The organism is Aliarcobacter vitoriensis, from assembly GCF_048320235.1.
In the GTDB taxonomy this organism is placed as follows: Bacteria; Campylobacterota; Campylobacteria; order Campylobacterales; family Arcobacteraceae; genus Aliarcobacter; species Aliarcobacter vitoriensis.
In genome coordinates, this window is sequence record NZ_CP182882.1 from 692,060 (window position 1) to 922,745 (window position 230,686).

The window sequence follows — 230,686 nt, forward strand, 5'->3', positions numbered from 1 at the left end:
TAATATTTTGTTATAATCGCCGTTTATAATATTAATTAAGGATAACAATGTCAAAAATAGGAATAATAGTAGCTAGTTCAAATAATAACCAAAAGTTGGCAGTTCAAATACAAGATATTGCAACAAAGTTACATTATGAAACAGAAATAATAAATTTAGTAACTTATAACTTACCACTTTACAGTACAGTTGAAGAAGAGACAAACGGAATACCTGAATCTGTTTTAGATTTAGCTACAAAGATAATGGATTTAAAAGCATTTATTATAATTGCTCCAGAGTACAATGGAGTTATGCCTCCAGTTTTAAATAATGCTATGGCTTGGACTTCAAGAGCAACAAAAAATTGGCGTGACGCTTTCAATGATAAAGTTTTAGCTCTTGCAACTCACAGTGGAGGAGGAGGTCAAAAAGGACTTCAAGCTATGAGAATTATGTTTCAACACTTAGGAGCAAATATATTAGCTAGAGAAATATTAACAAACTATGAAAAAGGTCTTAATGAGGACTCAGCAAAATCTATATTAGAGAACTTAGTAAAACTTTCAAACGCTTAAGAGAATCATCTCTTAAGCTCATAAATATTGTAATTGAATTGTTATCAAATTATGATAGAATTCACTTATGAAAGAAAAAGTATATGTTTTAGATACAAATATCATTTTACAAAACCTTCAAAACCTCTATAAAATATCTGACAATAAATCCAATCATATTGTTATCCCTGAAACAGTCCTACTTGAATTAGAAGATAAAAAGAAGCTAGATAATGAATTAGGATATTATTCAAGAGAGTTTGCAAGATTATTGGCAAATATGAAAATAAAAGAAGTTGATTATAAAGTTGGTTTTAAAGTCGTAAAACTTTTTAATGATGAATTAAATTTGAATATCATTGCAAAAGATAGTTATGATACACAAATAGAGCAATTTCACATTTCAGAATCAAATGATAAAAGAATTATTGAAGTTGCAACTATCTCACAAGAGTATTTTAAAGGATATCAAACTATCTTTTTATCTTTAGATGTATATGCTAGAACTTTTGCACTATTTAAAGGTATTAAAACTGAAACTTTACATGATGACAAATCAACTGTTCCAAATTTTAATTTCTTAAAAAATATAGAGTTAGATTCATCACTATTTAATAGTTTAGATAATAAAAATATTCTTTTAATTGATGAAGAGTACCAAATAGAAAATTTTTCATATTCATTTGAAAGTAATGATGGAAATAGTGAATATGCAATAATTACAAATCAAAAAGTTGATATTTTAAAAGATAGTGATTTTAAAGCATTAACTATAAAACCAGTAAATATTAAACAAAAACTATTTTCAAAAGCTATTTTATCAAATATGTATGAGTTACTTGTAATTGATGCAAAGGCTGGAAGTGGAAAAACTTTGATGTCTATTGTTTGCTCTATGAGATTAATTGATTTGGGTTTATATGACAAAATAGTTTATGTAAGAAACTCAATAGAATCTCTTGATAAAGGTGCCGAAGTTGGATTTTTATCAGGAAATGAAGAGAAATTTAGAATTTATAATATGGCATTATATGATACTTTAGAATTTATTGCTAAAAAACATCTAAAAAAGAGTGAAAATAGAGAAAACCAAGAATCAATTAATTCAAAAATTGATGAACTAAAATCAAAATATATTATAGAAACTCTTTGGCCAGGAGAAGCACGAGGAAGAACTTTAAGTGGTGCTATTGTTATTATGGATGAGTGGCAAAATAGTAGTGAAAAAACAACTCAACTAATTTTATCAAGACTTGATGAAAGTTGTATGGCAATAGTTATTGGTTCAAATAGACAAATAGATAATCTATATCTAAACAAATATAATAATGGTCTAACAACGCTTTTAAAACAAACTTCTTATGCACATAGTGAAATAAAAATGTTTGCAATAGAACTAGATAAAGCAGTAAGAGGTAAGTTTGCACAGTTTACTGAAAGAATTTTTGAAAAAAGAAAGGATTAACAATACAAAATAGATTAATAAATGACACTATTTACAATCATATTGAATATACAAAGCTTGAAGATAAATTACTTCAAACAAAGATTGTAAATAGACTTCAATTCATAACGCAAAATGCTTTAGCATATTTTTCATATCCATCAATTACAACAAAAAGATTTATTCATAGTTTAGGAACTATGCATTTAATCTCATTTATGTTTAAAAATGCCTTATTAAATGCAGATAAAAAAACAAAAAATAATTTTCTAGCTACATCAAAAAAAGCTATTCAAAAAATTATAAAAGATGAAAAAATACAAATCAATATAGAAAAATTGGAATACTTTGACAATAAAGCTTTATATCAATTTACAATTCCTACAAAATCAAATTTTCAAAGAACAACTTATACAATTTTATTACAAACTATAAGAATAGTTGCACTACTTCATGATGTTGGACATTTACCTTTTTCACATCAAGTTGAGTATGCTTTAAAAAAAATTTATGAAAAAATAAAAGCAAAAGAAGAAAATAAAGAAATACTTTTAAAAAAAGAGTTAATATTCAAAGATAATTATGAAAAAATAACAAAAAACTGTAAGGATGTTTTACACGAAGCAATAGGTGAGAAGTTTTTGAAACTTCTATTTGATTATGAATTAAATGAATTAATATTTAAAACTCAAGATAGAGAATATCTAAAACTTATAAAAACATTGGCTTTAAAAATATTAGAAGAAAAAAATGAAGAAAACTTTGATTTTGGCATCTTGCATAAATTTATAGATAGTACAGTGGATGCCGATAGACTAGATTATATAAATCGTGATATGTTAGCAAGTGGTTATATAACTGGACCAAATGATCATTTAAGAATTACAAAACAAGCTGTTTTGGTAGAACAAAATAACAAATTTCATTTAAGTTTTTTTGATATGAGTTTAATAGATATTGAACATATGCTTGAAATGAGATTTAATCTTTATAAAAAAGTAATTTTTAATCATGGTATTGCAAAAACGGACTCTTTGCTTGAAAATGTAGTTCAATATTTATCTTCAAAATATTTTGAAGATAAATATGAAGATGATAAACTATCAAATTCAATATCTATGCTTTGGAATTTTGAAAACACAAATAAACAAAAAGAACTCGATACCATATCTATGTTGGATGAAAATTGGTTGATATCTTTATTTAAAAATAAATATTTTGATATAAAAAATAAAGATTATTTAAGCCAAGAAGATAAAAAATATCTATTTTGTTTTGAAGAAGTTTTGTTTGGTAAAAAAAGATTTAAAAGTCCTTGGAAAAATTTAAATGAGTTTTATAAAGTTTTGGATTTTTCAACGGTGGAGAGATATAAATTTAGAGAAAGTTTTGGATATATAACTAAAAATAGATTAAATAAACTTCAAAATGAATTAGATAATATTATCAAAAAATATGAAAAAGAAAATCTGTTTTTTGCTTATCAAATAGTATCTTTTAATCTTGGTATTGAAAAAGATTTTTATTTATATGATGGAGATGAACTTATAGATATTGATGAAGTTTCAACTTTAAGAAAAAGATTAAAATACTCTATGAGAAATACAGTTCCATTTTACATATATTCAAATAATATCATTTTATCAGATGAATTAAAAATTGATTTAAAAACTATTTTATTTAAAATATTTGAAGAAAAAGTTTTAAATGAATAATATTGTTAGATGCTTGCTTCTGGCTCTTTTATATAATAGCCTTGTACATAATCAACACCCAACTCTTTAACTTTATCAAATATCTCTTTACTTGATACAAATTCAGCAATAGTCTTAATTCCTTGATCCTTTGCAAATTTTATAATCATTTTAACGATATTTTCATTACCGTTATTTACTAAAATATCCTTAATCAAAGAACCATCTATTTTTATGTAATCCGCATTTAATTTTATTAAATACTCAAAATTAGAATATCCACTTCCAAAATCATCTATCGCAATTTTACAGCCAAGACTTCTAATCTCTTCAATAAAATTATTTACTATTGAGAAATTTTTTATCTCTTCACTCTCAACAATTTCAATTACGACTCTTGAACCAAAACCATAAACTTTAATCGTATTTAAAATATATGAAGAGATAATCTCATTTGATATATCTTGAAAAGTAAGATTTATAGAGAATTCATACTCATTATTTTTAAAATATTCAAAAGTTTTCTTAACCATCTGTTTTGTAAGTTGTAAATATTGCCCAGATTTTTTAGAAATATCTAAAAAGAAAAAAGGTGGTACAACTTTTCCACCATCATTTAATCTCATCAAAGCTTCATATTTTTCTATTCTCTGTGTTTGAATATTATAAATTGCTTGGAAATATGGAAAAATTCCATCTTTTTCAAGAGCTTTTTTAATTTTTTGAGTCCAGAATATATTTTTTTCATAATCTTTTTCTATATCAAAATCTTTATTATATATTATATTATTTTTATTTCTTTTTGAATATTTTCTTATAACATTTGCTGTTTCTAAAAGTGTGTCTTTTGACTCGAATGAAAAGCTCTGATTTAGTTGCAAATATATCTCTCTTCCTCTTGCACTAAAAGGTTTTTCTGTTAGCTTTTTTGTTGCTTTACTTACTTCTTTTATGAATTCATTTTGATCAACATTAACTGATAAAATTGCAAAAATATCAGCTGTCAATCTATAAACTTCATAATTTTTTTTATTTATAAATAGATCTTCAATTGTTTTAGCAATAAGTCTTAATATATTATCACCTATTTTATAACCAAAGAAATCATTTATTTCACTAAAATTATTTATATCAATCAAAGCAATTACTGGATTCTCTTTTTTTGCGATATCTTCTATAAGTTTATATCTACTTCCTATTTTTGTAAGATAATCTTCTCTTAAAATCTTATTTAATTCTGCAGTTTTTTCTACTAAATCTGTTATTTCATGTCGTATTGCTACATACTCAAAAATTTGACCATTTTCATCATAAATTGGTGAGATAATCGTATTTATATGATAAAAAGTTCCATCTTTCTTTCTATTTTTTAGATTTCCTCTCCAAACATTACCACTTTTAATAGTTTTCCATAAATCTTGAAATACTTCATCATCTTCTTCAGCTCTTAAAATATTGTGTGGTCTTCCTAATATCTCTCTTCTTGAATATTGAGAAACTTCACAAAACTTATTATTTACATAAGTAATATTCCCTTTTAAATCAGCATTTGAAATGATATTTGATGTTTTTGTAGCTTTATTGTATTGTCTTAAAATATTCGCTCTTACACTAAGTTCTTTTAATTTTTTTTGTAATTTTTTAATATTTCTTATTTTAGCTATCAATAAAATAGTCACTATAAGTAACAATAAAAATAATAAATATTCTAAGATAGTAAACAAATTTTTTCCTAAAGCTTTATAATTATAGTTATTTATAAAATTGAAGAACTATTATACTATAATTTTAAAAAAAATAATAAATTTTAAAGGACATTTTTGGATTTATCTACTTTTAGAGCAAAATACACAACAAAAAATATAGATATAAAAGATTTACATCAAAATGCTCTTAAACAATTTGAAATTTGGTTTAATGATGCAATAGAAGAAAAACTTTTAGAACCAAATGCCTTTTCTCTTGCAACAGTTGGAAATGATATGATGCCAAGTATAAGAACAGTTTTACTAAAAGTTTTTGATGAAAAAGGATTTGTTTTTTTCACAAATTATGAAAGTAAAAAAGCCAAACAAATAGAAGAAAATCCTAAAGCAGCTGCTCTTTTTACTTGGTTGCAATTAGAAAGACAAGTAAAAATTGAAGGTTCAATAGAAAAGATTTCAAAAACTGAGTCTTTAAAATATTTTTTATCTCGTCCTAAAGGTAGCCAACTTGGAGCTTGGGTATCAACGCAAAGCCAAGTTATAAGTTCAAGAGCACTATTAGAACAAAAATTTGATGAAATAAAAAGAAAATTCTTAAATAAAGAGGTACCATTTCCATCTTTTTGGGGAGGATATATTATAAAACCTATAAAAATAGAGTTTTGGCAAGGTGGAGAAGATAGGCTTCATGATAGATTTTTATATGAACTTCAAGAAAATAATAGCTGGAAAATTTCAAGATTAGCTCCTTAACCATAAAATATTACACTTTGTAATATTTTTTGCTACTTTTAAAAAAATTTAGTAAAATCCTTAAAATATAAAAAGGATTAGAATGATTTTAGGGAAATGTCCAAATTGTGATGGAGATGTTATAGCCATAAATACAATTGCACAAAATCAAAAAGTTGTTTTATACACTTGTGAAAACTCAAAAAAAGAACATGATGATAGCTTTCAATTTGTATATACAAATGATTCTACTTGCAACTTTAGAGTATATTCAAATGTTTTTTTAAAGTGGAATAAAAAAGGATTCTCAAAATATGAGATGAAAAGCTTACTAGATAATGGAAAAGTAGCAATTCGACTTTATAGTAAAAAAATAAAAGGTGAATATTTTAAATATGCTATGCTAGACAAAGATTATGGAGTATCTATTTTATGGGATGAAGAAGTGCAATAAAGTTTTAAAAAAACTCTATTGCATTTTTACCTTGTTTTTTAGCACTATACATAGCAGTATCAGCTTGTTTTATAATATCTTGAACACTAACGCTAGAATCACTAAATAATGTCACACCAATACTAGGAGTTGATATATTTTTATGTCCATTTATGTGTGTTATATTATTTAATGTATTTTTTATTTTTTCAGCTAAATAACTTATATTTCTTCTAGCATCATCACTATTATTTCCTATGTTATCCAATAAAACTATAAACTCATCTCCTCCTATTCTTGAAACTGTATCTTCATCTCTTAAACACTCTTTTATCTTCTTTGCAACCGTTATAAGAAGCACATCTCCCATATCATGTCCCAAGGTATCATTTACAGCTTTGAAATTATCCAAATCAATAAATATTAATCCACCAAAAATTTTATGCCTTACAGTTTTTGTAATAGCATGTTCTATTCTATCCAATAAAAGAAGCCTATTTGGTAATCCTGTAAGATTATCGTGAGTTGCTTGATATTCTAAAATTTTCTCTTTATCTTTTTGCTCACTAATATCCATATATTGACCAAGATAATTCGTAATTTTCTCTTCTTCATTTTTTATAACTGTTATTATACTTCTTAAAGCAATAATATCCCCATTTGCTTTTTTGTTATAAACATCTCCACTCCAACTACCATTTATTTTTAGATCATCCCACAAACTTTCAATAAATTTTCTATCTTGGTGTGCTGTTTTAAACATTCTTGGATTTTGCCCTAAAAGTTCCTCTTTTGAATAACCCATAATTTGACAAAATGCCTTATTTACTTTTACTATTGTATTTTTATTATCTGTAATAATCATTGGAGCAAAAGAATCAAATGCAAAAGATGATAGTTTTAGCTCATTTTCTTGTTGTAATCTGATATCTTCATAATCAATTTTTTCTAAACAATTTGCAATACCAAAAACCAATTTATCAAACAGTATCTCTGCTTCTTGATCAAAGAAATTAACTTCTTTAGAATAAAGTAATAATACTCCTACAACTTCATTGAATTTTTTAATAGGAAAAGTAGCCATTGAATTGATATTAAACTCTTTTGCTTTATCATAACATATAGATACATTTTCATCTTTAAAATTATTTATAACTATATTTTGTTCTCGTTTTATAGTTTTAGAAATAAGATTTTCTGATGAAGAATCTTTATTCTTTATGATTATCTCTTTTAATTCTCCATCTTGTGCAATAACTTGTTTATTTACACAATCATATATAAAGCAAAATGTCAAATCTTTATTGTCTTTTAAAAGTTCACAAATTTCTATATATAATTCATCTTTTTTAAATGTCTTTGTTAAAAATTTATTTGCTTGATTTAATAATTCATATATATTTTTGTGTTTTTCAATTTTTAAAGCTGAATCTTGTTCATTAAAAATAATATTTCTCAATATGAAAAATAATGGAATTAGTGTAAAAAAACAAAAAAACAAGAATATATAACTAATATTTTTTTCAAGATTTATATTTTGTTCATGATGAGACAACTCTTTTTGAATAGATATAACAGTAAGTTCCGCCAAAGATGATAATTTTTCTATATTATTTGCATTTGAGTTAAAATAATCATCTAATCTTAAAATATTTTGTGAATAAGAGTTTGTAGAATCCTTAAACCTTAGAAGAACCAAAGTTTTTATGATTCTTTTATTTACCAAATTAAATTTATTTGAGATATCTTCACTTGATACAACTAAATTAACTATTCTATCTCTTAATTCTTCTAATTTAGTGAAGTTATTATCTAAATCTTCAATATGTTCTTTCCATTCAAGTTTCCATGGAAAATTATTTAAAGCAATTTTTAATTTATCAAAATACTCTTTTGTTATATCTTGTTGTTCTTTTAAATTTTTATACAAGTCTTTTGAATTTAAGTAATTTAGTGATAACATTTTTTCTTTTTCCAAAGATATCATCAATCTTTCAGCACTTTTTAAATAATCAAATCTAAAACTATTATTTTCAAATTCTTGAGTAAGTTTAATTTTTTCATAAACCATTGTAGAACTAAAGAATAAGATCCCTAAAATCGGTATCGTAAAAATCAAAACGATTTTTGTAAAGAGTTTATTTTTAAACAATGCAAATTCCCCTTTGTTTAAAATATATGTATAATATCATAATCTTATAATTATTTTTCAAAAATATTATGAATTTTACCTTTTATTTTAGTTTTTTGCAACTCATTTAAGGTAAATTTAACCTTTTCTTTTTTTATTGCAACATATGAACAAAAATCTAAAATATCAATTTTACCTATATCATCTTTATCAAGCCCTATTCCAGCAGTTAAGCTTCCTAAAATATCAGCTTTTCTTAATTTATGTTTTTTCCCACTATTTATATATATTGTTCTAAAATCACTATCTATTTTAAAATCATTATTATCTTGTATATTTTGTACATCTTCAAAATTTATATCACTAAATGTACTTTTAAAAATATCAAGTTTATCATCTTCATTTTTTGTATAAAAAGTTACTGCACATCCACCTTTTCCAGCTCTTGCAGTTCTACCAATCCTATGAGTATGTATTTTTTCATTTAAAGCTAAATCATAATTTATAACTAAATCTATATCATCTATATCCAAACCTCTTGCTGCAACATCACTTGCTATTAAAATAGGATAAGATTTATTTGAAAATAATACTATAGTTTCATCTCTTTGTTTTTGATCTAAGTCAGAATGTAAAGTTAAAACATCAAACCCTAAATCATACAAATCATCAGCTAAAGTTTCGCAAGTTTGTCGCATATTACAAAATATTATTGTTGAACTTGCTTTATTTGAAGAGATTATTTTTGAGATATATTCAATTTTATCTCTATTTTCAATATTATAAAAAGTCTGTTTTATAAACTCTTTTTTTTCATTTTCTATTTTTACAAAAGTTGGATTTTTCATAATTTTTGAAGCTAAAATTTCAATATTTTTTTCATAAGTTGCACTAAAAAGTAAAGTTTGTCTATTTTGTGGTAATACTTCTACTATTTGTTCTATATCATCATAAAATCCCATATCTAGCATCTTATCGGCTTCATCTAAAATAAAATAGTTTATATTTTCTAAATTTAGATTTTTTTCTTTTATATGTTTTAGAACTCTTCCTGTTGTACCAACTATTATATGAGCATTGTGTTGAAGTGAAGCAACTTGAGGTTTAAAGGGAACTCCTCCACATAAAGTCAAAACCTTTACATTATGAATATGTCTAAATAATTTTCTAAGTTCATTTGCTATTTGATTTGCTAATTCTCTTGTAGGAGCTAAAATAAGAGATTGTATAGTAAACCTTTTAACTTCTAATTTTTCAACCATAGGAATACAAAATGCAACCGTTTTTCCAGAACCAGTTTTTGCTTGTGCTATGATGTCACTTCCAGATAAACTCTTTTCTAAACTAAGTTCCTGGATAGGTGTTAAGTTTTCATATCCTAAAGAATTAAGATTTTCTATAAACTCTTTTTTTAATTTTAGTTCTTTAAACTTCACTATTTTTTGCCTTTTTTCGTTTTTTATTAAAGTTTGAAATAAGGAAAAATATAATCACAAAAACGATGATTAATCCCATATATTGGAATTTATCTGCTAAACTCATCAAAAACTCACCAGCAACAAAACTAATATATCCAATAACACAAGCCCAAAGAATAGAAGCCATTATATTTAAAATCATAAATTTATAAGGATTATACTCTGAAACTCCCATAACAAGTGGTATTAAAGTTTTAACACCATAAATATATTTTTGAATAAATACTATAAAAATTCCATATTTTTTTAGTAATACTTTAACCAATGCTATTTTTTTAGTATGGTTTTTCATCATATCTTCTACATAAGCTTTATTGTATTTTCCCATATAAAATAAAAACTGGCTACCAATAAAATTTGAAACTCCTGCTACTGCAACGCAAATATATATGTTCAAATCTCCAGCATAAGAAAATGCTCCAGCAATAGCAAGAGCCAAAAATCCACCACCAAAAGAGTACAAAAACAGAGCTATATAACCCCAATCTTGAATAAACTGTTCCATTAAATTTCCTAAAATTATTATTTACATAAAAGTAAACATTTTATCTAAATCTATATTTATTTGTGCATAAAGTAGTTTTATATTGCTAGTTTGAAGCCAATCTAAAATAATTATTTATCGCATTGTTTTTTGCTAAACTTATATTTATATCCAATATTATATTTTCATTTTTAGGAAATTCATAATTATAAGATTTCTCAAAATTTTTTAAAAGATTTTCATACAAATCACCTTTTGTATCAACTATAAAAATCTCTTTATGCATCTCATAAATATATATAATATGTAAATTGTAACTTTTGTTTACTCTATAAATATTAAACTCATAGTGAGTATGTACTTTTTTCTCCAAATTTTCAAAACTATTTATTTTTAAATTATCTTTTAATAAATCTAAAAAACAAGAAAAAGCTTGAACATTCCAAACAGCATCATTGTAAGTATGGATATACTCCAAAAAAATATCATTTGCTTTTAAAGTATATGCTTCATATACATAAGAATCGTGTCTAGTTTTAATTTCTATATTGTAGAGTGTAAAATTATAAAAATTATCAGTTGAGATTTTGAATTTTAAATCATTTTCTTCAAGACTAAAATATGGGATTGAAAGTTTGGTAACGGTTTTAAAAATATATTTTAAAAATCTAAATAGAGCTTCAAACATAAAAATCTCCCCAAATTTTTATATAACTCTATCTAAAAAACCCTATTTTCGCAAGTAGTTAATAAAACTGCTAATTTCTATAAATTAGCAGTTAAATTTGTTTTAAAATTATAGTGCTTTAGCAGTTATTTTTGTAAGTCTTTTTGCAAATGCAACTCTATCACTTATCTCAAAACCTTCACTAATTTTTGCTAAATCTAGTAAAATCCAAGATATATCTTCAATTAAACCTTCATCTTTTGTATCTTTTAGTTTTTGTACAATTTCATGATTTGGATTTATCTCTAATATTGGTTTGATTTCTGGAACTTCTTGTCCCATTGATCTAAACATATGTGCCATCGCAGCCATTTGAGCATCTTGACTATCTTTTGTAATACAAGAAGCAGATTCAGACAATCTATTTGTGATTTTTACATCTTTTACATCATCATTTAGTTTCTCTTTTATTTTTGAAACTATATCTTTAAACTTCTCTTCAACTTCTTTTTTCTCTTCTTCATTTATTTCAACTTTTGGAGCGTCGCAAGTTGTGATATCTTTAAATTCCCACTCTTTAAATGCCCCAATAGCAGGAGTTATAATCTCATCTATCTCTTTATCATCAAGTATTAAAACTTCAATATCATTTTTATTGTAGCTTTCAAGTAGTGGAGAATTTCTTAAAACTTTTTCATTTTCTCCAACAATGTAGTAAATAGCTTTTTGTTCAGAATTTGCCCTATTTTTATAATCTTCAAGTGAAGTTAATTTTTTATCTTCTGTTTTTGTTGATTTGTATCTTAAAAGCTCTAAAATAGCCTCTTTATTTGTATAGTCTTGATAAACTCCTTCTTTTAAAGCACGATTGTATTGCTCTATAAATTTAGAGTATTTCTCTTCATCTTTTGAAAGTTTTTTGATTTCAGATAAAATCTTTTTAACACTACTTTGTTTGATATTTGCTAAAATTCTATTCTCTTGTAAAATCTCTCTACTTACATTTAAAGGTAAATCTTCACTATCAATAATACCTCTTACAAATCTTAAATATGTAGGTAATAACTCTTTATCGTCATCAGTGATAAATACTCTTTTTACATATAGTTTAATTCCACTTTGATAATCTGCTCTGTACATATCCATAGGTGCAACTTGTGGGATATAAAATAGTGTTGTGTACTCATTTACCCCTTCTGTTTTTGTGTGAATTGTAAGCATTGGATCACTACTATCTTGAGAAATTGATTTATAAAAGTTGTTATAATCTTCTTCTTTTAATTTTGCTTTTGGCTGAGTCCAAAGTGCTGTTGCTTCATTTATTTGTTCGTGTTTTCTTTCAGTTTTTTTCTCTGGAGTTTTTCCAGATTTTTCATCTTCTTCGCTTAAAGTTTCACTTACTTCTTCATCATAGTTTAAGAAAATTGGATAAGCAATATGATTTGAATATTTTCCTACGATATTTTTTATTCTATATTTACTTGCAAACTCTCCTGCTTCTTCATCTTTTAATTTTATATAGATTACTGTTCCAGCACTCTCTTTTGTGCAAGGAGCTAAATCAAACTCTCCAGAACCATTCGAACTCCATTTGTAAGCTACTTCTTCTCCTGCTTTTTTAGAAATAACATCCACTTTATCTGCAACCATAAATACTGAATAAAACCCTACTCCAAACTGTCCGATTAGATTTGAATCTTTTTTTGCATCACCTGTTAATGCTTCTACAAAAGATTTTGTTCCAGATTTTGCAATCGTACCAATAGAGTTTATCATATCCTCTTCGTTCATACCAATACCATTATCAATAATAGTAAGTGATTTATCTTTCTCATCAAAAGAGATATTTATCTCTCCTTTCCAAGAAGCAAAGCTATCTTTTAATTTTTCATCTGTTAGTCTTAAATAGTTTAATTTATCTATTGCATCACTTGCATTTGATACAAGTTCTCTTACAAAAATCTCTTTATTTGAGTATAAAGAGTGAGTCATTAAATGTAGTAATTGCCCTACTTCTGTTTGAAATTGATGTTTTGCCATATTATATTTCTCCTATATAATTTGAATTTTAAAAAGGAATTTTAGTGATAACTTTATTAAACTTGGCTAAAGTTTTAAAAAAATTTAGCACTTTTATATATTGAGTGCTAATTCATCACAAAATCAATACTTCCACAGTTCATATTTTTCATAATATTTTGAAGCTTCAGGGCTTCCACTATTTTTTGATTTTTCTATATAATATTTTGCTTTTTTCATATCTTTTTGTACACCTTCACCATTATAATACATAATTCCAAGTGCATTCATAGATTTATAATCACCCAAAGATGAAGCTTTTTCAAAATACTCGATAGCTTTTTTATAATCTTTTTTTTCATCACTTATATAAATCATTCCCAAATTATGCATAGCTTCGTGAATACCTAGAGAGGCTGATTTTTCATACCACTTTATGGCTTCATCTATATTTTTTTCTATATCAGTTCCAATATAATATTTATTTGCTAAGTTATACATAGCATTTGTATTTCCTAAAGAGGCTGATTTTGTGTAAAGTTCAATGGCTTTTTTAGTGTCTTTTTCTACTCCTAAACCATCATCATACATAACTGCAAGATTATAAGTAGCATTCAAATCACCTTTATTTGAAGCTTGTTCATACCAATAAAAAGCTTTTTTATCATCTTTATCTACACCAATCCCACCAGAATAAATAAGTCCTAAGTTATACATAGCTTTTTTATTTCCAAGTTTTGCTGACTTTTCATAATTTTTTATAGCTTGAGTATAATTTGCATTTTTATAATCTCTTGCTCCCTCATCAAAATAGTAAGTTGCACTATCCCAAGCAAATAAATTTAATGATATAAATATCATCAAAATAAGTGATTTTTTTAACATGTTTTTTCCTTTTTAATTCTACATATTATGTAGTTTATGTTTAATAATTCAACATTATACAAATTCAATGTTTAAATTAACAACTTAATAACTATATTATGTTGAATATATCAACTGTTGTTTTATAAAGAAGCTATTTGTAATCTAAATCCAAAAAGTAGGTGAATTATGACTCAAAGGGATATTGCAGGATATTTAGATATAGATAGAACAACTTTATATAACTGGAAGAAAAAAAAACCAAATCTTTATAAAACTATTATGCTTGGGCTTATGATAGAAGAGATTATCGAAAAATCAGAAAAAAGCTTGGAAGAGATAAAAGAACTAAAAAAAGAGTTTGAAACTAAAAAATCATAATTTTTATATATTTTAATAATTTTTGGTTATTATCTTAAATTATAAAAAATAGTGGATTGTATAATGGAATGCTCAGAAGAGAATTGTAATTTAAAAATACTTGAAAATGACAGTAAATGCATTTTACATAGTAATAATAAAGATAAATCTTTTAGAAAATTTTGGATTGAAATTAGAAAAGATTTAAAAAAAAATCATTCTATTTGTAAATATAGTGGTTATTTTAATTCCAATATAATATATAAAAATGTTAAATTTCCAATATTTGAAGAACATAGAGAACCAGAAAATAAATATGATTTAGATGCTGTAAATAATTTCTATTTTGGAAATAAAGATGAAACTCATGAAGAACAACCTTATCTTGATAGCATAATTAATGAATGTAATATAAAATTTGAAAATTGCGATTTTTGGGAAGAAGTGCATTTTAAGAATTATCATTTTAGTAAGAATTTAAGCTTTATAAACTGTACATTTGAAAAAGAGATATTTTTAAATAATAATATAAATGCAAGTATTGAATTTATAAATTGTACTTTCTATGAAAAAACTGAATTAACAAAAACTATTTTTAATAAAAATCTTACTTTTAATAATTGTATTTTAAAAAAAGAATTAAGTTTAGAAAATACTATTTTTCAAGAAAAATCTAAAGTAAGAATCCAAAATTGCAAACAAATAGCCAATGCAAATTTTAGGAATACAACTTTTAAAGATTTAGCTGATTTTAATAGCTCAACTTTTAAAGAAACAATTAATTTTGAAAAAACAACTTTTGAAGATATTTCAGTTTTTGAAAATGTAACATTTAAATGTTCTGTTGATTTTAAATACACAACTTTCAAAGAACTTGCACAATTTAATAATTCAATATTTTATGAAGATTTCAATTTAGAAAATGCTATCATAAAAAATGAAATTAATTTTTTAAAAGTAAAAAATGGAAAGAATGAAGATTTAAAAGCTAAAAATATTGCAAATAGAGAAACAGCAAGGATAATAAAACACTCTTTTGAAAAATTAAACAATATCATTGAAGCAAATAAATATTATGCATTAGAGATGAAAAAAAGAGAAGAAGAACTTTCTTGTAGTTGTTCAGCTGATGAAATAATATTTTTTTTACATAAAATAACTTCAAATCATTCACAAAGCTGGTTATTAGCTTTAATATGGATTGTGATTTTTTCTATTTTTGGAACAGGAAATAACCTAGCAGATTCAATATCCAAACTTTATTATTGTGTAGAACCATTTGATTTAATAGCAAAATCTTTTTATTCAATATTCAAATTTAATAGTGAAAATATCACTTTATACAAATTAATAATAAAGCTTTTTATGGGATATTTGATTTATCAATTTATTATTTCAATAAGACAAAATACAAGAAGAAAATAATATAAGCTAGATTTATTTAATAAAACATCAATCCCAAAGATTTTGATTGAAAATACCAAGGATAACAATCTTATGAAAATATTTTCGTTTTAAATAAACATAAAATTGCATATAAAAATACAATTATTTACTCCTCTTTATCCAATATAATAATTAATTTAGTTTTTTATTGTATAATTTAAAAAATTATTTTAGGAGTTTATATATTATGAGTTTATCAAAAAAACTATTAGCAGAATTTATAGGTACATTTTGGCTTGTGCTTGGTGGTTGTGGGAGTGCTGTATTAGCAGCAGGTTATCCAGAACTTGGTATTGGATTTGTAGGAGTTTCACTTGCATTTGGTCTTACAGTTTTAACTATGGCTTATGCAATAGGACATATTTCTGGTTGCCACTTAAATCCAGCAGTTTCTATTGGACTTTTTATTGGTGGAAGATTTAGTTCAAAAGAGCTTATTCCATATATTATTTCACAAGTTTTAGGTGGTATTGCTGGAGCATTTATTTTATATCTTATTGCTAGTGGAAAAGCTGGTTTTGATGTAACTGCTGGATTTGCTTCAAATGGATATGCAGAGCATTCACCAAATGGCTTTAGCTTAGTTTCAGTATTAATAGCTGAAATAGTTATGACTTTTATGTTTTTGATGATTATCTTAGGTTCAACAGACAAAAGAGCTCCATCTGGATTTGTTCCTATTGCTATTGGTCTTGCTTTAACTTTAATCCACTTAATAACTATTCCTGTTTCAAACACTTCAGTAAATCCTGCTAGAAGTACTGCTGTTGCAATATTTCAAGGTTCTTGGGCTATTGATCAATTGTGGTTATTTTGGCTTGCTCCAATAGTTGGTGCAATTATTGCTGGAATTGTATATAAATTTTTTGAAACAAAAGAAAACTAAACATTCAATCCCTTTGTGGGATTGAAATATTGCATTAAATAAATAATAATTAATTTATAACTTATATACAAAACGGTATTTTAATTGCAAGATAAGATAAGATAAGATATTAACTTATTTTGCAAGGAAACTATTTGGATTATAAAAAGCCTACAATACTTATTGTCGATGATATGACAACTAACTTATTATTACTATCTGATTTATTACAAGATGAATACGAAATCAAAGTGGCTAAAGGTGGCACTAAAGCACTAGAGATATTAGATGCTCCAAATAAAATAGATTTAGTTCTTTTAGATATTGAAATGCCAGATATAAATGGATATGAAGTTTGTAAAAAACTAAAAAACAACAGTAAAACAAAAAATCTTCCTATTGTATTTGTTACAGCAAAAAATAGTGAAGAAGATGAAGAATTTGCCTTGAACCTTGGAGCTATTGATTATATTACAAAACCTTTCAACAAAGCTATTGTAAAACTAAGGTTAAAAAATCATATCAATCTTAAACTAAAAACTGATTTGCTAGAACAATTATCAATGTATGATGGTTTGACAAATATAAGAAATAGAAGATTTTTTGATGAAGCTTTTGAAAAAATCTTTCTTGAAACAAAAAGAGAAAAATCTACTTTAGCTGTTTTGATGATAGATATAGATTTTTTTAAACCATACAATGACAACTATGGACACGGAAAAGGTGATGAAGCTTTAAAAAAAGTAGCATTTACTTTACAATCCACTATCAAAAGACCTTCTGATTTAGTAGCACGTTATGGAGGAGAAGAGTTTATAATAGTTTTAAAAGATATAAATAAAGAAGGTTTAAAAACAGTTGCAAACAATCTTTTACAAGCAGTAAGGGATTTAAAAATCACACATCATTTTTCAAAAGTAGAAAAATTTATAACAGTTAGTATTGGAATTTCTTATTATTCTTCAAATTTTGATATTATGCGACTTGAACTTTTAGTAAAAGCTGATGAGGCTTTATATAAAGTAAAAAATAGTGGTAGAAACAATTTCTTAATAACGGAGGTTTAGTATTTTGAATGAAAAATATTTTAAATATAAATTTTTATTTCTTATAATATTTTTATTTATTTGTTCATTTAGTGCATTATTTTACATATTTTATGATTTTCAAAAACAAAAATTAAATAGCGAAAAAAAAGAACAAATAAAAAAAATAAATAACTCTTTTTATAAAAATATAGAAAAACATTTAAAAGATTACTCTTATGAACTTAGTAACAAAATATTAGAAGACCCAAAAGTTATAAAAGCAGTAAAAGAGCAAAATAAAGATAAATTAGAACAACTAACTATTGATAAATACAATATCCTTTTAAAAAAAGACCCTTATATTAGACAAATGAACTTTATTTTTAAAGATGGTACAAATTTACTTCGTTTACAAAATCTTGATTTATCAGGAGATAATATCTTAGAAAAAAGATATATGTTACAAGAAGTATTTACTAAAAAAACAACTCTAACTGGTTTTGAAATCGGAACAACAGGTTTGTCATACAGAGTTATAGTTCCTTTATTTGATGAAAATAACGATTTTATAGGTGCTTTTGAGATAGGGATTTCTTTAAGAAAAATACTAGATACAATAACTTTTTTCAATAATATTCAAGGTGTTTTTTATGCAGATCAAATAAATCAAGTCATAACTTCTTCATCATTGATTGATTTTAATTTTTTAGAATATATAAAGGATTTTAAAAATGAAAAAACAACTAAAGATATTGTATATGATAAAAAGCATTTAACTTTACAATTTTTTAATATAAACTCTTTTAATAATGAATTTTTAGGAAGTTTTATATTTTTACATGATTTAACATCATATTATACAGATTTTGAAAATACTCTAAAAAAACTGTTTTTAATATCTTTGATTACAATCCTATGTATATTTTTGTTAATTATTTATGTATTTAATACTTTTTATAAACAAATTTCTATACAAAAAAATAGAGCAGAAAAGATACTAAACTCTTCAAATAGTATGGTAATAGTAACAAATAATGGAAAAGAGTTAATTCAAGTAAATAACACTTTTTTAAATTTCTTTAAATTTAAATCTATAAATGAATTTAAAAAACAGTACAAATGTATTTGTGATCACTTTATAGATGAACATGGGTTTTTACAAGAAAAAATGGGAGAGGTTACTTGGGTTGAATATATTTTAAATAATCCCAATAAAACTCATCTAGCAAAAATAAAAAAAGAGGATAAATATTATATTTTTAAAGTATTTGTAAATTTAGTAGAAGATAAGGTTTTCAATGAAAATGAGTTTGTATCTACTTTTGAAGATATTACCCAAGAACTTGAAAATGAAAAGGCTTTATTAAAAGCAAATGAATCAAAAAATCAATTTTTGGCAAATATGAGCCATGAGATGAGAACTCCTATGAATGCAGTAATAGGACTAAGTGAGTTGATGTTAGATACTCAACTAGATGAAAAACAGTATGATCTAATCTCAAAGATAAATACATCTTCAAAAATGCTTTTAGGAATTATTAGTGATATTTTAGATTTTTCAAAAATAGAAACTGGAAATTTTGATTTACAAATTCAAGCTTTTTCTTTAGACAATATATTATCTCAATTAAAAATTATTTTTGCACAAAATTCTACACATAAGAATTTGGAACTCTATTTTTTCAATAAAACAGGTACTCCAAAAGTTATTTTAGGAGATAAACTAAGAATAATTCAAGTTTTAACAAACTTCTTAAGTAATGCTTTAAAATTTACAAAAAATGGAAATATTACTTTAAAAATAGAACTTATTGAAAAAATATCAAATACTCGTGCTAAACTAAAATTTAGTGTAAAAGACACTGGCGTAGGAATGAACAACAAAGAGATTTATAATCTATTCAAACCTTTTGAACAAGCTGATAATTCAATTACAAGAAAGTATGGTGGAACAGGATTGGGGCTTACAATATCTCAAAGAATCATAGAATCAATGAATAGTAAAATAGAACTTCAAAGTAAAAAAGGAGAAGGAGCAGAATTTAGTTTTACACTAGAAGTTGAAGTTTTAACATGGGAAAAAGAGAATCAATTAAACGATAAAAAATTTAAAATCTTAATAGTTGATGATCAAGAGATTTCACGAATTATTTTAAAAGATATGCTAGAAAATTTCGGTTATGTTACTTTTGAAGCAAAAGATGGTATAGAAGCTGTTGAAATGGTAAAGAAAGCTGATTTAGAAAATGAACCTTTTGACTTTATTCTTATGGATTGGAATATGCCAAGACTTAATGGAAAAGAAGCAATAAAAAAAATATATGAACTACATACAAATAAAATAATTCAAAAAAATATTCCATCTATTTTGATGGTTTCTGCATATTCAAAAGAAGAGATTAATTTAGATGATATTTCTATTGATAGTTTTTTATCAAAACCTATTACAAATTCAACACTTTTTGATGCTTTAGCTATGGCAAAAAAAGGAATAGTAAAAAAATCTCCTATTGATATTAGCAAAGAGTGTCCAAATCTTTTTGGTTTAAAAATATTACTTGTTGAAGATAATGAGATAAATCAAGAAGTAGCTTCAATGTTTTTACAAAAAGCAGGTATTGAAGTAACCATTGCAAATAATGGTTTAGAAGCAGTTGAAGAATACAAAAAAAACCAAGGAAAATATGATTTAATTTTAATGGATTTACAAATGCCAATTTTAAGTGGCTATGATGCAACAATACAAATCAGAAAATTAGATAAAAAGATTCCAATAGTTGCCCTAACAGCAGCTGCGATGATTGAAGATAAAGAAAAAGTGCTAGAAGTTGGTATGAATGACCATTTAGGAAAGCCTATAAATAGTGATGAATTGTATAATACTATTATAAAACATGCAAAAAAAATTACACAAAAAACTCTTATACAAACAAAAACAAAAGAGTCATCAAATATTACTTTAGATATGGAATTTTTAGAAAAGACTCTAAGTAGCAAAGAGTTGATAAATAAGCTATTATTAAAGTTTTTAGAACAATTAAATGAAGAGTTTATTGATATTGTTGAAAAAATTAAACAAAATGATAAAAAAGCTCCTAATATGATACATGGATTAAAAGGAGTAAGTGGAAATTTAGGAGCAACTGCACTTTTTAAAATTTGTCAAAAAATAGATAGTAAATATAAAAACAATAGTGCAATAACTTCTTTAGAAATTGAAACACTAGAAGAAGAACTAGCAAAAATAAAGATAAATCTTAAAAACTTAAATGAAAAAGAAAATAAGTCAAAAGATGAAAATACAAATCTATTAAATGAAAAAGAATTTAAAGAATTACTAAATTCAATTAAAAAAGATTTGCAAGATGGAAGTATTATAAGTAAAAATAGTTTGGATACTCTATATACAAATTTAAAAAATATTTTAAATAATGAAGATATAGAAAAGCTAAAAGAGAATATTGATGATTTTGAATATGGTGAAGCTTTGAATATTTTAAATAAATTAGATTAAAAGTAAAAGTTCTATTTTGATAAAATACAATCTTAGAAAAAAGAAGGATTAAATTTTATGCTAAAAGAACAATTTTTAAATGATTTACAAAAAATATATGATTTTTTAAATGAACAAAAAACAAAAACAAATGAACTAATAAAGTATTTAGAAAATGAAGAGTTTGATAAACTAGGACTTATTGATGATTTTGCAAAAGCTTTAAATCTTGAAATGAAAGATGATTTAAGATTTGCACTTGTAACTAGACTTGTAAACCTAAGAGATGATAGTTTGGTTCAAGTATTAAAAAAACTTGAAAAAAATGAGAAGGAAATCATTTCTTATCAAGAAAAAGCTTATCAATTTGTAAAAGAGTATTGGCATAAAATTCATACAAAATTTATAGATTTTATTGTACAAAACTCTCTTTTAACACCTTTTTATAGAGAAGTTTTTATAGGAGTTTATAATGTTGGACTGCAAATGAGTTCTTGGCAAACTTCTTGGACAGCACATATTATAAATGGTATAAATAAAGAGTTAGTTGCCAAATTTGATGGCGATGAAGCAAAGATTATGAAATATCTTGAAGATGAAAAACTTTTTGATTTAGGACATGGAGGAATAACTGCTGATAGATGCTATTCAGCTTTGGTAAAAGATGGTGAAAAGTATAAATCACAAGCATATATAAAAGCTTTCAAAAAAGAGACAACTGAAGTAGTTGATGCACTTGAAGAGTTTGCAGATAAACTAATAGAACTTGAAGATGAAATATACAACCAAAAGTGGGATTATATTTTATATATTCAAGCACTTATTAAAGCTTTTAGTGAAGATAGAACAAATGAATTAGTTTCAAAATGGGCAGATGTAGATAGAGCTTGGATGAAAATAAAAACTCCAATCCAAATAGGACATCCTTTAGAATACTACGAAGACCACTTTAGAAAAGCAGTTGCACTAGAGTGGGATATAAGACTTACAAATCCAAAATTTGCTCAAAATGACCATAGAGTAAATAAAATAAAATCAGCATTTAGTAAAATCTATAGTAGTTTTGCTCCTTGCGAAAACTATAAAAAAATCTATGATTTCAGCTTTGCATCTTTAGATAAAGTTCAACTTTATGTAGGACGACCTGCACTATTTTTTGGAGCAGAATTAAATGGGCTTTTTTCAGCTCAAGTTGTACCAAATGATGAAGTGGTGAGTTTAGAAGAAGGTAAAAAAATCTTTGCATTTAGTGATGAAATCTTACAAAGTAGTAGAGCAAAGCCATTTTTAAAACTAAGCCGAGAAATCTTTGGTCAAGAGTTACTTACTCGTGATAGAACGTTTTTATTTAATGAAACTGCTTCTTGGCACCAAGTTTATGATATAAGCACTATTGGGCATGAATATGGACATATTTTATGGTGTGATGAAGAAACTGAAAGTGTTATGAATAAAACTGGAAATTTCAAAAATATAGAAGAATTCAAAGCAACAACAGGTGGATTAATCTCTTACTTTTTAGATGAAAATAGTGATGAAAAACACCTAAAAGAGCAAGTTTTAATTGATTTAGTTAAAAGAAGTGTAGGACTTATTGGTTGGATGGAAGTTGATGAAGTTCAACCATATTATTGTGAAGGATTGATACATCTTTGTGGGCTTTTTGAAAGTGGTGTTTTATCTTGGGATAATGAAAATAAAAAATTAAACATAGATATAAATGATGACAAATTTGAAGCTTTAAAAGCTTGGTACATAAAAACTTATACAGCTTTAGCAAAACACTATTTAGAAAAACTTGATGCAACAACTTTTTTAAATCGTTATGCAACAAAAAAAGAAAAATATTTTATGCCAAATGATGAAAATATCAACTCATTTGTAAAATACTACTTTAAAAGATACCAAGAAATAGGACAAGAGTTAGATAATGTTGATAAAAAAGAGAATTATATAAAAAAAGAGTTAGTATTAAACTAACTCTTTTGATTATAACCAATCATCTTTATAGGATTTATAATCACTATCTAATGTTTTAAAAATATCCTCATATTTTTTACAATTATCTAAAATATTACTTTCTAATTTTTCTAAAAATTTGATTTCATTATCACTATATAAACCTATCATATCATTTTTAATTATTCCAATATTCTTACGAATATTATTTACAATTAACTTAAATTCATTTTTTATTAATCGTGGTTGAATATCTGTATGGACACAAAAACCAACCATATCATAAGTACCCATTTTTTTTGAATCAAATTCATCACCAAAAGCCATAGCAAAATTATTATGGAATTGAGGATACATATCAATGTTTACTAAATCATAAAGTGGGGTTAATTCTAGCCCATTTTTATTTACAAAAAAAGATATATTTTTTGCATGAGCATCAAAATTATTTATACATAGATTAAATAGTGTCCATTTCAAAAGATTTAATTTTGTTAAAATTTTATTTGTTGTTAATTTTGAAGATTCAAATAAATTTTTAAAATTTGCATCACCTCTATAATCGGTATAAACCTTTTCATATTTCATATTAACATCTAAATCCAATAATTGGCATCCATCAATAATATGTCTTTTATAAATTTCAAAAGATTTATCATCAATTTCAAAAAATTCTCTATCAAATCTCTTTACAAATAAAACATTTTGAGTACCAAACTTTCTTATTTCAACTTCTGCAACATTTAAACCACATAATTTAGCTAATTTCATACAAAAGTATTCATTTAAAACTAAATGTATATCATCTTTTTTTTCAAATTTTAATATATGAGTTGAAGCAATTTTTCCTTCTCCTATACCATACTTATTATCTTTCAATACTACTAAGGGCAATTTATCCTGAACACCTGATAAACTAAGTCTAATTTTTCCATCCCACAAAGTAATATTTATATTCTCTTTATTCATAATTCTTTCAGTCAATTCTTCATTACTTATTTCTCTAAAATTAGTAACTAAAATATTATCTGGGCTAAATGTTAAAGCACCAGCAGTTTCATTTCCAATTGCTTCAAGCAAACCAAATTTATTAGCTTTTGAAATTTGTAATATTATACTAATGGCATCTAAACCATTACCTTCTGGTAAAAGATTATTTACAAACTTTTTAATACTATTTGAATCTATTTGTTCATCAAATTTAAGGTGTGGAGATAATTCAAATCCTATATTTTTCCAGTTTTCATCATATATTAATTTAACATCATTTGAATTTAAATCAATTTCTATGATTCCTACTCGTTCATTATTACAAAAAATATTAATATTATGTTTCATTTATCTTTTCCATCTAATTGAATATCAATACCTAGACCATTTACAACTTTTAAAAAACTATCAAGAGTAACTCCACCTTTATTATTATTTTCAAGCTTTGTAATAACATCAACAGGAACATTACACAATAATGCTGTTTGATGAGAAGTTAAATTTGATTTTGTTCTTTTTGCTTTAATGAATTTTCCTAAATATTCAATAGTTATTTCTCTATCATAAATAGGATAATCAGTTGGTATAACTTTTTTTGCCATTTTATCCCTTAAAAATACTTGATTTAAAGTATTATATATTAAAGTTAATATTTAGTCAATTAAAATACTATAAAAACAGTATTTTATATATTTTATAAATTAATTAATTTCAAAATACTTGATTTACAGTATTATATATAAAAATCAATATATGAAATAAAGATTTTAATCATCTAATTAATCTTTTACTAATATTTTTTTGCTATAAATTTCAAAACTACTAAAAAGATTTCTTATGAAAATTTTACTTATTGAAGATGATTATTTAATTGGTGATGGAATTGTTACTGGTTTCAAAAAATTTGGCTTTATCATAGATTGGTTTGAAGATGGATTTGATGGAAAAGATGCTTTAATGATGGTAAATTATGATGCTGTAATACTGGATTTAACTCTTCCAAATATTGATGGGCTTGATATTTTAAAATTTTGGAGAGAGAATAAGATAAAAACTCCTGTGATTATATTAACAGCAAGAGATGCTATAAATCAAAGAGTTGAAGGATTGAACAAAGGAGCAGATGATTATCTTTGTAAACCTTTTTCTTTAGCTGAATTACATGCAAGAGTTAGTGCTTTGATAAGACGAAATTATAAAGAAGTTTCACAATTTATAGAAGTTGGAGATATTAAACTTTATATAGCAGAACAAAAAGTGTTAAAAAATGAACTAGAAGTCGAACTTACAACAAAAGAGATAAAAATTCTTGAACTTTTTATACTAAACAAAGGAATAGTTTTAAGCAGAGAGATAATTTCTGAAAAACTTTATGATTTTGACAAAGAGATAAATTCAAATACTCTTGATGTTTTTATACACTCTATTAGAAAAAAAATCGGAAATGAGTATATCAAGACAGTTTATGGGGCTGGATATAAACTAGAAGAGCCAAAATGAAAAATTTAAGTTTAAGATTACGACTTGCCATTGTTCTACTTCTTTTATTTATAGTTACATCTTTTATTGTAAGTTCTATAACAATTTATCAAACAAAAAAAACTTTAATTGAATTCTTTAACACAGAACTTTTCCATTTTGCAAAAAAAATTTCAAACTCAAATATAGATATTTTTCAAAACTATTTAAATCATGATATTAATAATGTAGAAAAATTTATGTCTGTTGATGATGATGCTTTAACTTTTTCAATATTTTCAATAAATGGAGAAATTTTATATACAGATGGGGAAGATAGTAAAGATTTCAAATTTAATAATGAAGTTTTAAATAATTCAAATGGAATATTTTTTGAGAAAAATAAAAAGTTTAGAACTATTTGGATGTTGAGTAGTGATAAAAAATTTGTAGTTGTAGTTGCCCAAGAAAAAGAGTTTGTTGATGATTTGATATTTGATATAGTTGAAGATTTGATATATCCTTGGCTTTTTATACTACCTTTTTTAGCTATTTTTACCATACTTTTAATAACAAAAGAGCTAAAACCTTTAAACAATATATCAAAAAATTTAAGATTAAGAAACCCAAATGATAGCTCTTTATTAGATGAAAACACAACAAAAGAGTTAAAACCAGTTGTAAAAGCTCTAAATTCACTATTTTTAAAAACAAGCAATATGATAGAAAAAGAGAGACGATTTACTTCAAATGCATCTCATGAACTCAAAACTCCACTTAGTGCTATTAAAATCCAAACAGAAGTTGCAAAACTATCTTTTGATGATAAAGAACAACTTTTAAAATCACTAAATAATATAGATATTGGTGTAAATCGTGCTACAAGAATGATTGAGCAACTTTTAGCACTTTCAAAAATTGATTCTATAAAAGAACTAGAAAATATCTCTTATATAAATTGGATTGAGATTATAAGTTCAAGTATAAATGAACTTGAACATAAAGCAAAAGATAAAAATATAAAGATTAATTTCAATTACGAAAAAAATATAAAGGCTCTAAAAGGTGAACCATTTGTATTATCTTTACTTATTATAAATTTACTTGATAATGCTATAAAATATAATGACATTGGTACAAAAATAGATATAAATCTACAAAAAAATAAACTGTTTATATCAGATAATGGTAAAGGAATAAAAGAAGAAATTTTAAAAAATATTGGAGAAAGATTTGTAAGAGATATTCAAGAAAAACAACTAGGAAGTGGTCTTGGATTTTCTATTGTTACACAAATTGCAAAAATTCATAACTTACACTTAAGATTTGAAAATATATCTCCAAATGGATTTAAATCTATTATTTCTTGGTAAAAATTAATATTTTACTAATAATTATTTGTTTTAATTACAATATTAAAATAAAAAAGGATTAACAAAATGAAAAAAAGTTTTATATTATCAAGTTTATTGTTGGCTTCAACAACAGTTTTTGCTGAATTTGTAAGCACAACACAAAATCAACAAGGTGGATTTACTGGTCCTAGTATTTCAAAAACAACAGTAGAAAAAGCAAAAACATTTAAAGATGATATGCCTGTTGTACTAGAAGGAAATATTGTAGAACATTTAGGAAAAGATAAATATCTATTTCGTGACAAAACAGGCGATATTACAATAGAAATAGATCATGATGATTGGAATGGAGTTCAGGTATCTCCAAAAGATAGTGTTACAATCTATGGTGAAGTTGATAAAGATTGGAATTCACTTGAAATAGATGTTGATAGTGTTGTAAAAAAATAAATTTTATAAATTAAAAAGAGTTAATATTTTAACTCTTTCTAGTTTTTTAATTCTTTAAAAAAATCTTCTATTGGAATATCTAAAGCTTTTGCTATTTTATATAAATGTTCCAAATTAAAATGCTTTCCATTTGTATTATTTTCTGCATAATTATAAAATGCATTGCCTTTTTGTCCTATAGTTAGGGCTAATTCTAGTTGAGTCATACCTTTTTCATTGCGATATTGTTTTACATTTTTTGAAACAGTTTTATAAAATTTTATAATCTCTTCGTCATCAACATTTGAAATAAACATAGTTACTATCCTATTGGTTAATTAAAAACTAATGATAGATGAAGTAGAATACTTATTCAATTGTTTATAGAATACTAATCTATAGGATATATATTAATAATGCAAGATTTAATACAAGAAAATGAACAGTTAAAAATAATTAATTATGAATTAAATTTATTTTTAGAACAATTTAAAGAATTATCTTATTCTTCAGAAACAGATTTGAATGGGTTTGTAACTGATATTAGTCAATCTTTTTGTGATTTGATAGGATATAAAAAAGAAGAACTTATTTGAAAAAAACACTCAATTTTAAAGCATCCCTTAGAACAAGAATCAAAATACAAAGAACTTTGGGAAAATATAACAAACAATAAGCTTTGGATAGGTGAATTGAGATGTTTAGACAAGAATAAAAATGATATATGGTATAAAACTACAATTTTTATTAAAAGAGACATAAAAGGAAATATCTTAGGTTATGCTGCAAAGAGGCAAGATATAACAGACAAAAAGAAATTAGAGAATTTAAGTATAACAGACACTTTGACAAATTTGTACAATAGAAGATTTTTTGATGAAATAGTAAGAAAAGAGATAAATAGAGCTAGAAGGATGAATAAGAATTTTATTTTAATGATGATTGATATAGATAATTTTAAAAAGTATAATGATACTTTTGGGCATTTATATGGAGATAATATTTTAAAAAAAGTTGCAATTGTTTTAAAAAGATTTACGAAAAGAGCAAATGATTTTGCTTTTAGATTAGGAGGAGATGAATTTTCTATAATATCTATGGATTTTGATAAAGATAAAATATTAATATATTCTAATAAAATAAAAGAAGAGATAACAAAGTTAAAATTTAAAAATAATATATGTATTACAATTTCAATAGGAGTATATATTTTGGAACAAAATGAAAAAACTAGTTTAAAAGAGATTTTTAAATTTTCAGATGAAGCACTATATAAAGCTAAGAACTTAGGTAAAAATCAAGTCGTTGTTTATTTATAAAGAGCCTGTAAAATAAATTTTATAATTTAAAAAGAGTTAATTTCTTAACTCTTTTTTTTGAATATTCCAATAAACTTTGCAAAAACAAAATATAAATATGATTTAAAACTTTTAGATTTATCTTGTTCATTTAAATACACTACAATTTGTGTATTTCCAAACATACTAGCAAACATCAGTGGAGTTGTACCCATTCCATTATTTTCATGCATATTCGCTCCAGCATTTACAAGTAATTTCACAATATCTAAATACCCTTTGAAACAAACACCAGCAAGTGGAGTTTGTCCTTTATCATTTTTTCTATCTACATCGGCTTTGAAATCTAAAAGCATTTGTACTGTTTCAAAGTTTCCATTATAAGAAGCTAACATTAAAAGAGTATTTCCTTTATGATCAGTTAGATTCACTGCCATTCCAGACTCTAACATAAGTTCTAAATCTTGAGTTTTACCTTGTCTTGCAAAATCAAGTGCCAAAATTTGTAACTCTTCATATCGTTTTTGCTCTTCTTGTGAAACTTCCATTATTTTTCCTTATATTCCTAAAGCTTTTTTAACACCGCTTGCATAATCACTATGAATTTGTTCAAAAAGTGCAATTTGTCTATCAACAATATTTCTAGGAACTCCATCCATTGCATCTTTAATATTGCTAAATAGTTGTTCTTTTTGATTATCACTCATAAGTAAAAACAAAGCTCTTGGTTGTGAAAAATCATCATTTCCATCTCTATGATTGTATCTTTTAGCTATATCTCCAACTTCTAAATCGGGCTCTAAGAAGCTACTATCTTCAATTGCTCCATCAAAACTATTTGGCTCATAAAATGCTTTTGTTGGTTCTTTTACTTGGAAATTCATACTTCCATCAAGATTATATGTATTTACCTCAACTATTGGTCTATTTACTGGTAACATTTCATAATGTGTTCCAACTCTATATCTTTGTGCATCTGGATATGAGAAAATTCTAGCTTGTAACATTTTATCAGGAGAAAAACCAATTCCTGGAACTATATTTGATGGACTAAATGAAGCTTGTTCAACTTGTGAAAAATAGTTTTTTGGGTTTTCATTTAAAGTCATAGTTCCAACTTTTATCATAGGATAATCACTGTGTGGCCAAACTTTTGTTAAATCAAATGGATTAAAATCACAGGCTTTTGCTTGTTCTTCATTCATTATTTGAATTTCAAAACTCCATTTTGGGAAATTTCCTTTTTCTATATTTTCAAATAAATCTCTTTGATTTGACTCTCTATCTTGACCAACAATTTGTGCTGCTTCTTTATTTGTAATAGTTTCTATTCCTTGAAGAGTTTTAAAGTGGAATTTAACCCAAAATCTCTCATTATTAGAATTTATTAAACTATATGTGTGTGAACCATATCCATTTACATTTCTATATGATTTTGGTAGTCCTCTATCTGACATCAAAATCGTTACTTGATGTAAACTTTCAGGACTTAAACTCCAAAAATCCCACATTGCAGTATTACTTCTTAAGTTTGTTTGAGGATCTCTTTTTTGTGTATGGATAAAATCAGGAAATTTATAAGCATCTCTTACAAAAAATACTGGTGTATTATTTCCAACTAAATCCCAATTTCCTTCTCTTGTATAAAACTTAAGTGCAAATCCTCTTACATCTCTTTCAGCATCAGCAGCACCTTTTTCTCCTGCAACTGTTGAAAATCTTAAAAGAAGTTTTGTTTTTTCACCTTTTTGTAAAACTTTTGCTTTTGTATATTTTGATATATCTTCAGTTATTTCAAGCTCTCCAAAAGCTCCACTTCCCTTTGCATGAACAACTCTTTCAGGGATTCTCTCTCTATTTTGATGAGCTAATTTCTGAATTAGTTGATAATCTTGTAATAAAACTGGTCCTCTCTCACCTGCTGTTAGTGAGTTTTGATTATCCGAAATTGGATTTCCAGCTGTTGTTGTCATTATTTTTTTCAATATATCCTCCTTTATTTAAAGGATAAAAATTATCCTTTGATAAAAGTATTGTATATGTTTAAATATTAATTTTTGCTTAAAATTATTTTATACTTGGACTTATAGTTTTCCAATCTTCTCTTAAAGTTTTATTTAAAATAAATATATCATTTTCTTGTGCAATTTCGTTATATTCATAAGGAGTTACAACAACTAAACCACCTTTTATAATACTTGTAAAAGTATTTGATTCTACTTTTGCACCACTAAATATAGAAAACTCCATTTCAAAACCACTTATGTCATAAAATTGTGAGTTCTTTCTTATTAATTTTGTATATTTATTGTCTATTAAACAATCTATTACAACTCTTGAACCATCTGCACTTAAATCTACTTTTAAAACCTTTCCGATTTGTACATTTTTATAATAAACTGGAGAATCAACACTTACACTAGATGCTGTCAAATCTTCTACTTTAAAAACTGTTCCAAGATGAGAATGCCTTATTGATGGTTCTTTATCAAAGCCTGTAAATACTCTTTTAAATTCACCTTCACCCTTTATAACTCCAATATTTACACCCATTATGGTTGCACCAACATTTGATATTTCTTGAAATGAAATTCGTGGTTTTTTAAGATAAAACATTGTCCCATTTTTGGCAAAACTTGAAAAATCATCATAGATTATAGCTTCAACTTCAACTTGTCTGTTTTTATTTAAAGTTACTTTTTTAACTTTTCCAATATTTACACCTTTATATGTAAGTTTTGAAAAATTTTCTTGAATACCTTCAACATCATCAAATATTATTAAAACACTATTTGTAGCACTATTCATATCATCTTCACTTGCATAAATTTCATGATTTCCTAAAGGAGTTTTTGAACTATTATCAAGATAAATAGAGCCATCTATTAAGGAGCTAAAAGTATCAATAGACAAATCTACTCCACTTAAACTTGCTTTTACATCAATTGCACTTTTTTTATAAAATCTACTACTATTTATGATAAATTTTCTATAATCTTCATATATAAATAGCTCTACTTTTGATAATCTATCATCAAATTTTATATCTTTTACAAATCCTATCTCTTGATTTTTATAAATAACTGCCATATCCTTAGCCAATTTAAAACTATTATTGAACTGTGTAAAAACTGTAAAACCACTATTTTCCATCCTTTTTAATCTTACAACATCTTCATATTTACTATATAGTTTGAACTCTTTTTTCGTTAGTTTATTTTTATCATTAGTTGTTGATAAAATCCCAATAGAACCATTGAATATTCCTTCCATTCCACTATAATTTATATCTAAATTTAAGTTTTTCATCTGTACAAGTTTTGAACTCATATCATAAAATAGTGTTTTATCATGTATCAAGTTTTTATATTTTTCATCTATTAAAATAGATACTTTTACATTTTTATAATCGTTTGTTAAAGAGTAACTATCCACTCTCCCAACTTCAATACTCTTATAATATATTTTTGATCTTTCAGTAATTGAGTTAAGACTATCTACAATTAAATCGATTTTTATTGTACTAAGACTCTTGTTCAACTCTTTTTTATTTACTGCCATAAATCTATCACTAAATTCTCCCTCTTTATAATCTAAAGATATAAAATTTCCTTTTATAATATTTCCAAGATTTTTTATACCTCCAAAAGAGATTGTAGGTTCTTCTACAAAGAATCTACTATTTTTAGTCAAAAGATATTTATAATTTTCATAAACAAAAGCCTTCGTTTCTAAAATATCTTTATTTAATTTGATAGAAGTTATTTTTCCTATCTCAATTCCTTTAAATAAAATAGGAGTGTGGTTGTCTATTGTTGCTTCATAAAAGTCTATATCAAAATAGTGTTTATCTTTTAAATCGTCTTTTTGAGCATATAAAATTTGAACCTCATCTTTTGATATTTCATCACCCTGCTTTTGTGATGTTATAACTGTAATTCCACCAATTAGTGCTGAATAAAAAGAACCAACTTCAATATTTAAACCTCCAGCTCCATAATTTACTTTTAAAGCTTCATTCATAACAAATTTTGAGCTTTTATTTACTAAATATCTATATTTATCATAAATATGTGAAACCACAAAAAGTTGTTCATCTTTAAATTCTTTTGCTACTATTTCCCCAATTTGGTATTTATTATAAAAAATTGGTGTTCCTATATCTACATTATCTTTGTCATTTGAAAGAAGTGTTATATAGTAACCATTTTCATCAAATTCATCATCGGGCTGAAAATCTAAACCTTCAAAATACCATTTTGGTTTAACTTTTGATAGCTCTTCAGGAGTTGTAAATGTTGGTGCTAACTCTATTTTATAACCACTTATTAGTGTACTTAATCCAGAAATTTTTGTTAAAGATACTGTTGGTTTTTTTATCCAAAATTTTGAACCTTCATTTGCCACATATTTTTCAGCATCACTATTTACCAAGATATTAACACTTACACTTTTTAAATCATCATGCATAGTTATCTTTGTAACTTTTCCAAGTTGTAAACCTTTATATTCTAAAGGTGTAACATTCTCTTTTAAACCTTCTGCACTTTTGAAATAAACAACTATATTTGTTCCTTTTTTAGAGTAAGATTCATAAGCAATCCAAACTAAAATACCAAGAACTATTAAAGGTAAAACCCATATAAATGAAGCCCTATTCTTTTTCTCTAATTTTGGCTGATAAACTTCTACTTTTTCTAAATCATTTTCCATCCCAAATTATCCTTGTATCAAATTTATTTGCTGCTATCATTGTTAAAATAACCATCAATCCAAAAGATGTTGCAGCTAAACCACCTTTTATATTAAAAATTTCATCAAGTTGAACAATAGAAGATAAAATAGCAACTACATAAATATCTATCATTGACCATTTTCCAATTGCTTCTATAAACTTATACATTATAATTTTTGTTTTATTTTCCATTTTTATGTTTATTTTTAAAGATATAAAAATTACAAATAATCCAACAAGTTTTATCAAAGGTATTACAACACTCGCAGTAAATATTACAATAGCTATAAAATAACTCTTCATTTCTAAAAAGCTAATAACCCCTTCTAAAATTGTACTTTGAACATTAACTCCTAGTTGAGTTATTTCCATCATAGGATAAATCATAGCTGGAATATATAAAAGCATTGCACAAATAAGTAAAGCAAAAGATATTTGAAAAGAGTTTGGCACTCTTTTTGTAACTTTATGATTACATCTACTACAAGTAAACTCTTTGTAATTTTCTTTTTCATAAACTTTATGACAGTTTTTACAAGAAATTAAAACCATCTAATCTCCAAAAATATTTTTTGCATTAAATTTTTTATTTGACATATAAAAACAAAAAATATATACCAACATAACATAAAATCCTATATCAAATTTTGTTGTGGATACCATTCCTATTAGTTTTATATAAGTTACAATAATACTTATAATAAAAACTTCAATAAATCCCCAATGCTTAAAAAAATAAAAACTATCATACAGTATAGTTTTAGAAACAATATTTAGTTTTAATTTTTGTTGAACATATACAAAAATTATGATAAAAGAGTTTAAAACTGGTGCAAATAAAATAGTAAAAAAAACAACCAAACCAATAAGTAAAAACTCTTGTTCTATCAAAGTAATTACAGCTCCAATCAGAGTTGTTTCAAGTTCTTTTTGTGCAATATCCAAAGTAATTATCGGATAAATATTTAAAATAATAAATAACAATAAAGCACTAATAGCATAATACAAAGAGTCATAAGATATCTCTTTATCTACAGATAATTTAGTATTACATCTAGGGCATCTTTGACTTAAGTTTGTTTTGTTTTCTTTTTTAATAAATAAGCCACAACTATAACACTCTTCAATGCTATCCAATCTTTTATCCATAAAAATCCTAAAATAAAAATCGCCATTATTTTAACATAGTAAACATTTTTTAACTATAATGTAAGTATTATAGGAACCAAAATTTTATATATTATAAAGGTTAAAAAATGAATTACAATATAACTCAAGCACAGTTTGGTGTAAGACCACCAGTTACAAAACCAAGTCCAAGATTTTTAGAAGTTTTACAAGAAGATGGGTTAAGACAACTTGTATCAAATCACTATGATATTTTAAGAACAAGCCAAATAAAAGATATGTTTCCTCAAGATGATGAAGCTTTTGCATTAGCAAAACAACACTCTGCTGATTTTTTTATACAAATCTGTGGAGGACCTGATTATTTTAATCAAAATAGAGGAGCTCCTATGATGGTTGGACGACATCAACCATTTAAAATAACACCAAAAGCCAGACTTATTTGGTTAGATAGTTATAAACAAGTTTTAGAAAATCTTGAACTTGAAGATGAATTGAAACAATCTTTTTGGAATTATATAGATGTTTTCTCAATTTGGATGATAAATACTCCTCAGGATTAACAAGCCAAAATAAGGCAAGTTGAGATACAATCGCGAAAAATTATGGATGTTTAAAATGAGTATTCAATTTCAAGGTGTAATTTTCGCGATTATCTCAGCTATTGCTTATGGGATGAATCCCTTAGGTGCTTTATATTTATACCAAGAGGGTTTAAATGTAAGTTCTGTTGTTTTTTATAGATTTTTATTTGCTGTTATCATCTTAGGAATTTTGATGATTTTTCAAAAAAAATCATTTTATATTACAAAAAAGGAGTTATATTTTTTAGCTCTTATTGGATCACTTTTTGGTGTTTCAGCTTTATGTTTATTCGGAAGTTTTTTATATATGGATGCTGGGCTTGCTTCAACTATCTTATTTATTTACCCCATTTTCGTAGCTATTATTATGAGTGTAATGTTTAAAGAAAAAATCTCAATCATTGCTATTTTATCGATATTTATTGCATTTTTAGGAGTTGTAATGCTATGTGAATCAAGTGGAGATAATTTAGATTTTATAGGTATTAGTTTGGTAGCTATTTCATCTTTATGCTATGCAATTTATATTGTTATTGTAAATAAGGCATTAAAAATTCCTGCTATGAAACTTACATTTTACTCTATGCTATTTTGTACATTGACAATTCTTGCATATTCATTTTTTGATGAAAAATATTCAATACAAAGTTTAACAACAATCAATATGTGGTTTTTTTCTATATTCTTAGCTATCGTTCCAACTATAATATCTTTGATTTTTTTAATAAAAGCTATAAATTATATAGGTTCAACTCCTGCTTCAATTTTGGGAGCATTAGAACCACTAACTGCTGTTGTAATAGGTGTTACGATATTTAATGAACAACTAACAATATACTTAAGTATAGGAATAGTTTTAATTTTATTTGGAGTTACTTTAATAATAGCAAAAGATTTAATTGAGAGAAAGTTTAAAATAAAAAAAATATAAAATAAAAAGCTAATATATAGCTTTTTATTTTGATGGTATTTGTGTTTTTTCTTGAATTTCAACAGCTTGATCAAGAACTGGTTGTTTTAAATAATATAAAGCTGCTCCAAATAATACAAGTAATATAACAATCAATCTTACAGTATTTCTTTTTTGTTTTGATTCATTTCCATTATAATCATCTATTTTTTCTAAAGTTGGTTCACCTTTGTTTTTTGACATAATATACTCCTTTTATCGTTATGCAGTAATTTTACCTATTTTTGCTTTTAAAAGAACTTCTAAATCTTTTGGTTTAACTTCTATATCAAGTCCTCTTTTCCCACCACTTATAAAAATTGTTGAGAAATTCTTTACTGTTTCATCTAAAACTGTTCTTAAAAGTTTTTTTTGCCCCAAAGGAGAAATACCTCCTAGTAAATATCCAGTTACTTTTTGTGCTTCATCTTTTGAAGCCATAGAAGATTTTTTAGCTCCAAATATTGTAGCAACTTCTTTAAGGCTCAATTGATTACAAACAGGTAATACACAAACAACTAACTCTTTTGGGCTTAATTCAACAAGTAAAGTTTTATATACTTGTTTTGAATCTAAACCCAATTTTTCTACAGCTTCATCACCAAAATTTGTACAAGCTGGATCATGGTCATATTTATGTATTTTAAAATCACATTTATGTTTTTTTAAAAGATTAATTGCTGGTGTCAAAACATCCCTTTATCATTAAATTTATAGAATTATATAAAAAACTTAATAAATTCATAAAATTCTACAATACTGATTAATGTTATTATTATTTTTCATTTGCTAAAATTGAAAATTATTTTAAATAAGGATATTAAATGAAAAAAACAGTTGTTTCAACTTTAGGTCTTATGTTAATGACAAGTTCATTATATGCTGGTGTTTGCTCTGACAAACTTAAATATGACTTTACTTTTTATGGTGCAGAAGATAAATCTTATGTAGTTACTAAAAATACTTTTAAAACTGCTACTAGCAATTTCCCAAGTGAGAAATTACTAAATGCAACATTAAATATAGATGCTATGTCTATTGATACACATGCGGATATGAGTAATCTTAAAGCACAATGGCCAGCAGCTATGGCAACAGTTCGAGATAACAATATAAAAAATAGTTTCTTCAAACTATTTGAAAAAGATGCAGGGAAAGTTGATGTTAAAATCGTAAAAGTAGAAGCTTCTTCTATGGATGTTGAATTTACTATGAATGGTGTATCAAAAGTTATTCCTTTCTCATATAAAACTGAAGGTGATACTATCAAAGCTACTGGTAAATTAGATATTTTAGCTTTTGGTGTTGATAAAGCTTGGAAACAACTTAGTGCTATTGCAAAAAGTTTTCACCATGGTAAATCTTGGAGTGAAATTGATGTAAACTTCCAAGTTCCAGCTAGTTGTAAATAATTAATTTACTAAAAAAGATTTTTCGATAAGTTTTTCTCCATTTATGACTATACTTAAACTATGAATTCCTTTTATATGTTTTCGTGTAGTCATATCTTTAAAACTATGCTTTTTTATAAATTTTTTTGATTTATCAGAAAAATTAATTTGAGATATCATAAATATTTTTTTACTGTATTTGTTGTTTTGTTTTAAATAGTCTATTATATATTCTACTCTTACATTTTCCAATTTCTCTTTTGATATAAGTTCAAATGAAAAATTTAGATAATCTCCTATTCTCACACTTTCTTCACAATATAAATTTAAAATTTCTATATTTTTTACTTTATCAAAACCAAAAAGTTTCAATACCTCTTTATTTCCATTTTTTAGCATTGTTCTACTTCCATGTTTACAAATCCAATCTAAATCTTTTGAAATTCCAAGATTTTTTTGCAAAAATTCTATAACTAAAGATGGATTATCTTTTGATATATCATTTAAATTATTTGCTACACTTTTTTGAACATATTTTGAAGAATCATTTTTTAGAAGTTCTATTATTTCAAATACTTTTTTAGGATTTTTTTTAAATTTTGGCAAAGCAATAGCCCATGGAAGTCTAGGACGACATCCTTCACTTGACAATCGTCGTATATCTTCATCTTGTGATTTTGCCCAAAGCTTCATTTGAGTCATAGTTTCATCTTCATATTTAAGTATAAATTGCCTTATAGCAAATTCACTACTTGATTTTATAGTAAAACCTTCTAAAGCTTTTATAGAAGTTTCAAAATCATCAAGCCCAAAAATTTCAACAAAATCTTGAAAAATCATAGCTTCAAGTCCAAAGAAATCTTTTTTAACCTCTTTTAAAATATCAATTTGCTCTTTATATGAAAAGGGTAAAAATTTATCTACAGTTATAGCTATATATCTCATTCTAGCCTTTAACTCTAAATTTGCCCAAGAAGAATCAAAAATAGTATTTATAAATTTTTCTTTTTCAAATTTTGGATAAACATTTAAAAATTTATCTGTCAATTTTTCAATAAACTCTTTTGAATATAGATCTTTTAGAAGTTCTGCCATTTTATATAATATTCCTTTGTATAAGTTTTTCTTTAAAAATATATCAAATTATTTTATCATACTTTTGCTATACTCTATTATTATTTTGGATACAGGCTTAAGTTTTAAGCAACAAAGATATTTTCAAAATCTCTTCTTTGTCTTTTTATCCAATTTCTAATTTAAAAGGAATTGAAATGAAAAAATTGATTTTATCAATATTCACACTATTTTGTTTTTCAAATGCAAATGATGATTTAAAACCATTTGAGAATTTAAAAGGTACTTTAAATATAGCTGGGGGAACTGCCCACATTGCTTCAGAAAAAGAAGCTATGAAAAATATTATGGAAAAATACCCTCAAATTAATATGACAATTGCAGGTGGTGGAACTGGTGTTGGTATAAAACAAGTTACTGAAGGTTTAGTTGATATTGCAAATGCTGGAAGAGCTCCTAAAAAAGATGAAATTGAAAGAGGGAATCTACAAAGTTTTGTTTTTGCAATGGATGGAATAGCAGTTATTGTAAACAATGATTTAAATACAAAAAATCTAACAACAGAACAATTAGTTGATATTTTTACTGGTAAGGTAAAATCTTTTAATGAATTAGGGTTAAATGGTGGTAAAATAAATCTTTATGTAAGAGATGCTTCAAGTGGAACTATGGAAGTATTTACAAATGAAGGTATCAAAAAAGCACAAATTTCTCAAGATGCAAAAGTTGTATCTTCAAATGCTGCTATGAAAACTGCTGTTTTATCTGATAAAAATGGTATTGGTTTTATATCTTTTGGAACAGTTGATGATAGTGTGAAAGCTATTTGTATAGATGACAAATGTCCTTCAACAGAAACTATTTTAAATGGTGATTATCATATCTCAAGAGGTTTATATATGGTTACAAAAGGTGAACCAAAACCTTTAGCTAAAGCATTTATTGAATATATGAAAAGCAATAGTGGAGCAGAAATTACAAGTAAACTAGGATTAATTCCTTATCAAAAGTAATCTATGCATTTTTTATTTAATTTTGGACTTGTTATATCAGTTTTTATAACAAGTTCATTGATACTTTTTATACTGATATTTTTAATTTATTTCTCTTTTCCTTTGATAATTTCTGGAAATTTTCTACAATTTTTTTCTTTAAAATGGGATGAAATAAATAACTTTTATGGATTACTTCCAATGATATTAGGAACAATTTATATAAGTATTTTAGCTACATTTTTTGCAACTATTATGAGTTTTTCTTTTGCTTCACTTATGGCATTTTTTTTACCAAAAAGTTTAACAAATATATTAAATAAATTTATACTATTTTTATCAGGAGTACCTACTGTTTTATATGCTTTTATAGCTATATTTTTGTTAGTTCCTTGGTTAAATGATATTTTAGATGGAAGAGGATTTAGTATATTAACGGCTTCGTTTGTGCTTAGTTTTGTGGTACTTCCAACTATGACTATAATTTTATTTAATACATTTAATTCCATCCCAAAAAAAACTATTTTAGCTGCAAAATCTTTAGGAGCAACAAAAGAAGATATTTTTTTTGATTTAGTTTTAAAAAATGCAAAAAAAGGTATATTAAGTGCGATTATCTTTGGTTTTGCAAGAGCAGTTGGAGATACTATGATAGCTTTGATGATAGCAGGAAACACTCTAAAGATACCTCATTCAATTTTAGATAGTGCAAGAACACTAACAGCACATATTGCACTTATAAATGCAAGTGATTATGAATCAATAGCTTTTAAAGCTATATTTATTTGTGGCTTATTACTTTTTTTATTTTCATTTTTACTTGTTGGTAGCCTAAAAATCTTAAATAAAGAGAAAATATATGAATAAAAAATTTTTAATATCTATATTTTACTTTATCGCTATTCTTTCACTTATTATTTTAACAATATTTTTTGTTTTTGTTTTTTATAAAGGTTTTAGTGCCTTTTCATTAAATATTATATTTGATAATGTGAGTTTTATTGATGCAATTTTAGGAAACAAAAGAGTTTTTGATGGTATTTTCCCTGCTATTATTGGCTCTATTTTAGTATCACTATTAGCAGTTTTAATAGCTCTACCAATAGGTTTTTTAAGTGGTGTTTTTATATCTATTTTTGCTTCAAAAAAATTAAAAAATATTCTTAGCTTTTCTTATGAATTACTAGCTTTTACTCCATCTATTGTTATTGGTCTATTTGGTCTATCTATTACGATATTTTTGCACAAATATTTTGAAGATTTATACACTTGTTTATTAATTTCTGCTTTAAGTTTGGCTATTTTAGTTATTCCTTATATTGTCAAAATGAGTGAAAATGCAATATATCAAATACCAAATAATATAAAATTAAGTGCTTTAAATCTTGGTGCTACAAAATATCAGAATTTATTTTTTGTACAACTTCCATACATAAGTAAAGAACTTTTAAGTGGGATTATTTTATCTATTGGAAGAGCTATTGAAGATACAGCTGTTATTATGATGACAGGAGCTGTTGCTATGGCTGGTATTCCAAACTCAATTTTTGAAAAATATGAAGCAATACCATTTTTTATATACTACATTTCATCAGCTTATCAAGATATAGATGAACTAAATAAAGGTTATGTAGCGGCTATGATACTTCTTTTTAGCTCATTATCCCTATTTATAATAGCTTTTTTGATACAAAAAATAACTTTAAAAAGGAGAATAAAAGTTGCCTAATAATACTATTTTAAAAATTGAAAATCTAAACCTTTTTTATGATAAAAGACAAATCTTAAAAGATTTTAATTTAACTTTAGAAAAAAACTCTATCTTAGCAATTTCAGGTCCATCAGGGATTGGTAAAAGTTCATTACTTCTTACAGTAAATCAATTAATTAAAGAGTTTGAAAATAGTAATTTTTCAGGAAATATTATATTTTATGATGAAGAAAAAGAGTTAGATATCTTAAATATACAAAATAAAGATTTACCAACTTTACGAAGAAAAATAGTCTATGTAAGCCAACATCCTGATATTTTACCTTTTTCTATTTTTGAGAATATGTACTTTCCTTTAAAAATTCAAAAAATAAACAAAGAACAAGCAAAGGAACAAATAATAGAAGCTTTAAAAAGAGTATTTTTATATGATGAGATAAAAGATAGACTAAATGATAGTGCATATTTACTTTCAGGAGGGCAACAACAAAGACTTATTTTAGCACGTGCTTTGGTGTTAAAACCAAAAATTTTACTTCTTGATGAACCAACAGCCTCGCTAAATGAAGAATTAGCTTTAAAAATAGAAAATTTACTAATTGAATTAAAAAAAGAGTGTTCAATTATGATGATTTCTCATTTCAAATCTCAAGTTTTAAAAGTTGCAGATTTTGTTGTAGAGATAAAATAGTTTTAATTTGACTATTTCCTTATTTATCATATAATCACAACATAAAATATTAATTATTAGGGAAAATTATGAAATATAGAAGTTTAGAAGAAGAGATAAAGATATTGGAACTTGGGCTTCCACCACAAAAGACTGATGGATTTTTAGGTGGAAGATTAGATCCAAAAGAAGCTAGTTTGATTTTGATACCAGTTCCATGGGAAGCAACAGTTTCTTTTGGAGAGGGAACAGCGAAAGCACCTGATAATATCAAACTTGCTAGTCATCAATTAGATTTAGAAAATTATCATTATATCAAGCCTTATACCGCAGGAATTGCTATGCTTGAAACAGATAAATATGTATTAAAACTTAGTAACAAAACTAGAAAAAAAGCTTTAAAAGTTATAGATGCCTTAGAGTGTGGAGAGAACTGTAAAAAAGATTTAAAATATGTAAATGAATTATCAAGAGTTATAAACAATGAAGTATATGAAAAATCTTTAAAAAGATTAAATAAAGGTAAATTTGTAGCTGTTGTTGGAGGAGACCACTCTTGTCCACTTGGTCTTATAAAAGCTATAAATGACACAACAAATCAAGATTTTGGGATTTTACATGTAGATGCCCATCACGATTTAAGAGAAGCTTACGAAGGATTTACTTACTCTCATGCTTCAATATTTTACAATGTTTTGAATGAATGTGAAAAAGTTTCAAAATTTGTACAAATAGGTATTAGAGATTATAGTAAAGAAGAAGCTAATAGAATGCTAGATTTAGGAACTAAAGGAGCATGTCTGTATGATACAGCTATGCAAAGCCAACTAGCAAGTGGAAAATCATTGGAAGAAGTTTTTGCACCATATATTGAAAAACTTCCACAAAACGTTTATCTATCTATTGATATAGATGGTTTAGAGCCACTAAACTGTCCAAATACAGGAACACCAGTTCCAGGTGGACTAAGATATGGAGAACTAGAACACTTAATATTTATGGTTGTTAAAAGTGGAAGAAATATCATAGGTTTTGATTTATGCGAAGTTGGTGATAGTGAAAATGGATGGGATGCAAATGTTGGTTCTCGTGTACTTTATCAACTTTGTGGAGCATTATTGGCTAGTCAAGGGAAAATAGAATTTAGATAAAAAGTAAGTTTTAACTTACTTTTTAAATTATATTAATTTATCTAAAGATGGTTTCAAACTTTTATCTTCCAATTTATTTTCAAGATTTAATATTTTATTTTTTAAAATATTTACATCATTTTCTAAACCTAAAAATCTTTCATTTGTAATTTTCTCACCATTTATCACATATCCATTCTGGATATAACTCTTCAAAATTGAAGTTGCCCATTTCCTAAACTTTGTTGCTTTATTAGAATTTATTCTATATCCTAAAGAAAGAATCATATCAAGATTATAATGTTCAACACTTCTAGTAACTTCTCTTTTACCCTCTTTTTGAACTATCAAGTATTTCTTGACAGTTGAATTTCTATCAAGTTCATCTTCTTTATAAATGTTATTTATATGTAAACTAATATTTTGTTTTGTTCCACCAAATAACTCTATTAGTTGATTTTGTGTAAGCCAAATAGTTTTACTATTAACAGAATTTTTTAGTTCTAGTTCACCATCATTATAAACTACTAAATTTGATAAGTTTTCAATTTTGTAAGATTTTATTTATACCCTTAAGTATGAGTTTCAAAGCATACAAGGAAAGTATATTTTTTATCAAAATTTTAATCTCAAAATTAAATAAATACTTTGAAACCCACACCTAAAAGTACAAAGAGAGAAAAAACTCTCTTTATTCTACTTGCTTAAAACTCCATTTTCATAGAAAATGCAAGATTTGTTGGATCTCCTAGCTGTTGGTTATTTGACCAGTAAACTTTATCTCCTAAATTTTGTAGAGTTAGATTAATGGTTGTAGGAAATTTATCAATTTTAGTTTTATATCTAAGTCCTGCATCATATACTGTATAAGAAGGAAGAATCTCTGTATTTGCTCCATCTCTATATGATTTACCACTATAGTGTGCACCACCAGTTATAGTTAATCCTTGTAAAAATGGTAGATTATATTCTGCATAAAGTTTTGCCATTTTACTAGCTGTCTCTGTTGGTTTTTTACCTTTAAGCATAGGATTTGTATCTTTATCTATTTCTAAATCTAAATATGTTCCTCCACCAACAATTGTTAAGTTATCAGTTACTTTTCCAGTTACTGTAAGTTCAATCCCCTGATGAATAACCAATCCATCTTGATTTACATCTACCATATTATTTGGAAGTTTTTTTTCATATATATTTGCTTTTTCTATTCTAAATAGAGCTGAACTTAAAAGTAGATTTTCAGATACTGAATATTTTGCTCCAACCTCATATTGTTTACTTACATAAGGGTCAAGAACTTTATCTCTATCAATACAATTTGCACAATTCTTTAAATTTTGACCATTTTCTAAACTTTCCATATATGTTGCATAAGTTGTTAAATCTTCAAATGGCTTAAAAATTAAAGATAATGTAGGAGTTACTTCATCTGCATCATAACCACCTGTTCTAGTTCCACTTTTATTATAATTATCTGTTTCTGTTTTAGCATAGTTAAGCCCTACTAAAGCACTCCATTGGTCATTAAATCTTATATCATCACCTATCATAAAATTAATCTTTTCATTACGACTTGATAAATATTTAGGTTTATTAGTGTCTCTTAAATATGTTGGTTTTGAAATATTATTAATTTGATTCAAAGTATAATTCCCCAAGCTCACCCATTCATAACTACCTTCCATTTCATAAGATTTTCTTTTGTTCCCTGAAGCACCAATAGTTAATGTGTGTTCAATTCCAAAAGTATTAAAATCAAAATCTGTATATATATAAACTCCATGATCTTTCGCTTTATCAGGTGACAATCTATAATACGTAAAATCATATGTTCCATTATAATTATTATTTATAAATGGTTGACTATATTCACCCTCTTTTTCAAGATAAATATATCCAGTTCTTAGTTTTATATTATCATTTACTTGCCATAATGATTTAAAACCTAATCTATCTTGCGAAATATTTGAGAATGTCCAATCAGGTGCATAACCTTGTTTTGGATCGAATTTACTAGCTAAGTCACTAGTTAAAAAAGCCGCTCCTAATTTATCAGTTTTACTTTTCTTATGAGAAGCATCAAATGTAAAAATTAAATTATCTGTAGCTCTCCAATCTAATGCTCCACTAATTAAAGTATTATCAACTTTTTGGTCTTTTATAGAAGTTTCGCCATTTTGCTTGAAAGCATTTAATCTATATGAGAATTTTCCACTTTCATCTATCTTTCCGCCTAAATCAATATGTCCATAAAATGCTTGATTGCCTGTACTTCCAATAGTTAGGTTTGTAAGTCGCCCTTGTGTTGGTCTTTTTGTTATATAGTTTACTGCACCTCCAACATATCCAACACCATATAAAAATCCTGATAAGCCATTTAAAATCTCTATTCTTTCTAAATCCTGTGCTAAAGTTGTGTAAGTACCAGATATTGGAATACCATCTAAAATTGTATTATTTGCTGCAACAAAACCTCTTATATTCATTCCTATTGACCCCCAACTTCTTGATGATGTTGGTCCATAAGTCACTTGTACAGTTGGGTTCATTTTAAAGACTTGAGATATTTCACTTGCTGTATTTTCTATTAAATCTTTTGATATTACACTCATTTGATAAGGAGTGTCTTGAAGACTTCTTTTATCCCAAAGTCCAACTCCTGATATTTCATCTACAAGATACCCTGATTCAGCACTTCCATTTTTTCCACTATTTACAGAAACATCATCTAAAATATAAGTTCCATTTATAACTTTTACAACACCTTGTTCTTTTACTATAACTATTGATTTATCATCAATTATAGCTTTTAGTCCTGAACCTTCTAAAAGTTTATCTAAAGCTTGTTGAGTACCTTCAATATCTTCTATATTATTTGTACTTTTTCTATCTAGTACCTCATCATTTGCAATATATGATAAGTTTGATTTTTTAGATATAATCTCCAATGCCTCTTTCAAAGTTTTATTTTGGATAGTATATACTTCATCGGCAAATGAGTTCATACCCAAAAGTAACAATAAACTTGAGGCAACTAATGAATGTTTTGAAAAATTCATCTCTCTTTTCCTTTCCTTTTACATAATTTAAGTTGTGAGAATTGGTATCTCTGTATATTAAACGAATGAAAATGAAAAAACGGACATCAAATTTAAAGAAATTTTGAAATTTGCTGATTTTTTGTAAGAATTTGTATTTTTATAATTAAAATAACCTATTTTATAAATATCTTTCTATATCTAAAGCACCATGAAAAATACCTAATATATCAATTGTACTATTATCTTTTATTAAATAAGCAATTCTATAATGTCCATAAAGTAATATTCTTATCTCTTTATTTTCACTATTTTCATATTCATAACCAATTTTTGGAAAAGATTTTAAGATTTGGACTTTCTGATATATTTCAGTTACTACTTTCTTAGCAACCAGTTTTTTGTCTAAAGCTATATAATCATAAATATCTTTTAGCCAAAATTCTGCTTCATTAGTCCAATTAATTTCTACCATTTTTTAATTTTATCTTTCATATCTTGATTTGAAATAATTTTGTTTTCTTTTGAATCATTTAATCCTCTTTGAATCATTCTATCAAAAGCTAACTCTTTTAATATTTCATCATAAGATGTATCTTCAGGAAGTGAATCAATAATTCTTTTTGCTTCTTGTTTAGGTGCAGTCATAATAAACTCCAGTATTTTAAATATACACAATTTTAACAAATTGATGTATATTTTAGCTTTAAGTTCGATTTATATTTTAATATATTTTTATCCAAATAAAATTAACATTAATATTTACTTCTTACCAACTTTTACAATATTTCCGTCTTTTTTTATTTTAACAGGATATATCATCTGTATAGATTTTAAAAAATTATCATAGTGCAAAGTTGAGAATTTTCCAGATATTTTTAGATTGGCTGATTTTTCATCATCAAATAGCATTTTATTGTTTGAATACCTTCCAAACATCAAACTTGCATCTTTTAAACTTGTTTTATTAAAATATATTTCATCATTTTTCCAAGAAGCTATCTCTTTTATATTTACTTCATTTTGTGTAAATCTCTTTTCATGATTATTCAAAGTAAGAGATTGTGATTTTTTCAATTTTGCCAAAGTTTGAGTTGTAAAAAAATTTGATATATAACTTACTTGAACAACTCCTTCTAAAACATTTATCATTGTATTATCATCATAATTTATAACTTCAAATTTTGTACCTAAAACTTCGATCAAAGTATCTTTTGTTTTTATTATAAATGGTCTATTTTCATCTTTTGATACTGAAAACATAGCATTTCCATCTTCTAAAATTATAACTCTTTTTGTATCATAGTAACTTATTTTTATTTGCGAATTTTTATCTAAATCTATCATAGAACTATCTGGAAGTGATACATTTAAAATCTTTTCATCAACACTTACAAGATTTTGAGAAAAATTTGGTATAAAATTTCTATTTACTTTATATCCGCCAAAGGCGATAATACAGACAAAAACAACAGAAGCTGCAAGATATTTAAAATTAAAAGTATATTTTGTTTTTATATCTTGAGATATTTCATCTTCCAACTCTTTTATAAATTCTTCATCCAAAGACAAAATATCATCTATCAATATTTTATTATCATCATAAATTTTTTTATTGTTTTCATCTTTCATCCAAGTTTCAAACTCTTTTTGTTCTTTTACAGACAATCCTTCTTTTTGTCTTATAAGATAAAAGTTTGCTTGTTGTTCTATTTCACTTAATTTCATTAATCATCTTTCGTAATATCTTCTTTTATCTTAGCAATAGCTCTAGTTATGTTTTTTTCAACAGCATTTGTAGTTATATTTAAAGTTTTAGCTATCTCTTTTCTAGTTAAATTCTTATAATAAAACATTATAAAAACTCTCTTTTGTTGTGGTGGAAGATTTTTTATAGACTCTTTTAGTTCTCGTTTTCTTATCTCTTCAAATAATATCTCTTCTGTATATTTTTCTATTTCGATAGAATGTTCTTCTTCATTATAAGTAGTTTGCAAAACCAGATTGTCTTTTCTTACCTTATCTATAACCAAATGTTTTGCAATTTGATAAAGATAAGATTTTGCAACAGTATCTGAATCTTTATTTGTTTCTAAAAATTTTGCATAAGTTTCTTGTGTCAAATCTTGTGCTAAGTTTTTATCTCCAGTAAGTCTATATATATAAAGATTTATCTCTTTGTAGTGTTCAAGCATTTCAAATATCTAGCCCTAAAGTTTAATTTTGATAACTATACTCTATCTTTCTTTATAAATATATTACTTTTTATTAGAATTTTTGATTTTTTAAATTTATATTAAAAGTTTAGAAGAGGAACTCTTATTAAATCTTAAAAGATTTAAATAAGAGTTTATATTTTATTATAAAGATATTATGCTAATTTACTAGCTACAACATCCCAATTTACAAGTTTCCAGAAGTTTTCTAAGAATTTTGGTCTTGCATTTCTTGTATCGATATAGTAAGCATGTTCCCATACATCACATGTTAAAACTGGTGTTAAACCATCAGTTATTGGACAACCTGCATTTGAAGTTGTAACAATTTGAAGTTTACAGGCACTATCTTTTACTAACCAAGCCCAACCTGAACCAAATTGTCCAATAGCTTTAGCTGTAAACTCTTCTTTAAATTTATCAACACTTCCAAAAGTATCTGTTAAAGCTTTTTCAACAGAAGCTGGAATATCACCTTGAGTTGGAGTTAAACCATTGAAGAAAAAGTCATGATTAAATACTTGTGCAGAGTTATTAAATAATCCACCCTCAGAACTTTTTACAATCTCTTCTAAACTCATATCTTCATATTTTGTACCAGCAATAAGATTGTTTAAATTTGTAACATAAGTATTGTGGTGTTTCCCATGGTGATACTCTAAAGTTTCATCAGACATAAGTGGTGCCAAGCTTGTATATGGTAATTTCATTAATTCGTGTTTCATATATTATCCTTTTTTATAAAAATTTCAAAACTATATAGAATACAATTTTTTTAATTTGCTTTGACTTAAGAATATCGCTTCTAAAAAGTTCAAATTCCCTTTTTTATATACTTCTCATAAAGATTTATTATCTCTTCTTTTTTCAACTCTCTTTGCAATTTATCTGATTCTTTTTTTATAATATCTCCAAATTTTATAGCTTCATCTTTACTTAGATTTACTCCAAAAAACTCACTTATTATAAAACTAGCTCCTCCTTTTCCTGATTGAGAATTTACTCGGATAACATTTTCATAACCTCTATTTATATCTTTTGGGTCAATTGGCAAATATGGCACATTCCAAATCTTGCTTTCACTTTGTCTATAAAAATCTATTCCTTTTTTTATAGCATCTTGATGTCCACCACTAAAAGCTGTAAAGATCATATTTCCGACAAATGGATGTCTTGGATGCAAAAAAAGTTGCGTTTTTTCTTCATACATATTTTTTACTTCATCTATTATTGATAAATCAAGTTTTGGGTCAATTCCACTTGAATATATATTAAAAGCGAAATTTATTATGTCTAAATTCCCTGCTCTTTCACCATTTCCAAATAAAGTTCCTTCTACCTTATCAGCTCCCGCAAGAACTGCCAATTCAGCTGAAGCTACTGAAGTTCCTCTGTCGTTGTGTGGATGAATGCTTATGATTAAAGCTTCACGATGATGTAAATTCTTACACATATACTCTATTCTATCTGCATAAATATTTGGTGTACAAGCTTCTAAAGTATTTGGTAAATTTATAATCATCTTATTTTCAACCGTTGGTTTTACTATATTTATAACTTCGTTACATATTTTTATAGCAAAATCTAAATTTGTTTGAGAAAAACTTTCTGGTGAATATTGATAAATTACATTTCCTTTAAAATCTTTTGTAAGTTCTACCAAATATTGAATACTTTCAACTGCCATTTGAACTATTTCATCATCACTTTTTTGAAAAACAACTCTTCTTTGAAACTCATTTGTTGGATTGTATAGATGAAAAATCCCATTTTTAACATCTTTCATAGCTTCAACACTTTTTTTAATCCACTCTTTTTTTGCAGGAATTAAAATCTGAATTGCAACATCATCTGGAATTAAATCTTCTTCGATTAATTTTCTAGTAAATTTAAAATCCGTATCACTTGCACTTGGATAACTCACCTCAATTTGTTTAAATCCTAATCTTACTAAGCTTTTGAAATATTCCAATTTTTGTTCAATTGTCAAAGGATTTTCTAAAGCTTGATTTCCATCTCTTAAATCTACACTACAATAAATTGGTGCTTTTGTTATAGTTTTATCTGCCCATTCTCTTTTAAAATTTTGAATAGTTGGGTATTGTTGATATTTTTTAAAATTCATTATTTACTCCGATATGATTTTTGTTTTTTGATTTATTTATATGATTTGATTATTAAAAAGTTTTGAGGAAGAGGAAAGGAAAAGAGATAATTTGTTTTATATTATTTACACTCATAATAAACTCCTAATATTAATTTTGTAAATTATAACTTTTAAAAAAAATAAAATCTTGTACAAAATTAACATTTAGAAAATATATTTTTTTGGTACTCTTTAGGTGTAATTTGAAAGATTCTTTTAAAACTTCTATTTAGGTGGCTTTGGTCAAAAAAACCACTATTTTGTGATACTTGAGAAATAGAAATATTTGAAGACAATAACTCTTTTGCAAGATGCACTTTTTTATTTAAAATATATGAGTGAATTGGAAGTCCAAACTCTTTTTTAAATACTCGTATTAGATGAACAACAGTTAAATTAAAGCTAAAAGCTAAGTCATCTAAAATAAATTCTTCAAGATAATTTTTATCTAAATATTTTTTGATATTTAAAGCCAAAACAGACTCTTCTTTGTAAATATTTTCTTTTTGTTCAAAAGAAAAAAACAATAAACAAAATAGATAAAATTTTTCTTCTTTTTCTATTAAAGATATTTTTTTATCAAGTAAACAATCACATAATTTTATAAAACTTTTATAGATGTTTTTTTGTTTTATTAACTCAAAAGCTGATGAGAAATCAAAATCTATTTTTTTTAAATACTCTTTATCCAAATATAAAACATATCCATCTTTTGATTCTTGGTTTAATGTTGCACAATGAGGAATTTGACTATTTATAATAGCTATTTCATTTGATTTTAGTTCACAAGAAGTATCGTTGAAAATAAGGTTTAGTGAACCTTTTTTTATTGCAGTGATTGTAAGTTCTTCGTGTAAATGCATCTTTATACAGTTTTCAATATCTTTTACATATCGCAACTCGATAAAATTTAGTTTTGAGTTTTTAAATATTGCATTTTTCATATTTTTAGCTTTTAAGTAAAATTGGAAATATTTTTCCAATTTTACTTTAATTATATTGATAAGCCTTTATTCCAAAATCACCTAAAACAGAGTAAATATGGTCAAAAATATCCGATTGAATATTCTCATAATCTATCCAAACCGTTGTTGCTGTAAAACAATATATTTCTATTGGAATTCCATATTCATTAGGAGCTAATTGTCGAACCATAATTGTCATATTTTTATTTATATTTGGATGATTTTTTAAATATGTTTCAATATATGCTCTTAAAGTTCCAATATTTGTAAGTCTTCTTCCATTTACACTAACGCTTAAATCAAAGTGATTTTTTTCATTGTAATCTTTAATTTCATCTTCTTTTTTTTGTAAATATGGAGCTAAAAGATTTGCTTTTTTAAGTTTTTGTATATCTTCTTCATTTAAAAATTTTATACTATTTATATCTATTTTTATTGCTCTTTTTATTCTTCTTCCACCACTTTCTCTCATACCTTGCCAGTTTTTAAAAGAGTCTGATACAAGGGCATAAGTAGGAATTGTTGTGATAGTTTTATCGAAGTTTCTCACCTTTACAACATTTAATCCAATATCTATAATATCTCCATCGGCTCCATATTTTGGCATTTCTATCCAATCTCCAACTTGAACCATTTTATTTGTGCTTAATTGAAGTCCAGCAGTGAAACCTAAAATAGTATCTTTAAAAACCAACATCAAAACTGCTGACATCGCTCCAAGTCCACTTAAAATAGCAACTGGTGATTTATCCATCAAAATAGAAATAATATATATAAAGCAAATTATTCCAAAGATTAATTTTATACTTTGAATAACAGTTTGCATATCAAAAAATGGTATTTTTGTTTTATTGTAAAGAGTTTTAAATATCTTATCAATCAATGAATATGTAGCTAAAAGTCCAAAAATAACTATCCAAACAAGAGAAATAGTAAGTAAAGTTTCATATATATAACCCTTTTCTATCCAAATATTTGTTTGCCAATATACAACTAAACCTTGAAAAACAAGTGCTAGTCTTTCAAAAAGATTCTCTTCCAATAAAGCTGAAGTTATCAAGTTTTTCTTTTTTTCATCAATCTTTTTTATGCTTTTTAAAATAACTTTATGTAGTACAATATGAATAGTAACTGCTGTTAAAATGATAATTAGTAAAATAGATATACTCATAGCTAAAAATGATGGCTCTATGCCTATACTATGCAAGAATTCAATTAAATATTTTTTCATATAATCTCCTAAAGGTAATTTCAGTAAAATACAAAGCCTCTAGGCTTTGTGTTTTATGCGAATGCAGGTTCTAAAAAAGGAATAATCTGTTTTTTTCTACTCAAACATCCATCTAACCAAACTTTGTTATCTACAAGTTTACAGTTAAATGCTTTTTCAAAAATAGAAGTATCTTCACTTGTTACAAGTACTTCACTTCCCTCTTTCATAATATCTGTTAAAAGTAATGCAACTGTATGTAAATTTTGCTCCTCTTTAACTTTTTTAATATCAGCCATAAGCTCATCTTTTATAGAGTCAAATACACTTCCATCTACAACTTCAAGTTGCCCAACACCTACTTTATTTCCATGCATATCGAAGTTTTTATAATCTCTCATAACAAGCTCTCGAACTGGAGTTCCTTCAACTTGAGATTTTACTTTAAACATCTCCATCCCTAAAGCACCAAAATCTTCAATTCCACAGATTTTTGATAGTTCACGAACCACTTGAATATCAATCGGTGTACATGTAGGAGATTTGAAAATTACTGTATCAGATAATATAGCACACATCATAATACCTGCAATGTTTTTTGGTATTTCAACTTTATGATAATCATACATCTCTTTTACGATTGTATTTGTACAACCAACTGGTCTTATCCAACACTCTAGTGGAGCTGAAGTTGTAATATCTCCTAATTTGTGATGATCTACAATTCCTACAATAGTTGTTTTATCAAGTTCTTGTGGAGCTTGTGCAATATCTGAATAATCAGTTATAAAAAGTTCATGACCAGCAAATGAAGTTTTTATTTCTGGAAGTTCAAAACCAAATTTTTCTAAGATAAATTTTGTTTCTGGATTCGCTTCTCCTTGACGTGCAGGAATTGCTGGTCTTCCTATCTCATTTAGTAAATGAGATAGTGCAATAGCCGAACAAATCGAATCTGAATCTGGGATAATATGCCCACATGTATATAATGCCATTATTAAGTCCTAATTTAAAATTTTATGGATTTTAGCTAAAAGTTGGTAATTTTTCTTTTAAAGTGTTTTTGAATATGTTGTATGAGCTAAATATTTTAAATAAAATATGTTTTTTATTTATAAGTTTTTGATTTATTGATATTTAGAAAAATTTAAAATAATATTATTCTAAATTCTTCTTACATTTTTCTCTAAATATGGATATTCCATATGTTTTGCTGTTGATCGTGAAACTTCTTCACCAAAATATTTTTTCACAATATAAAGTGCCATATCAATACCAGCTGAAATTCCTGCACTAGATATAATATTTCCATCTTCTACAAAATGTTTATCTCTACAAACTTTTACTTTTTTAAACTCTTCTTCCATTCTATCTAAGCTTTTCCAATGAGTTGTAGCATTAACTCCATCGAGTAATTTTGCACTTGCCAAAATAAGTGAACCTGTACAAACAGAACTTAGAAGTTCTACCTCTTTTGCTTTTTGTTTTATAAAATTTAACACTTTTTCATCATACATAAGTTTTCTTGTACCAATTCCACCTGGAACTATCAAAATATCAAGTTTTGGACAAGTTTCAAAATCAAAATCTGGTATTATCTTCATATTTCCTTTTGTAAAAACAACTTCTTTTGTAATAGATATCAACTTAACATCAAAAGGAGAAAGAGTTTCTAATCTCCTATCTTCATCTAGTCTAGTTACACTTAAAACCTCAAATGGACCAGAAAAATCTAAAACTTCTATGTTATCAAAAATAAAAATTCCAACAATCTTTTGCATAAGTTTTCCTTTATAAAAATATCAAGTTATTTTATCATAGCTTTGATATTTTAATAATATTAAATATAAAAAAATTTAAGAGTTTAAAAACTGCCCAAGTTCTCTATTTTTAGTAAGATTTTTGTAGTTTTTTACACTTCCGTGCATAGATATATAAACTCCATTTTCTATTTTTGCATTTAAAAATCCAATAGCTTGTGCAAAGTTTAATGTTGCTTCAACTTTATTTATAGACATAGGTAGCATAGCACCAGTAAAGATTATAGTTTTATCTTTTATTTTTTCATCTACATATTTTGCACTCAAATCCATAGTATCAGTTCCATGAACAACAATAAAATGGTCATTTTTAGACTCTTTTATTGTTGTTACAATCTTTTCTCTATCATCATCTGCCATATCCAAACTATCTTTTGAGATGATATTTAGAACTTCAAAATCGATATTATATGAATATTGTATTATTTCTTGAAGTGCCAAACTCTCTTTTGACACTTCAAGTTCACCAGTTAGAGGATTGTATATTTTATTGAAAGTTCCTCCAGTGTTTATAACTACGATTTTAGATTTTGTCATAATTGTGAACCATATTTCTTGGTTGTAGTAACTCTTCTAGCTCTTCTTGTGTAAATAGTTTTTGCTCCAATAAAATATCATAAACTCTTTTTCCAGTTTTTAAAGCTTCTTTTGCAATAGCTGAACTTTTTTCATATCCTAAGATTGGATTTAAACAAGTTACAAGTGTTGCTGAATTTAGAACATTATTCATACAAACTTCAGGATTTGCAGTAATTCCTTTTATACATTTTTCACCCAAACTTTCAAAAGCTCTTCTCATCATATTTATAGAGATAAACAATCTAAAAGCAATAATTGGTTCAAAAACATTTAATTGCAATTGACCATGCTCACTTGCAAGAGAAATAGTAACATCAGCACCTATTACATCAAAAGCAACTTGATTTACAACTTCTGGCATTACTGGATTTACTTTACCTGGCATGATAGAACTTCCTGGTTGAAGTGGTGGAAGATTTATCTCATTTAACCCAGCACGAGGTCCACTACTCAAAAGTCTTAAATCATTACAAATTTTTGAAACTTTTATGGCAATAGATTTAAATCTTCCAGAAATTTGGACAAAAGAACCCGTATCTTGTGTAGCCTCTATCATATCATTTGCTTTATAATACTCTGTTCCAGTAACCATTCTTAAATGTTTTATCACCAATTCTTGATATTCAGGCTTTGTATTTATCCCTGTACCTATTGCTGTTGCTCCAAGGTTCACTGCTTTTAGAGTATTTTGAGCCGTTGTAAGTCTAAAAATATCATCATCTATCATTGTTGAATAAGTTTTAAACTCTTGTCCTAAAGTCATAGGAACTGCATCTTGAAGCTGTGTTCTTCCCATTTTTAATATATCTTTAAATTCTACTGCTTTATCATGAAAACAATCTCTTAAAAATTTAAGACTATCTTGAAGCTTAAAAATTAATTCATATAAAGTGATTTTTATAGCTGTTGGATATACATCATTTGTTGATTGGCTCATATTTATGTGGTTATTTGGATGAATGATGTCATAAGAACTTTTTGGATGTCCCAAAATTTCTAAAGCAATATTTGCTATTACTTCATTTGCATTCATATTTGTAGAAGTTCCAGCTCCACCTTGAATTGGATCAACTATAAACTGGTCATGAAATTCTCCTGCAATAATTCTATCACAAGCTTGAACAATAGCATTTTTTTGAGTATCAGTTAAATCACCTAACTCATGATTTGTTAAAGCACAAGCTTTTTTTACCTTTGCTAAAGATATGATAAAATTTGGAAATATTGATATTCCAAGAGTAGTTATATCAAAATTTTCTTTTGCTCTTAAAGTCTGAACACCGTAATATTTATCAATTTCAATCTCTTTTTCACCTAAGAAATCTTTTTCTATTCTATGTAAATTTTCCATACTTTGCCTTTAAAATATTTTAAACAAAGTATAGAATAAACCTACACAAAAAAAGCTTTATTGAGAATTATTTTCTAATAAGTTCTTCTACAATTTTGATTAGATAATCAGCAGAATTTTTTGCACTAGATTGTAAAAATTCATCAAAATCAAATCCCGCATCCATATCAGCACTATCTGAGATTGCTCTTAAAATAAAAAAAGGTACATTTAAAGCATCACAAACAACAGCAACACTAGCACCTTCCATCTCTAAAGCATCGGCTTTAAAAGTGTTTTGTATAAAATCTTTTCGTTCAGTTGAGTGAACAAACTGGTCACCAGTTGCAATAGTACCCTCAATTACTTTTAGATTATTTTGGATTGCTACTTTTTTTGCAACTTCTCTTAAATGTTTTGTAGTTTCAACAAAAACTTTTCCACCTGGAACATAACCATTAGGATGCCCAAAAGCAGTAATATCCAAATCATGTTGGCAAAGTCTATCAGCAATTATGAGATCACCAATTTTCAAATTTGGATTAACAGCTCCTGCAACTCCTGAAAAAAGTAAAGTATCACAAGAGAATTTTTCTATCATAGTTAAAGCAGTTAAACTTGCATGTACTTTCCCAATTTTTGAATAAGCTATTACAATATCAAGACCTTTATAATTTACTTCATAATATTTATTATTTGCAAACTCTACAATATTTACTTTATCAAAATAAGATAAAAGAGGTTCAATTTCCTCTTCCATAGCTCCCATAATTGCTAATTTAGTCATTTAATTCACCTATTACTGCTTCAAGCGTTGCCATATCAGAAACATTTAAAGTTGGTTTATCCGTAATTTTTCTGTTTAAACCTTTTAAAACTGCTCCATTTCCAAATTCAATAAATAAATCAACTTTATTACTATTAGCTTTTATTGATTGCTTATATTTTACTGGACTTACAAGTTGAGAAGATAAAAGTTCTATAGCTTCATCTTTCGTTGTATAAGCTTCAGCACTTACATTTGCAATAACAGAAGCAAACTCATCTTGTAAATACTCTTGTAAATATGGTTTTAAGTTTTCAACTGCACTTTGTAAAAGTTCGCAATGTGATGCAACGCTCATATCAAGAACCAATGCTCTTTTAGCTCCTGCAGCTTTAAAAGTATCAACTAAACTTTCTAAATCAGCTTTAACTCCTGCAAGAACCAATTGCCCATCCATATTATAGTTTGCTGGCCAAACTTTTTTTCCATTCTCTCTTTGCTCTTTACATATGTTTTCAACTATCTCATCATCAATTCCAACTAAAGCCATCATACCAGCACCACCACCACTACAAGCTTCATTCATAAAAGTTCCTCTTTTATTCACAAGCTCGATTGCATCTAAATAATCGATCCCTCCAGCAGCAACTAGTGCAGTAAATTCTCCTAATGAATGACCTAAAACAAATTCTGGTTCAATCTCACACTTTTCTTTAAAAATTGCAAGTGCAATGGCACTTACAAGTAAAATAGCTGGTTGAGTAAATTCAGTTTTTCCTAAATTATTATTTTCTTCAAATAAAAGTTTTTCAAAATCAATATTTAATCTTTGACTTGCTTTTTTTATCATATCTTTTGCAATTTCACTATTTTCAAAAAAATCTTTACCCATTCCAATAGTTTGACTACCTTGTCCAGGGAAAATAAAAGCAACTTTTTTCATAATAAAACCTTTTTTTTAATTTTGATTAAAAACCATCTTTAAAGACTCAAAATTAAGCCCTTAAAAATAGTTTTGCCCAAATGTAAAACTACACTTGGGCAAATTCTAAACTATTTTTCTCTAAAAATTAGTGGCAACCACATCCACCATGAGAGTGTCCATGACCAGTTCCACAACCACCACCGTGTGAATGTCCATGGTCATCTCCAGTTCCACAACTTCCTCCTCCACAACAACCACCTGCCATTGCAGCCATTCCACCTACAACACCAGTTTGAATCTCTTCATCTGTTGCATCTCTTAAACTTAATATAGCAACACTAAACATTAAAGTTCTTCCAGCCATTGGATGATTGTAATCAATAGTAACTTCGTTATCATCGAATGATTTAACTACAACTTGAACAGTTTCTCCATGTTCACCTGTTCCATATAAGCTCATTCCTTCAACTAATTCTATTCCAGCAAATTGCTCTTTTGGTAAAGTTTGCACAGCCTCTTCGTTATACTCTCCATAAGCATCTTTTGCTTCAACTAAAACATCTGCTTCTTCATTTGCTGACATATCAACTAATTTATTTTCTAATCCAGGTATAATTTGACCTTTTCCAGAAATAAATTCTAAAGGTGCTTGACCTACATTAGTATCTAATTGTTCACCAGTTTTTGCATCTTTTAATGTATATTCTATACCTATTACTTTATTTGACATATTTTAATCCTTTTATAATTTTGATAAATTTGTTTTCGCAGTTTTAGCTTCTGAACTGTTTGGATAAAGTTCTATTAAAGTACTATAAAAATTTTTAGCATTTTCTTTATCTTTTGCATTTTCAAATGATATTCCACTATTTAATAATAGCGATGGCATATAAGAAGCTTTATCATTTAACATAGCTGATTTCTTATAATATGTTATCGCTTGATCATATTTTTTTCTTTTAAACCACATTTCACCTAAATAATAGTTATTCTCAGCTGGTTTATAATTTAACTCTACAAGTTTTTCAAACTTAGGTATAGCATTTGTATATAATTTAGAATCATATTCTTTTTTAGCTTCTGCCATAAGGCTTGCTCTAGATTCAGCAGTTTTTAAGTCACCAAATCCTGAAGATGTTGTATCTGTTGTAACATTGCTATTTTTAGTTTCTTTAACATTTGTAGGTGTAGTTTGCGGTGTTTTAATCCCCATAGCTTTTTTTACAGCCTCAAACTCCTCACGAGTAACAAATTGCTGCATATTTTTCTCTAATTCATTAGATGAAACATATTCTGCATTTATTTTATTAACTAATGTTGTCAATTTTGTAATAGCAGTTTTCAAATTGTCTAAATCTGATTGATTTAAATTTGAAGCTGGCTCGTTAGAAGCTAAATCTGAAGATTGATTTAATTTTAAAGATAAATCATTTAATTTTTTTGAATCACCTTCATATGTAGACTCTAAGCCCTCTAATCTTAGATTAATAGATCTAACTAATCCATTAACTTCATCAAGTTTAGAAGATAAATCACTTATATTTGATTGATTTTTTAAGATATGTTTCTCAGTAGATGTTAGTCCATAAGAACTGTTTGACTTTGCTCCTCCATAAACCGAAACCTCTTCGGCTACGGTTAATGAAGATATTACTAATAGTAATGGTAGAATTTTTTTCATCAAATTATTTTTCTAATTCGTGCTCAACTCTTCTGTTTTCTGCCCAACACTCTTTAGTTTTTTCAGTACAAACTGGATTGCTCTCACCTAAAGAAACCATAGTAATGTTAGTTGAAACACCATTTGATACTAAAACATCTTTTACAGCATTAGCTCTTTTTAAACCTAAAGCATAGTTATATTCATCACTTCCCCACTCATCTGTGTTTCCAAATACTTTAATTGTAGTATCTGAAGAAACTTGAGATAATTTAGAAGCGTTGTTTACAGCTTTTTCTTTATTTGATGAAGTTAAATTATATTTATCAAAATCAAAATAAACATGCTCAATTAAAACTTTTTGACCATTAATCATATAATAGTTACCATTTCCTGCTCTCTCTAATAAAGTACCATCTTGAATTGGTGCCTCAGTAGCTACAGACTCAGATGGAGCAACTACATCATTTACATCAGCATTTTTTTCACTACAACCAGTAGTAAATAATAGAGCTGAAACTAAAACTGAATAAAGACCTAACTTTTTCATTATTTTTCCTTAAAATAAAATTTTCAAGAAATATTACTAAAGTAAAACTTAATTATTGTTTAGTTTTTTTATATTTTTAAATAATAATGAGGGTTTAAATAGGAAAGGAAGATTAAGTATTAATCTTCCTAATTTTTTACCAGTCTATAGATTGAATTCTTTTTCCAGAAAGGGGAAATAAAAACGATTTATTGTGTTCTAATCTAATAATTCCAATAGAACTTGATCCTTCTGTTTTTATGAATAATACACTTTCTCCATCAGCAGAAAATTTTGGAAATTGATTTATTCCACTAGAAGTTAATCTTTTTAAACTATCCGATCTTGTAGATATCAAATATAAATTAAAACTTTTACCTAATTCATTATTAGCATCTCTACTACTAAAAATAACATTATTCCCATGAGATGTAACAGAAGAGTTATTATTACTATGGAAAACCATTCTTTCAACAGCATTAGAACCAATAGATTGTGCAAAAATATTTGGGTTTCCTAATCTATCAGAAACAAAAACAATTTTTGAGTCATTTTCAACAAATTGTCCTCCAACATCAATTCCACTATATTTTGTGATTTGAGTTTTTGATTTTGTTTTTGTATTGTATAAGAAAATATCTGGTTGTCCATTTGGAGATGCAGTTACTAAAATTTTAGAACCATCAGCATTTACATCTGAACAAGCAAGCATCCCATCAGAATCCATAATAACTTCTTTACTTCTATTATAAATATTTAACTTAACTAAAGTTGGTTTTTTATAATTGTAAGAAGTATAATAAATTGTTTTTTGCTCTTTATCAGCCCATTTAGGGAATATATTCAAACCACCAGTTACAACTCTTTTTTTATAAGTTAAAGTATAATCTCCAATCATAATATCAGCTTTATTAGCTCCATCATAAACTGAAAAAACTACAAATTTATCCATCCAAGCAATACTAGGAGCTTTAAAATGGTCATTTATTGAAATTGCTGTTTTATGTGCTAAAAATACAAATCTTTCTTCTAACGATGTTGTATAATTTTTTTCTAAAATTAAAGCTCTTGAATTTATATCATAAAGCTTTGTCATTAATGTATAATTTCCATTTGTCTCTTTTTTAGCAGATAAATTAACATATAGGTTTACTCCTTGATTAGATAAGCCTAATATATCTGGTAAACTATCATATGCTGTTATACTAGAAACATTTGATACTTCAAAATGCCCACTCACATTGAAATCATCTGATAAAGCTTTTTTAATTTTACTTAAAGTATTTTTTTCTAGCGAATCAGGTGCAATTGAAACCACAACTTTTGGTAAAGTCATACCTTTTTTTACAATATCTAAATGCCCATCAACCTCTGCAAAAAGTGAACTTAGCATTAAAGATATAACTAAAAATATTTTTAACATAATTTTATCCTTCAAATTTAAAATCAACTGAATATCTTACACCTTTTCCATTAGGTGGAATAGGATACATTACTCCTGTTTGAGTATCTAAATACGTTCTTAAAGCTTCATTATAAGCTTCATCTGTTGATTTTTTTTGGAACTTATAATCAAACTTTCCATTTTCATCAACCATTACAATTACTCTTACCACAATTTTTGTATCTTGTGAAATTGGAGCTCCTGCTTGTAGTATTTCATAAAGTTTACTACCATAATCATCATTTGCATCACCTTTAGCAGAACTTTTAACTTTAGAATCTGTTGCAGTTTTCTCATCTTCCAATAATTTGTCTATTTTAATATTTGATGATTTTTTCTCTTTTTCAAACTTAGACTTAAATCTTTTTGGATCAATAGATTTTTCAACATTATTAACCTCTTCTTTTACAACTTTTGGAGCTGTTTCCTTAACATTAGCAAATAAAGATTTTAAATCTAGTTTTTTTTCATTTGAAGCTGAAGTAGATTTTTCAACTACCTCTTCTTGCTTAATAATTTTTTCTACTTTTCTTTCTACCATTTTCTTTTCTGCTATTTCTTCAATCATATCCAATTCAATAGTAGTAGAACTAGGAGTAATATTTATAGCATCTTTATTTGGAGTAAATATATAAAACATTACAAGAAAACATATTAAAAAATATATTGTAAAAGCAATAATACCAGAAAAAATAAAATAAGAATTATTTTGCATCTTTACCCATCTGTAACTAAAGCAACTTTAAAAAAACCTGCTTCTTTAACTGATTTTAATACATAAATAATATCATCATACTTCAAACCTTTATCAGCCCTAATATGAATAGGTGTATTTTGATCTTTTCCTCTTGAAAATAGTAAAAAACTATCTGCAAAATTAGATATTTCAACTTTATTTTTATTTAATGTAACTATTCTATCTTTTGTAATAATAATATCTATTTTTTGAACATCTTGAACTTGTTGTGACCTACTTCCCGTTGGAAGGTTAATAGGTTCTTCAAACTCAATAACAGGAGCTGTAACCATTAATATTGCTAATAAAACTAGCATTATATCAACTAAAGGAGTGATATTTAAATCTGGTTTTTGATTAAAATCAAACACTATTTACCCTTTAGCCACTAAGATTTCTGATTGTGCTTTTAAAAAAATATTTAATTCATAAATTTTTCTTGAAAGAATTTGATGGAATGTATAAGCAAAAATTGCAACAAAAATACCTGCAGCAGTTGCAACTAAGGCTTCACTAATAGCAGGAGCTATAACAGAAAATGAAACTTTAGATTCATTTGCAAACACAGCAAATGATTCCAATATTCCAACAACCGTTCCAAAAAGACCAATAAATGGAGATGTCGAAGATATTATAGCAAGCCAAGATAAACCAACGCTTGCATCTTTGATAATACTAATCTCACATGCATGTAAAATTTCTTTAGATGTAGAACCATTTGAACATTGGTTAAGTAATGATAATGGAGAAAATCTTCCTTGTCCTGATGTTAGCATTTCTAAAGATCTCTTCTCATTTGATAATAATCTATTTATTGCACTATTTCTATACAAAAATATCCAAAAAATAGCTACTGTATACGCTGACAATAGCGCTAAAACTATATAAGTTATAGCGCTACTATTTGCCAAATAATTTAGTAATGTAGAAATCATATTTTTTATGCAAATGAGTTGATTTTTGCTTCAACTGCAGCTAAAGATATATTAGAATCTTTTACAGAATTAACTAATTCTTTTGCTGCTTCAATATTTTTTGCTATTTCTGAATCTTTTCCAGAAGTTAATGCAATAGCTCCATCAACTAATACATCAACTGATTTTTCATCTACCTTAACATGTCCCCAATTGATGGCAACAGCTTCAATAGAATCAATCTTTTCAATAACAATCACACCAACATTTAAAGTTGATACTAATGATGAGTGTCCTGGAAGAACTCCAAACTCTCCCTCTTTTCCAGGGAGAGTTACACTTTTAACACTATCATTAAAAATCATTCCTGTCGGAGTAATGATTGATAATTTAATTGTATCCATAAGTTCTTTCCTTAATGGTTTTTATTATTTCATTTTCTCAGCTTTTGCTAGAACCTCATCGATTCCACCAACCATATAGAATGCCATTTCAGGGATGTTGTCATATTTACCATCTAAAATTCCTTGGAATCCTGCGATAGTATCTTTTAATTCAACATATTTACCTGGACTTCCTGTAAATACTTCTGCAACGAAGAATGGTTGAGATAGGAATCTTTCAATTTTTCTAGCTCTTGCAACAACAAGTTTGTCATTTTCCGATAATTCATCCATACCAAGAATTGCAATAATATCTTGCAAATCTTTATATTTCTGTAATACAGATTGAACACCTCTTGCTGTATTGTAATGTTCTTGTCCAATAATATCAGCACTTAAAATTCTTGAAGTAGAATCTAGTGGATCAACTGCTGGATATATACCTTTTTCAGCAATTTTTCTGTTTAGAACTGTAGTTGCATCTAAGTGAGCAAAAACAGAAGCTGGTGCAGGGTCAGTTAAGTCATCTGCTGGTACATAAACAGCTTGAACTGAAGTAATAGAACCTTTAGATGTAGAAGTAATTCTTTCTTGTAATTTACCCATTTCTGAGGCAAGTGTTGGTTGGTATCCAACAGCTGAAGGAATTCTTCCTAAAAGTGCTGACATTTCAGAACCAGATTGTGCAAATCTAAATATATTATCGATAAACATAAGAACATCTAGTCCTTTTTCATCTCTAAAATATTCAGCCATTGTAAGACCTGTTAATGCAATTCTATTTCTCGCACCTGGTGGTTCACTCATTTGACCATAGCACAGTGCAACTTTGTCAAGAACGTTTGAGTCTTTCATCTCATGATAAAGGTCATTTCCTTCTCTTGTTCTTTCTCCAACTCCAGCAAATACTGAATAACCAGAGTGTTTAAACGCAACGTTATGGATTAATTCCATAATAATAACTGTTTTTCCAACTCCAGCACCACCAAATAGTCCAACTTTTCCACCTTTTGAATAAGGCGCTAAAAGGTCAACAACTTTGATACCTGTTTCAAACATTTCTGTTTTTGTTGATTGCTCTTCAAATGTTGGAGCTGATCTATGAATTGACCATCTTTCTGTATCAGCAGGGATAGCAGAACCTTCATCAACTGGGTCACCAATAACATTGAAAATTCTTCCTAAAACTGCCTCACCAACTGGAACTTTAATAGGTCCTCCTGTAGCAATACACTCTTGACCTCTAACTAATCCTTCTGTCATATCCATAGCAATAGTTCTAACTCTACTATCACCAATGTGTGCAGCAACTTCTAATACTAATCTATCTTTAGTAGCATCAGCTAATGTAACATCAATAGCTTCGTTAATTTCTGGTAAGTATCCATCAAACTCTACGTCTACAACTGGACCCATTACCTGAATAATTTTACCTTTCATACGGGCAACTCCTTATTAAATTATTTTAATGCTTCAACACCACTGATAATTTCTATCAGCTCTGTTGTAATTGCAGCTTGTCTTGCTTTATTGTATTCAACTGTTAAACTATTAACTTTTTCTTTTGCATTTTTACTTGCAGATTCCATAGCTTGCATTCTAGCACTATGCTCAGCAGCTAAAGAATCAATTAATGCATAATACATATTGAAATCAATATATTTATCAGTTAATTCTTTTAATACTTCATCATCATCGTCTGGCTCAATATTTAGCATAGAAGTAGTTTCAGAAATTTCAACTTTTTCTAAACCAATTGGCAATAGTTCTTTTACTCTTATCTCTTGAGATAACATATTTAAGAAACCATTATAAACAATTATCACTTTATCAGTAACTTCATTTTTAAAGTCTTCAACAACATCATGAATAAAACTTGCAGCCTTATCATAATCTGGAGCAGAAGATAGTTCAATAGCTTTTTGCTCTATAGCTTGACCTTGGAAAGAGAAGAAATCAACTCCTTTTCTTCCAGCAGCTCTTAATCTAACTTTTACACCTTTTGATTCGTACTCTGAAATCAATTTACTAACAGTCTTAATTGTAGACATATTAAAACCACCGCAAAGTCCTTTATCAGCAGTTACAAAAACAATATCAACTGTTTTTGGATTTTCATTTTGTACAAATGCTCTACCAATATTTCCTTCATCTTGAACTTTGCTAACCCGTGTTGCAATATCAGAAAGAACTTCATTTATCTTAGCAGCATAACTTCTAGATTGTTCAGATAACTGTCTTGTTCTAGTAAGTTTAGCTGAAGATACAAGCTTCATAGCTTTTGTAGTCTTCTGAGTATTTTTAACACTATTAATTTTTAATTTTATCTCTTTTAAGTTAGCCATAGACTAATCCTTAATTTGCATTAAATACAGTTTTAAACTCTTCTAATGCAGCTTTTAATTGTGCTTCCGTATTATCATCTATTTTTTGACTTGATTTAATTGCATCTAAGATATTTGAATATTTTTGTTCAATAAATGCATGTAATTCAGTTTCAAATCTAACAACATCTTTAACTGCAATATCATTTAAGTAACCTTTTGTACCAGCATAAATAATTACAATTTGTTTTTCAATAACAAGTGGTTTATTAACACCTTGTTTTAAAACTTCAACCATTCTTTGTCCAAGTTCTAACTCTCTTCTTGTCGCCTCATCCAAATCAGATGCAAATTGTGCAAACGCTTCAAGTTCTCTATATTGAGCAAGTGATAATTTTAAAGTACCAGCAACTTGTTTTGTAGCTTTAATTTGTGCAGCTCCACCAACTCTTGATACCGATAAACCAACATTAATTGCAGGTCTAATTCCTGAGTTAAATAGATTTGTTTCTAAGAAAATTTGTCCATCTGTAATAGAAATTACGTTTGTTGGAATATAAGCAGCAACATCACCTGCTTGAGTTTCAATAATAGGTAAAGCTGTCATTGAACCAGCACCTTTTTCATCACTCATTTTTGCAGCTCTTTCAAGTAATCTTGAGTGTAAATAGAATACATCTCCTGGATAAGCTTCTCTTCCTGGAGGTCTTCTTAAAATTAATGACATTTCTCTATATGCAACTGCATGTTTAGATAAATCATCATAAATAATTAATGCGTGTTTTCCATTATCTCTAAAGTATTCACCCATTGTAACACCTGTATATGGTGCTAAAAACTGAAGTGTAGCAGAATCAGCTGCTGATGCATTTACAACAATTGTATAATCCATAGCACCAGAATCTTCTAATGTTCTAACAACAGAAGCAACAGAAGATGCTTTTTGTCCAATAGCAACATAAATACAAACTACATTTTCACCTTTTTGATTAAGAATTGTATCAATAGCAACTGTTGTTTTACCAGTTTGTCTATCACCAATAATTAACTCTCTTTGTCCTCTTCCAATTGGAACTAAAGCATCAATAGCTTTAATACCAGTTTGTAATGGCTCATGAACTGATTTTCTTGACATAATTCCAGGAGCTTTTTCTTCAACAAATCTTGTTTCAGTTGCTGCAATAGCACCTTTACCATCAAGTGGTTCACCCAAAGCATTTACAACTCTTCCAACTAAAGCCTCTCCAACTGGAACTTCTAATAATTTTCCAAGTCTTTTACAAGATGTACCTTCTCTTAATCCAGTTCCTTTTCCAAGGATAACAATACCAGCAGAAGATTCTTCTAAGTTAGAAGCAAGACCTTTTTCACCATTTTCAAACTCTACAAGCTCACCAGCCATAACATTTTTAAGACCATAAACTTGAGCAATACCATCTGCATAAGAGATAATTTTACCAGTTTCATTTACATCTACATTTAATTCAAAATTATCAATTCTCTCTTTAATAATAGAACTGATTTCATCAGCTTGAATTTTTGCACCCATTCAATTTCTCCTTTATAAGTTCTAAACTGCTTTTAAAATATGATCGATCAACTGTGATTTTAATCTATCTTTAGAAAAAGATATTTCAACACCTAGTCCATCAATATCAACTTTAATACCATCATAATCACCTACATTTTGTGATAATGAAAGTTTTACATTAAATTTTTTGCTAAATTGTTCTTCTATTGAAGATATATAATTACTTGGTAATTCTTCATTAGTATATACTATTCCGATATAACTATTATTCATTTTTGCAATTTCAATTTTTAAATCACTTGAAATTAAAGGTAATAATTCTAATCTTCTTTTTTCACCAAGTAGTTTAATAAAATTATTCAAAGAATTATCAGCACCGTTAACTAAAGATATGATTAAACTTGTTTTATCATTTTCATTAACTTCTGGTGAAGTAATAATTGATTTGAATTTATCGCTATTAAACGCTGAAGAGATTTCATTTAATTTATCACTAATATCTGTAATAGCTTTAAGGTCTCTTCCTTCTATTAAAGCTTTTACGTATCTTTTTGCTACCAAATCTTTCATTATGCTACCTTTTTAAGAACAATATTTACTAACTCATCTTGAGAAAGTTTAATATTATCTGATTTTAATAACTCATCAAGTATTTCAGCAACAACTTCTTTTTTAGCTTTAGAAATTTCAACTTTTATCATCTCATCTAAATTTTTGTTTAGATTGGCAATATCAGAATCAATAGCCGTTGTAACTTTTTGTTTAATAGAATCTACATCAGCTTTTGCACTTTCAATAATTTCAGTAGCAATTTTTTTTGCATCATCTAATTTTTTTTGAGCTTCAGTAACTCTATCTTTAGAGGCTTTTAAACTCTCCTGAACCTTATCAAGTTCAGCTTGAATTCCCAAAGTTCTATTAGCGAAATATGCTTTAATTTTATCAGCAAGTAAATACCATAAAATTGCAGCAAATATTACGAAGTTAAAGGTTCTTTGAACAATATCTGTTTCAACCTCACCATTACTTGCAAACAATGCAACAGGAACCATAGCCATAGCTAATAGTAATAATACTCTTTTCATTTCATTCTCTCCTAAATTGAACTAAGCTTAGCTTTTAAGCTTTCGTTAAATTGAGGCATTGATGATAATAAAGAGGCTTTAAGTGCACTTGTTTCTTCTTGTAAGCTTTTAGCAAATTCAGCAGATTTTGCTTCTAAATTTAATTTAGCACTTGCAAGTTTAACATCAGCACTATCTTTTGCTTCCTTATAGGCTTGCTCTCTAATAGCAGCAGCTTCTCTTTTAGCTTTAGCAATTAAATCATTTGCTTCAACCAAAAGTCCATCAACATCAGCACTATTTGATTTTGCGTCTTCTAAATCTTTTTTTATAGAAGTAGCTCTATCATCCATATGCTTTAATAATGGTTTAAACAAGCAACTGTTTAGTCTAGCAACAACTAAAAGAAAGATGATACCAGAGCTAAGCAATAGTACAGGACTTATGTCTAACATTCATTCCTCCATATTTTTACAGTTTAGTTTAACTAAAACGTATAAATTTTAGCAAAAATATCTATAAAAAAATATTAAAATGAAAAAATAAAATATTTTTTTAATTTTATTGTAGATTAAAGTAACGAGCTAATCTATCTATATCTTCTTGAGAGTTAAATTCAATCTTGATATAATTTTTATCTAATTTAGCTTTTATTTTATCGTTTTTGAGTATATTTGTAAAAGATTTTAATAATTCTGTATTATAAACATTTATTTTAGTATCTTTTTTAGGTTTTGGATCATTTTTTTCTTTTAAATCTTTGATTAATTTTTCAGTTTCTCTAACTGATAATTTTTGACCAATAATTGTATCGCAAACCACTTTTTGCTCATCATTAGTTAAGCCTAACATGATTTTAGCATGACCTGCTGTTAGTTTATCTGTTGCTAAAAATTGCTGTACATAAGAACTTAATTGTAATAGTCTTAAAGTATTAGTAATGGAAGTTCTACTTTTAAAAACTTTCTTTGATAATTCTTCATGTGTAATATTATGTTCATTTAAAAGTTGTGCATAGCAAAAAGCTAACTCTATTATATTCAAGTCATCTCTTTGAATATTTTCTATTAAAGCTAATTCTCTTAATTTTAATTCATCTTCATTTACTACAATAGCCTTAATCTCTTCAAGTTGTGCAAGTTTATGAGCTCTTAGTCTTCTTTCACCAGCTATTAAAGTATAACTCCCATCATTATCCTCAACAACAACCACTGGTTGAAGTAATCCATGCTCTTTTATAGAATCACTTAACTCTTGAAGTTTTTCTTCATCAAATATTTTTCTTGGCTGATGTGGATTTGGTTTTATTAAAGAAACATCTATTTTTATAATTCCTGTATTCAAATTTCCACTTGAATTTCCATAAGCTGTTTCAACTTCACCTAATAATTCACCTAATCCTCGTCCTAGTGCCATATATATTCCTATTTAAAAATTTAACCTATAATTGCTTTTGCTAAGTTAGTATATGCTTTTGTACCAATAGAAGCAGTATCATAAAGCATAATTGGTTTTCCAAAACTTGGACTTTCTGCAAGTTTAATATTTCGTGGAATCACAACATATGAATCATCATCAATTTTAAAAAGTTTATTTTCAAAATGTTGTGCTAGATCTGCAAAAACTTGTTTAGATAAGTTATTTTGAGAACTATACATAGTTGGTAAGAATCCTCTTATTTGTAAACTTTTATTTATTGTTTGTTTTACAAGTTTTATAGTATTTAATAACTGAGCAAGTCCTTCAAGCGCAAAAAATTCACACTGAATTGGTATCAAAACAGAAGTTGAAGCACCCAAAGTGTTAATAGTAATTGGTCCAAGTGCTGGTGGAGAATCTATAATTATATAATCATAATCAGATTTTACTGTATCAATTTTCCTTTTTAATACAAGTTCTCTCTCTTTTGTATTTTTGTAAAACTCTTTTTCTATTCCAACAAGTCCAATATTAGATGGAGCAACTTTTAAATTATCAATTTCAGAGTCTAAAATAATTTCTGCTAACTCTTTTGTTCCAAGCATTACATGATAAATATTGTACTCATAAGTATCTCTATGAAACCCTAATGACGTTGTGGCATTTGCTTGAGGATCCGCATCTATTAATAAAACTTTTTTACCATCAAGTGCTAAAGCTGCACTTAAATTAACGGCTGTTGTAGTTTTACCTACTCCACCTTTTTGATTTGCTATTGAAATAATCTCAGTCATCTTAAACTAAATACCTTTTTATCTTCAATTTGTATAGATCCATCGCTATTTAAAATAGCTTTTTCAAGCGATATCTTTTTATCATCAATAGTTGCTTGAAATTTTTTAGATTTTGTAAATTCTAACTTAAATTGACTAAAAATTTGCTTCCATAAAATTTTTTTATCCAATTTACCAAAATATATTTTTAAAAGTTCATCTATATCAACTTTTATATCTAAACTTCCATAATCACTCGAAACTTCAACTAAATTTAATCCTATTCCACAATATAATAATTCATTTGTAGTTGTAGTAATAGCACCACCAATTTTTCTATCATCAATATAAAAATCATTTGGCCATTTTATATAAACATTTGAACCAAAATCATTTAAAATAGTTTTTAAAATATATGTAAAATATATAGAAGAACTTTGCAATGGTAAATCATTCGATAAATCTGATTTTTTTATAACAAAAGAGAAAAAAAGATTTCCTTGCTTACCAGTCCAAGAATTTCCACGGCTTCCAATTCCATTTGTCTGTAAAGTTGTAACTACACACAAAGGGTTTTTGTATCCATTTACTTTTATGTACTCTTTAATATAATTTTGTGTTGAATCAACTTCTTTTAATTTGATAATTTCCATTTAAAAATTATATATAATATTATATTAAAACTTGAAATTAATATGAGTTTTGTAAAAAATAAGCATAAAAAAAGCCAAGAAGAAAACTTCTTAGCTTTTAATTATAAATCTGTAATTCTTATAGGAATGGATTCGCGTATAGTGCAATCATAGCAATAACAAGTGCATAAATAACTTGAGCTTCAATCATAGCTAAAGCAATGAACATTGTTGTCATTAATTTTCCACCAAGACCTGGATTTCTAGCTGTTCCAGCAATAGTTGCAGCAGCAGTGTTACCCATACCAATAGCTCCACCAAGAGCAGCTAAACCTAATCCAATACCTGCAGCAACTACAGAGTAAGCTTTTAAAGTCTCATTTGCAACAGCAGCATCAGCAGCAAATGCAAAACCAGCGAATGCTAGCATTAAAAGAACGATTTTTTTCATTCTATTTTCCTTTTATAAAATATTATTTGCAAAGTTAGTTCGGCTTGCGTATCCCTACTTAAAACTTTAGCGGTTGAAATTCTATTTTAAATAAACTAAAAATAAGATAAAATTAACAAAGTTGAAAGTTAAATCAATATTTCACACTCATTTTTTATTTTTATAATTCAACAATAAAAATTATATTAAAAGCCTATTAATTCAATCAAGAATGATATTTTAATAATAATTATTAATAAAGCAAAATTAAAGCTTTATTCTGCTTTAATTTTACCTCAATATCTATAAAAAAGGAAATCAAAATGAAAATTGGGAAAAAATTTTTACTGAGTTTATCTGTAACAGCTGCTTTAGCTATAAGTGTAAGTGCAAATTCACAAAAAGACACAACAAAAACTGTTATTTCAGCAAATGCTCCTATCTTAGAAGCTTATGCTAATATAGCACTTGATAATTATAACGATGCTGTAAAAGATGCAAAAGATTTAAAAGTTGCTATTGATAAATTTGTAGCAAACCCTACACAAGAGAATTTTGATAATTCTAAAAAAGCTTGGCTAGAATCAAGAGAATCTTATGGTTCAACTGAAATTTTTAGGCTTTCAAATGGTCCAATTGATGCAGAAGATGGGTGGATTGAGAAAGCTTATGGAGCTTTAGAAGGACAAATAAATGCTTGGCCACTTGATGAAAATATGATTGATTACACGATTGATGCAGATGGAAAACTAACTTCTGGAAATATAATTGATACTATTGGAAAATTTAATCCTGGAGGAGAAGATTCAACTGAAGTAGATGTAACAAAAATTACAGTGGAAGCTTTAACAGAACTTAACGAAAATGGTGGAGAAGCAAATGTTTCAACTGGATACCATGCTATTGAGTTTTTACTATGGGGGCAAGATCAAGATTATGCAAATTTTATGGAAGATAACATTACAAAAGGTGCTATGGTTGCTGGTCTTAGACCACTTTCTGATTTTACAACCGATAAAAATTCAAAAAGAAGATTAGAATATTTAAGTGTTGTGACAGAAAAATTGGTACAAGATTTAGAAACAGTTAAAAGTGCTTGGGAAAAAGATATTAAAGGTGATTCTGGACTTTACAGAGCAGCACTTTTAGGAAAAATTAAAGGTAAAAATAAAGATAGAAATATTTCTAAAAAAGAAGCTTTACAACAAATCATATCAGGAATGGGGGTATTTATAAAATCTGAATTAGCAAATGAAAGAATTGCTGTTGCAGTTTTAACTCCAAGTGAAGAAGATGAACACTCTTGTTTCTCAGATAACACTCATAGAGATTTAGTAAAAAATTATGAAGGATTCAAAAACATTTTAACTTCTACATATAATGGAAAGAGATATGGTAGTGCTTTACTTGACTCTTTAAACAAAGACGATAAAGATAGAATTTTAAAGCTTATGTCTGATATTGAAGATAAAATTGAAAGTGTTGATAGAATTGCAAAAACTGAAGCACACTTCGATTATCAAATACGTCCAGAACATCCACAATCAAAAGTTTTAGTAAAGCTAAAAAATGAGTTAAGAAAACTTGGAGATGAAATGATATCTGTTGCAAAAGCAAACAATATTAAATTAACTGAAGATGATGTTACAGATCCAGAAGAAACTAAGTTATAAAAATAATACTTTGAAAAGAATTATTTTATTAAATAGCCTTGTTGCAATATTTTGCACAGGGCTTTTTGCATTTAACGTTCAAGATAAATATATCTCGAATACAAAAAATAGTAAACTTTTGTTAAAACCTATTAATGATTTAAATGATGAAGAATATGATAAATTTATGCTAGGAAGAAGTTTTTTTACAGTTCCTTGGGTAAAAGCTCCTAGTATCACAACAGCAAGAGATGGTCTAGGACCACTATTTAATGCCAATTCCTGTATAAGTTGTCATCCAAACAATGGAAGAGGATTACTTTTTTCTTCTGAAAATATAGCTTCTAGAGCAATTGTTGCTAGATTATCAATAACATCAGATAATAGCTCGGAGCATAAAGAAGTTTTAAATAAAAAAGGCTATATCCCAGAACCTGTTTATGGAAATCAATTAGCAATAAATAGTATATTTGGAGTTGATTTTGAAGGAAAAGTAAACATTGATTTTGAAGAGAAAGAGATACTATTTCCTGATGGTGAAAAACAAATATTACTAAAACCAAAATATAGTTTAAAAGAGTTAAATTATGGAGACTTTCATGAAAATGGAATCGTATCATACAGAATAGCTCAAACTTTGAATGGAATGGGATTAATAGATTTAATTTCAGATGAAGATATTCTAGCCAATGAAGATATAGATGACAAAAACGGTGATGGAATCAGTGGAAAAGCAAATTGGGTATATTCAAATATTACAAAGAAAATAGAATTAGGTAAATATACATGGAAAGCTAGTGTTGCATTTTTAAAAGAACAAGTTGCATTTGCAGCATCAAATGATATTGGTCTAACTACAACTATTTTTCAAGATGAAAATTGTACAAAATTCCAAAAAACATGTAATGAATCTCCAAAAGCAAAAGATATAGATTTACCAGATAATAGATTGGATGCAATAACATATTATTTAAAAAATATAAAAAGTTATAGTCCAGTAAAAACTAAAGAGTATAAAGATGGTTTTACTTTATTTGAAAGTATTTCATGTTCAAAATGTCATATAAGTAGTTTTAAAACTAATTTAGGATTTGAAATATATCCATTTTCTGATTTTTTACTACATGATATGGGAGAAGAACTATCAGATGGTAGAGTTGAGTTTTTGGCAAATGAAAGAGAATGGCGAACAGCTCCACTTTGGGGTTTATCTTTACATGAAAAAATAAATAAAGAAAAACCAAGGCTACTTCATGATGGAAGAGCAAGAAGTTTTCAAGAAGCAATTTTATGGCATGGTGGAGAGGCAGAAAATGCAAAAAAAGCATATATGAATCTTCCAAAAAAACAAAGAGAAAAATTAATTAAATTTTTAGAGGAGTTATAATGAAAAAAATATTTTTAATATTTTTAGTTTTAGTTTCATATGTTTTTGCAAGTGAATCAGTTTTTAATAGTGTTATAAAAAATGTATCTATTCCAGATACACAAAAAGCAATAGATGATGCTAAGAAATTACAAAATAAATTTACTGATAGTAACTTTAAAGAGTTTATAAAATCATGGAAAAAAGTAGAAGCTATATATTTAGCAGGAGAAATAGATAGTGATTATTTAGATACACCAAGATATATTGACGTTTTTAACAATTTAAAAGAAGATTTGAACTCTCAAATGCAAAGGGTAATAGAAAGCAAATCAGATGTTAAGACCGCTTTATTTAAAAATTCATTTAAAACAGTAAATGCTTTAGAGTATGTTTTATACTCTTCACAGAAATTAAATGATAGACAAATAGATATTTCAAAAGAGATTTTAACTTCTATTATTTCAAAACTTGAAGAGATAAAAAAAGTTTATGAAAACTACCTAAATAAAAGTGATGGAGAAGAAGATCAAATTGAATATAATGCAAAATTAATAAATACTTTAATTGCTTCGACTTATAGATTAAAAGAGTGGAGAATAGGAAATTCAGGAGGATTTTCAGTAAAATATAAAAATGATCCTAAAAATAATAGAGCAGAATATTTTTTAAGTCAAAGTTCATTTGATGCAATAGATGCAATACTTGATGCACAAAAAGAGTTAGTTTCAAATCAAAAATATTCAAATTTAGTGAATTTAGCAAAAAATAAAAATGCTTCAACTGAATTAGAACTTGTTTCTTCTAAAATTGATGAAGCAAAAAAAGAGTTAAAGAACTTAAAATCAGATGATTTTTCTAATTCAAAAAAACTTTTTGATTTAGCCTCACAAATTCACGATTTATACTATATTACGATTATAGAAAAGCTAGGTCTTAAACCAAATATTTTAGATGCTGATGGAGATTAAAAATTGGAATATCTTGCATTAGATTTTGTGATAAATCCAAATAAAAGAGTCTTTTGGTTATATATTGTTAGCTCTATTATTTTAGCAATAGTATATTTTTACTATACAAAAAAAAGTAGTAAGCTAATATTATCTTCAAAATTATGGCTACATCCAAGTGCAAGACTTGATTATTACTATTTTATATTAGCAAATATTGTAAATATTTTACTTGTTGTTCCATTAGTATTTAGTGCAAAAAGTGTTGCACTAAGTACTAATAAATTTTTATATCAAAATTTTGGGTATTTTGAAAATACTATATTCTCATACTCACAGATTGTACTTCTATATACAATATCCATTTTTGTTTTTAGTGATTTTACAAGATATTGGTTGCATAGATTCTTACATACTATTCCTTTTTTATGGGAATTTCACAAAGTACATCATAGTGCAAGAGTTTTAACTCCAATAACATTTTATAGAGTACATTTTGTTGAAAATTTTTTGTTTGGACTTAGATATTCACTGAGTGTTGGTTTTATAACTGGTATTTTTATCTATTTTTTTGGTGCAAAAATAAATCTTTATATGATTTTTGGTGTAAACATATTTCTATTTATATTTTCAATATTTGGATCAAATTTAAGACATTCTCATGTTCCTTTTGCATATTTCTCTTTTGTGGAAAAATGGTTTTTATCTCCAAAACAACACCAAATTCACCATGATAAAAAGCATTTTGATAAAAATTATGGTGGTTATATAGCAATTTGGGATAGAATATTTGGTACACTTAAAATTTCAAAAGATGTCAAAGTCTTAAAATTTGGGATAAGGAAAAATCAAATGGGCGAATATTTAACTATAAAAGATTTATATTTCCGACCATTTGTAAATTTAATAAAAAAAGGGAAATTTTATGAAAATATTAAAACTAATTTTACCAATAAGCTTAATATTAACAAATCTTAGTGCTTCTAATTTATCAAAAGATGAATTAGGAAGAGCACTATTCTTTGATACAAATTTATCAAAAAATAGAACACAAAGTTGTGCTACCTGTCATAATCCAGAATATGCTTTTACAGATAACAGAGATAATGGAATTTCAAAAATGGCTTCTTTAGGAGATGATGGGAAATCTTTAGGAGATAGACAAGCACCAACAGCTATGTATGCTAAATTTTCTCCAAAATTTCACTTAAATGAGAAAAAAGGTTTTTATACAGGTGGACAATTTTGGGATGGAAGAGAAACTGACCTAGAAGGACAAGCTGGAGGACCACCTTTAAACCCAATAGAAATGGGAATGTCTAGCAAAAAAGAAGTAGTAGATAGAATCAAAGAAAATAGTTTTTATATTGATACTTTCAAAAATTTATTTGGAAATGAAATTTTCAAAGATAATGATAAAGCTTATGAAGCTATGACAATTGCAATTGCAAGTTATGAAAGAACAGAAGAATTTTCGCCTTTTGATTCAAAATATGATAGATATTTAAAAGGAGAATATGATTTAACTCCACTCGAAGATTTAGGAAAATCTATATTCTTCTCAAATAATAATAACTCTTGTGCAAATTGCCATGTTTTAAAAGGTGAGGATAAAGCAGGTGAAACTTTTACAAACTATGAATATCATAATATTGGAACTCCAATAAATTATGAGTTGAGAGCTAAAAATGGTGTTACTGCAATAGATGATGGACTTTTAGCTCATCCACAAATAGATGATATAAATCAAAAAGGTAAACATAAAACTCCAACATTAAGAAATGTAGCAATAACTGCTCCATATATGCATAATGGTGTTTTTAAAGATTTAAAAACTGTTGTTGAATTTTACGATAAATACAACAATAAAGATAGAACTATAAATAAAGAAACAGGTAATAATTGGGATGAACCAGAAGTAAAAGATACAATATCTTTAAACGAACTAAAAGCAATAAAACTCACAGATAGAAAAGTTGATGCTTTGGTTGCATTTATGAAACTTCTTACAGATAAAAAATATGAACATCTTTTAGAAGAGAATGAAAAATAAATTTAACTAGGTTCAAGCTTTAGCTAAGATTATATTAATTATAATCTTAGCTTTATTAAAAAAAGGCTTAAAGTATGTTAGATCCTGTTTTACCAATAGCAATATTTCTATTAATAGGCTATTTATTCAAAATAATTTTTCAAGACAACTCAAAACAACTTGTAGATTTTATTATATATTTTTCATTACCAGCAATAGTATTTTCAAAAATATACCCATTAAATATAGATTCTAAAATTATAGCTTTGATTTTTATGTTTATAGGAATTATCCTCTTTAACCTTTTACTTTCATATTTAATAGGAAAACTTTTAAGATTAAATAGAATACATCTTGCTACTTTTATGATTATGGCAACATTTGGGAATACTTCATTTATTGGTTTATCATATATTGATGCTTTTTATGGGCAAGATTTCATAATATATGGATTAATTTATGATATTTTTGGTTCATTTTTATTATTAGTATCTGTTGGTGTATTTATAATTACTTGGGGAAGTGGAAGAAGAAACTCTGTTATAGATATATCAAAATCAATATTTTTATTTCCACCAATGATAATGTTTTTCTTAACAATATTTTTAAAAAATTTTGAAGTTCCAAAATTTTTAATATATACAGCAGAAAATTTAGGTTCAACGTTAGTTCCTATTGCTATGATTGCTATTGGAATGAAATTAGAATTAAAATATATATTTTCAAAATTTCATATTGTAACAACAGCTGTTATTTTAAAAATGGTAATTGTACCTATAATAGTGCTTTTTACTTTTAAATACTTTTATGGAGTTGATGATACTTGGGTAAAAGTTACAATAATAGAAGTTGCCATGCCACCTATGACAATGGCTGCTGTTTTAGCTATAAAAGGCGGGTTAGATGAAAAAATTGCTATTAATTCTTTAGTATTAGGAGTAATTGTGAGCTTATTTACAATTACATTATTTGTCCAATATTTAGCGTAAATTTTTACGCTAAAATATCTCCAATTTCAAATCTTTGTCCTCTTACAAAATCAACTGAACAGATAGCCTTTTTTGATGGAGATTGTAAAGTTTTGATTTTTAAACTACCAATTATACAAGCTATAACAATAAAGTCTTTTGAGATTTCTAAAATCATTCCTGCTTGATTTTGTGAATTTTCTTCAATAAGTTCAATATCTTTTAATTTTAATTCAGATTCTAAAAAAACACCAGGCCAAAAAGAATAAGCTTTATATTTTAAAAATAGTTTTTTTGCATCGTTAAAATCAACTAATCCATCATCTTTTTTGATTTTTCTACAAAAACTCACTTCACTTTCATTTTGTTTTATTGGTTTAATATTTTCAAAATTATCTAAAGTTGTAATTGTAAGTTTTGCTGCTATTAAAGATAATTTATCAAAAGCTTCAGTTACTTCCATAGTAGGAGTAATTTTTAGATATTGTAAAGCTAAGATATCTCCACTATCAAGTCCCTCTTCCATAAGCATAGAAGTAACACCTGTAAAATAATCATCATTTAAAAGTGATTCTTGAATAGGACTTGCACCTCTATATTTTGGTAAAAGTGAAGCGTGTAGATTTATGCAAGGAGCTAAATCTAAAATCTCTTTAGGTAATATTTGACCATATGCAGCAACCACTATAAAATCAGGATTTAACTCCTTTATAGCAATATAAGCTGCAAGATTATCCTTTAATTTATTTGGTTGAAATATAGGAATGTTTATACCATTTTCAATACAAAATTGTTTTATATGTGGTGGTGTTAAGAGTTGTTTTCTACCTACTGGTTTATCAGGTTGAGTGAAAAGTCCCACAACCTCGTAAGAACTATCTAAAAGTTCTTTCAAAATTGTCGTTGCGTATTCTGGTGTTCCCATAAATAAAATCTTTTTCACTGAAAATCCTTAATTTTTATTTTTAAAAATTGTTCCACTTTTATGATTTCCATCAAGTAAAAAATCATAAGCATTTGTCAAATCAAAACCACTAGTCAAATACATAGGAATATTTTTTTGCATTAAAAAGTCAGCTGCTTTTAGTTTTGTAACTATTCCACCTGTTGCAAATTTTGAGTTTGCACTAGGAGTTTTTTCTAATTCAGCTATAGAAATTTCAGTAACCACTTTTTGAAGTTTTGCATCACTAAATTCTCTTGGATTTTTATCATAATATCCATCAATATCTGTTAAGATAGCTAACATATCAGCTTTAAAATAATAGGCTACATAAGCAGCCATTTGGTCATTATCCCCTATTAAAATTTCTGGAGATAAAATATCATTTTCATTTACTATTGGTAAAATATCATTCTCTAAAAGTGTACTTGCAACTATTTTTAAATTTTTTGAACTTTTTCTTGAATCAAAATCATTTGCAACAAAAAGCATTTGAGCAATTGTAATATCATATTCTTCAAACATTTCTTGGTAAGTTTTCATCAACTTTGGTTGCCCAATAGATGCCAGTACTTGCTTATTCAAAATAGTTTTTTCTAATTTTAAAGAAGTATATCCAGCGCCAACAGCCCCAGAAGAAACCAAAATAACTTCTAATTTTTTCTCATTTTTAAGCTTTGCTATTAACTTTACAAGATTTTTCATTCTATCATAAGCTAGTTCACCATCTTGAGTTAAAACAGCAGTCCCAACTTTAATAACTAATCTCTTCATTTCTATTTTCCTAGCATACCATAAAGTGCATATTTAAGTGAGCTTATATTTGTTTTGTTTAATGATGAAATTGGTAGTACAAAATATGGTTTACTATCATCAAATTTTGAATAAACTAAATCTTGTACAAAATATGGTAGATTATCATCAAATTTAAACTCATTTTTATCAGATTTTTCTAAATTTATAGCTTTCATAAAATCTTCAACATCTTTAGCTAAATCTTCACCATAGTACCCATCAATTTTACTTAAAACAATTGCAAAATTTCTTTTTGATAACTCATCAGAAAATTTAACAAGCTCTTCTTTTAAAACATTATATTGATCAATCATTGTTCTATAATTTGCAACATCAATTACAAAAAGTAAAGTTTTTGTTCTTTCTATATGTCTTAAAAATTCTAATCCAAGTCCTTTACCATCACTAGCACCATCAATAATTCCAGGAATATCTGCCATAACAAAAGAATTATAATCACCAACACTTACAACTCCTAATTTTGGAGTAAGTGTTGTAAATTCATAGTTTGCTATTTCAGGAGTTGCATTTGATGTTACTGAAATTAAAGTAGATTTTCCAACATTAGGATAACCAACAAGCCCAACATCAGCAATAAGCTTTAGCTCTAACCTAATATTTTTTGTAATTCCTGGAAGTCCTGGTTGAAAATATGTTGGTCGTTGATTTCTTGAGTTTTTAAAGTGTACATTTCCAAGCCCACCTTTTCCACCTTCTAAGAATAAAATCTTTTCTCCATTCTCAAGTAAATCAAATAATACCTCATCTGTATCATCATCAATTACCTGTGTTCCTGGAGGTACTATCAAAACTAAAGGTTCTCCAGATTTTCCAGTTTTTTGTCTACCAAGTCCTGGTTTCCCTTTATCAGATTTAAATACTCTTCTTCCTTTATAAAAAGATAAAGTATCTGTATTGTTATCTACCAAAAAGTAAACATCTCCACCTTTTCCACCATCTCCACCATCTGGTCCACCTTGGACAATAAACTTTTCTCTTCTAAAAGATGCACATCCTTGCCCACCTTTTCCAGAACTTACACTAAATTTTGCACTATCTATAAACATACATTTTCCTAAATAAATATTAAAAAACTAAAATATTTTAACTTTTCAATAGTTATTATATTTTACAAATAAAAAAAGGGTGATGCAAAAAGCATACACCCTTTAATAAACAGATTAAATTTCAGAATTACGAAGCAGCGTAAACTGAAACTTTTTTTCTATTTTTATCTTTAATTTCAAATTTAACTACACCATCAATTAAAGAGTATATTGTATGATCTTTCCCCATACCAACATTGCTTCCTAAGTGAACTCTTGTTCCTCTTTGTCTAATGATGATATTTCCAGCTTTTACAACTTCACCACCAAATTTTTTAACACCAAGTCTTCTTCCAGCTGAATCTCTATTATTCTGAGTACTTCCCTGACCTTTTTTGTGAGCCATTTTGTTTCTCCTTAATCTATTTTAGCTTACGCAGCTATTTTTGTAATTCTAATTTTTGTGAAGCTTTTTCTAAAACCTCTTTTTAATTTAGAATCTTTTCTTCTTCTTTTTTTGTAAATTACAACTTTTTTAGCTCTATTTACACCTGTTCCATCTAAAACTACAACTGCTTCTACTTTTGCTTTTGCAACTGCATCACCAGTTTTTAATTCACCATTATTTACAGCGATTACATCAGTGATTTCTAACGTTTCTTGTGCAGCTTTACCAGTATAATCAATATCTAAGATATCACCTTCTGATACTTTATACTGTTTTCCACCACATTTGATAATTGCGTACATCTTTTCTTCCTCTAATTTATTCTATAAGCACAAAGTTGGGATAATTTTCATACTATTTGCTATTTTTCGAACGGGAATAATATCTAAGATTTTATTAAACTTTCTTTAAAATGGTATAGGAGTTCTATAGATATATAAAAATTAAATAAACAAAATGTCAGTAGTTCCATTTTTGAAATTGTGAATATTACAAGAGAAGTAAATATCAGTAAGAAATTTGAGCTTATATAAATGAATATTTATATTTTGTAAGATTTTATTTATACCCTTAAGTATGAGTTCCAAAGTAAAAAGGAAAGTATATTTTTTGTTTTGTATCGAAATTTTAATCTCAAAATTAAATAAAAATACTTTGAAACCCATGCTTAAAAATATTTGTTGGAACGGGGAACTTTGATCCCCGTTTCAAAAGTTTAAAATTTATATTTTAAAGTAGCCATCCAGTTTCTCTCTTCTCCATAAGAATATGTTCCAAAAGTAGTTTTATACTCTTTATTTAAAGCATTATTTAAATTTACAAGTAAACTTAAGTTTTTATCAAACTCATAATTTGCCATCAAATCTACGACAAAATAATCATCTTGTTTAGCTTCTCCAACCATTTCAGAGTGACCTATATTAATATAAGTATTTTTAACGCTATTATCATAAGTTTCACTTTGCCATCTTAAACCACCACCTAAAGTTAATTTAGATATAGGTTTATAAGTAGTAAATAGATTTGCTGTTCTAATAGGTATAGCATCACTTGTTAATCTTTTCCCATTTTTATCTTTAAGAATTGACGAAGAGAAACCAGTTTGAATTTGCCAATTTGGAGTAATTTCTCCTGCAATTTCAAACTCCCAACCTCTGTTTTTTGTATCATCTTCTGATTTCATTGCACAATCCCATGGTGAACCACCTGGATATCTATAGCATTCTCCTGTCTCTTCATTTTTATCAACTATTACAAGACCATCTTTCCCTGATTGGAAAAGTGCAATACTAGAGTTTAATCTTCCATCAAACCATTCACCTTTTAGACCAACTTCATAGTTAAATCCAGTTTCTGGGTCAAGATATTTACCACTTCTATCTTTTGCAGATTGAGGATTAAAAATCTCTGTATAACTAGCATAAGTTGTAAGATTTTCTGTAATATCATAACTTAAAGCTAAATATGGTAAAAAATTATATGCTTTTCTTTCTATGGTGCTTCCAGCTTCTATTATTTTCCATTCACTGTATCTTCCACCTAAAATTGCTGATAAATCATCTGTAAAATTAAGTTTAGTTGAAATAAATACACCATACTGATTTCTTTCTGTTCTGCCATTCCATCTTTTATCTTCATTCCAATTTGGTTCAATATCTACCACCCTATTGTTAATTATCCTAAATCCTGCTCCATTGCCAGTAAAATAAATACCTGAGATACCTTCTTTAGCTTTTATTCCATTTGCTCCAATAACTAAATCATGAGATTTCCCCCATAAATCAAAAGTCCCATTTATTTTTATATCGGCAGAATGAACTTTATCTGCGTCCAAATAATTATAAAAGAAACTTTGTGTGCAAGTATCATCATTTTCCCAAGGAGTGCATGCACCAAATTTTTGCTTTCGATCCTCTTTTGTGTAGTTATATGTAGCATCTATGTTCCAAGAGTCGTTGATATGATGATTTAAAGCTAAAGTAAAATTATCTATTGTTCTTTCTCTTTTTGTCCAGTCAGAATTAAACCAAGTATATTTATCAAAATTTGATAATGCAATTTTCTTCCAACTTTTTACAAAAAATCTATCTCCTCCTTGTGTCTTTGGAGAAGTATTATCTTTCGATTCACTTCGTTCCCAAGATGCAGATACAGTAGTAGTATCTCCTAAATCAGCTTCAACAATTCCATATAAAGTACTATTTTCTCTTTCTAATATTGGGTTGAAATATCCACCTTCATTGTGTAATGCTATAAATCTACCACGAATTGAATCATCTTCATTAAATCCACCACCGACATCTACAACACCTCTATATTTATCCCATCTTCCTGTTTGGGCTGCTAAAGAAGCTTGAAAATCTTTTGTTGGTTTCTTTCGTACTAAATTTATACTTCCACTAGGATCTCCAGCTCCTGTTAAAAGTCCAGTTGCACCTCGAACCACTGAAACAGAATCGTATAATGCTGTATCAAAACCACCCTGTGTTTGATCTCCTGTTGCTAGAAAAACTGTAGTTGGAACTCCATCTACTTGTAAATTTTTTATTTGATAACCACGAGAATAAAATGAAGCATTCTGTGTATTTGTTGGAGATGATTGTGCATAAACTCCCGTTGTATTTTTTAACACATCTACTAAATTATTTAGTTGTTGATCTTCCATTCTTTTTGAAGTAATTACTGAAACTGATTGTGGTGTTTCTTTAAGTGATAAATTCATACCAGTTGCTGAATTGTCTTGAGTTCTTGTATAGCTATTTTCTTTATTATCTTTTACAGATATTTCATCTAAGATATAAGTTTTACCTACTTTTTTATATGATGATTGGGGATTTTCTATTATATAGATTATGCTATTTTCTTCGATAGCTTCGAGATTATGTTCTTCTAATACACTATTTAGATTACTTAATACCGTACCCCCCCCCGAAACCTAACTTTTCTGAATCTACTATTTTATTCTTCAAATCTTTTGATTTTGAAATATATGTTACATTATATTTCTTTACTATATTCTCTACTGCTTCTTGCAAACTTATCTCTTTTGCATTTGCAAAAGAACTTCCTAACATCAATGATGTTACAACTGACATGAAAACTTTGTTTTTCATCTTAAATCCTTTGTATTAATTTTGAGAATTTGTTTCTCTATATAGTAAGACGATTTAAATGAAAAAAGTGGACAACTTTTACAAAAGAATTTTCAGATTTGTTAGTTGAAGTTACTTATGGTAACAATATGAGGCTATATTTAATGTAAGAATTAAATATTACAATTTATATTTGATAGCAAAACTTTAAATTTCTATACTATAAAAATAATAGATATGCTTCCACAATGTGAAATATTTTTAAGTCATAAGTTAAACTTTATAAGTTTACCTTGTTTCAACTCATACAAATTATCTTTTATCTTTCTTATTAAATTTACTTTTTCTTTAAATTCTAAACTATTATCATAAGACAAAGCTAAAAGCTTATTTGAATAAAATTTATGTAAAAGAACTAGTAATTCTTGGTTTAACCTTTGTTCATCATAACTTTCTAATTTATCATTTAATATTATTTTATTCAATGAACTTGAATTAATATCTTCAAGTAACTCTTCAAAATCTTCTTTATGAAACTCAAACATTGAAGCATCTACTTTATCTAAAACCATATCCAATCTTCTTGGTTCTTCTAAAATAGATTTTATTATACAAAGTTCAGCGATATCAACTTTTGATAGATTTACTTCATTTACTCTTTTTTTAGAATTTGCAGTTTTAACCAAACTCTCTTTTATATTTAGCTTTTGAGCAATATATTTTTTATACTCTTCTTGATACAATAAACTAAGAGTATTTAAATAATCATTTGTCTCATTTAAAGCTTTTTGTTTTTCAACAGGACTGTTTATATCATAGTTTGAAACTATATAATCAATAGCAAAATTTACAAAAGATATAGGATTTGAAAATAGTTTTCCTACTTCTTGAATTTGTCTATTTTTTATCATATCAGCTGGATCTTGTCCATCACTAAAAATTACTACTCCACCATCAAATCCAGCTTGACTTAGCATAACAGAAGCCTTATAAGCTGCATTTAATCCTGCTTTATCACCATCATAAGCCAAAATAACTTTTGGTTCTCCCCTTCTTAAAAGTGGTAAATGCTCTTTTGTTAAAGCTGTTCCCAAAGTTGCAACTGCATTATTAAATCCAGCTTGATGAAGCATAATAACATCTAAATACCCTTCACAAACAACAATTTCTTTAGTTTTATAAATTTTCTCTTTTGCCAAATGATAACCATACAAAAGTTTTGATTTATTAAAAAGATTTGTTTGTGGAGAGTTTACATATTTTGCTCCGTGATTTGTCAAAGTTCTTCCACCAAAACCTACAAGTTTTGCATTTATAGAGTAAATAGGAAACATCAATCTATCTATAAATCTTGAATACAATCCATTATCACCTTGACTTATAACCCCTACATCAATTGCATCATTTAAGTTATAGTGATTTGCTTTTAAAAAATCTATTGTACTACTTGAACTACTGGCATATCCTATTTCAAATTTTTCAATATATGAATCAAAAACTCCCCTGCTTTGTAAGTATTCTTTGATATTTTGATTTGATAAAAGCTGTTTTTGGAAAAAACTGTTCACATCTTGTAAAACTTTATTATCACTTTTTTTAGAGACATTTGTATCATAATCCAAACTAAAGTTATACATAGAAGCTAGTTTTTCGATAGTTTCAGGATAAGAAAGTTTTTCATACTCCATAACAAATTTTATGCTATCTCCACCAACACCACAACCAAAGCAGTGATATATCTGTTTTGTTGGACTTACAACAAAAGAAGGTGTATCTTCTCCATGAAAAGGACAACAAGCTTTAAAATTTGCCCCAGATTTTTTAACTTCAATAAACTGTGAAACTACATCAACAATATCAAGATGATTTTTTAGATTATCAATCGATTCTTTTTTTATCATTTGGCAATTATACACTTTTATTTTTTTATATGTACTTTTATGTTAGGATAACTCCTATTTATCATTTAAAAAAGGCTTTTTGTGGATAATATAGTTTTAGAGTATCGTGATCCGATTGTTGGAGTTATTTTAGTAGTTTTTTTAGTTTTTTTAATCTCATTTTTTACATACTCTTATGGAATATATAAAGAAAGAAGAGCTAGAAAGGATTATAGAAAATTATCACTTAGATTTGAACTAGGAAAATTAAAAGAAGATGATTATATAAATTTGTATAAAACATACAATCTTCCTTTTGACTCTATCTTACTTTTAGCATCTACTTTTTTGTATAAAGGTGATTACAACAAAGCTATTTCTGTATATTTAGCACTTCTTGAACATGTAAAGGATAGAGTAAAAAAAGAAGAATTACTAGAACTTTTAGGTACAACTTATTTAAAAGGTGGATTTTTACAAAGATCAAAAGATGTATTTTTAAAAATACTAAAAAACTCTCCACGAAATAAAAATGTACTAAAAAATCTTATGATTGTTTGCGAAAAACTAAAAGATTATAAAAAAGCAAAAGAGATAACTCAAGCACTAGAAGAGTTAAGCGTTGATGTAAAAAATGATAAAATCTATTTTGATAGCCTTTTAATAATAAATGATTCAATATTATCTTATGAAAAAAGAACAGACATTTTATACGAAATATTTAAAGAGAATAAAATAATTGAAAGAGTTTTTACAACTTTTTTACTCCAATTTAATAAAAATTTTTTCTACAATCACATAGAAGAGTTCGACTGTTCAAAAATCATAGATATTTTATGGTATCAACCAAAAAACGATATTGACTTTGAAAAAGTTGAAAAAAATCAATTTCTAAAAGAAATCTTCAATGCAAAAAATCATATAAATAACTTGGAAAATAGTAGCGATTTTGTTTTGGATATTTTAATTTTGATAAATAATCATAAAAAAGGTATAAATGCTTCATTGAATTTTGAGTTTATTTGTAGTTCTTGTAAACAATCTCACCCATTTTTTGAAGTACGATGTCCACATTGTCACAATATTTTTACACTTCAAGTAAAACACCATATATGCAAATCTTTTTTTCAAGCAAATCAATCTCTACAATAAGATAAAATAAATTTGTGTTATACTTTTAAAAAATTTACAAAGGATAAAAATTGAGTGACTATTCAAAACTTGAAAAGTGCTTGGATTATCAGTTTCAAAATAAAAATCTGATAATCGAAGCACTTACTCACAAAAGCTTCAAAAAACCATATAACAATGAAAGATTAGAGTTCTTAGGTGATGCTGTTTTAAATCTAATTGTTGGAGAATATTTATATAAAAAGTTTCCAAAATCAAATGAAGGTGAACTATCTAAAATAAGAGCTAGTTTAGTAAATGAGACTGGTTTTACAAAACTTGCAAATGAGATAAATCTTGGTGATTATATCTTTATTTCAACAGCTGAAGAAAGAAACAAAGGAAGAACTAAATCTTCTATTTTATCTGATGCATTTGAAGCCATAATGGGAGCAATATATTTAGAAAGTGGTTTGGAAAACTTAAAGCCAATTGTTTTAAATCTATTAGAAAACTCTTATGATAAAATCAATCTTGATGTTTTATTTAGCGATTATAAAACCGCTTTACAAGAGATAACTCAAGCTAGATTTGCTTCGATTCCAGAGTATATTATCGAAGGTTCTTATGGTCCAGATCATAAAAAAGAGTTTGAAGTTTCTATTTGGATAGATGGAACAAATTTTGGAAAAGCAAGTGGTAAAAGTAAAAAATTAGCACAACAAGCTGCTGCAAAAATAGCTATTGACAAACTAAGAGAGGAAGAGAATTGAATACTTTTGGACATAGATTTAGATTTACAACATTTGGAGAATCTCACGGAAAAGCACTTGGTTGTATAGTTGATGGTATTCCAGCTGGAATAAAAATAGATGAAGAGTTTATTCAAAATGAGATGAATAGAAGAAAACCTGGACAAAATAAATATGCAACAGCTAGAAAAGAAGGTGATGTTGTAGAAATATTGAGTGGAGTTTTTGAAGGAGTTACTACTGGAACTTCTATTTCAATGATTATTTTTAATGAAAATCAAAAATCAAGCGATTACTCAAATGTAAAAGATTTGTTTCGTCCAGGACATGCTGATTTTACATATTTTAATAAATATGGAATTAGAGATTATAGAGGTGGGGGGAGAAGCTCTGCTCGTGAAACTGCTGCGAGAGTTGCAGCTGGTGCTATTGCAAAACTACTTTTAAAAGAACTAAATATAGATATAAAAAGTGGAATTTGTGAAATCAATGGGATAGAGGCTTCAAGCTTTAATTTTGAAAATGTACAAAATTCTGAAATATTTGCACTTGATAAAAGTGTAGAAGAAGAACAAAAAAGAGCTATTTTAGATGCAAAAAATTCACACAATAGTGTTGGTGGAGTTGCACTTATAAATGTAAAAAATTGTCCTATTGGTTTAGGTGAACCAATATATCATAAATTAGATAGCCAAATAGCAAGTGCAATGATGAGTATAAATGCTGTGAAAGCTATTGAAATAGGTGATGGAATATTAGCTTCAAAAGTTTTAGGATATGACAACAATGACCAAATAAGAAAAACTGGCTTTAAATCAAATCATAGTGGTGGGATACTTGGTGGAATTTCAAATGGTGATGATATAAATGTAAAAGTATATTTCAAAGCAACTCCATCTATTTTTATAGAACAAGATACAATTGATATTTACGGAAATGATGTAGAGTGTAAACTAAAAGGAAGACACGACCCTTGTGTAGCTGTAAGAGGTTCAGTTGTTGCTGAATCTATGATGGCTTTAGTTTTAGCTGATATGATACTTTTAAATCTATCTTCAAAAATTGAAAATATAAAAAAAGTTTATAAAAAATAAATAAGAGAGCTTATATTAAGCCCTCTTGTATCCCCTCTTTTCTTTTCATATCCATAATTTCTAGCTCTTTTTCAGCAGTAATTACAATATCTTTATCAACACTAAAATCCAATCTTTCATCTTTTCCTTCGTAATCAACAGAATTTAAAATAACTTTGATTGAGTTAAGTCTTGCTAAAAATTTACTATCACTTCTGATAATTGTCCAAGGTGATTTTTCCGTATTTGTATATTTCAACATATCATATTTTTTTTGTGTAAACTCTTCCCAACGACTTTGCATCTGCAAATCTATCTCACTTAATTTCCACTGTTTTAAAGGATTTTCTTCTCTCTCTTCAAATCTTCTAGCCTGTTCTTCTTTTGAAACTGATAGATAAATTTTTAAGAATTTAATACCATGTTCTATCAAATCTTCTTCAAATCTAGGAACACTTTTCATAAAAACTTCATACTCTTTTTGACTACAAAATCCAAAAACAGGTTCAACCATAGCTCTGTTATACCAACTTCTATCAAAGATAACTATCTCTCCACCAGATGGAAATTGCTCTACATATCTTTGATAGTACCATTGAGTTTTTTGAACATCTGATGGTTTTCCAAGTGCTACAACTCTATAATGTTTTTCATTCATATATCTTGTGATTCTTCGTATTGCTCCACCTTTTCCAGAAGCATCTCTACCTTCCATCAAAATAATCATCTTCTCATTGTGCTTTTCTAGGTGTTCTTGAAGTTTTATTAACTCAACTTGATATGGTTTTAAAAGTTCATCTTTTGTTCTATATGTAAATTTTGAGTGTAATTCACTAATAAAACTTCCATTTCCTGATTCAAGTTTTTCTCTAAATTCATCTAAATTCATAGTTGCTTGATTTATTAAATTTTTATCATAATATTTATCAAATCCCATTTATTTCCTTTGTATTATATATTGGGGTTTATTATACTCAATTTTGATTACTTTTCAAGAACAAGAACTATTTTGAAACGGTTCCAATATGTTTTTCAACAGAAGCTATCTTACTTTTTATCCTATCTTCTCCACTTGTTCTAATATCAAAATTTAAAACTGCATAAACTCTATTGCAACCTAAACTTTCAAGTTTCAAATAGCATAAATTTACCAAATCCAAAAGCTCTTTTAAAGTTTTTGCTTCAACAATAGTGTTCATAGATGTTAGTTGATATTTCAAACCACTATTTTTGATGATATTCAAGATCTCACTTACTTCTTTACTTTTACTTCCATTTGTATCTGTTGGGAACATCGCTAGACTCATTAAAACTGACATTTATATCCTTTATATATTTTATATTTGATTAGTAAAAATCATACACAAATAAAGGTTTAATTGTCTTAAAAATTCATATTCTCTTGTAGTTCAGCATATAGCTTTGAATTGTTTTGAAGTTTTTTTGAATAGTATCCTTTCATTTTTTTGTCCTCTTGTATTTATATATATATACAAGTTAGGACAAAAAATCGGACGGTTTTATCTTTTAAAATAAAGGTTTCATATCTCGAAGATACATATTGTGATAAAGGCTAGTTGTTGTAAAAGTTATATCAGTTTGTAGTGTAAATGTACCTGCCATATTTGTAAAACCTGAATATATAGGTATTACTTGAAAATCACCTGATAAGCTTTTTACCTCTTTTAAAGTATTTAGTGAAATTATTCTTGCTGGTTCATTGTTATAAGTAGTTTTAACATCTTCTCTAGCTAGATGAGAATGTAGTTTTCCCTCAAATTTCAAATCTTTATTATTAAATACCTTTAAAACCACTTCATTACCAGATTGTAAAAATTGTATTTTATCATTATCCGTAGATAATACATATGATTTTTTATTTACAATGTTTCAATACCATATATTCCAGATTTACTAACAGCTATATTATAATTACCCATAAGATTAGAAAAAGTTTTATTATAACCTTGGCTACCACTTAAATCTAGATTCTTATTTATAAGTTTGAATGTTTTTCCATCAAAATTATAAACATTATCATAAATACTACTTTGATTTCTTTCTAGTTTAGTTAGTAATAAAAATTTATTATCATCTACAAACAAGATATAAATGAGTTTTTCAAATAGTATAATCCATAACTATCATTTAAATATTATTTTGATAACATATATAAATTTCATTAAAAAGGATTAATATGCAATTAGACGTAAATGCTGAAGTTATTTTATCTCAACTTGGTTACTCAAACAATGAATCTTCTTTACAACAAGCACAAACAATGATAGAATCTACAAAAAATTTTGATAAATTTGCAAAACATATCTTAACTTTAAATGACCATCTAAAAAAGATGAATGCCTATATCGCACTATCAAATACAACTGATTATCTAAAAATTAAATGCGATGAAAATGATGCAAAAGAGATCATAGAAGAGTTCCACGATATAGTTTCAAAATGGGCAACAAAATACAATGTAGATATAGAAAGAGTTAGTAAAAAACCAACTTACTATATCTTAGGTGTTTCAAACTAGAAAATATCTCTTTTACTATGACAATAAGGCATTTTATTATGCCTGTTGTAGTAGTTTTGATGATACTCTTCTGCTTTATAAAAATCCACTTTTTCATACAAACTTGTTGCTACTTCGTAACCTTTTTCTTTTAACTTCATTATCAAATCCAAAGCTATATTTTTTTGATTTTCATCACAATAAAAAATTGCACTTAAATATTGACTCCCTATATCTGGACCTTGTCCATTTGTTTGAGTAAAATTATGAATTTCAAAAAATAACTTTACCAAATCTTCATATCTTACAATATTTTCATCAAACTCAACTTCAACTGTTTCTATATGTCCACTAAATCCACTACAAACTATCTCGTAAGTTGGATTTTTTATATGTCCACCCATATATCCTGATATTACACTTTTAACACCAGCTACTTTTTGAAAGAAATATTCGACTCCCCAAAAACAACCACCTGCAAAATATGCCTTTGAAATCCCCATAAAATCGTCCTTTATAAACTATATTTTTAGAAATGGGTGTTTCCAAAAATAGCAAAAGTATCCCCATTTTAGTGATTTTTAAGCTTAAAGTATCCCTTTTTGGTATCCCAATTTTTTAAATCTTTAATTCAAATTTTAGTTAATCTATTCTTACATACTAATTATTTTAAATTCTATTTCTCATTGTTGAGAAACTAGATATAAAGATTAAAGAAAAAGTAATCTATATTCAAAATTTAATAGTTGAATTTTTACCTTATAAAAAATTTAATAAAAGTAGCAAAGGAAAGTAAAATATAATCTAAAAAATATGAAGTTATGGCTCACTTGGTAGGATTTTATAGAGAATCGAACTCATAACCCACAAATACCAACTAATAACCATTTTATGAAAACCTATCCTATAATAAAAATTAATCACAGGTATTTAACGGCACCAACATTAATTTCTTAAATAACATTTTGAAAATTTAAAATATATAAAAGTATTAAATTTATATAATAAGAACTTATCAATACCTAATTTAAGGATATTTATATTGAGGAAAATTTTACCAACAAAAAAACAATTTAATAAGTGGAGTTTACCTAGTAAATATTCAGCTCTCAGCTTTTATTTTTATATAATATCATTGATGTATCTAATACCTACTTCATTATTTTGGTCTTATGAGAAATTAGAAGAATATAGTTTAAATTATTTAAAAATAAAAGAAATTAAACACACTTTTAATTTTAATGATGAAACTATTAAAAATGAAATAACTAATGATGAAATAAAAAGAAAATATAACAAATTCAATATTGTATACCCTCAAATTGATAGCTTTATTATTAATAATTATATACATGATATAAATCAAGAGATTAAGGATAATATACTAGATGCTTATCAAGAAAATCTTTTTGAATATACGGGTGAATATGAGATAGGTGTTGTAACTCCTCATCTACTTTCATTGAAATGGTATCAATATACATATTATTATTCTGCTATAAATGGTAATGCTTCTGTTTTTGCTTTTAATATAGTACCAAATAAAAAACAATCTCTGGAGTTTTTTGATATATTTGATGCTAGATTAGATGCACTAAAGAATGTAAAAGAAATGATTAAAAATAAGCATATGAGTGAAAATGGATGTGATTTTTTTGATAGATTTGAATCAACAAATTTCGTTCCAAGATTTTTTATTAAAAATGATGGAATAGAATTTATTTTTAGTGAGTACGAAGTATCTCCTGGAGTTTGTGGGAGTATGAGCGTATTTTTAGAACATCATAGATTAGAGAATAATTATAGACAAGATGGTCCACTTGGAATATTTATAAAAAATACAAGAACCTGGGATGCATCAAATCATTTTATAAACTCTGTTATGTCATCATATGAAAAAGAGGTTGCAAAAACAAATGAAAATAGCATGAAAGTACCATAAATCTTACTACTTAATTCAAGTTTTATTATTCATTAAAACTATTATATTGTATTTATCAAGGCTTTTATAAAGCCTTCTTTTTAAATATATGCCTATAAATACATTTTATTTAATTTATATTAATCCTAATTCTTTCAATTTATTTTCAACAAAGATTATTCTAAATCCTATTCCAATACCAACATTTGCATTAGAATCTAAAACACTTGATGTTATAGATAAAGATTCAGAAATTAATCCTACTACTCTACTTATATCTAAACCATTTATATAGACATTTCCTCCTTTATCTATAAAAGATTTACATTGTTTTTGTATATTTTTAACATTTTCCTTTGCACTAGAATAATTATTTGGGGATAAAAATCGTCTTTGGGTAACAATCCCAATAACTTTGCCAGAGAGCGAATCAATAATAGGTCCACCTGAATTCCCTCCATTAATAGAACCATCAAGGTAAAATGATTTTGAATTTTGGACATTTGAAATAATGGCCTCATGAATGAGCAAATCTGGAATACCATGAGGGAAACCACTAAATACTGCTTTAATACCTCTTTTTAATTCTAATTCTAAATTAGGTTGTAAAATATTTCTATTTTTAGGTAATGATGATTGTATTTCTAATATTGCAAAATCATATTCTTCTTTAGAAGAATATGCAATAAGTTTTGTTAAAAATCTTATATTATCTTCTGTAATCGCATAAATTTCTTGTTTTGTAATAAATGTATTTTCAATTACATGACAATTTGTTATAATAATATTTTCTAATCTATAACTAAATCCACTTCCACTGCTATGCCCACATACTATTCTATATGTCGAATTAGCTAACTTTTCAAACATATTTTCATCTCCAATTAATTTTTAAACTATCTAATAGTAGCATAAATTAAAAAATAATTTCTGATACTTTTTATTAAAAGAGATAAAGGGACAACGGAGAATGGCAAAGCCATTCCCCTTATGTCCAAGCTTTTGATTAAGAATTGGATTATTTATTAATCCAATTTTGGAAATATTTAATCATTGAGTTTTGAACATCTTGTGCTAAATATGGAGTTTGTAATAACACTTTTTCACTACTTAATCCATCTTTATAAATAACCCTACCTTTGGGGAAATCTTGAACTCTTGTTTTTGTTATTTCTTCTACTTCTTCATTAAGCCCTATTGTATTATTTATATTAAATTGGCTACTTGTTCTAAGTAAAAATGAACTTTGTAAATTAGTAAGCACATTTGTTGGAATATTTGTACTATCAATTTTTTGAGAAAATATTAATAACAGAACTTTTGAAGCTCTACCTTTTTGCCCTATTTCTATAAGGTTATTAAAGATATTCTCTTTTAGTTTTTTATCGTGATGAGTTGATATTGTGCCTATTTCATCTATTAAACAAATTCTAAACTTTCCACTATAGGTTAAATCTTTTTTCTCTTTCATTTGCTTAAATCTGTTATTCATCTCATTTTTTAGATTTTCAAATAAATTATTTGCTTCTTCTATATTATCTGTAAAAGTTGTATTATTTAATTCATATCTACTTAATTCAACTCCTTTCAAATCTATAAAATCTAAATGTTCAATATATTCTGAATTATGTAATAATGAAAATATAATCATATTCAAGAAATTTGATTTTCCACTTCCACTTTCTCCACAACAAATAGAAGAAGTTAAGTTTTCTAAAGGTAAATAATAAGCACCATCTTTATTATGTCCTAGATATATATTTTTATCTTTTAATAATCCAATGTGCCAAACAAATTTTTTAGGAAGTTTAAAAAGCTTAATAGCTACTTCTTTTTTATTGTATGCTTTTATTTCAAATTCTACTTCATCTTTATTTTCATATCCTAAAAGATGGATAATTCTATCTTTTAAATCTATATAAGTTTGTTTGTTAATGGCTAATCTATTTTTAAAAAAATATGTATTACTTTTTTTATCATATTTTTTAAATTTATCTAAGTATATTTTAGATTCTTTTTGTTCATTATTTACTCTATTAAAAAGTTTTAGAGAATAAGGCAATATATGAAATCTATAATATTTTATATAATAAATTAATCTTTCAATAAATACTACTAAAGTAAAAAATATAATTAAGTATTTATACTTTACTATTTCATCAAGGGCTGCTCCATTTTTAGTGAAAAATATCACTAAAAATAGACCCATAAATAAAACTCCAAGATAGATACTCAAATTAACTATAAATAACCTAAGCATATATAACATACTATTTTATCTCTTTATGAAATTTAATATTATCACTTTGTGAGTAGTATAAATTTCCATTAACAGCTGAAATTGAAACTGGAACAGATACAACTAAATCTTTTTCTAGTTTTTGTATATCAGCTTCATTTACAATTTTTACTTTTATAATCTCCATTCCTTTGCTTTCACTCTCCATCAAAAACTGCGCATATACTGTTTTTTTATCTTCAAATTTTTTTTCTAGAACTGTTATTATTTTTCCATTTATTATTATTTGTGTCATTTTTATATTCTCCTATAAATTAATTTTTATAAAATCTTGTTTAGTATAAATTTCCCTTTTTTTATAGCTAACCTTAAAATCCTTTATCTTGTAATACTTAGCATTTTTTTCACTTGTAAGTTTTACTTTAAATAAAGAATTTTTTGCCCCTAAACTTGTAATTTCTCTATTACTATTTTTTAAAATAGTTTTTTCAATAAAAAAATTATCTTGAATAAAAAGATAGATTGGAAGACCTACGCGTCGGCATTCTATATCTATTTTTTCTTTCAATGTAATTATCTTATCATCAATTCTAAAATTAATCCTATTTTTTTCAAGAAATGAAACAGATTTATATATTTTTTTATAAACCATAACATTTAAAGGTAGTAGTGAAGAAGTTAAAACCCTTATTTTATGGTATCTTTTCCAACCATCTAAAATTCTAGCTTTTAAAATATCACTAGAATTATTCAAATCTTTTATAATATATTTTAAAAGATACTTTGAAGCATAATTTATATTTTCTTTGAAACTCACTTCTTCAAAATCAATCCTATCTAATTTAAAATATTCAACTACTCTACTAAAGGTTGCTTTTACCATATCAAAGCATTCATAAGGAAAATAAAGCACTAAATGTAAGTGTGGAATTGTTGTTTGGTGATTTTCAATAGCTTTGATATAGTATAAATCATTTTTTACATAATTTTTTACTCTTTTATAAAATATTTGATAAATACTGTTTAATTCTTTATATCCACAACTTACAGCTTCTTTTATACTGTTAAAAGCAAATTCTTTGTTTTCTTCTACATATAATCGCCCTTTTGGAGTTGATATACTTTTGAATGGGTGAAATCTTGATGGTAAAGTAAGAGTTATAAATACACTACAAAACTCTTTTCTCCTTGCTAGTTCTTGGATTGTTAATGCTCTTTGTTCAGATATTTTTGAATACTCTTTATATTTCTTTTCAAAATCATACTCTACATTTAGGTATTCTCCTGATTTTTTATTTAAAAAGCTAGTGTTTCTTAGGTATGATTTTTGTTTGTTTTCTTTATATATAGAGTGATTAATATAAAACTTTATATTTTCTTGTAGTTCAGTATATAGCTTTGAATTATTTTGAAGTTTTTTTGAATAGTATCCTTTCATTTTTTTGTCCTCTTGTATTTTTATATATATACAAGTTAGGACAAAAAATCGGACGCTTTTATTAATTATTTACATTCCAAACTATTTCATTATATTCAGGCTCTTTTACCATTCTTATTACCAATTCAAGCTCTGTTGTTCCAAAATATGTAAAAGGCAAATTAACAACATTTTGTGAATTTTGATTATCCATTAAAGTTTTATTTGTTTCAAGAAAATTTAATTCATGTGTTGCCATAGAAATTTGTGGATTTAAAAAACTTGCTAAATCTTCTTTATTATTAATTGGAAAACCATCTAAATTTGAAATTTGCTTTGGTGATACTATTTGAAAATATTCATAGCCCCTTTTTTTAACTTCTTTACTTATTTTATCCATAGCAGGAACTATAACTCTATGAATATTATATTTATATCCACCACTTGATTTATGAGTAGCTTTTATCAAAGTTTCACTATTTTCTACATTTTCAAATACAGTTTCTCCATCATAAGGAATATTAACATCAGATGTTTTCAAATCAACAGCTTGTGTTGGTAAGTTTGGATTTACAGTACCACAACCTGTAAAAATAAATGTTGTTAAAATTGAACTAATAAATAATATTTTTTTCATTTCTTAATTTCCTTATTTGAAAAAGTTATAGTTTTAAATCCACCACTTCTAAAATGGTAACTTTGGTCATTTGTAGTGCTAAATACTAATTTCATCTCATTTATATCCAATCCATCATCAGATACCAAATATTTTAATAATCTAGTTACTGGTTTATCATCTTTATAGTAATCAGTTACTTGTATATAGGTATCATCACCAAAAACAGGGGCTAATAAAGAGATTAAAGCTGCACTTCCAACAGCTGTTATTCCTATATTTTGTAAAGATTGCATATCCTTAAAATATATAGAATTTCCAAGATATTTTTGGTCTGTAAGATTTAAAGATTTGATAGTATCTTCACCTATTTTCATTCTTTGCATTGATTTTTCACCAAAATCTACATAATAATCTTTTATCTTTCCTTCAAAGATTGGTTTTGCAACTAAATCTTTAGTGATTGGAACATTTCTTGTATTAGTAATAAACAGTTGATATTCCGATGTTTCAAAACTATTTTTTGTAAGCACTTCTGGTGCTACGACATCAGCAAGTAAAAAACTACTTACTAATAATGAACTTAAAACTACTTTTTTCATTTCTCTCCTTTTTTAATTTAGTTTTTTATAAGCATAACAACCATTTACATATCCACTATTACAAGATTTTTCAAAATACTCTTTTGCCTTTTTATAATCTTGTTTTACACCTTGTCCATCTCTATACATAACTCCAAGATTATGTTGTGCAACAACATTTCCTTGTTTTGCTGATTTTTCCCACCACTCTTTTGCTTTTTTGAAATTTTGTTTTACACCTTGTCCATTAAAATACATACTTCCAAGATTATATTGAGCTTCAACAACTCCTTGTATAGCTGCTTTTTCATACCACATAGCTGCTTTTTTATAATCTTTTGTTGTACCATATCCATTTTCATACATTCCACCAAGTATAACTTGAGAAGAACTATCTCCTTTTGAAGCTAAATCTTCAAAAATAGTTAAAGCTATTTTAAAATCACCTTTCTTTACAGCATTTAATCCATCTTCAACAGTTGTTCCAAAAGACAAAGTAGCAAAAAGCCCTAAACTTAGTATCAATTTTCTAATCATTTTATTTTCTTCCTCTTTAATTTAATAATTTTTACAAATCTCATTTTCTAAGCCACCTTCACAAGCTAATTTCATATAGTAATGTCCAGATGTATTATCTTTTTCAACACCAATTCCTGTATAATATGCTCTACCTAATAATGCACAAGATTTTATATTAAATTGACAAGCCTCTACATAAAAATTAAATGCATTCTTATGGTTCTTAAATGTTCCTATACCATTTTCTGACATTTCACCTGCCATTTGACAAGCAACACCACGTAAAATTTTTTCTTCTTTTATTGCACCTTTACAAATATCTATATATTGTGATAGTGCTTCTGTGTATTTTCCTTTTTGATGTTTACTAATCGCTTCATCAAAAGCCACTCCTGCAAACATAACATCTATACATAATACCAATAGCAATACTTTTCTCATTTTTACCCTTTTTTGTTTATTTTAACACTCTATCAGGTGTTGTATAAAAAATTATATACTATTAAGATTAAATAAAACCTTATAGGGTGTTATTTAATGAAAGATATTGATTTTACAGATGAAATGTTATTTAATTTTTATGAGTGTATTAGTAAAAATATTATTAGAATTAGAAAAGAAAAAAAAGTTTCTCAATTAAAATTAGCAAATGCGATAGGGCATCAAAATGCGACATTTTTAGGTAAAGCTGAATTATTAGCAGAGGGAAAACATTTTAATTTAGAGCATATATATAAAATTTCACAAGTTCTAGAGATAAATATAGAAGAATTTTTTAAATAATCTTCTATCTTATAAATTCTAAAGTATTTTTTCTATCTCTCTTTTAATATTTGAGAAACTAAAATAACTTTTATTCTTCAATATTTGTATGGAAAATGATTTCAAAATGATTATCATCTGGATTAGATATGAATTGTAAATTAAAATTATAAGGGTTACAATTTAACCCCAAAGTATTAAAATGATTACAACTTATATTTCCCCACATATCTTCATAGCACAATCCACATATTTTAAAATTTTTCTCATTTTCATCTTCATTTAATAAATATTTACCAAAAGCTGCCTTTGATAAAGTATTTGATAAGCCACTTAAGAGAGCAAGTATTTCATAGTTTTCTATATCAATATCTTTTTTTTCTACTTGTATCCACTGATGAATTTTAAATTTTATTTTATTAAATTCTATCCCATTTAGATTCAATCCAAATTTATTGATATTTCTTTTATTTGTATTAAATAATATTCTAGCTTCTAAAAGTAATGAAAATTGAGACCTAGTTAATTTATTTAATGCTTCATCATTATCAAACAATTTCTCATCAATAAATTTTGATGCCTCATCAAAATTTAGACCTCCACTTTTTCCTATATCTTTTATAATTTTTTCATTTGAAATATAATCTTTTAAATAATATTCCTCATAAGTTTTAAAATAATAACATTTATCAGAAACACATAAAACATTAATTAATGGGTTTGTAAAAAAATTAATATCTAAATTCTTATATCTTTCGATTTCGCTTTTTTTTGTATCACTTGAATATGCAAAAAGTACAGTTGGTGAGTTTCCACCTATTTCTCTATATCTTTTAAATTTGTTTATTGTTGTTTTCAATTCAGTAGCATTTAGTGAACTTTTAACTTCAAAAATATACTTTACAGCTTCTACGGGCACAAAAGAAATATCTTCTTTTAAATAATCTGGTAATATTTCATCATCAAATATTATAATATCTGTTTCACAAGATTGTTCACTATTTTGATTTTCAATGACTCCATTTATTACAGTATATTTTTTAGGTATAATCTTTTTTATTACTTTATTTAACTCTTTTTCATTAAAAGAACCTTTCATTCCTTGATGATTTATTTTTCTATTATTTTCAAATTCTCGTTTAAGTTTATTAATATCTTCATTTATTTTATCTTTTATAATTCCCATTTTGTATTTACCTCAATTTTATTTATTCTATAAATATTTGATTATAAAGATTTTGTATATTGATATAATTCATCATCAAAATATTTTATAATATCAAATATTTCGTTATATATATTATTAAAATTATCTTTATTTAAAACTTTTTCATAGTGAAAAACTCTATTTCTAAAATTTCTTATATGATTTAATTTTTTAAAAAGGAAATCTCTATTTATAAGTTTTTCTTCTTTTGTTGGAAGATTTGGAAATATTAATTTAATATCTTTTATTCTCAACTTTTTCTCATAAGGTTTTTTGAAAAGATTTACCCAAAATCCAAAAGACAATTCAGCTATTATTTTTTCTTTTGTTGTTTTTTCTTTTCTTTTTAAAAGCAGCCCTTTGGCTTGAGAAACTTTTTCTTTGCTATCATTTGTTAAAAAATCATCTTCATACCAATTTTCAGAAACTATTTTTGATAAGTGATTATTCAAAGCATTTCTTAGTGCTATTTCCAAAATAGACAAAGGAATATAAGAGTTTTGAGAAAATATTAAATTTTGTGAATATTCATCTAAATTTTTATAACTTTTAAATCTATTTTCACTTATATATTGTTTTATTAAGCTTTCTTTCATTTTTTTTAACCTATAATCCTTCTAATGTAATTCCCTCGTAAGCCTATATTTTAAAAATATAGCCGAGGGTTTTTTTATGCCTAAATATTTAATTCTCTTAAAATTTCAAAGTTATATTTTATATTCATTTTTTCTTTTAAAATGTTATATCCCTCTTCTATTCCAAAATCTAAATTTTCAATTAGCTCTTTGGCTTTTAAAATTTCAATTGGTTCTCTGAAATAATGATGAATAGTTATATCCTTATGTAGGTCTTTTGTTGTATGTCCTATCAACTGCTTTAACTGTAAAAGCTTGTTTATGTTGTCATTATCTCCATTTAAAAATTTTCCTACAAAATAGGCTCTTAAATCATGAAATGCTGGAAGTTTATAATCTTCATATATATGAGCATAATTATCTTTTATATATGTTTTTACATCTTGATTAAAAGAGAGTGGGAAATCTTTTCTATCTCCATCTTTATTTACTTTTAAATCAAATACAAAATCTGCTTTATTATCAATTCTTTCTTTAATGAAATTTAAAAATCCCAAATCTATCAAGAAATCAGTTATAGGAATAGTTCGGCTTGAATGTTCATTTTTTAAGCTTTGTTTTTCTTTATCTGTAATTCTAAGGGTTAAAGAGTGTATAACTTCATCATTTACAATACTTTTTTTAAAATCTTTAACCCTAATTTGTGCTAGTTCTCCACCTCTAGCACCAGTAAAAATTGCTAGAACAACACTCCAAAAAATATGAGGTGAGGCTTTAGTATGTCTTGTGAAATTTCGTTCAGCTTGTCCTCTGTCATTTTCTTCTTTTTTATATCTATCTTTTAAAAAGTTATTTAAAATTTCTGATGATAAATATGTCTTTTTATTTTTATCTGTTAAAATTTGGGCTTCAAGTGTTAAATCTTTATATTCAACATTTAATTTATCCCATAACTCTAAGTTTAATTTTTCATATTTTTCAGGCTCATACAACTTTATATCTTTTAAAAATCTTTTTATTGTTTTTATCTTTCCTTGTAATCCTGATAAAACTGGTTTTTTATATTTTTCAATATCATTTTTTGTAAAATTTATAATATAAATCATTCCTTTTTCTCGCCAATTTGTTAAATCCTGATGTTGAACAACTGGAATTTGTGTATATAATCTTTTTAAAGCTTCTATATCTTCCAATCGACAATCCATAATTTTTCTTTTTGGAATTCCAAACCTTTCATCTCCAAGCATTAAAGAGCAAAACTGCTGTAAATCTGTCCTATTTCCACGAATAATGTTTACTTGTGTTTTTTGATTTTTGTAAGATAAAAATTTTTCTATTAAAAAATCCCAGTTATCTTCATCACTTTTTGGATATATAATATTTTTAAGTTGTGGATATTGAGTGATAAAATCTTCTATACTTCCAATACTTGATGAACTCTCTTTTTTACCCATTAATTTTTGGTATTTTTCAATATCTGCTCTTATTACTTCAATCTCTTTTTTAACTAAATTTTCAGAAAATATAGGCAACATATCATCAGGTATTTTTTTGATTTCATCGGCTTTTATAATATCTTGTCTTTTTAAAATATCATCAGCTTTTTTTCTATAAAGCCCTATATTATCTTTATTAAAAGCTTCTTCTAGTTGTTCTAATTCTTTTTTTAAAGCTGTTTCAGTATGTCCACCAAACTTAACTCCTAAATCATCATAATAAGCCAAAGCTTCATATCTTTTATTTTCAATATCTGTTCTACGGCTTCCCATGTCTTTTATGTAATGGTTATCTTGATTTAAAGCTTCATTTTCATATCTTTGTAATAGACCTATTACATACTCATTTAACTCTTTCAAGGTTAAGTTCTCCCTAGATAAAAATAACAGTTCTATTTTATTATCTATGTAAGATATTATAAAAAAAAGTGAACTATTGAATAGGTGCTTATAATAACCTTTTTTTGATAATAGTTTCATAAGCGATATTCGAAATATTGGAGTTTTTTTATTTAGATTATATGGTATCTTTTTTCTAAAATACCATATTCCATTTTTTTGAAAGCAAGAGTTAGTTTTCAATTTTTAATCCTTTTTTTTAATTAAAGATTGAAAAATTAGTATCCCAAATTTAAGCCACTTTTAAAACAAAGTATCCCTTTTTGGTATCCCAAATCAGGGATGGGTGTTTACAAATGTAGTTCAAAGCTCGATTTTATCGGTTATTTCTCATTTCTTGCTGAACACTCCCCAGAAACATCCTGCACAAAAATATGCTTTTGAAATTGCCATGTTTATTCCTTTTCAAAATTTAAAGATATAGAGTTTACACAATGTCTAATATTTTTTTGTGTAAAACCTTCTCCATCAAAAATATGCCCTAAATGTCCGCCACAATTAGCACAAACTATTTCAGTTCTTCTTCCATCAATATCAGGAACTTTTTTAACTGCATCTTTTATTTCATCATCAAAGCTTGGCCATCCACAACTAGATTTAAACTTATCTTGGCTTCTATAAAGTGGAGTATTACATTTTTTACAAATATATGTTCCTTTTTCATAAAAATCATTATATATCCCACTATTTGGATATTCTGTTCCTTTTTGTTCTATTACATACTTCTCTTGTTCACTTAATTCATTAAATTTCATAGATTTTTTTCCTTTAAAATAGTATGATACTTGTTTTAGAAAATTATAACCAAAGGCATTTTAAATGAAAGAGAATCTACTTATAGTTTGGACAAATGGAGATATAGAAGTTGCAAATAACTTTCCACTTCTATATTCAAGTGTAATTTTAGATAGAAACTACTGGAAAACAGCACATTTAATGCTTTGGGGACCATCAATATTGCTTGTAAAAAATCAAACATTTATAAAAGAGAAAATACGACATATAATAAGTACAGGTGTAAAAATGAGTGCTTGTATTGTTTGCGTAGAGGATTATGGTGCTAGAGAAGAATTAGAAAAACTTGGAATTGAAGTAACTCATACAGGTGAGCTTTTAACAAAAGCTTTAAAAGATGATAGCTATTCTGTTTTGACTATTTAAGCTTTTTCAGAAACTCTTTTATTAAAAATGAAGTAATACCCCAAATTACTTCATCTTTCCATTTATAAACCCAAACTTTATGATTTTTATTTCCCCAAGGTTCATGATATATTTTAGGTAAACCTAAATCTTTTGTAGGAAAATACTCTATTATATCTCCATTATCATCTATTTCATAAGGCATTATTTGATTTTTTAAAGTATAAACTTCTGGTTTTGTATTTTTAAAAAAAGATAGAGGAATTAATAAAATCTTTTCAACTTCATTTTTATCTATTTTTAAATTTTTTAAAGCTTTACTTTTTATTTTACCTACAAATGGTTCTATTAAAACACCAATAGAAGTATAGTAAGTATCAAGCTGTCCAAAGATATTTATATCTTTTTTAAGAATTCCTAACTCTTCATAAAGTTCTCTATAAACCGTATCTTTGAAATTTTTATCTAAACTTTGATCAAATCCACCACCAGCAAAACAAATATCTCCACCTTGCTTTATATGCTTTGCTCTTTTTTGAAAAAGTAGATGATATTTTCCTTTTATTTTTATAAGAGGAATTAAAACTGCACTATTAAGAATTCTATCTCTTCCTAAAATATTTGGATGTTTTGGAAGCTTTGCTTTCAGTGATTTTATTTTAGAATTTTTCATCATGATTTTCTATATATTTTATAGCATCTATCATAGTTTTAGTTATTTTTAATAACTCTTTTTGTGAAATTGTATATGCAACTATCGAGTAAAAAAGCTTACCAAAAGGACGAAGCCAAACCCCATTTTCCACACAAAAATCTTGAAGTTTCGAAGCATATTTATCATCTTTAAGCTCTATTATTCCAATAACTCCAATATTTCTTACATCTTTTACTATTTTGCTATCTTTTATTTTTTCTAGTTCTTTTCCAAATATCTTCTCTATTTTTAAAACTCTTTCTTGCCAAGGAGAATTTAAAAGTAAATCTATACTTGCATTTGCAACACTACAAGCCAATGGATTTGCCATAAACGTTGGACCATGCATAAGTACACCAATTTGGCTATTTGAAATAGTATCACTTATATCTTTTGTTGTAAGCATAGCAGCCATTGTCATATATCCGCCAGTTAAGCCTTTTCCAATAGTTAAGATATCTGGTTTTATATTTGTATGTTCATAAGCAAACATTTTTCCAGTATGTCCAAAACCAGTTGCAATTTCATCAAAAATAAACAAAATATCATACTTTTCACAAAGTTTTTTTGCAGTTTCAAGATATTTTGGATTATATATTCTCATACCTCCAGCACCTTGAACAACTGGCTCTATTATAAATCCTGCTATTTCATTATGGTGTTTTTTTAAAATCTCTTCCAACTCTTTTAATTCTTTTGAACAATCACTATCAAATCCTAAAGATGGAGCTTGTGTAAAAATATTTTGACTTAAATATGTTCCATAAAGAGAGTGCATAGAGTTTTCTTTATCACAAACACTCATCGCTCCTAGAGTATCACCGTGATAAGCATTTTTTAATGCTAAAAATTTATATTTATCTTTTCCTTTTGCTTTTTGATACAAAATAGCAGTTTTTAAAGCTACTTCAACTGAAACTGAACCACTATCACATAAAAAAACTGAGTTCAAACCAGTTAAATCAACCAATTTTTTACTCAAAATTGAAGCTGGTTTATGAGTTAAACCGCCAAACATAATATGTGGCATAATTTTAAGTTGCTTTTTCAAAGATTTATTTAGAAATTTATTATTATATCCATGAATTGCACTCCACCAAGAACTCATACCATCTATAAGTTTTTCTCCACTCTCCAAATATATTTTGCATTTTTTAGTCTTTTTTACACCTAAAATTTTAGTTTTTGAAGGTAAAGAGTTATATGGATGCCAAGTATGATTTTTATCTATTTCTAAATAATTCAAATGTTACTCCTATTAATCCACGATATTTAAAGCAATAGTTACCATTGCCCCTTTATAAGATACATTTTCAAAAGTAAATTCACAATTTTTTATAAAGATTTCTCCATTCATATGTTTAGAGATAATCTGATTTGACATATAAAGTCCTATTCCAGTTCCACTATATTGATGTTTAGTAGTAAAATATGGTTCAAAAACTTTATCTAAGATATTCTCATCAATTCCTCCAGCATTATCTTTTATTTCAATTAAAACTCTATTTTTATTAACTCTTAGCTCAATAACTATAATTCTTTTATCAATTTTATTTTGTTCCAATGCATCTTTTGAATTATTCAAAATATTTATTAAAACTTGTATTAGCTCTGTTTCATAACCAAATATTTTAATACTTCTTGATTTATATTCTACCTTCACCATATTTTTTACAAGACTCATATTAACTAATTCTATACTTTTTTTGATACAAGAATCTAAATCAAAAATCTCTTTATTTTTTTGTGGTTTAAAGAAATATCTAAAGTCATCGATTGTTTCAGATAGATACAAAGAAGTGCTTACAATAGAGTCTGTTATTTTAAATAATTCATCATCATCTAACATATTTAGCTGTTTCTTCAATTTTATCGAACTTGCATTTGTAGATATAATTGACAATGGTTGTCGCCACTGATGAGCTATATTTTCTATCATTTGTCCCATAGAGATCATTTTTTGTTGTTGAGATAAGATTCTATCTTTTTGTAAATTTTTATCAACCTCTTTTTTTATCCTATTTGCCAATCTTTTATTTACATTTTTAAGTTGTCTAGTTTTTAAACTAACTAGATATTTAAGTCTTTTATTCATCCTATTTAAGAAAATTTGTCTATACAGAATAACTCCCAATATAACTAAAAGTGCAATAAAAATTTTTGTAGCTGTTGCAAAATCAAAATAATTTTCATATTTTGTATAAACCCACTTATTCACAATATCAACTATCTGTTTTTCATCTATTGATTGTACTAATTTTTCAAAAATATTATATATTTCTACTTTATCTTTGTTTACTGCAATTGACACGCTTAAACTTTCATCTATCTTTCCAGAAATTGATATTTTAGATAGATATTTTGTTTGAATGTTATACCAAGAAGTTGCAATAGTATCTATGTGTCCAAAAACATCATCAGAGAGTATTTTTTCCATAGCTTCATCAAAATTATTTACTGGAATAAAATCTATATCTTTATATTTATCTCTTAATTTTTCAATTAATTCATAGTTTTTATTTACAGTAATTTTCTTATTTTTTAAAGAACTTAAGTTATCTATAAATGTTACACTACTTGAAGTTAATAAAACAAGTGGAATTTTCATATATGGTTTTGTATATAAAAAATCAGTTTCACCTTGATTTGGTTTTACAGATATTGACAAAATATCACACTTATTTTTATATAGATTTGTTAATGTTTCACTCCAAGTTGAAGTTGGTACAAGTTTTATAGGTTTTGGTAGCTTTGTTTGAAGTAATGCAATATAATCAGCTACAACTCCTTTAAAAATATCATTTTCAACTTGACTATATGGTAATATATTTGGGGCGGAACACATTTTTATATCTATGATTTTATCTAAATATTTTTGCTCTTCATAAGTAAATTTTATATTATCATCGTTCAAATTTGCAAAATAACTATTTATATCTATGTGATTATCTATTAATCCCATTAGATTATATAAATCATAAATTCTTTGAAACTTCTCTTTTTTTATATCTCCTAATTCAATATCTTTTACATAAGATAACTTTTTTAGTTCATTTGCTTCAAATAACAATTCATCTTTTGTCAGGTTTTGACTATTATATTTTTCTAAAATTGTATTAACACTATCATCTATATGAGTATAAGCATATTCCCAACCCTTTAAAGATGCTTTCTTAAAATCTAAGACTATATTCTTATTATCTTTTACATAATCTTCATTTGTATATAAAAAATCACTGTATAAATCAAATCCATAATCTTTTGGAGAAAATACATTATATTTTATATTATCTTTTTCTAGCCAATATGGTGCTTTTGAAATATAAGCTGTTATCAAATCTGTTTTTTTATCTATCAAGTCATTTATATTATGAGAATGGGGAATTATATTTATACTGTTTATATCTATTTTGTTTGATACTATCATAGATTTTATAGATACTTCACTAGAATCATCTAAAGTAGTCATCATTGTTTTATTTTGGAATTTTGATATAGTATCAACACCTGAATTTTTTGTACTAATCAAAACCAAAGGTGACACCTGAAAAAGTGCATTTATGATTACAATATTTTTATTTCTAGATTTTTCAACTATTAAATTTTCTCTTCCAATAGCAAAATTAATTTCACCATCATTTACACTTTTTGGAATATCTATATCAAATGAGAATGGTAAAATCTCAACATCAAGACCTAGCTCTTCATAAAAACCTTTTTCTTTTGCCATGTAGTAACCAGCATATTGAAATTGGTCAAACCAAGCTAATTGAAGTGTAACTTTTTTTAAATCTTTTGAATACATATTTGTAGAAAAGATGATAAATATAATAAAAAATTTAAGATTTAAAAAAAATTTCAATTTTAGCCTTTAAAATCTATACCAAAAATTTTGGTATAGAATATTTTTTAGTGTAAAAAGTGTCTTATTCCAGAAAAATATAGAGCCATTCCATATTCATTTGCTGCTTCTATAATTTCCTCATCTCTGATACTTCCACCTGGCTCAATAACACATTTAACACCTGCTTTTTGTGCCTCATCAATACTATCTCTAAATGGGAAGAATGCTTCACTTGCTAAAACTGCTCCAGTTACATCAATTTCTAAATCACTAGCTTTTCTTAAAGCAGCTTTTGCAGCATCAACACGGCTTGTCATTCCCATACCAACAGCAACCATTGCAGAATTTTTTACATAAACTACACAATTTGATTTTGTTAAACTTGCTATTTTATAAGCAATTTCCATATCTTTTATCTCTTGTTGAGATGCAGCTCTTTTTGACATAAGTTTTGAGTTTTTAACTTCATCAACTCCAACTTTATCAGCATCTTGATATACAAATCCTCCATCAACTCTTTTAAAATCAATCTCATCATTTGCCAATTCTAAAAATTCAGTTCCTTGCTCAAAAAGTTTAATTCTTTTTTTACTTTCAAAAACTGCTACTGCTTCAGGTGTAAATTTTGCAGCAAAAATAACTTCTAAAAAAATCTCATTCATTTTCTCTGCTAACTCTTTATCAACGCATCCATTTACTGCTACAACTCCACCAAAAGCTGAAATTGGATCACATTTTAGTGCTTCAATATAAGAATTTAATAGAGTATCTTTTATAGCAAAACCACATGGATTTCCATGTTTTACTATACAAACAGCTTTATCTTTTCCAAAAGCAGCAGCAATTTTAGCAGCTCCACTAATATCACCCATATTATTGAAACTTGGTTCTCCTTTTACAATTTTAAATTTACTTGAAAATTGTTTATCGAACTCATATAAAGCACCTTTTTGATGTGGATTTTCTCCATATCTTGTATCAAATACTTTATTTCCAACTATAAATTGTTTTGCCCCAAAACCATTATTAAATCTTTTGTTCATATAGTTTGCAATCATAGAATCATAAGAAGCTGTATGTTCATAGGCTTTTATCATTAAATCTCTTCTAAATTCAACTGTATTTGTATTATTTTTAAGATTATTTAATACTAAATCATAATCAGCAACATCTGTAACAATAATAACTGAATCAAAGTTTTTAGCAGCACTTCTAACCATCGCTGGTCCACCAATATCAATATTTTCAATGATTTCTTCAAAATCATCTGTTTTTTCTATTGTTGCTTTAAATGGGTATAAATTTACACAAACTAAATCAATACCTTCAACACCCAACTCTTTAGCTTGTTCTAAATGTGATTGTTTATCTCTTCTATGTAATATTCCACCATGAATATATGGATTTAAAGTTTTTACTCTTCCTTCAAAACATTCTGGAAATTTTGTAACTTCATTTGCTTCAATTACAGATACACCTTCTTCTTTTAACTTACTATAAGTTCCTCCAGTTGAAATTATCTCATAACCTAATTTTACAAGTTCTTTTGCAAAATTCACAACACCACTTTTATCACTTACACTAATTAATGCTCTCATTCTTTCCCTTCTTTTAATTTTAAAAATAAAAAAAGCCAAACTAAAAAGTTTGGCTAATAAAGATTTTATTGATCTTGTTCTATTACTTCTTTAAATCTATTAAAGTAAATTTGACTTAATTTATCTAACTCTTTAAAAATATCATTTATTATGATTTTATCTCCACCAGTTTTTCCAATACTTATACAAGAAATTCCATTTTTAGATGCTATTTGTTCAAATGCTTCACAATTTGAAAGTTCAACTTCTACTATTGCTCGACTTAAACTTTCACTAAAAATATCTTTATCCTCTTCTAAAGAGATATTTGCTTCAACTCCAATATTTCCAACAACAGCCATTTTTGCTAAAGATATAGCAATTCCACCAAGATTTACATCTTTTGCAGATCTTAAAAGCTTAGCTTTATTTGCTTCAATTACTGTATTCCATAAATTAAGTTCTTTTTCAAAATCAACTTCAGGGTGAGTTCCTGCTACTTTTCCATAAAGTTTTTTTAGATATAAACTTCCACCAAACTCTGACTTAGTATCTCCTAAAAGATATAAGATATTTCCATTTCCTTGAAGTTTTGCACTTAATACATTATTTGCATCTTCATTTACTCCAACCATAGCAATAGAAGGTGTTGGGAAAACTCCTACTCCATTTGTTTCGTTATATAAAGATACATTTCCACCAATAACTGGAGTATTTAAAGTTCTACAAGCATTTTTTATACCTTCACAACTCTCTTTAAACTGCCACATAACTTCTGGATTTTGTGGATTACCAAAATTTAAACAATCCGTAATAGCTTTTGGAACAGCTCCACTCATAGCAACATTTCTTCCACTTTCCATAACAGCTGCTGCTGCTCCTAGTTGTGGATTAATATAGCAGAATCTTGTATTACAATCAGCACTCATACTTAAAGCTTTTCCAGTCTCTTTAATCCTAATTGTTGAACCATCAAGACTTCCAGGACCTTTTATAGTATTTGTTTGCACCATTGAATCAAATTGATTATAAATCCAAGATTTATCTACAACTTCCATATCCGAAAAAAGTTCATCAAAAGCGATTTGATTTGAGATTTCTTTATCTAATTTTACATTTTCAATAGTTTTTAAATATTCTGGTTCTTTAATTGGTCTATCTAAAACTGGTGCTTGTTCACTCACTGGTTGAACTGGAATATCAGCAACTTTTTCACCATGCCAAAATAATTCCATATTTCCAGTATTTGTAACTTCACCAATAACAGCAACATCAAGCTCCCATTTTTGGAAAATATCTATAATATCTTGCTCACAACCTTTTTTAGCACAAATAAGCATTCTTTCTTGAGATTCACTTAACATAAAATCATAAGGAGTCATTCCTTCTTCTCGTGCAGGAACTTTATCTAAATGCATAACCATTCCAGAACCACTTCTTCCTGCCATCTCAAATGAAGATGAAGTAAGTCCTGCAGCTCCCATATCTTGAATACCAACAATTAAATCTTTTTTAAATAGTTCTAAACAAGCCTCTAAAAGTAGTTTTTCAGTAAATGGATCTCCAACTTGAACAGTTGGTCTTTTGCTTTCACTATCTTCTGTAAAAGAGGCACTTGACATAACAGCGCCACCAAGTCCATCTCGTCCAGTTTTACTTCCTACATAGATAACAGGATTTCCTATACCTTCAGCTCGTCCATAAAAAATTTCATCAGCTTTCGCTAAACCTAAAGTAAATGCATTTACAAGATTATTTCCAGCATAACACTCTTCAAAAGTTGTCTCTCCACCAATAGTTGGAACCCCCATACAGTTTCCATATCCACCAATTCCAGCAACAACACCTTTTAAAAGATATCTATGTTTTTTAGCAGTTTCACTATCTCCTTCAATTGAAGCAAATCTTATAGAGTTCATACTAGCAACTGGTCTTGCACCCATTGTAAATACATCTCTTAAAATTCCTCCAACTCCAGTAGCAGCTCCTTGATAAGGCTCTATGAAACTTGGGTGATTGTGTGATTCCATTTTAAATACAGCAGCATATCCATCGCCAATATCTATAACTCCAGCATTTTCTCCAGGTCCTTGAATAACCCATGGTGCTTTTGTTGGGAAACCACTTAAATATTTTTTACTTGATTTATATGAGCAGTGTTCGCTCCACATAGCAGAAAAGATACCAATTTCAACATAATTTGGCTCTCTTCCTAAAATTTCTTTGATATTTTCAAACTCTTCTAAAGTTAAAGAGTGTGCAAGTGCTATTTCTTGAATATTCATCTCTTTTTTTTGCATTTTTCGCCTTAAATTTGGTTATTGAATTTAAGGCTGATTGTATCTAAAAAAGAGTTAAATTTGCTTTTAATCTTCTGTTAGAATTTGAACTTTATTATTAACTATCTCTATAAAAAGTTCTTTTTTACCAATAAATCTTACACTTGGACTAAAATATTCCTCATCCATCAATACTTTATACATTTTTTTACCTAAAGAGTTTGGATAAGGAGAAATATCAAGATTAAATAGATTTATAGTTTTATCTTCATTTTTTGCAAAAACTGCTCTTTTTTGAGAAGAAAATGTATTAATATCACTTCTATCAGCTCTTTTAAAATCTTTTGAATAGTAAGATAAATACTCATCAATTTTTGAATACTTCCAAGCATCTTTCCATTTATAAATCGTACTTAAAATTAAAGCAATATCACTTTTTGTTGCTTTTTTGAAATCTTCATTTGTTGTAATTAAAACTGCTTGTTTATAATCAATATTTTTCTCTAAAGCTTCCAATTTATCATTGTTTAAAGCTATACAACCTTGAGTAAAAAGTTCTCTATCTCCATTTAATGGCATACCGTGTATCCAAATACCATGCCCTTTTCTATTTAAACTTTTATCAAAATTATCAGGATATGCAGTAACTAAAGCAAAAGGACCATAAAATTGATCAAGACCAGTTCTTTTTTGAGTTAATTCATAAGCACCTTCAGGAGTTTTTTTATCTCCTTCTACAAGTTTATCTCCCTCTTTTTCTCCAACAATTATGCTATCAGTTGATACCTTTTTAAAATCATCTTTATCTTTCTCATATAAAGAAATTTTTTTATTATTTTTTTGTGCAACGATTATATATTTTTTTGTTTCATAAAAACCATAATCAACATTTTTATTCTCAAGATACTTTTCCCAAGCACCAATATCTTTTAAACTTTTTTCTAGTTCTTTTTCTACTGCACTAATACCTTTTGTTCTATAAAGTTCAAAGATATCACTAGCGAAAAGGTTTACCCCTAGAAAAATTAAAATTATTATTTTTAACAAGCCCTACTCCATTTAGTATTTAAGTTTTATTATTATATAATATTTGTCCTAATTTTTTAATAAAAAGGGATTATATATAATATGAAAAAAATTTTATTATCTTTTATTTTTCTTATCAATTTTTTATACTCAGCACAAGTTGAAGAGTTACTCTGGCCAAAAGGTGAAAGCTTTTTAACTTTTTTAGAAAAGAACAACATTCCATTAAAACTATATTATGAACTAGATAAAGAAGACAAAGAACTTTGTAGTGAGATTCAAACAAACAATAGGTTTCATTTATACACTGAAGATGATGGTAGTTTCTCACAAGTTTTAATTCCTGTTTCTCTTGATATGCAAATTCATATATACAAAGATTCAACAAACAATTATAAATTCCAAACTCTTCCTATAAACTATTCTGAAAGTTCTGAATTATTTGCTATTCCTATTAATGAATCAATCTCTAGTGATATTCAAAAAGCAACTGGAGACGTTACAATATCAGCAATAATAAACTCTTTATTTAGTGGAGTTGATTTTAAAAAAATGAAAAAAGGTGATTTTGTTGCAGTTGAATATAGCCAAAAAACTTATTTAGGAAAACTTCACGGAATGCCTGAAATAAAATCTGTAATGGTTCAAATAAATGGAAAACCATTTTATAGATTTAAAAATGAAAAAGATGACAAATACTATGATGAAAATGGTGTTGGATTTACAAAAACATATCTTTTCCAAATTCCTTTAACATATACTAGAATTTCAAGCCCATTTACAAATAAAAGATACCATCCTGTTTTAAAAAGATATAGAGCCCACCTAGGTACAGATTTTGCAGCACCAACTGGAAGAAATATATATGCAGCTAGTGATGGAAGAGTTGAATTTGTAGGAACAAAAGGTGGATATGGAAAGACAATTATCATTAACCACCAAAATGGTTACAAAACTTTGTATGCACATCAAAATGGTTTTGCAAAAGGTATTAGACAAGGAAAAGTTGTAAAAAAAGGTGAACTTATAGGTTATGTTGGTTCAACAGGACTTAGTTCTGGTCCACATTTACATTTAGGTTTATATAGAAATAATGTAGCGATAGACCCTATGACTGTACTTAAAAAACCAAAAATTGAGGGTCTTGATCCAAAAGACAAAGTTCCTTTCTTAGCAAATGCAAAAAGTATCATCTCGAAGTTCAATAAAGAAATGAATAACGACAACAGAACTACTCCAAATAGATTAGATAGGATTCATGATAGAAGTAATATTGATTTATTCTAAGTAAAATAAAGAGAGCATATAATCTCTCTTTATTTTTAAATATTATTAAAATTCCATTTTCATAGAAAATGCAACAGTTCTAGGATCACCTAATACACTTCCACTTGTCCAATAAACTTTATCTGTTAAATTTTGTACAGTTAGATTAAACGTTGTTGGATATTTATCAATTTTTGTTTTATATCTAATTCCTGCATCATAAAGTGTATAAGATGGTAAAATATCAGTATTTAGTTGATCAACATATTTTTTACCAGTATAGTATGCTCCAGCATTTATAGATAAACCATTTATATATGAGATATTATACTCTGCAAATAATTTTGCCATCTTTGTTGCCGTACCAGTTGGTTTTTTACCTTCAATAGTTTTATCACTATGTTTTTCTACACTTAAATCCATCAAAGTTCCACCACCCATAAGTGTCAGATTATCCGTAATCTTTCCTGTAATTCCAAGTTCTAGTCCTTGATGTATAGCTTCTCCATCTTGAGTTAAAGTTGGTTTTGGTGTTGTTGTATTATCTTCATATTGGTTTGCTTTTTCTATTCTAAATAGTGAAGTAGTTAATAAAGCTTTTTCATCAAAAAAACTATATTTTGTTCCAACTTCGTATTGTTTACTTACATAAGGGTCTAATATTTCTTTAGCATTTTTATACCAACTTCCTACAATAGTCCCTTTTTCTAAACTCTCCATATATGTAGCATAAGTTGTAAGATTTTCAAATGGTTTATATATCAAAGATAATGTAGGAGTAAGTTCAGATACATCATATTTTGAGCTTTGTACACCATTACTATAACTTGTATTTACAATAGTTGCATAATTTGCTCCTACTAAAGCACTCCATTGGTCATTAAATACAATATCATCTCCAATTAATATATTTTTATATTCGGTTCTCTGAGTAGGTTTTAGTGTTTGAGTTCCTATAATACCACTATTACTCCAAAAAGAACTATCAGGCTTAGAAAGATTCTTTAAATCATTTAAATATATGTTATTAGTAAATCTATAATAAGTATAAGCATCTGATGATTCATAAAGTTTTTCTGAATTTAAAGAGTATCCCATAGTTAAAGTGTGATTTACAATTCCAGTATCAAATTTTGAATCAAAGTAGATATTGGCTCCATAATTTTTTAATTTTTCCCAAGAATTCCTCCATACATAAGAATCTTTTGTTACATAACCATTTTCTACAAATAAATGCATATCACCTCCTCTATGTTTATTCTCTTCATAAAATAAATTGCTTCTTAAAGTAAAAATATCATTAATATCCAATCTTATACTATTTTCTATCTTTTGTAATTTCGTTTCATCCTCCATCCAATCAGGACTATAAATTTTATTCTTCTTTACACTTTGCCTATCGATTGAATGAAAAAAGCCATCTGTTCCTTTTTTTAAAATATCTTTATAAGAATATTTTATATCTGTATAAAAGTTATCAGTTGGTTTCCAATCAAATACTAAACTTATAGCTTTTTGTTCTTTTGTAGAAGTGTCAGATAATTCTCCGTCTTGATAAAATGCATTTATTCTATATCCAAAAGTATTATCTTCATTAAACTGTCCACCTAAATCAATATGAGAGTAATATGATTCATTTCCATAACTACCTATTGAGATATTTCTTAAATCTTTTGTTGTTGGTTTTTTAGTTATATAATTAACTGCTCCTCCAACTCTTCCTCCACCATATAAGAATCCTGTTGCTCCACTTATGATTTCAACTCTTTCTATATCTTGCATAATAGGTGTACTCGTCCTATTATCAGCATAGGGTATTCCATTTACAATAGGGTTACGTACTTCAAATCCACGAATTGTAGGATATAAATTATCACTAACATATGATGTTCTTGCAATTTCTTGAGTTGTTGCATTCATTTTAAAGATTTGTTGCATATCTTTAGCTTGAACATTTTCGATTAAATCTTTTGAAATTATACTCATTGAGTATGGAGTGTCTTGTAGTTTTCTTTCATTCCAAATACCGATTCCAGATGTTTCATCTACTAGGTAGCCTGATTCTGCACTTCCATTTTTATAATTAGAACTAGAAACAGAAATTTCATCTAGGACAGTAGTATTACCAAAGTTTTGATATTTTGGTTTTTCTATTATGTAAATTATGCTATCTTCTTCGATAGCTTTGAGATTATGTTCTTCTAGTACGCTATTTAGATTACTTAATACCGTACCCCCCCCCGAAACCTAACTTTTCTGAATCTACTATTTTATTCTTCAAATCTTTTGATTTTGAAATATATGTTACATTATATTTCTTTACTATATTCTCTACTGCTTCTTGCAAACTTATATCTTTTGCATTTAACATTGTTCCACTTAACATCATTGATGTTACAACTGACATGAAAACTCTTCTTTTCATCTTAAATCCTTTGTATTAATTTTGAGAATTTGTTTCTCTATATAGTAAGACGATTTAAATGAAAAAAATGGACAATTTTTACAAAAGAATTTTAAAATTTGTTAGTTGGAGTTACTTTTAGTGACAATTTGAGAGTAAATTTGAATTATAGAATTATATTTCTAAAATTCAAATTTATGATTTATCTTTGTCTTAAAATAATAATTGTAGCAATAACAGACAATAAAATTCCAGCTAAAACTCCAAAAGTTATAGTTTGTCCTTCAAATAAAAACATTATAACAGCAACTATTGCAGGATTTAGATAAATATAAGCCATAAGTTTTTTAGGTCCTAAAATCAAAGTTGCTTTTTGATATAAAAATAGCGTTATTATAGTAGTTCCAATAACCAAATAGAGTAAAGAATAAAAATGATTCAATTCTATTTTATTCCAATCATAAGGTATATTTAAAATTTGCATAGTTAAACTCATCCATACAATTCCACCTAAAAGTGTAGCAAAAACTAAAACCAATAATTCATCTTTTTTACTATATAAAATCTTTATAAATATAGGATATAAAGCCATAGAAAATGAAGCAATTAAAAATACAATATCACCTTTATTTAAACTCAAAGTTAGAAACAATCCAAAATCAGCTTTAAATACAACAATACAAGTAGAAATAATCCCTAAAATATATATAAATAGCTGTTTTAAAGGTATTTTTTCTTTAAAGAAAAATATACACAATATTGCAGTCATCAAAGGTACTAAAGTATATATTGTAGCTGTATTTAAAACTGTTGTATCTTCCAAGGCTTTTAGCATACCTATAAAATATAAAGTATAAACTAAACTCACAATCAAAGCTTTTGGAAGTATTTGGAATACTTTTATCAATCTAGCTTTGTTAAAAACAATAATTGGTGATAAAAAAAGTAGTGCCAAAACAAATCTAAATAGAGTTAAAGATGTTGGGTCAATAACATTTGCTAGTTTTTGTGAAGCCAAAAATGACCCAGCAATTAAAATAGTTGCAATAGTTGCTAGAATATGAGCTTTAAAAGTTTCACTCAAATCAATCCTTTAAATTTTTATTTTTATTTTATCTAAAAGAGTATAAAATAGATGTCTTTAAAGCAGAGACGACTCTGCCTCTTTACTCATCGAGGACGGCCTCAATTTTCAAATAAAGGATTTTTATGAGTTGGTTCATACTATTTTTGGCTGGACTTTTTGAAGTTATTTGGGCTATTGGTCTAAAATATAGTGAAGGTTTTACAAAATTAACTCCTAGCATAATTACTCTTGTTACTATGATTATAAGCTTTTATCTTCTTAGTCTTGCCCTAAAATCTCTTCCATTAGGAACTGCTTACGCTGTTTGGGTTGGAATAGGAACTATTGGTACGGTTATTGCTGGAATATTTTTGTTTGGTGAATCTATGAATATTATTAGAGTAATTAGTATTTTATTTATTTTATTGGGTATTATAGGACTAAAACTTACTACAAACTAAAAGTGTAGATAAATGTTGTTCCAAAGTTTTCTTTGGATTCAACATCTATTTTTATACTATTCTTTTTACAAATATTTTTTACAATACTAAGCCCTATTCCAAAACCACCAGTTATATTATCGCCTCTATAATATCTTTCAAAAATTGTACTAGTATCTTTTATACCAACACCTTCATCTTTGAAAATTAATTTTACAAAAGCACCCTCTTTTTCCAAAGTAACATATATATTTGAGTCATTTTTTGAGTATTTTATAGCATTTGATAAGTTATTATCAATCAACCTAAAAGCTTCTATTTCATTGAAATATATATTTATATTTGTTTGTATATTTTTATGAAAAACTATATTTTTACTTACTGCTAAGTCATTAAAAAATTCTACTCTTTTTTCCAAAAAGTTTGAAAAATCAATATTAGTTTTCAAATCTTTTACAACATTTTGTTGCATATAATACTCTAAATCTTCATATATAATAGTCATATTTTTGAGTGCGGATTTAACTCTTAAAATATTTTTATCATTTCTTAATCTTAAAGATAGCATATCTGTATTTATTCGTGCAACTCCAATAGGAGTTTTAAGCTCATGCATAGCATCTTTTAAAAATTCATCAAGATAAATATTTAATCTTTTATATGGCTCAATACTTTGTTTTATCACAAAAAATGAGAGTAAAAATATAAAAACACTCACAATTAAAAGAAGAATCAAAGCATTGTATATAACTTCACTATAATCAATATTTTTACAAACAACCAAAAAAGAAGCTCCTAAAATATTTGATTCTAAATACTCTTTGTAGCAAAATTTATCATTGAAATTTTTAAAATCTTCATCAAAAAGTTCTATTGAACTATTTGAATAAAAAATCTCTTTTCTATTTTCATCAAAGATACTTGAAAAAAATATGTTTGATCTTGGATAGTAGAAAATATTGTTATTTTGTTTTTCAAAATTTTCTATTTTTAAAACAATTTGATTTGAATAGTTTTGTAAATCTAGTTTATCTTTAATATTTTGGTTTTTTATAGTTGCATCAATATAAAAATATATTGGAATAAAAGCTATAAGCAAACTTATTGCTACTTGAATTACAATATACTTTATTTCTAGTTTGCTATCTATCAATTTTATATCCTAAAAATCTCTTAGTTTTTATAAAATCTTTGTGAGTTTTTTCTCTAACTCTTTTTATACACATTCTAATATCTGCATATGATATCTCTTTATTTTCCCAAACATTTTCATGTAAACTTTCAATAGAGGTAAAAAATCCTCGATTTTGTACCAAAAAAGCTACAAGTTCAATCTCTTTTGAACTTAAATCTACAATATCATCATCTTTATATAAAAGAGATTTCTTGACACTATATTTAAAATCCAAATCTAATTCTATAAAATCATCATTTACTTGAAAATGATTTTTTATAACTTGTTCTATTCTAAATTTCAGTTCTATCATATCAAAAGGTTTTCTTATATAGTCATTGCACCCTAAAGTATAACCACGACTTAAATCTTTTATATCAGTAAGTGAAGTTAAAATAATAATTGGCGTATCTATATTTGCCTCTCTTACATACTTTACAAGTTCAAAACCATCCATTTTGGGAACTCTGATATCTAGTAAAAGTAAATCATATTTTTTATCAAAAATAGCATGTAAGGCATCTTCACCATTTTCAAAATCATCAACTACAAAATCTAACTCTTCTAAAAACTCTTTTATAGATATTTTATATAAATAATCATCTTCAAGTAACAAAACTTTTATCATTTTATTATTATCTCTTTTCTTTGACTATTTTTAAAATCTTTTTTTTCTTGTTTTATACTAATATCTCCTAAATAATCATATTTTGGTAAATATGAGAAATTATTTATATTTTTATCAAAACATATTACTAAAACTCCAACGCTACTATTTTCAAAACTTCCTAAAGGAATTTGAGTAATTATCCTATCATTTGTCTCATAATAAAATTTATCATTTTTCAAATAATTTGTGTTTTTGCTCAAAGTTTCAAACAAAGTTTTATTGAAACTATTTTGTAAAACTACAAAATTTTCCAAAACTTTATTGTTGTTATGATATTTTGCAATATCCAAATATTTTGTTTCAAGTAAAACAATGCTTCCTATACCAAAAGCTTTTAATCTTTCAATCAAAAAACTAAAATCTACAATAACTTCAACAGAACCTATAAAAACACTATTTTTATCAAAAATAGGAGCAATAGCTTTTATATTAAATCTTTTACCTAGTTCACTTGAAACATAAGGTTCTTTTGTATTTTTTACCTTTACAAGTCCTTCTCTAAAACTCTCTAACTTTAAACCAAAATCTTTATCTTCCCAACTTCTAGTAAAAACTTCCAAATCTTTTGTATGGATTTGTATATCAATGTCATGCTTTGTATATGTTTTTATGATTTCTATAAGTTTTACAAGCTCTTTTTTTAACTCAATATGATTACTCTCTTCTAAATTTTTGATAATATCTTGATTTTTAGAGAACATTAAAGCTAAAGATAAAGCTTGATTCTTTTGATTTTCTAATTCATTTTGTGCAATTTGTACTTGATTTGATACTAAAATATCTAAAGTTCTTTGATTTAAAATATTGTTATATTTGTATAAAAAATATAACAATATAGCTATAAATAAAGAAAACAAAATAAAAGTTTTTTTATATGATTTAAAAAGAAGTATCATAAAGATACTCCTTTTTTATTTATTAAGTTTAATAAATTGTCCAAATGGTCCTGTTTTTTTCTCAATTGGATCTATTCCTTCAATATAAGTATCAGGGGCTTTTACCCTTGCATCAGGGAAATCTTTTTCTCTATTTGCTTTTTCAGGTCTTTCGTGTTCGTCTAAATTCATATAAACTGCCACATTATAAGCTTCTTCATCTGTCAAAATTGGATTTTCATGTGTAGCACCTAAAGGCATATTAGCTTTGATAAAATCCATAGCTTTTAGTGTTCTATACATTCCAGCACCCTTATTGTAGCTATCTGGTCCCCAAAGTGGTGGGAACATATATCCATTAGCAAGCCCATCATTTTTGATACCTTCACCATTTACTCCATGACATGAAGCACATTGAGTATCATACACAAGTTTTCCTTTAACTGGATCAGCCTTTGTTGTTTGTATCATTTTTCTATTAACTTCAGCTAAACTCGTTCCTTCAACCTTAGCACCAATTGGCACACCTAAACTTAACCAATACATATAAGCTTCCATAGCTTTCATCTCTTTGCTTTCTACTGGAAGTGGTTTTCCATTCATACTTCTTTGCATACAACCATTTATCCTATCAGCTAAAGTTCCAATAACATCCTCTCTTGGACGATATTGTGGAAAATTTCCATAGATTCCTACAAATGGAGCTGAATAAGCTTTTGTTCCAGCATCCAAGTGACAACTTTGACATGAAAGATTATTACCTGCATATCTCATTTTAGGATCTTCAACTTCTGGACCTATATATTTGTAAGTATGAACAACTAACTCTTTTCCATATTTGATTAAATCTCCAAATTGATTATTTGGAATAGTACTTTCATCTGGAATTTTATACTCTACCTTAGCTCCTTCATATTTGAATCCTATGTTATTTCGCTCTTGAATAAGTTTTTTCTCAAACTTAACAACTTCAGCTGCAAATAATGAACCAATAGCTAGTACAAATAAAGCTGTAACAGTTATAATCTTTTTCATAAATAATTTCCTCCTACTATTTATATAAAAAGACTATATCCTTTGTAGATAACTTGAATGTAACAAATACAATATTATAAATAATGTAAAAACTACTTGCAACCATAAAAACTATAATCACAAGTATTTTTTCAAAAGTTCTAAAACTCCATTTTCATAGAAAATGCTATATTTTTTGCTTCTCCTAAAGAATAAAAAGAAGACCAATACTCTTTCCCCGTTAAATTTTGTACATTTAAATTAAAAGTTGTTGGGTACTTATCTAACTTAGTTTTATATCTTAAACCTACATCATAAATAGTATAAGAAGGGATAATATCTGTATTTTCACTATCTCTATATGATTTACCAGTATAATATGCTCCACCAGATATTGTTAAACCTTTAAGCATAGGAATATTATATTCTGTATATAGTTTTGCCATTTTTGTAGCAGTACCAGTTGGCTCTTTGCCTTCTAATAATTTATTATTTGATTTTTCTATTTCTATATCCATAATAGTTCCACCTGCTATTAAAGTTAAATTATCAGTAACTTTTCCAGTTGCTGTTAATTCTAATCCTTGATGTATTTGTTCACCATCTTGAACATATTTTGGTTGTGGAGTTGCATTATCAGAATATTGATTTGATTTTTCTATTCTAAATAAAGCTGAACTTAAAAGTAAATTTTCAGAAACTGAGTATTTTACTCCAACTTCATATTGTTTACTTACAAGTGGCTCTAAGATTTCTCCTGCATTACTATATATACTACTTACAACTGTACCATTTTCTAAACTTTCCATATAAGTTATATAAGTTGTTAAATCTTCTATTGGTTTATAAATAAGTGAAAATGTAGGAGTTATAGCATCTGAATCATAATATGCTGTTTCTTTTCCTGTTATATTATAGCTATGAGATTCAACTTCTACATAATTTGCACCAATTAAAGCACTCCATTGTTCATTAAAAGCTATCTCATCTCCAATTAAAATATTTTTCTTTTCTGATTCACTAGAGATATATTTCTTACCATTAGAATTTCTTTTATAAATTGGTTTAGAAATATCATTTAGTTGTTCTAAAGTATAATTATTCCCTAAAGTCACCCATTCTAAAGCTCCTTCTCTTCGATGAGATTTATCTTTATATCCAGTAACACCTAAAGTTAGTTTATGTGATAAATTAAAAGTTTCAAAATCAATATCTGAATAAACATAAGTTCCATGTTTTTTTTCTTCTATTGGATAATATCTATAATAAGTAAAACGATAAGTTCCATTATAATTATCATATGAAAAAGGTAAAGACTGATCATATTCTGTTTCTAAGTATGTATATCCTGCTCTAAATTTTACAAAATCATTTATTTGCCATAAAGCTTTTGTTCCAAATCTATTTTGAGTAGTATCTGAAAATGTCCAATTAGGACTATATCCTTCTTTAACATCAAAATTATGTGCTGATTGATTACTCGAAATGTATCCTGTTACTTTATCTATCTTATTTTTTTTAAGGGAAGCATCAAATTGTAAGAGAAACTCATCAGATATATTCAAGTCTAATGCTCCACTAATCAAAGTCTTTTCAATATTCTGGTCTTGGATAGAAGTTTCTCCATTTTGATGGGAAACATTTAATCTATAAGCAAATTTACCTTCTTCATCTATTTTATCACCTAAATCAAGATGGGCGAAATATTGTTCTTTTCCATAATTTCCAATAGTTAAATTTGTAAGTCTTTCATAAGTTGGTCTTTTAAGTACATAATTAACACTTCCACCAACATGAGGGCTAAGTCCATATAAAAATCCAGATAATCCACTTAAAATTTCTATTCTTTCAAGATCATCTGTTGTTGAACTTCTAACATATCCCATAGGAATACCATCTATAATTTGATTCTCTCCAGAATTAAACCCTCTAATTTTAATTGATGAAGTACCAAATGAACCCGAATTTTCTTGTGTAGAATTAAGTTGAATTATAGGGTTTATTTTAAAAATTTGGTCAATATTACTTACAGTATTTTCAAATAAATCTTCTGTGATTACATTTATTGATAGTGGTGTATCCTGAAGTGATTTACCTCTCCAAGGACCTATATCTGATGTTTCTTCTACAAGGTAGCCTGATTCTGCACTTCCATTTTTATAATTTGCACTATTTACAGAAATTTCATCTAAAACAGTAGTATTACCAAAGTTTTGATATTTTGGTTTTTCTATTATGTAAATTATACTATCTTCTTCGATAGCTTTGAGATTATGTTCTTCTAGTACACTATTTAGATTACTTAATACCGTACCCCCCCGAAACCTAACTTTTCTGAATCAACTATTTTATTCTTCAAATCTTTTGATTTTGAAATATATGTTACATTATATTTCTTTACTATATTCTCTACTGCTTCTTGCAAACTTATCTCTTTTGCATTTAACATTGTTCCACTTAACATCATTGATGCTAAAACTGATATGAAAATCTTTCTTTTCATCTTCTAATCCTTTGTATTAATTTTGAGAATTTGTTTCTCTATATAGTAAGACGATTTAAATGAAAAAAATGGACAATTTTTACAAAAGAATTTTTAAATTTGTTAGTTAGAGTTACTTTTAGTAACAATTATTAGTAAATAATCCTGTTTTAAATTTTTTATTGCTATTAGTTATATTTAAAAAAATAGTCATAAAATGTAATAAAACTTCTTTAAAAAAAAGAGTTAAAAAATAAATTATGTAAATAAATTTAATAAAAAGTATAGAGTAACTTCTTTTGAATAAAACTCAATCTTTCAGAAGATAGATAAAAGATAAATTATGTAAATAAAATTTAAAGAAGGTGTTTAAATATGTTTAATTGTGTTGAGAAGGAAGAAATAGAATAAAAAAAAGCCTTCCCTAAAATACTAGAAGAAGTAACTTAGGAAAGGCATTTGTAAAAAGAATACTCAAAGAGTTAGCGGTGACCTACGTTTCCACAAGGGGACCCTGCAGTATTATCGGCGATGAAGTGCTTGACTACCAGGTTCGGAATGGGGACTGGGTATTTCCACTTCTCTGTAACCACTAACAAAGTTGAGTAGTAAAAGCAAATAAAAAGTGAATTATTCATTTTCCATTTTTAACTTTTCATTTAAAAGCTTTGCTCTTAATACTCAACTCAAATATAGAGTTTAGATAAAGATAATGTTAAAGTCTTTTTGTATTTCATATAAAAACTAATGTAAACACAATTATTAAGTATTGTATACTTAATAAGATAGTAAACCAAAGAAATAAAAATAAGCCAAACGTTCTATTAGTACTGGTCAGCTAAACGCCTTACAACGCTTACACATCCAGCCTATCAACCAGCTAGTCTTGCTGGGAACTTCAGGGAAAGTTCATCTTAGAGTTGGCTTCGAGCTTAGATGCTTTCAGCTCTTATCACATCCGTACGTAGCTACCCAACGATGCTCTTGGCAGAACAATTGGTACACTAGTGGTACGTTCATCCCGGTCCTCTCGTACTAGGGACAAATCTCTTCAACTTTCCTACGCCCACGGAAGATAGGGACCGAACTGTCTCACGACGTTCTGAACCCAGCTCGCGTACCGCTTTAAATGGCGAACAGCCATACCCTTGGGACCGACTACAGCCCCAGGATGCGATGAGCCGACATCGAGGTGCCAAACCTCCCCGTCGATGTGAGCTCTTGGGGGAGATCAGCCTGTTATCCCCGGCGTACCTTTTATCCTTTGAGCGATGGCCCTTCCACGCAGAACCACCGGATCACTATGACCGACTTTCGTCTCTGTTCGACTTGTAGGTCTCACAGTCAAGCTAGTTTATGCCATTATACTCAACAAGCGATTTCCATCCGCTTTGAACTAACCTTTGTAAGCCTCCGTTACTATTTAGGAGGCGACCGCCCCAGTCAAACTACCCACCAGACATTGTCCTGATACAAGATAATTGTACGCAGTTAGTAACTCAAATATTCAAGGGTGGTATCTCAAGGATGGCTCCGACTCTACTGGCGTCTAGTCATCATAGCCTCCCACCTATCCTGCACATGAATATCCAAGCTACAGTGTCAAGCTGTAGTAAAGGTGCACGGGGTCTTTCCGTCTTTCCGCGGGTAGGAGGAATTTTCACCTCCACTACAATTTCACTGGATCCCTCTTTGAGACAGCTCCCATCTCGTTACGCCATTCATGCAGGTCGGTATTTAACCGACAAGGAATTTCGCTACCTTAGGACCGTTATAGTTACGGCCGCCGTTTACTCGGGCTTCAATCAAATGCTTCGCTTGCGCTGACATCATCAGTTAACCTTCGAGCACCGGGCAGGCGTCACACCTTATACATCCACTTACGTGTTAGCAAAGTGCTGTGTTTTTGGTAAACAGTCGGGAGGGACTCTTTGTTGCAACCTCTTTGGCTTTTTGAAGCAAGTTCATATACCAAAGTAGGCACACCTTATACCGAAGATACGGTGCTATTTTGCAGAGTTCCTTAAAGAGGGTTCTTCCACGCGCCTTAGAATACTCATCCCACCCACCTGTGTCGGTTTACGGTACGGGCAACATATAATATACTTAGTGGCTTTTCTTGGCACGACAGTATCATCGATTCTCCATCTCCTCCGAAGAGTGTCAAGAGCCTGTAAGATCTCGGTCTAATGTTAAGCGGATTTGCCTACTTAACAACCTACGTCCTTCGAGCCACTATTCCATCAGTGACCTCGATTAACTCTATGCGTCCCCACATCGCGCTTATATGTTGGTATTGAAATATTAATCAATTTGCCATCGTCTACCCCTTTCGGACTCGACTTAGGTCCCGACTAACCCTACGATGACGAGCATCGCGTAGGAAACCTTGGGTTTTCGGCGTTAAGGATTCTCACCTTAATTATCGCTACTCATGCCTGCATGCTCACTTCTATCCGCTCCAACGCTCCTTACCGGTACATCTTCTACGCTGAATAGAACGCTCTCCTACCACTCAATTAAAAATTGAATCTAAAGCTTCGGTGTACATCTTAGCCCCGTTATATTTTCCGCGCAGAATCACTAGACCAGTGAGCTGTTACGCTTTCTTTAAAGGATGGCTGCTTCTAAGCCAACCTCCTGGTTGTCACAGTAACTCCACATCGTTTTCCACTTAGATGTAACTTAGGGACCTTAGCTGTTAGTCTGGGTTGTTCCCCTCTCGACGATTGATTTTATCACCCACCGCCTGACTCCTGTGATTCCACATATAGTATTCATAGTTTGATAGGGTTTGGTACCGCGGTAAGCAGCCCTAGCCCATTCAGTGCTCTACCCCTATATGCTACAACACAAGGCTATACCTAAATATATTTCGGAGAGAACCAGCTATCACGAAGTTTGATTGGCCTTTCACCCCTATCCACAAGTCATCCCAAGACTTTTCAACGTCAGCGGGTTCGGTCCTCCACTGGCTCTTACACCAGCTTCAACCTGCTCATGGATAGATCACTTCGTTTCGGGTCTGCAGCTAGTGACTATGGCGCCCTATTAAGACTCGCTTTCGCTACGGCTTCGTACTTGACTTAACCTTGCCACTAACCACAACTCGCAGGCTCATTATGCAAAAGGCAGTCCATCACCCTGATAAATCATAGGGCTCTGAATGATTGTAAGCTAATGGTTTCAGGTTCTATTTCACTCTGCTCGCTGCAGTACTTTTCACCTTTCCCTCACGGTACTTGTTCACTATCGATCTGTAAGTAGTATTTAGGATTGGAGGGTGGTCCCCCCAGCTTCAGTCAAAATATCACGTGTTCCGACCTACTCAGGATACTATTAAAATTATTGATGATTTAAATTACAGGAGTTTCACCTTCTATGCTACACTTTTCCAAGTATTTCATCTATCATCTTTAATTCATATTATAGTCCTACAACCCCCAATACAAGTATTGGGTTTGTCCTTGTCCGCGTTCGCTCGCCGCTACTTACGGAATCTCTTTTGATTTCTCTTCCTCTAGCTACTGAGATGTTTCACTTCACTAGGTTCGCTCCCCGTAGGGTAATATAACTCTCATTATACTGGGTTGCCCCATTCAGAAATCCACGGATCAACGCTCTTTGGCAACTCCCCGTGGCTTATCGCAGCCTAATACGTCTTTCATCGCCTCTTACAGTCTAGGCATCCACCATTAGCCCTTAATAGCTTATTAATAAATAACTCTTTCAAGTTATTTGCCTTTAAAGTATTAAAAATTAATTTAATACTTTTAGTTTGATAATATTCTTTGGCTACTATCTTATTAAATATATTTATATTTAATAATTTAGTTGTGTTCTATCTATAGTTTTATAATAAATTTAATTTATCACAAATTATTGATATGAAATTTTTTTATTTAAAATTATTTAACTCTACTACAATAAAAAACTCTCATCTTTTATCTTCATATTATTATTTAATCTTACGAAAAAATTTTAAAGACTTTAACATTATATTTTTAAATATCATACTACTTAAAATAACTAAAGTTATCTTAGTAATGTTTTCTAGTTTTAAAAACCAGATATAAACTTTTAATCTATAAAAGCTTATATCTAATTTTTAAATATTAGTTTATATATATGGTGGAGAATAGCGGGATCGAACCGCTGACCTCCTGCGTGCAAAGCAGGCGCTCTCCCAGCTGAGCTAATTCCCCAACAAAACTCTTAATTCTAATATCTCTATTAAAAGTAAAGATTATTTAATGGTGGGCCTATCAGGACTTGAACCTGAGACCTCACGATTATCAGTCGAGCGCTCTAGCCAGCTGAGCTATAGGCCCATTCACCTATATATATTTATTCAAATAATCTTTATAAACCGAACATATATTGTTAATTGTTTTTTTCTTATTCTATGTATTAAGAATCAAATCTTAATACACTTCTCTGAAAGGAGGTGATCCAACCGCAGGTTCTCCTACGGTTACCTTGTTACGACTTCACCCCAGTCGCTGAATCCACTGTGGAAGGTAGCTACTTTAGCATCCCCGCTTCGAATGAGTTCAACTCCCATGGTGTGACGGGCGGTGAGTACAAGACCCGGGAACGTATTCACCGTAGCATAGCTGATCTACGATTACTAGCGATTCCAACTTCATGTAGTCGAGTTGCAGACTACAATCCGAACTGGGAAGTATTTTATAAGATTTGCTCCACATCACTGTATCGCTGCTCTTTGTATACTCCATTGTAGCACGTGTGTAGCCCTGGACGTAAGGGCCATGATGACTTGACGTCATCCTCACCTTCCTCCTACTTGCGTAGGCAGTCTCGTTAGAGTTCTCAGCCGAACTGTTAGCAACTAACGACGAGGGTTGCGCTCGTTGCGGGACTTAACCCAACATCTCACGACACGAGCTGACGACAGCCGTGCAGCACCTGTATGCAAGTTTCTGCAAGCAGACACTAATCTATCTCTAAATCATTCTTACTATGTCAAGTCCAGGTAAGGTTCTTCGTGTATCGTCGAATTAAACCACATGCTCCACCGCTTGTGCGGGTCCCCGTCTATTCCTTTGAGTTTTAATCTTGCGACCGTACTCCCCAGGCGGTACACTTAATGTGTTAACTGCATTACTGCAAGATCTAGTCTCACAACAACTAGTGTACATCGTTTAGGGCGTGGACTACCAGGGTATCTAATCCTGTTTGCTCCCCACGCTTTCGCATCTCAGCGTCAATAATGTTCCAGTAGATCGCCTTCGCAATCGGTATTCCTTCTGATCTCTACGGATTTTACCCCTACACCAGAAATTCCATCTACCTCTCCCACATTCTAGATTAACAGTTTTCAAAGCAGTTCTATAGTTAAGCTATAGGATTTCACTTCAAACTTATCAATCCGCCTACATGCTCTTTACGCCCAGTGATTCCGAGTAACGCTTGCACCCCCCGTATTACCGCGGCTGCTGGCACGGAGTTAGCCGGTGCTTATTCATATAATACCGTCATCATCTTCTTATATAAAAGGAGTTTACGCACCGAAATGTGTCATCCTCCACGCGGCGTTGCTGCATCAGACTTTCGTCCATTGTGCAATATTCCCCACTGCTGCCTCCCGTAGGAGTCTGGACCGTGTCTCAGTTCCAGTGTGACTGATCATCCTCTCAAACCAGTTATGCGTCATTGTCTTGGTAGGCCATTACCCCACCAACTAACTGATACAATACAGGCCAATCTCTTACCAATAAATCTTTCCCTTACAAACTTTTGTTTATAAGGAATATAAGGTATTAGCAAACGTTTCCATTTGTTATCCCTTAGTAAGAGGCATATTACCTATACATTACTCACCCGTGCGCCACTTAGCTGACAGTTATAACAAGTTATAACCCGTTCTCGTTCGACTTGCATGTGTTAAGCACGCCGCCAGCGTTCACTCTGAGCCAGGATCAAACTCTCCATAAATTTACAATGAAAAATAAAAAACTACAAATTAAAAATTACATTTTAATTTACATTCTAAATTCTATCACTCTTTATAGTGTTTGAAACTGACATATTCCATAATTACTCTCTTTTAAACTATATATCTATCTCTAAACATATAACTCTCTATTAAGTTAGTTACAAAATTATCACTCAAGTTATAGACAAGTATTTCAAATAATATCTATTCCTATCTCTAGGTTAAATATTACTACTTGTACAAATTTTCTTTTAACATATATATTCGGTTTACAAAGATTACCCTCTCTAAACCTATCAAACTTTAAAGATCTCAGATTTTACTAAATCTTAAAATGGCTCCGGCACCTGGGATCGAACCAGGGACCAAATGATTAACAGTCATCTACTCTACCGCTGAGCTATGCCGGATTATCTTAACCATCTCTGGTCAAATTGGACGGGAATTATAATCGCTTTTTCTGTCTTTGTCAAGGGGTTTTTAGATAAATTTCAAAATTTCTTATAGAATTGAACTCCACTACTACCTAAAATACTTATAATATCATCATTTACTAAAGTTTTTAAAATATTTTTTGATTCTTCATCAAACATATTTTCTATATCTTCAAATGTTAAAGGTCGTCTTTTTAATGTAGAAATAATATCTTCTTTTGAATATCTTTCTATTTGTTTTGGTCTATTTTTATAAACTATATTAACATTTATATCACAAAATCTATTTGCAACTTTTTGTAAGAATTCAAAATCAACTGGTATAACCTTATATGCTGGTGGGCGATCAATGGTTCCAATATCTACTCTATTTGGATTTATATTTTTAATAGCCTTATATAAAAGTTCAATTTCTTCATCTTTATCATTCAAATCTTTTACAAATAAAATCTCAATTACAAAATTATTCTTTGTTCTTTTAGAAAATTCTATCATAGATGGAACAATTTTGTCTATTTCAACACTATTATCTTGTCTATCAAGTTTTTTAAAACATTTATTACTTATACAATCTAAAGATAATTTAACAGTATCAATCTTTAATAAAGCTTCAAAAATATCTTTTTTATAAATTGTACTTCCATTTGAAAGTATTAAAGTTTTAATTGCTCCCTTAATTTTATTTAATTCATCAATTAATTCATTTAATTTTGGATATAAAGTTGGTTCACCATTACAAGTAATTGTAATAACGTCAATTTTTGGATGTTTTATCAAACTATTTTTAACTTCAGAAACAATATCTTCAACTCTTGGATAAATATCCATTTTATTGATAGTTTTTGCTGGTTCAAGTTCACAATATAAACAATCAAAATTACACTGTTTTTTAGAAGGAGATAGGTCAATTCCCAAAGAGATTCCAAATCTTCTTGAAGGAATTGGTCCAAAAATAATAGAGTTTGAGTAAGACATTTATACTATTTTTTACTAACTCTTTTGCATTCTTTTACAAAGTGAATAGCATTTTCTACTGGTACATCAGGCAAAATACCATGTCCTAAATTGAAAATATGTCCTTCCCCTTGCATAATACTTTGTATTGCTTCAACACATTTTGTAGTCTCAGATTGCGAGTACAATCTACAAGGTTCCATATTTCCTTGAAGTACATATTTACTACCTAATTTTTCTTTCGCAAGAGCCATTGGAGTCCCCCAATCTACACCAAATACATCAAATTTTCCGTAAACTAATCCTCTTTCAATAAAAGAAGATACTCCCTTTGGGAACATAATAACTGGTATATGCGGATATTTTTCTTTTATGTACTCAGCTATTTCAACCATATATTTCCATGAAAATTCATCATAACGACCAGGTTCTATTGCAGCTGCCCATGAATCGAAAATTTGAACAACATCAGCACCTGCAAGAATTTGTTTTTCTAAATATAATTTAATTACATCTGTTAATTTTCTTAATATTTTATGTAATAATTCAGGATTTGAATACATAATTTTTTTACATAAATTATAAGTTTTAGTTCCTTGTCCTTCTATCATATAAGTAGCCAATGTCCAAGGAGCTCCTGTAAATCCAATCAGTGCTTTATCTTCTGGTAATTGTTGTTTTAAAAGTTTTATAGTCTCATACACATAAGTTAATTTTAAAGCTGCTTCTTCACCTTCAATTAATTTATCTAAATCAGCTTCATTTTTAATAGGATCTTTAAATATTGGTCCTTCACCTTTTATAAAATCTAAGTGCATTCCCATTTCATTTGGAATTACTAAAATATCACTAAATAAAATAGCCGCATCAACCCCTACAATATCAAGTGGCTGAATTGTAACTTCAGCAGCTAATTGTGGATTATGGCAAAGATTTAAAAAATTACCAGCTTTTGCTCTAACTTCCATATACTCTTTTAAATATCTTCCTGCTTGTCTCATCATCCAAACTGGTGTATATGGCGTTGCTTTTCTAAAACAGGCATCAACAAAAATTTTAGACATATTCTTCCTTTTATTTTTTTCCAACTTTACCTGTAAAGTAAAGCCCAATTGACAATGCTACAATTGCTAATGCAAAATATAGTAGCTCTAATGGTGTTTTATAATCCGTATGTAAAACTCTTTCAAAATAGTTTACAACTAAAACCATAATTATAACTTTTGCAATTTTATCTTTTAATTGATCAAGTGAACTTATATTTAAAACTGAACTACAATCATCTTGAGTACAAGCAGCTTCTATTTTAGATATAAATAGTTCATAAATTCCAAACGAAAATATCAAAAGAACAACAGCAATTAAATATAAATCAATAGCTGCAATTACTCCTGCAACTATATCTTCGTGAAAATGTTCAGGATGTTCTCCTGATAAAAGAGTACTAAGAACAAATTTTGCAACACTAAAAACATCAAAACTTGCAACAAAAAATAAAATTACTGAACCCATAAAACTAAATATAACAGCTAAAATTACAATAAATCTACTCTTCCATAAACCATTTTCGACAATTTTTTTAAGCATTTATATATCACTTTCTAATTCTATCCATTTTAAACCAATTCTTACTGCATTTGTTGCAGCTCCTACTCTTACTTGATCTGCAACATTAAAATAATGAACAATATTTGATGAATAAACATCTTTTCTAATTCTTCCAACATAAGTAAAATCTGTATCCGTTGAAATTATTGGCATTGGATATTTTTTATTTGCTAAATCATCTATTACTTTAACATTTTCAAAATTTTCTAAAGCATTTCGAACTTCACTAATATCAACATCAACTCCATCGTTAAATGTAACAGTTAAAGATTCACTATGAGATCTTAAAACTGGAACTCTTACACAAGTTGCAGCAACTTGAAAGTTTTTATGCATAATTTTTTGAGTCTCATTTACCATTTTCATCTCTTCTTTTGTAAAACCATTATCCATCGCAACATCAATTTGTGGAATTACATTTAGAGCAATCTGGTGAGCAAATGCTTTAATTTCTGTTTCATCTAATCTGAATGCAAAAAAATCTTGCATTTGTTTAACTAGTTCTTCCATACCAGATTTTCCAGCACCAGAAACAGCTTGATAAGTTGATACATCAACTCTTTTAATACCATATAAATCATCAAGTGGTTTTAAACTTTGAACCATTTGAATTGTAGAACAATTTGGATTTGCAATAATTCCACTTTCTCTCCATAATCTAATATCTTCTGGGTTAACTTCTGGAACAACTAAAGGAACTCTTGGATCCATTCTAAAGTGGCTTGTATTATCAATTACTACTGCCCCTGCTTCAACTGCAAATTTTGCAAATTTTTCTGAAACTGAACCACCAGCACTAAAAAATGCAATTTCAATTTCTTGTTCTTCAAAAACACTTTCCGTTAATTCTAAAACTGTGATTTCTTTGTTTTTAAATTCAACTTTACTTCCAGCACTTTTAGCACTTGCTAATGGTACTAATTTATTTATAGGAAAATTCAATTCCTCTAAAACTCTAAATAATTCTTCGCCAACTGCTCCAGTTGCTCCAACTACTGCAACATTAAATTTTCTCATTTTCTATTCATCCTCATTTTTATCATTATTTACATCTAATAAACTTGTTATATCATCACTACTATCTGATTCTATAATCTCACCGTCCTCGTTATATCTAATAACATTACCATTCTCATCCAGTTCTATTTCTTCATCTTCTTTTGGACATTTTGCAATAGACACAACTTTATCATCTTTATCAACGTTTACAATTATAACCCCACTTGTATTTCTACCAGCTTTTCTAATTGTATTCATATCAACTCTAATCATCTTACCAATTGAAGTTAAAAGCATTAAATCTTGAGTATCATCAACTAAAACTTCTCCAATAACATTTCCTGTTTTTGCAGATAATTTCATAGATATAACACCAGAACCTGCTCTATTTGTTAGTCTATATTCTTCAACTGTTGTTCTCTTTCCAATACCTTTTTCTGAAACTGTTAAAATCTCTTGCTCTTCATTGTCTATAACATCAGCATCAACAACAAAATCTGTATCAATTTTAAACTTAATACCTCTTACTCCTCTTGTACTTCTTCCTTGATCTCTTGTCTTTTCAAGTTCAAATCTTATACATTGTCCAAGACTAGTAAATATCATAATATATTGAGTTTGAGTGTCTGCAATTTTTGCTGTTACTATTTCATCTGCATCATCTAAAACAATAGCTCTTACCCCATTACTTCTTATATTACTAAATTCATTCAATGATGTTCTTTTTATAACTCCATTTCTTGTAAAGAACACTAAAGATTTACTTTCATCAAAATCTGGAGTTGGTATTATTTCCATAATTTTTTCATCAGGTCTTAAATTGATTAAGTTTACAACTGCTTTACCTTTTGCTGTTCTACTTCCTTCTGGAATTCTATAAACTTTTAACCAATATAATTGTCCCATATTTGTAACAAACATAAGTGTATCGTGAGTGTTACTTACAAAGAACCTTTCAATAAAATCATCATCGTGAGTTGTAACTGCAACTTTTCCTTTTCCACCTCTTTTTTGTTTCTCATAAGATTTTATTGGTACTCTTTTTACATAACCATTGTGTGTAATTGTTACAACCATTGGTTCATTTGGAATCAAATCTTCAATATCTATTTCATCATAAGAATCTTCTATTTCTGTTCTTCTTGGTGTTGAGAATTTTTCTTTAATTTCAGTTAATTCTTCTCTTATAATTTCGTTTAATTTATCTTCACTTCTTAAAATTGATTCTAATTCAGCTATTAAAATCATTAATTCTTGATATTCAGCTTCTAATTTATCTCTTTGAAGTCCCGTTAATCTTCCTAATCTCATATCTAAAATAGCTTGAGATTGAATATGGCTTAAATCAAATCTTATTTCTAACTTCTCTTTTGCATCTGCATCATTTGAACTTGATCTTATTATTTTTACAACTTCGTCAATATTATCAACTGCAATTTTTAGACCTTCTAAAATATGAGCTCTTGCTTTTGCTTTTTCTAAGTCAAATATTGTTCTTCTAATAATCACAGTTTTTCTGTGAGATAAGAAGATATTTAAAATCTCTGGAAGAGTAAATACTTTTGGTTCTTTATTATAAACAGCAAGTAAAATAATCCCAAAAGTTGTCTCCATTGGAGTTGATTTGTAAAGATTGTTCAATACTATCTCAGCCATTGCATCTTTTTTAAGTTCAATTACAACTCTTATACCTTCTCTATCAGATTCATCTCTAACTTCAGAAATTCCATCTATTTGCTTATCTTTTGCTAAATTTGCAATAAGTTCAATAAGTCTTGCTTTATTTACTTGATATGGTAATTCATCAATTACAATAATCTCTTTTTTTGCTCTAGTTTCAATATGGTGCTTTGCTCTAATTCTTACTCTTCCACGACCTGTATTGTAAGCATCTATTATTCCTCGTCTTCCAAAAATAGTTCCACCCGTTGGAAAATCAGGACCTTGAATAAACTCCATTAAATCATTTGCTTCTGAACTTGGATTATCAATCAAGTGTAAAATCGCATCAAGTAACTCACTCAAATTATGTGGTGGAATTTTTGTAGCCATACCAACAGCGATTCCTTCACTACCATTTAAAAGTAAAGTTGGAACTCTTGTAGGTAATACTGATGGTTCTTTCATAGTATCATCATAATTTGGTACAAAATTAACTGTATCTTTATCCAAATCCCTTAATACTTCTTCAGCAATTCTTGTCATTCTAGCTTCTGTATATCTCATAGCAGCAGCATTATCCCCATCAACAGAACCAAAGTTTCCTTGACCATCAACCAATGGTGCTCTCATAGAAAAACTTTGAGCCATTCTAACAAGTGCATCATAAACGGATGTATCTCCATGGGGATGATACTTTCCAATTACATCTCCTACAATTCTTGCTGATTTTTTATATGCAGCTTTGCTTGTAACATTTAAATCATGCATTGCATAAAGAATTCTTCTATGAACTGGCTTTAATCCATCTTTCGCATCAGGTAACGCTCGTCCTATAATAACACTCATAGAATAGTCTAAATATGAAGCTTTTACAGAATCTTCGATATTCACATTTATAATATCTTGATTTTCAAAAAGGTTTTCCATTTTTAAAGGCCTTTATAATAAAAATTGTATTGATTTTATCCAAAATATACTTAAGTATGAGTTTAATAGTATTAAATATAAAAAAAGGGTTAGAAGCAATGCTTCTAACCCTTTTTATAAACAAGAAAAATAAAAATTATTTCTCTGCTTTATATTTAACTATCATAGAATAAATTTCATCTTTTAGTTTTAATTTTTCTTTCTTTTTAGTCTCAATTGTAAATTGATCTGCATGAGAATTTTCTAAATTAGTGATTTCGTGATCTAAATCGTTATGTTTATCAAAAACTCTAACAAAATGTGCATCTTTTTGTCTTAATTCAGCTATTGCATCTCTGTGTTCGTGAAGCATTATCTATCCTTGTTAAATTTGATTTTTTGGATTATAATAAAATTGTTCTTAAAATTAACTTCTATAATCAGCATTTATCTCTACATATTTGTAACCTAAATCACAACCATAAGCTGTAAATTTACCATTGCCCAAGCCAATATCACAAATAATTTTATATCTATCTTTTTTCAATACTGCAAAAGCTTTAGCTTCAGTTTCTTCGTCAAAACAAATTTCACCTTTATTGAAGACTACTACATCATTATATGAAATCACAAGTTTTTCATCATCACAATCAATTTGTGAAGCTCCAATAGTTGAAGCAATTCTTCCAAAATTTGGATCTTCACCAAAAAGTGCAGTTTTCACCAATAAAGAGTTTGATAAAGCTTTTGCTGCGGTTTCGGCTTGTTCATCATTTTTTGCATTTATTACTTCAAAAGCAGCAACTTTTTTAGCACCTTCACCATCAGCTACCATTAGCATTGCCATATCATGCATAACAAGTCTTAAAACTTCTTTGAAAGCCTCTTTATCATAAGCATTTGATTTGCCATTGGCTAAAACCATTACAGTATCATTTGTAGAAGTATCACCATCTACTGAAATAGCATTGAAAGTTGTATGAGCATTTGTATGTAAAGCTTCTTTTATATCATTAAATGGAGCATTTGCATCTGTACAAATAAAGCAAAGCATTGTTGCTAAATTTGGATTTATCATACCAGCACCTTTTGCAACTGCTCCAATTTTAAATGATTTACCATTTTCAAGTTTTACTTCATACATACAAGTTTTAGGATATGCATCTGTTGTCATAATGGCTTTACTTAAATTCTCTGCATTTTTAGAATTTAAATCAAACTTTTTAGCTCCAGAGACTAATTTCTCAATAGGTAATCTATTTCCTATAACTCCTGTACTACTCATAACTGGATTTACCAACTTAAAAGAAGAAAAGTCTAATTGAGAAAAGAGGTTATTTATATCTTCTATACCTTTTCTTCCAGTTAATGCATTTGCATTTTTTGAGTTTATTAAAACAAAATTTGTTTTAAAATCTTCTCCATATTGTAAAAAGTGTTTTAATGGTCCAGCTTGAAATTTATTCTCAGTAAAAATCGCTGCAACAGTACAAGGTTCATCTGTATATATAAATCCTAAATCATTATTTCCATTTGGTTTTAATCCAGCATGAATTCCATCACAATAAAATCCATCAATTTGATCAAAAAATCCTTTAATCGGTAAAATTGTAAACATTTAAAATTCCTTTGGTTCATTTATTAAATTTAAAACTCTTCTAGCTCTTAAAATACCTTTTTGAGAGCCAACAATTAACAAATTTGAGCTTTTTTCTATTATTTTGTCACCTTTTGGTAATTGTATAAAAACTCCATTTTGAGTTATTCCTATAACTGAAATTTTTAAATTATCTCTTAAATTTAATTCTTTTAATTCTTTTCCAACTATCCAAGCATTATCATTTATAATAACATCTTCCATAGTTACAGGACTATCTTTTTTATATAAGAATTCATCCAAAATATTTTCCATATCAGGACTTATTGCCATAGCACTAACTCTTTTTGCCATAAGAGATGGAGTTGCCACTACTTTATCGGCTCCTAATTTTTTTAATCTTAATTTCTCATTTTGTGTTTCAGCATTTGAAATTATCAAAAATGGACTTCGTCCTAACTCTTTTTCATAAAGTCTAGCTGAAGCTATAAGAGTAATGTTATCAGAAATATTTTTTGACAAAGATATAACACCTTTTGCTGAACTTAAATGTGATTTCAAAAAAGCATCTTCTTTATACGGTTCTTCTTTTATAAAATATGGATAGTTATTTTCTCTTGCTATTTCTTCTATATTATCACTATTATCAACAACTACAAAAGGGATATGATTTTCTCTAAACTGTTTTGCAACTTGAGCTGTATACTCATTATGGTAACATAAAACAAAGTGTTTTCTTAATCTTGCTATTTTAAAAAGCATTCTTCTCTCCCTTAATAATTCTCTTAAATTACCATTCATAAAAACATCTATAACAATACCAACTGCGAACATAGTAGTTGCAAATCCTGCATACATTAAAAATGTAGTAAATAAAATAGTCTCTTCTTGAAATTCAGACTCTTTTAGAGCACCAAATCCTGTATTTGTAAGTGTATATGCAGACTGAAAAATGCCCTGCATTATGGTATAATTTTCAAAATAGACATACCACAAAGTACCAATCATCATAAGTAATTGAATAAAAATTAATGGTAATCTTAAAGGTTTTAGTTTTGAATAGATTAGCGGGTCTAAATCATATTGAGGTTTAGAACTTTTGAGTTCCCAACCCAAAGATTTTCTTATAGCATTAGAAATGCTCACGAAAGCACTCTTGGTGCTTTATTATGAGTGTTTTTTAAGAGTTCTTAACTCTTTTGCAGAGATTTTTAATTTAGTTGTAGTTCCATCTTCTAATGTAACCCTAACTGTTCTGATATTTGGTAAAAATCTTCTTTTTGTTCTGTTTTTTGCGTGACTAACGTTGTTACCAACCATTGGTCCTTTTCCTGAAATTGCACATCTTCTTGACATTTTGTTTTCCTTCTTTTTTTAGTGAAAAATATTGTCGCATTGTACCTAAATTTTCTTGAGTTAATCTTAAATCTGTGATAAAATTTGATTAAACTTATTTAAATTATTTTCCAGAATACACTCCATTGCTCTTTCTTTATTTTCTATTTTTATTTTGTTCAACTCTCTATCATCATACAAAACTGCATCTATCTTAAAAGCTGTACTAGGATCATTTACTCTTTCCATCGAAGCATAAACATCTATTATCTCTTTTGCATCATTATTTATTGGTAAAAAAACAACACATTCACAAAACATAGCTTTTAAAATATTTGTAGCAAATGTTTTATTTTGTGTAGGTAATATAAATATATCAGATATCAAAAAAAGTTCATCAATATTTTTATAATCTTCAAGCAAAATTAGTTTATCTTTAAGTTTTGAATATTTTGTAAGTGAAAAATTCAAGTTTGCAATTTGTTGTTTACTTCCAGCAATAATCACTCTAAAATCTGGGTATGTAATACTTGCACAAATTTCTAAAAACTCTTTAATTCCACTTGTTTTAAAATTTTTTGCTGTAAAAAATATCAATTTTGTAGTTGGAAAAAAATCGAATTTTTCAATATATTTTTCTTTTAATTCATCTATATTTTTATAGTCAATATTTATTGATGGGTATATTACTTCTATTTTTTCTGAAGATAATTTACTTTTTTGAATAATTAAATTTTTAACACTAAAAGAGTTAGAAATAGTAATTTTAGAATTTTCTATATATTTCATAGCTTTTTCATCTAAAACTCCACTATGAAAATATATATCAGGGAAAGTCTGTTTTTTAAATAATTTTATTAAAGAATTTGGTTCTTTTAAAATTTCAATATTATTTTGTTTTTTTATCTCTTCAATTAATAAATTTGTTGATTTAAAATATACTGTTTTTTTACTCATTTAAAACTTTCATCATATAAAATTTAGACAATAATTATAGTTAAAAGTGCTTTATGTTATTATTTAATAATTTCAAAATAAGGATTTTTATAAATTCAATGCAAAAAAAAATAGTTTATCTTGATAGAGATGGAGTTATAAACAAAGATTTTGGATATGTTTATAAAATAGAAAAATTTGAGTTTATAGATGGAGTTTTTGAAGCTTGTAAACATTTTATAAATTTAAGTTATGAAATAATAATTGTTACAAATCAATCTGGAATTGGACGCGATTATTATTCGAAAGAGGATTTTATAAAACTTACACAATATATGAAAAATGAGTTCAAAAAGAACAATATTGATATTTTAGAAGTATATTTTTGTCCTCACTCTCCAGAACAAAATTGTGAGTGTAGAAAACCAAATATTGGTATGATTTTACAATCTTTAAACGATTTTGATATAGACTTAAATAATTCTTGGCTTATTGGAGATAAAATAAGCGATATAGAATGTGGAAAAAATGCTAAAATAAAAAATAGAATTTTAATAAGTTCAAAAGAAGAAAAAAATAGTGAAGATTTTTTAGTAGCAAAATCACTATTTGAAACAATAAATTTAATACAAAAGTGAGAGAAAATGAAATATAACAATATAAATTTTAATAAAAAAACGATTTTAATCACTGGTGGAGCTGGATTTATAGGCTCTAATTTAGCTTTTTATTTTCAAAAAAATTATCCTGATGCAAAAGTTGTAATTTTAGATTGTTTTAGAAGTGGAGAAACCTTTTCAAATGGAAATTTAAAAAGTTTTGGTCACTTTAAAAATCTTTTAGGTTTTCATGGAATCGTAATAAGTGGAGATATAAATGATAAAAATCTTTTAAAAACTTTAGAAAAAGATTATAAATTTGACTATATTTTCCATCAAGCTGCTATTTCTGATACAACTGCAATCGAGCAAGATATTATGATAAAAACAAATGTAAATGCCTATGAAGATTTAGTAAAAATTGCTATAAAGCATAAAGCAAATATGATTTATGCTTCGAGTGCTGCAACTTATGGAGATAGCGATAGATTTGAAGTTGGTTTTGAAAAACCAAACAATGTTTATGGATTTTCAAAAGTTATGATGGATAATATCACTTATGAATATTTAAAAAAAGATTTGCCAATTTCTATTGTTGGATTAAAATATTTTAATGTTTATGGTCCAAAAGAGTTTTTTAAAAATAAAACAGCATCTATGGTAGTTCAATTTGGACATCAAATACTAAAAGGTCTTACACCAAAATTATTTGAAGGAAGCGATAAAATATTGAGAGATTTTGTATATATTGAAGATATTATTCAAGCAAATATAAAAGCTTGTAAACCTAAAAAATCTGGAGTTTACAATGTAGGAACTGGAAATGCTAGAAGTTTTGAAGATATTGTAAATATTTTACAAGAGAATTTAGAAATAGACAATGGAAAAGAGTATATTCCAAATCCATTTTTAGGCTCATATCAATTTTTTACTGAAGCAAATATCGAAACTACAAAAAAATTTTTAGATTATAAACCACAATATTCAATGGAAGATGGAATAAAAGCCTATATACCTGAAATTCAAAGATTATTTAAAGAAGAATTAAAATGAATAAATTGGATAAAAACCCAAATATTGTAGTAATTGGTGATTTAATGATAGATCATTATCTGTGGGGCTCTTGCGATAGGATTTCACCTGAAGCACCAGTTCAAGTTGTAAATGTCAAAAAAGAGAGTTCAGTTTTAGGTGGTGCTGGAAATGTAATAAATAACCTTGTAACCTTAGGATCAAATGTTGATGTTATAAGTGTTGTTGGTGATGATGTTGTTGCAGATGAACTAAAAAATTTACTTAAAATCATAGAAGTGGAAACTTCAAATTTGATAGTTGAAAAAGATAGAAAGACATCTAAAAAAAGCCGTCTTATAGCTTCTCAACAACAAGTTTTAAGATATGATATGGAAAGTATTGATGATATAAATGAAGAAAGTCATAAAAAAATCATCTCAAATCTTGAAACAAATATAAAAAAATATAGTTCAATCATACTTTCTGATTATGGAAAAGGTGTTTTAACTACCGATTTAACTCAAAGTATAATAAAAATAGCAAATGAAAATAGTGTAAAAGTTTTGGTTGATCCAAAAGGAAAAGATTATAATAAATATAAAGGTTCATACACTCTTACACCAAATAAAAAAGAGGCAATGGAAGCCACAAATATAGAAATAAAAGATGAAAAATCATTGATTGAAGCATCAAAAATATTAAAAGAAAAATGTGATTTAGAAGTTTCACTTATAACTTTAAGTGAACAAGGAATTGCTATTTTTGATGAACAACTTACCATAAAACCAACAGTTGCAAGAGAAGTTTATGATGTAACTGGTGCAGGTGATACTGTAATTGCCTCTATTGCTTTTGCTTTAGGGAATGATTTGAATATAAGTGAAGCTGTAAGTTTTGCCAACCTAGCAGCAGGAGTTGTTGTAGGAAAAATTGGAAGCGCAACTGCAACACTTGATGAAATTTATGAATATGAATATAGTTTACATAAATCAAACTCAGATTCACATATCAAAACATTTGACGAAATAAGAACTTTATCTTCAAAACTTCATAATCAAGGTAAAAAAATAGTATTTACAAATGGTTGTTTTGATATTCTTCATGTTGGGCATGTAAAATATTTAGAAGAAGCAAAAAGCTATGGAGATATTTTAATATTGGGATTAAATGCTGATAGTAGTGTACGAAAATTAAAAGGTGAAACAAGACCAATAAACACTCAAGATGATAGAGCATATATTTTAGCTTCACTTGAAAGTGTAGATTATGTGGTTATTTTTGAAGAAGAAACACCTTATGAACTTATAAAATTAATCAAACCACATACTTTGGTAAAAGGTGGAGATTATGAAGGGAAAGAAGTAGTTGGTCAAGATATAGCAAATGAACTAAAATTAGTAAAGTTTGTGGATGGGAAAAGTACAACAAATACAATAAAAAGGATAGAGAAAAATGCAAAATGCAATAATTAAAGAATTTTTATCACACCAAGAGACAATAGCAAAAGTTATAGGAAGTATGGAAGAACCACTTTTAAAAGCTTCAAAAATTGCAGTTGAGACTTTAAAAGCTGGAAATAAGATATTAATTTGTGGAAATGGTGGAAGTGCAGCAGATGCTCAACACTTTGCAGCTGAATTAACTGGAAGATATAAAACAGAAAGGCGTGGACTTCCAGGAATTGCTCTTACAACTGATACAAGTGCATTAACTGCTATTGGAAATGACTACGGATATGATAGAGTTTTTGACAGACAAGTTGAAGCTTTGGCACAAAAAGGAGATTTACTAATAGGAATATCAACTTCTGGAAACTCTACAAATGTTATAAATGCTTTAAAAGTAGCACGAGAGTTAGGTTGTAAAACTATTGGATTAACGGGTAGAGATGGTGGAGCTATGAATGAACTTTGTGATATCAATCTTGTTGTTCCATCAAATGATACTCCAAGAATTCAAGAGATGCATCTACTTTTTGAACATACAATTTGTCAAATTATTGACAATGAATTAAGTTGAGTATGAGATTGTAACTAAATTGTAACCACAATAGATTAATATTCTTAATCCTATTCTTATGAGAGGCTAAATGAGTAATATCATTTAGCTTTTTTTATTCAAAATTACTCAAACTTTTTAAAACATCATTTGCTGTTATTTCTTTCATACAATTATGGTGCTTTAGTGGGCAAACTCTTTTCATACAGGGTGCACACTCTAGATTCTTTGTAACAATTATTCCATTGGGATTATTCCATTGGTTTGTTTCAGTAAACTTTGTGGGTCCAAAAATAGCAATAGTTTTTAATTTATAAGAAGCTGCAACATGCATAGGACCACTATCATTTGTAATAAATAAATTTAATCCTGCAATTTTTTCTATAAGTTCAGAAATTGTTGTCTTTCCTGCTAGATTTTGATAATTTGAAATACCTTGTTTTATAAGTTCTTTTTCTATATCTTTTGCAATATCAGTTTCGGTTGGTCCTCCAAAAATCACGATATCATATTTACTAGCTAAACTGATAGCAACTTTTGCAAACTGTTGAGGATACCATCTTTTTGCACTCCCATAAGTAGCACCTGGATTTATTCCTAAAGTTGGCTTATTGTATTTGAAAGGTTCAAAATATAGTTTTAAATCCCCTACTTTATTTTGTAAATTTAAAACTTTATTTACAAAATCATTGTATCTTATACATAAGTGTATCTCTTTTTTTGTAAGTCGTTTATAATTGAATTTTTTCTTAGATTTTATAAAAAACATCATAAATTTAGAAGAAAGACTTCTTCTAAAAGAGATTGCCAAATCAACTTTTCCTATACTTTTCGCTAAATCAATGAGAGCTTTATATCTATTTTTTTCTTTTTTTGTATTATCAACTATTACTTTTTCGATATTTGGATATCCAACAAAAGCTTGAGTTGATACGAAAGAGCCTACAAGTGTAATTTTAGCTTGAGGATATGTTTTAATAATATTTTGTATAGCTGGAGTTGCCATAATAGCATCTCCCAACCAAGATGGAATTTCTATAAATATTTTCATTATTTCTCTTTCAATAACTCTTTAAAAGCATAAAATTGTGGATATTTTACTATTTTTCCATCTCTATTATCAACTAAACCATATCCAGGAGCAATTAATTGATGCCAATAAACTCTTTTTATTTTCTTACTTTTTTTTGCTATTTCAAAATACTCTAACATATATTTTGTGTACTCTTCATTTGAAACACACTCTTTTTCACTTGTTGGAGCATATGGAGATGTATTTTTTATAGGATAATTTGTTTCTGTTATATATATCTCATTACTAACAGTTTTTGGGCTTAGTTTTACAAGTGAAAAAAGTAAATCAATCTTATTTTTTAAATCAAAAATACCATATTGAGTATTTTTAGGACTTCCTCTTCTATCGACATATAGTAAAGCCGAAGTTATATCATATTTTATTTTTTTTAGATTAAACATTGCTCTTATATTGTAGTAGTATTCAAAATCTATAACTGATGGTCCTAGTAGTTTTATATTTGGGAATTTTTGCTCTTTTAAATCTTGTGCAACTTTGTAAAAGTTCATATACTCTTTTACACTAAAAAAACTCCATTTAAGTCTATTTATCGTAGTTCCTATTTGAAATTCATCTGAAATATCAGTAAATTTTGTAAAAATAAGCTCTAAATTTTGTTTCTTTGATTCATCATATTCTATATTTTCGATACTTTTTCTATCTTGAATAATATTTAGAAGTATATTTTTTTTACTATTTTGATTGAAACTTTTAGCAAAACTTACATAGGAATCAATATTTTGCATATCCCAAAGGGGGAGTCGAATGATAAGATTTTTTACCCCTAACTCTTCAACTAAATCTTGCTGAATATTTTGTCCATCATCTTTATCTAAATTAACTCCAAGTCCTATAAAATCTTTATTTGAAGTTTCAACTCTTCCTTTAAAAAACTTCATAAATAATATAGAAATTGGTAAGATAAATAAAGATGAAAAAAGAAGTTTTAAATTATCTTTCAACTCCTTTTTTCTAATAGCTTTTTTAAATTCTTTATCTTTTATAATATGTGGTTGATCAGAGTAATTATCCCAAACAAAATGATTTTTATTCATTTATTATCTTTAAACTTACCTAGAGAAAGCTTTTTATAAAAACTTGCTTTTATCTTTTTAAATTTACTATCAAACCAATAACCAAAGCTAGATTTATTTTTATTTATATTTGCAACTCTTCTATGCCAACCTAAGTGTTCAATACAAGGGTTTAATAAAATTGCAGATACAAATTCTCTTTCTTTGTAGAAATTAGATATTTCTGTTTCAAAAATAGTTGATTCAAATTGTGAATATCTACAAATATCATTATATTCTTTCATTCTTTTTAAAGATGGATTAAAAGATAGTATTTCATCATAAACCAATTTATATTTTTCACTATCTTCTTTTTTTGGATCAGTTAAAAATATATCATTTGAAAATGAAATTGTTGGAAATTCATTAATATTTCTTATCCAAACTGATAGTATTTTAGGATTTCTTTCTAGAATTTCTATTGATTTCTCAATAAATCCAAATTTAGTGAATTTCCAATCATCTTCACAATGAAATACATATTCACTATTTACAAAAGAGTAGGCTTTATCAATACTTTTTAATTGTCCTAATTTCTCTTTGTTTACTAAAACAGTAAATGTCTGAGTTGAAAATTTATCTAAAACTTTTTTTAAATCTTTTTCATTTCCTGAATCTTCTATAATTATAATTTGTTCTAAAGGATAAGTATTAAAATAAAAAAAACTTTTTAAAGTTTCTTCTAATAAATCAAATCTATCACAACTAGTTATTACTAATGAAACTGTTTTATTCATTTTCTTCCTTATCTAAATATTTATTAATACCATTTTCACAAAATGTAAGTTTTTTATCTATTGTGTCTTGCAATAATTTATCATTTTCTTTCAAAGATGCTCTAGCATTTTCATTGTGGTATAAATGAAAAGCAACTGCCGCAAATTTAAGATATAAACGTTTTTTACCTGCATTGAGCATTCTTATAACAAATTCACTATCTTCTCTACCCCAGCCTACAAAGTCGTTATTAAATCCATTTACTTCTATCAAATCACTTTTCCAACACCCAAAATTACAAGTCCTAGTACCTCTATCACTATTTCTTTCAAACGAGAATATGTTTGAAAGAGTTCTAGAAGAGATTGTATTTTTTCTATTTTTTAATCCTTTAGTAAAAAAATGTGGTATATAATCACTACCAATAATTTTTTCACTACACTTATTATCCGTTATTACTCTACCACCTTGTATAAAATAACCAATTTTAGCTGATTCTTTATAATCTGAAATGAATTTTTTTGATAAAACCATATCTCCATCTATCATAACTATAAAATCACTATTAGCTTTAGCTATAGCTTTATTTCTACTTTGTGATGCTCTAAACCCATTATCTTCCTGCCAACTATGTATCAAAGGTACTGGAAATTTTTTTTGCCAACTTTCTATTAATTCTTTTGTATCATTTGTTGAACCATCATCAGCAACAATAATTTCATCTGGCAAAACTATTTGTTTTGTAACACTTTTTAAAACTGCATCTAATGCTTCTTTCCAATTGTAAGTTGTTATTATTAAAGATACTGTCATAATTTATTATTTTCTTCATACAATTTTAAATACTTAAAAAAGACACCATTTGCTCCAGAAACACAAACCAATAAACCAGCATATCCATCTAAAAACCCTAATCTAAATACATAATTTTTTATAAAAAAATATGTAGCTCTAAAAAATGCCTTTGAAGGAGAAGAACTCTTTTTATTTTTATTTTCATTTGCAAAAATAGTAGAATATTTATCAGTTTTTTGCAAAAAATCTGAAATAGAAGAGTAACTATAATGTTCAACATTCCCTTTTAATAATTCTGTCTTAAGATTTTTATCAACAATAATATCTTCATGAACCATATTATCATTTATTCTTGTCATTGTCTTATTGAATAATCTCTTAATTTTTTGACCACTCCAACCACAATGTTTAATTTGAATACTTTTATAATAAGCATTAAAATTTAATTTATAAACACAATTTGGATTTAAAGTTTGTGTTTTTAAAGTATTTAAAAGAGTTTCATCTACAACCTCATCACTATCTAGAATTAAAATCCAATCATACTTTGCAAAACTAACAGCTATGTTCTTTGTCCAACCAAAACCTTTAAACTCTCCTTGAACCAAATTTACATTTGAAAAACTTTTTGCTATTTGTATAGTTTTATCAGTTGAGCCATTATCATAAACAACAACATCATCAAATTCTATTAAACTTTTTAGAGTCCTCTCTATTGTTTTTTCATTATTTTTTGCTAAAACTACTACACTTATATTCATTTATTATCCAATTTTTTTAAGTAATGCTTTTAATTTATATTTTACTATATTTGTAAACTTAAAAATTTCATCTGCTGTTTTTAATCCATCAGCATTAATTCTATAATTTACTCCATTTATTCCACTAAAATTTTTATGAATTGCATTACCTATTCTAAAAGAGTATTCATATACTTTATGTGTTTCTTCAACTATTTGTTTATTAAATTTACCATAAGGATAAACAAAAGTTTCTACTTTAATATTTAACTTATCTTCTAATATCTTTTTTGACAATTTTAATTCTTTTTCTAAATCTATATTTTCTTCTAAAAGGTTTGTATGAGTATGAGAATGTGAAACTATTTGTACTAACCCACTACCAATCATTTCTATCATTTCTTCAAATGTGCAAAAAGTACCTTTTTCATAATTTAAGAATTCGTCATCATGTTCAAAAGCCATTCTTAAATCTTTTTCATTATCACAAAAATCCAAAATATATTTTGTAGGAACTGCCAATAAAGCCTTTATATTGTACTTTTTTAAAATAGGGAAAACAAGATAATAAAAATCTACATAAGCATCATCAAAAACTAAACAAATATTGTTTCCTTCAATCTTATCTTTTGTTGGAAATATTGTTTTGAAATTTTGACTAATATATTGAATATGTTTTTCAAATATTTCTAAGTCATTACTACATGAATCACTATTTACATGATGATACATCAAGTTAATCAACATCTTTTTGACCTCTTAATCTTTTTTTGAAATTTATTTTTGCTTTATGTTTATGTGAAAAATTTAAAGCTTTTTCAATCAACTCTTTTTCGTTTTGACTTGAAATCTTTGCATACTCTTTTATGATGATTTCTAAATCTTTATCTTTTGCCCAAAGTTTTGAAAAGTTTTTCATCCTTAAATCTATATCTAAATCTAAAAATTTCATACGATTTATATCTACAATTTTAAATATAAAATTATCATCAACTTTTTTAACTAAAATATTTCCTGGACTAAAATCAAGATGAAAAATTTCAGATTCATGTAAAGAGTAAGTAAATTTTGCAAATGCTTTGAAAATATCCTCTTTTTGAGCAAAATCTTTGTTTAAAAGTGGTTCACGAATAGTAAAATCATAATCGAATTTTTCACTCACAAAATAGCTATCTTTTAATAGAAAATCTTCATAAAACTCTATAAAACCTACTGCCTTTGGTGTAAACTCTGCTATTTGCAAAGAATATTCATAAGATTTTTTTGCTTTTGAATTTTTAAAGAATGTATATACAACTCTATTTATTAAGTTTGGAATTTTAAAAGATTTTACAACTAAATCACTATTTTTATAATTTATTACTTTTATTTCATTTCGTGCTTTGTGAATAGTATTTTGGTTTTCTTTAAAAGAGTTTTTTATATTAAGTAAAAACTCTTGAAAATTTTTCAAATTTTCATTTATTATAAATTTATAATCTGACAAAAAATATCCTTTCTATATAAATATCCATTTTAGCCAAAAACTATTTATCAACTATTTCTAACTTTGATATTACACTAAAAACTCCACCAAACAATGAAAATAATACCATAAATCTTTGTATACTAAAACTTTGCCCTGTTATTGAAAACAATAAACATAAAATGACAAATATATATAATAAATTTTTATATCTTTTATCTTGAATTTTTAAAGTAAACATAAAATAAAATATACTAATAAAAAGGATTAATCCAATAATTCCTATTTGAACTAAATGCTGTATATAAGCACTATGAAAATTTACATAATTTTCTGTTTTTCCATTAGGGAAATGCTCTACTTTAAAATTATCTATACTATTTTTTGTACTAAGATATTCGTCCCCTATCCCAATACCAAATATTAAATTATCTTTTGAACCTTCGATTCCACTAAGCCATAAAGCAACTCTTGTAGAAAAGCTATTAGAATAATTTTTTTCATATACCATTTTTTCTACATCTAGTAAAAAATAATCAAATCTCTGTTTGAATACAGGACTTATGTTATAAGCTGATACAAAAATAGTCATCCCTAAAAATATAAAGATAATAGTTGCTTTAAGTTTATTCTTAAAATTTATAATTCCAACTATACTCAAAGTTATTAAAAAAGCAAATTGCCCAACTCTACCAGCATTTAGAAAAAGATTCCCAAAAGATATAAGAAAAAATATTCCATAAGCTAATTTCCATTTCAAATTATCTGTATATATTATTCTATGCATCAAAATAAAAGCAGTAAAAGCTAAATATATACTGTAATCTGTTCTAACCATAAAAGGACTAGGATCCATTCTAGAAACACCTTCAATTGTCCAAATTTCAAGAAATACACCATATGATGTAATCTCACTTATTAGCATTGATAATAAAAATGCTGAAAAAACTATATTGATATACTCTTTTTTTAAAGAAGTCAATATTATTGGAATTATTAAAAAATGATAATATTTTTTTACAATTCCCAACGCAAAAATGTGATCACTACTCCATAATATTGCAATAAAACTATATAAAATAAATACTAAAATAGATAAAATAAAATAATTATTTTTTATTTCTTCTATTTTTCTCTTAAAGTCTCCTTGTAAAATCCAAAGTAATATTATTACAATAGTAGAAATAGAAACTCCTGCTCTTGCAATAGGCAAACAAAAAGCATATAAAACTATAAAATAGTTTATAAACTTTTCGTAATCAAATTTATTTCTTTTTATTATAGATATCATTAATTATCTTTTTTCAATAAATCTTCTTTTTTTGCATGAGTCCATTTACCTCGCGGTTTATCCATATATTGAAAATATTCATTTGTAAAGCTTCCTTGTATACAAACATATTTATATAATTTATAATTAATGTTTTCATCACCAATAGCATTATTTAAAGCCATAGGACCAGTTAAACTATAAACTCCATCATCAATTCTTTTATTTTTAATATTATCAACAATCAAATCAAGCGTCTTAGAAAAATGTTTATTATTTGGAGCAGTTGCTAAAAAATAGTTGTTGTATCTAAGTTTTGATTTTATAAAAAGTTCTTTATCATCAGCTTTTATCAAAGTCGATAGAGGTAAAACAACATGTGCATCAATATCCATATATACCCCTCCTAAATTATTTAAAACAAATAACCTCCAAAAATCAGCTTGTGCTGCACCATCTGTTAATTGTTCAAAAGCTTCTATATAATTATTAGGAGCATTGTTTCTTAAATATTCCAATCTATCTTCTGTACTTACATATCTATATTCCCAATCTAAAGACATTAATCTATTAAACAAATAATTTATGTAAACAGGTAGAGTAACAACATTTGAATAGTTTGTTTGCCATATTATTTTAGGTATTAAAGATTTGTTTTTTGATAATTTTTTAGCTTTACTTATTTTTGGAATTGTAAATCTAAGTTTTGGAAAAATAAAATATATAATATAAGATAAACCCTTTATTATTGCTCCAAAAATTTTACATAAACGATTTATTACTATTGCCATAAACTATATACCTTGTGTTAAATTTAGAATTTTAATTATATCGAACTTATAATTATTTTTCAGATATTTATGATAAATTCAAATTCTTAAAAAGCTTAAAGAATTGTAATACATCACTACCTAAAAGTCTTTTTATAAATTTTAATTCACTAAGCTTTATAAAAAATGAAAATCTTTTACTAAACTTTTTTAGTTTAAATTCAAAATTCTTATTATTTGAAAACTCTTTATATTTTGTTACAATTTTTATATAATCTATCTGGAAATTTAATTTTTTAAATTTAGTAAAAGACAGTAAAAACAGTAAAAAGTCCCTATATTGTAAAGTTTTTATATCTGTATCTTTACTAAAACTCTCTTCAAAATCTAAAACAAAAACTTTTTTATCTTTAGTTGTAAAATTTCTCATTTGGCTTCCACCGTGAAAAAAACCAAGATTATGAATTTTTGCTAATTCAACAATCATCAAATCAACAAAATAGTAAAATTCTTCTTCTTTCATATCTTTTTCAATAGTTTTAAAATATGAGTAAACACTCTCTCCCCTATCTTCAAGGACAAAAAAATCTTCACATTTATAGACAACATTTGGGACATTTATACCCGTACTTTTAAATTTCTCAAGCTTTGAACTCTCAAATTCCAAAGCTTCTTTAGAAGTTTTATAAAGTGAAGGAATCAACAACTCAAATTTAAAGAATATATAAAAGAACTTTTGAATTTTATTTGGTTTTGTGGCTCTTGCTTTTTTCAACCAATACTGTTTTTCTTCAAAAATAAAAGGAAAAATCTCTTTATTTGAGTTTTTAAACTCTTTTTTTGCTATCTCTTCAAAATTACTCAATCTTGCTTCTTTTTATAAATATCATTGTGAAAAGCTTTAAATCTTTTATGCTGCCAAAGCCAAAAATCTGGTTTGTCAAAAATTTGTTTTGATACAACATCATTTTGAATTTGTGTAAGTTCTTTTATCTTATCGTCAGTTTTAAATTCTAAAGTTTTAACATCTATTGGTTCTTTGACTTCTATTGTCCAATCTCTAAAACCATTATTTACAGTAAAGATAGGGATAATTATCGCATCAAATTTCAAAGCCATTCTTGAAGTAGAATCAGTAGCTATTGTTTTTTGTCCCAAAAACTCAACTTCTACTCCAGTTCCAATATGTTGGTCAATTACAACAGCTATACTTTTATTATCTTTAAAAGCTTGTAACATTCCTTTTGCAGCACTTTGCTTTTCAAGCATTGTTATTTTATTTTTACTTCTAGCTTTTGCATATTTTTCTTGAATATGTGGATTATCCATTTTTCTATTTACAACAGCAATTTCTCCAAACATCAAAGCAATATATGGTAAAGTTATCTCCCAACCACCATAATGTGCAGTTATGTATATGACTTTTCGATTTTCTTTAAAAGCTTTTTCAATAATCTCTTTATTTACAATGTTTGCTTTTTTAAATATATTCTCTTTTGTAATATTTTGATTTTCAATAAATTCATACATATTAAAAACCAAAGATTTATAAGAATTATAGATTATCTTTTCTTTTCTCTCTTCTCTAATACTATTTTTATAAACCAAATCTAAATTTGCAAGAGCTATATTTATATGTTTTTTATTAAATTTATATGCAAAAAATGCCATAAATTGTAAAATCTTTTTCATAAAAAATTTTGGAGTTATTAAAAATAAAAACATAAAAGTGTTATATAAAAAAAGTCTAAAATAATCTTTTATCTTTCTATACATACAAAAGTTCCTTTGCCATTTCTATAATCTCATTTTCATCAATATCTTGAATTGAAAAATCAGTTCTATCTAGTTTAAATGGATTTACAATACTAGCAGATTTTATAGTTCTATTTATACTTGTTTCATAAGTATTTCTATATGCTGGAGTATTTCCAAAAAGTGTGATGCTAGGAGTATTCAAAGCCCAAGCCATATGAGTTGGTCCAGTGTCATTTCCTATTAGCAAATCAACTTTGCTTACAACTGCTTTTAAACTATTCAAAGTTAATTTTGGCAAAATCGTAGCTTTTGAATTTTTAGAAATAAACTGTGCTATTTGTTTTTCTTTTTCATTTCCCCAAGTAATTAAAAAATTTTCATCTAAACTAGAAGCTATTTTAGCAAACTTCTCTTTAGAGTACATTTTACTATCCCAACTAGCTCCAACAACTAATAAAACATTTTTTTTATCTTTTTTTAAATACTCATAGATTATTTCATCTTCATCTTTATAAAACAAAAATGGCTCTTTATTTAAAATATCATCTTTTGAAATTGAAAAATTCAAAGGAGCACTTAAAATTTTGCAATTTCTAAGAATTGCATTTTCATCATAAGGAATATCAACTTTTTTTGTATAAAAATATGAAGCAATCTTTTCTCTTATAGAATTTTTACTAAATCCTGCTCTTTGCTTTCCCAATAATCTTGTAATAATTGCTGATTTTATAAGACCTTGAGCATCTAAAACTAAATCATAATTATTTTTTTTGAACTTGTTTAAAAGTTTTATTTGATTAAAAATCTCTTTTTTATCTTTTTTGATACTTTTTAGATTTAGTTTGATTATATTTGAAATATTTGGATTATTTTCCAAAATACCGTAAAAAGAGCCTTCAACAAACCAATCAATCTGCAATGAGGGATACTCTTTTTTGATAAATTGTAAAGCTACCATAGAGTGAATAATATCACCCATAGCTGATAGCTTAATGATAGCTATTTTTTTCATCATAAAATCTCTAAAGATAAATTGTTTGGAGTTTCTAATTTCTCAATATACGATTTTATTAAAAAAGATTTATTTGGCAAAGTCATTTTTAAAACATTGTTCTCTAAGCTATATTCAACTTGTGGTCTTGAAAAATCCTGATTTACAGCAAGATTGAGTGCAATCATAAATGACATCCATTGCATATCTTCCAAACAAGGCAAAAGCTCTTTGTACTCTTCTAAATCTATTGCTTTTGGTAAAGATTTTTTTGAAAACTTTAATGTATAAGCAACTATAACTCTAGAAGTATGTAAAAAATCGTAGTTCAATCCACTTAGAATAAAATCGAAAGCATTATCATTTGATTTATAGAAATTTATTGTTGTACCAATAGAGTGTAGTTTTGAAGATACAACCAAAAGAGTTTTAAACTTTTCATCAAGTCTATGAAGTGGGTTTAAAACATCAAATATTTTTTTAGCATTATTTCCAAAATAAGCACTCTGCTTTGAACAAACCTGAAACCTATCAAGTAAACTTCGTAGGCTCACATTAAAATTTTCTGGAAATTTATGATTTTGATTTCTTAATAAATCTGTTAGATAAACACCTTCTCGAACACCTACTCCAGAAGTTACAACGGTTTTTATATTAAGCTCTTCAAGAATAGTTTGAAATATAAAAGTTCCTTCTTTTATGGTGTCAAATCTATCTTTTTTTACTCCTAAACTTTCTAAATCTTCATTTGAATTTGCTTTTAAAATATCTTTAAAAAGCCTATTTTCATCTTTTACTTTATATGTAAACCCATGAATAGCATCTAGTGGATAAAAATTTTTTTGCATAATAAGTTTTGATAAAAATCTTATACTACCACCAATTCCTACAACTTTTGAAGGAATATTTAAATCTAAATTTAAAATATTTTTTAAATTATCTAAAATATATTTTTTTGCACCATCAATATTATTCTTATTAAAATATAGTTCTCGTAGTCTTACTGTTCCTATATTTAAGGATATTGATTTTATGATTTTTCCATCTTTTACAAAACAAAATTCTGTGCTTCCACCACCAATATCAACAGTTACAAAATCATCATCATGAAGCAAGTTCGAAGTAGCAACTCCACCATAATATGCTTCTTTTTCACCATCAATAACTTTGATATTTAAACCTAAATCTTTTCTAACTCTATTTAAAAAAACTTTAGAATTTGGAGCATCTCTAAGTGCTGATGTTGCAACACAAAGAATTTTTCTTGATTTTAGTGCATTTGAGATATTTAAAAAAGATTTTAAAGACTCGTAAGCTCTTTGCATAGGTATTTCTTGAAGATTTCCACCATTTTCATAGCAACCTTCTGAAATTTTCACTCTACTTTTAGTCTCATTTATAAGACTAAAAGCAAAACGACTAGATTTTTCTAAAACAACCATTCGCATTGAATTGGAACCAATGTCTATGATTGTTGTAATTTTTGACATTAGTTTTCTTCTTCCATCAATTGGTCATATTTAAATTTTAATTCTTCTAATGTCTCTTCATTATCAGGATCTAAGATAATACAGTCTACAGGACAAACCTCAACACATTGTGGTTCTTCATAATGCCCAACACATTCTGTACATCTATCTGGATCTATCATATAGATTGGATCACCTTCTTCTATAGCGTAGTTTGGACACTCTTCACGACAGGCATCACATGCAATACATTCATCCATAATTATTAAAGCCATATACATTTCCTATATATAAAATATGATTTGGAGTTATACCTAAAAATCATTAATAATTTCTTTAAAAAAATTTAAGTTATCCTTATTTTTTACAATCAAAATCGTCTCATCATCTTTATAAATATTTAAATCTTTACAAATATATAATCCAGCCAATACATCAAAATCTCGTATTTCACCTTTAAATAATACAAAATTATAATCCATTGCATTTGCTAAACTTAATGCTGTAGCTCCTAAACTTCTAAATTTAATATTTTTATCATTTAATCTTTTGCAAATATTTGGATATTCATAAGCCCTTTCAAAAATAGATATTTTACTTTTATCATTTTTAAATATTTTCTTTTCTTTCATATTTTGAAGACAAAAATATTTTACTTCACTTTCAAAGGTTCTATAAACAATAGTTTTCATAGGTAAATTTGCTACAAAACCTGCTATAACATCATTGCCTTTTTTCAATGCAACAGAAGTTCCAAAATATGGTAAATTTGAATAAAAATTGTTGCTTCCATCAAGTGGGTCAATAACTATCGTAAATTCACTTTCATTATCTATAAATCCACACTCTTCACTAAAAATATTTCCAAAACTACTCAAATGTTTTATAAAAATATTTTCAAAAAGAATATCTAATTTCAATGAATTATCACCACCAAAACCATTTATATTTGTATATTCAAAATCCTCTTTATTTAAACCATTTTCCAAGTAATCCAAAATCTCTTTATTTGCTTTTAAAACTGCTTCTATAAATAAATCTTTATTCAAAACTAGCCTCTTTTCGTCTTAGGTTTGTAAGTTCGACAAAATAAGCATTGCTTAAATAAATCACATAAAAAACTGCAACAAATAGAGTTATAAATGGGATAGTCGCTAAAAAATATAAAGCTAAAGTTCTGAACCTAAAAGAACTAGACTTATCTGTATATATTTTTTGATATTCATCTTTACTTAAAATCGTTGAACCTACATCAAAATTTAATAATTTGTGAAAGAAATAGTACAAAGGAAGATATAAAGCGACAATATTTACTAATGGAATAAAATATAAAGGAATAAATAAAATATATAAAAATATCATAACAAATATTGCTTTTAAAGAGTTTGTAATAGCATTTGTAATATTTCCAAATGGCTTTAATTCCAAATGTGAATAATCTTTTTTATGTAAAACCTCAACAATCATCGGAGTTAAAAATCCAATAATAAATAGTGTCAATATAACTGAAATATGAAAAACAAAAACTGTTCCTACTGTATAAAACAAAATCCCAGCCAACCAAGAAGTTATAGAGTATTTGAACATAAATACTATAAAATATGTAAACCAAATAATATAAAATGGTGCATTTTCATCGATAATAACTTCACCACCTTCTTGTGCAGTTTGAGCAACTGTTCTTAAAGCTTCTATTCCAATACTTGCCATTCCAAAAAATATTACATACAAAATAATCATAGAAACAATAAGTGGAATTAAAGCTATTTTTAGCATTTTTGAACTAAAAAAATCTTTCACACTTTTTAATATTATCTCTGCCTCATTCATCATTTTTCCTTTTCAAATCTTGTTCTATATTCACATTTTTGACAAAGTTCTTCTACTAAAATATTGTTTTTAAATCCAGCTTTTATATCTTTTACTCTTTGAGAGTTTAAAATCTCTTTAATAGAACTATTTTTTATATTTCCTAAATTAACTCTGGCATCTTTATCCAAACAACAAGGAACAACATCACCTGAAGCTAAAATACCAAAATGAGAATTTAAACCATAGCAAAATCCAGTTTTTGAAATAGTTTCATTTTTTAAATCTGGCCAATTAAAATACTCATCAAAGTTTATAAAAACTTTCCTTGCAATTTTAATATTTTTAGGCTTTTCTTTATAAATTTCGTCTATACTTAAACTCGTATTGAACTCTTTATTTAATCTGTCAAAAACTTTTTTGTTAAACTCTTTCGCACTTTTTTCTTCATCTAAATTCCAAATTCTAAAGTTTATAAAATACTCATGAACTTCTTTTTGTGCAAACTTTACAAAATCTATAATTGGTTCTAAATATTCATCTAAACTTTTTTTATGAGAGTTTGCATTGTAAGAATTTATTGAAAAATTTATCTGTTTTATTACACTATTTAGTAGAGTTTCATAATGTTTTTGTGAGATATTATTTGCTGTTGTTGTGATATTTACTCTTAAACTATTTTCTTTACTAATATTTAAAAAATCATTCAAACTACTCAAAACTAATGGGTCACCAACAATATGGTAAGCTAGTTCATTTGTAACTTCTTTTAACTCTTTATTTAACTTTTCAAAAAGTTCTAAATCCATACTTTTATTTGGTAATATTTTTGGTGGACAAAATGTACATTTTAAGTTACAAATATTTGTAATTTCTATATGCACTTTTCTAAATTTTTTGATAACTCTTCCTTTTATTTTTAGCAATTTTACCAAAAATATCTAAAAACCATTGTTTGAGTGCTCTTCAAAAAACTCTTTTAATCTCTTTTCATGTAAAGTTTTTTCATCTAATTTCTCTTTTTGATTTATAGTAACAACTTTATCTTTTTTCTCTTCTTTATTATTTTGTAAACTTTGTAAAGACTCTTCTAAATATCTATCTTCCAAGTTTTTAAGCTCTGTTAATTTATCTCTTATATATGTCAAATCTTTATTTTTTGGAACTAAATATGGTGTTACAATGATAACTAAATTGTTTTTTTTATTTACATTTGTTTCATTTCTAAAAATATTTCCAACAACAGGAATATCTCCCAGAAGTGGTACTTTATCTTCTACATTTTCACTTTTATTCTCTATTAATCCACCTATTATTACACTTTCTCCATTATTTAAAATAGCAGTTGTATTTATCTCTTTTTTATGAGTATCTGGATTATCACCAACCCCAACTGATTTTAATTTTATACCTTCAATTAAAGCACTTATTTCCAAGGTCAATTTTTCATCACTTGCAACTCGTGGTTTTACTTTTAAAGTCAATCCAACATCTTCTCTTTGAAAATTTGTCCTTTGGGTTCCACCATCTGTTACTGTACTTGAAGTTTGAACAGATATTTTTTCTCCTACATATATAAAACTCTCTTTATTATTTATAGCCAATATTGATGGTTCTGAAACTATATCAACAGCACCTTGTTGTCGTAATAAATTTAAACTAGCTCCAAAAGCTATTCCAGATTTTATATTTAGATTTCCTATGTTCCAAGCAAAACTAGATATTGCTTCATTTAAAGCATTTGAACCACCATTTAAATTTGTAGAGATAGCCATTATTCCATCACTTGAAGAGTTTGCTCTTAAAATTCCATAAGATAAACCTATTTTATTTACCATTTCATTGTTTACTTCTATGATTTTAGCTTGTATATAAACTTGTGATTTTTGTTTATCTATATCATCTAGCAAATTTGTGAGTTTATTTAGTTCAGGTTCAACTCCCATTAAAATTATAGAGTTAGACTCACTATCTAAAGTAACAATAGGTTTAATATGCTCATTTTCAAAACTATTTTTATCAATTAAAGTTGTTAAAATTTTTAAGATATTTTCACCATCAACATTTTTTAACTCATATATCTTTGTAGAATATGGCTCTTTTTTTGGTTCTTGAATTTTTACTATCTTGAAAAAAGTTCCATTATCTTCTAGCATATAACCATTGTCATTTAAAGTTGATTTTAAAATATTTAATAATTCACTTTTTTTCAAACTTCTATTTGAAAAGAAATTTACTTTAATATCAAAATTTTCTGATACCAAAATATCTTTATTCAATATTTTTGAACTAATTTTTATAAGTTCATTTAAGTGTAAATTTGAAAAATTTATATCTATTTTATCGGAAGAAAAACAATTTGTAGAAATTATGAGTATGAAAAATATCTTTAAAAACCTTTTCATAAAAGCCCCTTTAAGAAAATGATAATTATTCTATCTTAATTTCTCTTGGAAGTAAAGGACAAAGATTATCAAATTCATCTTTTGAAAGTTCAATCACTAGCTTTACATTTGTATTAAAATCTTTATTTGATATTCTTATATTTTGTTGATTTAAAATATACTCTATTTGTCCCAAATTACTATATTCAAACTCCAAAGTTTTTAATATTAATTTTTTATACTCTTTAAAATCAGCTATTTTTATAACTTCATTTGCACTATCACTATAAGCTCGGACAAGTCCTCCTGTTCCAAGTTTTGTACCACCAAAATATCGTACGATTATAACTGCACTATTTATAATATCTGCACCAGATAAAACAGCTAATGTTGGTTTTCCACTTGTTCCTCTTGGTTCTCCATCATCACTAGAATTTTCTACAATTTGCTCAAACTCATTTAGATATCTATATGCATAAACAAAATGTACAGCTTTTAAGTGTTCTTCTCTCAATCTTTGTATAGTTTTAGAAAAATCACTATATGGAACTAAAAAAGCTATAAACTTTGATTTTTTCTCTTCAATAGTAGAATTAAATTCTTTTTGCACGAATTTCATATATTTTATTTGCCCTTTTTATTTTCATCAAAATTTTAACTATTTAAAGCTTAGCTTGGTATAATTCAAGATTATTATAAAAGAGTTTTAAAAGGTATTTTATGGAAATTTCAAACAATACTTCATCAATAATTTCAAATACTAATTCTGAAAATATAAGTTCTGAAATAGTAGAAAAAAAAGATAGTTTTGATATCTTTATGGAAAATAGAGAAAAAGAGAAATCTAAACAAAAAGAAACAGAAGAACTTTTAGAAGATTTGGATTTTGTAGCAAAAACAGGATTTACAAAAGAACAGCTGGAAGCTATAAGACAAAAATTAGAAGAGTTACAAAAAGCTAGAGCAGAAAGTGGACATACTCCCCAAAATATAGAAGAAGTTTTAGCAAATCAAAAAGCAGATTTACAAGCAGCAATTTACGAAGTTACAGGTAAAAATGTAAATTTAGATGAAGAGACTATTTCAAATTTTATGAAAGAACAAAATGGTAATGAATTTAAATCTATTTCTACTGATGAAAGTTTAAGATTATTAGCTGAATTTAAAAATAAATGAGATTAGATTTATATTTAACACAAAATTTTAATATTCAAAGTAGAAATAAAGCTTGTGAACTTATCAAATCAAATAAAGTAAAATGCAACGGTAAAATCATCACAAAATCTTCATATATAGTAATTTCAAATGATATTATAGAGCTACTTGAAGAAGATTTTTATGTAAGCAGAGCAGCTTATAAGCTAAAATATTTTTTGGATGATTTAAAAATAGATTTGAAAGATAAAATTGCACTTGATATTGGAAGTAGTACAGGTGGATTTACACAAATATTATTAGAAAATCAAGTAAAAAAAGTACTTTGTGTAGATGTAGGAAGTAATCAACTTCACGAAAGAATAAAAGAAGATAAAAAAATAGAATTTTTTGAAAATTGTGATATTAGAAATTTTCAAAGTGATATTTGTTTTGATATTGTAACTTGTGATGTATCTTTTATATCTATTTTAAATATTATAAATGCTATAAATTCACTCCAATTTAAAGAGATTATAATACTTTTCAAACCACAATTTGAAGTGGGAACAAATGTAAAAAGAGATAAAAAAGGTGTTGTAAAAGATATTCAAGCAATAAAAAAAGCTAAAGATGATTTTTTGGCAGTTGCATTTAATTTAAATTGGAAATTAAAAACAAATAACATTAGTAAACTTCAAGGAAAAGAAGGAAATGAAGAGGAGTTCTTCTATTTTAGTAAATAAAGAAAATATAGATTCCATAGCAATTGGTGGATTTGATGGTATGCATATAGCTCACCAAGAACTATTTAATAATTTAAGCCAAAATGGAGCAATCATAAGTATAGAAACTGGTTATGCTTCTTTAACCCCACAAAATTATAGACAAGAGTATTCAAAATTTCCTATTTTTTATTATGATTTACAAAATATAAAAGAGCTCAATGGAATTGAATTTATAAAACTTCTAAAAAGTGATTTTAAAAATTTAAAAAAAATAGTTGTTGGTTTTGATTTTTGTTTTGGAAAAAACAGAGCCTGTAAAGTAGATGATTTAAAAAAAGTTTTTGATGGAGATGTTGTAATAATCTCTGAGATAAAATTGGATAATTTTCCAGTTCATTCAAGATATATTAGAGAATTTTTATTAAATGGACAAATAGAACAAGCAAATAGATTTTTAGGAAAAGAGTATAAAATATATGGACAACATATAATTGGTCAAGGAATTGGGAAAAAAGAGTTTGTAGCAACTATAAATCTAAATGTTAATGAGTTTTTATTGCCACAAAATGGAGTTTATATAACTAAAACTATTGTTGATGATTGTGAATATAACTCTATTTCATTTTTAGGTCATAGGCAAACAACAGACGGAAATTTTGCAGTTGAAACTCATATTTTAAATGTAGATAATTTGGAAGTAAAAGATAATATAGTTCAAATAAAATTTATAAAACAAATCCGTGAAAATAAGAAATTTGATAGTTTTTTAGAGTTAAAAAATGAGATTTTAAACGATATAAATATTGCAAAAAAATATTTTTATTAATTTTTAGATAAAATATTAAGATGATAGATAAAGTATTTAATAAAACAATTTCAAAACAATTTGAGTTTGATGAAGAAGTCGCTAGTGTATTTGATGATATGTTAGATAGATCAGTTCCTTTTTATAAACAGATGCAAAAATTGTCTATTTCTTTTGCAAATAATTTTTTAGAAGATGGTTCAAATGTTTATGATTTAGGTTGTTCTACTGCTTCTACACTAATTGAACTTAGTAAAAGTAGTAAATATAATCTAAATTTAGTTGGAATTGATAACTCAAATGCTATGCTTGAACGAGCTAGTAAAAAAGCAAAAGCTTTTGGAGTTGAAATAGAACTTTTAAATGCTGATATTTTTGATGTTGATTTAAAAGATGCAAAAGTTGTTTTTTCAAACTATACTTTACAATTTATTCGCCCGTTAAATAGAGAAAAATTGGTAAAAAAGATTTATGATAGTTTAGAAGATGGTGGAGTTTTTATTTTTAGTGAAAAATTGGTTTCAAAAAATAGCTTTTTAAATAAACAGTTTATCGATGAATATTATAGTTTTAAGAAAACTCAAGGATATAGTGAATTTGAGATATCTCAAAAAAGAGAAGCTTTAGAGAATGTACTTATTCCATATACAGAAGATGAAAATAAAAAAATGATAGAAGATGCTGGATTTAAACATTGTGAAACAGTTTTCAAATGGGTAAATTTTGCTCTTTTTATAGCAATAAAATAAAGGAGAACAGATGTTAAAAGTTGGAGATAAAGCACCAAGTTTTTGTGCTTTCAATCAAGATGATACAGAAATATGCCTAAGAGATATAGTTGGTCGTTGGATAGTTTTATACTTTTATCCAAAAGATTTAACACCAGGATGTACAACTCAAGCTTGTGATTTTACAAGTAATCAATTTTTATTTGATAATTTAGAAGCTACAATAATAGGAGTTAGTCCTGATGATACAAAAAAACATAGACAATTTATAGAAAAATATGATTTAGGGATAACTTTGTTATCTGATAATGATAAAAAAATGTGCCAAGATTATGGTGTTTGGCAACTAAAAAAATTTATGGGTAAAGAGTTTATGGGAGTTGTAAGAACTACTTTTATTATAAATCCAAAAGGTGAAATTGCTCATATTTGGGATAAAGTAAGTGTACGAAAAACAAAAAGTGTAAAAGGTGAAAAAATCGAAATTTTACACGTTGATGAAGTTAGACAAAAATTAGAAGAGTTACAAACTCAATTTTAAAAAAGGAATAAAATGTTTAAGAAAAGTTTATTTTTTGCTTGTATTGGCCTGTTTTCGATGAATTTATCAGCGTTAGAAACTATTTGTTATAAAAATGGTTTAGATAACCCTTCACAAATTGAAACTGCAAAACTCGAAGGTGGATTTTGTGCTGGTAATGTAACTGTTGATGATATGAAAAAAGATGGTTGGAATATTTTGGATATAAAAGTAACTGTTGAACAAAATAAATTAAGCTATTCATACTATTTTTACAAAAATGCTAAAAAAGGTTTAAGTAGTGGAAACTATGCTTCAAAACTAGATAGTGGTAAAAATGAGTTCTCAATACAACCAATCGGTGCAAAAGTTGAAAATTTAACAGACAATAAAAGTGTAATTGCAGTTGGGAATTTATTGGTTGGTCAATCTGGAATTGTAGTTCATATTTATGATAATGATCGAAGGTTAATTGTATCAAATGCAAAAGTTATAAGTTCTGATGCTAACTCTTCGGTTGTTGAATATTTTGCTTTTAATGATTTAAAACAAGATGCTATTCCTACAACAAATAGAACTGTTCAAAATGGAGATGTTATTATATTAAATTATATGTATGACCAATCACTTCTAATTTCTCCTGATTTCAATGGTTATCAAGCAGTAAGAGAAGATTTTGCACAAAATAACTTTATTCATCCAGATATTTTTGGAGCTACTTTAAAGTTTGATAATCAACCTCTTCCAAAAAAAGAAGATTTCCAAAAATTTGCAATTGAACAAAATTTAGGAACGATATTTTTTGTTATAGCTAAAAAGATATATATTTTAGATGCAAAAACATTTACTGTTTTAGATTCATATAATTTTCCTTATGCCTCAAATGAAAAACAAATGCCATTTTTTACAAGAATTGAAGAGATAAAAGGTCCTTTAATTGATTTAAAAAATATTCCGTTTGTATCTGATGCTTTAGGATTAAAAGACGATAGTATAGATAGTTCAAACTATGACAATTACTATAAAAGTATTTTAGGAATAAAATAATGATTGATAAAAAACATTTAGATTATATTACATCTATTGTTGGACAAGAAAATATAAAAAGTGATAAAGCTCACTTGATTGCTTTTTGTTATGATGCAACAAGAAATAGGTTTGAGCCAGATGCAGTTGTTTTTCCAAGACATGAGCAAGATGTAAGTGATATTTTAAAATATTGTAATGAACACAAAATTGTTATAGTTCCAAGAGGAGCGGGAAGTGGCTTTACAGGTGGTGCATTACCATCAAATGGTGGAATAATTTTAAGTTTAGAAAGACATATGAATAAATTACTAGAAATTGATATGCAAAATATGGTTGGAGTTGTTCAACCTGGACTTATAAATATGCAATTTCAAAAAGCAGTTGAAGAAGTAGGACTTTTCTATCCACCAGATCCTGCAAGTGAAGAGTATTCAACACTTGGTGGAAATGTAAGTGAAAATGCTGGTGGGATGAGAGCTGCAAAATATGGTATTACAAAAGATTACGTTATGGCTTTAAGAGCTGTTTTACCAAATGGAGATATTATCGTTGCTGGTAAAAAAACAATAAAAGATGTAGCAGGATATAACACAGCTGGTATTTTAATAGCTAGTGAAGGAACTTTAGCTGTTATCACAGAAATTACTTTAAAACTTATTCCAAAACCAAAATTCAAAAAAACATATATGGGAGTTTTCCCTAGTGTAAATAGTGCTATGACTGCTGTATTTAAATCACTAGCAAGTGGAGCTAATCCAGTTGCTATGGAGTTTTTAGATTCACTTGTAATAAAAGCTTTAAAACAAAAATTTCCAAATATTGAATTACCGCAAGATGCTGGTGGAATTTTAATTGGTGATGTAGATGCTTCTAGTATTGCAGAAATTGATGAACAACTAAATATTTTAAAAGAGTCTTTTAGTGAAAATGGTTCTATTGATTTTATAGTGGCACGTGATGAAGAAGAAGGAAAAAAACTTTGGTTTGCAAGAAGAAATGCTAGTCCTGCAACTATGGTTTTTGGAACAAAAAAATTAAACGAAGATATTTCAGTACCAAGAAGTAAATTGCCAGAAGCACTTGATGAAATTTATAAAATTGGTGAAAAATATGGTTTCCAAGTACCTTGTTTTGGACATGCAGGAGATGGAAACATCCATGTAAATGTTATGGTAAAAGATAAAACAAATGAAAAAGAAATGGCTGATGGACACAAAGCAATTGAAGAAATTTTCCAACTTGTTGTTGATATGGGTGGAACATTGAGTGGTGAACATGGTATTGGTATCTCAAAAGCTCCATTTATGGATATTGCTTTTACAGAAGCAGAAATGAATCTATTTAGAAATATAAAAAAAGCTTTTGACCCGAACAATATTTTAAATCCATTTAAAATGGGATTATAATTTTGCAAGAAAAAACTATTTTTAGAAAAATCATAGATAGTATCGAATCATTTTTCAATGACGATACTACCTATTTTGCAGCTAGTCTTAGTTTTTTCACTATATTTTCTATATTGCCAATCATAGCTTTAGGAATTGCAATAATTTCAAAGTTTCCAGATTTTGATGCTTATTTAGATACATTTACAAGTTTTTTACTAAATTTCTTAAATCCAACTCACTCTGAAGATATTATAAATACTTTAAAGAATTATATCTCTAACTCAAATAAATTGGGATTTGTAGGTATTTTTTATATGCTTTTTGTATATATTATGTTTTTTAAAGATTATGATTACATAGTAAATAAAATACATAATACAAAAAGAAGAGCTATTTATAAATCATTTTTTATATACACAATATTTTTTATAGTTTTTCCAGCAATTTTTATATTTTTAAATACACTTTTATCACTTCATAGTAGTAGTTTATTTAAAAGTTTTCTATTCTTTTTATTTACTTGGAGTATATTTTTTCTATTATTTAAACTAAGTGTAAATAAAAAAATATCATCAAAATCAGCGATGATTTCATCATTTTTAACTTTAAGTGTATTGAGTATTACAAAAAATCTTTTTGTATATTATGTAGTTTACAACAAAACTTATTCAACAATTTATGGTTCTTTATCAACTCTTCTATTTTCATTTTTATGGATTTATATATCTTGGATAATTTATCTATATGGTGTAAAATTTTGTCATAGATTAAATACTACAAAATCAAATAAAATCGTATAATTCATCTCTTATTTTTAAATGTAATTCGAAGATATTTTTATCTTCATTTGTCAAAATTTTATTACAATCAAAACATAAAATAGCAATATTCTCGATATTATATCCTCCACCTTCTTCAAAATTATGAATTAAAAAGGTATGAGCATCAGTTATTTTTTCCATTTTATTTCCACAGCGATTACAAACTCGATTATCTCTAAAGAAAGCTAGTTCTTTTCTTCTTAAAAAATCTTGTGGCTTTTTTATATTTGGGCTAGAGTTTATACCATAACCACTCCATAAAAGTTCTTTTTTTACAGTTTCTTGAGTCTTTTTAGTGTATTCAAAATCAATAAATTGCTTTACAATTTTATCTATAAAAAGTGTTTTTTTTATCTTTAAATTTTCTTCTTTTAAAAATTTATCATCAATAGATAAATCAAAACTTATTTTTGGATGTTCTCTTTTTAAATAAGAGTTTACTAAATCAAAAAAAACATCAAAATTATCACTCTTGTGATTATCCTTTTGAAATAGAAAACTCTTTATTTTATCTAACATCAACTCTCTTTTAATCTTTTAACATCTGCACCAATATTTATTAGTTTTTCTTCTAAATTTTCATATCCTCTATCAAGATGGTAAATTCTATGAATATTTGTCTCTCCTTGTGCTACAAGGGCAGCTAAAACTAAAGCCGAAGATGCTCTTAAATCTGTTGCCATTACATCTGTTCCACTTAAACTATCTTTTTTACCAATAATAGTAGCTATATTTCCATTTAAATGAATTTCTGCACCAAGTCTTAATAACTCACTAACATGCATAAATCTATTTTCAAATAATCTTTCATCAATTGTACTTGTTCCATTCGCTTGAGTTGCCAATGCCATAAATTGTGCTTGCATATCTGTTGGAAAACCTGGATATTCAGTAGTTATTATATTTACTGGTTTTATATCTTGTGTTGGTAATATTGTTACACTATTTTGCGTTTGTAAAACTTCAAAATTCATCTCTTCAAGTTTTGAAATAACTGCTTCAAGATGAGATGGAATAATATTTTTAATAGTTAATTTTTGATTCGTAATAGCAGCTGCACACATATAAGTTCCAGCTTCAATTCTATCTGGAATTACTGAAAATGGTTTAATATCAAGTAGTTTTCCATTTGTTCCTTCAATTACTATTTTTGAAGTTCCAATTCCATCTATTTTTACTCCAGTACTTTGTATTACTTCACAAAGTTGTACTATTTCTGGTTCTTTTGCTGCATTTATGATAGTTGTTATTCCATTTGCAAGAGCTGCTGCCATAACTATATTTTCAGTTCCACCAACAGTTACTTTATCAAATACAATTTTTGCACCTTTTAATCCTTCTGGAGCTGTTGCTTTGATATATCCTTGCAATATTTCAATATTTGCTCCCATTTGCTCCAATGCTTTTAAATGTAAATCAACTGGTCTTTGACCTATTGCACAACCACCAGGAAGTGAAACTTCGCAATGTCCAAATCGTGCTAACAATGGTCCTAAAACTAAAATAGAAGCTCTCATAGTTTTTACAATATCATAAGTTGCAGTTGTATTATTTATCGTACTTGTATCAATAGTAGCACTATTTTTATCTTTTTGAAAAGTACCACCAAGTTTTGAGATAAGCTTTAAAAAAGTATTTATATCAGCAACATTTGGTAAGTTATTTATAGTGATTTTATTTTTTCCTAAAATTGTGCTTGCTATCAATGGCAATGCTGCATTTTTTGCACCAGATATACTAACTTCACCAGATATTTTTTTATTTCCAATAATCTTTAAATATTCCATAGATTTCCTAAAAATAGAGTTTAAAATAGAGTTTATATTACCCAAAAATTGCTTTATTTTAGTTATCTTACTATACTATTAGCTTTTTTAAAAAAGGAATGAATTTGGAAGAAAATGTTAATAAAGCTATAAAATATATGCTTATTGCTTCATTTTTATTTGCACTTATGGGAGTTACAGCAAAAGAATTAAGTGGAAATTTAGCTCCAATAGAAGTAGTGTTTTTTAGAAATGTTTTTGGAGTTTTTATAATACTTTACTCTATTTACAACTCACCTCTAAAACAAATAGGTGGAAAGTTTTGGTTACTTATTTTTAGAGGAACTGTTGGCTTTATTTCACTTTTATTTTTCTTTTACAATATTGCAAATATTCCTTTAGGAGAAGCTATGACTTTTTCAAAAACTTCTACAATATTTACCGCTCTTTTAGCATATTTTTTTCTAAAAGAAAAAATAGGTTTTAAAGGTTGGATTGGAGTATTTATTGGATTTATTGGTATTTTATTTATAACAGAATTTGATGGAAGTAGTTTAGAAAAGACAGATTATTTAGGTATTCTTTCAGGAGTTGGAGCAGCACTAGCATATACTTCTATAAGAGAACTAAGGCTTTACTATGATAGCCGAGCCATAGTTTTATCTTTTATGGCTATGGGAACTATTTGTCCATTAATTTTAATGGTCATTAGTGAATTCTACATAAATTCTAACCTAGATTTTATGTTAGGAGAGTTTATATTCCCTACAAATTATGAATGGTTTATTATAGTTTTATTAGGTCTTTTTTCTACTTATGCACAAATATATATGACTAAAGCTTTCTCTTTTGCAAAAGCTGGAATTGTAGGAACAATATCATATAGCAATATAGTTTTTTCTATTATTTTAGGATTATTTGTTGGAGATAGTTTTCCTTCATTTATAATAGTTTTAGGTATAATCTTAATTGTAATTAGTGGATTTTTAGTAAGTAAAAAATAAAAGGATTTTATAATATGATAGTAATGACAGGACCTTGCGTTTTAGAAGATATGGATACAGTTTTAAGAATAGCTGAAAAGTTAAAACCACTTAGTGAAGACAAGAGAGTAGATTTTTATTTTAAAGCTAGTTTTGACAAGGCAAATCGTACAAGTTTAAGTTCATTTAGAGGACCAGGTCTGGATGAAGGTTTAAAGATTTTTGAAAAAATAAAAAAAGAGTTTGGATACAAAGTTGTAACAGATATTCACGAATCTTATCAAGCACAACCAGCGGGAGAAGTGATGGATATACTTCAAATTCCTGCTTTTTTATGCAGACAAACAGATTTATTAGTTGCTGCTGCAAAAACACCTGCAAAAATAAATATCAAAAAAGGACAATTTTTAGCAGCAGATGCTATGAAACATCCAGTTGAAAAAGTTTTAAATACAAGAGGTATAACAGAAGTAAATTATGAAAATTCACAAAAAGCTGGAGTTTGGCTTTGTGAAAGAGGAAATACTTTTGGATATGGTGCTTTAGTTGTAGATATGAGAAATTTATTGTTACTTAGACAATATTCACCAGTTATTTTTGATGCAACTCATAGTGTACAAATACCTAGCACTGGAGGTACTACTGGAGGAAATAGCTCTTTTGTACCATATATGGCAAGAGCAGCTGCAAGTGTTGGAGTTGATGGATTCTTTTTCGAAACACATATTGACCCAAAATGTGCAAAAAGTGATGGACCAAATATGCTTCAAATAGATGATTTATATAAAACAATGAATGATATTTTTGCTATTAAAGAGGTTTTAGGAAACTAAAATAAGATATTTAAATGTTTAAAATAATTCTGTTTATCTCTTTATTTATAAACTATCTATTTGCTTTTGAATCAAATCAAATAGATTTATCACTCTCAAAATGGGAGTATAGATGGGGAGATTCTACTTTTTCAAATAATACTCCTATATGGACTTTGGAACAAGATAATAAAGAATGGAAAGAGATACTTTTCCCAAGTAATCCACCAAATAGAAATAATCAAACCAATGTTTGGTATAGAGTAAAACTTCCTAATAATTTACCAAATGATGCCAATTTATATATTTTTAGTACAGATTTAATTATGGAAGTTTATCTTGAAAATAAAAAAATATATCAATTTGGAACTTTTAATGCACAAGGAAAAGGTAAATTTGAAGGATGGCCTTGGCATTTAATCCCTTTGGACAATGAAGCTCAAAACAAATATTTATATTTTAGAGTATTCTCAAACTACCTTGATATAGGATTATGGGGTGAAATATTGATTGATTCAAAAGGAAATATTTATAAAAAACTTTTAGATTATGATATTCCAAAAATTATTATAGGTTCTATATCTATTTTTGTATCAATACTATTTTTACTTACATTTTTTTCTAAATTTAGAAGTAAAGAACTTTTGATATTAGGTTTACTTTTTCTATCACAAGCATTAAATGTATTTTGTTCTGTGAAAATATTAAAATTATATTTTGATTTTCCACTATTGTATCAGTATATTTTGGCATTTTCTTATTTCTTTTTTCCTTTGGGTATAGCTTATTTTATGGATAAAACTATTAGTTTTAAAACTCCATTTAATCTAATAAGAAAAATATGGCAAGTACATTTTTTATATTTAATTATTGCATTTTTTGGTTCTATATTTGGTTTATTTACATTAACATCATCTTATAAATATTTTGATATTTTATATAATCTCATAACTTTACCTATTTTGACAATTTTTATAATTTACTTCTTTATTAAAGGAGATAAAAAAATAAAAATAATTACATTTAGCTTCTTTATAATATCTTTGTATTGGGTATATTCAACTTTAATAGCTCTCGGTGTTGTACCTTGGGAAGAGTATCCAAGTGATATTGTTATCCTTATTTGCTTATTACTTTTAGCTTTTTCTATGATTGATAGATTGAACTATACAAAAGAGTTGGAATTAGCAAAAGAAGAATTAACTAAACTTTCAAAAATAGACTTTTTAACTAAACTAAACAATAGAAATGAAATAGATTCAGTTTTGGGAATAAGTGAAAGTATATTTAAAAGATTTAAAGATAATTTTTCTGTGATTCTACTTGATTTGGATGATTTTAAATATGTTAATGACACATATGGTCATCTTGAAGGTGATAAAGTATTGATTAGCCTTGCTTCAATATTAACAAAATCAACTAGAGATATAGATATAGTAGGAAGATGGGGTGGAGAAGAATTCATCATTATTTGCCCAAAAACATCTCAAAAAGAAGCAATAGTTTTAGCAGAAAAATTAAAAAACAAAATATCAAATTTTGATTTTGGAATAGTAGGTAGAAAAACTGCAAGTTTTGGAGTTAGTGGATTTAGAGAAGATGATAATTTAAATGAGCTTTTATTAAGAGCTGACAAGGCTTTGTACTGTGCAAAAGAAAAAGGTAAAAATAGAGTTGAAGAATGTTAATATAACTAAGAAAATTCAAAACAAAATCTTATCAAACAAGAGTTGAAATAAATCCCAACTCTTGTACTTAATAACTATATTTCTGATATTTTTAAAACTTATATTTCAAAGTAGCCATCCAATTTCTTTCATCTCCATAAGAATGGTAATAAAAGTTTGTTTTATACTCTTTATTTAAAGCATTATTAAGATTTACAAGTAAACTTAAGTTTTTATTAAACTCATAATTTGCCATCAAATCTACTACAAAATAATCTTTTTGTGTAGCTTCTCCCACCATTTCAGGATGACCTGCACTAATATAATTATTCTTTGCATTATTATCCCATGTTTCACTTTGCCATCTTACTCCACCACCCACTGTTAAAGATGGTGTAGCTCTATATGTTGTAAATAGATTTGCTGTTCTTATTGGCAGAATAGTACTATTTAATCTTTTTCCATCTTTATCTTTAAGAATTGATGAAGAGAAACCAAATTGAGCTTGCCAATATGGAGTGATTTCTCCTGATACTTCAAACTCCCAACCTTTATTTTTTGTATCATTCTCTGCTTTAAATGCACAATTATTAGTACCTGGTCTTTTATAACAAATTCCATTTTCATCTTTATCTTGAACAGCTAGATTATCTTTTCCTGATTGAAATAGTGCAATACTAGAGTTTAATCTTCCATCAAACCATTCACCTTTTAATCCAACTTCATAATTAAATCCAGTTTCTGGATCAAGTAAATTATCATTTTTATCTTTTGCACTTTGTGGATTAAAAATCTCTGTATAACTTACATATGTAGTTAAGTTATCTGTAAGATCATAAGTTAATGCTAAATATGGTAAAAAATTATCTGTATCTCTAGTAATTATTCCTTTACTTTTAGCTTCATATTTACTATAACGACCACCTAAAATTGCTGATAAATCATCTGTAAAATTTAGTTTTGTTGAAACAAATCCACCATATTGTTGTGTTTCTGTATTACCTGTGCTTTTTATTCCATTCCAAATTGGTTCAATATGTACTAATCTATTATTAATTATTTTCATATCTGTTTGTGAATTTACATTAGGTCTATCCAAAGAAATAGCATCTTCTTTATGTTTTTTTCCATTAAAGCCCATAACTAAATCATGAGTTTGATTAAATAAATCAAATTGTCCATTTAATTTTACATCTAAGGTATGAATTTCACGATCATATTCTACATTAGTGGCATAATAACTACTGCTGCAAGTACCATCATCTAACCATCTACTACAATTACTATATTTTAGCTTTTGATCACCATTTGTATAACTATAATTAGTATTTATCTTCCAAGAATTATTGATATGATGTTCTATATTTAAAGTATAATTATCTCTGGTTTCCTTGTCTTTTGTCCAATCTGAATTATCCCACATATATTTATCAAAATTTGTTAATCCTACAACTTTTCCACTTGTATTATAAGAAAATATATCTGGATTCATTGCATAAGCTTGAAAATTGGATTCATGATTAGTCCTTTCATAAGAACCAGTAATTGTTGTTGAATCACCTAAATCAGCTTCTACTACACCATATAAAGTACTATTTTCTCTATCAAATATTGGATTGAAATATCCCCCTTGATTATGAACAGCTATAAATCTTCCTCTGATACTTCCATCTTCATTAAATCCACCAGCGATATCTACTACACCTCTATATTTATCCCATCTTCCAGCTTGTGCTTCAAGTGATGCTTGAAATTCTTTAGTTGGTTTTTTTCGCACTAGATTGATACTTCCACTTGGTTCTCCAGCACCAGTTAAAAGTCCAGTTGCACCTCTTACAATGCTTATAGAATCATAAAGAGAACTATCAATTTCTCTAAAACCATAGTTATTACGTATATAATTACTTGGAGAACCATCAACTTGTAAATTTTGAATTTCATAACCTCTCGAGAAAAAATAAGCAAAACCTGCACTTCCTATTCCTTCATTTACATTAACTCCTGTTGTATTTTTCATAACATCAACTAAGTTATTTAATTGTTGGTCTTCCATTCTTTTTGAAGTGATAACTGAAACTGATTGTGGTGTTTCTTTAAGTGATAAGTTCATACCTGTTGCTGAATTGTCTTGGCTACGAGTGTAACTATTTTCTCTATTTTCTTTTACTGAAATTTCATCTAGTATATAAGTTTTACCTACTTTTTGATATGATGACTTGGGATTTTCTATTATATAGATTATGCTATCTTCTTCGATAGCTTCGAGATTATGTTCTTCTAATACACTATTTAGATTACTTAATACCGTACCCCCCCCCGAAACTTAACTTTTCTGAATCTACTATTTTATTCTTTAAATCTTTTGATTTTGAAATATATGTTACATTATATTTCTTTACTATATTCTCTACTGCTTCTTGCAAACTTATCTCTTTTGCATTTAACATTGTTCCACTTAACATCAATGATGTTACAACTGACATGAAAACTTTGTTTTTCATCCTAAATCCTTTGTATTAATTTTGAGAATTTGTTTCTCTATATAGTAAGACGATTTAAATGAAAAAAATGGACAATTTTTGCAAAAGAATTTTCAAATTTGTAAGCTCGAGTTACTTTTTGTAACAATTTAACAGTATTTATTTTTATATTATTCAAATAAAAAAATAGTTTTTAATAGTTACTTTTTTGTATATCATAATCAAAGACATCAAATATTTATACTTTAAACCTTAAGCCCATTTTATGTATAATCACTGCTTATTGAAAACAATCTTGGAGAAATAAATGAAAATAATAGAAGGTGTTTTAAGACTTAAAGGTGATGAAAAAGTTGCTATCATAAATGGTAGATTTAATCACATAATAACTGATAGATTAGTTGAAGGAGCAAAAGATGCTTTCAAAAGACACGGTGGAAATGAAGACAATTTAGATTTGATTTTAGTTCCTGGTGCTTTTGAAATACCATTTGCATTAGAAAAAGCACTATCAAGTGGAAAATATGATGCTGTTTGTTGTGTTGGAGCAGTAATAAGAGGAGCAACTCCACACTTTGACTATATAAGTGCAGAAGCAACAAAAGGTATAGCAACAGTTGCTTTAAAATATGGAAAACCTGTATCAAATGGTGTTTTAACAACTGATTCAATAGAACAAGCAATTGAAAGAGCTGGTTCAAAAGTTGGAAATAAAGGTGCAGAAGCTATGATTACAATCATTGAAATGTTAGATTTATATAACGAAATGGGAAAATAATTTGGCAACACGAACACAAGCAAGAGAGTCTATAATTGGACTATTGTATGCATACGATTTAGGAAATACTGAGATTTCAAAATTTGTTGATGAACTTTTAGAAGAAAAAAAAATAAGAAATAATCAAAAAGAGTTTGCTTTAAATCTATTCAATGGAACAATTAAAAATTTAAGTACAATTGATGAACAAATAAAAGCATTTATAACTCAAGGAAGTTTAGAAGACATAGGTTCAGTTGAAAAATCTATATTAAGACTTGCAATTTATGAAATATTATTTGAAAATTTACCAAAAGCGGTTATTATAAATGAAGCTATTGAATTATCAAAAAGATTAGCAAGTGATGGAGCACCAAAATTTGTAAATGCTATTTTAGACCAAGTAAAAAAGGCTTAAAATGACACAAGATATGAAACTTTGTGTATCTTTAGATTTGGAAAGTTCAAAAGAAAATCTAGCTTTAGTGGAAAAAATAAAAGATTTTGATGTATGGTTAAAAGTGGGGTTTAGAACATATTTAAGAGATGGAAAAAAGTTTTTAGAAGATTTAAAATCTATAAATCCAAATTTTAAAATATTTTTAGATTTAAAACTATACGATATTCCAAATACGATGGCTGATGCAGCAGAAGATATATCTAAATTTGGAATTGTTGATATGTTTAATGTTCATGCAAGTGCAGGAAACCATGCTATGAAAACAGTTATGGATAGAATTAAAGATATTCCTAATCGTCCTTTAGTTTTAGCCGTTACAGCTCTTACTTCTTTTGATAATGAAAGTTTTAAAAAAATTTATAATGAAGATATAGATAAAAAAGCAAGAGAATTTGCAAAATCAACATTTGAAGCTGGACTAGATGGAGTTGTTTGCTCTGCTTTTGAAAGTCTTGATATAAAAAACAATACTTCAGGTGAATTTATCACTCTTTGCCCTGGAATTCGTCCTTTCGGGGAAGATAGTGGCGATCAAAAAAGAGTTGCTGATATAAAATTTTCAAAAGATAATGCTGTAGATTTTATTGTTGTTGGAAGACCTATATATAAAAGTGAGAATCCACAAGAAATTGTTAAAAAAATTATAGAAAATATTTAATATAATTAATTTTTAAGGGTGTTTTAAGTCATAGACTATTATAATTCCCGTCCTGATTTTATGAATATAAGATTAGAACGGACAGTTGGGTGAGTTGGCTGAAACCACCTCCCTGCTAAGGAGACGTACTGGTAACGGTACCGAGGGTTCAAATCCCTCACTGTCCGCCACTGGGTCGTTAGCTCAGCTGGTTAGAGCACTCGGCTCATAACCGAGTGGTCGAAGGTTCGAGTCCTTCACGACCCACCAGCTAAAGTATTAAGTTTTATTTAATATTTTTTTAGATAACATTCCAATCCTTTTAAACAAGGATTTTATGCGGGAGTAGCTCAGTTGGCTAGAGCTTCTGCCTTCCAAGCAGACTGTCGCGAGTTCGAGTCTCGTCTCCCGCTCCACTTGTATTGAAGTGGTGTTCTTTTATTTATCGCGGAATAGAGCAGCTAGGTAGCTCGTCGGGCTCATAACCCGAAGGTCATAGGTTCAAATCCTATTTCCGCAACCAATTCTAATTTTTATGTCAAAGTAGCTCAGCTGGCTAGAGCGCTGGTCTCATAAGCCGGAGGTCGAGAGTTCAAGTCTCTCTTTTGACACCATAAAAATAATATAAAGTGCTGGTGTAGCTCAGTTGGCTAGAGCAGCTGATTTGTAATCAGCAGGTCGGGGGTTCGACTCCCTTCACCAGCTCCACTTTATTTACTTAATCCTTCTGGGGTATCGCCAAGCGGTAAGGCAACGGTTTTTGGTACCGTCACTCGAAGGTTCGAATCCTTCTACCCCATCCATAAATAAATCATTTTTTAAATCAACATAAAATTTTAACTACTTTTTATAATAATTTTTATAGAATTTACTCCCTAATTTATAAAAAAGGCTTTTATATAAAAAAGATTATATTTTCAGTTCTTATTCTATCAAGTTTACTAGAAGCTTTAGATATTGATTATTTCACAGGTATAAATTTAAAAAAAACTCAAGCAAAAATATCACATAATATAGATATATATATACCAACACAATTTGGAACAATAGTACAAAATGAACAAAAAGATCAATCTATACAAGACACTTCTCCTGAACTAAAAATTGGAGTAATTCTTAATAATCAATTTAGGATTTATTTATCTGCTATTGAATATAAAACAGAACTTTTTAAACTAAAGCTTGTTACTGGAAATTATGAATATCTTATTCCGATTAATGATAACTTTAGATTTTTTACTGGGTTTCATTTGGGAACTTTTAAAGATAATATGGTCTATGGACTCCAAATTGGAAGTATTTATGATGTTACAAAGAATATTGAATTTGAAATTGGTGGAGTATATTCAAAATACAGAAAAGATGTAAAAATAGAAGGAGAGAAATTCGGATATAGCTATTCAAATAGAATAAAAGTAAAAAACTCTAGTTCTATTTATACAGGGTTTAATTTCAAATTTTAATTTACTTTCGCAAAAACTTTACTTACTAATAATTCATGAATATTCCAGTCATCTTTTTCATTTAATGTTACAACTATATAAGTTTTACTATCATGATTGAAAGCTGTTGCTAGAGTTCTTCCTGCTTTCTTCGTATATCCAGTTTTTCCAGATATTGCTTGATAATCACTTTTTCCTATTAGTTTATGTTTATTTTTCCAAAATTGTCCATTTAAGCTATTTTTGTAAGATAATCTACTTGAAATACCTTTAAATTTATAATTATTTAAAGCTATATTCAACATATTTGCTACATCATTTGCTGTTGATGTATTATTTCCAAGTCCTGTAACATCAACAAATTTTGTATTTTCAAGTCCTAATTCTTTTATCTTTTTATTCATAATTTCTACAAACTTTTCTTCGCTTCCAAAAGTATATTCAGCTAAAGCAACCGCTGCATCATTTCCTGAACGCAAAAGCATTCCGTAGACTAAATCTCTTACTTTATACTCTTCATTTTCTTTAAGATATATACTAGAACCTTCTTGAATCGAAGCCTTTTTTGAGATTCTTACAATACTATCAAGATTACAATTTTCTAAAACCAGTAAAGCAGTCCAAATTTTTGTAAGACTTGCTATCTGTTTTATACTTTTTGAGTTATTTTCAAGTAAGACTGTACCAGAATTGGAATCTAAAACTACATAAGAAGATATAATATCTTTTGCATTTACTTGATTTACAAAAAACAATAAAAGTAGAATTATTCTTATATACATTTTAAACCAAGCTCTCATTTTTTCTCCTAATAATATTATTTAGCAATATTATATATGTTAAAAGTCGCAAGAAAGTCAATTGAAAGTCTTATTAAAGTGATATTTTAAAATTTATATTAAGTTTATAGTTTTGATTTAATTTTCTAAAAGATATTTTTTATAAATATCTTCCCAACAACAGTTATGTGTTGCTTTATATAAAGAGTAAGTTATATTTTTTTTATTTCTAAATTTACTTTGATATGAAAAAAATATCTCTTTTGGGATAATCTTATCATCTTCTCCTATTAAATGATGTTGTTTTATATTTTCCAAAGTATTAGAAAAATCTGCTGGATTTAAAGAGTCACTTAAACTAGAGATTTTTTGTACATTTGTCCATTTTTCAATATCTAAATTTCCAGCTATTGTTGTTATACTATTTATATCATCTCTTTTTGAAGCCAACAAAGTCACAATAGCTCCACCACCAGAGTATCCAAGCAAATCAAAGCTATGATTTGAATACTCTTTTTTTAAGCTATCTAAAGCTTCATTGAAGCTATCTATAATCTTGCTATTAAACCGATGACTTGTCCAATATTTCTCTTCACAAATATTTGAAGTTGTATATTGGCAAGGTCTTGCAAGATATATTTTGCAAGAGCTATCATCAAGTAGCATAAGTTTTAGTGATATTGGATTTATTGGAGTTGGATTTGAAGATGCTATATTTTTTGAAACCCAAGATAAACCATCTCCTTCTATATAGATTTTGATACTATTTTTACACTCATTTGATATTTTTTGAAAAGAAAAAAGAGTGAAAGTATCTGTTTTTATATCTTTTTGAACAACACTTTTATCATTTATCAAGGAAAATGCTATATTTTTTCTATCTTCTAAAGATGGTATTTTGCTTGAACAAGCACTAAAAAACAGAACTACCATAAAAACAAAAATATAAGTCTTCAAAATCTTCCTTTATTCAAAAATCACTAAAAAATCAACATTTTTATTTAAAAATAGAGCTTTTATTTTTTGAGAAATGGTATGATTTTTAAAAAAAACTAACTCTTTCTTAAAATCAAATACTTTCTCTTCGCTTACAAAATATGCTTTTGTTCCAGCTAAAATAAGCTCATTTTGTCTATACATAGCATCTTGGTAGTTATTATAAACTTCTACTTCTATTTTTCCACTATCTTTTAAAAGTAAATCTAAAAATTTTCCTATATTTTGTTTTGATATAGCACCACCACCTAGAAGTGGAGCAAAATTTACTTCATTTATTATAGCCTTTGTTTCATACCAAGAATTTGATATATCAGTAGTAATAATATCAATACCTGCAACTTTAAGTTCAAAAATCTTTGTAGCTTGTAGAGCAATTTTTAAGTTTTCTGGATGAACTATATTTGTTATATCTACATCATATCCACCCCATTTTGTTGATTCAATATCTCTTAGAGGAATTATAGTATCTTTTATAGGGATAGATTTTAAGGTATATGAAGCCTTTTCTATCTGCTTTATAGCTAATTCATCAATTGGAAAAAATAGTTTTGTAGAATCCCAAGGCATTTTTAAAGCTTCTTTTTGATTTGCTTTTTCTATTAATTTTTCAATAGAACTATATCCATCAGCAATAACACAAATAGGCAATCTTTTTACTGCATATAGTAACTTTCCATTTACTATAAAAAGTCTATGACACACACCATTTACTTGTTTTTCTACAATAACTTGCTTTCTTTTTGATAAGTTATATGCTAACTCAAATGCTTTCATTAAATTCTCTTCATCAAAAATATTTACACTAACTCCCTCCCCTCTATCCAAATCCACAGGTTTTACAACAATAGGATAATTTAAAGTTTGTGCTATTTTTAAAGCTTCTTCTTTACTATTTGTTATACCATGAATTGGTGCAGGAAGCCCTGCTAATCTCAATAAATTAGCAGTAGATTGTTTATTTTGTGATAATTTAGAACCAATAGCACTATCACCATTTATAGTACTTCTATCTATCTTTATACTTTTACTTCCAAGTCCTAATTGATAAACACCATCACCTAAATGAAAAAATGGTATATCTTTTTTGAAAGCTTCTTTTAATATATGAATTGTTGATTTTCCTATTGGCATTTGAAGTAAGATTTGATTTATTAGATTAAATATATTATCTAGTAAAAGCTTTTTATTCTCTACTGTTATTTGATTTGCTACCATATATAGTACATAGTTTAAAGAGTTATTTAATATTGTATTGTAGTGATTTATTTGGATAAAATCGATATATTCGCAAGATAGTATTAAATTAAATCTATTCTCTTTAGCTTCATCTACAGTTAAAGATAAAATCTCTATATCTTTAAAAATAGGAATTTGACAAGCTTGAAAGAGTTGCATAGCTAAAGTTGTAGCATATTTTGATAAAACTATCAAATGATTCTTATCTTCTACTTCTAAAATATCTATATTTAAAACCTCTTTAAACCACTTTTTTAAATAGTTTAGATTTATATCTTTTTCTATCTCAAAATTAAGATTGTAGTTTATCGTACTACTTTTTTGAATTTGGTTTAAAACTATCTTCTCTTTTAATTTTGATTTCATTATCTTCCCTTGCTCATTTTTTGGTATTTTATCTAAAAATATTATATCTTTTGGAGCTTGAAACCCTAAATTTTCTATACAATATCTTATCAACTCATCTTTTGATATTTTTTTATCCTCTTTTAATACAATAGTACATATTGGTATATCTTGATGAATTTTATGTTTAAAACTTACTACACAAACATCTTTTACAGCTTCATGAGAGAGTATTTGGTTTTCTATTTGTGCTGGATATATATTTATTCCATTCATTATCATCATATCATCGGTTCTTCCACAATATATTAGCTCTTTTTCTTTTGTAAATTTCCCTAAATCCAAAGGATAATACCAACTATATTTAAAAGCTCTTTTTGTAGATTCTTCATCATTTAGGTATCCATCTATCATGCCTAAGCTTTTAACTCTTATATATCCAACTTCTCCTATTTCTAACTCTTTTCCAGTTTCATCTACAATTTGTATTAAAACATTTTTTAAAGCTTTACCAACAGTTTGAGATACATCAAATACACTTTTTTTATCTGTACAAGTTATACCACCAACTTCATTTGTTCCATAAGTAACATACAAATTTGAAGTTAGTTTCTCTTTAATTCTTTTTCTTAAATCATCACTTATATTTGAAGCTCCAATAGATAAAACTCTTAAAAAACTAAAACTCTCTTTTTTAATATTTGGAAAAGTTTTTAAAATACTTTCTATATGAAAAACTGTTGTAAAAAGTATGCTTACTTGATACTTCTTACAAAAACTTACAAAATCACTATCTTTTTTATCCCAAATTATATAAGAAGCACCACTGTAAAGTGTCATAAGGAATCTTATTTTTGTACTATTATATAAAAGTTCAAGTAGTGAGAAAACTCTATCACTATCTTTTGTATCTATTGAACTTTGAGATATTTTAACTCTTTCAAACTCCAATTTATGGCTTACTTGAAAAAATTTAGGTTTTCCTGTTGTTCCTGAACCAATTACAACTTGCCAGATTAAATTTGAATCGAACTCTTTTTCATCATAATAGATACTATTTTCTAATGAGTTTAGAATTTCATTTGTAAAAATCAATTTTTTTAGTTTAAAATCTAGGTTCATATGAATATTACTTAATATATATTTTGGATTTAAAAGATTATATATCTCACTTAATTGGGTTTTGGGACTATTTTTTGAGATACTTACTAAACAAGCACCAATTCTCGCCAATGCCAACATAGTAACTGCAAGTAAAAATTCATCATCAAAATAGTGTAAAACTATATCTTTTGGTTTTATATTTTGATTTTTTAAATAGTTTGCTGTTTTACAAACATATTCTTCAAGTTCAAAAAAACTAATAGTTGAATTTTTTGTATATATTGCTATTTTTTTTGGATTGTTTTTTGCTTGAAAGCTTAGAATATAAGCTAGGTTTTTTATAATCATTTTTCACCTTAAAACAAACCTCAAGAAAGAATCTTGAGATTTTAAGTTATTAGAATTTTAGTGTATATTTAGCAGAGATAACATTGTTTGAGAATTTACTTCCTTGTCCTTGGTAATCGTATGAGATATTTATATTGTTTGTTTTATTTATATCAAGTTCATATCCTATTCCAGCTTCATAAGACCATCTTCCATTATCTATTCCATTTGTATCAAAACTAGTTCCTATATTTCCTTGATATGCTGAAGTTACCATCTGTTTTTTATCTTGCAAATCATATCCTACATTTACAGAACCTATTATTTTAGAATCTTCTGTTAGTTTATAATGAGCTAATGTTCCTAATCCTACTATTAATTCACTAGTTGTAAATTTATCAACATTTAAATTCAAAGCTCCTGCTCCACTCTCAGAGTAATTTGGGTTTGTAAAGTGTCTATAAGTAGTATTTACTAAAGGTTGAAGAAGTAAACTATCTGATATTTGGAAATCTCTCATAAGTTTTAAATCTAAAGATGCAATTTTACTTGTATATTTAGCTTCTGCATTTTCTCCTGTAAATAAATCTCTATTTGTATCTGTTTTTTGCCAAGAGTATCCAGCTTGATACAAAAAATTTGTTTTATCATCAATAATAGGTATATTTCCATATACTAAAGCTGTATATACATCTAAATCTGCTTTTTGATTTACATTATTTGTATCTACACTAGCATTTGTATAGAAGAAAGCCAATCCTAATTTTGAGTTATCTTTTATTTCAGTATCAGCACCAAATCCCAAACCATAAGTTTTTAAATCAAATCCATTTATACCATCTTTACTATTTTGTTTACCAATACTTCCAAAAGGTTTAATCCAAAGGTTATTTTCACTAAACATACCATCACCTGAGTTTAGTCCTGAGTTTGAAATATTTGCATTTTGTCTTTGAGTTACAATAGTTGAAATACCATTTGATATTTGAGTTGCTGCTCCTACTGTTGCATTTGTTGTTTGTGGAGTTGTACTTTCAACTGCACGAGCAATAGAGCTATCTGTTGGAAGTTTATTAAATGCACTTGCTACTTCTGGATTACTATCATACAAACTTTGAAGAGATTTTGCTGCATTTTGGTCATTTTGGTTTCCATTACCTGCTATTGTTGATGAAAGAATTGTTTTATATACAGGCTCTTTTGGATCTGGTGGTGTTGGTGGAGTTGGTTCAGTTGCTTTTACTGCTTTTAGGTGAATTGCTCCATCTTCTCCATTTCCTCCCCAGCTATCTTCGCCATTAGAAGCTGTAGTTTCATATTCAAAATCTAAAAGTGCTGAATTATCTGTGATATTTAGTTTTCCATCTATTGTTAGATTAGTACCTGCTGTTACAACATCTGTAAGTTTACTTCCAGCTAAAAGTGCTACATTTGTAGAACTATCCAAAACATTTACATCTATTGTTGAACCATTTTTAAAGATTGATGCTCCTGAAAGTACTTTAGAATATTGTGTTCCAGCTCCTAATTGTCCGTCTGTTTTTAGACCAATTATAAGTTTCCCAGATGATTCATTTTCAAAAGTCTTCATTTGTGAAAAAGTTCCTGATGGTAGTTCTACCGTTCCCGTATTTTTTAAGTTTAGATAAATATAACCGTCTATAAGCCCTTTTAAAGTTCCACTATTATTTACATTCACATCATAAGGCAATACTGAAGCTATTGATATAGACTTTCCATTTGTATCAAGAATACCATTTTTATAAGCTTCTATTGTTCCATTATTATTGATTGTAATAATTCTATCCATACCTGCAAATGTAGATATCCCAATAGAAGTATTTTCGCCATTTACCTTAATGATTCCATTATTTGTAATAGTTTTATTTGCTGATAAAGCACTAGTTTCAATTCCTATATTATTAGACCCGCTTTCAATAACAATAGAACCATTTTCAGTTATAGTAAAATCTGCCCAGCTAGCATCAAAAGTTTGCATTTCTGTTTTTTTACAATCCAATGAAGCTTTACCACTTTCAGTAACTCCTATATTACAACCAGCAACTGCTTTTGCTTCATTTACAAAAACTGTTGAGCTAAGAAGCATAGCACTTACTACAAGTGAAACTTTTCCACCTTTTAATATACGAAATCTATTTTTAAAATTAGATAATCTGTTCATTTTTTTCTCCTATAATTTAAATTGAACTATTTTATCTTTCTAAAGTCGTAGCAAAGTCAAGCAAAAAATAAATTTGAGAATTTTTGGTTATAATTTTTCCAAGCTATAAAAATTTTACACAAGGGATATTTTTGATAGAACTAAAAAATTTTAATATTTTATTTGTAGAAGATGATTTAGAGATACAAACAAATATGAATAAGATATTAAATATGATATTTAACAAAGTTTTTATAGCAAATGATGGATTGGAAGCATTGGAAATTTTTGAAGAGAATATTGTACATTTAATAATCACAGATTATGAGATGCCAAATTTAGATGGATATGAATTTTCAAAAAGGATTAGAGAATTTAACAAAAATATTCCTATAGTCATTTTAAGTAACTATACAGATAAAGATAAGCTTTTAAAGTGTATTCCACTAAATCTTACTTCATATTTGGAAAAACCTATAATATATGAAAAACTTCTTGAAACTTTAAATATTTGTGTAAATCAAATAGAAAAATCAGCTATCTTTGAGTACCAAATAGATGATAAAACAGTTTATAATTTTAAGACAAAAGAGATAATAAGTGAAAATGAGATTGTAAAACTAACAACTCTTGAAATTGGTATTTTTGAGTATATGCTAGATAAAAAAAATCAGTTAGTTTCAAAAGAGAAGTTATTAACTATTTTAAACAAAGATGATTACTATGATGACATCTCTTTAAAAAATATTATTTATAGATTGAAAAAAAAGTTTAGTGATAACTCTTTGATTGTAAATCAAAAAAATTTTGGTTATATGTTGAGAATAAAATGAAAAAATATATATTAATATGCATACTATTTTCAAACTTTTTATTTGCAAATATTGTTTTAGAAAATGGCTCTTTTGATAGTTTAGCTTTAGAAAAAGATACACAAATATATATCGATGAAAGTTCAAATTTAGAGTTTGAAGATATAAAAAATAAAGAGTTTAAAAACTCTTTAAAATCAAATTTTACTGCTACAAATTCAGCTATTTGGAGCTATTTTGCTATCTCTTCACTAAATCATGTTGAAGTTTTTTTTGAAAATATAAAAGCTGGACTTGATTTTATAGATGTTTATATTGTAAAAAATGGTGAACTTATTTCAAAAATAGAGTTAGGAGATTATAGAGATATTAAAAATAGAGAAATAAAGACAAAAAATAGTGCTTTTAGCTTAAATATAGAAGCAAACTCTAAGTATGAATTTTTTATAAAACATAAATCATATAGTAGTATTTCAACTCTTTGGGAGATTTATAATAAAGATAATTATGAAGAGTTTTTAAGTATTCGCTCACTTGTTTGGGGTATTTTTATAGGGACTATTTTTGTACTTGCTTTTCACAATTTATTTATATATTTTTCAACAAAGGAGAAAGCATTTTTATTTTATGTAGTTTTTATCATATCATCTGCTTTATATCAACTCCTTGTAAATGGAATTTTTTACGAATATTTTGTAAATATTGACCTAAATATTTTGAGTGGATTGAATTGGATTTTTGCATTTTGTACACTTTTTGCAACATTACTTTTTCATTTTTCTATATTAAAACCTAAAAAAGGAACATTAAGTTTTAAATTAATTATCCTTGCAATTGTTAGTACAGTTCTTGTCTTGATTTATTATATGTTTTGCTTTAAATATCCAGAGATTAGATATAGTGTAAATTATACAAATATGGTCTCATTTTTATCTATGTTTATACTTTTATTTACTAGTTTTTTGACATATCAAGATAAACAAAAAGGTGCAAAAATATATTTTGTAGTATTGAGTATATATGTTTTGATAGCATTTTATATAGTATCTGTTTTGATTGGAAATTTTGAATATTTCAGAAATTTTTGGTTATTTGTACCAATATTTGCTCTTATAGATGTATCTTTATTTTCTATCATTTTATACTCAAAATTAAGATATATTTATAGAAAGAAAATAGAGCAAGAACAGTTTATTATATCTCAAGCTAGATTTACAAGTCTTGGTAATAATGTTGCTAATATGATACACCAATGGAAAAACCCAATTGCACAAATAGGTTCACAAGTTACACTTCTTGAAACTACATATAACTTTGACAATAAAAACTATTTACAAACTTCAAAAGAAGTTATTCCTCATATAAAAACTAGTATTCTGTTTTTAAAAGATACTATGAATGATATATATAATTTTTATAGAAATCCACTTGAAAAAGAGAGTTTTTTTATAAAAGAACAAGTAGATATACTACTTAGAATTCTAAAAAATGAACTGGAGTTAAATAATATAAAAGTAAATTTAGATATTGAAAATATAGAAATATATAGTTATAAAACAAGTTTTTTGAATGTCATTATGATTTTACTTGAAAATGCTATATTTCAACTAAAAAACTTTAAAGAAAAAGATAGAAAAATCATAATAGTTGCAGAAAATTTGACTGATGGCAAAATAAGAGTATTAGTTGAAGATAATGGAGGAGGAATTCCAATAGAACATTTAGATTCTATATTTAGTCTAAATTTTAGTACAAAAAATAAATCAGGAAGTGGTATTGGTCTATCTTTAGCAAAAACTTTGGTAGAAACAAGACTAAATGCAAAAATAGAAGTAGCAAATAGCGTTAAAGGTGCTAAATTTACAATAATAATGAATAAATAGAGGATAAAATTAAATGATAAATAGATATTTTATAGCATCAGATATTTTAGTTGATTATTTATTTGATGATAATGATCAAAAAATAAGAAATGATAACTTAACTTATAAATATATTGCAAATATCTTAAAGAATAAAGAAAATATTTGTGTAATAAATAGTTCATCTTTGATAGAAATACTTTATCATTCAAACAATAAAAAAGAAAATGCTAGTTTTGATATAGCTAATTTATTAGTACAATTTTATAATGATGCAGAAAGATGGATAGTTATAGAAGAAGATGAAAATATAATAAAAAAAGCTTTGGAATATTCTGAAAAAACAAAGATAGATTATCCAATAATTTTACAATATTTTTGTGCTATAGAAAATAAATGTAAAGCTATAATTACAAATAATCCAGAGTTTCCAAAAATTGATATTTCAATTATTAGTTCTAAATAACAAGCCCTATAAATAAGGCTTATTTGAATTAATTTTTAGTTTTTTGGAAGTAGTTTTACAGGAACCATCTGTATTTCAATCACTATTATAAATAACTATAAAATAGTATTTTTTATCTTAATATATTTTATAATACCTGAAAAAATACCTTTAAAATATTTTACAATATATGACTATTTTATTTTAAATAATATCTTAATAATTTTCACTTTTTTTAAAATATTTAATAATATAAATTCCACATAACTTTATAACCGTAAGTAAACATTTTTTATCTCATTCAGATAATCTCTTATACCCTTGTTATAACTATAATAACTTATATAAATTTAATTTTTTGATAACCTTAAATCTATACAAAATATTTTTATTCTTTCTTCATATTCACTAGTAAGTGATTTATAAACTTTTTTTAGCATTAATTCTTTATTTTTTGGCTTTCCAAAATAAAAAATTAAATAAATTCCATTTTGAACATTTGATGAAAAATATTTATTTATTAATTGGCTTTCTATTCCTTTATATATATCTTTATTATCTCCTCTTTTACATTCTATTTGAACTTCATATGATAAATTTTTAATATATTTAAGATTTATATCTACTCTATTATTAGCTTCATGTAATTCTTTTGTAAAATTTAATTCTTCACGATATTTATCTTTGAGTCTTTGTAAAATAATATCTCTTGCTTCCTCTTCAGTCTTATTAGAATTAGTATCTGTATTGTAAAAAATATCTTTATCATTATTTCTATTATCTTCTATTTCTTGTTTCAACATTTCGATTTTAAAACAAATTTCTGTAAAAAAATCTTCTTGTGATAAAATAGAATTTGTTAAAATAAATTTTTTAATTTCCTCTAAAGAATAATTACCATGTAAATTATCAGCTTCTTGTAGTCCTTTACTGTTTAATTCATTCAATATTCTATATTTCCATATACTATTCTTTGAATCTTGTAATTCTTTTAATTTTTTCAATTCATCCATATCAAGTAATTTGAGTGAAAAATTCTTTAAAAAATCTGCACAGTCATTTTTAGATGATTGAATACCATTAACATTTTTTATAGATTCTTCTGTATAAAATGCATTCATCATATAATTTATAATTTTAACTTTAATATCACTATTAAGTTCTTTTTTGAATACCTTAAAATCTCTTGAAAATCCTTTTATTAGTTCATAAATACCAATGGCCTTAGTAATTGTGAATTTATCTTTTTCTACTTTTAAAATCTGAAGAGCTTCTATTCTATTTTTATTATAAACATCTAATTTAATAAAGTTATGTATTACAAAAGTTAACTCATCTATTGATAATTTAAATCCATAAATAAATATAAAATTTTCAAAAATCGAATTATGAATATCTACTTCAGTAGAATTTTTATATTTAGCTATTAATTTCAGATTTTCTAAATTATCCTCTTCTTCTATAAATTTCATAATAAGATTTTCAAGTTTTGGAATATGTTCTTTTATTAAATATCCTATATATTCTTTTAATAAACTTTTCACAAAATCTATTCTAGTTGATTCCAAATTTTTATTATAATTAGTTTTTATAATATTAGATATACCTTCATGATGTAATACATTTAAATATAAATATTTTTCTAATTCTATATTATCTAACTTAATATTATTTTCATTTAAACATAATGAAACATAATATACTATATCAATACTTCTATGTGCACCTTCTGAATTTTTAGCTAAAGAGATTAAAGTTAATAATTCAGGATTAATTAAATCACAAAATAGTGCATTTTTTAATAATTTTTTTAATCTTTCAAATGTATCTTCTTCTAAATATATTTTATCTTCTTTATTTATCATAGTATAAGTTAAATTAGTAATCCAATTTAAATCACTAAAAGTCTTCTGAATATCAGAATCTTGTTTACTTTTAAAATATTCCTCATTTTTTCTTTTGATTTCTTCAATTTCAGCTAATCTATCTTTTTCAAAATTTTCATTTTCAATTTCCCAATCTTGTTTTTTTGGATTTAACCATTCTTTATATTCTTCTTCAAAATTATATTTTTCAATTAAGTTTTTTATATTATCATTTATTATTGGTTTATTTTGTTCACCATTTGATAAAAGATTTAATCCAGAAAAGAAAAGCTTTAAATTTATTTCTTTTAAATATTTAGCATTTAATTTTTTAAACAATACTTCACTCTGATTATTTGGCTTCATATAATCAAAATAATAATTAAATCCATAGATATTAAACTTCTCAGGAGTATTAGTTAGCATATCATCTATATAATATCCATATAGTTCATTTGCCAATTGTTGTATTTCTTTTTTATACTCTTTTACTCTATCATTAATTTCATATTTATAAGATTGAAATTTAATAGGAGTATACCATTCCATATATTTTTTAAAATGTTTTATTATATTTTCATAAATTTGTTTAGCAGTAAGAGTTTTATTATATTCTAATAATGTTTCAAGAAAATAATCTTCTATAAAAATTTTTAAATTATATGGAATAATTAGTTTTTGTTCTCTGTTTTTATCATAGCTTTTTTTATATATTTCATCAATTAATTCAAATTTATCTTTATATTCTGTATTAAAAAGATAGAAACAATATCCACCAACATCATTTGTATATAACATTAAGTATTTAACAATATCTTTATTATTTATATGACTAGGATATAGAATTTTTAAAAGTTCTTCTTTTAATAAATCTTCTATATCTAATAATTCATTTAATCTAATTTTTTTAAGTAAATATTTAAGATATTTAAACTCTAGTTTTAATAATTTTATAAAATCACTCTTATAATATGTCTTTACTTGATTATTTTCCAATATATCTTTAGAAAATTTTATAATTTTCTTACTTGGGATTTCACTTTGAAGAATAATATTATTAAGAAAATAAATATAATGATTATCTAGGATTATGGCTTTATTATACTCTTCAATTAATAAGTCATCTAAATCTTCATTATAAAAACCTTCAAGCTCCATTTTTTGCCCAAACTCAAAAAAATATGGATTATTTTTTGAATATTCTCTGACTGCTTTTATAATTTCTTTTTTAGAGTCTGTATCAAATAAACTATTATCAGCATGAATTGCTTGATAATATGGATCAATTTTAATTAATTCAATATCTTTATCAACAGAACATAACCAAGCATAAGTACCTCTTAGTTCAGTTGGTATTCTATTATTTTTCATAAACAAGCTTTTAACTCTATTTTTATTTATAAAAGATCTTTCTTCTAGTTTATAACTCTTTATATACTTTGCTAATAAATATTCTGCAATAGTTCTATGAATAAATTTATTTTCTCTAAAGATCTTAGTTTTTAAAACATTTAAAATAGAATCTTTTGAAAAACCTTTTTCTGAATCCAAAATTTTATCAATAATAGAGTCATCAAATTTGTCAATTCCACTAAAAATATAATAAAATGCTAAATACCCAGATATTTTAAATAGCTCTTTTTCTTCTATATAAATTGCTGATCTATCATGATTTATATTATTCTCACGTGATTGTAAAATGAATTGTTCATATAAATTTGTTTTTGAACTAACTTCATTATGACTATTTTTCCATACTTCAGAAAGCATCCAAAACATTTGTGGATTATCTAAAAAACCTTTAGTTTGAAATTTATCTAAAAACATATCTTTATTTTGTATATTTAGTATATCTGCCAATATACTTTGCTGTTCTTTAGTTAATGGTTTGATATTAAAAAGTGTTACATCATATAAAATTTCATCTTTTAAAGCATTCTTATCAGATTCCCCATACCAATCCATTTCTCTACAACTAATTACTACTTTCAACTTTTGGTTTATTTTTAATAGTTCTTTTAATTTATGTCCAATTTCATTTACTACAAAAGTTTTATCACTTGATACAATTCTATATTCATCCAATCCATCTAATAGCAATACTTCTAAAGTATCTTCTATTCTTGTGTTAAATTTAATAAATTCTTTTATCTTTATGTATTTGGTTTTTTCTTTATTTTCAGATTCATATTTCTTTAAAATTGTACTTTTACCACTTCCGGGTGCTCCTAAAATTATAATAATTTTATTTTTATCTATACTATCACTTAATCTACATATTTCTTTTTCATTTTCAGATACTTTTTTAAGAGACAAATCAATAAATTTCATAGAACAATTCCTTTTAAAGTGATATCTATTTTATCTTTATAATTTTCAAATTTATGTAAATAATATCTCATAAGCCAAATATATTTATTTCTAACAGAAGGTTCTTCTTTAAACTCAAATATTTTATTTTGTAGTAATTCAAAATAATTATCATCCTCCTTAATAAAATCAATAAAGTAAATATTTTTACCATTTTTATTATAAGCTTTTTCTAATCCAAAAAATTCTTCTTTATTAATTTTAAACTTATCTTTTAATCTTTTAAGATTTATTTCATCTGTAGCAATTAAAGGCCAATCAATACAATTTGATTCCAACTTATAAGCTCTTGCTAATCCATTACTTATATATTGATTTCCTTTTTCTATATTTTCATCAGTTTCATATTTTGAACCAAGAGCTATCCCACCTCTAATAAAATACTTATTTTTTAAGATAAAACTAAATTGTTTTTCAGAAATTTCTTTAAAAATTAAATTTATTTTGTCTCTACCTGGGTCTTTTAGATATATGATAAGTCCATCAGAGATTATTTTAGCATCATATGAATTTTGTGTACTATCAAAAAATAATTGTTTAAATTCTTTTAGTAATTCCGATAGTTCTTTATATTTTTCTTCTTTATCAACTGCTTCAGCAAAACCTAAAATATCTAACCATATAAATAATGAATTATCTTTATTTTTTATATTATCTGTTGGTAAAACTTTATCATCTCCTACATAGCTCATTAAATTATGCCCCTTACTATTATATTATATTATATTATATTGTATCATTTACAACTTTAGAAAGTTTTATTTTTAAAAGTTAAATAATTATTTTTATAAATTCATTTTCTAAAATATTTATAATATCTTTATCAAATAATATATTTTATAACTACTAATTTAGTCTATTATAATGACCTATAAAAAGTAAACAAAAGTTTATTCAATTTACATATATAAAAAATATAATTTAAAATAAAAATAAATATTTTCTAATTCAAATCAACCATATGCTTTTCCTTATCATCTTCTATAAGTTTCAAAAGACTATTAGTTGCTTCTTTAAGGTTTTCATCACTTGTATCAAATATATCTTCATCTTTTGTTTCTTCTGGTATATCATCAGTTGATTTTGATTTATTTAATTTTTCATAATATAAATTGATTGCTTGTTTTTCTTGCTCTGAATAGTTTAATTTAGCTAAAAACTCATTTCTATCTTGTTGTGACATATTTTCTATTTTTACTAATATTTGTTTTATAGTTTCATCTTCAATCTCTTTTGATCCTGTTACAACTAAATTTTCTAGTTTTGAACCTTTTGCTTCGTATAGTTCTAGCATTAGTTTTACTTGTTCTGTAACATCTTCTTTTAAAAGTATTGTATCTCTTGATTTTGTTGCTATTATTGATTTTTCTTTATCTTTGATTGTTAAATCTTTATATTTATGTTTAAACTCTACTTCATTATCTAATTTATTAATATAGTAGTTTTCTAGGCTAATATTTGGCTCTATTTTATAGATTGTATAGAATATCTTACTGTTATAAGTTTTTTGTTTTAAAGGTATGTAATCGTTTATCTTTGCATTATAATTTAATAGCTCTGTTTGTATAGTGGAATCTTTTATATCAATATTGTTTTTATATGATGTTGTAAGACTTTTATAGTTTAAATCTAGTGAGTTTAAATAAACTGTATAGTTTTCATTATTGTTTGTAAATGTGAACCCTACTCTTTCTCTTTTACCCTCTACATTTTTAGCTTTAAATTTGATATTTTCATATCCTAAAGTTTGCATTAACTCTAAGAAGTGTTTATCATTTTTAACAACTTTTAAAATCTTTGTTACATCTTCTTTTACACTAAAAGCAAGAGATTTTTTATATTTCTCATTACTTGAATCTTTTGATGTCATCTTTTTATTTATATCTATATTTACATCTGTAAAATCTAAATCTATTTTTTTAAATATATTTCCTCTTTGTTCTAACTCTTTAGTAACTACATTATTAAAATCAAAGTTATATTCAATAAAAGCTCTAGCTATTTTATTCTCTCTAATTTTAATTAGCTCTTTTATTGCTTTAACATTTCCACTATTTATAGTATCCAGGCTTTTAATTTGTTCTTCATTAAAAAATAGTGGAAAATCTTCACTTTTAAGATTTTTACCATCATAGAAAAAATCAATATTCTGTCTTAATAGTCTTTGTTTAAAATCTGTCATACCTTTTATATAGTATTGGATATTTTCAGTTCTTTTATAATGTTTTATAAACTCTTGTATATATTTATTTACTTGTCCACTTTGAACTGCATTTAAGAAGTGTTGATCATCTACTCTTTTATTAAACCAAGTAAACTTTGTAGCTTGTTTTTTAGTAATTAAATCTGTATCATTTGATACATTCTCATTAAAATTAAATGTAAGGTTATGTTTTAAAGCTACTTCATTTATCATTCTTCTTAAATTTAAATATCCTAGCCCTACTTTAGTACTTTTTTTATATTTGTTTTTTAGCTTTTGAGGAATTAATAAATGAAAGTGTGGTTCTACTTCATAGTTTTTTGAATTGATTGAATCACTATCTGTATTGTGATAAGCAAATAGCATATGAGAAAAATCTAAAGACATTTTTCTTTTTGGTTTTTTAGATCCTTGTGATTCATAAAATATATACTCATACTCTTTTATATCTTCAAAGAATTTACCCATAACTAAATCTATATCTTTTTGAGATTTACAATTATGATTAACTATAAGTTGGCTCTTATCTATTGAAAAAGTAAAGTGTATATTTTTATCATCTGCTAAATTAAAATAAGAAGGTAAATTGTTACTTACAAGTGCAGCATGATCTAAAATATGATCCTCTAAATTCCAACTCATTTTGTTAATCCTTAGTTGTTTGGTAGTGTGCGAAGCACACTAAAATATGAAGTATTTTACATAAAAACTAGCCCTACTGTCAAGTAGGGCAATGGCTCATTTATATTAATTATTATAAATACGATTTATCAGATAAAAAATAATATATTTAAACGATAATTTTATTAATAATACGATTTAAATATATAATATACAATTATTTATATGATAATAATGTAAATAATAAGATTTATATAAGATAAATACAGATAATATTATACGATATAACTAAAAAGTGAGATAATAGATGAATTCTTTAGAGTTAGCAAAAAAAAGAGCAAAAATTGAGAAATCTAGATCTAATAGATCCAAATTAGATGAGCATATCAAAGCAATAGAATATCTTCTTTTTGAAGAAGAATTTACTTTAAAACAGATTCAAGTTTTTTTAGAAGAGGATTGTAATTGTAAAGTTGCTTATTCAAATCTTCATGCATTTTGTAAAAGAAGATTTAAAAGTAGTAGTAAAGATAGTGTAAGTATAGAACCTATTAAAGTCAAAGATGGAAAACCTAATGCTGAAGATAGAAAACCTATTGATATTTTTGCAAATTTAAAAAGTTAAATGTCATTTCTAATTAAAAGTGCTACTTTACAATTAAAAATGATATAAAAAATCTAATCAAAGATAATAAGTGTCAAACAAAGTGACATGTCAAAATGATGTATGTTAAGTTATTTTATATATAATGTATATTCAATAAATAGTTATGTCATAAATACAAAAGGATTTCAAATGAGCTTTGCTATAGAAATATATAATTTTATTACAGATGATAAAAATGAAAACTCGATAGACATTGATGATTATGGTAATGCAACTTTTCAGGCAGATATCCAATATCAATTTAGAAAACAAATTTTACTCTCAACTACTGGTGTGAAAATTATTAGAAATGGATATGATGATGGAAAAATTAGTCTAAATGAAAATGATGAACTAAACGTTAATTTTCTACACATGGATTTCAAACCATATTATCAAGAGTACAGTTATGATTTAATTGATCATAGTTTAAATATTACAGGAACATCTAAGAAAATGGGTGGAGAATACTCTGTTAAAATTACAATATAGTCAGAGTATTTAACAAAACATTGAAGAGAAATATTTTACCCCTCGGCTCAAATATTTTTCAACACAAACGTTATCTATAGCAAAAGGAAATTTATTTGGCAACAATATATGCAATAAAAGGGTTGCTTCTTGAAGAAGTATTATTAAACTTATTAAAAGAATCAGGTTATTCTACAGTCAATAATGCAAATAATGATGCTACTTTAAAACAAGGACATTCAGGAATAGAAGTAAAAGGAAGAGGTTGGAATCACCAAATTGATGCAATTGCTGATTTTATTATGACTCCACCATTTTCATATCCTGTAAGACTATTATTAGAAGCAAAATTTTATTCATCAAAAGTAGGTATAGATATAATAAGAAATGCTGTTGGAGTGCTAAAGGATGTAGATGAGTATTGGGTAACAAATAATAATGAAATATCTAAACAACGATTTCATTATCAGTATGCAGTATTTTCATCTTCATCTTTTACCAATCCAGCACAAAGATATGCTTTTGCACAAGATATTTATTTGATAAAACTTGAAAATAATAAATACTTTTTACCAATTGTTAATTCAATCAGCAACTTGGAATATCAAGACTTTAATGCAACATCAAATGATAATATTAATATTAATTTATCTGAATTAAGAACAAAAGTACGAGAAAGTTTAAAGGATCAAAATCAATCAATATTATCAACTTACATTATGAGTAAAGGGTTTAGTTCTAATAAATTTAATACTTTATATCAAGCAAGTACTACACTCAATTCCTCATTTCTTGGAATGCTTGGTCAACGATTCCCTGTATTCCTAACACCATCGCCTACATTTGATATTATTGATTTAATCAACAATCCTACAATTAGAATATGCTGGGATGATGATTATTGGTATATAGTTAAGAATAATGCCAACTGTAGATTATTAGAGGAAGATGATATTTTGTTTTCATTTGATTTACCAGATGAGTTATTTAATTTATATGCAGATAATAATATGCTTACACAACATAAAGCATTAAATTTAAAAGAAGAACTAATGTCAACCATTCAAATTATATTTAAAAATACAGATCAAAGTATTATGTCTTCTTTAGAATTAAAACTAGATAACCAATGGTTAGAAAATATACGAGAACATATCAATACAGAGGATAGATAACAAAACATAAGAGCAATAGAAGGAATTTAAAAAATCAATTAGAACTTTTATAATTAGAACTGGTGTTTTAAAAGCTTATTCTGAATCTCCCACAAATTGTAGAATGTCAATTACTAAGATTTCTTTCAAATTTTTAATAAGTTAAATATTAGTAATGATTTAAGAGTACATGTAGGGAGAGGATATTATAAATATATGTAAAGAAGATTTTAAGATCGATGTTATGGATTTTTATAATTTATCTTTTGATATTGAAGAATTTCACTCATATATTGAACAAAAACTTTACTGTCAAACGAAGTCTTATTTTAGTAAGTTTAACTCCATGTACAATCCTAAAAATTGTATTTTTATAGGATATTAGTGATAAGATTTTCTATAAAACTATTGTCTAATTTTGTTATTTAAAACTAACAAGAATAGGCACTCATAACCAGTTATTTAATAACTGATATAGAGTAATATAGCTTAATTTATGAAATTTTAATACCTTCAGATCTATATCTTTCATCGTGCATTTCAAGTATTTCTTCATCAGTATATTTTGCTTCTAATTCTTCTATAGTGTCATAACCTAATATCCACCAAGCAACAAATGTATTACTACCATACTTTATTTTTAAATCATCTTCAAAAGCTTCTTTACCATAGATAGTTTTTACAGCTTTTAATCTTCTTTTATTCTTTTCTGACATTTTTGTTTCCTTTTTATTTAATATAATTTTTTTATTTTACATAGTTAATATTAGAGAAAGCCACTTTAAAAGTAGCTTCTTTTTTAATTTGTTCTAACTATATTTTAGAAAAAGATATAGTTTTTATAACTATATAAAGCAATGGAAGTCCTGAAAGAATTTTGATAATTTTTTCATGTTCATTTTGAAAGTTGTTTTTAAATATTACTATATTCTTTGATAGTATTTCTACAGCTTCACGCATTAAAGTTTTATCTTTAGAATTATATAAATTTTTAGTAAGATTTGAAACAATTTCTTTTCTAATATTTTTCATATTTGAAATTTCATTTTTTATAAGTTTATTTATATAAATAGTATTGCTCATTTTATTATCCTTTTTATAAATTATAAAATTCGTCGACTAATATTGCTAAATTTCTTCTATAATTATCTTTAGCAAATCTATAAAACTCCATAAAAAGTACACTACTTCTTGTTAAATCTAAAAAATGATCAATTAGATATAGTTTATTTTTATAATATCTTATAAACAAATATCCAGTTGGATACTCTTTATCTTTCATTGTGTCACAAATAAATAATAAACCATCCATTAGTCCACAAGTAATAGGATCAATAGCATTTATTAATCTTCTATCAGGTAGATAAACAAATGGTTCAGAGAATTTAAAACTAGCAGAATTCATCTTTACAAACATAAAATCTATGTCATTATATACTTCATCAGGAAAATCATTATTATTTGTTATAAACTCAAATCTATTTGGAATATCTTTTAATTTCATATCTGGATAAGTATCTATAATAAATTCTCTATTTTTAGCAATTATCTTTTCTCTTTCTTCATTGTTTTTTAATACAATTATTTCATCTAGTTTAATATCTGTTGTCATAAGTTAATCCTTTTTTTTAATTTTTGCATATATTAAATACAAGAGTAAATTATTACTCTTATATTTTCTGACCCCAACCAGTAGCATCACTTTTCATGCTCTCTATTGCACTATCAAATCTATTAGTTCCTTGAACTTCTAAAATATCAGATACTGTTTCATGTAGTGATATAATAATTTTATAAATAATAACAGTCGAAAAAACAGCTATTATAATCTCTAAAAAACCATCAAATAAATAGATCTTAAGATCTCCAAAATCAAATAAATCATTTTTTGTAAGATTATTATTGTTCTCTAACATAAAAATAATCATTTTTTTACCAAATATATCACCTATTGTATGAAGTAATGAGTTGGCAGATAAGGCTAACCAAACAGATAGTACAAATATTGGTATTTCTACCATTGTTATAAATATCTTCATTGTAAATTTAAAGAATGCTTCTAAGTTTTGTTGAACAAACATTAAAGGCATTAAAAACAAACTTATAAAATGGAATACAAATATTTTAATTAAGATAATTACATATCTTAATAATCCAATAACTATAAGTCCTAAAATTGGGGTAAGTTGTAGTAAATTATATGCTACACTTTGGGCAAACCAAAGTCCTAAAGCTCCACCACTAATAGTTCCAATAGCTGCTCCAATTAAAGTTCCAACAGCTCCTGAAAGAAGCGAAAATACTCCACCACCAGCTCCAGTTCCTAAGCCCCCACCAACAGTTGCTCCAATTTTTCCAGAGTTTTCACTCACAACATTAAATATTGTTCCAGCACCTGGAACAAATAGATATGGAATTGAACTAAAAAAACTATGTAAAAACTCATCATCTCCACTACCACCATCACCAGTTTTTGCAATTTGTTTATTTAATTTATCTAGTACTTCACTTCTTTGTGTTTTATACAATCCACCTATATATTCAGTTTGAAGTTTTAAAACTGGTAATCCCAATACTGATAAAAACCCAAAATCTCTATAAAGTTCATATTGATTTGTTAATAAGCTCTCAATTGCAACTAATTTACCACTATTATCTTGATTAATTAAAATATCTCTTTGTTTACTATAATCTTCAAATAATCTATTATTATGGCTATAGTCATAATAGTTTTTACCACAAGAACTTAAAGAGAAATCAGGGTAAACATCTTTATACTCATTTTTTGTAGAAGTTGAATAAGCATTAGCACTTTTTACTTCACCTTTGGGAGATGGAGAGTAATATATTACTGAAGCATTATTTTTAATTTTACTCATAATGTAAGCCCATTTTTCATTTAAAGGAAATGGTTGATTTGGATCTTGTGAATAGTGATGTTTATTGTTTGAATCAAGCAATCCTGAATAATTGTACATATCATTAATACAAATACTCCAAAGGTCTTGATTAAATATTTTTAATTTTTTATATTGTTCATATCCAGCAATAGTAGATATTCCTTGATCTCTAGTACCAACTCCACTTTTTTTAAGTAATGCAGATACTTCTGAATCAATAATTACTTTTGCTGCATCATCTGCCCACTTATTAAATAAAGCATAACCATCTTTTTCAAACTCCTGGTATTTTGTTTTATAAACTTCATATTCAGTATTACCCTGAGTTTGAGTATAAGTTGTTGGAATAAATAATAAAACTCCAAGAATAGCCATTAAAGTATATGGAATTAATCCATCAGGCTTTTGTCTTTTTTCCATTTTAGCAAATACATTTCCTAAAGCTTTTCTACTAATTCCAGAAATTCCAAAAAGTAAAATTATAAGTATGTAATAACTCATACTAATATCACCAAGACCTGTATATACTTTTGAGAAAGTTTCAGCATCAGCTAAAATATATTTTTTATTATCAATATATTCATTACTATTTACATCTTGATAAACAGAAGTAAAATTATCTTTTAATTGAAATGTTCCAGTTGCTTCTGTTTTTTCAAAATCAACTACATCAGTATCAGTTAAAACAGCAGCAGTTAAAAGTTCTGGAACAGTTAAAAAGTCTTGATGATTATTTACATTTATTGAGTTAGATATAGCTTTAATTCTATCTGATAAAGGTTTAAATTGAGCATCTAAACTATTTAAAACAGCTATATTCTCTTTTTCTGCTTTTTCTAAATCTAAAGCATAAGCTTTTTTCATAGTTGGATAAAATACATTAAATAGCCCTATTGGATTATAGATATCTCCTTTAACAGCTACCATACAAGTTACAATACCCTCTTTTGGATTAATATTATAAACTGTAGCAGTATATTTATCTGTAACAAATGAACATTTTAAACTTTGTCTAATAGATTCTAAACTAATTCCACTATTAGGATTAGTTGCTACATCTCTAATTAGATCATTTCCATTTGAGATAATTCCATTTTTTAATAAAGATTCACTACTCATCAAAATAAGTTCATCATCTCTATATTTAGCCATATTATTATTTTCAAAATCTCTTAAAGCTATCTCAAAATTTGTTTGAGTAAAAGCAAATAAATTAAGAGAAGTTAAAAATAATATAAGTAAAGTAAGCTTTTTCATACTCGCTCCCCTACTTCAAACTTTGGTATTTGCAATACTTTTTTTCTAGCTCTTTGAACAAGCTTGTAGTCAAATATCATAAATAACATGACATAGACCAATAGGAACTGTTTTAAGAATGTTCCAAATGCTAAAAAATCTAAAGGTTGATCTTGTGCAGATAATAAAAATGAATTTAAAAGCATTAAGAAACATAATACAAATATAATTGTGTAAATTACTATTCTAAAAAACCAGTTACAATTCCTAAGTCGCCACCATTGAAGTTTATTAGCTCTTATATAATTTTCTTTATCTTCTTTTTCTTTTTGGTAAGTTTCAATATCAAAATCTATAATAAACTCCAAAAAAAAGAATCCAAACATTAAAACAATTGCAAGTATTTTAAAAAATCCAAACATAGAAATAATAGTACTTTCAACAGTTGAATCAAAGCTATATGAGATAATAAAGCTAGTAGATATTTTTTCCATAAAATTTATGAAAAAATAAAAAGTAATATTTGTAGCTAAATACAAAAACCATCTAAAATACTTGTTTAATGGTTGTAACGCTTTAAATAGTAATCTATGTTTATCAAAGATTGATAGCCAAATAAGGGCTATCTTTATTGCTATTTTCATTTGTTTTCCTTGTTTAAAATTTTAATTATCAGATCTTTATTTGAATTGTAGCCCGCTAAAAATGGTTCTTTATCTATTTGTGTTTTAATAAACTCTTTATCATTTCCCATCAAAAAGAAAGTTATGTATTCATTATGCTTTTGCATATATAAAATATGATAAAAAAACAGTAATAATGCTCCTACAAGGAATCCTCCTCCAAAAGTTGCAAGAAGCGTGTTAAAGCGTAAGAACCTTGATGTTATGTTTATTTCTTTTGCCAAATTTTCTTTAGCTACAGATACGATTAAAGGTATTTGTTCTCTTAGATTTTGCACCTCTTCATGTATTCTATTTGATTCTATTTCCAACTGATTATTTTCAATTTGAAGTTTTTTAGCAGCACTATCTACTATGTCTTTTAGATTTTTTTCAAAATCTTTAACATTTATGTTATTTGAAGCTTGAGATATTTTATTTATCTCAGCTTGAATTTCTTCTAAAGATTTAAAATTAGAATTAAATTCTGTGAATTTTGAAGTTAATATTTTTAAATCTTCAACGTTTTTTCGTGATGAAGTGTTCAGTTTTTGAAGTTCCTTTAAATAAATACTCTTGTTAAAATCGAATTGATCAAACAAATCAATTACTTCTTTTTCGTCCAGTACTATCTTCTTTCCCATATTTACACCTATAAGGCTTTTTGGATAGGTTTAAGTTGCTCTATTAATTCAACTACCATTTTTGCAAATCTATATCTTTTATTATTTGCTTTGAATACATCTTGCCCCTCTTTAATCCACTCTTGACGATATGTATCAATATTTTGAATTAAATCTATTGAAGATAAATAACTATCAAGTAAACTTACCTTGTAATGGCTTTTAAGTATTGAAAATATATTTGAATTTGGAATAAAAAAGATATTATTAACTTTTAGATTATCAAGTTGATTTGGAATATCCAGCTCATCACTACCGAATATATTGATAAATTGTTTTTGAATTTCATCCTTTTCCAAAGAAAAACATCTGTTAAGAACAAGATTAATATTTGCAAATTTATCAAAATCACGAATTAAAACTATCGTCTCCTTAATATTATTCACTTGGTCAAGGTCATCATTCAAAGGTACATAATAGTTTAAACCAGATAGGTCTATCTCTTTTAATTTTTGTAAAACTATTTTAGTGTCATTGCCACCACCTGCATCCACGATATTGGCAACATTACTATCAGATAGATTGCTAAACTGTATATCATCAATTACAACTTCACTATCTTTTAATTTTAAACTTTGATAATTTATGTAATTTGAATTTATCTTACTGTTATTGTTGTCATCGATTTCAAAAAGGTTTATTTTTTGATTTTCATTTAGTAAATATAACAATGTAGCAACTATGCCTGATACTGTAGTTTTCCCTACACCACCTTTTGTTTGGACTGTTATATGTATATTTGATTTATTTTCTTTTTTCATTTTAATTTTTCCTTTTATTTTTTGTTTTTATTTTTTAAGGGCTCGACTTTTTTTATAAAAAAAAGTGAGCAAACTACGGGCTAGACACATCTCTTACTCAATCTATGTATACCCCGTAGTATTAGGGTATTTGTCATTCTAATACCTGATTATTTTGATTTGCAATATTTAAATCTTCAAGCTTAGATATTTTCATTGATTTTTTGACTTGAGATTTATTCCAATTTTCCCAGAACTCATTTTTTTCTTCTCTATCTCTATTCTCTAGCTCTATCTCTTGTCGGACATGTCCTTTTTTTTGATTTAAATTGTCAGGACAATTAGAGGACATTGTCTTTTTATTTCTATATTCTCTCTTTTTTTCTGCCCATGAAGTTTCAGAACCTACCATATTTTGGACTTCAAGCATAAAAAAAGTACCATCTTCCCATTTTTCCATTAACCCTAATTCTATAAATGTGTTAATTGCTGTATTAACAGTATCTACATTGCAATTAGTTATTGTGCTTAACATCTCAAGATTGTATGGTATAGCATCCCGAAACCTTAAAGTTCCCTCTGTCTTTAAGCTTTTAAGTAGAAGCTTAAAATAGAAATTAATGTAATCTTTACCATTTTTTTGTGATTCAATAATTTTTATCTCATCACGCTCAAAAAAATCTTCTTTCAATTTTAACCAATAGTATTTTTTATTTATGGACATATTTATATTTATCCTTTATATTTATATAGTCATTTAATAATCGATAAGCAACTATATATTTGTTATTTAGTATCATTAATCGATTAAAACCCTAAGCTGTTTTAATTACTCTCTCTTTTATTACTCGCAAAGTTTATTCAAAGAGGGAGTTTATTTAGTTTCTTTTTTGTTTCTGTTTCTCAATCCAATCTTTTATTTCTGATGTGCTATATAATGGGTATGCAAATCCATTAATTAATATAGGCTTAATAAAATTTCCTTTCTTAATTATTTCATCTAATTTTGATTCTCCTATACCTATATAATGAAGAATTTCTTTTTTTTGTATTAGTTTATCTTCCATTTTTTTCCTTTTTGATTTTGTTTTAAAGTAATAATTACTTTATTTGTAATTAAATTGGCTTAAAGTAATTTAATTAAAGCAATTATTACTTAGTTATACTTAAATAAACCTAAATAAAATGTCATAGTTTCTTTTTTATATAAATATTAATATTTATAAGATATAATTCTGCGTAACTATTACTATATCATTAAGGTTTAAAATTGAATTCAACATTATCTAAGATACTAGGAAATTCACTAAAAACAGTATCTAATTGGAAAAAAGAGAAGCGGCTAATCATTAATTTATTAGAAAAGTATTTTAGTAAAGAAGATTTAGAAGAATTTATTGAAAAAAATAAAGTGTCTAAATATGATTTTGTCAATGAATACTCATTTTTATCTTGTATAAATTTTTTAGAAAAATTAAAATTATTAACAACTGAATATAAATCAAATCCAAGCGCATATCAATATGATTATTTTTTTTATTTTACAAACTTTATTTTAGATTATATAAAAAATGGATATCAAAACAACAAGAATACATGGAAAGGAACAAATGAGTTACGTTTTTTTCAAAATTATTTCTTAGACTTTTGTATTAATAATCAACCTAATATTAATAGTTTAAACCCATTTAAAGCTATAGATTTTATATATAATCCAGAGACTATTAAGCCACAATATATAGATTTAGAATTTAATACAATAAATACTTTAAGAGAGTTATCTAATTTTATTAATAATTTTAAACAAGAAGATTTATATTTTTTAAATTTATGTATTCAAGATAATTTTATAACATTGCTAAATTTCTATAAATCTGATGATGCTAATATTTCTAATCTAAAATCTGATATATTATATTTCCTTAATAATTTAAAAACTAGTCTAGAAAAAGTATTAAATATAAAAATTGATAGTATTAACGATATACAAACTTATGTTATTCAGTATAAAGAATCAGTGAAGTAGTTAAAAAAGTTTTAATCTTAATATGGAATGACCCATAAAAAGAAGAATAAAATAAATTCATTAAATCAAAATAAATACTTTTTACATAAGAGGGCAAATAATACCCTCTTCAAAGATTTATACTCTTATAATTATTTCTTTGTACTCTTAGATGGTTTTAGACTTGAAGTATTTCCTGGAGTACTTTTATTGTCTCTACGTCTTTGATCAGGTTTTCCTGTAGACTTAGCAATTGGCTTTGGCCCTGGTTTTATTCCCATATTATTCACATCCTTTCTATAATTTAACCAACTTTATTTAAGTCAGTTAATATAATCTTAACATATTTTATTGTCTTGAATATATATAATATTACAATTTGTAATAAAATTTCTCTTTATTTAAATTATATGTTAATATAAAAAAAATTTAGGAGTTAAAAATGCTATTTACAAAATATGATTTTGAAAAATTTAAAAATGATCCTTTTAAATTATTAGAAGAAATAACACAAAATATAAATAATGGTGACACAAAAATGATTTTTGCAAGAGAACCAGTAATAGAAGATTATCCCAAAGAAGAAGGTATATTTTTTATCCATAACAAATTAATAAATTTAGAAGAATTATCAACAGAAAATATTACAAATGCATTAAAACATTACACAGATTTTATGAAAAAACATAAAATACAGATTATTAAAGAATTTGATTCAAAATGTGAATTAGCATATGAAGGAGAAATTCCCCATATTAAAGTTGCTAGTTTTGAAACTCTATCTTTTTATGACTTTAATAAGTTCCAAGTCATTGATGGAAATACCCTCAGTAGAATTAATAGTGAAAACACATTAGGATATTTAAAATATATAGATTATAGTTATGCTTTAGATAGTAATATAGCTTCATTTTTTGCAAGATATATCACTAATAATGACATTAAATATAAAGATTTATATAATCAAATCATTGCTAAAGAAAATAATATCGATATTGGACCATATATTTTTGAAATAGTTATGCATGGACTAAAAGATTTTGGAATTAATTATAAACTCAATAAAAAAAATAAAAATGAAACCCAAGCTGCTTTTTTTGAAACGCTTAAGGTATTACACAAAGAAGGACTATTTAAAGAAAAATCAGAAAAAGAATTTATTAATAATATTATAAAATCTACTAATCCACTTATTAAATACTATGGAATGTTAGGATTTTCAGCACAAATCTTTTTACTAAGTCTATTAGAAGCAAAATATAAATTTGGTAAAGCTCCTAATAAAATAAAATATTATGTATATGACGAAATGAGAAAAGCTAAAATACCTATAGAAAATAGATTAAAAGCAATACTATATCTTTTTTGTGATAAGCCAGGGCATCCATTTTTTGAAAAAGTTATAAATATTGAAAATATTGAAAATATTGAAAAATATATGAAGGATGTAGATAATACAGGAAGAGATATTGCAATATCATTATTGGAAAGATATCTGTATGGTATATCAAATATTTATCCTTATATCGCAACAAACGATCAAGGGCTAATTGCAATGTTTAGAAGTACTAAACCGGATTATGTTTATGTACTTAATGGTATAAACATTCCCATCTATAAAAAAATAAATAGCGAAATGGAAAAAAAATATTTAAACTTTTTTGAAACTAATAATACAAACAATATGATTGGTTACCAAGATAGTACATTAAAAGATTTAATCAATATATATATAAATAAAAAAAATAAATTTATTAATTTAATTAAAAAATAAATAAATATTTTAAATAGTACTCTTAAGTAGAGTCTCTATTGGTATATGCAAAGCTTGTGATAGATTTCTAATCATCGATATAGATAGAGAGATTTTTCTATTTAAAAGCTCTGATACTTTACTTTTATTTCCAATATAAGGTATTAAATCTTTTTGTTTTAGATTCATCTCTTCCATTCTATATTTTATAGCTTCTATTGGGTCTGGAACATCTATTTGCCAGTTTAACTCTTCATATTTTTCTACTAATAAAGCTAAAATTTCAAGCTCATCACTTTGTGGTGTTCCTATTTTTGGATTTAGTCCCATTAATTCATCAATTCTACTTAAAGCTTCATCATAATCTTTTTCAGTTTTTAAAATTTTTAATTGCATTTATAAATCCTTTGCATTTATTTTATCATACTCACTGTGAGTACCAATAAATTTAACTCTTACTATTTTTCTTAAATAATCAATATGAACTATAAGTCTATAATCATTGCCTTTGATATTAAAAACAACTCTATTGTCTTCTAAAAAAGAAGCACTAGAATAAAATTTTTTAATATCATCAGGAGTTTTCCATTGGGCTTTTTTTACATCTTGATGCCAAACTTCTAAAGGAGTTTTAGCTTGTGTATGTTTTTCATAAAATTGTACTAATGTTCTTTTGCTTATTATATTCATTTGAAATATTACCTTTTGTTCCTTTATAAGGAACTTAATATATTTATTTTACTAAGTTATCTAACCAATTAGCCCACCATTGCATTAACTCTTTCTTTTCATCATAATATTTATATTTTGATTCTCTATTGTAGGCTGCTTTTACTCTATTCTTTTCTTTATGAGCTAGACAAGATTCTATAATATCACTATGAAATCCATGTTCTTTATAATATTCATAAGCTATTGTTGAAAACATACTTCTAAATCCATGAAAAGTATGCTTATTTTGATAACCTAATTTATTTAATGTATCTGATAATGTTGCTCCAGCAATTCCTCTATCAGCTTTTAAAGGTGATGGAAATACAAACTCACTTCTATGTCTAGAATATGGTTCTATCTGTTTTATAATATCTATTGCCTGTATTGGTAAAGGACAAACAAAATCAATATGAGTTTTCATTTTTTCTTTAGGAATTTCCCATATACCTTTTTCTAAATCTAACTCATTCCATCTCATTAGCCTAATATTTTCACTTCTTACAAAAACATAAGGTATTATTTTAAAAATAAATATAATACTAATATTAGATCTAAATCTTTCACCAATAGAACTAATATCTCTTAATAGCACTTTTATTGCATCAGGTAAAGTTATTGCTGGATGATGAATATTTTTATTACTAGGAACCAATACAGATTTTTTATCTATATCAGCAATTATATTATGCTCTATATACTCTTTAGTAACAGCAAACATATATATTTTATTCATTAAAGATAAAATTCTATGTGCAGTTTCAATTACTCCTTTATTTTGTATTTTTTCCAAAATATTTATAATATCAACTCTTTTAATATCTTTTATAGAAATATTGCCTAACCAATTTGTAATATTATTTAACATTCTTCTATTTTGGATTATTGTTGCTTCACTTGAACTTTTAGATCTTAATTCCAACCATTCATCAATAACCATACTTAAAGTAAGAAATTCTGAAGCTCTTTTTATCCTCTTTGCTGATATAGGATTAATATTTTTTGATAATAACTCTCTAGCCTCTTCTCTTTTTTCTCTAGCTTCTTTTAAAGACACTTCAGGATAAACTCCAAAAGACATACTAAGATTCTTATTTCCATACCTAAAATCAAATCTCCATAATTTAGATCCATTAGGTTTAATAATTAAATATAATCCTTTTCCATCTGCTAATTTATTCTTTTTAATAGCTTTTTCTTTTGAATTAGATTTTATTAATTCATTTTTTAATATTTCAAACTCATCATCAGTTGTGTATCTTGCATTTTTAATTTCTGATTCATAAAGTGGTTTTGATATTTTTGGCATTTTTAAGGTACTCACTGTTTATTTTAATTTTAGTACCTAGAATAATACCTGAAAATTATTTGATTTTATTTAAAATCATATGTTTTAGTTTGTTTTCATTTAAGTAGATAGCATAGTAATAAGCCCAATAAAATGGGCTTATTTGAGTTAATTTTTAGTTCTTTGGTAGAACTTTTATAGGAACCATCTGGAATTCATCCATATTCCAAACATTATTTTTAACATAAGGTTCATTTAAAAGCCACTCATCAATTTCTTCATCTGTTTCAAAATCAACAAATAAAGTTGATCCAACCATAACATCATCTTCTATTAGAGCTCCAGCATTTATAATTTTACCTTCAGCAATTAATTTTCTAGCACCTTCTAAATGAGCTTCTCTTGAGTCTTGTCTTCTTTCTAAAGCACCTTCATTATCATAAGCAATTACTAAATACTGCATAATCGTTCCTTTTTAAATTTTTTAGATTCTAACACAATTTTAATTATATAAATGTAGCAAGAATAAAACAACTAGGATATATTAATAAATTAAAATATCTAAACCCTGGCGTAATAGCAACATCATAAGGAGCTATATCTTCAAGTTTTCTTCCTTGATATAATCTTTGCATAAATAAAAGTTTAAAACAAATTTCTAAAAATTTCAATACTATTATTGAACTCATAAAAAATCCGAAATTACTTAAACTAAATGCTACATAAATTGAATAAAAAAATGATAAATGTAATCCTAAATACAAAAAAACACTTTTTTCATACATGGCATAGTTATTTTCTACTAAACCAAACATTGTATCTGCTTTCTGCCAATTTACTTCAAAAAGCTCAATTGCAATAAAAATTATAAAAAAATATATTGTTTCCATAAGTTTTCTTAGTAATAGGGCAAAGCCCTATTTTTTAGTTTTCTGAGAATTTAACTTTTTGATCTTTATATAATCCTGTTCCAACAGGAATTGTTCTTCCTATTACAACATTTTCTTTAAGATCTTCAAGCATATCCATTTTAGCACTGATTGCAGCTTCTGTTAAAACTTTTGTAGTTTCTTGGAAAGAAGCAGCAGAAATAATAGAATCTGATGTAACAGCTGCTCTCGTAATTCCAAGTAAAACTGGTTCAGCAATAGCTGGTTGTCCACCCATTCTAATGATCTTTTCATTTTCAAGTTTAAATTTCTTTTTAGAAACCATATCACCAATAATAAACTTAGTATCTCCACCATCAAGAATTGATACTTGTCTTAACATTTGAGATGTAATTACCTCAATATGTTTATCTGCAATATTAACCCCTTGAGATCTATAAACTTGTTGAACTTCAGAAACGATAAAATAATGAAGAGCTTTTTCTCCCAATATTTTCAATACATCATGAGGAGAAACCTGACCATCAGTTAAAGATTCACCAGCATGTACAAATTCTCCTTCATGAACTAAAACTTGTTTACCTTTTTCAACTAAATACTCAGCCGTATTTCCAGTAATATCAGTAATTACAAGTTTTTGTTTATTTCTTAGAGGTTTACCAAAAGAAACTACTCCATCAAATGATGCTAATATAGCAATATTTTTTGGACGTCTTGCTTCAAATAATTCAGATACTCTAGGAAGACCCCCAGTAATATCTTTAGATTTTTGAGTAGCTTTTGGAGTTTTTGCAATAATATCAGCTAATTCTACTCTTTTACCTTCTTGAATATTTAAAGATGCCTTTGGATCTAACGCATATCTAATAAGATCTTTATCATCTGTTGCCAAAATAACTGTTGGTTTATAACCACTTGGTATATATTCATTAACAACTAATTTTGAAGTTCCTGTTAGCTCATCAAACTGTTCTGAAACCGTAACTCCAGGAATAATATCTTCAAACGATACAATACCAGCTTTTTCTGCTATTGTTGGGTTTGCGTAAGGATCCCATTCAGCAATAACAACTTGCTCACTAACAGTAGGAGAAGAGATAATTGTATCTTTTGTAACTTCGCTATTATCATCTAATGCAATTGAAGAACCTCTTGAAATATAGTGTCTAATAGCTTCTCTATCATCAGCATCAGCAACAACTGCAAAAAGACCTTTTTCTACAACTTTATCACCAGCTTTTATATCATGTCTTCTTTCTAAATAATCTCCAGTTAGTTTATAGTACTTTAACATACCTTTTGCACCGGAAATAACCTTAGAAGTAGCAGGAGCACCATCAGCAACTTTTAGTTCAGAAGCATAAGGAATTCTATTTGGAACATTCCATCCATCTTTTATTATTTCAACGATAGAGTCATTATGCTCAACCTCTTCACCATCTTTAAATGGTAAATATAATTTTCCTTCAATTTTTCCTGAAATTCCTGCAAGTTCATTAACTTTTGCAACATCATTTTTTCTTAAATAATATGATTTTTCTTCTTTTGCATTTTTAATTGTTAAAATAACTTCTTCATGTAAAGTTTCAACTGTAACTTTACCTTTGAATGGAGCATTTATTTTTGGTTCAACCAATAATACTCCAGCATTTCTTCTATTTGCAACAATTATTTTGCCTTCTGCTGTTTCATATTTTTTAATATTGTAATATCTAATAAATCCTTCTTTATCTGCTTTTAACTCTCTTTCAGTTTGAGTAGCACTTGCAGTCCCTCCAACGTGGAAAGTTCGTAGTGTTAGCTGTGTTCCAGGCTCTCCAATAGATTGAGCAGCAACAACTCCAACAGCTTCTCCTGGTTTTGCTTTTCTTTGCTCACCTAAATTTAATCCATAACATTTTGAACAAAGTCCATTTTCAGTTTTACAAGTTAAAGGAGTTCTAATAACAACAGATTTCACTTCAGATTCTTTTACAATTTTTGCAAATTCTTCAGTTATTAAAGTACCTTCTGTAAATAAAATCTCATTTGAAATTGGATCAATTATATCTTCAGCAATTACTCTTCCAGTAATTCTTTCTTCTAAAGACTCTATTAATTCATTTCCAGATGTAATATCTGTAATTTCAATACCTTCGTGTGTTCCACAATCTTCCATTGTAATTCTAACATTTTGAGAAACGTCAATTAATTTTCTTGTTAAATACCCAGCATTTGCAGTTTTTAAAGCTGTATCTGCAAGACCTTTTCTAGCTCCGTGAGTAGAAATAAAGTATTCAAGAACATTAAGACCTTCTTTAAAGTTAGAGATAATTGGTGTTTCAATAATAGTTCCATCAGGTTTTGCCATAAGACCTCTCATACCTGAAAGCTGTCTAATTTGAGTTGCACTACCTCTTGCTCCTGAATCTGCCATCATATAAATAGAGTTAAATCCATTTTTATCTGTTTTTACAAGATCCATCATCTCAGAACCTAATTTATTATTAGCTTCTGTCCAAATATCAATAGTTTTATTATATCTTTCTTGTTCAGTTAAAAGACCTTGTGCAAACTGTTTTTGAACTTCAATAACATCTTTTTTAGATTTAGCAATATGATCTACTTTACTCTCAGGAACAATAATATCATCAATAGAAATAGACATACCTGCTGCTGTTGCATACTTAAACCCTAGATTTTTTAAATTATCTAAAAATCTTGGAGTTACTTCATATCCAGCCTCTTTGTAAATATAATCAACTAAAGCACCAATATCTTTTTTCTTTAAAATTTTATTCCATAAACTAATAGGAACGAAGCTTGGTAAAATTTCGTGAATTATCAATCTTCCAACTGTTGTTAAAACAATTCTTCCATCAAGTTTTGTTCTGATTTTTGCATGTAAATCAATTTGGTTCATATCTAAAGCAATTTTTACTTCATTTACATCAGTGAAAAGTTTATGCTCACCTTTTACACCATCTTTTTGTAAAGATAGATAATAAATACCTAAAATCATATCTTGAGAAGGAACAGCAATTGCTCTTCCAGATGCTGGTAAAAGAATATTCATAGAACTCATCATTAAAATTTTTGCTTCAGCAACAGCTTCTTGTGATAAAGGAACGTGAACAGCCATTTGATCCCCATCGAAGTCCGCATTAAAAGCAGCACAAACAAGTGGATGAAGTCTAATAGCTTTTCCATCAATTAAAACGGGGTGAAAAGCTTGAATAGATAATTTGTGTAGAGTTGGAGCTCTATTTAATAAAATTGGATATTCATCAACAATTTCATTTAAACATTCCCAAACTTCATTTGTTTCACTTTCAATCAATCTTTTAGCAGCTTTTAAAGTTGTTGCATAACCTTTTTCTTCAAGCTTTGCCATCAAATGTGGTTTAAATAATTCTAAAGCCATTTTTTTAGGAATACCACATTGATCCATATTTAAATTTGGTCCAACAACAATTACAGATCTTCCAGAGAAATCAACCCTTTTACCAAGTAAGTTTTGTCTAAATCGTCCTTGCTTACCTTTGATTATTTCACTTAAAGATTTTAAAGGTCTTTTATTTGCACCTTTTACTGCATTCGCTGTTTTTCCATTATCAAATAATGCATCAACAGATTCTTGAAGCATTCTTTTTTCATTTCTAATAATAATTTCAGGAGCATCAAGTTCAGTTAATCTTTTTAATCTGTTATTTCTGTTAATAACCCTTCTATATAAGTCATTTACATCTGAAACAGCGAATTTTCCACCATCAAGTGAAACAAGAGGTCTTAAATCTGGTGGAAGAACTGGTAACATTGTAAGCATCATCCACTCTGGTCTATTACCACTATTGATAAAATTCTCAACAACTTTTAATCTTTTAATAATAGTTTTTCTTTTTGCTTCAGATTTTGTCGATTGCATATCATCTTTTAATAAAGTTAATAACTCAAATAAATCAAGTTTTTCTAATAACTCTTTTAAAATCTCTCCACCCATCTTTGCTTCAAAACCAGTATGTTCAAATAAATCAGCAATAGTTCTATACTGTTCTTCATTTAAAATATCATATTTTTCGATTTTTTTAGTTTTTTCATTGTCATAGTAAGAATCTCCAGCCTCACTTACAATATATGCTTCATAATATAATACTCTTTCTAAATCTTTTAATTTAACACCTAAAAGAGTACCTATTCTTGAAGGAAGTGATGAAACCATCCAAATATGAGCAACAGGAGAAACAAGTTCAATATGTCCCATTCTATGTCGTCTTACTTTTGAAGAAGTTACTTCAACTCCACATTTCTCACATACAACACCTTTGTATCTCATTTTTTTATATTTACCACAAAGACATTCATAATCTTTTACTGGTCCAAATATTTTTGCACAAAATAAACCATCTCTTTCAGGTTTTAGTGTTCTATAGTTAATAGTTTCAGGTTTTTTTACTTCTCCACAAGACCAAGAAAGTATTTTTTCAGGACTTGCTAATTTTAGTTGAAAAGCAGAAAAATCTTGTGGTCTTTCTAACTCTTTAATATCAATTGGTGATAACAGTTTTTCATTATTGCTCATCGTTTTCTACCTCTTCATAAATCTCTACATCTAAAGCTAAAGCTTTTAACTCTTTTGTTAAAACAAAGAATGTTTCAGGAACACCAGATTGTGGAACATTTTCACCATTTGCAATAGCTCTATATGCTTTTGTTCTACCTTCAACATCATCAGATTTTGTTGTAAGCATCTCTTTTAGTACATTTGTTGCACCATAAGCTTCCAATGCCCAAACCTCCATCTCTCCAAATCTTTGTCCTCCAAATAGTGCTTTACCACCAACTGGCTGTTGAGTTACAAGTGAATATGGCCCCGTACTTCTTGCGTGAACTTTTTCATCAACTAAGTGGTGGAGTTTTAGCATATACATATACCCAACATTTACTCTTTCTTTCATCCTTTCACCAGTTTTTCCATCATATAAAACTGATTTTCCATCATTATCAATTTTTGCCATTTCAAATAGTTTTTCAAAGTCATAAGCTTCAACACCATCAAAGATTTGTGTAGCAAATTTAACACCTTTTGACCAATCTCTAGCATAATCAAGAAGCTCATCATCAGTTAATTTTTCTACAAAAGCTTTTGCATTCATAAGTTTTGCAACTCCTGCAACTTCGATCATTTTTGTTCTTAATTCAGATACAAAACCAGCTCTTTTAGATTCATATATTTTTTGAATTTGCTTACCTAATCTTCTACCAACTAATCCTAAGTGAACTTCCATAATTTGACCAATATTCATCCTTGATGGAACTCCAAGTGGATTTAGAATAACATCGACAGTAGTTCCATCTTCTAAATATGGCATATCAACTCTTGGAACGATATTTGAAACAATACCTTTATTTCCATGTCGTCCTGCCATTTTATCTCCAACTTTGATTTTTCTCTTAGTTGCAATATATACTTTTACTTGTTTTATAACACCTGAAGGTAAAATATCATCATGCTCTAAAATATCTATTTTTTCTTCGTGTTCTTTTCTTAATTCAGCTTTTTGTTTTATAAAGTGTTCTTTTATATCATTGTATGTTTTTTCAATATCTTTTGAAAAAGATGATACAATTTTTTTCATAGCAAATCTATTTACGTTTACTAATACTTCAAGAGGAATAGTTTTCCCTTCTTTATAAACAATATTTTCATGTTCTAACTCTTTTGACAATTTTGCTTTCGATAAAAGATTATTTATTTTTAAAGCCTCTTCTCTATCAAGCATTAAAAGTTTGTCAAGATGTTTTTGATTTAACTCATTTTTTTCAGCTTCAATTTCAGCTTTTGCTCTTTCACACTTTTCATAACCTTTTTTAGTGAAAACTTTTACATCAACAACTGTTCCCTCCATTGATGTTGGACAATATAATGATTTATTTATAACATGTCCAGCTTTATCACCAAATATTGCTCTTAAAAGTCTCTCTTCAGGAGTTGGTTTTATCTCCCCTTTTGGAGTTACTTTTCCAACTAAGATCATTCCTGGAGTTACATAAGTTCCAACTTTAACAATTCCCGAACTATCTAAGTGAACTATCGATTCTTCTTTAACCCCTGGTAAATCTCTCGTAATTTCTTCATTACCATGCTTTAACTCTCTACAATCAATCTCTTTTTCGTAAATATGTACAGAAGTAAAAGCATCTTTTTTGATCAATCTTTCACTTAAAATAATAGCATCTTCATAGTTATATCCATTCCATGGCATAAATGCAACCATAGCATTAATACCAACAGCTAATTCACCTTTATCCATAGAAGGACCATCCGCAATTACTTGACCTTTTTCAATAATATCACCATCTTTTATAGCAACTCTTTGCCCAAAAGATGTATTATTATTTGTTTTAACATTTTTATTTACTTCATAATGGTCAATAAATGCACCATTTTCATCTTCACCACTGATATAAATATTTTTAGAATCAGCTTTTTCTACAACTCCACCTCTTTGAGCTTTTATTGCTTCCCAAGCATCTCTTGCAACAGTTTTTTCAAGCCCTGTTCCAACTATTGGAGCAGTTGGTTTTATCAACGGAACAGCTTGTCTCATCATATTTGAACCCATTAATGCTCTATTAGCATCGTTGTGTTCTAAGAATGGAATAAGTGAAGCAGCAACTCCCATAACCATTTGTGAAGAGATATCTATTAAATCAACTTTATTTCTCTCCATTAAAATAATTTCACCATTTAATCTAACTTCAATTAGAGGTTCAACTATTTTACCATTTTCATCAACTTTAGTTGATCCTGGTGCTATTACAAGCCCCTCTTCTTGTGTTGCTGTATAATAAGTAATTTCATTTGTTACAATACCATCTACAACTTTTTTATAAGGAGACTCTATAAATCCTAAATCATTTACTTTTGAATAAGTTGATAAAGTATTGATAAGTCCAATATTTTGCCCTTCTGGAGTTTCAACAGGACATATTCTTCCGTAGTGAGTCGGATGAACATCTCTTACTTCAAATCCAGCTCTTTCTTTTACTAATCCACCTTCACCCAATGCAGAAAGTCTTCTTTTATGCGTAACTTCTGATAATGGATTTGTTTGGTCCATAAATTGAGATAATTGCCCAGAAGTAAAGAACTCTGTAATAGTAGATGTAATCATTTTTGAATTTATTAAATCATGTGGCATAATATCTTCTAAAGTTCCAGATAGAGTTGTCATCTTATCTCTAATAGTTTTTTGCATTTTAATTAATCCAGCATGCAATTCATTTGCTAATAACTCACCAATAGCTCTAATTCTTCTATTTCCTAAGTGATCTCTATCGTCAATATGTCCGTGTCCAGCTTTAACTTTTACTAGATATTGAACAGTTTTAATAACATCTTCGTAAGTTAGAGTTGTTACATATTCTGGAACATTTACTCCTAACTTATGATTCATTTTCATTCTTCCAACTTTTGTTAAATCATATCTTTCTGGATCAAAGAATAATTTTTTTATGAAATCTTTTGCAGCTTCTTTTGTTACAGGTTCACCTGGTCTCATAACTTTATATATTCTAATAGCAGCTAAATCATTTTCATCATCGATTTGCTCAGTTTGTTTTAAAAGTTTTAAAGATTCACCATCAGCTTTAAATGCATTAATAATAGAAGCATCTGCACTTGAAGATAAATCATTTGCAATATCAAAAGACTCAAATCCTAAATCCAAAAGTTTTTTAAGTTTTAGCTCATCAAGATTTGTTAAAGTATCAAATAGTACTTCTCCTGATTCTGGATCATAAATTGTGTTTGCAGTATATCTATCCATTAATAATTCTAGTGGATATTCAATAAGTTTTAAACCACCTTCTATTAGAGCTTTAGCTTTTCTTACAGTCAATCTCTTTCCAGCACCAATTACTAGATTACCTTTATCATCTTTAATATCATGCTCAATTCTTCCCATAAAATCATCAGGATTGAACTCTGTTAAAAATTTATTATTTTTAATCTTAATATTTACAATAGGATAGAACATTTTAACAATATCTTCTTTTGAGTAACCTAATGCTCTAAAAAGAATTGTAATTGGAACTTTTCTTCTTTTATTAATTCTTACGTATAATATATCTTTTGCATCATATTCAAAATATAACCAAGAACCACGATCAGGGATTATTTGTCCTGTATAAAGAAGTTTGTTATCTGTTGTATTTGACTCATCTTCTTTGAAAATAACGCCTGGAGATCTATGTAACTGATTAACAACAACCCTTTCTACACCATTTACAATAAATGATGTTCGGTCTGTCATTAAAGGTATTTCTCTAATATATAAAGATTGTTCTTTTATATCTTTAACACCAATTTTTTCACCAGTCTTTTCATCTAGATCCCATAAAGTTAATCTAATATTTATTTTTAAAGGTATTGAATAAGTCAGTCCTCTAACCATTGACTCTCTAACATCATATTTAGGTTTTCCTACTTCACTACCTAAATAATCTAAAGTTAGCCTATTTTGTGCATCATGTATAGGGAATATTGTTTTAAATACTTTTTCTATACCAGCTGTTGATCTATCTTTTTGACCTATCATCAAAAAAGTATCATACGAAGTTTGTTGTAACTGTAATAAGTTTGGAATTTCAATTTTTTGTGGGTTTTTTGCGAAATCTATTCTGAGTCTATTACCAGATTTTAAAGAGTTTAACATTTGACACCTTGTTATAAAATTTGGTTGAATTGCTTTTATTAGTATAAAGCACAAAAGCATCCATAAAGGATAAGGTTAAAATTTCAAAAAACTTTAACCTTAGCCTTCAAAGATGCTAAACTATATATAGGGAAATCCCTATATACCGTTAAGTTAAAAGTTAAATTATTTAACTTCTACTTTAGCTCCAGCTGCTTCTAACTGTGCTTTAATTGCATCAGCATCAGCTTTAGAGATTCCTTCTTTAATTGTAGAAGGAGTTTGCTCAGCTGCATCTTTAGCTTCTTTTAATCCTAAACCAGTAATTGCTCTGATTTCTTTAATTACATTGATTTTTTTATCTCCTGAATCAACAATGATAACATCAAATTCAGTTTTTTCTTCTGCAGCTTCAACAGCAGCAACAGCTCCACCAGCAACTGCAACAGGTTGTGCAGATACACCAAATTTTTCTTCAAACTCTTTTACTAACTCTGATAATTCTAATACAGATAAACCAGAAATAAATTCTAAAACGTCTTCTTTAGAAATTGCCATTTTCTATCCTTTTTAATTTTTTATTATATTTTAGCTTAAATAATTAAGCAGCCTCTTCTTCTTTTTTTCTTCTAAGAGCATCAAGACCAATAGTAAAGTTTCTAACTGGTCCCATCCATACAGATGCAAGCATTCCAAGAAGTTCTTCTCTTGATGGTAATTTAGCAAATGCATTAACTCTAGCAACATCTGCAATCTGACCTTCAATAATCCCTGATTTAATAACAAATTTGTCTTTAGAAGATGTTGCAAATTTATCAGCAACTTTACAAGCTGAAATTTGATCTTCTGACCATAAATAAATATTTGTTCCTGTTAAATCAATATCACCTAGTTCAGCAGCCTGAACAGCTTTTACAACTAAAGTATTTTTAATAACTTGAACTTTTGTATTATTAGCTTTTGCTTCTTTTCTTAAAGATTCTAACTCTTTATGAGTAAGCCCTTTATAATCACAAACCACAACAGCTAAAGAGTTTTTAAACTCAGTTGATAAATGGTTTATTATTTCTGATTTTTCTTGTCTTGTCATTATTGTTTTCCTCCTTTCAAAACATCATCTTAGGCGGGACTTACAAAAGAACGAGGATGTTCTTTTACCAGCTGTCTTCAGTTTTATATCAGTGCTTTGAATAACACTCAAAAATATTGAACAATTTCAATACTTCTGAATATTAAAAAAGATAAGGGTTCCCTTATCTTATTTCTAATAATTCCATATTATCTAAAACAATTGATGGACTCATAGTTAAACTAATCGCAGCATTAGTAATATATCTTCCTTTTGCAGTTGAAGGTTTAGCTTTATTAATAGCTGAAATAAATGCTTCTGCATTTTCTTTAATAGCTTCAGAAGTAAATGAAATTTTTCCAATAGCAGCTTGCATATTACCTTTTTTATCAACTCTATATGTTACTTGTCCACCTTTAGCATCATTAACTGCTTTTGTAACGTCCATAGTAACTGTTCCTGTTTTAGGGTTCGGCATTAAACCTTTTGGTCCTAAAATTCTTCCAACTTTACCAACAATTCCCATACAATCAGGAGTTGCAATTAAAACATCAAAGTTAATATTTCCAGCTTGAATAGCTTCAGCTAAATCATCATTTCCAACAACATCAGCACCAGCTGCTTTTGCTTCATCAAGTTTTACACCTTTTGCAAATACTGCAACTCTAACAGTTTTTCCTGTACCATTTGGAAGAACAACTGCCCCTCTAATCATTTGATCTGCATGTCTTGGATCTACATTTAAATTAAGAGCAATTTCAACACTTTCATCAAATTTAGCTGATTTTAGCTCTTTTATAGTTGTACAAGCTTCAGCTAAAGAATACTTTCTATCTTCAACTTTTGATTGTAACGCTTTATATCTTTTTGAAACTTTTGCCATTTTGTTCTCCGCAATATTTATTTTTTTGCTTCCACTATTTAAAAGACTAGTGGTTAGACTTTATCCAAAACAGAATATTATAATTCTGTATCGATTCCTATAGATCTAGCTGAACCAGCAACAATTTTAGCTGCCACTTCTCTATCATCTGTATTTAAATCTTTGATTTTCATATCAACGATTTCCATGATTTGTTCTTTAGATAGTTTTCCAACTTTATTTTTAAGCGGATTATCACTACCTTTTTTAATTCCTGAAACTTTTTTAATAAGTTCTGTCATAGGTGGTTGTTTTACTTCAAATGTAAAACTTTTATCTGCATAAATTGTAATAACTACTGGTAATCTATATCCAGCTTTATCTTTTGTTTTTTCATTGAATGCTTTACAGAATTCCATGATATTAACACCTCTTTGCCCAAGAGCTGGTCCAACTGGAGGAGATGGATTTGCTGCACCTGCAGGTATTTGTAATTTTAAATAACCTTGAATTTTCTTAGCCATGCTATTCCTTTAAAAAATTTTAATGATTAGACATTAGGCAAAAAAACTATGAAGAAGCTAGTTTCTTTGCCTAATGCCTAAATTAAACTATATATTAAACTATTCTTTCTACTTGAGTATATGATATTTCAACTGGTGTATTTCTTCCAAAAATAGAAACATTTAATTTCAATACACCAGAAACCATATCAAAATCTTCTACAATTCCATTAAAATTAGCAAATGGCCCTTCATTTATTCTTACCATTTCACCTTCATCAAAAGATATTTTTGGTTTTGCGGCTGCTTTATTCTTAGCTTTTTCCAAAATAAGATTAATATCTTTTTCACTCAAAGCTGTTGGTTTTTTTGATTCACCAATAAATCTTCCAACTTTTGGCATTGATTGAATTCTATGCCATAAAGCAGTATCTAAATCAATTTTAGCAAAAGCATAAGCTGGGTATAGAGGTCTTTCAACTATAGTCTTTTTACCTTTTTTTACTTCAATTAAATCTTCAGTAGGAACTAAAACTTCAGCAATTCTATCATCTGCCATTTCATCAGCTAATTTAACTAATGCCTTTTTAACAGACAATTCACTTCCCGAATAAGTTTGTATTGCATACCATTTATGAGCCATAAATATTTCCTTAGTTGATTATTGAAGATAGACTAATTGACATAATTCCATCAATTATAGCTAAAAATATTGTTATAACAGTCACAACAATAAATACAGATAAGTATGCAGTTCTTATTTGTTCTTTAATAGGAAAGATAACTTTAGACAACTCTGATTTTACATTGTTAAAATAACTACTAACTTTACTCACTATCTTCTCCGATTTTGCAATTTAATCTTTAAATTCTATAAAAAGAACTTACAAAGAACTCTTTAAAGAACTTAAGTGGCAGGCCAGGAGGGACTCGAACCCCCATCACTCGGATTTGGAATCCGATGCTCTACCATTGGAGCTACTGACCTAAAAACTTTAAGTCTGCATAAGCAGACTTAGAGTATATCAAGATTTTAACTTTACTTCTTTATGAGTAGTATGTTTTTTCAATCTTGGACAATATTTTCTAACCTCAAACTTTTCAGTATGAGTTTTTGGATTTTTCCAAGTAGTGTAGTTAATATCTCCACTTTCTTGACATTTTAATCCAATTTTAATTCTTACTGCATTTGCCATCAATAATCCTTATTTAATTATTTCTGAAACAACTCCAGCACCTACAGTTCTTCCACCTTCTCTAATAGCGAATTTTGTTCCTTTATCTAAAGCGATTGGAGCAACTAATTCTACTGTCATCTCTACGTTATCACCTGGCATAACCATTTCAGTACCTTCAGCTAAAGTACAAGAACCTGTTACGTCTGTTGTTCTAACATAGAATTGTGGTCTATATCCACTAAAGAACGGAGTATGTCTTCCTCCTTCTTCTTTTGACAAGATATACACTTCACATTTGAAAGTTGTATGTGGAGTAATTGTTCCTGGCTTAATAAGAACTTGTCCTCTTTCAACTTCTTCTTTTTTGATACCTCTTAAAAGAATTCCGCAGTTATCTCCAGCTTGACCTTGATCCATTTCTTTTCTGAACATTTCAACACCAGTAACTGTTGTTTTTCTTGTATCAGAGAAACCAACGATTTCAATTTCTTCACCAACTTTAATTGTACCTTGCTCAATTCTTCCAGTAACAACTGTTCCTCTTCCTGAAATAGAGAAAACATCTTCAACTGGCATTAAGAATGATTTTTCAGTATCTCTTTCTGGAGTTGGGATGTATTCATCAACTGCATTCATTAATGCAACGATTTTTTCTCCCCATGGACCAACAGTACCTTTTTTAGCTTCTTCTAACGCTTGGAATGCAGAACCAGCAATAATTGGTGTATCATCACCCGGGAAATCATAAGTAGATAATAGCTCTCTAATTTCCATTTCAACTAATTCTAACATCTCATCTTTGTCAGAAGGATCTAATTGATCTTCTTTATTTAAGAATACAACGATATATGGAACACCTACTTGTTTAGATAATAGGATATGCTCTCTTGTTTGAGCCATTGGTCCATCAGTTGAAGCGATAACTAAGATAGCTCCATCCATTTGAGCAGCACCAGTAATCATGTTTTTAACATAATCGGCGTGACCTGGACAATCTACGTGTGCGTAGTGTCTTTTTTCTGTTTCATACTCAATATGAGAAGTAGCAATAGTAATTCCTCTTTCTCTTTCTTCTGGAGCATTATCGATTTGATCATAATCTTTCATCTCTCCACCATATTTAACTGCCAATACTGCAGAAATAGCAGCAGTTGTTGTAGTTTTACCGTGGTCAACGTGACCAATTGTACCGATATTTACGTGTGGCTTATTTCTTGAAAACTTTTCTTTTGCCATAGGAATTTCCCCTTCTAAATTTATTTTACTTAATTTGCCCTCTGAGTAGATAAGCCAGCAGGCTTCTCTATTCAGAGGGGGATTTGTTTTACACAAATTGAATGTGTATTATATTGACTAAATACTAAAAACTAAATTAATGGGATATGAAAAATTAGAGTTATAAAAAAATTTGCGTTTATAACTCAGCTCCCAGTAATCAATAAATAATGGAGCGGGAGACGAGACTCGAACTCGCGACAGTCTGCTTGGAAGGCAGAAGCTCTAGCCAACTGAGCTACTCCCGCAACATTGCGTGGTGGTGAGAGAAGGATTTGAACCTTCGAAGCCGTAGGCGGCGGATTTACAGTCCGCAGGATTTGACCACTCTCCAACCTCACCGTTGAAAAATTATTGTTCTGGTCAAGCGCTGTTTCTTAAACTTACGCAAGACAAAATGGAGCTGGTGAAGGGAGTCGAACCCCCGACCTGCTGATTACAAATCAGCTGCTCTAGCCAACTGAGCTACACCAGCATCCATAAAATGGTGGTTCGAGACAGAATCGAACTGTCGACACAAGGATTTTCAATCCTTTGCTCTACCGACTGAGCTATCGAACCACTGTAAATTGGAGTGAGATTATACATCTTACAATATTAATATTAACTTAAATTTGTAACATATTTTTTGAATTCTTCTCCTCTATGTGCATAAGATTTAAATTGATCTAAAGAAGCTGCTGCTGGAGATAAAAATCCAATACTATTTTCTTTCATATTTATATCTATTAATTTTACTGCTTGTTCTAAAAAATCACATTTATTAACTTTTATATTAAATACATTACAAAAATCAACTATCTTTTGTGAATTTGAACCAATAGAATAAACTTCTATATCTAAATTTTTTATATTTACAAAAAGTGGTTCAAGATTTGCACCCTTATCATCTCCACCTAATATTATATGTATGTTACTATTTTTATATGGCACTAGTGCATTTATAGTTGCATCAACATTTGTAGCTTTGCTATCATCAATCCACAATCTATTTTTACTATCTTTAAACTCTTCGACTTTATGTTTATCAATTTTAAATTGATTTATTAATTCATAATTTACATCATCAAATAAAATCTTTCTAACACTCATAGATAATAGAGCATCAAGTAGAAATGGTTCTTTAAAATTTAACTCATCTTTTTTAAATCCAAAATGTTTACAGATATCATCACTACTATTATATGTAATTACACAAGCATTTGTTTTTATATTTTTAAATTCATCTGGAATAATTGCAATATCATTTTCATTCATAAAATTAAGAGGTTTTAATTTTGCTTTTTTATATTCATCAAAACTACCATGCCAAGTTATGTGATCTTCTGTTATTGGAAGTAAAATATAAATATTCGGCTTAGCTTTGTTTGTATAATGTAAAGTGAATGATGAAGTTTCTAAAATCCATATTTTTTTACTGTTATCAAGCCCACTCAAAGGTACTCCAATATTACCACCATAAACAGAATCATATTTTTCTAAAAGATGTTGAGTCATTTGTGTTGTAGTTGTCTTTCCATTTGTACCACTAATCCAAATAGAAAAAGGCATATCATTATAAAATAAGTCATAATCACTCAATAAGTTTTTTGAAGCAACAACAAGTTCATTATATGGAGGTATTCCAGGACTTACAACTGTAACTTCATTAGAATTTTTATCAAATATTTCTAAATCAACATCATCAAAAAGCTTTGCATTTGGAAATCTTTTTTTTAATGCACTTGCAGTTTTGCCTTTTCCTAAAATTCTTATATTATCCAAAGTATCCCTTTTCTATCTTAATTTTAAACTCAACAGTGCTACTAAATTTGCCATAAATGATATTATCCAAAAACGTACTATTATTTTATTTTCTTTCCAACCTTTTTGCTCAAAATGATGATGAATTGGAGCCATCAAAAATACTCTTTTTTGTCTTAGTTTATACGAACCAACTTGAAGCATAACTGAAACTGTTTCTAAAACAAATATAAATCCAATAGCAATTAACAATATTTCTGATTTTGAAACAATTCCTAAATATCCCATAAATGCTCCTAATGGTAAAGAACCACTATCTCCCATAAAAACTTCCGCTGGGTAGGCATTAAACCATAAAAATCCTATCAAGGCACCACAAATTGCAGCTCCCATAACTGCCAATTCTCCAACAATAGCAATATTTGGTAATAACAAGTAATTAGCAAAAACTGCATGTCCTACAACATAAACTAAAATAGATAAAGTTGTGAAAGCAAGTATTGAAGGAACTGTTGCTAGTCCATCAAGCCCATCTGTGAGATTTACTGCATTTGAAGAACCAACAATTACAAACATCCAAAAAATTATTGCAAAAACTCCCATTTCAAAAAGTGGGAATTTGTAAAATGGAGTATATAAATCTGTTGTATGCCCAAAATAATACAAAATTCCTACAACTATTAAGGCACTTATAAATTGTAATAAAAGTTTCATTCTAGCACTTAACCCTGCACTATTTTTTGCTTTTAAAATTTTTGATAAATCATCTTGTATCCCAATAAGAGAAAAAAGCCCTAAAGTCAATAATCCACCAACAACATAAAAGTTATTTAATTTTGCAGTTAAAACAGTAGCTATTAAAGTTGAGAATATAAATACAATTCCACCCATTGTTGGTGTTCCAGCTTTTATTTGATGGGCTTCAGGTGCTAATTCATAAATTGGTTGAGAAGCTTTTCTTGCTCTTGCCCATCTTATAAACTTCGGCATTAAATACATAGTTAAAACAAAAGCTATAAAAAAGCTAATTCCTGCACGAACAGAGATATACTGTAAGATATTGATTTCTAAATGTCGATAGAGCCAGTAAAACAAAATTAAACCTTGATTTTGATATAATAGGTCATAATTATATTATATTATACTTTTTAAAAGGTTTAAACAAATGAGCAAAACACTATTAATTATAACAGATGGCATTGGACATAATAGTTCAAAAAACTACAATGCTTTTTGTAGTGCAAAAAAGCCAACTTATGATTATTTATTTGAAAATGTACCTTACTCATTAATCCATACTTATGGAGAATATGTAGGACTTCCAGATATGCAAATGGGAAATAGCGAAGTTGGGCATATGACTATTGGAAGTGGAAGAGTTTTATATCAAGATTTAGTAAAAATTCATCTTGCTATAAAAAATAATACTCTAAAAGATAATGAAGTTTTAAAAAACACTATTTCAAAATCAAATAACATCCATTTAATTGGACTTTTAAGTGATGGTGGAGTTCATTCGCATATTGACCACATTATTGCTTTGGCAAAACTATCTAAAAATCAGGATAAAAAAGTATTTATTCATATCATAACAGACGGTAGAGATGTTGCTCCAGACTCAGCAAAAAAATATTTAAATAAAATTTTAGAAATTTGTGATGAAGATATAAAAATTGCAACAATATCTGGAAGATACTATACTATGGATAGAGACAATCGATGGGATAGAGTTCAAAAAGCTTATGTTGCGATGACTTATGCTATACCAAAAACTCAAAATGATTGTTTGACATACGTAAAAAATTCTTATGAAAATAAAATATTTGATGAGTTTCTTGATCCAGTTGCTTTTGAATGTTACGATGGAATAAAAGAGAATGATGGGATAATATTTTGCAACTTTAGAAGTGATAGAATGAGAGAAATTTCTAGTGCTTTTGCAAAAAGTGACTTCAATGAGTTTGAAACTTTTAAAGGTTCTTTAAATTTAGCTTCAATGACACAATATGATAAAAATGTGTTTATTCCAGTTTTATTTACTAAAGACAATCCAAAAAATACTTTAGCCGAAGTTATATCAAATGCTGGACTTTCTCAACTTCATACTGCTGAAACTGAAAAATATGCCCATGTTACATTTTTCTTTAATGGCGGAGTAGAAGAACCTGTTTTAAATGAAACAAGAGTTTTAATACCATCTCCAGATGTTGCAACTTATGATTTAAAACCTGAAATGTCAGCACCTCAAGTTGGAGAAGCAGTAA

General features: G+C 27.0%; 225 protein-coding genes, 15 tRNA genes and 3 rRNA genes (1 of these 243 only partly in view). 74 read left to right on the forward strand and 169 right to left on the reverse strand.

Annotated features, from left to right (window positions below; all coding sequences use genetic code 11):
• The first annotated feature begins 47 nt into the window (after positions 1-47).
• From ACNSOS_RS03450 to ACNSOS_RS03460, 3 genes are all read left to right on the forward strand, one after another.
• Complete coding sequence (locus tag ACNSOS_RS03450) at positions 48-557, forward strand: NADPH-dependent FMN reductase (RefSeq protein WP_113894428.1); 510 nt, start codon at positions 48-50, stop codon at positions 555-557.
• 67 nt (positions 558-624) lie between these two features.
• Positions 625-2,001: a PhoH family protein gene (locus ACNSOS_RS03455; protein WP_418185947.1), complete on the forward strand. Its 1,377-nt coding sequence runs from the start codon at positions 625-627 to the stop codon at positions 1,999-2,001.
• 179 nt (positions 2,002-2,180) lie between these two features.
• Entirely contained in the window at positions 2,181-3,695 is a 1,515-nt protein-coding gene (locus ACNSOS_RS03460) for a hypothetical protein (protein WP_418185948.1), read from the forward strand.
• 5 nt (positions 3,696-3,700) lie between these two features.
• On the opposite strand, the gene ACNSOS_RS03465 is transcribed toward ACNSOS_RS03460, so the two are convergent.
• A complete protein-coding gene (locus tag ACNSOS_RS03465; RefSeq protein WP_418185949.1) occupies positions 3,701-5,398 on the reverse strand; it encodes an EAL domain-containing protein in 1,698 nt (565 codons plus the stop codon).
• Between the two features lie 96 nt (positions 5,399-5,494).
• Between ACNSOS_RS03465 and pdxH the strand changes: the two genes are divergently transcribed.
• Positions 5,495-6,133, forward strand: coding sequence for a pyridoxamine 5'-phosphate oxidase (gene pdxH / locus ACNSOS_RS03470; protein ID WP_418185950.1), 639 nt, complete (start codon positions 5,495-5,497; stop codon positions 6,131-6,133).
• Between the two features lie 82 nt (positions 6,134-6,215).
• On the forward strand, positions 6,216-6,566 hold the full coding sequence (locus ACNSOS_RS03475; protein ID WP_113894423.1) for a hypothetical protein: 351 nt from the start codon (positions 6,216-6,218) through the stop codon (positions 6,564-6,566).
• A 4-nt stretch (positions 6,567-6,570) separates the two neighbouring features.
• On the opposite strand, the gene ACNSOS_RS03480 is transcribed toward ACNSOS_RS03475, so the two are convergent.
• The 6 genes from ACNSOS_RS03480 to ACNSOS_RS03505 form a co-directional block, all read right to left on the reverse strand.
• Positions 6,571-8,697 carry a diguanylate cyclase domain-containing protein gene (locus ACNSOS_RS03480; protein ID WP_418185951.1) on the reverse strand — a complete coding sequence of 709 codons (2,127 nt, stop codon included), beginning with the start codon at positions 8,695-8,697 and terminating at the stop codon, positions 6,571-6,573.
• A 50-nt stretch (positions 8,698-8,747) separates the two neighbouring features.
• The gene (gene dbpA, locus ACNSOS_RS03485; RefSeq protein WP_418185952.1) at positions 8,748-10,112 is read right to left on the reverse strand and encodes an ATP-dependent RNA helicase DbpA; all 1,365 of its coding nucleotides are present in this window, start codon (positions 10,110-10,112) and stop codon (positions 8,748-8,750) included.
• Entirely contained in the window at positions 10,102-10,659 is a 558-nt protein-coding gene (locus ACNSOS_RS03490) for a DedA family protein (RefSeq protein ID WP_113894420.1), read from the reverse strand. Before ACNSOS_RS03490 ends, dbpA begins: the two co-directional genes overlap by 11 nt.
• 85 nt (positions 10,660-10,744) lie before the next feature.
• Entirely contained in the window at positions 10,745-11,326 is a 582-nt protein-coding gene (locus tag ACNSOS_RS03495; RefSeq protein WP_418185953.1) for a hypothetical protein, read from the reverse strand.
• A gap of 108 nt (positions 11,327-11,434) precedes the next feature.
• Positions 11,435-13,345: a molecular chaperone HtpG gene (gene htpG / locus ACNSOS_RS03500; protein ID WP_418185954.1), complete on the reverse strand. Its 1,911-nt coding sequence runs from the start codon at positions 13,343-13,345 to the stop codon at positions 11,435-11,437.
• A gap of 123 nt (positions 13,346-13,468) precedes the next feature.
• Entirely contained in the window at positions 13,469-14,209 is a 741-nt protein-coding gene (locus tag ACNSOS_RS03505) for a tetratricopeptide repeat protein (protein ID WP_418185955.1), read from the reverse strand.
• Between the two features lie 168 nt (positions 14,210-14,377).
• On the opposite strand from ACNSOS_RS03505, the gene ACNSOS_RS03510 reads away from it, so the two are divergent.
• From ACNSOS_RS03510 to ciaB, 6 genes are all read left to right on the forward strand, one after another.
• Positions 14,378-14,569: a hypothetical protein gene (locus ACNSOS_RS03510; RefSeq protein WP_418185956.1), complete on the forward strand. Its 192-nt coding sequence runs from the start codon at positions 14,378-14,380 to the stop codon at positions 14,567-14,569.
• A 63-nt stretch (positions 14,570-14,632) separates the two neighbouring features.
• Entirely contained in the window at positions 14,633-15,973 is a 1,341-nt protein-coding gene (locus tag ACNSOS_RS03515; protein WP_418185957.1) for a pentapeptide repeat-containing protein, read from the forward strand.
• Positions 15,974-16,181: 208 nt separating this feature from the next.
• Positions 16,182-16,880, forward strand: coding sequence for an aquaporin Z (gene aqpZ / locus ACNSOS_RS03520; protein ID WP_418185958.1), 699 nt, complete (start codon positions 16,182-16,184; stop codon positions 16,878-16,880).
• A 134-nt stretch (positions 16,881-17,014) separates the two neighbouring features.
• Positions 17,015-17,926 (forward strand): diguanylate cyclase domain-containing protein, encoded by a 912-nt coding sequence (locus ACNSOS_RS03525; RefSeq protein ID WP_418185959.1) that lies wholly within the window; start codon positions 17,015-17,017, stop codon positions 17,924-17,926.
• Positions 17,927-17,930: 4 nt separating this feature from the next.
• Entirely contained in the window at positions 17,931-21,401 is a 3,471-nt protein-coding gene (locus ACNSOS_RS03530) for a response regulator (protein ID WP_418185960.1), read from the forward strand.
• Positions 21,402-21,458: 57 nt separating this feature from the next.
• Positions 21,459-23,360 (forward strand): invasion protein CiaB, encoded by a 1,902-nt coding sequence (gene ciaB / locus ACNSOS_RS03535; RefSeq protein WP_418185961.1) that lies wholly within the window; start codon positions 21,459-21,461, stop codon positions 23,358-23,360.
• A gap of 9 nt (positions 23,361-23,369) precedes the next feature.
• Here ciaB and ACNSOS_RS03540 read toward each other — a convergent pair whose 3' ends face one another.
• Together ACNSOS_RS03540 and ACNSOS_RS03545 are read right to left on the reverse strand one after the other, a co-directional pair.
• Complete coding sequence (locus ACNSOS_RS03540; RefSeq protein ID WP_418185962.1) at positions 23,370-24,677, reverse strand: HipA domain-containing protein; 1,308 nt, start codon at positions 24,675-24,677, stop codon at positions 23,370-23,372.
• Entirely contained in the window at positions 24,674-24,931 is a 258-nt protein-coding gene (locus ACNSOS_RS03545; protein WP_418185963.1) for a helix-turn-helix domain-containing protein, read from the reverse strand. The genes ACNSOS_RS03540 and ACNSOS_RS03545 overlap by 4 nt, the downstream gene beginning before the upstream one ends.
• A 235-nt stretch (positions 24,932-25,166) precedes the next feature.
• Between ACNSOS_RS03545 and ACNSOS_RS03550 the strand changes: the two genes are divergently transcribed.
• The 3 genes from ACNSOS_RS03550 (at position 25,167) to ACNSOS_RS03560 (ending at position 27,592) form a co-directional block, all read left to right on the forward strand.
• A complete protein-coding gene (locus ACNSOS_RS03550; RefSeq protein WP_418185964.1) occupies positions 25,167-25,829 on the forward strand; it encodes a response regulator in 663 nt (220 codons plus the stop codon).
• Positions 25,826-27,160 (forward strand): ATP-binding protein, encoded by a 1,335-nt coding sequence (locus ACNSOS_RS03555; RefSeq protein WP_418185965.1) that lies wholly within the window; start codon positions 25,826-25,828, stop codon positions 27,158-27,160. The genes ACNSOS_RS03550 and ACNSOS_RS03555 overlap by 4 nt, the downstream gene beginning before the upstream one ends.
• A gap of 66 nt (positions 27,161-27,226) precedes the next feature.
• Positions 27,227-27,592 (forward strand): YgiW/YdeI family stress tolerance OB fold protein, encoded by a 366-nt coding sequence (locus ACNSOS_RS03560; protein ID WP_418185966.1) that lies wholly within the window; start codon positions 27,227-27,229, stop codon positions 27,590-27,592.
• Between the two features lie 38 nt (positions 27,593-27,630).
• Here the strand turns inward: ACNSOS_RS03560 and ACNSOS_RS03565 are convergent, their stop codons facing one another.
• Positions 27,631-27,888, reverse strand: a complete 258-nt coding sequence (locus ACNSOS_RS03565; protein ID WP_418185967.1) for a helix-turn-helix transcriptional regulator — start codon at positions 27,886-27,888, stop codon at positions 27,631-27,633.
• 99 nt (positions 27,889-27,987) lie between these two features.
• On the opposite strand from ACNSOS_RS03565, the gene ACNSOS_RS03570 reads away from it, so the two are divergent.
• Positions 27,988-28,167, forward strand: coding sequence for a hypothetical protein (locus tag ACNSOS_RS03570; protein ID WP_418185968.1), 180 nt, complete (start codon positions 27,988-27,990; stop codon positions 28,165-28,167).
• Between the two features lie 96 nt (positions 28,168-28,263).
• Complete coding sequence (locus ACNSOS_RS03575; protein WP_418185969.1) at positions 28,264-28,890, forward strand: diguanylate cyclase; 627 nt, start codon at positions 28,264-28,266, stop codon at positions 28,888-28,890.
• A gap of 44 nt (positions 28,891-28,934) precedes the next feature.
• Here the strand turns inward: ACNSOS_RS03575 and ACNSOS_RS03580 are convergent, their stop codons facing one another.
• The 5 genes from ACNSOS_RS03580 to ACNSOS_RS03600 form a co-directional block, all read right to left on the reverse strand.
• Complete coding sequence (locus ACNSOS_RS03580) at positions 28,935-29,417, reverse strand: ankyrin repeat domain-containing protein (RefSeq protein ID WP_418185970.1); 483 nt, start codon at positions 29,415-29,417, stop codon at positions 28,935-28,937.
• Positions 29,418-29,426: 9 nt separating this feature from the next.
• Positions 29,427-30,842: a catalase gene (locus ACNSOS_RS03585; protein WP_418186307.1), complete on the reverse strand. Its 1,416-nt coding sequence runs from the start codon at positions 30,840-30,842 to the stop codon at positions 29,427-29,429.
• A 94-nt stretch (positions 30,843-30,936) separates the two neighbouring features.
• Entirely contained in the window at positions 30,937-33,582 is a 2,646-nt protein-coding gene (locus ACNSOS_RS03590) for an MlaD family protein (protein ID WP_418185971.1), read from the reverse strand.
• A complete protein-coding gene (locus ACNSOS_RS03595) occupies positions 33,572-34,156 on the reverse strand; it encodes a paraquat-inducible protein A (RefSeq protein WP_418185972.1) in 585 nt (194 codons plus the stop codon). Before ACNSOS_RS03595 ends, ACNSOS_RS03590 begins: the two co-directional genes overlap by 11 nt.
• Positions 34,157-34,753, reverse strand: coding sequence for a paraquat-inducible protein A (locus tag ACNSOS_RS03600; RefSeq protein WP_418185973.1), 597 nt, complete (start codon positions 34,751-34,753; stop codon positions 34,157-34,159). It abuts the gene before it with no gap.
• A 107-nt stretch (positions 34,754-34,860) separates the two neighbouring features.
• Here ACNSOS_RS03600 and ACNSOS_RS03605 point away from each other — a divergent pair, with 107 nt between their 5' ends.
• Both ACNSOS_RS03605 and ACNSOS_RS03610 read left to right on the forward strand, forming a co-directional pair.
• The gene (locus tag ACNSOS_RS03605) at positions 34,861-35,295 is read left to right on the forward strand and encodes a globin (protein WP_418185974.1); all 435 of its coding nucleotides are present in this window, start codon (positions 34,861-34,863) and stop codon (positions 35,293-35,295) included.
• 55 nt (positions 35,296-35,350) lie between these two features.
• Positions 35,351-36,247 carry a DMT family transporter gene (locus ACNSOS_RS03610; RefSeq protein ID WP_418185975.1) on the forward strand — a complete coding sequence of 299 codons (897 nt, stop codon included), beginning with the start codon at positions 35,351-35,353 and terminating at the stop codon, positions 36,245-36,247.
• 24 nt (positions 36,248-36,271) lie between these two features.
• Here the strand turns inward: ACNSOS_RS03610 and ACNSOS_RS03615 are convergent, their stop codons facing one another.
• Both ACNSOS_RS03615 and ybaK read right to left on the reverse strand, forming a co-directional pair.
• Positions 36,272-36,469, reverse strand: a complete 198-nt coding sequence (locus tag ACNSOS_RS03615) for a hypothetical protein (RefSeq protein ID WP_113894399.1) — start codon at positions 36,467-36,469, stop codon at positions 36,272-36,274.
• Positions 36,470-36,487: 18 nt separating this feature from the next.
• The gene (gene ybaK, locus ACNSOS_RS03620; RefSeq protein WP_418185976.1) at positions 36,488-36,955 is read right to left on the reverse strand and encodes a Cys-tRNA(Pro) deacylase; all 468 of its coding nucleotides are present in this window, start codon (positions 36,953-36,955) and stop codon (positions 36,488-36,490) included.
• Positions 36,956-37,089: 134 nt separating this feature from the next.
• On the opposite strand from ybaK, the gene ACNSOS_RS03625 reads away from it, so the two are divergent.
• The gene (locus tag ACNSOS_RS03625; RefSeq protein WP_113894397.1) at positions 37,090-37,677 is read left to right on the forward strand and encodes a YceI family protein; all 588 of its coding nucleotides are present in this window, start codon (positions 37,090-37,092) and stop codon (positions 37,675-37,677) included.
• Here the strand turns inward: ACNSOS_RS03625 and ACNSOS_RS03630 are convergent, their stop codons facing one another.
• Entirely contained in the window at positions 37,678-38,751 is a 1,074-nt protein-coding gene (locus ACNSOS_RS03630) for a DNA alkylation repair protein (RefSeq protein WP_418185977.1), read from the reverse strand.
• Positions 38,752-38,927: 176 nt separating this feature from the next.
• Here ACNSOS_RS03630 and ACNSOS_RS03635 point away from each other — a divergent pair, with 176 nt between their 5' ends.
• From ACNSOS_RS03635 to ACNSOS_RS03655, 5 genes are all read left to right on the forward strand, one after another.
• Entirely contained in the window at positions 38,928-39,743 is an 816-nt protein-coding gene (locus ACNSOS_RS03635) for a phosphate ABC transporter substrate-binding protein (RefSeq protein ID WP_113894395.1), read from the forward strand.
• A gap of 3 nt (positions 39,744-39,746) precedes the next feature.
• Positions 39,747-40,589, forward strand: a complete 843-nt coding sequence (locus tag ACNSOS_RS03640; RefSeq protein WP_113909668.1) for a PstC family ABC transporter permease — start codon at positions 39,747-39,749, stop codon at positions 40,587-40,589.
• Positions 40,582-41,451: a PstA family ABC transporter permease gene (locus tag ACNSOS_RS03645; protein ID WP_418185978.1), complete on the forward strand. Its 870-nt coding sequence runs from the start codon at positions 40,582-40,584 to the stop codon at positions 41,449-41,451. Before ACNSOS_RS03640 ends, ACNSOS_RS03645 begins: the two co-directional genes overlap by 8 nt.
• The gene (locus ACNSOS_RS03650; RefSeq protein WP_418185979.1) at positions 41,444-42,124 is read left to right on the forward strand and encodes a phosphate ABC transporter ATP-binding protein; all 681 of its coding nucleotides are present in this window, start codon (positions 41,444-41,446) and stop codon (positions 42,122-42,124) included. The genes ACNSOS_RS03645 and ACNSOS_RS03650 overlap by 8 nt, the downstream gene beginning before the upstream one ends.
• A 68-nt stretch (positions 42,125-42,192) precedes the next feature.
• A complete protein-coding gene (locus ACNSOS_RS03655; protein WP_418185980.1) occupies positions 42,193-43,254 on the forward strand; it encodes an agmatinase family protein in 1,062 nt (353 codons plus the stop codon).
• A 27-nt stretch (positions 43,255-43,281) separates the two neighbouring features.
• On the opposite strand, the gene rhuM is transcribed toward ACNSOS_RS03655, so the two are convergent.
• The 34 genes from rhuM to ACNSOS_RS03825 all read right to left on the reverse strand — a co-directional run bounded on the left by rhuM (position 43,282) and on the right by ACNSOS_RS03825 (position 72,088).
• The gene (rhuM, locus tag ACNSOS_RS03660) at positions 43,282-43,584 is read right to left on the reverse strand and encodes a RhuM family protein (RefSeq protein WP_418185981.1); all 303 of its coding nucleotides are present in this window, start codon (positions 43,582-43,584) and stop codon (positions 43,282-43,284) included.
• Positions 43,585-43,937: 353 nt separating this feature from the next.
• Positions 43,938-46,292, reverse strand: coding sequence for a TonB-dependent siderophore receptor (locus tag ACNSOS_RS03665; protein ID WP_418185982.1), 2,355 nt, complete (start codon positions 46,290-46,292; stop codon positions 43,938-43,940).
• Between the two features lie 160 nt (positions 46,293-46,452).
• Positions 46,453-46,746 (reverse strand): type II toxin-antitoxin system RelE/ParE family toxin, encoded by a 294-nt coding sequence (locus ACNSOS_RS03670; protein ID WP_418185983.1) that lies wholly within the window; start codon positions 46,744-46,746, stop codon positions 46,453-46,455.
• A complete protein-coding gene (locus tag ACNSOS_RS03675; protein WP_418185984.1) occupies positions 46,740-46,919 on the reverse strand; it encodes a hypothetical protein in 180 nt (59 codons plus the stop codon). Before ACNSOS_RS03675 ends, ACNSOS_RS03670 begins: the two co-directional genes overlap by 7 nt.
• A gap of 114 nt (positions 46,920-47,033) precedes the next feature.
• A complete protein-coding gene (locus ACNSOS_RS03680; RefSeq protein ID WP_418185985.1) occupies positions 47,034-47,999 on the reverse strand; it encodes a FecR family protein in 966 nt (321 codons plus the stop codon).
• Positions 47,999-48,466, reverse strand: a complete 468-nt coding sequence (locus tag ACNSOS_RS03685; RefSeq protein WP_113894384.1) for an RNA polymerase sigma factor — start codon at positions 48,464-48,466, stop codon at positions 47,999-48,001. Before ACNSOS_RS03685 ends, ACNSOS_RS03680 begins: the two co-directional genes overlap by 1 nt.
• Positions 48,467-48,642: 176 nt before the next feature.
• Positions 48,643-49,212, reverse strand: a complete 570-nt coding sequence (locus tag ACNSOS_RS03690) for a superoxide dismutase (protein ID WP_113894383.1) — start codon at positions 49,210-49,212, stop codon at positions 48,643-48,645.
• A gap of 89 nt (positions 49,213-49,301) precedes the next feature.
• A complete protein-coding gene (locus tag ACNSOS_RS03695) occupies positions 49,302-50,612 on the reverse strand; it encodes a 2-isopropylmalate synthase (protein WP_418185986.1) in 1,311 nt (436 codons plus the stop codon).
• A gap of 179 nt (positions 50,613-50,791) precedes the next feature.
• On the reverse strand, positions 50,792-51,577 hold the full coding sequence (locus ACNSOS_RS03700) for a helix-turn-helix domain-containing protein (RefSeq protein WP_418185987.1): 786 nt from the start codon (positions 51,575-51,577) through the stop codon (positions 50,792-50,794).
• Positions 51,578-51,623: 46 nt separating this feature from the next.
• Positions 51,624-52,829, reverse strand: a complete 1,206-nt coding sequence (locus tag ACNSOS_RS03705; protein WP_113894380.1) for a mechanosensitive ion channel family protein — start codon at positions 52,827-52,829, stop codon at positions 51,624-51,626.
• 53 nt (positions 52,830-52,882) lie between these two features.
• Entirely contained in the window at positions 52,883-53,803 is a 921-nt protein-coding gene (locus tag ACNSOS_RS03710; protein ID WP_418185988.1) for a manganese-dependent inorganic pyrophosphatase, read from the reverse strand.
• A gap of 168 nt (positions 53,804-53,971) precedes the next feature.
• Positions 53,972-54,589 carry a DJ-1/PfpI family protein gene (locus ACNSOS_RS03715; RefSeq protein WP_418185989.1) on the reverse strand — a complete coding sequence of 206 codons (618 nt, stop codon included), beginning with the start codon at positions 54,587-54,589 and terminating at the stop codon, positions 53,972-53,974.
• Between the two features lie 75 nt (positions 54,590-54,664).
• Complete coding sequence (locus tag ACNSOS_RS03720; protein ID WP_418185990.1) at positions 54,665-55,165, reverse strand: asparaginase domain-containing protein; 501 nt, start codon at positions 55,163-55,165, stop codon at positions 54,665-54,667.
• Positions 55,152-56,558, reverse strand: a complete 1,407-nt coding sequence (gene aspA / locus ACNSOS_RS03725; RefSeq protein WP_113894376.1) for an aspartate ammonia-lyase — start codon at positions 56,556-56,558, stop codon at positions 55,152-55,154. Before aspA ends, ACNSOS_RS03720 begins: the two co-directional genes overlap by 14 nt.
• Before the next feature lie 67 nt (positions 56,559-56,625).
• Positions 56,626-57,324, reverse strand: a complete 699-nt coding sequence (locus tag ACNSOS_RS03730; RefSeq protein WP_418185991.1) for a 5'-methylthioadenosine/adenosylhomocysteine nucleosidase — start codon at positions 57,322-57,324, stop codon at positions 56,626-56,628.
• Positions 57,317-58,246 (reverse strand): ACP S-malonyltransferase, encoded by a 930-nt coding sequence (fabD, locus tag ACNSOS_RS03735; RefSeq protein ID WP_418185992.1) that lies wholly within the window; start codon positions 58,244-58,246, stop codon positions 57,317-57,319. The genes ACNSOS_RS03730 and fabD overlap by 8 nt, the downstream gene beginning before the upstream one ends.
• A gap of 127 nt (positions 58,247-58,373) precedes the next feature.
• On the reverse strand, positions 58,374-58,958 hold the full coding sequence (locus ACNSOS_RS03740) for an FKBP-type peptidyl-prolyl cis-trans isomerase (protein ID WP_113894373.1): 585 nt from the start codon (positions 58,956-58,958) through the stop codon (positions 58,374-58,376).
• Positions 58,959-58,970: 12 nt separating this feature from the next.
• Positions 58,971-59,909, reverse strand: a complete 939-nt coding sequence (locus ACNSOS_RS03745) for a tetratricopeptide repeat protein (protein ID WP_113909732.1) — start codon at positions 59,907-59,909, stop codon at positions 58,971-58,973.
• Positions 59,910-59,913: 4 nt separating this feature from the next.
• Positions 59,914-60,438 carry an OmpA family protein gene (locus tag ACNSOS_RS03750; RefSeq protein ID WP_113894372.1) on the reverse strand — a complete coding sequence of 175 codons (525 nt, stop codon included), beginning with the start codon at positions 60,436-60,438 and terminating at the stop codon, positions 59,914-59,916.
• Between the two features lie 136 nt (positions 60,439-60,574).
• The gene (tolB, locus tag ACNSOS_RS03755) at positions 60,575-61,840 is read right to left on the reverse strand and encodes a Tol-Pal system protein TolB (protein ID WP_418185993.1); all 1,266 of its coding nucleotides are present in this window, start codon (positions 61,838-61,840) and stop codon (positions 60,575-60,577) included.
• Between the two features lie 4 nt (positions 61,841-61,844).
• Positions 61,845-62,576, reverse strand: coding sequence for a TonB C-terminal domain-containing protein (locus ACNSOS_RS03760; protein WP_418185994.1), 732 nt, complete (start codon positions 62,574-62,576; stop codon positions 61,845-61,847).
• 2 nt (positions 62,577-62,578) lie between these two features.
• A complete protein-coding gene (locus ACNSOS_RS03765; RefSeq protein ID WP_113894369.1) occupies positions 62,579-62,968 on the reverse strand; it encodes a biopolymer transporter ExbD in 390 nt (129 codons plus the stop codon).
• A 3-nt stretch (positions 62,969-62,971) separates the two neighbouring features.
• The gene (locus tag ACNSOS_RS03770; RefSeq protein ID WP_418185995.1) at positions 62,972-63,532 is read right to left on the reverse strand and encodes a MotA/TolQ/ExbB proton channel family protein; all 561 of its coding nucleotides are present in this window, start codon (positions 63,530-63,532) and stop codon (positions 62,972-62,974) included.
• Positions 63,533-63,537: 5 nt separating this feature from the next.
• On the reverse strand, positions 63,538-63,915 hold the full coding sequence (atpC, locus tag ACNSOS_RS03775) for an ATP synthase F1 subunit epsilon (protein WP_113894367.1): 378 nt from the start codon (positions 63,913-63,915) through the stop codon (positions 63,538-63,540).
• Positions 63,916-63,939: 24 nt separating this feature from the next.
• Positions 63,940-65,334 carry a F0F1 ATP synthase subunit beta gene (gene atpD, locus ACNSOS_RS03780; RefSeq protein WP_418185996.1) on the reverse strand — a complete coding sequence of 465 codons (1,395 nt, stop codon included), beginning with the start codon at positions 65,332-65,334 and terminating at the stop codon, positions 63,940-63,942.
• A gap of 20 nt (positions 65,335-65,354) precedes the next feature.
• Positions 65,355-66,239, reverse strand: coding sequence for an ATP synthase F1 subunit gamma (gene atpG, locus ACNSOS_RS03785; protein WP_113894365.1), 885 nt, complete (start codon positions 66,237-66,239; stop codon positions 65,355-65,357).
• A 10-nt stretch (positions 66,240-66,249) separates the two neighbouring features.
• The gene (gene atpA, locus ACNSOS_RS03790; RefSeq protein WP_418185997.1) at positions 66,250-67,767 is read right to left on the reverse strand and encodes a F0F1 ATP synthase subunit alpha; all 1,518 of its coding nucleotides are present in this window, start codon (positions 67,765-67,767) and stop codon (positions 66,250-66,252) included.
• 21 nt (positions 67,768-67,788) lie between these two features.
• Entirely contained in the window at positions 67,789-68,319 is a 531-nt protein-coding gene (locus ACNSOS_RS03795) for a F0F1 ATP synthase subunit delta (protein ID WP_113909688.1), read from the reverse strand.
• The gene (locus tag ACNSOS_RS03800; RefSeq protein WP_113894362.1) at positions 68,319-68,834 is read right to left on the reverse strand and encodes a F0F1 ATP synthase subunit B; all 516 of its coding nucleotides are present in this window, start codon (positions 68,832-68,834) and stop codon (positions 68,319-68,321) included. Before ACNSOS_RS03800 ends, ACNSOS_RS03795 begins: the two co-directional genes overlap by 1 nt.
• Before the next feature lie 11 nt (positions 68,835-68,845).
• A complete protein-coding gene (locus ACNSOS_RS03805; RefSeq protein ID WP_113894361.1) occupies positions 68,846-69,268 on the reverse strand; it encodes a F0F1 ATP synthase subunit B' in 423 nt (140 codons plus the stop codon).
• Between the two features lie 106 nt (positions 69,269-69,374).
• Positions 69,375-70,229: a ParB/RepB/Spo0J family partition protein gene (locus ACNSOS_RS03810; RefSeq protein WP_418185998.1), complete on the reverse strand. Its 855-nt coding sequence runs from the start codon at positions 70,227-70,229 to the stop codon at positions 69,375-69,377.
• 20 nt (positions 70,230-70,249) lie between these two features.
• Positions 70,250-71,026, reverse strand: coding sequence for a ParA family protein (locus tag ACNSOS_RS03815; RefSeq protein WP_113909690.1), 777 nt, complete (start codon positions 71,024-71,026; stop codon positions 70,250-70,252).
• The gene (locus ACNSOS_RS03820) at positions 71,023-71,658 is read right to left on the reverse strand and encodes a biotin--[acetyl-CoA-carboxylase] ligase (RefSeq protein ID WP_418185999.1); all 636 of its coding nucleotides are present in this window, start codon (positions 71,656-71,658) and stop codon (positions 71,023-71,025) included. The genes ACNSOS_RS03815 and ACNSOS_RS03820 overlap by 4 nt, the downstream gene beginning before the upstream one ends.
• A gap of 118 nt (positions 71,659-71,776) precedes the next feature.
• Entirely contained in the window at positions 71,777-72,088 is a 312-nt protein-coding gene (locus tag ACNSOS_RS03825; protein ID WP_113894357.1) for a F0F1 ATP synthase subunit C, read from the reverse strand.
• Between the two features lie 302 nt (positions 72,089-72,390).
• Between ACNSOS_RS03825 and ACNSOS_RS03830 the strand changes: the two genes are divergently transcribed.
• The 6 genes from ACNSOS_RS03830 (at position 72,391) to ACNSOS_RS03855 (ending at position 79,056) form a co-directional block, all read left to right on the forward strand.
• The gene (locus ACNSOS_RS03830; protein ID WP_113909692.1) at positions 72,391-73,740 is read left to right on the forward strand and encodes an imelysin family protein; all 1,350 of its coding nucleotides are present in this window, start codon (positions 72,391-72,393) and stop codon (positions 73,738-73,740) included.
• A 10-nt stretch (positions 73,741-73,750) separates the two neighbouring features.
• Complete coding sequence (locus ACNSOS_RS03835; RefSeq protein ID WP_418186000.1) at positions 73,751-75,106, forward strand: di-heme oxidoredictase family protein; 1,356 nt, start codon at positions 73,751-73,753, stop codon at positions 75,104-75,106.
• Entirely contained in the window at positions 75,106-76,056 is a 951-nt protein-coding gene (locus tag ACNSOS_RS03840) for an imelysin family protein (protein ID WP_418186001.1), read from the forward strand. Before ACNSOS_RS03835 ends, ACNSOS_RS03840 begins: the two co-directional genes overlap by 1 nt.
• Positions 76,057-76,059: 3 nt before the next feature.
• Complete coding sequence (locus tag ACNSOS_RS03845; RefSeq protein ID WP_418186002.1) at positions 76,060-77,013, forward strand: sterol desaturase family protein; 954 nt, start codon at positions 76,060-76,062, stop codon at positions 77,011-77,013.
• On the forward strand, positions 76,961-78,088 hold the full coding sequence (locus tag ACNSOS_RS03850) for a cytochrome-c peroxidase (RefSeq protein ID WP_418186003.1): 1,128 nt from the start codon (positions 76,961-76,963) through the stop codon (positions 78,086-78,088). Before ACNSOS_RS03845 ends, ACNSOS_RS03850 begins: the two co-directional genes overlap by 53 nt.
• 74 nt (positions 78,089-78,162) lie before the next feature.
• Positions 78,163-79,056, forward strand: a complete 894-nt coding sequence (locus ACNSOS_RS03855; RefSeq protein ID WP_418186004.1) for an AEC family transporter — start codon at positions 78,163-78,165, stop codon at positions 79,054-79,056.
• A 4-nt stretch (positions 79,057-79,060) separates the two neighbouring features.
• On the opposite strand, the gene fmt is transcribed toward ACNSOS_RS03855, so the two are convergent.
• From fmt to dnaG, 8 genes are all read right to left on the reverse strand, one after another.
• On the reverse strand, positions 79,061-79,978 hold the full coding sequence (gene fmt / locus ACNSOS_RS03860; RefSeq protein ID WP_418186005.1) for a methionyl-tRNA formyltransferase: 918 nt from the start codon (positions 79,976-79,978) through the stop codon (positions 79,061-79,063).
• Between the two features lie 9 nt (positions 79,979-79,987).
• Positions 79,988-80,752, reverse strand: a complete 765-nt coding sequence (proB, locus tag ACNSOS_RS03865; protein WP_418186006.1) for a glutamate 5-kinase — start codon at positions 80,750-80,752, stop codon at positions 79,988-79,990.
• 2 nt (positions 80,753-80,754) lie between these two features.
• Positions 80,755-81,840, reverse strand: coding sequence for a GTPase ObgE (gene obgE, locus ACNSOS_RS03870; RefSeq protein WP_113894349.1), 1,086 nt, complete (start codon positions 81,838-81,840; stop codon positions 80,755-80,757).
• A 127-nt stretch (positions 81,841-81,967) separates the two neighbouring features.
• Positions 81,968-82,225 (reverse strand): 50S ribosomal protein L27, encoded by a 258-nt coding sequence (gene rpmA / locus ACNSOS_RS03875; protein ID WP_026804783.1) that lies wholly within the window; start codon positions 82,223-82,225, stop codon positions 81,968-81,970.
• Between the two features lie 26 nt (positions 82,226-82,251).
• On the reverse strand, positions 82,252-82,569 hold the full coding sequence (gene rplU / locus ACNSOS_RS03880) for a 50S ribosomal protein L21 (protein WP_026804784.1): 318 nt from the start codon (positions 82,567-82,569) through the stop codon (positions 82,252-82,254).
• A gap of 413 nt (positions 82,570-82,982) precedes the next feature.
• Positions 82,983-84,989 (reverse strand): TonB-dependent siderophore receptor, encoded by a 2,007-nt coding sequence (locus tag ACNSOS_RS03885; RefSeq protein WP_418186007.1) that lies wholly within the window; start codon positions 84,987-84,989, stop codon positions 82,983-82,985.
• Positions 84,990-85,173: 184 nt separating this feature from the next.
• Positions 85,174-85,380 carry a hypothetical protein gene (locus ACNSOS_RS03890; protein ID WP_418186008.1) on the reverse strand — a complete coding sequence of 69 codons (207 nt, stop codon included), beginning with the start codon at positions 85,378-85,380 and terminating at the stop codon, positions 85,174-85,176.
• 245 nt (positions 85,381-85,625) lie between these two features.
• Positions 85,626-87,260: a DNA primase gene (dnaG, locus tag ACNSOS_RS03895; protein WP_113895299.1), complete on the reverse strand. Its 1,635-nt coding sequence runs from the start codon at positions 87,258-87,260 to the stop codon at positions 85,626-85,628.
• 81 nt (positions 87,261-87,341) lie between these two features.
• Between dnaG and ACNSOS_RS03900 the strand changes: the two genes are divergently transcribed.
• Genes ACNSOS_RS03900 through aroC form a run of 3 tightly spaced genes read left to right on the forward strand, consistent with a single transcriptional unit; the run spans position 87,342 to position 90,195 of the window.
• Positions 87,342-88,391, forward strand: a complete 1,050-nt coding sequence (locus tag ACNSOS_RS03900; RefSeq protein ID WP_418186009.1) for a tetratricopeptide repeat protein — start codon at positions 87,342-87,344, stop codon at positions 88,389-88,391.
• 50 nt (positions 88,392-88,441) lie between these two features.
• Positions 88,442-89,122: a ribonuclease III gene (gene rnc, locus ACNSOS_RS03905; RefSeq protein WP_113895297.1), complete on the forward strand. Its 681-nt coding sequence runs from the start codon at positions 88,442-88,444 to the stop codon at positions 89,120-89,122.
• Positions 89,119-90,195, forward strand: a complete 1,077-nt coding sequence (aroC, locus tag ACNSOS_RS03910; RefSeq protein WP_418186010.1) for a chorismate synthase — start codon at positions 89,119-89,121, stop codon at positions 90,193-90,195. Before rnc ends, aroC begins: the two co-directional genes overlap by 4 nt.
• Before the next feature lie 10 nt (positions 90,196-90,205).
• Here the strand turns inward: aroC and ppk2 are convergent, their stop codons facing one another.
• The 4 genes from ppk2 to ACNSOS_RS03930 all read right to left on the reverse strand — a co-directional run bounded on the left by ppk2 (position 90,206) and on the right by ACNSOS_RS03930 (position 92,279).
• The gene (gene ppk2, locus ACNSOS_RS03915; RefSeq protein ID WP_113909703.1) at positions 90,206-91,111 is read right to left on the reverse strand and encodes a polyphosphate kinase 2; all 906 of its coding nucleotides are present in this window, start codon (positions 91,109-91,111) and stop codon (positions 90,206-90,208) included.
• Between the two features lie 67 nt (positions 91,112-91,178).
• The gene (locus ACNSOS_RS03920) at positions 91,179-91,493 is read right to left on the reverse strand and encodes a thiamine-binding protein (RefSeq protein WP_418186011.1); all 315 of its coding nucleotides are present in this window, start codon (positions 91,491-91,493) and stop codon (positions 91,179-91,181) included.
• Between the two features lie 208 nt (positions 91,494-91,701).
• Complete coding sequence (locus ACNSOS_RS03925) at positions 91,702-91,959, reverse strand: hypothetical protein (protein WP_418186012.1); 258 nt, start codon at positions 91,957-91,959, stop codon at positions 91,702-91,704.
• 95 nt (positions 91,960-92,054) lie between these two features.
• Positions 92,055-92,279, reverse strand: a complete 225-nt coding sequence (locus ACNSOS_RS03930) for a hypothetical protein (protein WP_418186013.1) — start codon at positions 92,277-92,279, stop codon at positions 92,055-92,057.
• Positions 92,280-92,371: 92 nt separating this feature from the next.
• Here ACNSOS_RS03930 and ACNSOS_RS03935 point away from each other — a divergent pair, with 92 nt between their 5' ends.
• Positions 92,372-92,713, forward strand: coding sequence for a hypothetical protein (locus ACNSOS_RS03935; RefSeq protein ID WP_113895291.1), 342 nt, complete (start codon positions 92,372-92,374; stop codon positions 92,711-92,713).
• Here ACNSOS_RS03935 and msrA read toward each other — a convergent pair.
• A complete protein-coding gene (gene msrA / locus ACNSOS_RS03940) occupies positions 92,710-93,195 on the reverse strand; it encodes a peptide-methionine (S)-S-oxide reductase MsrA (RefSeq protein WP_418186014.1) in 486 nt (161 codons plus the stop codon). The two genes, ACNSOS_RS03935 and msrA, sit on opposite strands and share 4 nt — an antisense overlap.
• Before the next feature lie 539 nt (positions 93,196-93,734).
• Between msrA and ACNSOS_RS03945 the strand changes: the two genes are divergently transcribed.
• The gene (locus tag ACNSOS_RS03945; protein ID WP_418186015.1) at positions 93,735-94,634 is read left to right on the forward strand and encodes an RsiV family protein; all 900 of its coding nucleotides are present in this window, start codon (positions 93,735-93,737) and stop codon (positions 94,632-94,634) included.
• A gap of 114 nt (positions 94,635-94,748) precedes the next feature.
• Here ACNSOS_RS03945 and ACNSOS_RS03950 read toward each other — a convergent pair whose 3' ends face one another.
• From ACNSOS_RS03950 to ACNSOS_RS03985, 8 genes are all read right to left on the reverse strand, one after another.
• Positions 94,749-95,483, reverse strand: coding sequence for a S1 family peptidase (locus ACNSOS_RS03950; protein ID WP_418186016.1), 735 nt, complete (start codon positions 95,481-95,483; stop codon positions 94,749-94,751).
• Positions 95,484-95,631: 148 nt separating this feature from the next.
• The gene (locus ACNSOS_RS03955) at positions 95,632-96,822 is read right to left on the reverse strand and encodes an FtsK/SpoIIIE domain-containing protein (RefSeq protein ID WP_418186017.1); all 1,191 of its coding nucleotides are present in this window, start codon (positions 96,820-96,822) and stop codon (positions 95,632-95,634) included.
• 61 nt (positions 96,823-96,883) lie between these two features.
• On the reverse strand, positions 96,884-97,147 hold the full coding sequence (locus ACNSOS_RS03960) for a hypothetical protein (protein ID WP_418186018.1): 264 nt from the start codon (positions 97,145-97,147) through the stop codon (positions 96,884-96,886).
• A gap of 12 nt (positions 97,148-97,159) precedes the next feature.
• On the reverse strand, positions 97,160-98,290 hold the full coding sequence (locus ACNSOS_RS03965; protein ID WP_418186019.1) for a hypothetical protein: 1,131 nt from the start codon (positions 98,288-98,290) through the stop codon (positions 97,160-97,162).
• Positions 98,291-98,351: 61 nt separating this feature from the next.
• Positions 98,352-98,906 carry a hypothetical protein gene (locus tag ACNSOS_RS03970; protein ID WP_418186020.1) on the reverse strand — a complete coding sequence of 185 codons (555 nt, stop codon included), beginning with the start codon at positions 98,904-98,906 and terminating at the stop codon, positions 98,352-98,354.
• Entirely contained in the window at positions 98,903-99,487 is a 585-nt protein-coding gene (locus ACNSOS_RS03975) for a hypothetical protein (RefSeq protein ID WP_418186021.1), read from the reverse strand. The genes ACNSOS_RS03970 and ACNSOS_RS03975 overlap by 4 nt, the downstream gene beginning before the upstream one ends.
• A 12-nt stretch (positions 99,488-99,499) precedes the next feature.
• Complete coding sequence (locus ACNSOS_RS03980; protein WP_418186022.1) at positions 99,500-100,003, reverse strand: tetratricopeptide repeat protein; 504 nt, start codon at positions 100,001-100,003, stop codon at positions 99,500-99,502.
• Positions 100,004-100,024: 21 nt separating this feature from the next.
• Positions 100,025-100,426 (reverse strand): tetratricopeptide repeat protein, encoded by a 402-nt coding sequence (locus ACNSOS_RS03985; RefSeq protein ID WP_418186023.1) that lies wholly within the window; start codon positions 100,424-100,426, stop codon positions 100,025-100,027.
• Positions 100,427-100,522: 96 nt separating this feature from the next.
• On the opposite strand from ACNSOS_RS03985, the gene ACNSOS_RS03990 reads away from it, so the two are divergent.
• Positions 100,523-100,768 (forward strand): helix-turn-helix domain-containing protein, encoded by a 246-nt coding sequence (locus tag ACNSOS_RS03990; RefSeq protein WP_418186024.1) that lies wholly within the window; start codon positions 100,523-100,525, stop codon positions 100,766-100,768.
• 70 nt (positions 100,769-100,838) lie between these two features.
• Here ACNSOS_RS03990 and ACNSOS_RS03995 read toward each other — a convergent pair whose 3' ends face one another.
• From ACNSOS_RS03995 to ACNSOS_RS04010, 4 genes are all read right to left on the reverse strand, one after another.
• The gene (locus tag ACNSOS_RS03995; protein ID WP_418186025.1) at positions 100,839-101,933 is read right to left on the reverse strand and encodes a DUF6602 domain-containing protein; all 1,095 of its coding nucleotides are present in this window, start codon (positions 101,931-101,933) and stop codon (positions 100,839-100,841) included.
• A 41-nt stretch (positions 101,934-101,974) separates the two neighbouring features.
• Positions 101,975-102,550 carry a hypothetical protein gene (locus tag ACNSOS_RS04000; protein WP_418186026.1) on the reverse strand — a complete coding sequence of 192 codons (576 nt, stop codon included), beginning with the start codon at positions 102,548-102,550 and terminating at the stop codon, positions 101,975-101,977.
• Positions 102,551-102,630: 80 nt separating this feature from the next.
• Positions 102,631-104,385 (reverse strand): hypothetical protein, encoded by a 1,755-nt coding sequence (locus ACNSOS_RS04005; RefSeq protein WP_418186027.1) that lies wholly within the window; start codon positions 104,383-104,385, stop codon positions 102,631-102,633.
• Positions 104,386-104,819: 434 nt separating this feature from the next.
• Positions 104,820-105,179: a methionine-R-sulfoxide reductase gene (locus ACNSOS_RS04010; protein WP_418186028.1), complete on the reverse strand. Its 360-nt coding sequence runs from the start codon at positions 105,177-105,179 to the stop codon at positions 104,820-104,822.
• A 64-nt stretch (positions 105,180-105,243) separates the two neighbouring features.
• Here ACNSOS_RS04010 and ACNSOS_RS04015 point away from each other — a divergent pair, with 64 nt between their 5' ends.
• Positions 105,244-105,585, forward strand: coding sequence for a DsrE family protein (locus tag ACNSOS_RS04015; RefSeq protein ID WP_113895288.1), 342 nt, complete (start codon positions 105,244-105,246; stop codon positions 105,583-105,585).
• Here ACNSOS_RS04015 and ACNSOS_RS04020 read toward each other — a convergent pair.
• From ACNSOS_RS04020 to ACNSOS_RS04045, 6 genes are all read right to left on the reverse strand, one after another.
• Positions 105,578-106,237, reverse strand: coding sequence for an NUDIX hydrolase (locus tag ACNSOS_RS04020; RefSeq protein ID WP_418186029.1), 660 nt, complete (start codon positions 106,235-106,237; stop codon positions 105,578-105,580). The genes ACNSOS_RS04015 and ACNSOS_RS04020 overlap by 8 nt on opposite strands.
• Positions 106,224-107,504 carry an adenosylmethionine--8-amino-7-oxononanoate transaminase gene (bioA, locus tag ACNSOS_RS04025; RefSeq protein WP_418186030.1) on the reverse strand — a complete coding sequence of 427 codons (1,281 nt, stop codon included), beginning with the start codon at positions 107,502-107,504 and terminating at the stop codon, positions 106,224-106,226. The genes ACNSOS_RS04020 and bioA overlap by 14 nt, the downstream gene beginning before the upstream one ends.
• Before the next feature lie 12 nt (positions 107,505-107,516).
• A complete protein-coding gene (locus ACNSOS_RS04030) occupies positions 107,517-110,120 on the reverse strand; it encodes an ABC transporter substrate-binding protein (RefSeq protein WP_418186031.1) in 2,604 nt (867 codons plus the stop codon).
• A gap of 47 nt (positions 110,121-110,167) precedes the next feature.
• Positions 110,168-111,700, reverse strand: a complete 1,533-nt coding sequence (gene purH / locus ACNSOS_RS04035; protein ID WP_418186032.1) for a bifunctional phosphoribosylaminoimidazolecarboxamide formyltransferase/IMP cyclohydrolase — start codon at positions 111,698-111,700, stop codon at positions 110,168-110,170.
• Between the two features lie 65 nt (positions 111,701-111,765).
• A complete protein-coding gene (gene purL / locus ACNSOS_RS04040) occupies positions 111,766-113,979 on the reverse strand; it encodes a phosphoribosylformylglycinamidine synthase subunit PurL (RefSeq protein ID WP_418186033.1) in 2,214 nt (737 codons plus the stop codon).
• A 66-nt stretch (positions 113,980-114,045) separates the two neighbouring features.
• On the reverse strand, positions 114,046-115,005 hold the full coding sequence (locus tag ACNSOS_RS04045; RefSeq protein WP_418186034.1) for a L,D-transpeptidase family protein: 960 nt from the start codon (positions 115,003-115,005) through the stop codon (positions 114,046-114,048).
• A gap of 81 nt (positions 115,006-115,086) precedes the next feature.
• Here ACNSOS_RS04045 and ACNSOS_RS04050 point away from each other — a divergent pair, with 81 nt between their 5' ends.
• Positions 115,087-116,271: a peptidoglycan DD-metalloendopeptidase family protein gene (locus ACNSOS_RS04050; protein ID WP_418186035.1), complete on the forward strand. Its 1,185-nt coding sequence runs from the start codon at positions 115,087-115,089 to the stop codon at positions 116,269-116,271.
• A gap of 45 nt (positions 116,272-116,316) precedes the next feature.
• On the opposite strand, the gene ACNSOS_RS04055 is transcribed toward ACNSOS_RS04050, so the two are convergent.
• From ACNSOS_RS04055 to ACNSOS_RS04065, 3 genes are all read right to left on the reverse strand, one after another.
• Positions 116,317-118,236 carry a TonB-dependent siderophore receptor gene (locus ACNSOS_RS04055; RefSeq protein ID WP_418186036.1) on the reverse strand — a complete coding sequence of 640 codons (1,920 nt, stop codon included), beginning with the start codon at positions 118,234-118,236 and terminating at the stop codon, positions 116,317-116,319.
• Between the two features lie 232 nt (positions 118,237-118,468).
• Complete coding sequence (locus tag ACNSOS_RS04060; protein WP_418186037.1) at positions 118,469-118,675, reverse strand: hypothetical protein; 207 nt, start codon at positions 118,673-118,675, stop codon at positions 118,469-118,471.
• A gap of 181 nt (positions 118,676-118,856) precedes the next feature.
• Positions 118,857-119,738 (reverse strand): DMT family transporter, encoded by an 882-nt coding sequence (locus ACNSOS_RS04065; protein ID WP_418186038.1) that lies wholly within the window; start codon positions 119,736-119,738, stop codon positions 118,857-118,859.
• 125 nt (positions 119,739-119,863) lie between these two features.
• Between ACNSOS_RS04065 and sugE the strand changes: the two genes are divergently transcribed.
• Positions 119,864-120,181, forward strand: coding sequence for a quaternary ammonium compound efflux SMR transporter SugE (gene sugE / locus ACNSOS_RS04070; protein ID WP_418186039.1), 318 nt, complete (start codon positions 119,864-119,866; stop codon positions 120,179-120,181).
• Here sugE and ACNSOS_RS04075 read toward each other — a convergent pair.
• From ACNSOS_RS04075 to ACNSOS_RS04180, 22 genes are all read right to left on the reverse strand, one after another.
• The gene (locus ACNSOS_RS04075; protein ID WP_418186040.1) at positions 120,171-121,313 is read right to left on the reverse strand and encodes a sensor histidine kinase; all 1,143 of its coding nucleotides are present in this window, start codon (positions 121,311-121,313) and stop codon (positions 120,171-120,173) included. The two genes, sugE and ACNSOS_RS04075, sit on opposite strands and share 11 nt — an antisense overlap.
• The gene (locus tag ACNSOS_RS04080) at positions 121,303-121,962 is read right to left on the reverse strand and encodes a response regulator transcription factor (protein WP_418186041.1); all 660 of its coding nucleotides are present in this window, start codon (positions 121,960-121,962) and stop codon (positions 121,303-121,305) included. The genes ACNSOS_RS04075 and ACNSOS_RS04080 overlap by 11 nt, the downstream gene beginning before the upstream one ends.
• A complete protein-coding gene (locus ACNSOS_RS04085; protein ID WP_418186042.1) occupies positions 121,959-122,900 on the reverse strand; it encodes a cache domain-containing protein in 942 nt (313 codons plus the stop codon). Before ACNSOS_RS04085 ends, ACNSOS_RS04080 begins: the two co-directional genes overlap by 4 nt.
• A 15-nt stretch (positions 122,901-122,915) precedes the next feature.
• Entirely contained in the window at positions 122,916-123,914 is a 999-nt protein-coding gene (locus tag ACNSOS_RS04090; protein WP_418186043.1) for a c-type cytochrome, read from the reverse strand.
• Positions 123,915-124,054: 140 nt separating this feature from the next.
• Positions 124,055-126,154, reverse strand: coding sequence for a TonB-dependent siderophore receptor (locus tag ACNSOS_RS04095; protein WP_418186308.1), 2,100 nt, complete (start codon positions 126,152-126,154; stop codon positions 124,055-124,057).
• A gap of 41 nt (positions 126,155-126,195) precedes the next feature.
• Positions 126,196-126,396: a hypothetical protein gene (locus ACNSOS_RS04100; RefSeq protein ID WP_418184792.1), complete on the reverse strand. Its 201-nt coding sequence runs from the start codon at positions 126,394-126,396 to the stop codon at positions 126,196-126,198.
• A 459-nt stretch (positions 126,397-126,855) separates the two neighbouring features.
• A 5S ribosomal RNA gene (gene rrf / locus ACNSOS_RS04105) occupies positions 126,856-126,972 on the reverse strand.
• 206 nt (positions 126,973-127,178) lie between these two features.
• Positions 127,179-130,091 (reverse strand): 23S ribosomal RNA (locus ACNSOS_RS04110).
• Positions 130,092-130,504: 413 nt separating this feature from the next.
• Positions 130,505-130,580: transfer RNA gene (locus tag ACNSOS_RS04115), tRNA-Ala, on the reverse strand.
• A 49-nt stretch (positions 130,581-130,629) separates the two neighbouring features.
• Positions 130,630-130,706 (reverse strand) — tRNA-Ile (locus ACNSOS_RS04120).
• Positions 130,707-130,815: 109 nt separating this feature from the next.
• Positions 130,816-132,333, reverse strand: a 16S ribosomal RNA gene (locus ACNSOS_RS04125).
• The 16S, 23S and 5S rRNA genes sit together here with 3 tRNA genes alongside, the layout of an rRNA operon.
• 336 nt (positions 132,334-132,669) lie before the next feature.
• A tRNA-Asn gene (locus tag ACNSOS_RS04130) sits at positions 132,670-132,744 on the reverse strand.
• A gap of 81 nt (positions 132,745-132,825) precedes the next feature.
• Entirely contained in the window at positions 132,826-133,743 is a 918-nt protein-coding gene (locus ACNSOS_RS04135) for a radical SAM protein (protein WP_418186044.1), read from the reverse strand.
• Positions 133,744-133,748: 5 nt separating this feature from the next.
• A complete protein-coding gene (hemE, locus tag ACNSOS_RS04140) occupies positions 133,749-134,786 on the reverse strand; it encodes a uroporphyrinogen decarboxylase (RefSeq protein WP_418186045.1) in 1,038 nt (345 codons plus the stop codon).
• A gap of 10 nt (positions 134,787-134,796) precedes the next feature.
• On the reverse strand, positions 134,797-135,309 hold the full coding sequence (locus ACNSOS_RS04145) for a YqhA family protein (RefSeq protein ID WP_418186046.1): 513 nt from the start codon (positions 135,307-135,309) through the stop codon (positions 134,797-134,799).
• Positions 135,310-136,347: an aspartate-semialdehyde dehydrogenase gene (locus ACNSOS_RS04150; RefSeq protein ID WP_418186047.1), complete on the reverse strand. Its 1,038-nt coding sequence runs from the start codon at positions 136,345-136,347 to the stop codon at positions 135,310-135,312. It abuts the gene before it with no gap.
• A gap of 3 nt (positions 136,348-136,350) precedes the next feature.
• A complete protein-coding gene (gene gyrA / locus ACNSOS_RS04155) occupies positions 136,351-138,918 on the reverse strand; it encodes a DNA gyrase subunit A (RefSeq protein ID WP_418186048.1) in 2,568 nt (855 codons plus the stop codon).
• A gap of 136 nt (positions 138,919-139,054) precedes the next feature.
• A complete protein-coding gene (locus ACNSOS_RS04160; protein ID WP_113893165.1) occupies positions 139,055-139,270 on the reverse strand; it encodes a YdcH family protein in 216 nt (71 codons plus the stop codon).
• 54 nt (positions 139,271-139,324) lie between these two features.
• Positions 139,325-140,515, reverse strand: coding sequence for a bifunctional glutamate N-acetyltransferase/amino-acid acetyltransferase ArgJ (gene argJ, locus ACNSOS_RS04165; RefSeq protein WP_418186049.1), 1,191 nt, complete (start codon positions 140,513-140,515; stop codon positions 139,325-139,327).
• A complete protein-coding gene (locus ACNSOS_RS04170) occupies positions 140,516-141,640 on the reverse strand; it encodes a potassium channel family protein (protein ID WP_113909522.1) in 1,125 nt (374 codons plus the stop codon). It abuts the gene before it with no gap.
• Between the two features lie 21 nt (positions 141,641-141,661).
• A complete protein-coding gene (rpmB, locus tag ACNSOS_RS04175; RefSeq protein ID WP_026803831.1) occupies positions 141,662-141,850 on the reverse strand; it encodes a 50S ribosomal protein L28 in 189 nt (62 codons plus the stop codon).
• A gap of 66 nt (positions 141,851-141,916) precedes the next feature.
• Complete coding sequence (locus tag ACNSOS_RS04180) at positions 141,917-142,786, reverse strand: glycosyltransferase (protein ID WP_418186050.1); 870 nt, start codon at positions 142,784-142,786, stop codon at positions 141,917-141,919.
• Between the two features lie 98 nt (positions 142,787-142,884).
• On the opposite strand from ACNSOS_RS04180, the gene gmhB reads away from it, so the two are divergent.
• The 4 genes from gmhB to gmhA are packed head-to-tail and all read left to right on the forward strand — an operon-like array spanning position 142,885 to position 146,397.
• The gene (gene gmhB, locus ACNSOS_RS04185) at positions 142,885-143,403 is read left to right on the forward strand and encodes a D-glycero-beta-D-manno-heptose 1,7-bisphosphate 7-phosphatase (protein WP_418186051.1); all 519 of its coding nucleotides are present in this window, start codon (positions 142,885-142,887) and stop codon (positions 143,401-143,403) included.
• Between the two features lie 6 nt (positions 143,404-143,409).
• Positions 143,410-144,417, forward strand: a complete 1,008-nt coding sequence (gene rfaD / locus ACNSOS_RS04190) for an ADP-glyceromanno-heptose 6-epimerase (RefSeq protein ID WP_418186052.1) — start codon at positions 143,410-143,412, stop codon at positions 144,415-144,417.
• On the forward strand, positions 144,414-145,850 hold the full coding sequence (gene rfaE1 / locus ACNSOS_RS04195) for a D-glycero-beta-D-manno-heptose-7-phosphate kinase (RefSeq protein WP_418186053.1): 1,437 nt from the start codon (positions 144,414-144,416) through the stop codon (positions 145,848-145,850). The genes rfaD and rfaE1 overlap by 4 nt, the downstream gene beginning before the upstream one ends.
• Positions 145,831-146,397, forward strand: coding sequence for a D-sedoheptulose 7-phosphate isomerase (gmhA, locus tag ACNSOS_RS04200; protein WP_418186054.1), 567 nt, complete (start codon positions 145,831-145,833; stop codon positions 146,395-146,397). The genes rfaE1 and gmhA overlap by 20 nt, the downstream gene beginning before the upstream one ends.
• A 94-nt stretch (positions 146,398-146,491) precedes the next feature.
• Here the strand turns inward: gmhA and ACNSOS_RS04205 are convergent, their stop codons facing one another.
• From ACNSOS_RS04205 to ACNSOS_RS04295, 19 genes are all read right to left on the reverse strand, one after another.
• Positions 146,492-147,427 (reverse strand): glycosyltransferase family 9 protein, encoded by a 936-nt coding sequence (locus tag ACNSOS_RS04205; RefSeq protein ID WP_418186055.1) that lies wholly within the window; start codon positions 147,425-147,427, stop codon positions 146,492-146,494.
• On the reverse strand, positions 147,427-148,506 hold the full coding sequence (locus ACNSOS_RS04210; protein WP_418186056.1) for a hypothetical protein: 1,080 nt from the start codon (positions 148,504-148,506) through the stop codon (positions 147,427-147,429). Before ACNSOS_RS04210 ends, ACNSOS_RS04205 begins: the two co-directional genes overlap by 1 nt.
• Complete coding sequence (locus tag ACNSOS_RS04215; protein WP_418186057.1) at positions 148,503-149,261, reverse strand: glycosyltransferase; 759 nt, start codon at positions 149,259-149,261, stop codon at positions 148,503-148,505. The genes ACNSOS_RS04210 and ACNSOS_RS04215 overlap by 4 nt, the downstream gene beginning before the upstream one ends.
• Complete coding sequence (locus ACNSOS_RS04220) at positions 149,254-150,054, reverse strand: glycosyltransferase family 2 protein (protein ID WP_418186058.1); 801 nt, start codon at positions 150,052-150,054, stop codon at positions 149,254-149,256. The genes ACNSOS_RS04215 and ACNSOS_RS04220 overlap by 8 nt, the downstream gene beginning before the upstream one ends.
• Positions 150,051-150,797, reverse strand: a complete 747-nt coding sequence (locus ACNSOS_RS04225; RefSeq protein WP_418186059.1) for a glycosyltransferase family 2 protein — start codon at positions 150,795-150,797, stop codon at positions 150,051-150,053. The genes ACNSOS_RS04220 and ACNSOS_RS04225 overlap by 4 nt, the downstream gene beginning before the upstream one ends.
• Positions 150,798-150,800: 3 nt before the next feature.
• A complete protein-coding gene (locus ACNSOS_RS04230; protein WP_418186060.1) occupies positions 150,801-151,523 on the reverse strand; it encodes a polysaccharide deacetylase family protein in 723 nt (240 codons plus the stop codon).
• On the reverse strand, positions 151,513-152,262 hold the full coding sequence (locus tag ACNSOS_RS04235; protein WP_418186061.1) for a hypothetical protein: 750 nt from the start codon (positions 152,260-152,262) through the stop codon (positions 151,513-151,515). Before ACNSOS_RS04235 ends, ACNSOS_RS04230 begins: the two co-directional genes overlap by 11 nt.
• Positions 152,263-152,302: 40 nt before the next feature.
• Positions 152,303-153,532, reverse strand: a complete 1,230-nt coding sequence (locus ACNSOS_RS04240) for an O-antigen ligase family protein (RefSeq protein WP_418186062.1) — start codon at positions 153,530-153,532, stop codon at positions 152,303-152,305.
• Positions 153,532-154,302, reverse strand: coding sequence for a glycosyltransferase family 32 protein (locus ACNSOS_RS04245; RefSeq protein WP_418186063.1), 771 nt, complete (start codon positions 154,300-154,302; stop codon positions 153,532-153,534). Before ACNSOS_RS04245 ends, ACNSOS_RS04240 begins: the two co-directional genes overlap by 1 nt.
• A 67-nt stretch (positions 154,303-154,369) precedes the next feature.
• Positions 154,370-155,146, reverse strand: coding sequence for a hypothetical protein (locus tag ACNSOS_RS04250; protein WP_418186064.1), 777 nt, complete (start codon positions 155,144-155,146; stop codon positions 154,370-154,372).
• On the reverse strand, positions 155,143-156,057 hold the full coding sequence (locus ACNSOS_RS04255) for a lipid A biosynthesis acyltransferase (RefSeq protein WP_418186065.1): 915 nt from the start codon (positions 156,055-156,057) through the stop codon (positions 155,143-155,145). Before ACNSOS_RS04255 ends, ACNSOS_RS04250 begins: the two co-directional genes overlap by 4 nt.
• Positions 156,050-157,054: a lipopolysaccharide heptosyltransferase I gene (gene waaC, locus ACNSOS_RS04260; protein ID WP_418186066.1), complete on the reverse strand. Its 1,005-nt coding sequence runs from the start codon at positions 157,052-157,054 to the stop codon at positions 156,050-156,052. Before waaC ends, ACNSOS_RS04255 begins: the two co-directional genes overlap by 8 nt.
• On the reverse strand, positions 157,051-158,520 hold the full coding sequence (locus ACNSOS_RS04265; RefSeq protein ID WP_418186067.1) for a Ppx/GppA family phosphatase: 1,470 nt from the start codon (positions 158,518-158,520) through the stop codon (positions 157,051-157,053). The genes waaC and ACNSOS_RS04265 overlap by 4 nt, the downstream gene beginning before the upstream one ends.
• A complete protein-coding gene (locus tag ACNSOS_RS04270; protein WP_026803857.1) occupies positions 158,520-158,774 on the reverse strand; it encodes a YfhL family 4Fe-4S dicluster ferredoxin in 255 nt (84 codons plus the stop codon). The genes ACNSOS_RS04265 and ACNSOS_RS04270 overlap by 1 nt, the downstream gene beginning before the upstream one ends.
• A gap of 39 nt (positions 158,775-158,813) precedes the next feature.
• Entirely contained in the window at positions 158,814-159,548 is a 735-nt protein-coding gene (locus ACNSOS_RS04275) for an inositol monophosphatase family protein (RefSeq protein ID WP_418186068.1), read from the reverse strand.
• Positions 159,541-160,329, reverse strand: a complete 789-nt coding sequence (locus tag ACNSOS_RS04280) for an EI24 domain-containing protein (RefSeq protein ID WP_418186069.1) — start codon at positions 160,327-160,329, stop codon at positions 159,541-159,543. Before ACNSOS_RS04280 ends, ACNSOS_RS04275 begins: the two co-directional genes overlap by 8 nt.
• On the reverse strand, positions 160,329-161,243 hold the full coding sequence (locus tag ACNSOS_RS04285) for a radical SAM/SPASM domain-containing protein (RefSeq protein WP_418186070.1): 915 nt from the start codon (positions 161,241-161,243) through the stop codon (positions 160,329-160,331). Before ACNSOS_RS04285 ends, ACNSOS_RS04280 begins: the two co-directional genes overlap by 1 nt.
• A 6-nt stretch (positions 161,244-161,249) precedes the next feature.
• Positions 161,250-162,713, reverse strand: coding sequence for a type II secretion system protein GspD (locus ACNSOS_RS04290; protein WP_418186071.1), 1,464 nt, complete (start codon positions 162,711-162,713; stop codon positions 161,250-161,252).
• 25 nt (positions 162,714-162,738) lie between these two features.
• The gene (locus ACNSOS_RS04295; protein ID WP_418186072.1) at positions 162,739-163,311 is read right to left on the reverse strand and encodes a YigZ family protein; all 573 of its coding nucleotides are present in this window, start codon (positions 163,309-163,311) and stop codon (positions 162,739-162,741) included.
• 101 nt (positions 163,312-163,412) lie between these two features.
• On the opposite strand from ACNSOS_RS04295, the gene ACNSOS_RS04300 reads away from it, so the two are divergent.
• Genes ACNSOS_RS04300 through ACNSOS_RS04335 form a run of 8 tightly spaced genes read left to right on the forward strand, consistent with a single transcriptional unit; the run spans position 163,413 to position 169,824 of the window.
• Positions 163,413-163,868, forward strand: coding sequence for a hypothetical protein (locus tag ACNSOS_RS04300; protein ID WP_418186073.1), 456 nt, complete (start codon positions 163,413-163,415; stop codon positions 163,866-163,868).
• Complete coding sequence (locus ACNSOS_RS04305) at positions 163,865-164,572, forward strand: TlyA family RNA methyltransferase (RefSeq protein ID WP_418186074.1); 708 nt, start codon at positions 163,865-163,867, stop codon at positions 164,570-164,572. The genes ACNSOS_RS04300 and ACNSOS_RS04305 overlap by 4 nt, the downstream gene beginning before the upstream one ends.
• Positions 164,541-165,380 (forward strand): bifunctional riboflavin kinase/FAD synthetase, encoded by an 840-nt coding sequence (locus tag ACNSOS_RS04310; protein ID WP_418186075.1) that lies wholly within the window; start codon positions 164,541-164,543, stop codon positions 165,378-165,380. The genes ACNSOS_RS04305 and ACNSOS_RS04310 overlap by 32 nt, the downstream gene beginning before the upstream one ends.
• Positions 165,381-165,400: 20 nt before the next feature.
• Positions 165,401-166,108, forward strand: a complete 708-nt coding sequence (gene cmoA, locus ACNSOS_RS04315) for a carboxy-S-adenosyl-L-methionine synthase CmoA (protein WP_113909547.1) — start codon at positions 165,401-165,403, stop codon at positions 166,106-166,108.
• Between the two features lie 10 nt (positions 166,109-166,118).
• A complete protein-coding gene (gene bcp / locus ACNSOS_RS04320; protein WP_113909548.1) occupies positions 166,119-166,628 on the forward strand; it encodes a thioredoxin-dependent thiol peroxidase in 510 nt (169 codons plus the stop codon).
• A 12-nt stretch (positions 166,629-166,640) separates the two neighbouring features.
• Positions 166,641-167,654 (forward strand): plasminogen-binding N-terminal domain-containing protein, encoded by a 1,014-nt coding sequence (locus tag ACNSOS_RS04325; RefSeq protein ID WP_418186076.1) that lies wholly within the window; start codon positions 166,641-166,643, stop codon positions 167,652-167,654.
• On the forward strand, positions 167,654-169,042 hold the full coding sequence (locus ACNSOS_RS04330; RefSeq protein WP_418186077.1) for an FAD-binding oxidoreductase: 1,389 nt from the start codon (positions 167,654-167,656) through the stop codon (positions 169,040-169,042). The genes ACNSOS_RS04325 and ACNSOS_RS04330 overlap by 1 nt, the downstream gene beginning before the upstream one ends.
• Before the next feature lie 2 nt (positions 169,043-169,044).
• Positions 169,045-169,824 carry a YihY/virulence factor BrkB family protein gene (locus tag ACNSOS_RS04335; RefSeq protein WP_235826924.1) on the forward strand — a complete coding sequence of 260 codons (780 nt, stop codon included), beginning with the start codon at positions 169,045-169,047 and terminating at the stop codon, positions 169,822-169,824.
• Here the strand turns inward: ACNSOS_RS04335 and ACNSOS_RS04340 are convergent.
• Together ACNSOS_RS04340 and murA are read right to left on the reverse strand one after the other, a co-directional pair.
• On the reverse strand, positions 169,807-170,364 hold the full coding sequence (locus tag ACNSOS_RS04340) for an HNH endonuclease signature motif containing protein (protein ID WP_418186078.1): 558 nt from the start codon (positions 170,362-170,364) through the stop codon (positions 169,807-169,809). The genes ACNSOS_RS04335 and ACNSOS_RS04340 overlap by 18 nt on opposite strands.
• Complete coding sequence (gene murA / locus ACNSOS_RS04345; RefSeq protein ID WP_418186079.1) at positions 170,364-171,632, reverse strand: UDP-N-acetylglucosamine 1-carboxyvinyltransferase; 1,269 nt, start codon at positions 171,630-171,632, stop codon at positions 170,364-170,366. The genes ACNSOS_RS04340 and murA overlap by 1 nt, the downstream gene beginning before the upstream one ends.
• A gap of 98 nt (positions 171,633-171,730) precedes the next feature.
• Here murA and ACNSOS_RS04350 point away from each other — a divergent pair, with 98 nt between their 5' ends.
• Genes ACNSOS_RS04350 through ACNSOS_RS04360 form a run of 3 tightly spaced genes read left to right on the forward strand, consistent with a single transcriptional unit; the run spans position 171,731 to position 175,094 of the window.
• Positions 171,731-172,615 carry a DMT family transporter gene (locus ACNSOS_RS04350; protein ID WP_418186080.1) on the forward strand — a complete coding sequence of 295 codons (885 nt, stop codon included), beginning with the start codon at positions 171,731-171,733 and terminating at the stop codon, positions 172,613-172,615.
• A gap of 14 nt (positions 172,616-172,629) precedes the next feature.
• A complete protein-coding gene (kdsA, locus tag ACNSOS_RS04355; RefSeq protein WP_418186081.1) occupies positions 172,630-173,427 on the forward strand; it encodes a 3-deoxy-8-phosphooctulonate synthase in 798 nt (265 codons plus the stop codon).
• 14 nt (positions 173,428-173,441) lie between these two features.
• Positions 173,442-175,094: a GGDEF domain-containing protein gene (locus tag ACNSOS_RS04360; RefSeq protein WP_418186082.1), complete on the forward strand. Its 1,653-nt coding sequence runs from the start codon at positions 173,442-173,444 to the stop codon at positions 175,092-175,094.
• A gap of 91 nt (positions 175,095-175,185) precedes the next feature.
• On the opposite strand, the gene ACNSOS_RS04365 is transcribed toward ACNSOS_RS04360, so the two are convergent.
• The gene (locus ACNSOS_RS04365; protein ID WP_418186083.1) at positions 175,186-177,183 is read right to left on the reverse strand and encodes a TonB-dependent siderophore receptor; all 1,998 of its coding nucleotides are present in this window, start codon (positions 177,181-177,183) and stop codon (positions 175,186-175,188) included.
• Between the two features lie 184 nt (positions 177,184-177,367).
• Positions 177,368-177,574 (reverse strand): hypothetical protein, encoded by a 207-nt coding sequence (locus ACNSOS_RS04370; protein WP_418186084.1) that lies wholly within the window; start codon positions 177,572-177,574, stop codon positions 177,368-177,370.
• Positions 177,575-177,860: 286 nt separating this feature from the next.
• Here ACNSOS_RS04370 and ribH point away from each other — a divergent pair, with 286 nt between their 5' ends.
• The 11 genes from ribH (at position 177,861) to ACNSOS_RS04425 (ending at position 180,870) form a co-directional block, all read left to right on the forward strand.
• Positions 177,861-178,331 carry a 6,7-dimethyl-8-ribityllumazine synthase gene (gene ribH, locus ACNSOS_RS04375; RefSeq protein ID WP_418186085.1) on the forward strand — a complete coding sequence of 157 codons (471 nt, stop codon included), beginning with the start codon at positions 177,861-177,863 and terminating at the stop codon, positions 178,329-178,331.
• Between the two features lies 1 nt (position 178,332).
• Positions 178,333-178,728, forward strand: coding sequence for a transcription antitermination factor NusB (gene nusB / locus ACNSOS_RS04380; protein WP_113909556.1), 396 nt, complete (start codon positions 178,333-178,335; stop codon positions 178,726-178,728).
• 1 nt (position 178,729) lies between these two features.
• The gene (pyrF, locus tag ACNSOS_RS04385) at positions 178,730-179,428 is read left to right on the forward strand and encodes an orotidine-5'-phosphate decarboxylase (protein WP_418186086.1); all 699 of its coding nucleotides are present in this window, start codon (positions 178,730-178,732) and stop codon (positions 179,426-179,428) included.
• Between the two features lie 79 nt (positions 179,429-179,507).
• Positions 179,508-179,598: transfer RNA gene (locus ACNSOS_RS04390), tRNA-Ser, on the forward strand.
• 2 nt (positions 179,599-179,600) lie between these two features.
• Positions 179,601-179,677, forward strand: a tRNA-Ile gene (locus tag ACNSOS_RS04395).
• Between the two features lie 69 nt (positions 179,678-179,746).
• Positions 179,747-179,823, forward strand: a tRNA-Gly gene (locus tag ACNSOS_RS04400).
• Between the two features lie 30 nt (positions 179,824-179,853).
• Positions 179,854-179,930 (forward strand) — tRNA-Met (locus ACNSOS_RS04405).
• Positions 179,931-179,944: 14 nt separating this feature from the next.
• Positions 179,945-180,021 (forward strand) — tRNA-Met (locus tag ACNSOS_RS04410).
• Positions 180,022-180,038: 17 nt separating this feature from the next.
• Positions 180,039-180,115, forward strand: a tRNA-Thr gene (locus ACNSOS_RS04415).
• A gap of 20 nt (positions 180,116-180,135) precedes the next feature.
• Positions 180,136-180,210, forward strand: a tRNA-Gln gene (locus ACNSOS_RS04420).
• Between the two features lie 447 nt (positions 180,211-180,657).
• Complete coding sequence (locus ACNSOS_RS04425; RefSeq protein ID WP_418186087.1) at positions 180,658-180,870, forward strand: hypothetical protein; 213 nt, start codon at positions 180,658-180,660, stop codon at positions 180,868-180,870.
• Here ACNSOS_RS04425 and ACNSOS_RS04430 read toward each other — a convergent pair.
• From ACNSOS_RS04430 to ACNSOS_RS04445, 4 genes are all read right to left on the reverse strand, one after another.
• On the reverse strand, positions 180,867-181,649 hold the full coding sequence (locus tag ACNSOS_RS04430; RefSeq protein WP_418186088.1) for a D-alanyl-D-alanine carboxypeptidase family protein: 783 nt from the start codon (positions 181,647-181,649) through the stop codon (positions 180,867-180,869). The two genes, ACNSOS_RS04425 and ACNSOS_RS04430, sit on opposite strands and share 4 nt — an antisense overlap.
• Before the next feature lie 117 nt (positions 181,650-181,766).
• Positions 181,767-182,585, reverse strand: coding sequence for an alpha/beta hydrolase (locus tag ACNSOS_RS04435; RefSeq protein WP_418186089.1), 819 nt, complete (start codon positions 182,583-182,585; stop codon positions 181,767-181,769).
• Between the two features lie 9 nt (positions 182,586-182,594).
• Positions 182,595-185,660, reverse strand: a complete 3,066-nt coding sequence (locus ACNSOS_RS04440) for an AMP-binding protein (protein ID WP_418186090.1) — start codon at positions 185,658-185,660, stop codon at positions 182,595-182,597.
• Positions 185,661-185,709: 49 nt separating this feature from the next.
• Complete coding sequence (locus tag ACNSOS_RS04445; protein WP_418186091.1) at positions 185,710-187,821, reverse strand: autotransporter domain-containing protein; 2,112 nt, start codon at positions 187,819-187,821, stop codon at positions 185,710-185,712.
• Between the two features lie 131 nt (positions 187,822-187,952).
• On the opposite strand from ACNSOS_RS04445, the gene ACNSOS_RS04450 reads away from it, so the two are divergent.
• The 3 genes from ACNSOS_RS04450 to ACNSOS_RS04460 are packed head-to-tail and all read left to right on the forward strand — an operon-like array spanning position 187,953 to position 190,940.
• Positions 187,953-188,633, forward strand: coding sequence for a response regulator transcription factor (locus tag ACNSOS_RS04450; RefSeq protein ID WP_418186092.1), 681 nt, complete (start codon positions 187,953-187,955; stop codon positions 188,631-188,633).
• Positions 188,630-190,495 carry a 7TM diverse intracellular signaling domain-containing protein gene (locus ACNSOS_RS04455; RefSeq protein WP_418186093.1) on the forward strand — a complete coding sequence of 622 codons (1,866 nt, stop codon included), beginning with the start codon at positions 188,630-188,632 and terminating at the stop codon, positions 190,493-190,495. The genes ACNSOS_RS04450 and ACNSOS_RS04455 overlap by 4 nt, the downstream gene beginning before the upstream one ends.
• A gap of 13 nt (positions 190,496-190,508) precedes the next feature.
• Positions 190,509-190,940 (forward strand): type II toxin-antitoxin system VapC family toxin, encoded by a 432-nt coding sequence (locus ACNSOS_RS04460; RefSeq protein ID WP_418186094.1) that lies wholly within the window; start codon positions 190,509-190,511, stop codon positions 190,938-190,940.
• Positions 190,941-191,269: 329 nt separating this feature from the next.
• On the opposite strand, the gene ACNSOS_RS04465 is transcribed toward ACNSOS_RS04460, so the two are convergent.
• From ACNSOS_RS04465 to ACNSOS_RS04475, 3 genes are all read right to left on the reverse strand, one after another.
• A complete protein-coding gene (locus ACNSOS_RS04465) occupies positions 191,270-195,115 on the reverse strand; it encodes an NACHT domain-containing protein (protein WP_418186095.1) in 3,846 nt (1,281 codons plus the stop codon).
• Positions 195,112-195,846, reverse strand: coding sequence for a hypothetical protein (locus tag ACNSOS_RS04470; protein WP_418186096.1), 735 nt, complete (start codon positions 195,844-195,846; stop codon positions 195,112-195,114). Before ACNSOS_RS04470 ends, ACNSOS_RS04465 begins: the two co-directional genes overlap by 4 nt.
• 251 nt (positions 195,847-196,097) lie before the next feature.
• Complete coding sequence (locus ACNSOS_RS04475; RefSeq protein ID WP_418186097.1) at positions 196,098-197,999, reverse strand: hypothetical protein; 1,902 nt, start codon at positions 197,997-197,999, stop codon at positions 196,098-196,100.
• A 286-nt stretch (positions 198,000-198,285) separates the two neighbouring features.
• Between ACNSOS_RS04475 and ACNSOS_RS04480 the strand changes: the two genes are divergently transcribed.
• From ACNSOS_RS04480 to ACNSOS_RS04490, 3 genes are all read left to right on the forward strand, one after another.
• Positions 198,286-198,603 (forward strand): hypothetical protein, encoded by a 318-nt coding sequence (locus tag ACNSOS_RS04480; RefSeq protein WP_418186098.1) that lies wholly within the window; start codon positions 198,286-198,288, stop codon positions 198,601-198,603.
• 171 nt (positions 198,604-198,774) lie between these two features.
• A complete protein-coding gene (locus ACNSOS_RS04485; RefSeq protein ID WP_418186099.1) occupies positions 198,775-199,116 on the forward strand; it encodes a hypothetical protein in 342 nt (113 codons plus the stop codon).
• Between the two features lie 95 nt (positions 199,117-199,211).
• A complete protein-coding gene (locus tag ACNSOS_RS04490; RefSeq protein ID WP_418186100.1) occupies positions 199,212-200,270 on the forward strand; it encodes a hypothetical protein in 1,059 nt (352 codons plus the stop codon).
• Positions 200,271-200,743: 473 nt separating this feature from the next.
• Here ACNSOS_RS04490 and ACNSOS_RS04495 read toward each other — a convergent pair whose 3' ends face one another.
• The 9 genes from ACNSOS_RS04495 to ACNSOS_RS04535 form a co-directional block, all read right to left on the reverse strand.
• On the reverse strand, positions 200,744-200,965 hold the full coding sequence (locus ACNSOS_RS04495) for a hypothetical protein (protein ID WP_417896369.1): 222 nt from the start codon (positions 200,963-200,965) through the stop codon (positions 200,744-200,746).
• A gap of 97 nt (positions 200,966-201,062) precedes the next feature.
• Entirely contained in the window at positions 201,063-201,332 is a 270-nt protein-coding gene (locus ACNSOS_RS04500; protein ID WP_418186101.1) for a hypothetical protein, read from the reverse strand.
• Between the two features lie 13 nt (positions 201,333-201,345).
• A complete protein-coding gene (locus ACNSOS_RS04505; protein WP_418186102.1) occupies positions 201,346-201,861 on the reverse strand; it encodes a hypothetical protein in 516 nt (171 codons plus the stop codon).
• 58 nt (positions 201,862-201,919) lie between these two features.
• Positions 201,920-204,406 (reverse strand): hypothetical protein, encoded by a 2,487-nt coding sequence (locus tag ACNSOS_RS04510; RefSeq protein ID WP_418186103.1) that lies wholly within the window; start codon positions 204,404-204,406, stop codon positions 201,920-201,922.
• Positions 204,403-205,029, reverse strand: coding sequence for a hypothetical protein (locus ACNSOS_RS04515; protein WP_418186104.1), 627 nt, complete (start codon positions 205,027-205,029; stop codon positions 204,403-204,405). Before ACNSOS_RS04515 ends, ACNSOS_RS04510 begins: the two co-directional genes overlap by 4 nt.
• Positions 205,026-205,691, reverse strand: a complete 666-nt coding sequence (locus ACNSOS_RS04520; protein ID WP_418186105.1) for a hypothetical protein — start codon at positions 205,689-205,691, stop codon at positions 205,026-205,028. The genes ACNSOS_RS04515 and ACNSOS_RS04520 overlap by 4 nt, the downstream gene beginning before the upstream one ends.
• Before the next feature lie 8 nt (positions 205,692-205,699).
• Entirely contained in the window at positions 205,700-206,491 is a 792-nt protein-coding gene (locus ACNSOS_RS04525) for a hypothetical protein (protein ID WP_418186106.1), read from the reverse strand.
• A gap of 133 nt (positions 206,492-206,624) precedes the next feature.
• Positions 206,625-207,161, reverse strand: coding sequence for a phage replisome organizer N-terminal domain-containing protein (locus tag ACNSOS_RS04530; RefSeq protein ID WP_418186107.1), 537 nt, complete (start codon positions 207,159-207,161; stop codon positions 206,625-206,627).
• A gap of 187 nt (positions 207,162-207,348) precedes the next feature.
• Complete coding sequence (locus tag ACNSOS_RS04535; protein WP_418186108.1) at positions 207,349-207,537, reverse strand: helix-turn-helix transcriptional regulator; 189 nt, start codon at positions 207,535-207,537, stop codon at positions 207,349-207,351.
• A 203-nt stretch (positions 207,538-207,740) separates the two neighbouring features.
• Between ACNSOS_RS04535 and ACNSOS_RS04540 the strand changes: the two genes are divergently transcribed.
• Both ACNSOS_RS04540 and ACNSOS_RS04545 read left to right on the forward strand, forming a co-directional pair.
• Positions 207,741-208,496: a hypothetical protein gene (locus ACNSOS_RS04540; protein ID WP_418186109.1), complete on the forward strand. Its 756-nt coding sequence runs from the start codon at positions 207,741-207,743 to the stop codon at positions 208,494-208,496.
• Between the two features lie 421 nt (positions 208,497-208,917).
• Positions 208,918-210,249 (forward strand): hypothetical protein, encoded by a 1,332-nt coding sequence (locus ACNSOS_RS04545; RefSeq protein ID WP_418186110.1) that lies wholly within the window; start codon positions 208,918-208,920, stop codon positions 210,247-210,249.
• A gap of 9 nt (positions 210,250-210,258) precedes the next feature.
• Here ACNSOS_RS04545 and ACNSOS_RS04550 read toward each other — a convergent pair whose 3' ends face one another.
• The 22 genes from ACNSOS_RS04550 to mraY all read right to left on the reverse strand — a co-directional run bounded on the left by ACNSOS_RS04550 (position 210,259) and on the right by mraY (position 229,517).
• Positions 210,259-210,624: a helix-turn-helix domain-containing protein gene (locus tag ACNSOS_RS04550; RefSeq protein ID WP_418186111.1), complete on the reverse strand. Its 366-nt coding sequence runs from the start codon at positions 210,622-210,624 to the stop codon at positions 210,259-210,261.
• Positions 210,625-210,918 (reverse strand): type II toxin-antitoxin system HigB family toxin, encoded by a 294-nt coding sequence (locus tag ACNSOS_RS04555; RefSeq protein WP_418186112.1) that lies wholly within the window; start codon positions 210,916-210,918, stop codon positions 210,625-210,627.
• 43 nt (positions 210,919-210,961) lie between these two features.
• Positions 210,962-212,248 (reverse strand): tyrosine-type recombinase/integrase, encoded by a 1,287-nt coding sequence (locus tag ACNSOS_RS04560; RefSeq protein WP_418186113.1) that lies wholly within the window; start codon positions 212,246-212,248, stop codon positions 210,962-210,964.
• 154 nt (positions 212,249-212,402) lie between these two features.
• The gene (locus ACNSOS_RS04565) at positions 212,403-212,690 is read right to left on the reverse strand and encodes a YciI family protein (RefSeq protein WP_418186114.1); all 288 of its coding nucleotides are present in this window, start codon (positions 212,688-212,690) and stop codon (positions 212,403-212,405) included.
• A 43-nt stretch (positions 212,691-212,733) separates the two neighbouring features.
• Positions 212,734-213,117: a hypothetical protein gene (locus ACNSOS_RS04570; protein WP_113892997.1), complete on the reverse strand. Its 384-nt coding sequence runs from the start codon at positions 213,115-213,117 to the stop codon at positions 212,734-212,736.
• Between the two features lie 34 nt (positions 213,118-213,151).
• Positions 213,152-217,675, reverse strand: a complete 4,524-nt coding sequence (rpoC, locus tag ACNSOS_RS04575; RefSeq protein ID WP_418186115.1) for a DNA-directed RNA polymerase subunit beta' — start codon at positions 217,673-217,675, stop codon at positions 213,152-213,154.
• Positions 217,665-221,813 (reverse strand): DNA-directed RNA polymerase subunit beta, encoded by a 4,149-nt coding sequence (gene rpoB / locus ACNSOS_RS04580; RefSeq protein ID WP_418186116.1) that lies wholly within the window; start codon positions 221,811-221,813, stop codon positions 217,665-217,667. The genes rpoC and rpoB overlap by 11 nt, the downstream gene beginning before the upstream one ends.
• Positions 221,814-221,978: 165 nt before the next feature.
• Positions 221,979-222,350, reverse strand: a complete 372-nt coding sequence (gene rplL / locus ACNSOS_RS04585; protein WP_115428870.1) for a 50S ribosomal protein L7/L12 — start codon at positions 222,348-222,350, stop codon at positions 221,979-221,981.
• 43 nt (positions 222,351-222,393) lie between these two features.
• Positions 222,394-222,882: a 50S ribosomal protein L10 gene (rplJ, locus tag ACNSOS_RS04590; RefSeq protein WP_418186117.1), complete on the reverse strand. Its 489-nt coding sequence runs from the start codon at positions 222,880-222,882 to the stop codon at positions 222,394-222,396.
• 163 nt (positions 222,883-223,045) lie between these two features.
• A complete protein-coding gene (rplA, locus tag ACNSOS_RS04595) occupies positions 223,046-223,744 on the reverse strand; it encodes a 50S ribosomal protein L1 (protein ID WP_113892987.1) in 699 nt (232 codons plus the stop codon).
• Positions 223,745-223,821: 77 nt separating this feature from the next.
• Entirely contained in the window at positions 223,822-224,247 is a 426-nt protein-coding gene (gene rplK, locus ACNSOS_RS04600) for a 50S ribosomal protein L11 (protein ID WP_113892985.1), read from the reverse strand.
• Between the two features lie 94 nt (positions 224,248-224,341).
• On the reverse strand, positions 224,342-224,869 hold the full coding sequence (gene nusG, locus ACNSOS_RS04605; protein ID WP_418186118.1) for a transcription termination/antitermination protein NusG: 528 nt from the start codon (positions 224,867-224,869) through the stop codon (positions 224,342-224,344).
• A 10-nt stretch (positions 224,870-224,879) separates the two neighbouring features.
• Positions 224,880-225,062, reverse strand: coding sequence for a preprotein translocase subunit SecE (gene secE / locus ACNSOS_RS04610; protein ID WP_026803893.1), 183 nt, complete (start codon positions 225,060-225,062; stop codon positions 224,880-224,882).
• 76 nt (positions 225,063-225,138) lie between these two features.
• Positions 225,139-225,214: transfer RNA gene (locus ACNSOS_RS04615), tRNA-Trp, on the reverse strand.
• A 37-nt stretch (positions 225,215-225,251) separates the two neighbouring features.
• On the reverse strand, positions 225,252-225,422 hold the full coding sequence (gene rpmG / locus ACNSOS_RS04620) for a 50S ribosomal protein L33 (protein ID WP_024775591.1): 171 nt from the start codon (positions 225,420-225,422) through the stop codon (positions 225,252-225,254).
• 9 nt (positions 225,423-225,431) lie between these two features.
• Positions 225,432-226,640 (reverse strand): elongation factor Tu, encoded by a 1,209-nt coding sequence (gene tuf, locus ACNSOS_RS04625; protein ID WP_113909562.1) that lies wholly within the window; start codon positions 226,638-226,640, stop codon positions 225,432-225,434.
• A 210-nt stretch (positions 226,641-226,850) separates the two neighbouring features.
• Positions 226,851-226,927 (reverse strand) — tRNA-Gly (locus tag ACNSOS_RS04630).
• Between the two features lie 9 nt (positions 226,928-226,936).
• Positions 226,937-227,021 (reverse strand) — tRNA-Tyr (locus ACNSOS_RS04635).
• Between the two features lie 56 nt (positions 227,022-227,077).
• Positions 227,078-227,154 (reverse strand) — tRNA-Thr (locus tag ACNSOS_RS04640).
• Between the two features lie 10 nt (positions 227,155-227,164).
• A tRNA-Phe gene (locus tag ACNSOS_RS04645) sits at positions 227,165-227,240 on the reverse strand.
• A gap of 42 nt (positions 227,241-227,282) precedes the next feature.
• Positions 227,283-228,443 carry a UDP-N-acetylmuramoyl-L-alanine--D-glutamate ligase gene (murD, locus tag ACNSOS_RS04650; RefSeq protein WP_418186119.1) on the reverse strand — a complete coding sequence of 387 codons (1,161 nt, stop codon included), beginning with the start codon at positions 228,441-228,443 and terminating at the stop codon, positions 227,283-227,285.
• A gap of 12 nt (positions 228,444-228,455) precedes the next feature.
• Positions 228,456-229,517 (reverse strand): phospho-N-acetylmuramoyl-pentapeptide-transferase, encoded by a 1,062-nt coding sequence (gene mraY / locus ACNSOS_RS04655; protein ID WP_418186120.1) that lies wholly within the window; start codon positions 229,515-229,517, stop codon positions 228,456-228,458.
• Positions 229,518-229,587: 70 nt separating this feature from the next.
• Between mraY and gpmI the strand changes: the two genes are divergently transcribed.
• Positions 229,588-230,686, forward strand: the 5' portion of a protein-coding gene (gpmI, locus tag ACNSOS_RS04660) for a 2,3-bisphosphoglycerate-independent phosphoglycerate mutase (RefSeq protein ID WP_418186121.1). The gene runs 374 nt beyond the window's last position; 1,099 of the gene's 1,473 nt are visible here — the first part of the coding sequence; its start codon is at positions 229,588-229,590; its stop codon lies off the right edge, out of view.

Excerpts from the sequence above, each read along its gene's own strand:
- ACNSOS_RS03450 (WP_113894428.1), top strand. The coding sequence starts at position 48 with ATGTCAAAAATAGGAATAATAGTAGCTAGTTCAAATAATAACCAAAAG.
- ACNSOS_RS03455 (WP_418185947.1), top strand. The coding sequence starts at position 625 with ATGAAAGAAAAAGTATATGTTTTAGATACAAATATCATTTTACAAAAC.
- ACNSOS_RS03460 (WP_418185948.1), top strand. The coding sequence starts at position 2,181 with ATGCATTTAATCTCATTTATGTTTAAAAATGCCTTATTAAATGCAGAT.
- ACNSOS_RS03475 (WP_113894423.1), top strand. The coding sequence starts at position 6,216 with ATGATTTTAGGGAAATGTCCAAATTGTGATGGAGATGTTATAGCCATA.
- ACNSOS_RS03490 (WP_113894420.1), bottom strand. The coding sequence starts at position 10,659 with ATGGAACAGTTTATTCAAGATTGGGGTTATATAGCTCTGTTTTTGTAC.
- ACNSOS_RS03495 (WP_418185953.1), bottom strand. The coding sequence starts at position 11,326 with ATGTTTGAAGCTCTATTTAGATTTTTAAAATATATTTTTAAAACCGTT.
- htpG (WP_418185954.1), bottom strand. The coding sequence starts at position 13,345 with ATGGCAAAACATCAATTTCAAACAGAAGTAGGGCAATTACTACATTTA.
- ACNSOS_RS03505 (WP_418185955.1), bottom strand. The coding sequence starts at position 14,209 with ATGTTAAAAAAATCACTTATTTTGATGATATTTATATCATTAAATTTA.
- ACNSOS_RS03510 (WP_418185956.1), top strand. The coding sequence starts at position 14,378 with ATGACTCAAAGGGATATTGCAGGATATTTAGATATAGATAGAACAACT.
- ACNSOS_RS03515 (WP_418185957.1), top strand. The coding sequence starts at position 14,633 with ATGGAATGCTCAGAAGAGAATTGTAATTTAAAAATACTTGAAAATGAC.
- aqpZ (WP_418185958.1), top strand. The coding sequence starts at position 16,182 with ATGAGTTTATCAAAAAAACTATTAGCAGAATTTATAGGTACATTTTGG.
- ciaB (WP_418185961.1), top strand. The coding sequence starts at position 21,459 with ATGCTAAAAGAACAATTTTTAAATGATTTACAAAAAATATATGATTTT.
- ACNSOS_RS03540 (WP_418185962.1), bottom strand. The coding sequence starts at position 24,677 with ATGAAACATAATATTAATATTTTTTGTAATAATGAACGAGTAGGAATC.
- ACNSOS_RS03545 (WP_418185963.1), bottom strand. The coding sequence starts at position 24,931 with ATGGCAAAAAAAGTTATACCAACTGATTATCCTATTTATGATAGAGAA.
- ACNSOS_RS03550 (WP_418185964.1), top strand. The coding sequence starts at position 25,167 with ATGAAAATTTTACTTATTGAAGATGATTATTTAATTGGTGATGGAATT.
- ACNSOS_RS03555 (WP_418185965.1), top strand. The coding sequence starts at position 25,826 with ATGAAAAATTTAAGTTTAAGATTACGACTTGCCATTGTTCTACTTCTT.
- ACNSOS_RS03560 (WP_418185966.1), top strand. The coding sequence starts at position 27,227 with ATGAAAAAAAGTTTTATATTATCAAGTTTATTGTTGGCTTCAACAACA.
- ACNSOS_RS03565 (WP_418185967.1), bottom strand. The coding sequence starts at position 27,888 with ATGTTTATTTCAAATGTTGATGACGAAGAGATTATAAAATTTTATAAA.
- ACNSOS_RS03570 (WP_418185968.1), top strand. The coding sequence starts at position 27,988 with ATGCAAGATTTAATACAAGAAAATGAACAGTTAAAAATAATTAATTAT.
- ACNSOS_RS03580 (WP_418185970.1), bottom strand. The coding sequence starts at position 29,417 with ATGGAAGTTTCACAAGAAGAGCAAAAACGATATGAAGAGTTACAAATT.
- ACNSOS_RS03585 (WP_418186307.1), bottom strand. The coding sequence starts at position 30,842 with ATGACAACAACAGCTGGAAATCCAATTTCGGATAATCAAAACTCACTA.
- ACNSOS_RS03590 (WP_418185971.1), bottom strand. The coding sequence starts at position 33,582 with ATGGAAAATGATTTAGAAAAAGTAGAAGTTTATCAGCCAAAATTAGAG.
- ACNSOS_RS03595 (WP_418185972.1), bottom strand. The coding sequence starts at position 34,156 with ATGGTTTTAATTTCTTGTAAAAACTGTCATAAAGTTTATGAAAAAGAA.
- ACNSOS_RS03600 (WP_418185973.1), bottom strand. The coding sequence starts at position 34,753 with ATGGATAAAAGATTGGATAGCATTGAAGAGTGTTATAGTTGTGGCTTA.
- ACNSOS_RS03605 (WP_418185974.1), top strand. The coding sequence starts at position 34,861 with ATGAATTACAATATAACTCAAGCACAGTTTGGTGTAAGACCACCAGTT.
- ACNSOS_RS03610 (WP_418185975.1), top strand. The coding sequence starts at position 35,351 with ATGAGTATTCAATTTCAAGGTGTAATTTTCGCGATTATCTCAGCTATT.
- ACNSOS_RS03615 (WP_113894399.1), bottom strand. The coding sequence starts at position 36,469 with ATGTCAAAAAACAAAGGTGAACCAACTTTAGAAAAAATAGATGATTAT.
- ACNSOS_RS03625 (WP_113894397.1), top strand. The coding sequence starts at position 37,090 with ATGAAAAAAACAGTTGTTTCAACTTTAGGTCTTATGTTAATGACAAGT.
- ACNSOS_RS03630 (WP_418185977.1), bottom strand. The coding sequence starts at position 38,751 with ATGGCAGAACTTCTAAAAGATCTATATTCAAAAGAGTTTATTGAAAAA.
- ACNSOS_RS03635 (WP_113894395.1), top strand. The coding sequence starts at position 38,928 with ATGAAAAAATTGATTTTATCAATATTCACACTATTTTGTTTTTCAAAT.
- ACNSOS_RS03640 (WP_113909668.1), top strand. The coding sequence starts at position 39,747 with ATGCATTTTTTATTTAATTTTGGACTTGTTATATCAGTTTTTATAACA.
- ACNSOS_RS03645 (WP_418185978.1), top strand. The coding sequence starts at position 40,582 with ATGAATAAAAAATTTTTAATATCTATATTTTACTTTATCGCTATTCTT.
- ACNSOS_RS03655 (WP_418185980.1), top strand. The coding sequence starts at position 42,193 with ATGAAATATAGAAGTTTAGAAGAAGAGATAAAGATATTGGAACTTGGG.
- ACNSOS_RS03665 (WP_418185982.1), bottom strand. The coding sequence starts at position 46,292 with ATGAATTTTTCAAAACATTCATTAGTTGCCTCAAGTTTATTGTTACTT.
- ACNSOS_RS03670 (WP_418185983.1), bottom strand. The coding sequence starts at position 46,746 with ATGGTAGAAATTAATTGGACTAATGAAGCAGAATTTTGGCTAAAAGAT.
- ACNSOS_RS03675 (WP_418185984.1), bottom strand. The coding sequence starts at position 46,919 with ATGACTGCACCTAAACAAGAAGCAAAAAGAATTATTGATTCACTTCCT.
- ACNSOS_RS03680 (WP_418185985.1), bottom strand. The coding sequence starts at position 47,999 with ATGAAATTAAGTGAAATAGAACAACAAGCAAACTTTTATCTTATAAGA.
- ACNSOS_RS03685 (WP_113894384.1), bottom strand. The coding sequence starts at position 48,466 with ATGCTTGAACACTACAAAGAGATAAATCTTTATATATATAGACTTACT.
- ACNSOS_RS03690 (WP_113894383.1), bottom strand. The coding sequence starts at position 49,212 with ATGAAACACGAATTAATGAAATTACCATATACAAGCTTGGCACCACTT.
- ACNSOS_RS03695 (WP_418185986.1), bottom strand. The coding sequence starts at position 50,612 with ATGAATTTTAAAAAATATCAACAATACCCAACTATTCAAAATTTTAAA.
- ACNSOS_RS03700 (WP_418185987.1), bottom strand. The coding sequence starts at position 51,577 with ATGAAAAATGCAATATTTAAAAACTCAAAACTAAATTTTATCGAGTTG.
- ACNSOS_RS03705 (WP_113894380.1), bottom strand. The coding sequence starts at position 52,829 with ATGAAAAAATATTTAATTGAATTCTTGCATAGTATAGGCATAGAGCCA.
- ACNSOS_RS03710 (WP_418185988.1), bottom strand. The coding sequence starts at position 53,803 with ATGGCATTATATACATGTGGGCATATTATCCCAGATTCAGATTCGATT.
- ACNSOS_RS03715 (WP_418185989.1), bottom strand. The coding sequence starts at position 54,589 with ATGCAAAAGATTGTTGGAATTTTTATTTTTGATAACATAGAAGTTTTA.
- ACNSOS_RS03720 (WP_418185990.1), bottom strand. The coding sequence starts at position 55,165 with ATGACAAAATCTAAAATCGTAGTTATAAACACTGGAGGAACTTTCAAT.
- aspA (WP_113894376.1), bottom strand. The coding sequence starts at position 56,558 with ATGGAAAATTTACATAGAATAGAAAAAGATTTCTTAGGTGAAAAAGAG.
- ACNSOS_RS03730 (WP_418185991.1), bottom strand. The coding sequence starts at position 57,324 with ATGACTAAATTAGCAATTATGGGAGCTATGGAAGAGGAAATTGAACCT.
- fabD (WP_418185992.1), bottom strand. The coding sequence starts at position 58,246 with ATGAAAAAAGTTGCTTTTATTTTCCCTGGACAAGGTAGTCAAACTATT.
- ACNSOS_RS03740 (WP_113894373.1), bottom strand. The coding sequence starts at position 58,958 with ATGTCAAATAAAGTAATAGGTATAGAATATACATTAAAAGATGCAAAA.
- ACNSOS_RS03745 (WP_113909732.1), bottom strand. The coding sequence starts at position 59,909 with ATGAAAAAAATTCTACCATTACTATTAGTAATATCTTCATTAACCGTA.
- ACNSOS_RS03750 (WP_113894372.1), bottom strand. The coding sequence starts at position 60,438 with ATGAAAAAGTTAGGTCTTTATTCAGTTTTAGTTTCAGCTCTATTATTT.
- tolB (WP_418185993.1), bottom strand. The coding sequence starts at position 61,840 with ATGTTAAAAATATTTTTAGTTATATCTTTAATGCTAAGTTCACTTTTT.
- ACNSOS_RS03760 (WP_418185994.1), bottom strand. The coding sequence starts at position 62,576 with ATGCAAAATAATTCTTATTTTATTTTTTCTGGTATTATTGCTTTTACA.
- ACNSOS_RS03770 (WP_418185995.1), bottom strand. The coding sequence starts at position 63,532 with ATGATTTCTACATTACTAAATTATTTGGCAAATAGTAGCGCTATAACT.
- atpC (WP_113894367.1), bottom strand. The coding sequence starts at position 63,915 with ATGGATACAATTAAATTATCAATCATTACTCCGACAGGAATGATTTTT.
- atpD (WP_418185996.1), bottom strand. The coding sequence starts at position 65,334 with ATGAAAGGTAAAATTATTCAGGTAATGGGTCCAGTTGTAGACGTAGAG.
- atpG (WP_113894365.1), bottom strand. The coding sequence starts at position 66,239 with ATGGCTAACTTAAAAGAGATAAAATTAAAAATTAATAGTGTTAAAAAT.
- atpA (WP_418185997.1), bottom strand. The coding sequence starts at position 67,767 with ATGGGTGCAAAAATTCAAGCTGATGAAATCAGTTCTATTATTAAAGAG.
- ACNSOS_RS03795 (WP_113909688.1), bottom strand. The coding sequence starts at position 68,319 with ATGAAAGATTTGGTAGCAAAAAGATACGTAAAAGCTTTAATAGAAGGA.
- ACNSOS_RS03800 (WP_113894362.1), bottom strand. The coding sequence starts at position 68,834 with ATGAAAAGAGTATTATTACTATTAGCTATGGCTATGGTTCCTGTTGCA.
- ACNSOS_RS03805 (WP_113894361.1), bottom strand. The coding sequence starts at position 69,268 with ATGTTAGACATAAGTCCTGTACTATTGCTTAGCTCTGGTATCATCTTT.
- ACNSOS_RS03810 (WP_418185998.1), bottom strand. The coding sequence starts at position 70,229 with ATGGCACTAGGACGAGGATTAGGTGAATTATTAGGTGAAGTTGAAACA.
- ACNSOS_RS03815 (WP_113909690.1), bottom strand. The coding sequence starts at position 71,026 with ATGACTGAGATTATTTCAATAGCAAATCAAAAAGGTGGAGTAGGTAAA.
- ACNSOS_RS03820 (WP_418185999.1), bottom strand. The coding sequence starts at position 71,658 with ATGGAAATTATCAAATTAAAAGAAGTTGATTCAACACAAAATTATATT.
- ACNSOS_RS03825 (WP_113894357.1), bottom strand. The coding sequence starts at position 72,088 with ATGAAAAAAATCGTTCTTTTAATGCTAGCATTCGCTGGTTTTGCATTT.
- ACNSOS_RS03830 (WP_113909692.1), top strand. The coding sequence starts at position 72,391 with ATGAAAATTGGGAAAAAATTTTTACTGAGTTTATCTGTAACAGCTGCT.
- ACNSOS_RS03840 (WP_418186001.1), top strand. The coding sequence starts at position 75,106 with ATGAAAAAAATATTTTTAATATTTTTAGTTTTAGTTTCATATGTTTTT.
- ACNSOS_RS03850 (WP_418186003.1), top strand. The coding sequence starts at position 76,961 with ATGAAAATATTAAAACTAATTTTACCAATAAGCTTAATATTAACAAAT.
- ACNSOS_RS03855 (WP_418186004.1), top strand. The coding sequence starts at position 78,163 with ATGTTAGATCCTGTTTTACCAATAGCAATATTTCTATTAATAGGCTAT.
- proB (WP_418186006.1), bottom strand. The coding sequence starts at position 80,752 with ATGAAGAGATTAGTTATTAAAGTTGGGACTGCTGTTTTAACTCAAGAT.
- obgE (WP_113894349.1), bottom strand. The coding sequence starts at position 81,840 with ATGTTTATAGATAGTGCAAAATTTAGTGTAAGTTCTGGAAAAGGTGGG.
- rpmA (WP_026804783.1), bottom strand. The coding sequence starts at position 82,225 with ATGGCTCACAAAAAAGGTCAGGGAAGTACTCAGAATAATAGAGATTCA.
- rplU (WP_026804784.1), bottom strand. The coding sequence starts at position 82,569 with ATGTACGCAATTATCAAATGTGGTGGAAAACAGTATAAAGTATCAGAA.
- ACNSOS_RS03885 (WP_418186007.1), bottom strand. The coding sequence starts at position 84,989 with ATGAATTTATCACTTAAAGAAACACCACAATCAGTTTCAGTAATTACT.
- ACNSOS_RS03890 (WP_418186008.1), bottom strand. The coding sequence starts at position 85,380 with ATGAAAAACAAAGTTTTCATGTCAGTTGTAACATCATTGATGTTAGGA.
- dnaG (WP_113895299.1), bottom strand. The coding sequence starts at position 87,260 with ATGATAAAAAAAGAATCGATTGATAATCTAAAAAATCATCTTGATATT.
- ppk2 (WP_113909703.1), bottom strand. The coding sequence starts at position 91,111 with ATGGGATTTGATAAATATTATGATAAAAATTTAATAAATCAAGCAACT.
- ACNSOS_RS03920 (WP_418186011.1), bottom strand. The coding sequence starts at position 91,493 with ATGTCAGTTTTAATGAGTCTAGCGATGTTCCCAACAGATACAAATGGA.
- ACNSOS_RS03935 (WP_113895291.1), top strand. The coding sequence starts at position 92,372 with ATGCAATTAGACGTAAATGCTGAAGTTATTTTATCTCAACTTGGTTAC.
- msrA (WP_418186014.1), bottom strand. The coding sequence starts at position 93,195 with ATGGGGATTTCAAAGGCATATTTTGCAGGTGGTTGTTTTTGGGGAGTC.
- ACNSOS_RS03950 (WP_418186016.1), bottom strand. The coding sequence starts at position 95,483 with ATGTTTGAAAAGTTAGCTAATTCGACATATAGAATAGTATGTGGGCAT.
- ACNSOS_RS03955 (WP_418186017.1), bottom strand. The coding sequence starts at position 96,822 with ATGGGTCTATTTTTAGTGATATTTTTCACTAAAAATGGAGCAGCCCTT.
- ACNSOS_RS03960 (WP_418186018.1), bottom strand. The coding sequence starts at position 97,147 with ATGACACAAATAATAATAAATGGAAAAATAATAACAGTTCTAGAAAAA.
- ACNSOS_RS03965 (WP_418186019.1), bottom strand. The coding sequence starts at position 98,290 with ATGAAAGGATACTATTCAAAAAAACTTCAAAATAATTCAAAGCTATAT.
- ACNSOS_RS03970 (WP_418186020.1), bottom strand. The coding sequence starts at position 98,906 with ATGAAAAAAATATTATTTATTAGTTCAATTTTAACAACATTTATTTTT.
- ACNSOS_RS03975 (WP_418186021.1), bottom strand. The coding sequence starts at position 99,487 with ATGAAAAAAGTAGTTTTAAGTTCATTATTAGTAAGTAGTTTTTTACTT.
- ACNSOS_RS03980 (WP_418186022.1), bottom strand. The coding sequence starts at position 100,003 with ATGATTAGAAAATTGATACTAAGTTTAGGGCTTTTTGCTACTTTGTCT.
- ACNSOS_RS03985 (WP_418186023.1), bottom strand. The coding sequence starts at position 100,426 with ATGAGAAAAGTATTGCTATTGGTATTATGTATAGATGTTATGTTTGCA.
- ACNSOS_RS03990 (WP_418186024.1), top strand. The coding sequence starts at position 100,523 with ATGAAAGATATTGATTTTACAGATGAAATGTTATTTAATTTTTATGAG.
- ACNSOS_RS03995 (WP_418186025.1), bottom strand. The coding sequence starts at position 101,933 with ATGGGAATTATAAAAGATAAAATAAATGAAGATATTAATAAACTTAAA.
- ACNSOS_RS04000 (WP_418186026.1), bottom strand. The coding sequence starts at position 102,550 with ATGAAAGAAAGCTTAATAAAACAATATATAAGTGAAAATAGATTTAAA.
- ACNSOS_RS04010 (WP_418186028.1), bottom strand. The coding sequence starts at position 105,179 with ATGAAATTTAATGAATTAAGTGAACAAGAGAAGTATGTAATAGAACAA.
- ACNSOS_RS04015 (WP_113895288.1), top strand. The coding sequence starts at position 105,244 with ATGAAAGAGAATCTACTTATAGTTTGGACAAATGGAGATATAGAAGTT.
- ACNSOS_RS04020 (WP_418186029.1), bottom strand. The coding sequence starts at position 106,237 with ATGAAAAATTCTAAAATAAAATCACTGAAAGCAAAGCTTCCAAAACAT.
- purH (WP_418186032.1), bottom strand. The coding sequence starts at position 111,700 with ATGAGAGCATTAATTAGTGTAAGTGATAAAAGTGGTGTTGTGAATTTT.
- purL (WP_418186033.1), bottom strand. The coding sequence starts at position 113,979 with ATGCAAAAAAAAGAGATGAATATTCAAGAAATAGCACTTGCACACTCT.
- ACNSOS_RS04050 (WP_418186035.1), top strand. The coding sequence starts at position 115,087 with ATGAAAAAAATTTTATTATCTTTTATTTTTCTTATCAATTTTTTATAC.
- ACNSOS_RS04055 (WP_418186036.1), bottom strand. The coding sequence starts at position 118,236 with ATGAGTATAATTTCAAAAGATTTAATCGAAAATGTTCAAGCTAAAGAT.
- ACNSOS_RS04060 (WP_418186037.1), bottom strand. The coding sequence starts at position 118,675 with ATGAAAAGAAGAGTTTTCATGTCAGTTGTAACATCAATGATGTTAAGT.
- sugE (WP_418186039.1), top strand. The coding sequence starts at position 119,864 with ATGAGTTGGTTCATACTATTTTTGGCTGGACTTTTTGAAGTTATTTGG.
- ACNSOS_RS04080 (WP_418186041.1), bottom strand. The coding sequence starts at position 121,962 with ATGATAAAAGTTTTGTTACTTGAAGATGATTATTTATATAAAATATCT.
- ACNSOS_RS04085 (WP_418186042.1), bottom strand. The coding sequence starts at position 122,900 with ATGATACTTCTTTTTAAATCATATAAAAAAACTTTTATTTTGTTTTCT.
- ACNSOS_RS04090 (WP_418186043.1), bottom strand. The coding sequence starts at position 123,914 with ATGAAAAAGATTATAACTGTTACAGCTTTATTTGTACTAGCTATTGGT.
- ACNSOS_RS04100 (WP_418184792.1), bottom strand. The coding sequence starts at position 126,396 with ATGAAAAGAAAGATTTTCATATCAGTTTTAGCATCAATGATGTTAAGT.
- ACNSOS_RS04135 (WP_418186044.1), bottom strand. The coding sequence starts at position 133,743 with ATGTCTTACTCAAACTCTATTATTTTTGGACCAATTCCTTCAAGAAGA.
- hemE (WP_418186045.1), bottom strand. The coding sequence starts at position 134,786 with ATGTCTAAAATTTTTGTTGATGCCTGTTTTAGAAAAGCAACGCCATAT.
- ACNSOS_RS04145 (WP_418186046.1), bottom strand. The coding sequence starts at position 135,309 with ATGCTTAAAAAAATTGTCGAAAATGGTTTATGGAAGAGTAGATTTATT.
- ACNSOS_RS04150 (WP_418186047.1), bottom strand. The coding sequence starts at position 136,347 with ATGAGAAAATTTAATGTTGCAGTAGTTGGAGCAACTGGAGCAGTTGGC.
- gyrA (WP_418186048.1), bottom strand. The coding sequence starts at position 138,918 with ATGGAAAACCTTTTTGAAAATCAAGATATTATAAATGTGAATATCGAA.
- ACNSOS_RS04160 (WP_113893165.1), bottom strand. The coding sequence starts at position 139,270 with ATGCTTCACGAACACAGAGATGCAATAGCTGAATTAAGACAAAAAGAT.
- argJ (WP_418186049.1), bottom strand. The coding sequence starts at position 140,515 with ATGTTTACAATTTTACCGATTAAAGGATTTTTTGATCAAATTGATGGA.
- rpmB (WP_026803831.1), bottom strand. The coding sequence starts at position 141,850 with ATGTCAAGAAGATGTGCAATTTCAGGAAAAGGACCAATGGTTGGTAAC.
- ACNSOS_RS04180 (WP_418186050.1), bottom strand. The coding sequence starts at position 142,786 with ATGAGTAAAAAAACAGTATATTTTAAATCAACAAATTTATTAATTGAA.
- gmhB (WP_418186051.1), top strand. The coding sequence starts at position 142,885 with ATGCAAAAAAAAATAGTTTATCTTGATAGAGATGGAGTTATAAACAAA.
- rfaD (WP_418186052.1), top strand. The coding sequence starts at position 143,410 with ATGAAATATAACAATATAAATTTTAATAAAAAAACGATTTTAATCACT.
- rfaE1 (WP_418186053.1), top strand. The coding sequence starts at position 144,414 with ATGAATAAATTGGATAAAAACCCAAATATTGTAGTAATTGGTGATTTA.
- gmhA (WP_418186054.1), top strand. The coding sequence starts at position 145,831 with ATGCAAAATGCAATAATTAAAGAATTTTTATCACACCAAGAGACAATA.
- ACNSOS_RS04205 (WP_418186055.1), bottom strand. The coding sequence starts at position 147,427 with ATGAAAATATTTATAGAAATTCCATCTTGGTTGGGAGATGCTATTATG.
- ACNSOS_RS04210 (WP_418186056.1), bottom strand. The coding sequence starts at position 148,506 with ATGAATAAAAATCATTTTGTTTGGGATAATTACTCTGATCAACCACAT.
- ACNSOS_RS04215 (WP_418186057.1), bottom strand. The coding sequence starts at position 149,261 with ATGAATAAAACAGTTTCATTAGTAATAACTAGTTGTGATAGATTTGAT.
- ACNSOS_RS04220 (WP_418186058.1), bottom strand. The coding sequence starts at position 150,054 with ATGACAGTATCTTTAATAATAACAACTTACAATTGGAAAGAAGCATTA.
- ACNSOS_RS04225 (WP_418186059.1), bottom strand. The coding sequence starts at position 150,797 with ATGAATATAAGTGTAGTAGTTTTAGCAAAAAATAATGAAAAAACAATA.
- ACNSOS_RS04230 (WP_418186060.1), bottom strand. The coding sequence starts at position 151,523 with ATGTTGATTAACTTGATGTATCATCATGTAAATAGTGATTCATGTAGT.
- ACNSOS_RS04240 (WP_418186062.1), bottom strand. The coding sequence starts at position 153,532 with ATGATATCTATAATAAAAAGAAATAAATTTGATTACGAAAAGTTTATA.
- ACNSOS_RS04245 (WP_418186063.1), bottom strand. The coding sequence starts at position 154,302 with ATGGCAATAGTAATAAATCGTTTATGTAAAATTTTTGGAGCAATAATA.
- ACNSOS_RS04255 (WP_418186065.1), bottom strand. The coding sequence starts at position 156,057 with ATGTATAGAAAGATAAAAGATTATTTTAGACTTTTTTTATATAACACT.
- waaC (WP_418186066.1), bottom strand. The coding sequence starts at position 157,054 with ATGATGAAAAAAATAGCTATCATTAAGCTATCAGCTATGGGTGATATT.
- ACNSOS_RS04265 (WP_418186067.1), bottom strand. The coding sequence starts at position 158,520 with ATGTCAAAAATTACAACAATCATAGACATTGGTTCCAATTCAATGCGA.
- ACNSOS_RS04270 (WP_026803857.1), bottom strand. The coding sequence starts at position 158,774 with ATGGCTTTAATAATTATGGATGAATGTATTGCATGTGATGCCTGTCGT.
- ACNSOS_RS04280 (WP_418186069.1), bottom strand. The coding sequence starts at position 160,329 with ATGAATGAGGCAGAGATAATATTAAAAAGTGTGAAAGATTTTTTTAGT.
- ACNSOS_RS04290 (WP_418186071.1), bottom strand. The coding sequence starts at position 162,713 with ATGAAAAGGTTTTTAAAGATATTTTTCATACTCATAATTTCTACAAAT.
- ACNSOS_RS04295 (WP_418186072.1), bottom strand. The coding sequence starts at position 163,311 with ATGAAATTCGTGCAAAAAGAATTTAATTCTACTATTGAAGAGAAAAAA.
- ACNSOS_RS04300 (WP_418186073.1), top strand. The coding sequence starts at position 163,413 with ATGGAAATTTCAAACAATACTTCATCAATAATTTCAAATACTAATTCT.
- ACNSOS_RS04305 (WP_418186074.1), top strand. The coding sequence starts at position 163,865 with ATGAGATTAGATTTATATTTAACACAAAATTTTAATATTCAAAGTAGA.
- ACNSOS_RS04310 (WP_418186075.1), top strand. The coding sequence starts at position 164,541 with ATGAAGAGGAGTTCTTCTATTTTAGTAAATAAAGAAAATATAGATTCC.
- cmoA (WP_113909547.1), top strand. The coding sequence starts at position 165,401 with ATGATAGATAAAGTATTTAATAAAACAATTTCAAAACAATTTGAGTTT.
- bcp (WP_113909548.1), top strand. The coding sequence starts at position 166,119 with ATGTTAAAAGTTGGAGATAAAGCACCAAGTTTTTGTGCTTTCAATCAA.
- ACNSOS_RS04325 (WP_418186076.1), top strand. The coding sequence starts at position 166,641 with ATGTTTAAGAAAAGTTTATTTTTTGCTTGTATTGGCCTGTTTTCGATG.
- ACNSOS_RS04330 (WP_418186077.1), top strand. The coding sequence starts at position 167,654 with ATGATTGATAAAAAACATTTAGATTATATTACATCTATTGTTGGACAA.
- ACNSOS_RS04340 (WP_418186078.1), bottom strand. The coding sequence starts at position 170,364 with ATGTTAGATAAAATAAAGAGTTTTCTATTTCAAAAGGATAATCACAAG.
- murA (WP_418186079.1), bottom strand. The coding sequence starts at position 171,632 with ATGGAATATTTAAAGATTATTGGAAATAAAAAAATATCTGGTGAAGTT.
- ACNSOS_RS04350 (WP_418186080.1), top strand. The coding sequence starts at position 171,731 with ATGAATTTGGAAGAAAATGTTAATAAAGCTATAAAATATATGCTTATT.
- kdsA (WP_418186081.1), top strand. The coding sequence starts at position 172,630 with ATGATAGTAATGACAGGACCTTGCGTTTTAGAAGATATGGATACAGTT.
- ACNSOS_RS04360 (WP_418186082.1), top strand. The coding sequence starts at position 173,442 with ATGTTTAAAATAATTCTGTTTATCTCTTTATTTATAAACTATCTATTT.
- ACNSOS_RS04365 (WP_418186083.1), bottom strand. The coding sequence starts at position 177,183 with ATGAACTTATCACTTAAAGAAACACCACAATCAGTTTCAGTTATCACT.
- ACNSOS_RS04370 (WP_418186084.1), bottom strand. The coding sequence starts at position 177,574 with ATGAAAAACAAAGTTTTCATGTCAGTTGTAACATCATTGATGTTAAGT.
- ribH (WP_418186085.1), top strand. The coding sequence starts at position 177,861 with ATGAAAATAATAGAAGGTGTTTTAAGACTTAAAGGTGATGAAAAAGTT.
- pyrF (WP_418186086.1), top strand. The coding sequence starts at position 178,730 with ATGACACAAGATATGAAACTTTGTGTATCTTTAGATTTGGAAAGTTCA.
- ACNSOS_RS04430 (WP_418186088.1), bottom strand. The coding sequence starts at position 181,649 with ATGAGAGCTTGGTTTAAAATGTATATAAGAATAATTCTACTTTTATTG.
- ACNSOS_RS04440 (WP_418186090.1), bottom strand. The coding sequence starts at position 185,660 with ATGATTATAAAAAACCTAGCTTATATTCTAAGCTTTCAAGCAAAAAAC.
- ACNSOS_RS04445 (WP_418186091.1), bottom strand. The coding sequence starts at position 187,821 with ATGAACAGATTATCTAATTTTAAAAATAGATTTCGTATATTAAAAGGT.
- ACNSOS_RS04455 (WP_418186093.1), top strand. The coding sequence starts at position 188,630 with ATGAAAAAATATATATTAATATGCATACTATTTTCAAACTTTTTATTT.
- ACNSOS_RS04460 (WP_418186094.1), top strand. The coding sequence starts at position 190,509 with ATGATAAATAGATATTTTATAGCATCAGATATTTTAGTTGATTATTTA.
- ACNSOS_RS04465 (WP_418186095.1), bottom strand. The coding sequence starts at position 195,115 with ATGAAATTTATTGATTTGTCTCTTAAAAAAGTATCTGAAAATGAAAAA.
- ACNSOS_RS04470 (WP_418186096.1), bottom strand. The coding sequence starts at position 195,846 with ATGAGCTATGTAGGAGATGATAAAGTTTTACCAACAGATAATATAAAA.
- ACNSOS_RS04475 (WP_418186097.1), bottom strand. The coding sequence starts at position 197,999 with ATGAGTTGGAATTTAGAGGATCATATTTTAGATCATGCTGCACTTGTA.
- ACNSOS_RS04480 (WP_418186098.1), top strand. The coding sequence starts at position 198,286 with ATGAATTCTTTAGAGTTAGCAAAAAAAAGAGCAAAAATTGAGAAATCT.
- ACNSOS_RS04485 (WP_418186099.1), top strand. The coding sequence starts at position 198,775 with ATGAGCTTTGCTATAGAAATATATAATTTTATTACAGATGATAAAAAT.
- ACNSOS_RS04495 (WP_417896369.1), bottom strand. The coding sequence starts at position 200,965 with ATGTCAGAAAAGAATAAAAGAAGATTAAAAGCTGTAAAAACTATCTAT.
- ACNSOS_RS04500 (WP_418186101.1), bottom strand. The coding sequence starts at position 201,332 with ATGAGCAATACTATTTATATAAATAAACTTATAAAAAATGAAATTTCA.
- ACNSOS_RS04505 (WP_418186102.1), bottom strand. The coding sequence starts at position 201,861 with ATGACAACAGATATTAAACTAGATGAAATAATTGTATTAAAAAACAAT.
- ACNSOS_RS04510 (WP_418186103.1), bottom strand. The coding sequence starts at position 204,406 with ATGAAAAAGCTTACTTTACTTATATTATTTTTAACTTCTCTTAATTTA.
- ACNSOS_RS04515 (WP_418186104.1), bottom strand. The coding sequence starts at position 205,029 with ATGAAAATAGCAATAAAGATAGCCCTTATTTGGCTATCAATCTTTGAT.
- ACNSOS_RS04520 (WP_418186105.1), bottom strand. The coding sequence starts at position 205,691 with ATGGGAAAGAAGATAGTACTGGACGAAAAAGAAGTAATTGATTTGTTT.
- ACNSOS_RS04525 (WP_418186106.1), bottom strand. The coding sequence starts at position 206,491 with ATGAAAAAAGAAAATAAATCAAATATACATATAACAGTCCAAACAAAA.
- ACNSOS_RS04535 (WP_418186108.1), bottom strand. The coding sequence starts at position 207,537 with ATGGAAGATAAACTAATACAAAAAAAAGAAATTCTTCATTATATAGGT.
- ACNSOS_RS04545 (WP_418186110.1), top strand. The coding sequence starts at position 208,918 with ATGCTATTTACAAAATATGATTTTGAAAAATTTAAAAATGATCCTTTT.
- ACNSOS_RS04550 (WP_418186111.1), bottom strand. The coding sequence starts at position 210,624 with ATGCAATTAAAAATTTTAAAAACTGAAAAAGATTATGATGAAGCTTTA.
- ACNSOS_RS04555 (WP_418186112.1), bottom strand. The coding sequence starts at position 210,918 with ATGAATATAATAAGCAAAAGAACATTAGTACAATTTTATGAAAAACAT.
- ACNSOS_RS04560 (WP_418186113.1), bottom strand. The coding sequence starts at position 212,248 with ATGCCAAAAATATCAAAACCACTTTATGAATCAGAAATTAAAAATGCA.
- ACNSOS_RS04565 (WP_418186114.1), bottom strand. The coding sequence starts at position 212,690 with ATGCAGTATTTAGTAATTGCTTATGATAATGAAGGTGCTTTAGAAAGA.
- ACNSOS_RS04570 (WP_113892997.1), bottom strand. The coding sequence starts at position 213,117 with ATGGAAACAATATATTTTTTTATAATTTTTATTGCAATTGAGCTTTTT.
- rpoC (WP_418186115.1), bottom strand. The coding sequence starts at position 217,675 with ATGAGCAATAATGAAAAACTGTTATCACCAATTGATATTAAAGAGTTA.
- rpoB (WP_418186116.1), bottom strand. The coding sequence starts at position 221,813 with ATGTTAAACTCTTTAAAATCTGGTAATAGACTCAGAATAGATTTCGCA.
- rplL (WP_115428870.1), bottom strand. The coding sequence starts at position 222,350 with ATGGCAATTTCTAAAGAAGACGTTTTAGAATTTATTTCTGGTTTATCT.
- rplJ (WP_418186117.1), bottom strand. The coding sequence starts at position 222,882 with ATGACAAGACAAGAAAAATCAGAAATAATAAACCATTTATCAACTGAG.
- rplA (WP_113892987.1), bottom strand. The coding sequence starts at position 223,744 with ATGGCAAAAGTTTCAAAAAGATATAAAGCGTTACAATCAAAAGTTGAA.
- rplK (WP_113892985.1), bottom strand. The coding sequence starts at position 224,247 with ATGGCTAAGAAAATTCAAGGTTATTTAAAATTACAAATACCTGCAGGT.
- nusG (WP_418186118.1), bottom strand. The coding sequence starts at position 224,869 with ATGGCTCATAAATGGTATGCAATACAAACTTATTCGGGAAGTGAATTG.
- rpmG (WP_024775591.1), bottom strand. The coding sequence starts at position 225,422 with ATGGCAAATGCAGTAAGAATTAAAATTGGATTAAAATGTCAAGAAAGT.
- tuf (WP_113909562.1), bottom strand. The coding sequence starts at position 226,640 with ATGGCAAAAGAAAAGTTTTCAAGAAATAAGCCACACGTAAATATCGGT.